Source organism: Streptomyces sp. NPDC053432 (assembly GCF_055585365.1).
Window position 1 is genome coordinate 418,684 of the sequence record NZ_JBVJKF010000002.1, and the last position, 170,711, is coordinate 589,394.

The 170,711-nt window shown below is 73.8% G+C and carries 152 protein-coding genes and 3 pseudogenes; 69 read left to right on the plus strand and 86 right to left on the minus strand.

Annotated features, from left to right (window positions below; genetic code table 11):
• Positions 1-120: 120 nt before the first annotated feature.
• The gene (locus ACZ6Y1_RS05015) at positions 121-996 is read right to left on the minus strand and encodes a universal stress protein (RefSeq protein ID WP_469622994.1); all 876 of its coding nucleotides are present in this window, start codon (positions 994-996) and stop codon (positions 121-123) included.
• Between the two features lie 236 nt (positions 997-1,232).
• Here ACZ6Y1_RS05015 and ACZ6Y1_RS05020 point away from each other — a divergent pair, with 236 nt between their 5' ends.
• Positions 1,233-3,593 (plus strand): phosphoketolase family protein, encoded by a 2,361-nt coding sequence (locus tag ACZ6Y1_RS05020; RefSeq protein WP_469622997.1) that lies wholly within the window; start codon positions 1,233-1,235, stop codon positions 3,591-3,593.
• 63 nt (positions 3,594-3,656) lie between these two features.
• Here ACZ6Y1_RS05020 and ACZ6Y1_RS05025 read toward each other — a convergent pair whose 3' ends face one another.
• From ACZ6Y1_RS05025 to ACZ6Y1_RS05035, 3 genes are all read right to left on the minus strand, one after another.
• Positions 3,657-4,772 carry a calcium:cation antiporter gene (locus ACZ6Y1_RS05025; protein WP_469623000.1) on the minus strand — a complete coding sequence of 372 codons (1,116 nt, stop codon included), beginning with the start codon at positions 4,770-4,772 and terminating at the stop codon, positions 3,657-3,659.
• Between the two features lie 200 nt (positions 4,773-4,972).
• Positions 4,973-6,526 carry an acyl-CoA synthetase gene (locus tag ACZ6Y1_RS05030; protein WP_469623004.1) on the minus strand — a complete coding sequence of 518 codons (1,554 nt, stop codon included), beginning with the start codon at positions 6,524-6,526 and terminating at the stop codon, positions 4,973-4,975.
• 5 nt (positions 6,527-6,531) lie between these two features.
• Entirely contained in the window at positions 6,532-7,647 is a 1,116-nt protein-coding gene (locus tag ACZ6Y1_RS05035; RefSeq protein WP_469623007.1) for an NAD(P)H-dependent flavin oxidoreductase, read from the minus strand.
• Between the two features lie 446 nt (positions 7,648-8,093).
• Here ACZ6Y1_RS05035 and ACZ6Y1_RS05040 point away from each other — a divergent pair, with 446 nt between their 5' ends.
• Complete coding sequence (locus ACZ6Y1_RS05040; RefSeq protein ID WP_469623010.1) at positions 8,094-10,025, plus strand: serine hydrolase domain-containing protein; 1,932 nt, start codon at positions 8,094-8,096, stop codon at positions 10,023-10,025.
• Positions 10,026-10,375: 350 nt separating this feature from the next.
• Complete coding sequence (locus ACZ6Y1_RS05045) at positions 10,376-11,539, plus strand: tyrosine/phenylalanine carboxypeptidase domain-containing protein (RefSeq protein WP_469623013.1); 1,164 nt, start codon at positions 10,376-10,378, stop codon at positions 11,537-11,539.
• A gap of 45 nt (positions 11,540-11,584) precedes the next feature.
• On the opposite strand, the gene ACZ6Y1_RS05050 is transcribed toward ACZ6Y1_RS05045, so the two are convergent.
• Together ACZ6Y1_RS05050 and ACZ6Y1_RS05055 are read right to left on the minus strand one after the other, a co-directional pair.
• A complete protein-coding gene (locus ACZ6Y1_RS05050; protein ID WP_469623016.1) occupies positions 11,585-12,238 on the minus strand; it encodes a hypothetical protein in 654 nt (217 codons plus the stop codon).
• 133 nt (positions 12,239-12,371) lie between these two features.
• A complete protein-coding gene (locus ACZ6Y1_RS05055; RefSeq protein WP_469623019.1) occupies positions 12,372-13,028 on the minus strand; it encodes a TetR/AcrR family transcriptional regulator in 657 nt (218 codons plus the stop codon).
• A gap of 79 nt (positions 13,029-13,107) precedes the next feature.
• On the opposite strand from ACZ6Y1_RS05055, the gene ACZ6Y1_RS05060 reads away from it, so the two are divergent.
• Both ACZ6Y1_RS05060 and ACZ6Y1_RS05065 read left to right on the plus strand, forming a co-directional pair.
• Positions 13,108-14,271, plus strand: coding sequence for an FAD-dependent monooxygenase (locus ACZ6Y1_RS05060; RefSeq protein WP_469623022.1), 1,164 nt, complete (start codon positions 13,108-13,110; stop codon positions 14,269-14,271).
• A 127-nt stretch (positions 14,272-14,398) separates the two neighbouring features.
• Entirely contained in the window at positions 14,399-14,848 is a 450-nt protein-coding gene (locus tag ACZ6Y1_RS05065) for a nitroreductase family deazaflavin-dependent oxidoreductase (RefSeq protein WP_469623025.1), read from the plus strand.
• Positions 14,849-14,893: 45 nt separating this feature from the next.
• Here the strand turns inward: ACZ6Y1_RS05065 and ACZ6Y1_RS05070 are convergent, their stop codons facing one another.
• The 4 genes from ACZ6Y1_RS05070 to ACZ6Y1_RS05085 all read right to left on the minus strand — a co-directional run bounded on the left by ACZ6Y1_RS05070 (position 14,894) and on the right by ACZ6Y1_RS05085 (position 20,400).
• Complete coding sequence (locus ACZ6Y1_RS05070) at positions 14,894-16,462, minus strand: phytoene desaturase family protein (RefSeq protein ID WP_469623028.1); 1,569 nt, start codon at positions 16,460-16,462, stop codon at positions 14,894-14,896.
• Complete coding sequence (locus ACZ6Y1_RS05075) at positions 16,459-18,546, minus strand: serine/threonine-protein kinase (protein WP_469623031.1); 2,088 nt, start codon at positions 18,544-18,546, stop codon at positions 16,459-16,461. Before ACZ6Y1_RS05075 ends, ACZ6Y1_RS05070 begins: the two co-directional genes overlap by 4 nt.
• Positions 18,528-19,433: an oxygenase MpaB family protein gene (locus ACZ6Y1_RS05080; RefSeq protein WP_469623693.1), complete on the minus strand. Its 906-nt coding sequence runs from the start codon at positions 19,431-19,433 to the stop codon at positions 18,528-18,530. The genes ACZ6Y1_RS05075 and ACZ6Y1_RS05080 overlap by 19 nt, the downstream gene beginning before the upstream one ends.
• Positions 19,434-19,719: 286 nt before the next feature.
• Positions 19,720-20,400 (minus strand): class I SAM-dependent methyltransferase, encoded by a 681-nt coding sequence (locus tag ACZ6Y1_RS05085; RefSeq protein WP_469623034.1) that lies wholly within the window; start codon positions 20,398-20,400, stop codon positions 19,720-19,722.
• Between the two features lie 151 nt (positions 20,401-20,551).
• Between ACZ6Y1_RS05085 and ACZ6Y1_RS05090 the strand changes: the two genes are divergently transcribed.
• On the plus strand, positions 20,552-21,289 hold the full coding sequence (locus ACZ6Y1_RS05090; protein ID WP_469623037.1) for a VOC family protein: 738 nt from the start codon (positions 20,552-20,554) through the stop codon (positions 21,287-21,289).
• Positions 21,290-21,347: 58 nt separating this feature from the next.
• Here ACZ6Y1_RS05090 and ACZ6Y1_RS05095 read toward each other — a convergent pair whose 3' ends face one another.
• From ACZ6Y1_RS05095 to ACZ6Y1_RS05120, 6 genes are read right to left on the minus strand one after another with little or no spacing between them, the layout of a single operon-like run.
• Positions 21,348-22,607 carry a cytochrome P450 family protein gene (locus ACZ6Y1_RS05095; protein ID WP_469623040.1) on the minus strand — a complete coding sequence of 420 codons (1,260 nt, stop codon included), beginning with the start codon at positions 22,605-22,607 and terminating at the stop codon, positions 21,348-21,350.
• Positions 22,604-23,833, minus strand: coding sequence for a cytochrome P450 (locus tag ACZ6Y1_RS05100; RefSeq protein WP_469623044.1), 1,230 nt, complete (start codon positions 23,831-23,833; stop codon positions 22,604-22,606). Before ACZ6Y1_RS05100 ends, ACZ6Y1_RS05095 begins: the two co-directional genes overlap by 4 nt.
• Positions 23,830-24,468 carry a GTP-binding protein gene (locus tag ACZ6Y1_RS05105; RefSeq protein WP_469623045.1) on the minus strand — a complete coding sequence of 213 codons (639 nt, stop codon included), beginning with the start codon at positions 24,466-24,468 and terminating at the stop codon, positions 23,830-23,832. The genes ACZ6Y1_RS05100 and ACZ6Y1_RS05105 overlap by 4 nt, the downstream gene beginning before the upstream one ends.
• Positions 24,449-24,805, minus strand: a complete 357-nt coding sequence (locus ACZ6Y1_RS05110) for a DUF742 domain-containing protein (RefSeq protein ID WP_469623047.1) — start codon at positions 24,803-24,805, stop codon at positions 24,449-24,451. Before ACZ6Y1_RS05110 ends, ACZ6Y1_RS05105 begins: the two co-directional genes overlap by 20 nt.
• Positions 24,802-25,203 (minus strand): roadblock/LC7 domain-containing protein, encoded by a 402-nt coding sequence (locus ACZ6Y1_RS05115; RefSeq protein WP_403888862.1) that lies wholly within the window; start codon positions 25,201-25,203, stop codon positions 24,802-24,804. Before ACZ6Y1_RS05115 ends, ACZ6Y1_RS05110 begins: the two co-directional genes overlap by 4 nt.
• On the minus strand, positions 25,200-26,888 hold the full coding sequence (locus tag ACZ6Y1_RS05120) for a sensor histidine kinase (protein ID WP_469623051.1): 1,689 nt from the start codon (positions 26,886-26,888) through the stop codon (positions 25,200-25,202). The genes ACZ6Y1_RS05115 and ACZ6Y1_RS05120 overlap by 4 nt, the downstream gene beginning before the upstream one ends.
• Before the next feature lie 184 nt (positions 26,889-27,072).
• Between ACZ6Y1_RS05120 and ACZ6Y1_RS05125 the strand changes: the two genes are divergently transcribed.
• Positions 27,073-27,906: an SMI1/KNR4 family protein gene (locus ACZ6Y1_RS05125; protein WP_469623054.1), complete on the plus strand. Its 834-nt coding sequence runs from the start codon at positions 27,073-27,075 to the stop codon at positions 27,904-27,906.
• On the opposite strand, the gene ACZ6Y1_RS05130 is transcribed toward ACZ6Y1_RS05125, so the two are convergent.
• The 3 genes from ACZ6Y1_RS05130 to ACZ6Y1_RS05140 form a co-directional block, all read right to left on the minus strand.
• Positions 27,881-28,441 (minus strand): DUF3291 domain-containing protein, encoded by a 561-nt coding sequence (locus ACZ6Y1_RS05130; protein WP_469623056.1) that lies wholly within the window; start codon positions 28,439-28,441, stop codon positions 27,881-27,883. The genes ACZ6Y1_RS05125 and ACZ6Y1_RS05130 overlap by 26 nt on opposite strands.
• 161 nt (positions 28,442-28,602) lie before the next feature.
• Entirely contained in the window at positions 28,603-29,073 is a 471-nt protein-coding gene (locus ACZ6Y1_RS05135; RefSeq protein ID WP_469623059.1) for a pyridoxamine 5'-phosphate oxidase family protein, read from the minus strand.
• Positions 29,074-29,127: 54 nt separating this feature from the next.
• Positions 29,128-29,409: an SHOCT domain-containing protein gene (locus tag ACZ6Y1_RS05140; protein ID WP_469623062.1), complete on the minus strand. Its 282-nt coding sequence runs from the start codon at positions 29,407-29,409 to the stop codon at positions 29,128-29,130.
• A 220-nt stretch (positions 29,410-29,629) separates the two neighbouring features.
• Here ACZ6Y1_RS05140 and ACZ6Y1_RS05145 point away from each other — a divergent pair, with 220 nt between their 5' ends.
• Positions 29,630-30,094 carry a Crp/Fnr family transcriptional regulator gene (locus ACZ6Y1_RS05145; RefSeq protein WP_469623065.1) on the plus strand — a complete coding sequence of 155 codons (465 nt, stop codon included), beginning with the start codon at positions 29,630-29,632 and terminating at the stop codon, positions 30,092-30,094.
• Between the two features lie 27 nt (positions 30,095-30,121).
• A pseudogene (locus ACZ6Y1_RS05150) lies at positions 30,122-30,736 on the plus strand (CBS domain-containing protein); the annotation flags it as partial.
• Positions 30,737-30,831: 95 nt separating this feature from the next.
• On the opposite strand, the gene ACZ6Y1_RS05155 reads toward ACZ6Y1_RS05150, so the two are convergent.
• From ACZ6Y1_RS05155 to ACZ6Y1_RS05180, 6 genes are all read right to left on the minus strand, one after another.
• Positions 30,832-31,701 (minus strand): universal stress protein, encoded by an 870-nt coding sequence (locus ACZ6Y1_RS05155; protein WP_469623068.1) that lies wholly within the window; start codon positions 31,699-31,701, stop codon positions 30,832-30,834.
• Positions 31,698-32,012 carry a hypothetical protein gene (locus ACZ6Y1_RS05160; protein ID WP_469623071.1) on the minus strand — a complete coding sequence of 105 codons (315 nt, stop codon included), beginning with the start codon at positions 32,010-32,012 and terminating at the stop codon, positions 31,698-31,700. Before ACZ6Y1_RS05160 ends, ACZ6Y1_RS05155 begins: the two co-directional genes overlap by 4 nt.
• A 142-nt stretch (positions 32,013-32,154) precedes the next feature.
• Positions 32,155-32,946, minus strand: coding sequence for an HAD family hydrolase (locus tag ACZ6Y1_RS05165; RefSeq protein WP_469623074.1), 792 nt, complete (start codon positions 32,944-32,946; stop codon positions 32,155-32,157).
• The gene (locus tag ACZ6Y1_RS05170; protein ID WP_469623078.1) at positions 32,943-33,629 is read right to left on the minus strand and encodes a helix-turn-helix domain-containing protein; all 687 of its coding nucleotides are present in this window, start codon (positions 33,627-33,629) and stop codon (positions 32,943-32,945) included. Before ACZ6Y1_RS05170 ends, ACZ6Y1_RS05165 begins: the two co-directional genes overlap by 4 nt.
• A 5-nt stretch (positions 33,630-33,634) precedes the next feature.
• On the minus strand, positions 33,635-34,711 hold the full coding sequence (locus ACZ6Y1_RS05175; RefSeq protein ID WP_469623081.1) for an alcohol dehydrogenase catalytic domain-containing protein: 1,077 nt from the start codon (positions 34,709-34,711) through the stop codon (positions 33,635-33,637).
• Between the two features lie 253 nt (positions 34,712-34,964).
• Positions 34,965-36,155: an acyl-CoA dehydrogenase family protein gene (locus ACZ6Y1_RS05180; RefSeq protein WP_469623696.1), complete on the minus strand. Its 1,191-nt coding sequence runs from the start codon at positions 36,153-36,155 to the stop codon at positions 34,965-34,967.
• Positions 36,156-36,300: 145 nt separating this feature from the next.
• On the opposite strand from ACZ6Y1_RS05180, the gene ACZ6Y1_RS05185 reads away from it, so the two are divergent.
• Together ACZ6Y1_RS05185 and ACZ6Y1_RS05190 are read left to right on the plus strand one after the other, a co-directional pair.
• Positions 36,301-36,996: a hypothetical protein gene (locus ACZ6Y1_RS05185; protein WP_469623084.1), complete on the plus strand. Its 696-nt coding sequence runs from the start codon at positions 36,301-36,303 to the stop codon at positions 36,994-36,996.
• Between the two features lie 254 nt (positions 36,997-37,250).
• Entirely contained in the window at positions 37,251-37,520 is a 270-nt protein-coding gene (locus ACZ6Y1_RS05190; RefSeq protein ID WP_469623087.1) for a hypothetical protein, read from the plus strand.
• A gap of 70 nt (positions 37,521-37,590) precedes the next feature.
• Here the strand turns inward: ACZ6Y1_RS05190 and ACZ6Y1_RS05195 are convergent, their stop codons facing one another.
• The 3 genes from ACZ6Y1_RS05195 to ACZ6Y1_RS05205 are packed head-to-tail and all read right to left on the minus strand — an operon-like array spanning position 37,591 to position 39,870.
• Positions 37,591-38,115, minus strand: a complete 525-nt coding sequence (locus ACZ6Y1_RS05195) for a hypothetical protein (protein WP_469623090.1) — start codon at positions 38,113-38,115, stop codon at positions 37,591-37,593.
• A gap of 19 nt (positions 38,116-38,134) precedes the next feature.
• Positions 38,135-38,971, minus strand: a complete 837-nt coding sequence (locus tag ACZ6Y1_RS05200; protein WP_469623093.1) for a class II fructose-bisphosphate aldolase — start codon at positions 38,969-38,971, stop codon at positions 38,135-38,137.
• Complete coding sequence (locus ACZ6Y1_RS05205; protein WP_469623096.1) at positions 38,968-39,870, minus strand: SIS domain-containing protein; 903 nt, start codon at positions 39,868-39,870, stop codon at positions 38,968-38,970. The genes ACZ6Y1_RS05200 and ACZ6Y1_RS05205 overlap by 4 nt, the downstream gene beginning before the upstream one ends.
• Before the next feature lie 180 nt (positions 39,871-40,050).
• On the opposite strand from ACZ6Y1_RS05205, the gene ACZ6Y1_RS05210 reads away from it, so the two are divergent.
• The 3 genes from ACZ6Y1_RS05210 (at position 40,051) to ACZ6Y1_RS05220 (ending at position 42,204) form a co-directional block, all read left to right on the plus strand.
• Positions 40,051-40,830 (plus strand): DeoR/GlpR family DNA-binding transcription regulator, encoded by a 780-nt coding sequence (locus tag ACZ6Y1_RS05210; RefSeq protein WP_469623099.1) that lies wholly within the window; start codon positions 40,051-40,053, stop codon positions 40,828-40,830.
• A gap of 264 nt (positions 40,831-41,094) precedes the next feature.
• A complete protein-coding gene (locus ACZ6Y1_RS05215; RefSeq protein ID WP_469623102.1) occupies positions 41,095-41,826 on the plus strand; it encodes an IclR family transcriptional regulator in 732 nt (243 codons plus the stop codon).
• Between the two features lie 48 nt (positions 41,827-41,874).
• Complete coding sequence (locus tag ACZ6Y1_RS05220; protein WP_469623105.1) at positions 41,875-42,204, plus strand: putative quinol monooxygenase; 330 nt, start codon at positions 41,875-41,877, stop codon at positions 42,202-42,204.
• A 109-nt stretch (positions 42,205-42,313) separates the two neighbouring features.
• Here ACZ6Y1_RS05220 and ACZ6Y1_RS05225 read toward each other — a convergent pair whose 3' ends face one another.
• The 3 genes from ACZ6Y1_RS05225 to tdh form a co-directional block, all read right to left on the minus strand.
• On the minus strand, positions 42,314-43,249 hold the full coding sequence (locus tag ACZ6Y1_RS05225; RefSeq protein WP_469623109.1) for a LysR family transcriptional regulator: 936 nt from the start codon (positions 43,247-43,249) through the stop codon (positions 42,314-42,316).
• A 57-nt stretch (positions 43,250-43,306) separates the two neighbouring features.
• Positions 43,307-44,515 carry a glycine C-acetyltransferase gene (locus tag ACZ6Y1_RS05230; protein WP_376656493.1) on the minus strand — a complete coding sequence of 403 codons (1,209 nt, stop codon included), beginning with the start codon at positions 44,513-44,515 and terminating at the stop codon, positions 43,307-43,309.
• 162 nt (positions 44,516-44,677) lie between these two features.
• Entirely contained in the window at positions 44,678-45,706 is a 1,029-nt protein-coding gene (tdh, locus tag ACZ6Y1_RS05235) for an L-threonine 3-dehydrogenase (protein ID WP_469623700.1), read from the minus strand.
• Positions 45,707-45,919: 213 nt separating this feature from the next.
• On the opposite strand from tdh, the gene ACZ6Y1_RS05240 reads away from it, so the two are divergent.
• A complete protein-coding gene (locus ACZ6Y1_RS05240) occupies positions 45,920-46,828 on the plus strand; it encodes an alpha/beta hydrolase fold domain-containing protein (RefSeq protein WP_469623117.1) in 909 nt (302 codons plus the stop codon).
• A 41-nt stretch (positions 46,829-46,869) separates the two neighbouring features.
• Here the strand turns inward: ACZ6Y1_RS05240 and ACZ6Y1_RS05245 are convergent, their stop codons facing one another.
• Positions 46,870-47,622 carry a class I SAM-dependent methyltransferase gene (locus ACZ6Y1_RS05245; RefSeq protein ID WP_469623120.1) on the minus strand — a complete coding sequence of 251 codons (753 nt, stop codon included), beginning with the start codon at positions 47,620-47,622 and terminating at the stop codon, positions 46,870-46,872.
• Positions 47,623-47,836: 214 nt separating this feature from the next.
• On the opposite strand from ACZ6Y1_RS05245, the gene ACZ6Y1_RS05250 reads away from it, so the two are divergent.
• Both ACZ6Y1_RS05250 and ACZ6Y1_RS05255 read left to right on the plus strand, forming a co-directional pair.
• A complete protein-coding gene (locus tag ACZ6Y1_RS05250) occupies positions 47,837-49,966 on the plus strand; it encodes a GAF domain-containing SpoIIE family protein phosphatase (RefSeq protein ID WP_469623123.1) in 2,130 nt (709 codons plus the stop codon).
• Positions 49,967-50,485: 519 nt separating this feature from the next.
• Positions 50,486-51,892, plus strand: a complete 1,407-nt coding sequence (locus ACZ6Y1_RS05255) for an APC family permease (protein WP_469623126.1) — start codon at positions 50,486-50,488, stop codon at positions 51,890-51,892.
• Between the two features lie 16 nt (positions 51,893-51,908).
• Here the strand turns inward: ACZ6Y1_RS05255 and ACZ6Y1_RS05260 are convergent, their stop codons facing one another.
• Positions 51,909-52,937, minus strand: coding sequence for a zinc-dependent alcohol dehydrogenase family protein (locus tag ACZ6Y1_RS05260; protein WP_469623130.1), 1,029 nt, complete (start codon positions 52,935-52,937; stop codon positions 51,909-51,911).
• Positions 52,938-53,062: 125 nt separating this feature from the next.
• Here ACZ6Y1_RS05260 and ACZ6Y1_RS05265 point away from each other — a divergent pair, with 125 nt between their 5' ends.
• Positions 53,063-53,908 carry a helix-turn-helix domain-containing protein gene (locus ACZ6Y1_RS05265; RefSeq protein ID WP_469623133.1) on the plus strand — a complete coding sequence of 282 codons (846 nt, stop codon included), beginning with the start codon at positions 53,063-53,065 and terminating at the stop codon, positions 53,906-53,908.
• On the opposite strand, the gene ACZ6Y1_RS05270 is transcribed toward ACZ6Y1_RS05265, so the two are convergent.
• Positions 53,886-55,691 (minus strand): glycoside hydrolase family 15 protein, encoded by a 1,806-nt coding sequence (locus ACZ6Y1_RS05270; RefSeq protein WP_469623703.1) that lies wholly within the window; start codon positions 55,689-55,691, stop codon positions 53,886-53,888. The genes ACZ6Y1_RS05265 and ACZ6Y1_RS05270 overlap by 23 nt on opposite strands.
• Before the next feature lie 50 nt (positions 55,692-55,741).
• Positions 55,742-56,305, minus strand: coding sequence for a DoxX family protein (locus ACZ6Y1_RS05275; protein ID WP_469623136.1), 564 nt, complete (start codon positions 56,303-56,305; stop codon positions 55,742-55,744).
• 157 nt (positions 56,306-56,462) lie between these two features.
• Here ACZ6Y1_RS05275 and ACZ6Y1_RS05280 point away from each other — a divergent pair, with 157 nt between their 5' ends.
• Complete coding sequence (locus tag ACZ6Y1_RS05280; RefSeq protein ID WP_469623706.1) at positions 56,463-56,927, plus strand: MarR family winged helix-turn-helix transcriptional regulator; 465 nt, start codon at positions 56,463-56,465, stop codon at positions 56,925-56,927.
• Positions 56,928-56,990: 63 nt separating this feature from the next.
• The gene (locus ACZ6Y1_RS05285; protein WP_469623139.1) at positions 56,991-57,284 is read left to right on the plus strand and encodes a YkvA family protein; all 294 of its coding nucleotides are present in this window, start codon (positions 56,991-56,993) and stop codon (positions 57,282-57,284) included.
• A 14-nt stretch (positions 57,285-57,298) separates the two neighbouring features.
• On the opposite strand, the gene ACZ6Y1_RS05290 is transcribed toward ACZ6Y1_RS05285, so the two are convergent.
• Positions 57,299-57,934, minus strand: coding sequence for an alpha-ketoglutarate-dependent dioxygenase AlkB (locus ACZ6Y1_RS05290; protein ID WP_469623142.1), 636 nt, complete (start codon positions 57,932-57,934; stop codon positions 57,299-57,301).
• 207 nt (positions 57,935-58,141) lie between these two features.
• On the opposite strand from ACZ6Y1_RS05290, the gene ACZ6Y1_RS05295 reads away from it, so the two are divergent.
• The 4 genes from ACZ6Y1_RS05295 to ACZ6Y1_RS05310 all read left to right on the plus strand — a co-directional run bounded on the left by ACZ6Y1_RS05295 (position 58,142) and on the right by ACZ6Y1_RS05310 (position 61,483).
• Positions 58,142-59,833, plus strand: a complete 1,692-nt coding sequence (locus ACZ6Y1_RS05295; RefSeq protein WP_469623145.1) for a carbohydrate binding domain-containing protein — start codon at positions 58,142-58,144, stop codon at positions 59,831-59,833.
• A 137-nt stretch (positions 59,834-59,970) separates the two neighbouring features.
• Positions 59,971-60,258 carry a hypothetical protein gene (locus ACZ6Y1_RS05300; protein WP_469623148.1) on the plus strand — a complete coding sequence of 96 codons (288 nt, stop codon included), beginning with the start codon at positions 59,971-59,973 and terminating at the stop codon, positions 60,256-60,258.
• 215 nt (positions 60,259-60,473) lie between these two features.
• The gene (gene dhaL / locus ACZ6Y1_RS05305; protein WP_469623151.1) at positions 60,474-61,079 is read left to right on the plus strand and encodes a dihydroxyacetone kinase subunit DhaL; all 606 of its coding nucleotides are present in this window, start codon (positions 60,474-60,476) and stop codon (positions 61,077-61,079) included.
• On the plus strand, positions 61,076-61,483 hold the full coding sequence (locus ACZ6Y1_RS05310) for a PTS-dependent dihydroxyacetone kinase phosphotransferase subunit DhaM (RefSeq protein ID WP_469623155.1): 408 nt from the start codon (positions 61,076-61,078) through the stop codon (positions 61,481-61,483). The genes dhaL and ACZ6Y1_RS05310 overlap by 4 nt, the downstream gene beginning before the upstream one ends.
• A 360-nt stretch (positions 61,484-61,843) precedes the next feature.
• Here ACZ6Y1_RS05310 and ACZ6Y1_RS05315 read toward each other — a convergent pair whose 3' ends face one another.
• Positions 61,844-62,260: an RNA-binding S4 domain-containing protein gene (locus tag ACZ6Y1_RS05315; protein WP_469623158.1), complete on the minus strand. Its 417-nt coding sequence runs from the start codon at positions 62,258-62,260 to the stop codon at positions 61,844-61,846.
• 205 nt (positions 62,261-62,465) lie between these two features.
• Between ACZ6Y1_RS05315 and modA the strand changes: the two genes are divergently transcribed.
• The 3 genes from modA to ACZ6Y1_RS05330 all read left to right on the plus strand — a co-directional run bounded on the left by modA (position 62,466) and on the right by ACZ6Y1_RS05330 (position 66,503).
• Positions 62,466-63,287 carry a molybdate ABC transporter substrate-binding protein gene (modA, locus tag ACZ6Y1_RS05320; protein ID WP_469623163.1) on the plus strand — a complete coding sequence of 274 codons (822 nt, stop codon included), beginning with the start codon at positions 62,466-62,468 and terminating at the stop codon, positions 63,285-63,287.
• 166 nt (positions 63,288-63,453) lie between these two features.
• Entirely contained in the window at positions 63,454-65,448 is a 1,995-nt protein-coding gene (locus ACZ6Y1_RS05325) for an ABC transporter permease (protein ID WP_469623166.1), read from the plus strand.
• Between the two features lie 200 nt (positions 65,449-65,648).
• The gene (locus ACZ6Y1_RS05330) at positions 65,649-66,503 is read left to right on the plus strand and encodes a DUF4328 domain-containing protein (RefSeq protein WP_469623168.1); all 855 of its coding nucleotides are present in this window, start codon (positions 65,649-65,651) and stop codon (positions 66,501-66,503) included.
• Between the two features lie 43 nt (positions 66,504-66,546).
• On the opposite strand, the gene ACZ6Y1_RS05335 is transcribed toward ACZ6Y1_RS05330, so the two are convergent.
• Together ACZ6Y1_RS05335 and ACZ6Y1_RS05340 are read right to left on the minus strand one after the other, a co-directional pair.
• Positions 66,547-68,616 carry a SpoIIE family protein phosphatase gene (locus tag ACZ6Y1_RS05335; protein ID WP_469623171.1) on the minus strand — a complete coding sequence of 690 codons (2,070 nt, stop codon included), beginning with the start codon at positions 68,614-68,616 and terminating at the stop codon, positions 66,547-66,549.
• Positions 68,617-69,136: 520 nt separating this feature from the next.
• Positions 69,137-70,375 (minus strand): annotated as a pseudogene (locus ACZ6Y1_RS05340) (DUF6777 domain-containing protein); the annotation flags it as partial.
• A 184-nt stretch (positions 70,376-70,559) separates the two neighbouring features.
• Here ACZ6Y1_RS05340 and ACZ6Y1_RS05345 point away from each other — a divergent pair.
• A complete protein-coding gene (locus ACZ6Y1_RS05345; protein ID WP_469623173.1) occupies positions 70,560-71,819 on the plus strand; it encodes a streptophobe family protein in 1,260 nt (419 codons plus the stop codon).
• Here ACZ6Y1_RS05345 and ACZ6Y1_RS05350 read toward each other — a convergent pair.
• Genes ACZ6Y1_RS05350 through ACZ6Y1_RS05360 form a run of 3 tightly spaced genes read right to left on the minus strand, consistent with a single transcriptional unit; the run spans position 71,793 to position 75,789 of the window.
• A complete protein-coding gene (locus ACZ6Y1_RS05350) occupies positions 71,793-72,779 on the minus strand; it encodes a serine/threonine-protein kinase (RefSeq protein WP_469623178.1) in 987 nt (328 codons plus the stop codon). The two genes, ACZ6Y1_RS05345 and ACZ6Y1_RS05350, sit on opposite strands and share 27 nt — an antisense overlap.
• Positions 72,779-73,417 carry a hypothetical protein gene (locus ACZ6Y1_RS05355; RefSeq protein WP_469623182.1) on the minus strand — a complete coding sequence of 213 codons (639 nt, stop codon included), beginning with the start codon at positions 73,415-73,417 and terminating at the stop codon, positions 72,779-72,781. Before ACZ6Y1_RS05355 ends, ACZ6Y1_RS05350 begins: the two co-directional genes overlap by 1 nt.
• Positions 73,414-75,789: an FHA domain-containing protein gene (locus ACZ6Y1_RS05360; RefSeq protein WP_469623184.1), complete on the minus strand. Its 2,376-nt coding sequence runs from the start codon at positions 75,787-75,789 to the stop codon at positions 73,414-73,416. Before ACZ6Y1_RS05360 ends, ACZ6Y1_RS05355 begins: the two co-directional genes overlap by 4 nt.
• Before the next feature lie 180 nt (positions 75,790-75,969).
• On the opposite strand from ACZ6Y1_RS05360, the gene ACZ6Y1_RS05365 reads away from it, so the two are divergent.
• The 5 genes from ACZ6Y1_RS05365 to ACZ6Y1_RS05385 all read left to right on the plus strand — a co-directional run bounded on the left by ACZ6Y1_RS05365 (position 75,970) and on the right by ACZ6Y1_RS05385 (position 81,242).
• Positions 75,970-77,052, plus strand: a complete 1,083-nt coding sequence (locus ACZ6Y1_RS05365; protein WP_469623187.1) for a cation diffusion facilitator family transporter — start codon at positions 75,970-75,972, stop codon at positions 77,050-77,052.
• Positions 77,053-77,082: 30 nt separating this feature from the next.
• The gene (locus tag ACZ6Y1_RS05370; protein WP_469623190.1) at positions 77,083-77,583 is read left to right on the plus strand and encodes an NUDIX hydrolase; all 501 of its coding nucleotides are present in this window, start codon (positions 77,083-77,085) and stop codon (positions 77,581-77,583) included.
• Between the two features lie 59 nt (positions 77,584-77,642).
• Positions 77,643-78,899, plus strand: coding sequence for a Tm-1-like ATP-binding domain-containing protein (locus ACZ6Y1_RS05375; protein WP_469623193.1), 1,257 nt, complete (start codon positions 77,643-77,645; stop codon positions 78,897-78,899).
• Between the two features lie 106 nt (positions 78,900-79,005).
• Entirely contained in the window at positions 79,006-80,622 is a 1,617-nt protein-coding gene (locus tag ACZ6Y1_RS05380) for a serine/threonine-protein kinase (protein ID WP_469623198.1), read from the plus strand.
• Positions 80,619-81,242 (plus strand): hypothetical protein, encoded by a 624-nt coding sequence (locus tag ACZ6Y1_RS05385; protein WP_469623201.1) that lies wholly within the window; start codon positions 80,619-80,621, stop codon positions 81,240-81,242. Before ACZ6Y1_RS05380 ends, ACZ6Y1_RS05385 begins: the two co-directional genes overlap by 4 nt.
• 295 nt (positions 81,243-81,537) lie before the next feature.
• On the opposite strand, the gene ACZ6Y1_RS05390 is transcribed toward ACZ6Y1_RS05385, so the two are convergent.
• Positions 81,538-82,827, minus strand: a complete 1,290-nt coding sequence (locus tag ACZ6Y1_RS05390; RefSeq protein ID WP_469623204.1) for an ATP-binding protein — start codon at positions 82,825-82,827, stop codon at positions 81,538-81,540.
• Positions 82,828-82,987: 160 nt separating this feature from the next.
• On the opposite strand from ACZ6Y1_RS05390, the gene ACZ6Y1_RS05395 reads away from it, so the two are divergent.
• The 3 genes from ACZ6Y1_RS05395 (at position 82,988) to ACZ6Y1_RS05405 (ending at position 86,646) form a co-directional block, all read left to right on the plus strand.
• Entirely contained in the window at positions 82,988-84,442 is a 1,455-nt protein-coding gene (locus ACZ6Y1_RS05395) for a glycosyltransferase family 39 protein (protein WP_469623207.1), read from the plus strand.
• A gap of 114 nt (positions 84,443-84,556) precedes the next feature.
• The gene (locus ACZ6Y1_RS05400; protein WP_469623210.1) at positions 84,557-85,333 is read left to right on the plus strand and encodes a trypsin-like serine peptidase; all 777 of its coding nucleotides are present in this window, start codon (positions 84,557-84,559) and stop codon (positions 85,331-85,333) included.
• A gap of 44 nt (positions 85,334-85,377) precedes the next feature.
• On the plus strand, positions 85,378-86,646 hold the full coding sequence (locus ACZ6Y1_RS05405) for a MalY/PatB family protein (protein WP_469623213.1): 1,269 nt from the start codon (positions 85,378-85,380) through the stop codon (positions 86,644-86,646).
• On the opposite strand, the gene ACZ6Y1_RS05410 is transcribed toward ACZ6Y1_RS05405, so the two are convergent.
• From ACZ6Y1_RS05410 to ACZ6Y1_RS05425, 4 genes are all read right to left on the minus strand, one after another.
• A complete protein-coding gene (locus ACZ6Y1_RS05410) occupies positions 86,643-87,821 on the minus strand; it encodes an acyltransferase family protein (RefSeq protein WP_469623216.1) in 1,179 nt (392 codons plus the stop codon). The two genes, ACZ6Y1_RS05405 and ACZ6Y1_RS05410, sit on opposite strands and share 4 nt — an antisense overlap.
• 107 nt (positions 87,822-87,928) lie before the next feature.
• Positions 87,929-88,483 (minus strand): NUDIX hydrolase, encoded by a 555-nt coding sequence (locus ACZ6Y1_RS05415; RefSeq protein ID WP_469623219.1) that lies wholly within the window; start codon positions 88,481-88,483, stop codon positions 87,929-87,931.
• 37 nt (positions 88,484-88,520) lie between these two features.
• Complete coding sequence (lnt, locus tag ACZ6Y1_RS05420; protein ID WP_469623709.1) at positions 88,521-90,047, minus strand: apolipoprotein N-acyltransferase; 1,527 nt, start codon at positions 90,045-90,047, stop codon at positions 88,521-88,523.
• 160 nt (positions 90,048-90,207) lie between these two features.
• Positions 90,208-90,723 (minus strand): hypothetical protein, encoded by a 516-nt coding sequence (locus tag ACZ6Y1_RS05425; RefSeq protein ID WP_469623222.1) that lies wholly within the window; start codon positions 90,721-90,723, stop codon positions 90,208-90,210.
• 115 nt (positions 90,724-90,838) lie between these two features.
• On the opposite strand from ACZ6Y1_RS05425, the gene ACZ6Y1_RS05430 reads away from it, so the two are divergent.
• A complete protein-coding gene (locus ACZ6Y1_RS05430; RefSeq protein ID WP_469623225.1) occupies positions 90,839-91,309 on the plus strand; it encodes a VOC family protein in 471 nt (156 codons plus the stop codon).
• A 283-nt stretch (positions 91,310-91,592) separates the two neighbouring features.
• Here the strand turns inward: ACZ6Y1_RS05430 and ACZ6Y1_RS05435 are convergent, their stop codons facing one another.
• The 3 genes from ACZ6Y1_RS05435 to ACZ6Y1_RS05445 all read right to left on the minus strand — a co-directional run bounded on the left by ACZ6Y1_RS05435 (position 91,593) and on the right by ACZ6Y1_RS05445 (position 95,349).
• A complete protein-coding gene (locus tag ACZ6Y1_RS05435) occupies positions 91,593-93,263 on the minus strand; it encodes an ABC-F family ATP-binding cassette domain-containing protein (RefSeq protein ID WP_469623228.1) in 1,671 nt (556 codons plus the stop codon).
• A gap of 63 nt (positions 93,264-93,326) precedes the next feature.
• Positions 93,327-94,118, minus strand: coding sequence for a glutamate racemase (locus tag ACZ6Y1_RS05440; protein WP_469623232.1), 792 nt, complete (start codon positions 94,116-94,118; stop codon positions 93,327-93,329).
• A gap of 487 nt (positions 94,119-94,605) precedes the next feature.
• On the minus strand, positions 94,606-95,349 hold the full coding sequence (locus ACZ6Y1_RS05445) for a nucleotidyltransferase domain-containing protein (RefSeq protein ID WP_469623235.1): 744 nt from the start codon (positions 95,347-95,349) through the stop codon (positions 94,606-94,608).
• A gap of 199 nt (positions 95,350-95,548) precedes the next feature.
• On the opposite strand from ACZ6Y1_RS05445, the gene ACZ6Y1_RS05450 reads away from it, so the two are divergent.
• The 5 genes from ACZ6Y1_RS05450 (at position 95,549) to ACZ6Y1_RS05470 (ending at position 101,788) form a co-directional block, all read left to right on the plus strand.
• The gene (locus tag ACZ6Y1_RS05450) at positions 95,549-96,730 is read left to right on the plus strand and encodes a glycosyltransferase (RefSeq protein WP_469623239.1); all 1,182 of its coding nucleotides are present in this window, start codon (positions 95,549-95,551) and stop codon (positions 96,728-96,730) included.
• 256 nt (positions 96,731-96,986) lie between these two features.
• Entirely contained in the window at positions 96,987-97,517 is a 531-nt protein-coding gene (locus ACZ6Y1_RS05455; RefSeq protein ID WP_469623242.1) for a DUF6643 family protein, read from the plus strand.
• 52 nt (positions 97,518-97,569) lie between these two features.
• Positions 97,570-98,394 carry an MOSC domain-containing protein gene (locus ACZ6Y1_RS05460; RefSeq protein WP_469623246.1) on the plus strand — a complete coding sequence of 275 codons (825 nt, stop codon included), beginning with the start codon at positions 97,570-97,572 and terminating at the stop codon, positions 98,392-98,394.
• A 228-nt stretch (positions 98,395-98,622) separates the two neighbouring features.
• Positions 98,623-99,234 carry an Rv1733c family protein gene (locus ACZ6Y1_RS05465; protein ID WP_469623249.1) on the plus strand — a complete coding sequence of 204 codons (612 nt, stop codon included), beginning with the start codon at positions 98,623-98,625 and terminating at the stop codon, positions 99,232-99,234.
• Positions 99,235-99,334: 100 nt separating this feature from the next.
• Positions 99,335-101,788 (plus strand): right-handed parallel beta-helix repeat-containing protein, encoded by a 2,454-nt coding sequence (locus ACZ6Y1_RS05470; protein WP_469623253.1) that lies wholly within the window; start codon positions 99,335-99,337, stop codon positions 101,786-101,788.
• Here ACZ6Y1_RS05470 and ACZ6Y1_RS05475 read toward each other — a convergent pair.
• Positions 101,730-104,111: a hypothetical protein gene (locus ACZ6Y1_RS05475; RefSeq protein ID WP_469623256.1), complete on the minus strand. Its 2,382-nt coding sequence runs from the start codon at positions 104,109-104,111 to the stop codon at positions 101,730-101,732. The two genes, ACZ6Y1_RS05470 and ACZ6Y1_RS05475, sit on opposite strands and share 59 nt — an antisense overlap.
• Positions 104,112-104,282: 171 nt before the next feature.
• Here ACZ6Y1_RS05475 and ACZ6Y1_RS05480 point away from each other — a divergent pair, with 171 nt between their 5' ends.
• Positions 104,283-104,771 (plus strand): SRPBCC family protein, encoded by a 489-nt coding sequence (locus ACZ6Y1_RS05480; protein WP_469623259.1) that lies wholly within the window; start codon positions 104,283-104,285, stop codon positions 104,769-104,771.
• Between the two features lie 46 nt (positions 104,772-104,817).
• On the opposite strand, the gene cds1 is transcribed toward ACZ6Y1_RS05480, so the two are convergent.
• Positions 104,818-106,008, minus strand: coding sequence for an L-cysteine desulfhydrase Cds1 (gene cds1, locus ACZ6Y1_RS05485; protein ID WP_469623262.1), 1,191 nt, complete (start codon positions 106,006-106,008; stop codon positions 104,818-104,820).
• A 201-nt stretch (positions 106,009-106,209) separates the two neighbouring features.
• On the opposite strand from cds1, the gene ACZ6Y1_RS05490 reads away from it, so the two are divergent.
• The gene (locus ACZ6Y1_RS05490; protein ID WP_469623265.1) at positions 106,210-106,776 is read left to right on the plus strand and encodes an ATP-binding protein; all 567 of its coding nucleotides are present in this window, start codon (positions 106,210-106,212) and stop codon (positions 106,774-106,776) included.
• A 78-nt stretch (positions 106,777-106,854) separates the two neighbouring features.
• Here the strand turns inward: ACZ6Y1_RS05490 and ACZ6Y1_RS05495 are convergent, their stop codons facing one another.
• The gene (locus ACZ6Y1_RS05495; protein WP_469623268.1) at positions 106,855-108,111 is read right to left on the minus strand and encodes an ROK family protein; all 1,257 of its coding nucleotides are present in this window, start codon (positions 108,109-108,111) and stop codon (positions 106,855-106,857) included.
• Positions 108,112-108,153: 42 nt separating this feature from the next.
• Positions 108,154-108,819: an alpha-ketoglutarate-dependent dioxygenase AlkB family protein gene (locus tag ACZ6Y1_RS05500; protein WP_469623271.1), complete on the minus strand. Its 666-nt coding sequence runs from the start codon at positions 108,817-108,819 to the stop codon at positions 108,154-108,156.
• 36 nt (positions 108,820-108,855) lie between these two features.
• Here ACZ6Y1_RS05500 and ACZ6Y1_RS05505 point away from each other — a divergent pair, with 36 nt between their 5' ends.
• The 3 genes from ACZ6Y1_RS05505 to ACZ6Y1_RS05515 all read left to right on the plus strand — a co-directional run bounded on the left by ACZ6Y1_RS05505 (position 108,856) and on the right by ACZ6Y1_RS05515 (position 110,475).
• Entirely contained in the window at positions 108,856-109,599 is a 744-nt protein-coding gene (locus ACZ6Y1_RS05505) for a maleylpyruvate isomerase family mycothiol-dependent enzyme (protein WP_469623275.1), read from the plus strand.
• Between the two features lie 73 nt (positions 109,600-109,672).
• Positions 109,673-109,933 (plus strand): DUF6332 family protein, encoded by a 261-nt coding sequence (locus ACZ6Y1_RS05510; RefSeq protein WP_469623278.1) that lies wholly within the window; start codon positions 109,673-109,675, stop codon positions 109,931-109,933.
• 44 nt (positions 109,934-109,977) lie between these two features.
• Complete coding sequence (locus ACZ6Y1_RS05515) at positions 109,978-110,475, plus strand: hypothetical protein (RefSeq protein WP_469623282.1); 498 nt, start codon at positions 109,978-109,980, stop codon at positions 110,473-110,475.
• A gap of 6 nt (positions 110,476-110,481) precedes the next feature.
• Here ACZ6Y1_RS05515 and ACZ6Y1_RS05520 read toward each other — a convergent pair whose 3' ends face one another.
• Both ACZ6Y1_RS05520 and ACZ6Y1_RS05525 read right to left on the minus strand, forming a co-directional pair.
• Positions 110,482-111,432, minus strand: coding sequence for a spherulation-specific family 4 protein (locus tag ACZ6Y1_RS05520; protein ID WP_469623285.1), 951 nt, complete (start codon positions 111,430-111,432; stop codon positions 110,482-110,484).
• A 125-nt stretch (positions 111,433-111,557) separates the two neighbouring features.
• Entirely contained in the window at positions 111,558-112,256 is a 699-nt protein-coding gene (locus tag ACZ6Y1_RS05525) for a TetR/AcrR family transcriptional regulator (protein ID WP_469623288.1), read from the minus strand.
• A gap of 177 nt (positions 112,257-112,433) precedes the next feature.
• On the opposite strand from ACZ6Y1_RS05525, the gene ACZ6Y1_RS05530 reads away from it, so the two are divergent.
• The gene (locus ACZ6Y1_RS05530) at positions 112,434-112,895 is read left to right on the plus strand and encodes a nitroreductase family deazaflavin-dependent oxidoreductase (protein ID WP_469623291.1); all 462 of its coding nucleotides are present in this window, start codon (positions 112,434-112,436) and stop codon (positions 112,893-112,895) included.
• Here ACZ6Y1_RS05530 and ACZ6Y1_RS05535 read toward each other — a convergent pair.
• Positions 112,879-113,802, minus strand: coding sequence for an aldo/keto reductase (locus ACZ6Y1_RS05535; protein WP_469623295.1), 924 nt, complete (start codon positions 113,800-113,802; stop codon positions 112,879-112,881). The two genes, ACZ6Y1_RS05530 and ACZ6Y1_RS05535, sit on opposite strands and share 17 nt — an antisense overlap.
• An 82-nt stretch (positions 113,803-113,884) precedes the next feature.
• Here ACZ6Y1_RS05535 and ACZ6Y1_RS05540 point away from each other — a divergent pair, with 82 nt between their 5' ends.
• Positions 113,885-114,865, plus strand: a complete 981-nt coding sequence (locus ACZ6Y1_RS05540) for an ArsR/SmtB family transcription factor (protein WP_469623298.1) — start codon at positions 113,885-113,887, stop codon at positions 114,863-114,865.
• A gap of 1,154 nt (positions 114,866-116,019) precedes the next feature.
• Here the strand turns inward: ACZ6Y1_RS05540 and ACZ6Y1_RS05545 are convergent.
• On the minus strand, positions 116,020-117,219 hold the full coding sequence (locus ACZ6Y1_RS05545; protein WP_469623712.1) for a geranylgeranyl reductase family protein: 1,200 nt from the start codon (positions 117,217-117,219) through the stop codon (positions 116,020-116,022).
• 393 nt (positions 117,220-117,612) lie between these two features.
• On the opposite strand from ACZ6Y1_RS05545, the gene ACZ6Y1_RS05550 reads away from it, so the two are divergent.
• Positions 117,613-118,977: a M20/M25/M40 family metallo-hydrolase gene (locus ACZ6Y1_RS05550; RefSeq protein ID WP_469623301.1), complete on the plus strand. Its 1,365-nt coding sequence runs from the start codon at positions 117,613-117,615 to the stop codon at positions 118,975-118,977.
• Between the two features lie 238 nt (positions 118,978-119,215).
• The gene (locus ACZ6Y1_RS05555; protein WP_469623304.1) at positions 119,216-119,911 is read left to right on the plus strand and encodes an MBL fold metallo-hydrolase; all 696 of its coding nucleotides are present in this window, start codon (positions 119,216-119,218) and stop codon (positions 119,909-119,911) included.
• Between the two features lie 9 nt (positions 119,912-119,920).
• Here the strand turns inward: ACZ6Y1_RS05555 and ACZ6Y1_RS05560 are convergent, their stop codons facing one another.
• Positions 119,921-120,958, minus strand: a complete 1,038-nt coding sequence (locus ACZ6Y1_RS05560) for an NUDIX hydrolase (protein ID WP_469623308.1) — start codon at positions 120,956-120,958, stop codon at positions 119,921-119,923.
• Positions 120,959-121,147: 189 nt separating this feature from the next.
• Here ACZ6Y1_RS05560 and ACZ6Y1_RS05565 point away from each other — a divergent pair, with 189 nt between their 5' ends.
• On the plus strand, positions 121,148-122,140 hold the full coding sequence (locus ACZ6Y1_RS05565; RefSeq protein WP_469623716.1) for a LacI family DNA-binding transcriptional regulator: 993 nt from the start codon (positions 121,148-121,150) through the stop codon (positions 122,138-122,140).
• A gap of 51 nt (positions 122,141-122,191) precedes the next feature.
• On the opposite strand, the gene ACZ6Y1_RS05570 is transcribed toward ACZ6Y1_RS05565, so the two are convergent.
• The 5 genes from ACZ6Y1_RS05570 to ACZ6Y1_RS05590 all read right to left on the minus strand — a co-directional run bounded on the left by ACZ6Y1_RS05570 (position 122,192) and on the right by ACZ6Y1_RS05590 (position 126,841).
• Positions 122,192-123,490: a DUF6986 family protein gene (locus tag ACZ6Y1_RS05570; protein WP_469623311.1), complete on the minus strand. Its 1,299-nt coding sequence runs from the start codon at positions 123,488-123,490 to the stop codon at positions 122,192-122,194.
• A gap of 175 nt (positions 123,491-123,665) precedes the next feature.
• A complete protein-coding gene (locus ACZ6Y1_RS05575) occupies positions 123,666-124,628 on the minus strand; it encodes an electron transfer flavoprotein subunit alpha/FixB family protein (RefSeq protein ID WP_469623317.1) in 963 nt (320 codons plus the stop codon).
• A 59-nt stretch (positions 124,629-124,687) separates the two neighbouring features.
• Entirely contained in the window at positions 124,688-125,473 is a 786-nt protein-coding gene (locus tag ACZ6Y1_RS05580) for an electron transfer flavoprotein subunit beta/FixA family protein (RefSeq protein WP_469623321.1), read from the minus strand.
• A 201-nt stretch (positions 125,474-125,674) separates the two neighbouring features.
• On the minus strand, positions 125,675-126,208 hold the full coding sequence (locus ACZ6Y1_RS05585) for a flavin reductase family protein (RefSeq protein ID WP_469623324.1): 534 nt from the start codon (positions 126,206-126,208) through the stop codon (positions 125,675-125,677).
• Positions 126,209-126,472: 264 nt separating this feature from the next.
• Entirely contained in the window at positions 126,473-126,841 is a 369-nt protein-coding gene (locus tag ACZ6Y1_RS05590; RefSeq protein ID WP_469623720.1) for a TlpA family protein disulfide reductase, read from the minus strand.
• A 201-nt stretch (positions 126,842-127,042) separates the two neighbouring features.
• Here ACZ6Y1_RS05590 and ACZ6Y1_RS05595 point away from each other — a divergent pair, with 201 nt between their 5' ends.
• Positions 127,043-127,765, plus strand: coding sequence for a lysophospholipid acyltransferase family protein (locus ACZ6Y1_RS05595; protein ID WP_469623326.1), 723 nt, complete (start codon positions 127,043-127,045; stop codon positions 127,763-127,765).
• 141 nt (positions 127,766-127,906) lie between these two features.
• Here the strand turns inward: ACZ6Y1_RS05595 and ACZ6Y1_RS05600 are convergent, their stop codons facing one another.
• Complete coding sequence (locus ACZ6Y1_RS05600; RefSeq protein ID WP_469623329.1) at positions 127,907-128,470, minus strand: CGNR zinc finger domain-containing protein; 564 nt, start codon at positions 128,468-128,470, stop codon at positions 127,907-127,909.
• An 82-nt stretch (positions 128,471-128,552) separates the two neighbouring features.
• Between ACZ6Y1_RS05600 and ACZ6Y1_RS05605 the strand changes: the two genes are divergently transcribed.
• Complete coding sequence (locus tag ACZ6Y1_RS05605; protein ID WP_469623332.1) at positions 128,553-129,794, plus strand: MFS transporter; 1,242 nt, start codon at positions 128,553-128,555, stop codon at positions 129,792-129,794.
• Here the strand turns inward: ACZ6Y1_RS05605 and ACZ6Y1_RS05610 are convergent.
• The 5 genes and pseudogenes from ACZ6Y1_RS05610 to ACZ6Y1_RS05630 all read right to left on the minus strand — a co-directional run bounded on the left by ACZ6Y1_RS05610 (position 129,730) and on the right by ACZ6Y1_RS05630 (position 135,100).
• A pseudogene (locus tag ACZ6Y1_RS05610) lies at positions 129,730-130,394 on the minus strand (transglutaminase-like domain-containing protein). The gene ACZ6Y1_RS05605 and the pseudogene ACZ6Y1_RS05610 sit on opposite strands and share 65 nt — an antisense overlap.
• 86 nt (positions 130,395-130,480) lie before the next feature.
• Positions 130,481-131,575 carry a threonine aldolase family protein gene (locus ACZ6Y1_RS05615; RefSeq protein WP_469623334.1) on the minus strand — a complete coding sequence of 365 codons (1,095 nt, stop codon included), beginning with the start codon at positions 131,573-131,575 and terminating at the stop codon, positions 130,481-130,483.
• Positions 131,554-132,318 carry an SDR family NAD(P)-dependent oxidoreductase gene (locus ACZ6Y1_RS05620; protein ID WP_469623337.1) on the minus strand — a complete coding sequence of 255 codons (765 nt, stop codon included), beginning with the start codon at positions 132,316-132,318 and terminating at the stop codon, positions 131,554-131,556. Before ACZ6Y1_RS05620 ends, ACZ6Y1_RS05615 begins: the two co-directional genes overlap by 22 nt.
• Positions 132,319-132,344: 26 nt before the next feature.
• The gene (locus tag ACZ6Y1_RS05625; protein WP_469623340.1) at positions 132,345-133,751 is read right to left on the minus strand and encodes a DUF6421 family protein; all 1,407 of its coding nucleotides are present in this window, start codon (positions 133,749-133,751) and stop codon (positions 132,345-132,347) included.
• 227 nt (positions 133,752-133,978) lie between these two features.
• The gene (locus tag ACZ6Y1_RS05630; protein WP_469623343.1) at positions 133,979-135,100 is read right to left on the minus strand and encodes an LLM class flavin-dependent oxidoreductase; all 1,122 of its coding nucleotides are present in this window, start codon (positions 135,098-135,100) and stop codon (positions 133,979-133,981) included.
• Between the two features lie 49 nt (positions 135,101-135,149).
• On the opposite strand from ACZ6Y1_RS05630, the gene ACZ6Y1_RS05635 reads away from it, so the two are divergent.
• Both ACZ6Y1_RS05635 and ACZ6Y1_RS05640 read left to right on the plus strand, forming a co-directional pair.
• On the plus strand, positions 135,150-135,773 hold the full coding sequence (locus ACZ6Y1_RS05635; protein ID WP_469623346.1) for a PadR family transcriptional regulator: 624 nt from the start codon (positions 135,150-135,152) through the stop codon (positions 135,771-135,773).
• A gap of 191 nt (positions 135,774-135,964) precedes the next feature.
• Positions 135,965-136,648: a glycerophosphodiester phosphodiesterase gene (locus tag ACZ6Y1_RS05640; protein ID WP_469623349.1), complete on the plus strand. Its 684-nt coding sequence runs from the start codon at positions 135,965-135,967 to the stop codon at positions 136,646-136,648.
• A gap of 55 nt (positions 136,649-136,703) precedes the next feature.
• On the opposite strand, the gene ACZ6Y1_RS05645 is transcribed toward ACZ6Y1_RS05640, so the two are convergent.
• Positions 136,704-137,243, minus strand: a complete 540-nt coding sequence (locus ACZ6Y1_RS05645) for a GNAT family N-acetyltransferase (protein WP_469623352.1) — start codon at positions 137,241-137,243, stop codon at positions 136,704-136,706.
• Positions 137,244-137,447: 204 nt separating this feature from the next.
• Here ACZ6Y1_RS05645 and ACZ6Y1_RS05650 point away from each other — a divergent pair, with 204 nt between their 5' ends.
• The 4 genes from ACZ6Y1_RS05650 (at position 137,448) to ACZ6Y1_RS05665 (ending at position 140,486) form a co-directional block, all read left to right on the plus strand.
• Positions 137,448-138,005, plus strand: a complete 558-nt coding sequence (locus tag ACZ6Y1_RS05650) for a DUF5134 domain-containing protein (protein ID WP_469623355.1) — start codon at positions 137,448-137,450, stop codon at positions 138,003-138,005.
• An 80-nt stretch (positions 138,006-138,085) separates the two neighbouring features.
• Positions 138,086-139,024, plus strand: a complete 939-nt coding sequence (locus tag ACZ6Y1_RS05655; RefSeq protein WP_469623359.1) for a M56 family metallopeptidase — start codon at positions 138,086-138,088, stop codon at positions 139,022-139,024.
• Between the two features lie 44 nt (positions 139,025-139,068).
• Positions 139,069-139,731, plus strand: a complete 663-nt coding sequence (locus tag ACZ6Y1_RS05660) for a phosphatase PAP2 family protein (RefSeq protein WP_469623362.1) — start codon at positions 139,069-139,071, stop codon at positions 139,729-139,731.
• A gap of 134 nt (positions 139,732-139,865) precedes the next feature.
• A complete protein-coding gene (locus ACZ6Y1_RS05665) occupies positions 139,866-140,486 on the plus strand; it encodes a TetR/AcrR family transcriptional regulator (RefSeq protein WP_469623365.1) in 621 nt (206 codons plus the stop codon).
• 10 nt (positions 140,487-140,496) lie between these two features.
• On the opposite strand, the gene ACZ6Y1_RS05670 is transcribed toward ACZ6Y1_RS05665, so the two are convergent.
• Entirely contained in the window at positions 140,497-141,984 is a 1,488-nt protein-coding gene (locus tag ACZ6Y1_RS05670) for an LVIVD repeat-containing protein (RefSeq protein WP_469623368.1), read from the minus strand.
• Between the two features lie 78 nt (positions 141,985-142,062).
• On the opposite strand from ACZ6Y1_RS05670, the gene ACZ6Y1_RS05675 reads away from it, so the two are divergent.
• Genes ACZ6Y1_RS05675 through ACZ6Y1_RS05685 form a run of 3 tightly spaced genes read left to right on the plus strand, consistent with a single transcriptional unit; the run spans position 142,063 to position 144,629 of the window.
• On the plus strand, positions 142,063-142,749 hold the full coding sequence (locus ACZ6Y1_RS05675; protein WP_469623371.1) for a DUF305 domain-containing protein: 687 nt from the start codon (positions 142,063-142,065) through the stop codon (positions 142,747-142,749).
• Between the two features lie 52 nt (positions 142,750-142,801).
• Complete coding sequence (locus ACZ6Y1_RS05680) at positions 142,802-144,187, plus strand: FAD-dependent oxidoreductase (protein ID WP_469623374.1); 1,386 nt, start codon at positions 142,802-142,804, stop codon at positions 144,185-144,187.
• A 40-nt stretch (positions 144,188-144,227) separates the two neighbouring features.
• Positions 144,228-144,629 (plus strand): hypothetical protein, encoded by a 402-nt coding sequence (locus tag ACZ6Y1_RS05685; RefSeq protein ID WP_469623379.1) that lies wholly within the window; start codon positions 144,228-144,230, stop codon positions 144,627-144,629.
• Between the two features lie 157 nt (positions 144,630-144,786).
• Here the strand turns inward: ACZ6Y1_RS05685 and ACZ6Y1_RS05690 are convergent, their stop codons facing one another.
• The 3 genes from ACZ6Y1_RS05690 to ACZ6Y1_RS05700 all read right to left on the minus strand — a co-directional run bounded on the left by ACZ6Y1_RS05690 (position 144,787) and on the right by ACZ6Y1_RS05700 (position 147,726).
• On the minus strand, positions 144,787-145,131 hold the full coding sequence (locus ACZ6Y1_RS05690) for an ArsR/SmtB family transcription factor (protein WP_469623382.1): 345 nt from the start codon (positions 145,129-145,131) through the stop codon (positions 144,787-144,789).
• Positions 145,132-145,198: 67 nt separating this feature from the next.
• On the minus strand, positions 145,199-146,308 hold the full coding sequence (locus ACZ6Y1_RS05695; protein ID WP_469623385.1) for an NADH:flavin oxidoreductase/NADH oxidase: 1,110 nt from the start codon (positions 146,306-146,308) through the stop codon (positions 145,199-145,201).
• A gap of 80 nt (positions 146,309-146,388) precedes the next feature.
• Positions 146,389-147,726 carry a wax ester/triacylglycerol synthase family O-acyltransferase gene (locus ACZ6Y1_RS05700; protein WP_469623388.1) on the minus strand — a complete coding sequence of 446 codons (1,338 nt, stop codon included), beginning with the start codon at positions 147,724-147,726 and terminating at the stop codon, positions 146,389-146,391.
• A gap of 218 nt (positions 147,727-147,944) precedes the next feature.
• On the opposite strand from ACZ6Y1_RS05700, the gene ACZ6Y1_RS05705 reads away from it, so the two are divergent.
• The gene (locus ACZ6Y1_RS05705) at positions 147,945-149,036 is read left to right on the plus strand and encodes a WD40/YVTN/BNR-like repeat-containing protein (protein WP_469623391.1); all 1,092 of its coding nucleotides are present in this window, start codon (positions 147,945-147,947) and stop codon (positions 149,034-149,036) included.
• Positions 149,037-149,113: 77 nt separating this feature from the next.
• Here the strand turns inward: ACZ6Y1_RS05705 and ACZ6Y1_RS05710 are convergent, their stop codons facing one another.
• Positions 149,114-150,673, minus strand: coding sequence for a vWA domain-containing protein (locus ACZ6Y1_RS05710; RefSeq protein ID WP_469623394.1), 1,560 nt, complete (start codon positions 150,671-150,673; stop codon positions 149,114-149,116).
• 215 nt (positions 150,674-150,888) lie between these two features.
• Entirely contained in the window at positions 150,889-151,566 is a 678-nt protein-coding gene (locus ACZ6Y1_RS05715) for a uracil-DNA glycosylase (RefSeq protein ID WP_469623398.1), read from the minus strand.
• Between the two features lie 185 nt (positions 151,567-151,751).
• Here ACZ6Y1_RS05715 and ACZ6Y1_RS05720 point away from each other — a divergent pair, with 185 nt between their 5' ends.
• Complete coding sequence (locus tag ACZ6Y1_RS05720; protein WP_469623401.1) at positions 151,752-152,666, plus strand: sirohydrochlorin chelatase; 915 nt, start codon at positions 151,752-151,754, stop codon at positions 152,664-152,666.
• 80 nt (positions 152,667-152,746) lie between these two features.
• On the opposite strand, the gene ACZ6Y1_RS05725 is transcribed toward ACZ6Y1_RS05720, so the two are convergent.
• The 3 genes from ACZ6Y1_RS05725 to ACZ6Y1_RS05735 form a co-directional block, all read right to left on the minus strand.
• On the minus strand, positions 152,747-153,826 hold the full coding sequence (locus ACZ6Y1_RS05725) for a lactonase family protein (protein ID WP_469623404.1): 1,080 nt from the start codon (positions 153,824-153,826) through the stop codon (positions 152,747-152,749).
• A 47-nt stretch (positions 153,827-153,873) separates the two neighbouring features.
• The gene (locus tag ACZ6Y1_RS05730; RefSeq protein WP_469623406.1) at positions 153,874-155,010 is read right to left on the minus strand and encodes a nitric oxide synthase oxygenase; all 1,137 of its coding nucleotides are present in this window, start codon (positions 155,008-155,010) and stop codon (positions 153,874-153,876) included.
• Between the two features lie 182 nt (positions 155,011-155,192).
• Positions 155,193-155,774: a GNAT family N-acetyltransferase gene (locus tag ACZ6Y1_RS05735; protein WP_469623409.1), complete on the minus strand. Its 582-nt coding sequence runs from the start codon at positions 155,772-155,774 to the stop codon at positions 155,193-155,195.
• A gap of 141 nt (positions 155,775-155,915) precedes the next feature.
• Here ACZ6Y1_RS05735 and ACZ6Y1_RS05740 point away from each other — a divergent pair, with 141 nt between their 5' ends.
• Entirely contained in the window at positions 155,916-158,216 is a 2,301-nt protein-coding gene (locus ACZ6Y1_RS05740; RefSeq protein WP_469623412.1) for a HelD family protein, read from the plus strand.
• Between the two features lie 25 nt (positions 158,217-158,241).
• Here the strand turns inward: ACZ6Y1_RS05740 and ACZ6Y1_RS05745 are convergent, their stop codons facing one another.
• Positions 158,242-159,744, minus strand: a complete 1,503-nt coding sequence (locus tag ACZ6Y1_RS05745) for an FUSC family protein (RefSeq protein ID WP_469623415.1) — start codon at positions 159,742-159,744, stop codon at positions 158,242-158,244.
• A 378-nt stretch (positions 159,745-160,122) separates the two neighbouring features.
• Here ACZ6Y1_RS05745 and ACZ6Y1_RS05750 point away from each other — a divergent pair, with 378 nt between their 5' ends.
• The 3 genes from ACZ6Y1_RS05750 to ACZ6Y1_RS05760 all read left to right on the plus strand — a co-directional run bounded on the left by ACZ6Y1_RS05750 (position 160,123) and on the right by ACZ6Y1_RS05760 (position 162,607).
• Complete coding sequence (locus ACZ6Y1_RS05750; RefSeq protein ID WP_469623418.1) at positions 160,123-161,952, plus strand: hypothetical protein; 1,830 nt, start codon at positions 160,123-160,125, stop codon at positions 161,950-161,952.
• A 152-nt stretch (positions 161,953-162,104) separates the two neighbouring features.
• Positions 162,105-162,308 carry a hypothetical protein gene (locus ACZ6Y1_RS05755; protein WP_469623421.1) on the plus strand — a complete coding sequence of 68 codons (204 nt, stop codon included), beginning with the start codon at positions 162,105-162,107 and terminating at the stop codon, positions 162,306-162,308.
• Positions 162,305-162,607, plus strand: a complete 303-nt coding sequence (locus tag ACZ6Y1_RS05760; protein ID WP_469623424.1) for a hypothetical protein — start codon at positions 162,305-162,307, stop codon at positions 162,605-162,607. Before ACZ6Y1_RS05755 ends, ACZ6Y1_RS05760 begins: the two co-directional genes overlap by 4 nt.
• A 140-nt stretch (positions 162,608-162,747) precedes the next feature.
• Here the strand turns inward: ACZ6Y1_RS05760 and ACZ6Y1_RS05765 are convergent, their stop codons facing one another.
• The 5 genes from ACZ6Y1_RS05765 to ACZ6Y1_RS05785 form a co-directional block, all read right to left on the minus strand.
• Entirely contained in the window at positions 162,748-163,629 is an 882-nt protein-coding gene (locus ACZ6Y1_RS05765; protein ID WP_469623427.1) for a LuxR C-terminal-related transcriptional regulator, read from the minus strand.
• A 233-nt stretch (positions 163,630-163,862) separates the two neighbouring features.
• A complete protein-coding gene (locus ACZ6Y1_RS05770) occupies positions 163,863-164,804 on the minus strand; it encodes an NAD(P)-dependent oxidoreductase (protein ID WP_469623430.1) in 942 nt (313 codons plus the stop codon).
• Positions 164,804-165,100: a phosphopantetheine-binding protein gene (locus ACZ6Y1_RS05775; RefSeq protein WP_469623433.1), complete on the minus strand. Its 297-nt coding sequence runs from the start codon at positions 165,098-165,100 to the stop codon at positions 164,804-164,806. Before ACZ6Y1_RS05775 ends, ACZ6Y1_RS05770 begins: the two co-directional genes overlap by 1 nt.
• Before the next feature lie 73 nt (positions 165,101-165,173).
• Positions 165,174-166,466 (minus strand): MFS transporter, encoded by a 1,293-nt coding sequence (locus ACZ6Y1_RS05780; RefSeq protein ID WP_469623436.1) that lies wholly within the window; start codon positions 166,464-166,466, stop codon positions 165,174-165,176.
• Entirely contained in the window at positions 166,463-170,434 is a 3,972-nt protein-coding gene (locus tag ACZ6Y1_RS05785; RefSeq protein ID WP_469623439.1) for a non-ribosomal peptide synthetase, read from the minus strand. The genes ACZ6Y1_RS05780 and ACZ6Y1_RS05785 overlap by 4 nt, the downstream gene beginning before the upstream one ends.
• Between the last annotated feature and the right edge of the window lie 277 nt (positions 170,435-170,711).

Here is a 170,711-nt window from a genome sequence, read left to right on the forward strand (position 1 = left end):
ACCCCCCCTTCCCTCCTCCCCCCCCCCCCTCTCCCCCCTCCCCTCCCCCCCCCCCCCCCCCCCCCCCCCCCCCCCCCCCCCCCCCCCCCCCCCCCCGCCCCCCCTCCCTTCACCGTCGACTCAGTGGTGCGGCACCACGGCGACGGGGCAGACGGAGTGGTGCAGGACGGCATGGGCCACGGATCCGACGCGTGCCCCCACGGAGGATTCGCGGACCCTGCGACCGACGACGACGAGTTGCGCGTCCGAGGACGCCGTCAGCAGCACGTGGCCCGCGCTGCCCTGTTCCACGTGCTCCCTCACGTCCACGTCGGGGTACCTCTGCCGCCAGGGCTCCAGGGCCTGTTCCAGCGCGGCCTTCTCGTAGGGCTCCAGACCGCCGAACTGGTCGGCGATCCACAGCGATCCGGGGCTGTAGCCGTAGACCGGGGGCAGGCTCCAGGCGCGTACGGCGCGGAGCGGTGCCTTGCGTGCGGCGGCCGCCTCGAAGGCGATGCGCAGCACCTCGGCGGATTCCTCCACACCGCCCTGCTGGCCGACGACGACCTCGCCCAGCTCGGGCAGGGCCACCGGCCTGTCGTATGCCGAGCGCACCGAGACCACGGGGCACTCTGCCGCGGCGATCACCTGCTGGCCGTAGGAGCCCAGCAGGAAGCCCACCAGGGCACTGTGCCCACGGCTGCCGACAACCAGCATCTCGGCGCCCTTGGCCGCGTGCAGCAATGCCGGCACCGGCGCGTCGGAGAGCAACTCGACGGTGAGGTCGAGTCCCGGGTAGCGGTCGGTGAGTTCTGCTTCCGCTTCCCTCAGGACGTCGCCCGCGCGCCGGGCTTCGACGTCTCGGTCCTGGACGACCGGCTGTGCCAGCGGCTGCCAGAGCCAGGCGTGGACCATGTGCAGGGGCAGGTCGCGCCGTACGGCTTCGCGAGCGGCCCAGTCGGCCGCGGCCCGGCTCTGCGGGGATCCGTCCACTCCGACGACGAGGGTGCGCTTCACGGGTCTGTCCTCCGTACTGATGCCGGGGCATCGGATTCGGGCGGCGGGGGAAGCGGCACCGGCCGGGGGTGCCGGCGCCGCTGAACCCACTTTCGCCGCGGCGGGACTCGTCCCGCAGGGGCCGACAGTCCCTCCCCCGGGGACCGTCTTCCCCTCGCGCCGGGTACGGGGCGACGGGAAGATACCGGCATCGGCTCGGCCGACGAACGTTCCGGACGCTGCACGGAGGAGCGGACATGCCCGCCTACCCCATCTCGGAGCTGGACGCCCACTGGCGCGCCGCCAACTACCTGGCAGTCGGCCAGATCTATCTCATGGCCAACCCGCTCCTGACCGAGCCCCTGCGCCCGGAGCACATCAAGCCCCGGCTCCTCGGCCACTGGGGCACCTCCCCCGGCCTCAATCTCGTGCACACCCACCTGAACCGCGTCATCAAGGACCGATCCCTCGATGCCCTGTGCATCTGGGGTCCGGGCCACGGCGGACCCGCCGTCCTCGCCAACTCCTGGCTGGAGGGCACGTACACCGAGACCTACCCGGGCATCACGCGGGACGCCGCGGGCATGGCCACGCTGTTCCGGCAGTTCTCCTTCCCCGGCGGCGTACCGAGCCACGTGGCGCCCGAGACGCCGGGCTCCATCCACGAGGGCGGCGAGCTCGGCTACGCCCTGTCGCACGGGTACGGTGCGGCCTTCGACCACCCCGGCCTGCTGGTCGCCTGCGTGATCGGCGACGGCGAGGCGGAGACTGGCCCGCTGGCGGCGTCCTGGCACGCGAACAAATTCCTCGACCCGGTCCACGACGGCGCCGTCCTGCCGATCCTCCACCTGAACGGCTACAAGATCGCCAACCCGACGGTGCTGTCCCGGATCCCCGAGGCGGAGCTCGACGCCCTGCTGCGCGGCTACGGCCACGACCCCCTCTACGTCACGGGCAGCGACCCCGGTTCCGTCCACCACGCCATGGCGCGCGCGATGGACCACGCCCTGGACCGCATCGCCGCCATCCAGGGGGCGGCCCGGTCCGGTGCCACCGGTCCTGACCGGGCCCGCGCGCGCTGGCCGATGATCGTCCTGCGTACCCCCAAGGGGTGGACCGGACCGGCGACCGTCGACGGTGACCCGGTCGAGGGCACCTGGCGGGCCCATCAGGTCCCCCTGGCCGGGGTGCGAGAGAACCCGGCACACCTGAGGCAGTTGGAGGAGTGGCTTCGCTCGTACCGGCCGGAGGAGCTCTTCGACGCCGACGGATGCCCCACCCCGCGGGTCCTCGCATGCGTCCCCGAGGGCGAGCGCCGCCTGGGCGCCGCCCCGTACGCGAACGGTGGCCGACTGCTGCGGCCGCTTCCGATGCCGCCGCTCGACGCCTACGCCGTCCCGGTCGACAAGCGGGGAGCAACGCTCCACGAACCGACCCGTGTCCTGGGGCGCTTCCTTACCCGGATCATGCACGACACCTCCGCACGGCGGGACTTCAGGGTCGTCGGACCTGACGAGACCGCCTCCAACCGGCTGGACGACCTGTACGACGCCACGGGCAAGGCCTGGCAGGCCGTCACGGACGCCACGGACCGGAACCTGTCGCGGGACGGCCGGGTCATGGAAATCCTGTCCGAACACGTCTGCCAGGGCTGGCTGGAGGGCTACCTCCTCACCGGTCGCCACGGTCTCTTCTCCACCTACGAAGCCTTCGCGCACATCGTCGACTCCATGGTCGGCCAGCACATCAAGTGGCTGAAGACCTCGCGCGAACTGTCCTGGCGGGCCCCGATCGCCTCCCTCAACTACCTGCTCACGTCGCACGTCTGGCGCCAGGACAACAACGGCTTCTCCCACCAGGACCCCGGCTTCGTCGACCACGTCCTCAACAAGAGCCCCGAGGTCGTACGGGTCTACCTGCCGCCGGACGCCAACACCCTCCTCGCCGTGGCCGATCACGCGCTGCGCAGCCGCGACCAGGTCAACGTGATCGTCGCCGGCAAGCAGCCCTGCTTCGACTGGCTGCCCGTCGACGAGGCACGCACGCACGTGACGCGCGGCGCCGACGTGTGGGAGTGGGCGGGGACCGACGACGGCACCGGCGAACCGGACGTGGTACTCGCCTGCGCCGGAGACGTGCCCACCATGGAGGTGCTGGCCGCCTCGGCCCTGCTCCGCGAGCACCTGCCCTCGTTGGCCGTCCGGGTCGTCAACGTCGTCGACATCGCCCGGCTGATGCCGCACGAGGAACACCCGCACGGCATGACCGACACCGAGTACGACGCCCTCTTCACCACCGACCGGCCGGTGATCTTCGCGTACCACGGCTATCCGTGGCTGATCCACCGGCTCGCCTACCGCCGCACCGGCCACCGGAACCTGCATGTGCGCGGGTACAAGGAGTCCGGAACGACGACGACCCCCTTCGACATGGTCGTGCGCAACGACATGGACCGGTACCGGCTCGTCATGGACGTCATCGACCGCGTCCCGGGGCTCGCCGGCCGGGCCGAGGCGCTACGCCGGACCATGGCCGACCGGCGCATCCGACACCACGACTGGATCCGCGAGCACGGCACCGACCTCCCGGAGATCGCCAACTGGTCCTGGCCGTACTGATCAGCGCCCATGGGCCGCGCGGGCGGCGCTGACGCCCGCCGCCCCTCTTCCCGGACGTGGCGGCTACGGGCTCACGGCCAGGAAGAGGTACGCGGCCAGCACCACGAGGTGGACCCCGCCCTGGAGCAGGGTGGCGCGTCCGGGGGCGAGGGTGAGGGCGCTGACCACGACGGTGAGGGCGAGCAGCACCATGTGCGTCGGGCCGAGACCCAGCAGCAGCGGGCCCGAGAGCCAGACGGAAGCCAGCGCGATGGCGGGGATGGTCAGTCCGATGCTGGCGATGGATGATCCGTAGGCCAGGTTGAGGCTGGTCTGGACGCGGTCGCGGCGCGCCGCCCGGACCGCGGCCAGGGTTTCGGGCAGCAGCACGAGCAGGGCGATGATCACACCGACGACGGCGTTCGGCAGGCCGGCTTCGGCGACGCCCTTCTCGATGGTCGGGGAGACGGACTTGGCGTCGCCGACCACCGCGACGAGCGCGACGAGCAGCAGGCCGACGCTGACGAGGGCGGCGCGGGGGGTGGGCCGCTCGGCGTGGTCGTCGCCCCCGTCGCCCACCGCTCCGGGCCGGCGTTCGGCTTCCACGGGCAGGAAGTAGTCCCGGTGGCGGACCGTCTGGACGGCGATGAACAGTCCGTACAGGGCGAGCGAGGCGACGGCCGCGAAGGTCAGCTGGGCCGTGGAGAACTCCGGTCCGGGCTTGCTGGTCGTGAAGGTCGGCAGCACCAGGCTGAGGGTGGCGAGGGTCGCGACGGTGGCGAGGGCGGCGCCGGAGCCCTCGGCGTTGAAGACGGCGACCCGGTTGCGCAGGGCGCCCACGAACAGCGACAGGCCGACGATGCCGTTGCAGGTGATCATGACGGCGGCGAAGACCGTGTCCCTGGCGAGCGAGGCGGTCTTGTCACCGCCGTCGAGCATCAGGGTGACGATCAGCGCCACTTCGATGACCGTGACGGCGACGGCGAGCACGAGGGAGCCGAAGGGTTCGCCGACCCGGTGGGCCACGACCTCGGCATGGTGGACGGCCGCCAGTACCGCGCCCGCGAGGCAGAGCGCGACCAACACCACCCCCAGCGAGGGCAGCTCGCGTCCCCAGCTGAAGACGAGGGCGACGAGCGCCACCACGGGGACCAGGACGGTCCAGTCGGTCAGGGGTGATTTGCGGGTTGCCGTACTCATATAGGCCAACTTGCCAGAACTGTTCCTCACGTGCGGCGCAAGGGCCGCCGCACGGGCTGTGACGTGGCCTTTCTCACGCGGCCCGGGCGTGGCGAGCTGGATCCCTGGTGCGCTGCGAGCCGGGCCGTACCCGCACCGGGACGCAGGACCCGTACGGCGCCCCGGTGCACGACATCACCCGCGGATGACGCGGGACCGTGTCACATGGCCCGGTCGTGGCCCTCCCAGTACGGGTCGCGCAGCCGCCGCTTGTACAGCTTGCCGTTGGGGTCGCGGGGCATCGTCCCGATGAAGTCGACGGTCTTGGGGCGCTTGTAGCCGGCGAGCTGCCGCTCGCAGTGCTGCAGGATCTCCGTGGCCAGCGAGTCGCCCGGCTCGAAGCCCTCGGCCGGTTCGATGACGGCCTTGACCTCCTCGCCCCAGTCGGCGTGCGGGATGCCGAATGCGGCGGCGTCCGCGACCGCGGGGTGGCCGAGCAGGGCGGACTCGATCTCGGCCGGGTAGATGTTGACCCCACCCGAGATGATCATGTCGATCTTGCGGTCGCGGAGGAAGAGGTAGCCCTCCTCGTCCATCAGCCCGAGGTCGCCGACGGTGAAGAAGTCGCCGATGCGGTTCTTCCTCGTCTTGTCCTCGTCCTTGTGGTAGCTGAAGCCGCCGGTCTTCATCCGCATGTAGACGGTGCCCAGTTCACCGGGGGGCAGCCGGTTGCCGTCGTCGTCGAAGATGGCGAGCTCGCTGATCGGCCAGGCCTTGCCGACGGTGCCGGGCTTCTTCAGCCAGTCCTCGGCGGTGGCGAATGCGCCGCCGCCCTCGCTCGCGGCGTAGTACTCCTCCACGCAGGTGCCCCACCAGTCGATCATGGCCCGCTTGACGTGGTCGGGACAGGGTGCGGCGCCGTGGATCGCGTGCCGCATCGAGGAGACGTCGTACGCGTCCTTCGTGGCCTGCGGCAGGGCGAGGAGCCGGTGGAACTGGGTCGGCACCATGTGGGTGTGCGTGCAGGCCCGCCGGTCGATCAGGCGCAGCATCTCCTCGGGGGTCCACTTGTCCATCAGGACCAGCGGGTGCCCGATGTGCAGGGCCGCGCCCGCGAACTGGAGCACCGCGGTGTGGTAGAGCGGCGAGCAGACCAGGTGGACGTTGCCGTCGAACGGGCGGATCCCGAAGATGCCGAGGAAGCCTCCGAGGTAGGTCTCCTCGGGGAGCTTGCCGGGCAGCGGGCGGCGGATCCCGCGGGGGCGGCCGGTGGTCCCGGAGGTGTAGTTCATGACCCAGCCCAGGGTGCGGTCCGCGGGGGGCGTGCCGGGCTGCCCGTCCAGGAGCTCCGCGTACGGGCGGAAGCCCGGGACGGCTCCGACGGCGTAGCGGTGGCTCGCGGGCAGGCCCGCCTCGTCGGCCGCGGCGGTGGCGGCGTCGGCGAAGCGCTCGTGGGCGACGAGGACCTTGGCGCCGGAGTCGGAGACGATCCAGGCGATCTCGGGGCCGACGAGGTGGTGGTTGACGGGGACGAGGTAGAAGCCGGCCTGGGCGGCGGCGAGGTAGGCGGTGAGGAACTCGACGCCGTTGGGCAGGACGACCGCGAAGACGTCACCCTGTTCCAGGCCCGCGGCGCGCAGGCCGTGGACGAGCCGGTTGACGTCGGCGTGCAGCCGGGCCGCGGTCCACTCCTCGCCCTCGGGGGTGATCAGTACGGTCCGCCGGGGGTCCGCGGCGGCCTGGGCCCAGAAGCCGTTGGGGGGCTGGTCGGTCACACTGATCACGCCTCTCGGACTCGGCCTGCGATGCGGTTGATGCGGTCGATGGCTCGTTCGAAGCCACTGGTGAGGTCGTCGAACACGGCCTGGACGCTGCGCTCTTCGTTCATCCGGCCGACGATCTGACCGACGGGGGTGCCGAGCAGCGGCTGCACCTCGTACTTCTGGATCCGGGAGACGGCTTCGGCGACGAGCAGCCCCTGGAGCGGCATGGGGAGGGCACCCGGGCCCTGCGGGTCGTCCCAGGCGTCGGTCCACTCGGTGCGCAGCTGGCGGGCGGGTTTGCCGGTGAGCGCGCGGGAGCGGACGGTGTCGCCGGAGCCGGCGGCGAGCAGTTTCCCGGTGAGGGCCCGGGAGTGCAGGTCGGCCTCGGTGGTGGTGAGCCAGAGGGAACCGAGCCAGACTCCCTGGGCGCCGAGGGCGAGGCCGGCGGCGATCTGCTCGCCGCTGCCGATGCCGCCGGCGGCGAGGACCGGGAGCGGGGCGACGGCCTCGGCGATCTCGGGGACCAGGACCATGGTGGCGATGTCACCGGTGTGGCCGCCGGCCTCGTAGCCCTGGGCGACGACGATGTCGATGCCGGCTTCGGCGTGGCGGCGGGCGTGCTTGGCGCTTCCGGCCAGGGCGGCGACGAGGACCCCGTGGTCGTGGGCGCGTGCGATGACGTCGGCGGGAGGGGAACCGAGGGCGTTCGCCAGGAGTTTGATGGGGTAGTCGAAGGCGACGTCGAGCTGGTTGCGGGCGACCTGCTCCATCCATCCGGTGATCCGCCAGCCGGAGGCCTCGCCCTCGGGGAGCTCGGGCACGTGGTGCTTGGCGAGGGTGTCGCGGACGAAGGCCCGGTGCGCGGCCGGGATCATCGCCTCGATGTCGGCTTCGCTGACGCCGTCGACGGCCTTCTTGGCGGGCATGACGACGTCGAGGCCGTAGGGCTTGCCGTCGGTGTGCTTCTGCATCCAGTCGAGGTCGCGCTTGAGGTCGTCGGGAGCGGTGTAGCGGACCGCTCCGAGCACGCCGAACCCGCCCGCCCGGGTGATGGCGGCGGCGACCGCCGGGAAGGGCGTGAAGCCGAAGATGGCGTGCTCGACTCCCAGTTTCTTGCTCAGCTCCGTCTCCATGGGCGGCAGGATGCCGCAGCCCGGTCATCGAGGGAAGAGATTTTCTGATGCGGTGTCAGATTCTTTACGGGCCCGTCGATGCGGCGGTCGCACGCGGGGCGGGCACATACCCACTAGCGTGCGGTGCGGTGCGGTGCGCCGGCCGCGCCGGCGTCCCGGGCCGGGGGCGGCACTCGCCCCGCCGCCTCCGGGGCCGACGGGGCGGCATACGACCGCGCCGCCTTCAGCCTGGCCGGCACCGGAGACGGCGAGGACGACTCCAACCCCGCCGTCACGGCGTCGGCGGGACCACCTTCCCCCTCGCCGGCACGGAGACGGCAGGGCGACTTGACGGCGGGGGCGACTTCAGCCTCGCCGGCGTTTGAGGCGCGGGTCCGGGGCGGAGCCCCGGGAGACGGCGCCGCAGGCCTACTCGGACAGAAGAGCAGGAGACAGGAGGGCCGGACATGGCAGGGACAACGGGGGCCAACGAGGCGGCGGCCGAAGGGGCCGCCACGTGGGCCGACGGGAAGGCCGGCGGCGGCGCAGCCCAGGCGACAGCCGACAGGGGCGCAGCCCACGGGAAAGCCGGCGGGGGCGCAGACGACGGGCACGGGCTCAGCCGCCGCAGGCTGGGCGCCCGCCTCCTCGCACTCGGCGGCGTACTAGTCCTCCACGCCGCCCTGCCGGGCGGCCCCGCCGCGGCCGCATCCGGCAACCCGGCCGAACGCCGCGCCCTCCAGGGACTCCGCCTGCGCTACGGCTCGGCACGCCAGGCCGGCCTGGTGGAGCGTCACCTCGACGAGGTGACCGAGGAGGCACGCCGGTTCCTGGGCCCCTCCCCCGAGCACCCCTATTACGCAGGGGCCGTGGTCCTGGCGGGGCGCGGCCGCACGATCGCGCTGCACCGCGCGATGGGCGACGCCGTGCGGTACGCCGACTACGACGGGCGCACGGACCGCGTCCGGGAGTTCCCGGCGGCCGAGCGGATCGCGATGGCCGAGGACACGGTCTTCGACCTGGCCTCGCTGACGAAGCTCTTCACCTCGATCCTGGCCGTGCAGCAGATGGAGCGGGGCCGCCTGGCGCTGGAGGCCCCGGTGCGGCGGTACCTGCCGGAGTTCACGGGCGGCGGCAAGGAGCTGATCACGGTCCGCCAGCTGCTCACCCACACCTCGGGGTTGCGTTCCTGGGCTCCCTTCTACCGGGAGTCCAGCCGGGAGGGGCAGCTGCAACTCCTCTGGTCGGTCCGGCCGCAGGAGACTCCCGGCACCGTCTACCGCTACTCCGACCTGAACCTGGTCTCCCTCCAGCTGCTCCTGGAACGGATCACCGGTCGCACCCTGGACGTCCTGCTCCACGACGAGATCACCGCTCCGCTCGGGATGCACCGCACTCGCTACAACCCTCCGCTCTCCTGGCGCCGGATCACCGCCGCCACCGAGGTACAGCGGCCGCCCTGGTCCGGCCTGGACCGCGGGCTGGTCTGGGGCGAGGTCCACGACGAGAACGCGTACGCGCTCGGCGGAGTCGCGGGCCACGCGGGGATCTTCGGCACCGCCTGGGACCTGGCCGTCCTCGCCCGGACCCTGCTCGACGGCGGCGCCTACGCGGGCAGGCGCATCCTCTCCCCGGCCTCCGTCGAGCTGCTCTTCACCGACTACAACACCGCCTTCCCCGGCGACGACCACGGGCTCGGCTTCGAGCTCTACCAGCACTGGTACATGGGCGCGATGGCCACTCCGCACTCCGCCGGGCACACCGGCTTCACCGGGACCTCGCTCGTCCTGGACCCCTCCACCGACTCCTTCCTGATCCTGCTCGGCAACTCGGTCCACCCCGTCCGCACCTGGCGGGCCGGCAGCGCTCCGCGGGTCGCCGTGGGAAACCGCTTCGCGCGTGCCGTCCCGGTCCGTACGAAGCACGGCGGCGCGGCCTGGTTCTCGGGCATCCGGCCGGGCTCCTCGGGCACCCTCAACCTGCCCCCGCTGACCCCGGCCACGGCGTCCGCCCGGCTGCGCTGCGCCGTGTGGTGGGACACCGTGCCGGGCGAGGGCGCCCTCCATCTGGAGGCCTCCGCCGACGGCGAGCACTGGGAGCCGCTCCCCTTCACCACCCTGCGCACCACCGGCGGAACCCCCGAGGAGTGGCCGCTCGGCTCCGTGAGCGGCTGGTCGGGCCGTATCTGGCACCGCCTCGAAGCCCCCCTCACCGCCGGCTGGGCGGGCCGCGAGGTCCGGTTGCGCCTGCGCCACTCCACGACCGGCCGCTACGTCGGACGCGGCATCTACGTGGACGTCATCCGCGTCGCGGAACCCTCCCGGCTCCTCTTCGCGGAGGACCGCCCGTCCGACGCCGACCGCCTCGTCGCCATCGGCTGGACCCGGTCCGCCGACTAGGCCGTCCGGACCGCCGGTCAACAGCCGTATCGGGTACGCCGTCCGCCCGTACGACGAGGGGGCGGTACGGGATGTGGAGCGCAGGCGGACCGGTCGCGCGCACCCAGACGCCCGAGGAAGCCGTCGCCCTGGTGGCGGCCTCCCTCCCGAAAGGTCTCGGCCCGGGGAGCTGAGGCGCCGCGGCAGGATCCGCAAGGGCCGGTGGTTCCGGGCCCGGCCGGCCGGTGCGGGCCCGAACCGGCGCCCGGGGAACGGATCTCCCGGCTCTTTCCGCTTACCGCACCGACGGGTGGGAACAGAGATCTGAGTGAACGGTTCTGCGACGACCACGACCTACGGAGCGTCCCGGCGTGACCCCTGAGATGGACCGCATGCGGCGCGCCGACACCGCAGCCGACCGCTACAAGGCCGCCACCGCCGGCCTCTCGCTGCTGGGCCTGGTCCTGCCCGAGGACCTCGACGGCCACCGCGAGCGGTTCCTGCGCGCCGCGCAGCGAGGGCTGTGGGCCGACCCCCGCTTCACGTACCGCCCGGTCGACGACGGTGCGACACGGGAGTTGCGCCGGGTCCACGCGGAGACCGCCGCCCACGACGACCCCTGGCACCAGCTGATCGCGGACGAGGCCGCGCGGTACCTGGACCGGTACCTCGCCTGCGCGAGCCGCGACGCCGCCAGGATCACGGAAGCCACGTCGCTGGAGAACGGCGTCCCGGACGGAGGCCTGCTCGCCGACGCGCTCGGACTCCTGCGGGGGGAGCCGGACGGGCACCGGGACGCACCGTACGGAGCGGAGGACGCCGCCGCCGCGATCTCGGACGTACTCGCCGAGGAGCGGCTGACGGACTGGACGGTCCGGATCAAGCCGGGCGCGGCCGCCCGCATGAGCGTGTCCACGGCCGACCGGTCGGTGCGGATCCGGGCCGGGATCCGGCTGTCGGAGGGCGAACTGCTGCGGCTGATCGTCCACGAGATAGGCACGCACGTCTTCCGCTGGGTGAACGCCCGGCGAGGAGCGCGGATCCTGGGCCTCCAGCTGTCCGGGCACACGGCCACGGAAGAGGGCTTCGCCGTGTGGAACGAACAGCGGGCGGCCGACGGCGGCGCCCTCGACCGCAGGTTCGCGCTGCGCGTGGTCGCCGTGGACGCGGCCCTGCACGGGAGCTTCGTCGACGTCGTCCGGGCGCTCACCCCGTACACCTCGCTCGGCACGGCGTTCGATGTCGCGGTACGCGTGAAACGGGGACTGGTGGACACCTCGGTACCGGGCGGGTTCGTCAAGGACCACGTCTATCTGGCGGGGTTCCGCATGCTCGAACGGCACTTGGGCGACCACCCGGGCGATCACGACCTCCTCATGGGTTCGAAGTGGCCGCTGCACCGCCTGGACCTCCTCCGTGAGGCCGGCCTCCTCGCCCATCTCGGCGACGAACTCAAGCGCCCGGACGAGGAGTTCACGGAACGCTCCCGGACGATCGTACGCAGGCGGCGCGGTGGCCCGGCCGCGGGCAGCTGAGCGCGCGCACGCGCGCCGCGCCGCTCACGGCCGGGTCCCCGGCGCTCAGCCGCCGGGTTTCCGGGCCGCGTCCGGAGCCGTGTCGACCTCCTGGCGCACCCCGGGGACCGTCCCGAAATGGTCCGTCATCTTCGTCCAGTACGCGTGCGGTTCCAGGGCGATGATTTTCTGGCTCCCCTTCTTCTCGAACCTCCCGTAGACAATCTTCTCGAGGGCGGGGTCGTACTTCATTTCGAATTGGCGGCCGATTCCGGACATCGCGTCCCGGGCGTACACCCGGAAACGGAGATGGCTGGGATAGGCGCCGCCTTTCGTCCGCTTCGCGATCAGTCCGATGATGTCCTCGCTGTACGTGATGACGTACACGCCCGGAACATCGTCGGTCTTCGGCTTCCTCCAGCCGCGCGCCCGGATGGACATCGGTTCGGGCCTGTTGCGCGTGATCAGCACGGTGTTGTTGGTGGTTTCGGCGTTGGCGTACACGAGGACCAGCTCGAACTGGAGGTCCACGAGCCCGCGGCGGCCCCTGTTGACCAGCTTCAGTTTGTACCGCAGCCCCTGGCCCGGTTCGGACCAGCGGACCGCGATCTGCGGGGAGAGTCGGATACGGGGTCTGAAGAGCCGCATTCCCAGCAGTGAGAACGTCGACGCCGCGACGGCGACGACGACCTTTTCGGCAATTCCGATCAGTAAGTCCACTTGAGCATCACGGACCATTCCGGTGACTCGGTTGGGCGGGAGCAGCTTCCCAAAACGAGCCCTCCGGACAGGGCGCCTTTTCGCCACTTGGCCGGATACGCACCGCTGATGGCCGAAAGTGGACAGCGGGGCCTCAGAGGCCCGCCCGGGGCGCCAGTACCGCGTCGATCATGCGGCGGGCCACGGTGGTCAGTTCGGCCAGGTCGGGGGCCGGACGGGAGCGGGCGAGGGCGCCCGCGAGGCGGTCGTAGAGCAGCCCGTCCGTCCAGGCGGCCAGGAGTTCGGCGGCCTCCTCGGGACGGTCGGCCCCGAGTGCGGCGAGGATCGCGGCCGCGCGGGAGCGGGCGCCCTGGCCCGCACGGTGGAGGTCGGCCTCCAGTTCGGGGTTGCGGGCGGCCTCCAGACTCAGTTCGAACCGGGCCAGCTGCCGCTCGCGACCCACCGTCAGCCAGCGCAGCAGCAGACCGGCGAGCGCCGCCGCGGCCGTGTCCCGCCCGGGCGGCGCGGAGACGGATCCCGGCGCGGAGGCGGATCCCGGCGCGGAGGCGGATCCCGGCGCGGGCACGGAGGCGGACGGGCCGCCCTCGGCGAGGTCGGCCAGGTCAAGCTCCGCCAGCCGCTGGTAGCAGGCGCCGATCAGGGCCGTCCTCGTGCGGAAGTAGTACGAGGTGCTGCCCGCCGGGAGCCGCGCCGCACCGTCGACGGCCCGGTGGGTGAGCCCCCGGAGACCGGCGGCGGCCACGAGTTCGATCGCGGTGTCGGCGATCAGGGTTCTGCGCTCCGTTGACATGCTCGCACTCTACAGCTGTAGAGTGCGGGCCTGAGCCTCTACGGATGTAGAGGACCGAGGAAGACGGGGAGGGCTCGTCATGTCGGAACTCCGGCCTCATGCGGTCGTGTCGGGTGCGGGGATCGGGGGGCTCACCGCGGCACTGGCCCTGCACCGGCGCGGCTGGAGGGTCACCGTGTGCGAGCGGGCTCCCGGGCCGACCGCCGTCGGCGCCGGGATCGTGCTCGCCCCCAACGCGCTGCGCGCCTTCGACACCATCGGATTCGACGCCACCCGCGCCGGGGGCCGCACGGTCCCCGCCGCGATGGGCCTGCGGCGCTCCGCCGGGAGCTGGCTGACGCGCGCCGACACCGCCGCGCTCACCGCGCGCTACGGCCGCCCCCCGCTCGCCCTGCACCGGTCGGCCCTGGCCGACGCCCTGGCCGCCGCGCTCCCCGACGGGACGATCCGGTACTCCACCACCGTCACCGCCGTCGACGACGCGGCCGGCCGGCCGGTGGCCCGTACGTCCGGGGGCGGCCTCGGAGCCGACCTCGTCCTCGCCGCGGACGGCATCCACAGCCCGCTGCGCCGCCAGTTCTTCCCGGACCACCCCGGCCTGCACTACAGCGGGGAGACCGCCTGGCGCACCGTCCTGCCCGCCGCCGCGGCCGGCGGCGGCGTCGACACGGCCGAGACCTGGGGCCGCGGCGAGCGCTTCGGCACCGTTCCGCTCGCCGACGGCCGTGTCTACGTCTACGCCACCGCCGTCGTCCCCCAGGGGTACCGCCCGGCCGACGTCCGCACCGAACTCCTGCGCCGCTTCGGCTCCTGGCACGACCCGATCCCCGCGCTGCTGGACCGGATCGACCCGGCCGCCGTGCTCCAGCACGACCTCCACGACCTGGCGGCTCCGCTCCCCCGCTTCCACCACGGCCGCGTCGCCTGGCTCGGGGACGCCGCCCACGCCATGACCCCCAACCTCGGCCAGGGCGGCTGCCAGGCCGTCGAGGACGCCGCCGTGCTCGCCCACCTGCTGGGCTCCGGGGACGCCGTGGACGTGCCGGCCGCGCTCGCGGCGTACAGCACCGCCCGCTGCGCCCGCACCGACGCCATCCGCGTCCGGGCCCGCCGCATGGGCCGGGTCGCCGCCCTCACCCACCCGCTCGCGGTCGCCGTGCGCGACCTCGCCGTCCGTGCCACCCCGGCCTTCGCCGCGAACCGGGCGCTGGACGGGATCGTCGCCGGCTTCGAACTCCCCTGACGCCCCCGCCGGCGCGCCACGCGCACCCGCGTAGGCGCCCGCCCGGCATAAACCGCGTGTCCCGCGGGGTTGGTACTCGTTGTCGAGGTTCGTTGACCGTTCAACGCGCGAAGGCAGGCTGAATACCGTGACGACCGACATCGACTGGGACCACCCGACCGACCCCAGGCCGGGCAGCTGGCAGCTCGACCACGTCAAGCAGTACGTGGACTCGAAGGGGACCGAGGGCCAGTACTGGAACGGCACGCAGACCCTGTTGCTCACCACCGTGGGCAGGGTTTCCGGCAATCCGGTGCGCACGCCCCTCATCTACGGCGAGGCGGACGGCCGTTACCTGGTCGTCGCCTCCAAGGGCGGCGACCCGGCGCACCCGCTCTGGTACCGCAATCTGACCGAACACCCCGAGGTCCGCATCCAGGTGGGCCCCAAGGTCCTCCAGGGCTCGGCACGCACCGCCACGGCCGAGGAGCGCGCCGCGTACTGGCCCCTGATGCTGCGTCACTGGCCCGCGTACGACGAGTACCAGGCCAAGACGGACCGCGAGATCCCGGTCGTCGTGATCGAGCCCGCCGGGTAGCCCTTGCGGCAGCCAGCAGTTGGCAGCCGGCGGTCGGCAGCCGAATCAGTGCCCCAGCACGGCCATCGCCGCGTTGTGGCCCGGGACCCCGCTGACGCCGCCGCCGCGGACCGCCCCCGCACCGCACAGCAGCACGTTGCGGTGGGCGGTCTCCACTCCCCACCGGCCGCCGCCGGCGTCGGTGTCGGCGTACGGCCAGGACAGGTCCCGGTGGAAGATGTGGCCGCCGGGCAGGCGCAGTTCGCGCTCCAGGTCGAGCGGGGTCTTCGCCTCGATGCACGGGCGGCCGTCGCCGTCGAAGGCGAGGCAGTCGGTGAGCGGTTCGGCCAGGTGGGTGTCGAGCTGCGCGAGGGTGGCGGCGAGCAGGACCTCGCGCGTCTGCCGGTTGTCCTTCTCGAACAGGCGGGCCGGGGTGTGCAGTCCGAAGAGGGTGAGCGTCTGGTAGCCCTGTTCCACGAGCTCCGGGCCCAGGATCGTGGGGTCGGTCAGCGAGTGGCAGTAGATCTCCGAGGGAGGTACGGACGGCAGTTCGCCGGACGCCGCCTCCGCGTAGGCCCGGGCCAGCTCGCGGTAGCCCTCGGCGATGTGGAAGGTGCCGCCGAAGGCCTCGCGCGGGTCCACGGTGGTGTCCCGCAGCCGGGGCAGCCTGCGCAGCAGCATGTTGACCTTGAGCTGGGCGCCCTCGGGAGCCGGCTCCGGCGGTGTCTCGCCGAGCAGTTCGGCCAGTGCCCGGGGCGAGGCGTTCACCAGCACCGTGCGGGCGACGACCCGCCCCTCGCCCGTGGCCGTGCGGAACACCACCTCGGCGTGCGAGGTGCCGTCCGTGTCGATCCGCAGCACCTCGTGCCCCGTGGCGATCTCCGCCCCGGCGGCCCGCGCGGCGGCGGCGAGGGAGTCCGTCAGGGCGCCCATGCCCCCGACGGGCACGTCCCAGTCCCCGGTCCCGCCGCCGATGACGTGGTAGAGGAAGCAGCGGTTCTGCGCGAGCGAGGGGTCGTGCGCGTCGGCGAAGGTGCCGATCAGTCCGTCGGTCAGGACGATCCCGCGCACCAGGTCGTCGGAGAAGTGCGTCTCGACGGCCCGGCCCAGCGGCTCCTCGAAGAGCATCCGCCAGGCGGCCTCGTCGTCGATCCGGGAGCGCAGCTCCGCGCGGGCGGGCAGGGGTTCGGTGAGGGTCGGGAACACCGCTCGGGCCACGTGCCGGGTGGTCCCGTAGAAGGCGCGCCAGCTCTCGTACTCCCGGTCCGAGCCGGTCAGCCGTGCGAAGGACTCCCGGGTGCGCTGCTCGTCACCGCCCACGAGGAGCCCGCCGGGCCGACCGCCGCGCTCGGCGGGGGTGTACGAGGACACGGTGCGGCGGCGGACGGCGAAGTCCAGGCCCAGGTCGCGCACGATCTTCGGGGGGAGCAGGGAGACGAGGTAGGAGTAGCGCGAGAGGCGGGCGTCGACATCGGCGAAGGGGCGGCTGGAGATGGCCGCCCCGCCGGTGTTCCCGAGCCGTTCCAGGACGAGGACCGCGCGGCCCGCCCTGGCCAGGTACGCGGCGGCCACCAGGCCGTTGTGCCCGCCGCCCACGATCACGTCGTCGTATACGTCCCGCCCGAAGGTCGTCATGGCTCTTGGTAGCACACCTGGCCGAGCCGCTCCAGACAGTACGCCTCGTCGGCGTGGGCCAGCACCGTCTCCGGGTGCTCGTCGCCCAGGGACCTCTCGCGGATCCCCGAGAGTTCGCGGTAGACGGGCAGCGCTTCCTCCCAGCGGCCCAGCCGCCCGAGGCCGACGGCGAGTTCGCGGCGGCTGACCAGGGTGTCGGGGTGCTCGGCGCCGAGCACCCTCGCCCGTACGGCGCCCACCTCCCGGGCCTCGGCCACCGCTTCCTCCCACCGTTCCAGCCGGCCCAGGTTGACGCCGAGGACGTGCCGGGCGCGCAGCGTCTCGGGGTCGGTGGCGCCGTAGGCGCGGGTGCGGTCGCGGACCAGGGCGCGGAACAGGTCGAGGGCCTGGGAGCTGTTCCCGGTACGGCCGAGGGCGATGCCGACCTCGTAGCGGGCGGCGAGGGTGTCGGGGTGGTCGCGGCCCAGCACCTGTTCCCGTACGGCGGCGACCTCGCGGAAGCCCGCCAGGGCTTCCTGCCAGCGCTCCAGGCGGCCGAGGGCGTACGCCACCTCGTAGCGGGTCAGCAGGGTGTCGGGGTGCTCTGCGCCCAGGACGGCCGCCCGGTCGGCGGCGACCCCGGCGGCGGTGGCGTGGGCGTCCGCGTACCGGCCGAGGGCACCCAGCGCGCAGGCCAGGTTGTGGCGGCAGCGCAGGGTGTCGGGGTGGCGCGGTCCCACGGTCCGTTCGCGGGCGACGAGCACGGCGCGGTAGATGTCGTGCGCTTCCTGGTGGCGCCCGAGCCGGCCCAGTTCGTACGCCGCCTCCTGGCGCGCGGCGAGGGTGTCGGGGTGGTCCGCGCCGAGCGCGCGGGTGCGGCCCTCGGCCACGGCCGTGTAGGCGGCGAGGGCCTCCTCGGGGTGGCCGGAGCGGCTGAGCGCGAAGGCGCGGGTGTGGCCGGCGGTGAGCGCGTCGGGGTCGGTCTCGCGCGGGCCGGGGATCCGCGCGATGCCGTACGCGACGGTCAGGCGCGGGTCCTCGGCGGGCTCGGGGCGGCGGACGGCGGTGTGGAGGGCGTGGTGGAGGGCGTGCTGTTCGCCGCTGGGGCGGGCCGCCGTCCAGGAGCCGGTGAGCACGGCCCATTCGCCGCTCGCGGGGCGGGCGTCGATCCCGGCCTTGCGCCCGGCGGTCATGCCGCGGGCCCACGCGGGGAGCGGGGCCAGGGCGCCGGGCAGCCCGCCGGGGCCGAGGCGTGCTTCGACGAGCCTGCGGTGCAGGTGGCGGGCGTCGCCCGGCCGGTCCTCGGGGCGCTTGGCGAGGAGTTCGAGGACGAGCTCCTCGAAGTAGCCGGGAAGCTCGGGACGGTGCTGCCGGAGCGGGACGGGCGCGTTGTCGCGGTGGCCGACCAGCACGGACCAGGAGTCGCCGAGGTCGAAGGGCGGGGCTCCGGTGGCGATCTCGTACAGGACGCAGCCCAGGGAGTAGAGGTCGCTGCGGTGGTCGACCTCGCCGCCCGCGATCTGCTCCGGCGACATGTAGTGGGGGGTGCCCATGGCCATGCCGCCGCCGGTGAGCTTGGCGGTGAAGCCGATGTCGTGGGCGAGGCGGGCGATGCCGAAGTCGCAGATCTTCACCGTGCCGTCGGTGAGCCGCATGATGTTGGCGGGCTTCAGGTCGCGGTGGACGACGCCCTGGTCGTGGGTGTAGCCCAGGGCCGCGGCCATCTGCTCCGCGATGTCGACGACCACGTCCACGGGGAGCGGACGGGTCTCGTTCTCCTCCAGGAGCTGGCTGAGGTTGCGGCCTTCCAGGAGCTCCATCACCAGGTAGAGGCAGCCGCCCGCGGCGCTGTCGTCGCCGAAGTCGTGGACGACGGTGACCCCCCGGTGCTGGAGGGAGGCGGCCACGCGCGCCTCGCGCCGGAACCGTTCGCGCAGTACCTGGGTGAAGTGGGCGTCCTGGTCCGCCCCGATCGGCTTGAGGCACTTGACGGCGACCTGCCGGCCCAGGGATTCGTCCCGGGCGCGCCATACCTCGCCCATGCCACCGCGCCCGATCAGGTCGAGCGACCGGTACCGGCCCTGGATCAGTCTGGACTCCGCCATGTCTTGAAGCCGCCCCCGTCGTCGTGCGATGCCCTCCCCGGCCCGTCCAGTATGGAGGCTGCCGCGCGCAGCCCGTGCGTCGAGGGGCGGCTCCCGGGGCCCATGCGACGCATCGCTCTCAAGATGTGACCTGGCGGCAGCTTCCAGCGTAGACCTGCGGGAATGCTGCGCAGCACGTGCCCCGTGAGGCGCAGGCGCCGGGTCACCGTACGCGGGGGTGGAGCGGGCCGCCCGTACAGCCGGTGCGCCCAGGCGGGGAGGGAACCGTACGCGAGGGCGGCGACCGGGCGCCACAGCAGGTTTCGGCCAGGTACGAGGAGGGGAGGGACCGGCGGGCCCTGCAGGAAGTCGTACACGTCCTGGGCGTCGGGGCCGGCGGAGAGCCCGGGCCGGACCCGCTCGAAGTACGCGGCGAGGCCGGCGGTGTCGGCGGGGACGCCGACCGGATCGAGGCCGACGAGGCGGGCGTTCACCCGGTTCTCGTCGACGTACCGGTCGGCCTGTGCGGGGGTGAGGAGGACGCCGGAGCGGCGGAGCACGTGGAGGAAGCTGTCGATCTGCGCGCAGTGGATCCAGAGCAGCAGTTCGGGGTCGTCGACGGGGAACCGCTCGCCGGTGGCCGGGTCGGTGGCGGACAGCTTGCGGTGGATCGCGCGGACGCGGGCGCCGGCGCGCTCGGCGGCGTCGGCGGTGCCGTAGGTGAGGGTGCCGACGAAGTCGGCGGTGCGCAGCAGCCGGCCCCAGGCGTCGCTCCGGAAGTCGGAGTTCTCCATCACCCCGCGGACGGCCCGCGGGTGGAGCGCCTGGAGGTAGAGGGCGCGGACGCCGGCGATCCACATGACGGGGTCGCCGTGGCACTGCCAGGTGACGGACGAGGGCCCGTACAGGCCGGGGTCGGGGCTGGTGGAGCCCGCGGGGCTGGTGGGGCCGGTGGGACTGCTAGAGCTCGCGGGGCCGGTGGGACCGGCGGAGCTCGTGGGTTCTGTGGGTCCTGTGGGGCCGGCGCGTCCGGTCGTGGTGTCGCCCATCCCCGTACCTCCCTGCCCCAGGCGCCCGGCGGATCCAGCCTAGGGCCTGTCGTCAAACTCCCGTCGTCGGACGGCGGGCGGGGCAGACGGGAGTTTGACGACAGGCCCTGGCGGCGAGGGGCACCTCCAGCCATCGGCCGATGGTTCACGCCCGGATCCGACTCCCCCCGGGCACGGTCTGCGTGACGCGCCACAGGCGCCGGGGCAGCTCCCCCTCCTCGAAGGCGGCCACCTCCTCGAGATGCCAGCCTCCGGCGAGGGAGTCGACCAGCTGCCGGGAGAAGAAGTGGACGGCGAAGCCGCCGTGCTCGTGGATGTCGTCTCCGTGCGCGATGCCGGTGCCGTAGTGCGCGTCGCCCGTGTGCCGCACGGTGTAGACGAAGGCCCCGCCGGGCCGCAGCACCCGGCGGACCTCGTCCACCAGGGCCCGGATCTCCTCCGTGGACAGGGCCATGCACAGCAGCATGTGGGCGAATACGGCGTCCACCGAGCGGGAGGGAAGGGCGAGGGGCTCCCGTACGTCCTGGACGGCGGTCGTCACGCGCCCCTCCAGCCCCTGCTCCCTGGCCGCCCGCCGGAGCTGCTCCAGCCCGGTGGCGCTGACGTCGGTGGCCCGGACGGCGAGGCCCTGCCGCGCGAAGAACAGGGAGTCGCGGCCGTGCCCGGCGCCCAGTTCCAGGACCTCGCGGGCACCGGCCGCCCGGAACACCGCCATCGCGTGGACGGCGGGCGCGGAGGGCTCCGGTCCGTACATGCGGGGGTGGGCGGCGTACGTGGCGTCCCAGTGGGCACGCTGCGCCGCCGCCAGACCGTCCTCGTCCGTCACTGCCGCCCGCCTCACGCCTCGAACCCGTGGGACCAGCGTAGGCCGCGCCGGGTCGGCCGGACGTCGTCGTCAGGAGCCCGGCCCACCGAAGGGCGGCCGGTGAGCCGCGGGCCCGGTTCGGCTTCCCGGGCCGCCTTCTATGATCTTGGGCATGGCGACACGACTCGTGCAGATCAACATGAAGGCCCACGACGACTCCGCGCTCGGCCGGTTCTGGGCGGCGGCGCTGGGTTGGGGGGTCGACAGCGAGGGGCCCGGCGTGACCAACCTCGAGCCCGTGGGCTTCGCCTATCCCGACCCGGTGGCCGTCTGCATCGACATCATCGCCCGTCCGGAGCCCAAGACCGTGAAGAACCGGGTGCACCTGGATCTGGCGACCGGCTCGACGGCCCAGCAGGAGGAGTTGGTGGCACGGCTGAAGGGTCTGGGCGCGACGCTCGCCGACGTGGGTCAGGGCGACGTCCCGTGGACGGTCATGGCCGACCCGGAGGGCAACGAGTTCTGCGTCCTGGAGCCCCGTCCGGTCTACCGGGACACCGGGCCGGTCGCCGCGGTGGTGGTCGACTGCACCGACCCGCGGGAGATGGCCCGGTTCTGGGGCGAGGCGATGGACTGGAAGCTGCACCAGGTGACCGACGACCAGGCGACCATGCGCTCCGCCCGGGGCGTGGGTCCGTATCTGGAGTTCGTACGCACTCCTGACACCAAGACCGGGTGGAACCGCGTCCACCTCGACGTCTGCCCCTACCCCGGTGACGACCCGGCGGCGGAGGAGGCCCGGCTGCGCGCCCTGGGCGCCACCGACCCGGGGCATGACCGGTCCGCGATCTCCTGGACGGTTCTGGCCGACCCGGAGGGCAACGAGTTCTGCCTGCTCTCGCCTCGCTGACCGCGACCCCCGGCCGTCACGACGACGGCCGGGGCGGACGGGTGCCGCGCCGGTGCCGTCAGGCCAGGAACACCGGCAGGTCGAACAGGTCGTTCTGGGTGACCACGGGCTTGTTGCGGAGCTCCTCGCGGGGGACCGCGAGGCGCAGTCCCGGGAAGCGCGCGTACAGCGCCGGCAGGGCCACGCCCGCCTCCAGCCGCGACAGGGCGGCGCCCGGGCAGACGTGCGGGCCGTGCCCGAAGGAGATGTGCCGGTTCGGGGTCCTGGTGACGTCGAACGCGTCGGCGTTCTCACCGAACTGCTCCCCGTCCCGGCCGATCGCGCCGAAGGACACGATCAGGCCCTCGCCCTTGGGCAGCACCCGGTCCCCGATTTCGATGTCCTCGGTGGCGAACCGGATCAGCACGTGCGAGGTGGGGGTCGACCAGCGCAGCGTCTCCTCGATCACGTTCTCCCACGGCACCTCGCCCTTGAGTACCAGCTCCCGCTGCTCGGGGTGGGTCTCCAGGGCGACCACCGCGTTGACGATCAGGCTGATGGTGGTCTCGTGACCGGCCGCGACCATCAGCTGGAGGGTGTTCTGGATCTCCTCGGCGGTGAGCCGGTCGCCGTTCTCGGCGGCCGCCAGCAGCGCGCTGGTCAGGTCGTCGCCGGGCTCGGCGCGCCGCTGCTCGATGATGCGGCCGAACAGGACGCCGAGGTCGCCCAGTACCTGCAGCACCTCCTGGGGCGGGGTCTGCGTGGAGAAGAACTTGTCGAAGAGGGCCTTCATCTGCGGCAGGTCGGCCGCGTCGACGCCCATCAGCCCGGCGATCACGTTCATCGGCAGCGGGTACGCGAACTCCGCCTTCAGGTCGACCTTTTCGCCCGCCGGGAGCCCGGCCAGCCGGTCCAGCATCCCCTCCGTCAGCGCCTCGATGTCGGAGCGCAGTCGTTCCACCCGGCGGGCCGTCAGCGCCTGCGCGACCAGGGTGCGCAGGCGGCGGTGGTCCTCGCCGTCGACGGTCAGCATGGAACGGCCCGGGTTGGCCAGGCCGATCAGCGGCCAGTCGAGGGGTATCTCGCCGCGCTGCCAGGCGCCCCAGACGTCGATGTCCTTGACCAGCCGGGGGTCGGTCAGCAGCTTGCGGGCCTCGGCCTGCCGGGTGACGGCGTAGCAGGCGACGCCACCGGGCAGCACCACGCGCGCGAGCGGGCCGGCGGCGCGCAGGCGGGCGCTCTCGCCTTCGAGGTCGGTGACGAACGGGTCGAGCACGATCGGGGCGGCAGCGGCCTCGGCCCCGCCGTCGGCGGCGGTGTGGTCGAAGGGGCACGTCATCGGGTGGCTCCAAGGGCGGGTGTCGGGGTGTAGGTCACGGGGAGGGCGGTGAGTCCGCGCAGCCAGGGCGACGGGCGGCGGGCGAGGTCCTGCTCGGGCACCGCCAGGTCCATGTCGGGCAGCCGGTCGAGGAGCACCTCGATGCCGGTGCGGGCGATGGTCTCGGCGATCTCCTGGGCCGGGAAGGGGCAGCGGTGCTCGCCGTGACCGAAGGAGAAGAAGGCGTTGTTGCCGCCGGTGAGGGCGCCGCCGTCGGTCCGCACGAGCGGGTCGGCGTTGGCGGCGGCCAGGCCCAGCAGCACCAGGTCCCCGGCGGCGATGGAGCGCCCGCCGAGCCGGGTGTCGCGGGAGGCCCAGCGGCCGGCCACGTTCTGGGTGGGGGTGTCCTCCCACAGCACTTCGTTCATGGCCTCGGCGACGCTGTGCCGGCCGCCCGCCAGGGAGGCCGCGAACCGGTCGTCGGTGAGCATCAGGCGCAGCGAGTTGCCGATCCAGTCGGCGGTGGGCTGGTGGCCCGCGGCCAGCATCACCATCAGGTCCTGGGCGACCTCGACGGGGGTGAAGCCCGACCGGTTGGCGAGCATCCGGGACACCACGTCGTCACCGGGGGACGCCGACTTGGCGGCGAGCAGTGCCCCCATGGCGGCGCTGATGTGGGCCTGCCCCTCCAGGGCCCGCTCCTGACCGTTGATCATGTCGTTCATGGCGGTGACCAGGCCGGGGCCCTGCTCGTCGGGGAAGCCGAAGATGCTGGCGAGCACCCGCAGCGGCAGGAGCATCGCGTACTCGGCGACGATGTCGCAGGAACCCTTGCCGCACAGCCCGTCGATGAGCTCGTCGGCGAAGCGCTCGGTACGGGCCTTGAGGCCGAAGGGGTCCATGGCCTCCAGGGCGCCGGAGACCACCGCGGCGCGCTGCCCGTGGCGTTCGCCGACGGTGTAGAGGATCGACGGCTGGTCACGGCCGATCATGGGCAGCAGGGGCCAGTCGGCGGGGATGTGGTCCCACTGGTTCCACAGTCCGGAGTCGCGGGAGAACAGCGCCGGGTCGCTGGTGACCTGGTGCAGTTCCCGGTAGCCGAGGACCAGCCAGGCCGGTATGCCGCCGTCCAGGACGACGGGGGCGACCGGGCCGTGGTCGCGGCGCATCTGCCGGTACAGGTCCTGGGGGTCGGTCTGGAACCGGGGGCCGCTCAGCGGAACGGGCTGCGGCTCGGGGGTGGTCACGGGGCGGGCTCCGGGGTCTTCTGCTGGATCGGCTGCGGGGGTCGGGCGGCGGCGGTCCTCAGGTGTTCGACGAGGGAGATCAGTACCTGCTTGCTGGACTCCCTGGAGCGGGCGTCGCAGAACACCAGCGGTACGTCCTCCGCGAGGTCGAGGGCGTCGCGGACCTCCTGGGGCGTGTGCGCCGGGCCGCCGAAGTCGTTGCAGGCGACCAGGAAGGGCGTTCCGTGGTGCTCCAGGCGGTCGATGGCGTACCAGGAGTCGGCGAGCCGACGGGTGTCGACCAGTACCACGGCGCCGAGGGTGCCGGAGAACAGCCGGTCCCACAGGAACCAGAACCGCTCCTGGCCGGGCGCTCCGAAGAGGTAGAGGACGTTGTGGGCGTCGAGGGAGATCCGGCCGAAGTCGAAGGCGACGGTGGTGGTGGACTTCCCGGCGACGCCCTCGGTGCGGTCGACGGCCTGGCCGGCCTGGGTCATCGTCTCCTCGGTGTTCAGCGGACGGATCTCGCTGACCGAGCGGACCATGGTGGTCTTGCCGACTCCGAACCCGCCCACGATGACGATCTTCAGACCGTTGTCGGCGGTGCTGTGCAGGGTCAGGCGCTGTGCGGGCTGTTCAGAGGTTGCGGAGTCCAACGAGCACCTGCTCCAGGAGGTCGGGGTCGAGAAGGCTGTGGGCGGTCGCACGCGGGTGCCGGGCGCTGATCCGGCCGGTGTCGTGCAGGTCGGCGAGCAGGATCCGGACGATGGACACGGGCAGCCCGAGCTCCGCGGCGACCTCCACGACGGCCGTCGGGTAACGGCACAGGCGCAGGATCGCGGCGTGCTCGGACTGCATGCCGGGCACCGGATCGCACTCGGCGAGCACCAGCGTCACCAGGTCGAACGCGTCCGAACCGGAGCTGCTGCGGCCGCCGGTGAGGGTGTAGAGCCGGTCCGGGGAGTCGTCCCGTCCCGGCCTGCCGCGGCTCATCCCCGGGGCCTCGCGACGAGGTGCTCGCCCAACTGCTCCACCAGCTCGGCCATGTTGTGGCCGACCAGTCCGGCGTCGGCCTCCTCGTCGGCGACGAGCGCGACATGGGCGCCCTCACCGGCCTCCACGATGAACAGGATGCCGCCGTAGAACTCGGCCATCGCGGAGCGGACTCCGCCGGTGCCGTCGCCGAACTCGACCGAGGCGCCGTGCGAGAGGCTCTGGATGCCCGCGGCGATCGCGGCGAGCTGGTCGGCCTGATCGACCGACAGCCCCGAGGTCCGGCACAGCTTGAGCCCGTCCCGGGAGAGGACGAGGGCGTGCCGGGCGCCGGGGGTGCGCTCCAGGAGGTTCTCCAGGAGCCAGCTGAGCGTCTCGTCGGTGGTGGTGCCGGTCATCGGGGATCGCCTTCCGGATGGGGGGAGTTCGGGGACGCTGACTCGCGCGGGGGTACGGCCGTCTCGGATCCGGGCACTCCGGCACCGGGGGCTCCGGCACCGGGGGCTCGGGCACCGGGCGCATCGGGTCCTGCGGGTCCGGGCGCGTCGGGTCCGGTCCGGCCGGGGCCCCGGACCGCCTGGCGGAAGCTGCCGAAGCGGGCCACGGATCCGGCGGCCGCGCCGGACGCGGGGGTCTCCGTACGGGCCCGGGCGGTGGCTTCGGGACCGTCCGGGTGGGCCGCGGCCATGGTGCGGCCCCGCTTGCGCCGGGGCAGGGCGCCGTCGGCGGGCAGCGTTCCGTCGGCGGGCAGGCCGTCGTCCTCGCCGGGACCGGCGTGGACGGCCTCCGGCTCGCCGCCGGACCCCGGGGCGGTCCGGGCGGCCGGGACCCGTGAGACGGCGTGGTCGCCCGTACGCGAGGGCAGCTGTCCGGGGGCCTCACCCGGCGCCGGGACCGCGCGGGCGGGCGCCGGCGGCAGGGCCACCGTGGGAGCGGCCGGCGTCACGGCCGGGGTACGGCTGATCAGGTCCTGCGGGATGAGCATCAGCGCGCCGGTGCCGCCGCGGGCGGACGGCCGGAAGGACACCGTCAGGCCGTACTTGCGCGCCAGGCGGCCCACCACGGCCAGGCCGAGCCTGGTCCCGGAGAGCCCGGCCAGGTCCTGCGGGTCCGAGCCGACGGCGGCCTCGGCACGGCGCAGCTGCACGTCGCTCATCACCAGACCGCTGTCCTCCACGGTGATGATGACCCCGGCCGGGACCTCCTCCACGTACACGTGGACCTCGGCGGTCGGCGGGGAGAAGTTGGCGGCGTTGTCCATGAGTTCGGCCAGCGCGTGCATCACGCCCTCGGCGGCGTGCCCGGCGACGGCGGCCTCGCTGACGGAGTGCAGGCGCACCCGCTGGTAGCCCCCGATCCGGCCCATCGCCCCGCGCAGCACCGACTCCATGACGATGGGCCGGGCCCACCGGCGGCCGGACCGCGCGCCCGACAGCACGGCCACGGAGTCGGCGAGCCGGCCGGCCTGGGCGGTGCGGTGGTCCAGGTGCAGCAGGTCCGCGAGGACGTCCTCGTCAGCGTGCCGGTGCTCCATCTCGCGCAGGTCGGCGAGCATGCTCGTGGCCAGTGCCTGCATGCGACCGGCGGCGTTCGCCGCCGCGGCCAGGGCGGCGGCCCGGCCCGACTCGGCGCGGCGCAGGTCGGCCTCCAGCCGGGCCGTCGCGGCCTCGCCGGCGCGGACCAGCTCGGCGGTCCGCTCCTCGTGCTCCCTGGTGAGCCGCTCGACGGCCTCGGTACGGGCGGCCTCCAGCGCGGCGGTCTCGGCCGCGTGCTGCTGTTGCCGGGCGGTGGCGTCACGGCCCGCCTCGTGGGTGACGTGGGCGAGGTACGCGTCGCGGGAAGCGAGCTCCCGGGCCAGCGCCTCGGCCCGCGACCGGTGCTTGCGGGCGGTCCGGCTGTACCAGGAGACAGCGAACGCGGCGGCGGCCAGCAGCAGCACGCCGAAGCCGGCGAACCAGCCGAGGGGCGCCTGGACGCCGGGGGGCGCCGCGGCCACCGCCGCCGTGGCGAGCGTGCCGCCGCCGACTGCCGTCAGCAGCAGGGCGATCACGGAAGGGCGGAAGGGGGTGGGCGACGCCGACATCAACCAGACTCTCAGTACGGGCGCAAAAGGAAGGTTACGTTCCAGCCGTTAACGAGAGGTCACTATAAGTGAGTTGTCGATCAATTAGGAACACTGTTGATCGAATGGATACCCGTGGAGGGAAGACCGGAGCGGGCACTGCCCCTGGACTCCGCTGTCGGAGCCGTGCGCTTGACTGTCCGCCATGGAGCTCACACAAGCGACCGTCAACGACCTCCTGGCCCAGCTCGGCCAGGAGGACGGCTACCTCTACCTGCCCGACGACCTGGACGCGCAGGAGCTGGCCGACCTGCTCGGCGGCAGGTACGGCGCCGCGCGCACCCTCGTCCTGGACGGCTTCACCGATCCGACGGTCGACGAGTCCAGGGGCGCGGCCCTCCTGCTCCCCTTCGGGGACCGGGCCGTGAAGATGCGGGCCTGGGCGTACGGGAACCAGTGGATCGGCACGGGTACGGCGCGGGACACCGAGGGGGAGGAGCGCCCGGTGCTGGTGGTCGCTCGCCGGGAGGTACCGGAAGCCGCGGCCGTGGCCCGGGACCAGGACCGGGACGGGGACCAGGACGGGGACAGGGCCGGGGAGGTCGACTGGATGGAGCGCCTCATACGGATCACCGGCTGGACGGAGCCCGCCCAGCGGCCGGACGTGGACTGGTCGGCGGTGGAGTCCCGCCTGGGCACCGCGCTGCCGAGCGACTACAAGCGCATGGTCGAGACGTTCGGCGACGGCGCCTTCGACGGATTCCTCGGCCTCAACCAGGAGCCGTGGACGGCTCTCAGGGCGGACGGCCTGCTCATCTGGGCGGGTACGGAGCACGAGGACCTGTACTGCTGGAGGGCCGAGGGGGACGACCCCGACCGCTGGCCCGTCGTCGTCCGGTCCTGCGACGGTGAGGACGTCGCCTTCGGCTGCCGGGCCGCGGAGTTCGTCTGCCGCATCCTCGTCGACCCGCACCACCGGTTCACGATGGCCCGCTTCTTCGACACCCACTGGTTCATGAACTACGGGGGGCGCGACTGACCGGCCTCTTCCCGGGCCCGGTCGGAGTTCCGTCCGGGGCGAAGGAGTGGCGGAACGTGAAGGCGTGCGGGGCGGGGCCGTGCTCGTGGAGGTGTTCCAGCCGGGAAACCCCCTCCTTCCAGGTGGGTACCACGCCGTCGGAGACCCACCAGCCCGCGTGACTCGGGTGTTCTCTCCTCTCGAACCAGTCGTGACGCCTGTTCAGCGCCACACGGTGCGGACCGGTGTAGACGGCCTCGAAGGCGGGGCGCAGGCCGGTCCAGAGCGAGAGGCTCGTGGCCAGGGCGGTGGTTTCCGCCGTACGGCCCTTGCCGTACCAGGCCGGTACGGTGAACTCCCCCCATGCGCCCCAGTCGGCGCCGAAGAGCACGCCCCGGTCGCCGTCCGCCGCTTCGGCGCGGGCGAGGTACCCGGGGTGCTGACCGATCTCCCGGTAGACGTCCTCGCCCCTGTCGTAGAACTCGCGCGTGAGCGGGCCGGGATCGGCGAGAGGTGACGTCAGGACGCCGAACGTGTACAGCGCGAAATGGGGCATGCGTCTCTTCCTGAGGAAACCGCGCCGTCCCGTGGGGGCGGCTCAGCCCGGAGCAACTCCGTTGCGACCGTGGGCGACCGCCCGGGACGAGGTGAAGGTAGCCGCCTCTTCGGGCCCTGTCGAAGTTGCGTTTTCCCGGCCCGGGTGGCCTCGTGGGCGGCCTAAGGGCCGCCCGGCCGCAGCCGGAAGCCGGTGACGAGGTCGGGCCTGATCCGGATGGCGCCGGAGGACGCGCCGTCCACCCAAGGCCGCAGGAGGTCGGTGTAGCGGTCGATCTCGTGCGGGTCGGTCACGGCGGTGGCGAAGCCGGTGGCGACCACGCTCCATCCCACGTGGTCGGCCGGGTCGATGGCGTCGGCTTCGTAGGCGACGACCACGCCCGTGCCGGTATGGGCCGTGAGGAGGGCGGCCAGCGTCGAGTCGTCCTGGACGCGGATGACGATGTCCCCCGCGTCGAGGACGTGGTTCACCGGGCGCACCGCAGGCAGCGCGTTGAGCGTGAAGACGATCCGGCCCACAGCGACGGTGGCGAGCAGTTCCAGCGCCTCGGCCGCCCCGAGGTCCTCCGCCCTCCGTACGGGCGGGGCAGTGGGCGGCGGACCGGCGGTCTCTCCGGCTGGACGGCTGTTCATCGCGGACACCTCGGCTCGGGCGGGGCCGGGCGCGGCCCGGTTCCTTCCGGCATCTCAGCGGCCCGTCGTGCCCCGGGCGTGGCTGCGCAGGACGGTGAGCCGCCGCGTGTACTCCTCATCGTCGATCTCACCCCTGGCGTATCGCTCCGCGAGGAGCGGCTCGGCGTCTCCGGCGGGACCGGCACCCGGTCCCGGTGCCGCTCGTCCGACCGCGCCGTCGTGCTTCAGGGCGCGGACCACCAGGACGACGGCGGCGACGATCAGGACCCAGACGATCAACGTCGTCAGGGACATCGCGAACCAGCCCCACGCACCCATGTGATCGTTCCAGTACATCGCATACCTGCCAGATCTCGGGACGGGGCGACCGTGGGTCTGCGGCCGTCTGCTGCCAGGATCCCCGGACGGGGCGGAGCCGGGCATGGGCCGTTCGGGCCCCCGAGGGGACCACAGGGCCCATGCCGGTAACGGACGGGGCGGCGAAGACTGAAGACGGGCCCGGACCCGGACCTGGGTCCTTCGTGGACCGACCCCGACCCGGACTTGGAGGCCGTCCATGAGCACCCCCTCCCCCACCCGTATCGCCGTGGCGCTGCCCGCCGATTGCCGCTCCCTGCTGATGGAGCAGGCCCGCGAGGTCGACTTCGCCGAAGGCACCCGCATCTTCCGCGAGGGCGGGCACGCCGACCGGTTCTGGATCGTCCGCACCGGCACCGTCACGTTGGACGTGCACGTGCCCGGCCGGCGTGCGGCCGTCATCGAGGACCTCGGGGCCGGGCAGCTGGTCGGCTGCTCGTGGCTCTTCAAGCCGTACGCGTGGAGGCTCGGCGCCGAGGCCGTGACCCCGGTCCGGGCCTACGAGTTCGACGCGGAACGCGTCCGGTCGCTGATGGAGGCCGACGACCGCTTCGGCTCGGCCGTCGGGCACTGGGTCGGGCAGGTCCTCGCCCACCGGCTGCAGGCCGCCCGTGTCCGGCTGCTCGACCTCTACGCGCCGTACGGCAGCGGCAGCCGGCTCTGATCCCCCGCACGGCGAAGGAGCCCGGTCATGCCCGCATCCCGCTACACCGTCAGTGACGTCATGACGCACACCGCGGTCGCGATCGGCCGTGAGGCGTCCTACAAGGAGATCGTCGAGCTGATGCACCAGTGGAAGGTCAGCGCGGTGCCCGTGCTGGAGGGCGAGGGCCGCGTCGTCGGCGTCGTCTCCGAGGCGGACCTCCTGCCGAAGGAGGAGTTCCGGAGCACCGAGCCCGTGCTTCCCGACCAGCTGGAGGAGGCGTCCAAGGCCGGCGGGGTGCTGGCCGAGGAGCTCATGTCGGCCCCCGCCGTCACCGTCCGTCCGGACGCTCCTCTCGCCGAGGCGGCCCGGATCATGGCGCGCAGGCACGTCAAGCGCCTTCCCGTCGTGAACGCGGTCGGCATGCTCGAGGGTGTGGTCAGCCGCAGTGACCTCCTGAAGGTGTTCCTGCGGCCCGACGAGGAGCTGGAAGAGGAGATCCGCCGGGCCGTGCTCGCCGAACTGGCTCCCGGCGCGACCGCGGACTTCACCGTCGAGGACGGTGTTGTCACCCTGCGCGGTCCGCTACGGGACCGGGCGCTCGCGTCCCTGCTCGCGCGGGCGATCCGCACGGTCGAGGGCGTCGTGGACGTCCGCACGGACCAGGCCGGCACGCTCGGCGCCGCCGCTTGGCCGAGACGATCCGCGCCGCCGCTTGGCCGAGACGATCCGGGGGGCCGCGGTCGTGGTGCCCCCGCTCATGTCCCTCCGGTGGGCACGGTGATCACGGGGCAGTGGGCGCGGTGCAGCAGGCCGTGGGCCACGGAACCGAGCCGCATGCCGGTGTAGCCGCCGCGGCCGCGGCGCCCCACGACGACGGCGAGCGCGTGCTCGGCCGCCCGGGCCAGTTCCTCGACCGGGTGGCCGGAGAGGACCTCGTGGGTGACCCGCACGTCCGGGGACTCGCCGGCCAGGCCGGCGGTGGCCTCCACCAGCAGGATGCGCTGCTCCGCGATCGCGGCTCTCTCGTCGTCCGGCATGAGCATCGACCTCTGCCGGACGCAGACGACCCTGAGCTCGGCGCCCCGCCGGTCGGCCTCGTCGAACGCGAAGGCCAGGGCGTCCGCCGCGGCGGCGCTGCCGTCGATGCCGACGACGAGGTACGGCGGTGTCTGGGTGACGTGTTCGGCGTCGCCCACCACGGCGACCGGGCAGGGGGCCTGGGCCGTCACCGGAACCAGCGTCGAGCCGGCGCTGAAGAACTCGGCGATGCGTCCCAGGTGCCGGGAGCCGAGGACCACGAGGCGGGCGTGCCGTGCCTGCGTCACCAGGGCGTGGGCGGGGGTCCCGGCGACGAGTTCGGTGGTGACGTCCACCTCCGGCCGCCGCTCCTGGACCCAGCCCCTGGCCTCGTCCAGCCTGTCGGCGCCCGCTCTGCGCAGGGCGGTCTGCCGGGAGGTCTCCCCGGGGTGCCGGGTGTCGTGCTCCGGCGGCACCGCCAGCACGAGCCGCAGCGGCAGCGCGCGGCGGTAGGCCTCGTCGGCGGCCCAGGCCAGGGGGAGGTGCCAGTCCCGGGCCGGGTCGATGCCCAGGACGATGTCGCGGGCGCCCTCCCACTCGGCGGTCATGACCGGCCGCCGGACCGGGGGACGAGCAGGACCGGGCCGTGCGCGTGGTGGAGGACTCCGTGGGTGGCCGGGCCCGGGTTGCGGCCGAGTCCGAGCCGGGTGGGGGCCCGGCAGCCGCCCATGACCAGCAGGTCCGCCCGCTGGGGCGCCGCGACCGGGGCCCCTGCGACCGAGGGGCTCTTCGCCGCGTCGCCGTGGGCTTCGAGTCCGGGGAATTCGTCACGCATCTGGATCGTGAGGACCCTCGGGGTCCCTCCGTGTCCCCCGGCGATCTCGTCCACGCCGTCGAGCATGGTCACCACGTTACCCACGGACCGGAGCATGTTCCACACGTGGAGCAGGCATCCCTCCGGGGACCAAAGGCCCCCCGGGCGTACGCGGATCCGGGTCGATGCGCAGGCCGTCGGCACGTCCGGGGAGCGTAGTGCGGACACTCCCGGCGCCGGCACGGGTTCACGGCCGGCGGCCGCCGAGTGCGGCGGGGAGACCGAGGAGATCGGGCAGGACGAGGTCGGCGCCGTGCGCGCGCAGTGCGTCCGCCGCGCGCGGGTCGCGGCCGCGGTCGAGTCCGACGACCGGGTGGAAGCGGCCGCCTCGGCCCGCTTCGACACCGACGAGGGCGTCCTCCACCACGGCGGTGTGCTCGGGGACGGCTCCGAGCCGGCCGGCCGCCTCCAGGAAGAGCGCGGGGTCGGGCTTGCCCGGGAGGGCGAGCGCCTGCGCGTCCCGGCCGTCGACCAGGGCGCCGAAGAAGCCGGTGAGTCCGGCGGACCGGAGCAGGGTGCGGGCGTGCCGTGAGGCGGAGACCGCCGCGCATCCGACGTCCATCTCCCGCAACCGCAGGAGCACGGGCCCGACGTCGTCGAAGGCCTCGGCCCCTTCGGTCCGCAGCATCTCGGAGAAGACCGCCTCCTTGCGGGCCGCGACCGCGTGCACGGTGCCGCATCCAGGCGGGTCTCCGGGGGTGCCGGGCGGGAGGTCGATGCGGCGCGCGGCGAGGAAGGCGCGTACGCCGTCGAGCCGGGACCTGCCGTCGACGAGGTCCCGGTAGTCGTGGACGGCGTCGAAGGGGCGCGGGCCTTCTCCCGGCCGTACTTCCGGAAGAAGGCCCGGCTCCTCTCCGGTGCGCTTCCCCCACTGGGCCAGGCAGCCGTCGAAGGTCTCCTTCCAGGCGGCCGCGTGACGGCCGGCCGTGGCCAGGAGCACTCCGTCGGTGTCGAAGACGACGGCGCGCACCCGGCTCATGTTCTGTGGGACACGCGGCGGCCGGTGAGCCGGACGGGGGTGATCTTCATCCAGTGGGTGCGCGGGCCGCCGGCCCAGGGCTGGGACCGGGCCGCGGCCGTCAGGTGCCGGATCTCGTCGGGGGACGTGACGGCTTCCAGCCTGCCGACGGCCAGGACGCTCCAGCCGCCGGCCGTGACGTCGTCGATGTTGTCGATCTCGAAGGCGGCCTCGGTCCCCGCCGCCCTGGCCGCGACGGCTTCCGCGGCGGTCCGGAAGGCGATGTCGTCGCCCGCGACCATGTAGTTGACGGGGAGGACGGCCGGGCCCTCGGCGGTGAAGACGGCGATGCGGCCCACTCCGTGCGTGCCCAGCAGCGACCGGCACGCGTCCTCGTCCAGTTCGGTCATCACGGCGTCGCGGCGGGCGGTGGACCGGCCGCGGACCCGGCTCGCGCTCGCGCCGGTCAGGTCGTCGACGGTGACGCCGAGCACGTCGGCGAGCCGCACGAGGGTGCCGATGGACGGGGAGGCCGCGTGCTCCTCCAGGTACGCGATGTACGTGCCGTCCGCTCCGCACCGCCGGCCCAGTTCCTCGCGGGTGAGGTGGAGCGCCTCGCGGCGGGCCGCCAGACGGCGGCCCAGGTCGGTCCGGCCGGCGGCCCCGGCGGACGGCGGGTGCGCGGTTCCGGGGTTGCTCTTCACGGTGATCACTGCTCCTGGGTCGGTACGGCGACCGTGTCGTGCTGCGGTCCGCCGAGGACGACCTTGAGGGCGCCGGTGTCCGCGGCGCCGGAGAAGACGTCGTACGCCTCTTCCATCTCGTCCAGCTCGAAGCGGTGGGTGACCAGTGCGGCCCCGGGCAGGCGGCCGGCGGCCATCATGCGCATCAGCATGGGGGTGGAGGAGGTGTCGACGAGGCCGGTGGTGAGGGTGACGTCCTTGATCCACAGGTCTTCGAGGTGGAGGGTCGCGGGCTTGCCGTGGACGCCGATGTTGGCGACCCGGCCGCCGGGGCGGACCATCCGGGTGCACAGCTCGAAGGCCTCGGGCACCCCGACGGCTTCGATGACCACGTCCGCGCCGAGTCCGTCGGTCAGGTCCTCCACCAGTCGCTCGGGCTCCTCCCGGGCGCTGACGGTGGCGTCGGCGCCGAGGTCGCGGGCGGCGGCGAGCCGGGAGGCGGCCAGGTCGACGACGATGGTCCGGTACGGGCTGTAGAGCGAGGCGGTGGCGATGGCGGCCAGGCCGATGGGGCCGGCACCGACCACGACGACGGTGTCGCCGGGGCGGACGTTCCCGTTGAGGACGCCCACCTCGTACGAGGTGGGGAAGATGTCCGCGAGCAGGACCGCCTCGTGGCCGGGCAGTGCACTGGGGAGCGGGTGGACGGAGAGGTCGGCGAACGGGACGCGCACGAATTCGGCCTGGGTACCGTCGATGGTGTGGCCGAGGACCCAGCCGCCGCCTCCGCGGCACTGTCCGTAGCGGGCCTCGCGGCAGAACCGGCAGCGGCCGCAGGCGGAGATGCAGGAGACGAGGACGCGGTCGCCGGGGCGGACGGTGCGTACGTCGCCGCCGGTCTCCACGACGGTGCCGACGGCCTCGTGGCCGAGCACGCGGCCCGGCGTGACCTCCGGTACGTCGCCCTTGACGATGTGCAGGTCGGTGCCGCAGATGGTGACGGCGTCGACCCGGACGATCGCGTCCGCGGCGTCCTTGATCGCGGGGTCCGGGACGTCCTGCCAGGAGGTCCGTCCGGGCCCGTGGAAGACGAGGGCCTTCATGGCGCGGCCTTCTCTCTGTGTGCGGTGCGGAAGGGTCCACCGCCAGGCTGTGCCCGTGTCGCGTCGGCCCGCTTGGGCCGGTCGGCCCTTTGCCGGGTACCGGTCGGGCCCCTCCCGGGGGTCCGGCCGCTGGGGCCGTGGAGTGGGCCGCTCCCGTCCCGCACGAAGGCCGGCGGACTCTTCCAGGGTGTCGCGGACCCGCGGCGGCGCAACCCGGAACGTCTCCCACGGGCCGCCGCCGAGGTCGTCGCCGTCACCTGCGTACGCGGGGCATGCCCAGGCCGATCCAGGAGATGATCTCGCGCTGGATCTCGTTGTTGCCGCCGCCGAAGGTGAAGATGACGGCGCTGCGGTAGCCGCGTTCCAGTTCGCCGTGCAGGACCGCGCCGGCCGAGCCGTCCTTGAGGGAGCCGGCCGCGCCGACGACCTCCATCAGCCAGGCGTACGCGTCCCTGCGCGCCTCCGAGCCGTACACCTTGACGGCGGAGGCGTCCTGGGGGGTGAGCGTGCCCTGCTCGACCGCGTTGACCATCTGCCAGTTGAGGAGCTTCATCGCGTCGAGGCGGGCGTGGGTGCGGGCGAGGCGGCCGCGGACCCAGTTCAGGTCGATGACGCGGCGGCCGTCGGCGAGTTCGGTCGCGGCGGCCCAGCGCTGGACGTCGTGGAGGGCGCGGATGGCCATGGTGCCGTGGGCGGCGAGGGTGACCCTTTCGTGGTTGAGCTGGTTGGTGATCAGCCGCCAGCCCTTGTTCTCCTGCCCGACGCGGCGGCTCGCGGGGACGCGGATGTTCTCGTAGTAGCTGGCCGTGGTGTCGTGCGAGGCGAGGGTGTTGATGAGGGTGCAGGAGTACCCCGGGTCCGAGGTGGGCACGAGGAGCATGGTGATGCCCTTGTGAGCGGGAGCGTCCGGGTCGGTCCGGACGGCGAGCCAGACCCAGTCGGCGGTGTCGCCGTTGGTGGTCCAGATCTTCTGGCCGTCGACCACGTAGGTGCCGGTCTCCTCGTCGCCCTCGCGCACGGCCTTGCACTTGAGCGCGGCGAGGTCGGTGCCCGCGTCGGGTTCGCTGTAGCCGATGGCGAAGTCGATCTCGCCCGCGAGGATCTTCGGCAGGAAGTACGCCTTCTGCTCGTCGGTGCCGAACTGCATGATGGTGGGGCCGACGGTGTTGAGCGCCATCAGGGGCAGCGGCACGACGGCCTGCGCGGCCTCGTCGAAGAAGATGAACTGGTCCATCGGGGTCATGCCGCGTCCGCCGTACTCCTTGGGCCAGCCGACCCCGAGCCAGCCGTCCGCCCCGAGCCGGCGGATGGTCTCCCGGTAGAACCGTTTCTGGGCGGCGGGGTCCTCGTAGCGGGAGTAGACGTCCTCGGGGACCAGCTCGGCGAAGTAGGCGCGCAGCTCGGTGCGCAACTGCTGCTGCTCAGGCGTGTATTCGAGGTGCACGGCCCCTCCGGGAGTCTCGCGGTCCAGCCGGTTCGCTGCGGCGGTGGTGATGGCGGCGGTCACAGTAGAACCTGTTGCAAGAATTCGGAAGGGTGCGGGAATCCGGAAGGCCGGCCCCGGATCCACTCGGGTGAGGAGTACGTACGTGGACCACGACGCACGGCGCCGCGAAGCGGCCGGGTACGGCCGGGCGGTGACGCAGATCCACGAGCCGGGGGACCTCCCCGTCGACCCCGCGGTGCCGGCGCGCCACCAGTACTGGGAGGGCCTGCCGGCGGACGTCACGGCCCGGCTGCTGGAGAAGGCCGGCCGGACCCTGACCTGGTGGGCCGGGCCGGACGCCGACGGGCGGCCCTCCGCCCTGGTGGCCGGGGACCGCGGGCTCTGCCGGCTCCGGCAGGAACTGCGGGACGGCGTAGCGGAGTTCCGGGGGCAGCGGGTCCGGTTGGAGCCGGGCTCGCTGCGCAGCCGGAGCTTCGACGGGAAGTCGTCGCCGGGCGGGCGGGCCGCGGCGCCCGGCGCGCCGGGGGCTCCGGTCCTGCGGCTCGGCCTGGACGCGCGGGCGCAGGGGGTGCTCGGTCATTTCCCCCTGCACGTGCAGGACTTCCTGCAGCGGCCCTTCGTGTCGGGCGGGCCGGCGGGCGGCGGCGTCACCGCGGACTGGTACTACGACGAGACCGTCGGGACCGGGCGGACCGTGTGGTTCGTGGCCGTCTGCCTCTCCACCGAGCGCACCCTCACGATCGCGGAGGGCACGCGGTCCCTGGCCCGGGGCGCCCGCCCGGAGCGGGCCGAGTGGCAGGGGCTCCGGTGCCACGAGGCCCGGCTCGCACCGCGCTGATCCCGTCCCCCTGGAGTCCCGGCCCGATCAGGACCTTGATGTGCTCCTCCGGGCGGCGAAGCGAGGCGAAGGCCGCGTCCAGGCCGCCGAAGCCGGCCTCGCCGGTGACCAGGGCGGCCGCGTCGACGCGCCCGTCGGCGAGCCGGTCGAGGGTGGCGCCGAAGTCCCGCGGCGGGTAGCGGCCGTGCCCCCGCCCCGGCCAGCTCGGCGCAGTAGGACACCGGGTCCCCACCGGCGGCCGGGTCCGGCACGGCGTGCGCGCCCAGCCGGGCCGCCGCCGCGCGGCGCAGCGCCGACGGGTCGGAGGCGACGACCGGCCCGGCGCCGCGTTCGAGCAGGGCGGCGAACTCCCCCAGCTCCACGGGGCCGCAGCCGGTCACCACGGCCGGGGTGCCCTCGCCGGCCGTGGTGCGGGCGACGTTGCCGAAGCCGACGGCGAGCGGCTCGGTGAGGGAGCGTCGACCGCCCAGGGCAGGCCGACCACCCCGGTGCCGGGTTCGGGGCCGCTCGCGCCGGGCCCGTAGGCGCGTACGCGGCCGGAGAACTCGTGGCCCATGACGAGCGGCCGGTCAGGGGCGTCAGGCGTCAGGGGCTTCAGGAGAAGAGGTAGAGCACGTCGAAGCGGACGAGGTCGCGTTCCACGTCGAAGTGGTACGCGCCCGACGCGCTCGTCGCGTCCGAGCTCGTGCCGTTCATGTACGCGTCGAACTCCGGGCTGTGCTGCCAGGTCGCCCCGTCGGGCACGTACGTTCTGAGCCGTTCGGGCAGCGCGGACGGCTCGGCGGGCGCGAAGGTGCGGCCGGGGGCGCGGACGACCGCAGCCGCGCCTCCCTTCGGCAGGTGGGCGACGCCGACCAGCCGGATCCGGGAGTCCGGGCCGGGGATGCTGCGGCTGTCCCGGCCCGCCTCGTCGATGTCGTAGCCCAGCCAGTGCGCCTCGGTCAGCTCCCCGAGGTGGGGTTCGAACCGCTCGTTCAGCGGCGCGAGGTCGGTACGGACCGGGTTGCGGTGCGGCTCGGGCCACAGGAGGTACGTCATGCCCCCGCCCACGGCCAGCAGCGGGAGGCCCGCGATCAGCAGGAACCTCCGCCGGTTCGTGCGCCCCCGCTGCGTGTCCACGACCGCCCCCCGCCACCGCTCAGTTCAGGGCGTTGATCATAGCCGCGGCCGTCTCCGTCATCGCCGCGCGGGCGGCCGTCAGGTAGGGCCGGGGGTCCGCCGGGGTCAGGTGGGCGCGGATGGCCCCGGTCATGGCCACGTTCAGCGCGGTGCCGATGTTGACCTTGCGGATGCCTCCCGCGACGGCGGCGGCGAGTTCGGTGTCCGGCAGCCCCGAGGAGCCGTGCAGGACGAGCGGCACCTCCACGCTCTTCGCCAGCCGGGCGAGCAGTACGTGGTCCAGGACGGCGGTCCGGGTGGTCATGGCGTGGCTGCTGCCGATGGCGACGGCCAGCGCGTCGACCCCTGAGTCGGCGACGAACCGCCGCGCCTCGTCGGGGTCCGTACGGGCGCCGGGTGCGTGGGGGTCCAGCGGGGCGGCGCCGTTCTTGCCGCCGACCTCGCCCAGCTCCGCCTCGATCCACAGTCCGTTGGCGTGCGCCCAGTCGGCGGCCGAGCGGGTCGCCTCCAGGTTCTCGGAGTACGGGAGCTGTGCGGCGTCGTACATCACCGAGCTGTAGCCCGCGTCGCAGGCCTGGCGGAGCAGTTCGGAGCTCTTGACGTGGTCGAGGTGCAGGCCGACGGGGACGGTGGCGGCCTCCGCGCAGGCGGCGGCCGCCCGGGAGATGGGCAGCAGACGGCCGCCGCGGAACTTCACCGCGTTCTCGCTGAGCTGGAGGATGACGGGCAGGCCGGCCACCTCCGCCCCGGCGACGACGGCCTCGGCGTGCTCCAGGGTGATGATGTTGAAGGCGGCGACGGCGCGGCCCGCGCGGGCCGCCTCCTCGACGAGGGGACCTGCGGGGACGAGGCTCATCGGACCGCCTCCTCGCCGGCGGCGAGGATCACCGAGCGGGTGAGGTGGCGCGGCGCGTCCGGGTCGAGCCCCTGCTGGGCGGCGACGGCGAGGGCGAGGCGGTGCACCCTCACCAGTTCGGCGAGCGGGTCGAGCCGCCCGGCCACCCACTGGGAGCCGGTGGCGCGCACCTGCTGGGCGAGACCGTCGGGGGCCTCGTCGAGCGACCAGGTGACGGTGCCGGGCCCGGAGACGCTGATCGGCCCGTGCCGGTACTCCATCGCCGGATAGGACTCGGCCCACGACAGCGAGGCCTCGCGCATCTTCAGGGCGGCTTCGTTGGCGAGCCCGACGCTCCAGCCCCGGCCGAGGAAGGTGAACTGGCCGTGGCCGTCCAGCCCGGCGGGCAGCGGCTCGGCGAGGGCGGAGCGGGCGTCGGCGACCACGGAGGCGGTGTGCAGGCCGAGGTGGGCGCGCAGGAGGGTGAGGGCGGTGGTGGCGAAGCGGGTCTGGACGACGGACCGCTCGTCGGCGAAGTCGAGGACCACGGCCTCGTCGGCGAGGGTCGTCACGGGGGTGGCCGGATCGCCGATGACCGCGGTCGTGGGGACCCCCGCCTCGCGCAGGCCCGCGAGCAGGTCGAGCACCTCGGTGGTGGTGCCGGAGCGGGTGAGGGCGACGACCCGGTCGTAGCGGCGGTGGCGCGGGAACTCCGAGGCGGGGAACGCGTCGGTCTCGCCCTGCCCGGCCTCCTCGCGCAGCACGGCGGCCGCCTGCGCCATGTAGTACGAGGTCCCGCACCCCACGATCGCGATCCGGTCGGCGGGCCGCGGCAGCACCGCCCGGTGTGCCGGGGCCAGTTCGGCGGCCCGTTCCCAGCATTCGGGCTGCGTGCTCAACTCGTACGCGACGTGACTCATGGGGCTCCCTAGCGGTGGGGTGCGAGTGTGCCATCCTTGCGTGTTTCTGCAAGGTAGCGGTGAGTTTCACGCAACTTCAAGCATCATGAGCGGTGATCGGCTGAGTTAGTGTCGGCGTGTACGCCAACGGAGAACAGAGAACATGCCGGAAGGCGGCGCGACACCCGAGGGGGCTTGCTGATGACCCGCAAAGAGCGCTGGCAGAGGCTGCTGGATCTGCTCGTGGAGCAGGGCGAGCTGGAGGTGGAGCCGGCCGCGGACGCCCTCGGCGTGTCCGCCGCGACCATCCGCCGCGACCTCGACCAGCTCGCCGAGCAGCAGTTGCTGGTCCGCACGCGCGGCGGGGCCGCCCCGCACGGAGTCTCGTACGAACTCCCCCTGCGCTACCGCACGTCGCGGCGGGCCGCCGAGAAGCAGCGGATCAGCGGAGCGGTGGCGGCGCTGATCGGCCCGGGCGAGGTGATCGGCCTGACGGGCGGCACCACGACCACCGAGGTCGCCCGCGCCCTGGCCGGACGCCCGGACCTGGCCGCGGGATCGCCGGGGCTGACGGTGGTCACCAACGCCCTCAACATCGCGAGCGAGCTCGTGATCCGTCCCCAGTTCAAGATCGTACTGACGGGGGGTGTGGCCCGGCCCCAGTCGTACGAGCTCACGGGCCCCCTCGCCGAACAGGTGCTGGGGAGGCTGTCGGTGGACACGGCGGTGCTCGGCGTGGACGGCTTCGATCCGGCGGACGGCGCGGCGACCCGGCACGAGGACGAGGCGTCGATCAACCGCCTGCTGTGCGAGCGGGCGGGCCGCGTGGTGATCGCGGCCGACTCCAGCAAGCTCGGCGTACGGGCCTTCGCCCGCATCTGCGAAACCTCGGCGGTGGACGTGCTGGTCACGGACACGGGCCTGTCGGCGGCGGTCGCGGAACGGTTCACGGAGGCGGGGGTGGAAGTGGTACGGGTCTGAGCCGGGCCCGGGGCGGCGGACCCGGCGCGGCGCAGCCCGGCCCACCCCTGCACGGCGCAGCCCGGCACGGCGCCGCCCAGCCCGGCCCGCGCCCGGCACGGCCCCGCCCGGCGCAGCGCGGCCGGGCGCAGCGCCGGGCGGCTCGGCGCGGCGTCGGGGGTCGGCCGCGGGTCGCCCGGGGGGCGGGGGCGACGGCGTGATCACCGGTGCGGGTGGCGGTGGGTAGCCTCGGGGGTCCGACCACCGCCCGAAAGGACCGACGACATGTCCGTGCCGCAGTCCGTGGACCGCGCGCTGGCCCTGCTGGACCTGGTGGCCGATGCGCCGGGGCCCGTGACCGCGAAAGCTCTCGCGCGGCGCGTGGGGTGTTCCCTGTCCACCGCGTACCACCTGCTGGGTCCGCTGACGGCGCGCGGGTATCTGGTGCGGGGACCCGAGGGGTACGCTCCGGGCCCGCGGGTGCCCGCCCTGCACCGGTCGTTCCAGCGGCACCTGGGCACCGGGACCGCGGTCGCCGCGCTGCTGCCGCACGTACGGCGGGCCACCGGCGCCGAGGCGTACTTCACCGCCTACAGCGGCGGACGCATCACCGTCATCGACAGCACCACGCCGCTGACCGACTCCGAGGACCCGTTCGCGCCCGGCCCGGAAACCCGCGCGCACGCCACGGCGCACGGCAAGGTGCTGCTCGCCCCGCTCTCCCGGGCCGAACGGCGGCGCTACCTCTCCGACCACGGGATGGCACGCCTGACGGAGCACACGATCACCGACGAGCGGCGTTTCGAGGCGGAGCTCGCGGGCGTCCGCAGCCGGGGCGTCGCGGTCTCCGTCGGCGAGGCGGACCCGGCCTACACCTGTCTGGCCGTGCCGCTGCCCTCCCGTCCGGACCACGCCCTGTCCGTCTCCCTCCCCCTCGCGGACTTCCGGCGCCGGCGGGCGGAGATCAGCTCCCTCCTCGTGCTGGCCGCGGCCGCGTTTCCGGCAGGGCCGGAATGAGCCCGTCCCCGGCTGGCCGCCGGCCCCGGCGCGCCGCATCGTAGAGCCATGATCTTCATCGCCGTGCGCTTCACCGTCCGTCCCGAGCACTCCGACGCGTGGCTGTCCCTCGTGGGCCCCTTCACCGAGGCGACCCGTGCCGAACCGGGCAACCTCTTCTTCGACTGGTCCCGCAGCGTCGAGGACCCCCACAGGTTCACGCTGCTGGAGGCGTTCGCGGACGACGACGCCGCCGTCGCCCACGTCGAGTCCGACCACTTCACCGCCGGGCTCGCCGCCATGGCCACCGCCATCGCCGAGACCCCCGAAATCATCAACGTGACCATTCCCGGCCGGACCGGCTGGGATCCCATGGCGGAGCTGGCCCCGCGGGCCTGACCCGGCCCCCTGGACCCGGCCCCCTGGCCCGGCCCCCGGGGAACGCACGAAGGGGCGGACCCGCTCCGGCCGGACCGGGCGATCACGACAAGCGACGCCGGACCCCCGCTCAGTGCTCCGGCAGCCGCTCCGACTCCCGTACCAGGGCCGCGAGGACCGGGGCGATCAGCGGGTGGGATTCGGCACCGCGGCGGGTCGCCGCGAAGACCCGGCGGGTGGCGGCCGGACCCTCGGCGGGGCCACCGGCCGGGGCGACGGGGCGGACCTGGACCTCCTTGAGGTCCATGCCGCGCAGGGCGGACCGCGGGACCAGGGCGACCCCCGCCCCGGCGCCCACCAGTGCCGTGACCGCGCGGAAGTCGTCGGAGGAGTGCACGAACCGGGGCTGGAAGCCCGCCAGTTCGCACGCCAGCAGCGTCACGTCGTGGCACGGGTTGCCCGGGTACTGGCCCACCCAGTCCGAGTCGGACAGGTCCGCCAGCGACACCGCCGGGAGGTCGGCCAGGGGGTGCCCGGAGGGGAGCACCGCATCGAAGGGTTCCGCGTACAGCGGCAGCACCGACAGCCGCCCGTCGTCCGCTCCCGGCGCGCCCCGGTACTCGACGGCGAGGGCCACGTCGGCCTCGCCGTCCAGCAGCAGCGGCAGGCTCTGGTCCCCCTCCGCGTCCCGGACCCGCAGCCGGATGCCGGGGTGTTCACGGGCCAGCCGGGCGATGGCCGGGGCCAGTACCTCGGCGATGCCCGTGGCGAAGGCGGCCACGGTGACCTCGCCCGCGGAGCCGCCCGCGTAGGCGGCGAGTTCGGCTTCGGCCCGCTCCAGCTGCGCCAGCACCTCGTGCGCGTGCCCGAGCAGGATCTCGCCGGCCGCCGTGAGCCGGACGCCCCGGCCGCTGCGGGTGAGCAGCGCGTGCCCCGTCTCCTGCTCCAGTGCCGCGAGCTGCTGGGAGACCGCGGAGGGAGTGAGGTACAGGGCTGCGGCCGCGGCGGTCACCGTACGGTGGTCCGCCACGGCCCGCAGGATGCGCAGCCGGCGGGGATCGATCACCCCACCATTGTCTCAGGCAGCGCAGGTCACCGGGCCCGCGCGGCCCCCACGGGCTGCTCAGGCCTCCTGGCCCTCCAGCGCCGCACGGGCGTCCGTGAACGCCGCCACCGCGCGCTCCACGTCCGCCGTGGAGTGGGCCGCCGAGAGCTGGACGCGGATACGGGCCGCGCCCATCGGAACCACCGGGTACGAGAAGCCGATCACGTACACGCCGCGCTCCAGCAGGAGCTCCGCCATCCGGGCCGCCTTCGCCGCGTCGCCGATCATCACGGGGGCGATGGCGTGGTCGCCGGGCAGGATCTCGAAGCCGGCCTCGGTCATCTTCGTACGGAAGAGCGCGGTGTTGGCGGCGAGGTGCTCGCGCAGGTCACCGGCGGACTCCAGCAGGTCGAGGACCTTCAGCGAGGCCGCCGCGATGACCGGGGCGAGGGAGTTGGAGAAGAGGTACGGGCGCGAGCGCTGGCGCAGCAGCTCGACGATCTCGGCGCGGGCCGCGACGTAGCCGCCGGACGCGCCGCCGAGGGCCTTGCCGAGGGTGCCGGTGATGATGTCGACGCGGTCCATGACGCCGTGCAGCTCGGGGGTGCCGCGGCCGCCGGGGCCGACGAAGCCGACGGCGTGCGAGTCGTCGACCATCACCATGGCGTCGTAGCGCTCGGCCAGGTCGCAGATCTCCCCGAGCGGGGCGACGTAGCCGTCCATGGAGAAGACGCCGTCGGTGACGATCAGCTTGCGGCGGGCGCCGCCCTCGGTGGCCTCCTTCAGGCGCGCCTCCAGCTCGGCCATGTCGCGGTTGGCGTAGCGGAAGCGGCGGGCCTTCGACAGCCGGATGCCGTCGATGATCGAGGCGTGGTTGAGGGCGTCGGAGATGACTGCGTCCTCGGCGCCGAGCAGGGTCTCGAAGACGCCGCCGTTGGCGTCGAAGCAGGAGGAGTAGAGGATCGTGTCCTCCTGGCCGAGGAAGGAGGACAGGCGCGCCTCCAGCTCCTTGTGCACCTCCTGGGTGCCGCAGATGAAGCGGACGGAGGCCATGCCGTAGCCCCAGCGGTCCAGGGCGTCCTTCGCCGCGGCGACGACCTCGGGGTGGTCGGCCAGGCCGAGGTAGTTGTTGGCGCAGAAGTTCAGGACCTCACCCGGGGCACCGCCGGCGGTCACCGCGACGGCGGCGCTCTGCGGGGTGCCGATGACGCGCTCGGGCTTGTGCAGGCCGGCGGCACGGATTTCGTCGAGGGTGGCGCGGAGGTCTTCGCGGACGGTCTCGAACATACTGCGTTCTCCTTGTGCGGTGTGCCGTTCCGGCGGGGCGGAGGCGGACGTGAGGGGGCCGGACCCCGCGGAGGGGGGAGGGTGTGCGGGGTCCGGCCGGAGGGAGATGGTCTGTGGAACGCGGAAACGGGGCGGGCCGGCGAGGGCCGCCGCGACGCCGGGTTACGCCGTCCAGTCCAGGATGATCTTGCCGCTGCGGGCGGTGGCGGCCTCGTCGAAGGCCGCCTCGAAGTCGCGGTGCGAGTAGCGGCCGGTGATGACCGGGGTGAGGTCGAGGCCGCCCTCCAGCAGCACCGTCATCGCGTACCAGGTCTCGAACATCTCGCGGCCGTAGATGCCCTTGATGGTGATCATCGAGGTGACGACCTTCGCCCAGTCCACCGGGAACTCCTGCGCCGGCAGGCCCAGCATGGCGATCCGGCCGCCGTGCGTCATGTTGTCGATCATGTCGCGCATGGCCTCGGCGCGGCCGGACATCTCCAGGCCGATGTCGAAGCCCTCGCGCAGGCCCAGCTGCGCCTGCGCGTCCGCGATGGAGCGCTCGGCCACGTTCACCGCGAGCGTGGCGCCCGCCTTGCGGGCGATCTCCAGCCGCTCGGGGCTGACGTCCGTGATGACCACGTTGCGCGCGCCGGCGTGCCGGGCCACGGCCGCCGCCATGATCCCGATCGGGCCCGCACCGGTGATCAGCACGTCCTCGCCGACCAGCGGGAAGGACAGCGCGGTGTGCACGGCGTTGCCGAAGGGGTCGAAGATGGCGGCCACGTCCAGGTCGACCTCGGTGCGGTGCACCCAGACGTTCTGCGCGGGCAGGACCACGTACTCGGCGAAGGCGCCGTCACGGCCGACCCCGAGGCCGATGGTGCTGCGGCACAGGTGGCGGCGGCCGGCCAGACAGTTGCGGCACTTGCCGCACACCAGGTGGCCCTCGCCGCTGACGAGCGCGCCCACCTCGATGTCACGGACGTCCGCGCCCAGCGCCGCGACCTCGCCGACGAACTCGTGGCCCAGGACCAGCGGGGTCCTGACGGCGCCCTGCGCCCAGCCGTCCCAGGAACGGATGTGCAGATCGGTCCCGCAGATGCCGGTGCGCAGCACCTTGATCAGCACGTCGCCCGGACCGTAGTCGGGCTCGGGTACGTCCATGAGCCACAGCCCGGGCTCGGCCTTGTGCTTGACGAGTGCCTTCATGGCGGTGGCTCCAGGCATGCGGAAGGGGTCGCCGCGGGCGTGCGGGCCCGTACGGCGTCGGTGACGGCACCAATCTGCCGATCGGCGCGGTGATCAGTCCATCGAGACTTTCTTAAGCGGGTCGACAGCGCAGCTTCACGCCTATGCTCCTCCAGTGACGGGGCAGGGTCCCGGGCCGGAACGACGGTCCGGGGAAAAGGGGAGGTGAGGGGCGTGCCGAGTCTGCGCAGCAGGGCGCTGTCGGCGGCGCTGATCGCGGCGGGCAGGCGAAGACGGTTCGCGAGCGCCGAGGCGGTACGGACCCGGGTCGCGGAGTCCGCGCGGCGGCCCGCGTCGCATCTTCCGCCCCGCTCACTGGGCCGGGTCGCCGAGATCGCGCGGACGTTCGTCGGCGCCTGGCCGGTGTACGACGTCTCGCCCCGTGGGACCGAGCCGGAGACCCGGGTGCTGTACGTGCACGGCGGCGGGTACATCAACGAGCTGGTCCGCCCGCACTGGGCGTTCATCCGGCATCTGGTCGTCCAGGCACGGGCCCGGGTGGTCGTGCCCGCGTACATCCTGGCTCCGCGCGGCACCGCGGACCGCACGGTCCCCGTCGCCGCGGACCTGCTCAGCGGCCTGATCGAGAGCGGCGGCGCCGGCGGCACCGTGCTCATCGGGGACTCCGCGGGCGCCGGGCTGGCGCTGGCCGCCGCGCAGCGGCTGCGCGACCGGACGGGGGCGCAGCCGTCCCGGATCGTACTGATCTCGCCCTGGCTGGACGTGACCCTGAGCCATCCGGACCAGGCACTGATCGAGGCCGCCGATCCGATGCTGGCCCGCCCCGGGCTGCGGGAGGCCGGGCGGCTGTACGCCGGGACCCTCGCCGCCGAAGATCCGCGGGTGAGCCCGCTGCACGGGTCCTTCTCGGGGCTGGCGCCGCTGACGGTGTTCACCGGCACCCGGGACGTGCTGACCACGGACAGCAGGGAGCTGCTGACCCGGGCCCTCGCGGCCGAGGTGGACGTGGAGTTCCACGAGGAGCCGGGACTGCCGCACGGGTACCCGCTGCTGCCGGTGCCGGAGGGGCGGGCGGCGCGGGAGCGGATCGTGGAACTGATCCGGGCCACGGCGGACGCCTGACCTCCGCTCTCGCGCGCTGCCACGTCTCCGGCGTCCCCGGCCTACGCCGTGCAGGTCATCAGGGAGCTGACCGGCCAGGCCCGGTACCCCGTCCAGTACTCCTCGTCGCGCACCGGGTCCGCGGGCGGGGTCCGGGTCGGCTGCCAGCCGACGGTGGTGAACCCCGCCTCGACGGCCGCTTCGGCGAGGTCGGCGTGGGCCCATTCGCGGAACTCGAAGGGCACCGGCGGCTCGGTGAGGAAGTGCGCCTTGAGCAGGGGCGCGTCGCCCTCCGGGAGCCGGTCGATGATCCGCAGCCCGTACGGGGACCAGTCCACGCGGGGGAACGCCCCGGCGTTGGGCACGATGGCGAGGAGCTTGCCGCCGTCGCGCAGATTGGCGCGGACGGACCGGAACATCGCGTGCAGGGAACCGCGGTCGGGTGCGTGGTTGAACAGGTAGACGGCGGTGGCGAGGTCGAACGGGCCGAGGTCCGGGAGGCCCGCGGCGTCGGCGACGTGGTACTCGATCTCCGACCGGTCGCCGTCCGCCGCGCGCCCGGTCGTCTCGTGCGCGCGGGCCAGCCTGATCATCTCCGCGGAGATGTCCACGCCGACCGTCCGGCGGGCCCCGCCGCGGGCCAGCAGCCGGGTGTTGTGGCCGTGTCCGCAGGCCAGGTCGAGGGTGTCGAGCCCGCGGACCCCGCCGAGTTCGTCGAGCGCGCCGAGGAGGGTGTGGGTGTCGGCCGCCGAGAAGGCGGCCGTGCTCTTCGATTCCGCGTAACGCTCGCCGATGGCGTCGTACTGGTAGCGCATGCTCTGCCTTCCGGTGGCCTGCCGGGGTGGGGGACGCGTGCGTATGGTGCCCCGACACGCGGCCGCCTGCGGCGCCTGCGGCCGCATGTCCCCCGGACGAGGTAAGCGGTCGGCCCAGTACCTCGGGGACGGCTCGGCGCCACCCGGATGCCGAGCGGATCCGCGCGGGACCGCCGGCGTGCGTTGCCCGCCGCCGAGGGCGCATCCTGGCGGTGTGACCGCGAGAGGGGACAGCCCAGGACCGGCCCCCGACGCCACGGCCGAGGCGCTCGCGCGTGGCACGGCGCGTGCCGTGGAGGCCGTCGGCGGGTACGCGGGCGGGGTCTACCTGCGCTCGCGCACCGACGAACTGCTGCTGGCCGTGCTCATGGGCCTGCCGGGCGAGCTGTTCCGCTCCTGGTGGCGGATGCAGGTGAACCGCCCCTATCCGGTGGCGGAGGCGTACCGTACCGGGCAGTCCGTGCACCTGCCCGACCCCGAGTCGGCCATGCGGCGCTTCCCCCAGCTGATGGCGGGGCTGCCGTTCCCCTTCGGTTCGCTGTTCGAGCCGGTGACCGCCGGGGCGGAGCGGTTCGGGGTGCTGATGGTGCTGCGCCCGGCGACCCCCGGCAGGGCCGTGGCGGCCGCCGACCGGGAACGGATCCGCGAGGCCGCGGCCGACCTGGCCCGTGAGCTCGCGGCGCTCACCGCGGCCGGGGAGCCGGTGGTCTGGGAGGGTGACCCGGAGTACCTGCCGCCGCGTCCCGGCGGGGGCGCCCACGCCGCGGTGGACCGGCTCGCGCAGGCCCTGCTGTCCGTGGACCGGGAGGGCAGGATCCGCTTCGCGAACGCGGCCGCCGGGGCGATGTTCGGCATCGGTGAGGACCGGCTGCTGGGGCAGGTGCTGTGGAAGGCGGCGCCCTGGCTCGGGAGGCGCGCCTACGAGGACCACTTCCGGGCGGTGTTCCTGTCGGGCGAGGCGGTGCACTTCCCGGTCCTGCGCGGCCGGCACCGGCCCCGGGAATGGCTGTCGGTGGACCTGTACCCCGGCTCCGACGGGGTGACCGTGCTGATCGGCGCCGCCGAGCAGCCCGACTACCCTCCCGAGTCCGCGGACCGGCCGACCGCGAACATCGGCTCGGTGGCCGACCGGGCCTCGGCCCTGTACCGCCCGGTGGCCCTGGCGATCGCGCTGACGGAGGCGGTCACGGCCCGCCAGGTGTCGGCGGTCGTCACCGACGAGCTGCTCCCGGCCTTCGGCGGCCGTCAGCTGGCGATCTACCTGCTCGACGAGCGGCATCTGTACCTGGCCTGGGAGACCGGGTTCCCGAAGGGTTTCCTCGACCGGTTCGACGGCGTCTCGCTCGAGGCGGAGCTGCCCGGCGTGGAGACGCTGACCTCGGGGCGGGCGATGTTCTTCGAGTCGATGGAGAGGCTGGCCGGCGCCTACCCGGGGATCCCGCTGGACGCGCACGTCGGTGCCCGCGCCTTCCTCCCGCTGATCGCCTCCGGCCGGCCGGTGGGCTCCTGCATCCTCGGCTTCGACGCACCGCGCGACTTCAGCCCGGAGGAGCGCACGGTGCTGACGGCGCTGGCCGGGCTGATCGCACAGGCCCTGGAACGGGCCAAGCGGTACGACAACGAGGCGGCCCGCGCCCGGGGCCTCCAGTCGGCGCTGCTGCCGCACCGGCTGCCGGTGCGCGAGCACGTGGACACGGTGGCCCGCTACCTGCCGGGGTCGGTCGGCATGGACGTCGGCGGCGACTGGTACGACGTGATCGAGACGGACGACGGCCTGCTGGCGCTGGTCATCGGGGACGTCCAGGGCCACGGCGTGGCGGCCGCGGCAACCATGGGGCAACTCCGCAGCGCGGTACGGGCCTTCGCGCTGATCGGCAGTTCCCCGCAGGAGGTGGCGAGCGGGACCAACCGGCTGCTCATCGACCTGGATCCGGGCCAGTTCGCCAGCTTCTGCTACGTGTTGCTCGACCCCGTGTCGGGAGCGGCGCGGGCGGTGCGGGCCGGGCACCCCCAGCCGCTGATGCGGCACCCCGACGGCCGGGCCGAGGTGCTCGACCTGGCGGGCGGGGTGGTGCTCGGCATCGACCCGAAGGCCTCGTATCCGGTGACGGAACTGCGGCTGGCGACGGGCTCGGTGCTCGCCCTGTACACCGACGGGCTGGTCGAGAAGCCGGGTACCGACATCGACGTCGGTGTGGAGCGGCTGCGGGCGGCGCTCGCCGCGGCGGGGCCGGCGCCGCTGACCGAGATGGCCGACCGGCTGATCGGGGAGGCGGGCAGCTCCCCCGACCGGCCGGACGACATCGCCCTCCTGCTGGCCTCCCGCACGGGCGGCGCCCCGTAGATCCCCTGGGCGGCCGGTGTGCGGGCACGGCGCGGTGGGCAGGCCCACGGGCCGCGCCGGAGGCGGGTAGGGGAAGGTCACCGCGGCTGTGGCCGAGCGGTCCGGGCGCCCGGACGTGTCGCCGGCGGCACGGTATCGGCGGCGGGCGGGCCGCCCGGCTCCCGACGGGCAGCGACTTCAGGACCGGCGGACGGCACCGCCACGCCCGGGCCCGCCGACCGCCGGGCGGCGTCCGCATGCCGGACGGCGTCCGGCAAAGCGGAGGGAAATTCTTCGGCGCGGGAGCTGCGGTTATCGCACCCGTCATCCATGCCGTTTTAACACGCTCTTTACGCCGCCACCGGTGCCCGCACCCGCCACCTACAACGGAATCCGCAGGTGAACAGCTATTGACCTGCGGTTCTCGCGGAGATTGCATGTCGGCCCGGGAGCCACGGAACCACTGCTCACCACCGCCCCGGAGGCGATACAGCTCCCGCGCTCATTTCCCCCCGCTCTGCCGATCGGAACACCGCACCGATGACTGACACGATCAGCGCACCTCAGGCCCTCTCCCCCGCCACGGGGCCCGCGCCCCAGAAGCTCAAGCGTTCCATCGGCGTCGTCGGCGGCACTCTGCTGACGCTCTCGTGCGTGACGCCCGCCTCGACCCTCTTCGTCCTCGTGCCCGACCTGTTCGCGGACCTCGGCACGTGGACCGCGCTGACCATCGCGATCGGCTCACTGCTCTGTATCGGCGTCGCGTTCTGCTACTCGGAGCTCGGGACGCTCATCCCCAGCGCCGGCGGCGAGTACGCGATGGTGTCCACCATGGCCGGCCGGCTCGCCGGATGGCTGGTGTTCGTGATGTCCCTCCTGGTCGTCATGATCGTGCCACCCGTGATCGCCATGGGTACGGCCGACTATCTGGCCCCGGTGGTCGAGATACCGGCGCCCGTCGCCGGCGCCGCCGTGATGCTGCTCGCCACCCTCGCCGGTCTCCTCGACCTGCGGGCCAACGCCTGGATCACCGGTGTGTTCCTGGTGCTCGAAGTGATCGCCGCGGCGCTCGTCGCCGTACTGGGCTTCGCCCACACCGAGCGCGGCGCCGACGCGCTCGTGCACGGCACGGTCGCGGCCGAGGGCGGTGGCATCTCCACCGTCACCGCGATGATGGTCGTCTCCGGGCTCGCCATCGCCCTCTTCATCACCCAGGGCTTCTCCACCGCCGTCTACCTCTCGGAGGAGCTCGAGCACCCCAAGCGCAACGTGCCCCGCACCGTGCTCGCCACCCTCGCCATCTCCAGCGCGGTCATCCTGGTCCCGGTCATCGCCATCACCATGGGCGCCCCCGACCTTGAGGCGCTGGCCGCCGGTGACATCGGCGGGATGGTGACCGCCTGGTCGAACTCCGCGGTCGGCACCTTCGTCAGCCTCTGCGTGGCCCTGGCCATCATCAACGCGGGCATCGTCATGGTCATCCAGAACTCCCGCGTGCTGTTCGCCTCCGCCCGCGACCGTGCCTGGCCGATGCCGGTGAACCACGCCCTGGCCAAGCTGGGCCGCTTCGGCTCCCCGTGGGTGGCGACGCTGATCGTCGGTCTCCCCGGTGCGGCGCTGTGCTTCGTCAACCTCGACACCCTCGCGGGGGTCACGGGCGTCTCCGTGACCGGCATGTACCTGCTCGTCGCGGTCGCCGCACTGTTCAGCCGCCGCAAGGCGCACGGCCAGGCCGTCGCCTGGCGGATGCCGCTGTGGCCGGCCGTGCCGATCGTCCTGATCCTCGTCTTCGTGTACATCCTGACCCAGCAGGAGACCGCCTACCTGCTCTGGACCGGCGGGATCACCGCCGTGGCCACGCTGTACTGGGCGCTGTACCTGCGTCCGCGCCAGGACACCCGCTGGCTGGTCACCATCTCTGAGGACGACCTGGGCACGGAGGCGTAGCCCGCCCGGCCCCGGGTCAACTCCCGAGGCTGATCACGACCTTGCCGAACGGCGGGTCAACCTCGTAGGTCCGGTAGGCCGTGTGCACTTCCTCGAAGGAGTGCACACGGCCTATCTGCGGTCGCAGTCCGTGTGCCGTGACGGCGCGGTTCATCGCCTCGAACCGCTCCCGGCTGCCGACGAACTCGCGGCGGATCGTGGCGAGGCTCGACGCGTACGCCCCGTTCGAGACCTCGATCCCCGGCTTGCGCGCGCTGCCGGTGATGAGCAGGGCGATCTGGCCGTAGAGGGAACTGGCGCGCAGCGACTGCTCGATCGTGTCCGGGCCGCCCGTCTCGACGACCAGGTCGGCGCCGAGCCCGTCGGTGGCCTCCCTGACCTGCGTGCTCCATTCCGGGTGGCGCCGGTAGTTCACGACCGCGTCGGCGCCCAGTGCCTTGAGGCGGCCTGCCTTCTCCTCGTCCGATGTGGTCGACACGACCCGGAGGCCCATCAGCTTCGCGAACTGCACGGCGAAGAGGGCGACCGGGCCGGTGCCGAGGGTGAGCACGGTCTGCCCGGGGAGCAGGGCTTCGCCGCCGGTCAGCGCGGACCACGCGGTCAGCGCCGCGCACGGCAGCGTGGCCGCCTCCTCCCAGGTCAGGTGGGCCGGGACGGCCACCGCCCACTGCTCGTCCAGCACGGCGTACTCCGCGAGCATCCCGTCGATGGTGCAGCCCGGCTGGTCGATGGCGTCCGGGGTGATCCGGCCCGTGCGCCAGCGCGGGAAGTAGGAGGAGGAGACGCGGTCGCCGACCGCGAACCGGGTCACGGCCTCCCCCACGGCGACGACCTCGCCCGCGCCGTCGCTGAGCGCGATCACCCCGGGGGCGGCGGGCAGCGGGTACCGGCCGTGGAGGATCATCAGGTCGCGCCTGTTGAGGGAGGCGGCGCGGACGGCGACCACGATGTCGGTGGGGCCGGCCGGTTCCGGGACGGCCGGTCCGTGTTCGCGCAGCACGATCCCGTCGATGTCGCCCGGTGTTTCCAGGTGGTACGCACGCATCTTCGCCTCCGGCGGTCGTCACGGGTCGTCTCTTCGACCCCGCCGATGTTCCGGTCCGCGGGACACGTGCGGCAATTCCCTCCGGGGAATCGCGGGATCCGCCGGGCAGCGGCTAGAAAGGGGCCATGGCCCCCACCGCTGTCGCGTCCACGTCACCCTCTCCGTTCGGGCACGAGCTGCGCCGCAGGCGGACGCTGCGCCGCGTCAGCCAGCTCGAACTGGCCGTGCTCGCCGGGACCACCCAGCGCCATCTCAGCTTCGTGGAGAGCGGCCGGTCGCTGCCGGGCCGGGCGATGGTCGTACGGCTCGCCGAGGCGCTGGGGCTGACCCTGCGCGAGCGCAACGCGCTGCTGCTGAAGGCCGGTTACGCACCCGCTTACGCGGAGACGCCGCGGGACGGGGCCGCGATCGAGCCGGCCATGACAGCCCTGGGGTCCATCCTGACCGGGCATCTGCCGTACCCGGCGGTGGTGGCGGGGGCGCGCGGCGAACTCGTCCTGGCCAACGAGGCGTTCGGGGTGCTGTCGGAGGGGGCGGCCGCGCATCTGCTGGAGCCGCCGGTGAACGTGCTGCGCCTGGCCCTGCACCCGGAGGGCATGGCGCCGCGCGTGGTGAACCTGGCGGCGTGGGGGCGGCACATCACGGAGAGCGTACGGGCGCGTGCCGCCGCCCACCCGGATCCGCAACTCGACGCGCTCCTGGCGGAGTTGACCGGCTACCTGCCGCCGGGGGCGGCACCGGGGCCGGACCACCTCGGCTTCGCCGTGCCGCTGCGGCTGCGCACCGGGGAGGGCGAGTTGAGGCTGCTGACCACCCTGACCTCCTTCGCGACGGCCGTGGACGTCACCCTGGCCGAGCTGCACCTGGAGGCGTTCCTGCCGGCCGACGCGGAGTCCGGCGACCTGCTCCGCCGCCGCGAGGAGGCCCGTACGGGCGGCGGGACGGGGGTCAGCCGGAGCCGCCGAGGGTGAGCGCGCTGTTGATCAGGCCGATGTGGCTGAACGCCTGCGGGTAGTTGCCGAGCTGGCGTCCGGCGGCGGGATCGTACTCCTCGGCGAGCAGGCCCACGTCGTTGCGTACCGCCAGCAGCCGTTCGAAGAGGTTCCGGGCCTCCTTCTCCCGGCCCGTCATGTGGAGGGCGTCGACCAGCCAGAACGAGCAGGCCAGGAAGGCTCCTTCGTCGCCGGGCAGTCCGTCGACGGACGCGCCCTCGGTGCTGTAGCGGCGGACCAGTCCGCTGCTGCCGAGTTCGGCCCGCACCGCGTCGACCGTGCCGATGACGCGCGGGTCGTCGGGGGGCAGGAAGCCGACCCTGGGGATGAGCAGGGTCGCCGCGTCGAGTTCGCGCGAGCCGTAGTACTGGGTGAAGGTGCCGCGCTCGGTGTCGTACCCGTTCTCGCAGACGTCCCGGTGCACCGCTTCGCGCATGGCCCGGAAGCGCTTCACGTCGCCGTCGAGTGAGGGGTCGGCCTCCAGGGTCCGCACGGCCCGGTCGGCGGCGACCCAGGCCATCACCTTGGAGTGCACGAAGTGGCGGCGCGGGCCGCGCACCTCCCACAGCCCTTCGTCGGGGCGGTGCCAGTTGCGCTCCAGGAAGTCGAGGAGTGCGATCTGGATCCGCCAGGCGTGGTGCTCGGCGGGCAGCCCCGCGGACCGGGCCAGGAAGAGGGAGTCGATGACCTCCCCGTACACGTCGAGCTGGAGCTGGTCGGCGGCCGCGTTGCCGACCCGCGCGGGGGCGGAGGCGGCGTAACCGCGCAGCCACGGCAGTTCGCTCTCGGGGATCCTGCGCTCGCCCCCGAGCCCGTACATGATCTGGAGGTCGGCGGGGTCACCGGCGACCGCGCGGAGCAGCCATCTGCGCCAGGCGCGGGCCTCCTCCAGGAAGCCGGTGGCGAGGAGCGAGTCCAGGGTGAGGGTGGAGTCGCGCAGCCAGCAGTAGCGGTAGTCCCAGTTGCGGACTCCGCCGATCTCCTCGGGCAGGGAGGTGGTGGCCGCGGCGGCGATGCCGCCGGTCGGGGCGTACGTGAGTGCCTTGAGGGTGATCAGGGAGCGGGTGACGGCTTCCCGGTAGGGGCCCTCGTAGCGGCACTGGGCGGTCCACTCGCGCCAGTCGGCGAGGCTCTGCTCCAGGGCGTCGTACGGGTCGACGGGCTCGGGGCGCGGCTCGTGCGAGGGGTGCCAGGTGAGTACGAAGGCGACGCGCTGGCCTTCGGCGACGGGGAACTGGGAGCGGGTGCTGTTGGCCTCCCCCCAGGTGCGGACCGGGGGTTCGCTGCGGAACCAGACGGAGTCGGGTCCGGCGATGGCGACGCGGTCGCCGTTGCTGCGGCGTACCCAGGGGACGACGTGGCCGTAGTCGAAGCGCAGGCGCAGGGTGCTGCCCATCCTGACCCGGCCGGAGATCCCCTCGACGATGCGGATCACCTCGGGGGCCACGTCGCGCTGCGGCATGAGGTCGATGACCTTGACGGCGCCGGTCTCCGTCTCCCAGTAGGACTCCAGGACCAGCGTGTCGTCCATGTACGCCCAGCGGGTGCACGGCTCGTCGTCTGCGGCGCCGAGGGGGGCGATCCGCCAGTGGCCGTTCTCCTCGTCGCCGAGGATCTTGGCGAAGCAGGCACCGGAGTCGAAGCGCGGCAGGCACAGCCAGTCGAGGGACCCGTCACGGCCGACCAGTCCGCTGGTCATCAGGTCGCCGATGAGTGCGTAGTCTTCGATGGGTTGTGTCATTTGTGCGTTCTTCCACCAAATGCCCGGGGTCAATCAGGACGGACCCCGGACCCCGGACATCCGGCGGGGAGTCAGCCGCGCACGAGGAGGAGGACGCCCGCGAGGACGACGCCGAGCGCGACGGCGAGGGCTCCGTGGGCCAGGCGGTGGGCCCGCAGGACGGGCAGGAAGCGGTCGGCGGCGTACCGCCCCGGGCCGGTCAGGGCGAGGGCCGCGGCGCCCGCCGTCAGGAGCAGTTCGTACTCGATGCCCTTCGGGGCGAAGAAGGAACCGGCGCCGTGGACGGCGATGGCGTTGATGAGGGTGCCGACGACGGCGGCCCCGGCGAGCGGGGTGAGCAGTCCGACGGCCAGGCCGAGGCCGCCGAGGGTCTCGGTCAGGCCGGCGAGGACGGCCATGGCGTCCCCGGCGGGGTAGCCGCTGGCGGTGAAGAACTGGCCGGTGCCGCTGATGCCGCCGCCCCCGAACCAGCCGAACAGCTTCTGGGAGCCGTGCGCGGCCATGGTCAGCCCGAGGACGAGGCGCAGGATCAGCAGGCCGACGTCATGGCCGGGGGTGGAGAGGGCCGCGGGGAGGGCGGTGGCGGCCGTGGGGGCGGCCGGCGACTTCGCCGCGGCGGCGGAGGTGCTGGTCATGGGGGGTTCGGTTCCTTCCGGAGGGGGCGGGCCGTGCAGGTTGTCCGCTTCGGGCGGTTCGCTCGGGTAGTTCAAATTCGAACCGCGCACCGACCCTAGCCAGTGATTCAAATTCAAACAACCCGTGTAGGGTGGAGCCATGGCTGATGCGGCTGACATGGCTGGTACGAGATGGCTGGACGAGCGCGAGATGCGGGCCTGGAGCGGGTTCCTGGCCGCGTCGGCCCTGGTCAACCGACGCCTCGACCAGCAGCTCAAGGACGACGCCGGGCTCTCGCACCCCCAGTACGAGATCCTCGTGCGGCTCGCCGCGGCGCCCGGCCGCGAGCTGCGGATGACCGAGCTCGCCAATGGCCTGATCAATTCCAAGAGCGGGCTCACGTATCAGGTCACACAGATGGAGAAGGCCGGGCTCGTCCGGCGCCGCAGCTGCCCCTCCGACGTCCGCGGGGTGTACGCCGTCCTCACCGACGCGGGCGCCGCCAAGCTGAGCGAGGCCGCGCCCGGGCACGTGGCGACGGTCCGGGAGGTGCTCGTCGACGTCCTGACCCCGGCGCAGCTGGACGCGCTCGCCGACGGGCTCGGCGAGGTCGGACGCAGGCTGCGCGCACAGGGCGCGTAGCGGTACGGTCGGCGGCAGCGCCGCCTCGGATAGCACCTGTACGAATCGGGGTATACCGGCGTCATGGACACCACGGCCTGGCTCACTCTGGCGACGGTCATCACGGCCGGCCTCGCGGTCGCGGCGGCCGTGCTGCTCGTACGCGTCTTCAAGGCGCGGCGGCTGCTGCTCGACGCGGGGATCCCGCTGCAGGACAAGGCGCTCTTCTGGATCGCCGTGGCCTACACGATCTCCCCCGTGGACCTGATCCCGGACCCGGTGTACCTGGACGACATCGGCGTCCTGCTGGTGGCCCTGCGCGCCCTGCACGCGGCGGCCGCCGCGGCCCGCGCGGACAAGGAGCCGGGCGCCGCGTAGCGGGGGGCCCGCGGTCAGCCCACGCCGCGGGTGCGGAACTGGACGCTGATCCGCGGCCCCACCGCCCGCGCCGACTTGGGGACGGCGTGCTCCATGGTGCGCTGGCAGGAGCCGCCCATGACGACGAGGTCGCCGTGGCCCAGCGGCAGCCGCAGCAGGGTGGGACCGCCGTCGCGGGGGCGCAGCGCGAGGTCGCGCGGGTCGCCGACGGACAGGATGGCGACCATGGTGTCCTCGGTGGAGGAGCGGCCGGTGCGGTCCCCGTGCCAGGCGACGCTGTCGCGGCCGTCGCGGTAGAGGCACAGCCCGGCGGTGACGAAGGGTTCCCCGAGCTCGGCCGCGTAGTGCCGGGTGAGCGCCTCCCGGGCCTCGGTGAGCGAGGGATGCGGGAGCGCCTCGCCTTCCGCGTAGAACGCGAGCAGCCGGGGCACCTCCACCTCCCGTTCGTACATCTGACGCCGCTCGGCATGCCAGGGCACGTCGGCCGCGAGCCGCTCGAAGAGCGCGTCGGCGCCGGTCAGCCAGCCGGGGAGGTGGTCGACCCACGCCCCGGCCCCGAGGTCCGTCCGGCGCACGGCGTTCAGCGGGCCGAGCCGGATCTCGTCGCCCTGGTCGAAGAGGGAACCCTGAAGGCCTTGGACTTCGTACATGGTCCCAGCCTAACCCCAGTAACCGAACACGTGCGCGAATAGCGTCCTCGGGCGGCCTCACGCCCACCCCTTCCGCCAATTGGTCCAGACCTATTGACGGGGGAGCATCCGGAGGAATAGGTTCCCGGCGGCGGTGCGCGGAGTCCCCAACTACCGCCGCCCACAACGGTGTTGCCGTCATCCCCCCACGTCGCCGGAGGCATTTCCTTGCGCACTCCCACACGCAACCGCACCCGCACACGCACCCGTCTCGCCTGCGGCCTCGGCGCCGCCGTGCTCGGCGCGGCAGCGGTGCTGACCGCCCCCGGCTCCGCGTTCGGCGCCGATCTGCTCGTGAACGGCGGCTTCGAGGCGGCGGGCACCCCGGCCGGCTGGTCCTGCACGGGCGGCCTGGGCTCGGTGGTGACCTCCCCCGTGCACAGCGGCGCGAAGGCGCTCGCCGGTGCGGCCACGGCCTCCGACAACGCCAAGTGCACCCAGTCCGTCTCCGTCCGCCCGAACACCACCTACACGCTCTCCGCCTGGGTCCGCGGCAGCTACGTCTACCTCGGAGTCACCGGCGGGGCCTCGACCTGGACGACCTCCCCCGGCGCCTACTCCCAGCTGACCGTCACCTTCACCACGGGCGCCTCCCAGACCAGCGCGGAGGTCTACCTCAACGGCTGGTACGGACAGGGCACCTACTACGCCGACGACGTCACGCTCGACGGCCCCGGCGGCGGCACCGACACCCAGGCGCCCACCGTCCCCACCGGGCTCACCGCCACCGGCAAGACCTCCACGAGCGCCTCGCTCGCCTGGACCGCCTCCACCGACAACGTCGGCGTCACCGGCTACGACGTCTACCAGGGGGCCACCAAGGTCGCCACGGCCACCGGCACCGGTGCGACCGTCACCGGGCTGACCCCCGCCACGAGTTACACGTTCACCGTCCGCGCCCGCGACCTGGCGGGGAACACCTCGGCGGCCTCCGCAGGCGTGTCCGTCACCACCGACAGCGGGACCACCCCGGCCGGCTTCAAGCAGGCCGCGCCCTACCTCTACCAGGGCTGGGGCAACCCGCCCAGTGCGACCACCGTGATGAACGCGACCGGCGCGAAGTGGTTCACCATGGCGTTCATCCTCGCCTCAGGCGGCTGCAACCCGGCCTGGGACGGCCAGCGGCCGCTCGCCGGCGGGGTGGACCAGAGCACCATCGCCTCGATCCGGGCCGCGGGAGGGGACGTCGTCCCGTCCATCGGCGGCTGGCAGGGCAACAAGCTCGGCCCCAACTGCGCCACTCCCGAAGCCCTGGCCGGCGCCTACCAGAAGGTCATCGACGCCTACGGCCTGAAGGCGATCGACGTGGACATCGAGAACACCGACGAGTTCGAGAACGCCGTGGTCCAGGACCGCATCCTCGGCGCACTCAAGATCGTCAAGCAGAACAACCCGGGGCTGCGGACCATCCTGACCTTCGGCACCGCCACCACCGGCCCGACCTCGTGGGGCAACCGCCTGATCGACCAGGCCAAGGCGCTGGACGCCGGCGTCGACGTCTTCACGATCATGCCGTTCGACTTCGGCAACGCCTCGACCGACATGTACGCGAGCACGGTCAGCGCCACCGAAGGCCTCAAGGCCAAGCTCAGGTCCGCCTTCGGCTGGGACGACGCCACCGCCTACGCGCACATCGGCATCTCCGGCATGAACGGCATCAGCGACACCCAGGAGACCACCACCGTCCGGAACTGGACCGACATCCGCGACTGGGCCAACACCCACCACATCGCCCGCCTCGCCTTCTGGTCCGTGAACCGCGACCGCGGCTGCCCCGGCGGCGGCCTCCAGGAGAGCTGCTCGGGCATCGCGCAGAGCGACTGGCAGTTCACCTCCATCACGGCGGGCTTCACCGGCTGACGCACCGGTGATCATCGCGTACGGGTCCGGGCTGGTCAGGCCCCCGCGACGTCAGGGCCGCCCGCGTGCGGGAGCGGCGTGCGGGCCCACAATGGAAGGGTGAGTCCTGGAGCGTCGTGACTCCGTGGAGGTGTCCCATGTCCCGCAGTCACCACTTCCACGTAGATCACGGCGCCCACTCGATCACCGTCAACGTCGGTCCCGGCCGGACGGGTGAGATCGAGCTCCTCGTCAACGGCAAGGTCATCGCCCACCGCGAGGAGCACGAACCGGGGACCACCGTGCTGGAGGGCGTCCTGCCCGAGGAGCCGGCCCGCCCCTTCCGGATCATGGTGCGCCAGCCGCACCTGGTCCCGACGGGGCCGCGGTGCACCTGGGAACTGGACGGGGTCGAACACGTCATGCCCGAGCGGTACTCCCCCTGACCTGGGTGGCGCTACGCGCGCGCCGGCAGCCGCCTCGGGCTGGTGTCGGAGGAGCTCGAAAGAACTGCCGGGGCCCCGGGACGCGCCCGTCCGGACGGCGGCGCTGCGCCGGGGCCTGTGACTCGTATGGTGTCGGTGGACCGAGCGGTACGGGTCGGGGCGGTGGGTGAGGTTCGGGTCAGGTCAGGTCAGGTCGGTCGAGACGAGGAGAACCGGTGCGTGACGCAGACTTCTTCCGGCGCTGGATGACGGCCGCGGCGGCCGCGGTGGAGCGCGAGGCGGACCGGCTGACAGAGCTCGACTCCCCCATCGGGGACGCCGACCACGGAATCAACATGCTGCGCGGCTTCACGGCGGTGCTGACGGCCCTGGAGGCGGAGGCGCCGGCGACGCCCGGCGCGGTGCTGGGGCTCGCCGGGCGGACGCTGATCTCGACGGTGGGCGGCGCATCGGGGCCGCTGTACGGGACGCTGCTGCGCCGCACCGGCAAGGAGCTCGGAGATGCCGCGGAGGTGTCCGACACCCAGCTGCGGGAGGCCCTGGACGCGGGGGTGGGTGCGGTGGCGCAGCTCGGCGGGGCGGCGCCGGGCGACGCGACGATGCTGGACGCCCTGGTACCGGGGGTGGCGGAGCTGAGCACCTCGTACCGGGCGGCCGGCGACGCGGCGGAGCGCGGCGCGCTGGCGACGGTGCCGATGCAGGCCCGCAAGGGCCGGGCCAGCTATCTGGGCGAGCGGAGCATCGGCCACCAGGACCCGGGCGCGACCTCGTCGGCGCTGCTGCTCGGGGCGCTGGCCGACGTGGCGGACGGCGTCCTGTGACGGGCGGCGGGCCGGTCGGCATCGTGCTGGTGTCGCACAGCGCGTCGGTGGCGGAGTCGGTGGCGGAGCTGGCCCGGGGCCTCGCGGCGGGCGGCCCGGTGGCCCCGCTGGCCGCCGCGGGCGGGACGCCCGACGGGGGGTTCGGCACGAGCGCGGAGCTGATCGTGGCGGCCGCGGCCGAAGTGGACCGCGGCGCCGGGGTCGTGCTGCTGGCCGACCTGGGCAGCTCGGTCCTGACGGTGAAGGCCCTGCTGGCGGAGGCCGGACTCCCCGAGGGTTCGCTGCTGGCGGACGCCCCGTTCGTGGAGGGCGCGGTGGCGGCCCTGATCACCGCCTCCACCGGCGCCCCCGCCCCCGCCGTGGCCGCCGCCGCGGCGGAGGCGTACGCCTACCGCAAGTCCTGACCCGCCCCGCCCGGCCGGCCGGCGGGGTCCGGGGACCGTGCCGCGAGCCAAGGACCGGCCGCGGGCCAAGGGCCGGGCCACGGGCGGAGGTCCGGGCCTGGCCGCGCCAAGGACCAGGCAGGCCAAGGGCCGGGCCGCAGGCCACGGGCAGAGGTCCGGGCCTGGCCACAGGCCACGGGCGGAGGCCCAGGCCGGGCCGCAAGCCAAGGACGCGGGCCACGGGCGGAGGCCCAGGCCCGGCCGCAAGCCAAGGGCCCGGCCACGGGCCACGGGCCGGGCCGGGTCTGCGGTCCGGGGCGGGGGCCGGAGGGTCCGGTCCCCGCGCGGGGCAGGGGCGGTGGGTCCCCTGAGCGCCGGAGGCTACGGGCGGCCCCGGAGGGATTCGATCTCGCGGCGTTCGCGCTTCGTAGGGCGGCCCGCGCCACGGTCGCGGATGCCGACCGCCGCGGCCTCGACCGGGGTCGGCGGCGGCGGGCTGTTGTCGACGTAGCACTCCGCGGCGACCGGCGGGCCCACCCGCTTGGAGACGGGCCGCCGGACCACCACGATCCGCTCCCGCCCCGCGTGGAAGAGCCGTACCTCGTCACCGGCCCGTACCGACTGGGCGGGCTTGGCCCGTTCCCCGTTCACCTTCACGTGCCCCGCCCGACAGGCGGTCGCCGCGATCGAGCGGGTCTTCGTCAGGCGCACGGACCAGATCCACGCGTCGACCCGCACCGTGCCCGTGTCCGTGCCCGTGTCCGTTCCCGGGTGCGTTCTCGATACCGATTCAGCCATGCCCCGACTCTAGCGAGGCGAAGAGGTCGCAACGGAACGACTTTTGGCGGTTACGACAAGAGGTGACGCAGTTGCCAGGTACTTCATCCTGATGAGATTGCAAATGCGCCACACATGCCCCTACCTTGTCGCACATGCAGTCCTACACCGTCGGACCGGCGGCGCGGCCGCTGGACGTCAGCCCGGAACCGAGGAGCAGCCGCTCATGTCCCTGATGTCCACCCCAGCCCGCCGCCGCGCGACCACCGCCGCCCTGGCCGCCGCCCTGCTCGTGCCGCTGGCCGCCTGCGGCAAGAGCGGCGACGGCGAGAAGAAGGACGCCCCCGCCGCCGGCTCCTCCGCTTCGGCCTCGGCCGCGCCCGCCGCGAACCTCACCGTCCTGGCCGCCTCGTCCCTCACCGACGTCTTCAAGGCGGCCGGCGCCGCCTACGAGAAGACCCACCCGGGCACGAAGATCACCTTCTCCTTCGCCGGTTCGCAGGAGCTCGCCGCCCAGGTCAGGCAGGGCGCCCCGGCCGACGCGGTGGCTACCGCCGACACCAGGACCATGGACGGCCTGAAGGCCGAGACCGGCGAGGCGACGGTCATCGCCAAGAACCGCCTGGTCATCGCGACCGGCAAGGACAACCCGCACAAGATCGGCGCGCTCAGGGACCTGGCCGACACCAAGATCAAGGTCGTGCTCGCCGCGCCCGAGGTGCCGGTCGGCAAGTACAGCAAGCAGATCCTCGACGCCCAGAAGATCGAGGTGAAGCCGGTCTCGCAGGAGCCCAACGTCCGCGCCGTGCTGAGCAAGGTCGAGCTGGGCGAGGCCGACGCGGGTCTGGTCTACAGGACCGACACCGTCAAGTCCGGTGACAAGGTAGTCTCCGTGGACATCCCGGACGAGCAGAACGTGGTCGCTTCCTACCCGGTGGCCACGCTGAAGCAGTCCGGGCACGCCGGGGCCGCCGCCGCGTTCGTGGCGTGGCTCAGCAGCCCCGAGGCACAGCAGATCCTCCAGGACGCGGGCTTCCAGAAGCCGTGACACCTCCGCGCGACGCGGACGCACGGGGGGCTGCCCGGTTCGGGGGGACCGGGCAGTCCCTTCCGGCGTCCCCGGGTCCTCCTGTCGTGCGCGGTCCGTTCGCGCGGCCGGCCCGTACGCTTCCCACGGCGGCCGCCGGCCGCCGCCCGCCCCGGCCAGGAACCCGATGAGCACATTCAGCACCCGCACCCGCACCCGCACCCGACCTCCCGTGGCCCTGGCGCTGCCCGCGCTGGCCGCCATCGGATTCCTGCTGCTGCCGCTGATCGGCATCCTCACCCGCACCCAGTGGGGCGAGCTCGGCGCTCATCTCACCAGCCCCGGGGTGACCGAGGCCCTGCGCCTGTCGCTGGTGGTGTCGCTGTGGGCCCTCGGGCTCTCGCTGGTGCTGGGTGTGCCGCTGGCCTGGCTGCTGGCCCGGGTCGATTTCAGGGGCAAGGCGCTGGTCCGCTCGCTGGTCCTGCTCCCGATGGTGCTGCCGCCGACCGTCGGCGGTGTGGCCCTGCTGCTCGGCTTCGGGCGCCGCGGGCTGCTCGGCCCGTGGCTGGAGAACACCTTCGGGATCACCCTGCCCTTCCACACCTCGGGCGCGGTGCTCGCGGCCACCTTCGTCGCGATGCCGTTCCTCGTGATCAGCCTGGAGGGCGCCCTCGGCGGTCTGAAGCAGAGTTACGAGGAGACCGCCGCCTCCCTCGGCGCGCCGCCGGTCCGCGTGTTCTTCACCGTCACGCTGCCGATGGTCGCTCCGGGACTGATCGCGGGCGCCGCGCTCACCTGGGCCCGGGCGCTCGGCGAGTTCGGCGCGACCATCACCTTCGCGGGGAACCTGCCCGGCACCACCCAGACGCTGCCGCTCCAGGTGTACCTGCTGCTGCAGGACCGGCCCGAAGCCGCCACCTCCGTCTCGCTGCTGCTCCTCGCGATCGCCATGGCGGTGCTCGTCGCCCTGCGCGGCCGCTGGACGAGCGCCCCGGCCGTCGCCTCCGACCGCCCGGCCGCCGGACCGGCGGGGCCCGCGGCGACGGGCGACGCGCCGACGGCCCCGGCCCCGGCCACTGCCCCCGCCACGACTCCCACCGGGGAGCCCGTAGGGGAACCTGCGGGGGAGCCCGTGCCACCCGGCGGCCACTGGCGTCTGCACGCCGCCGTCACCGGCTTCAACGAACTCACCCTCGAAGCCGAACCCGGCACCACCATCGCCGTGGTCGGCGAGAACGGCGCCGGCAAGACGACCCTGCTGCGCGCCCTCCTCGGCCTCACCCCCCGCGCCCGTGCCGAGCTGAGGCTCGGCGACACCGACGTCACGGCGCTGCCCCCGCACAAGCGGCAGGTGGCCTGGGTCCCGCAGGACGGAGCGCTGTTCCCGCACCTGAGCGCCCTGGCCAACACCGCGTACGGGCTGCGGGCCCGCGGGGTGCCGCGGGCCGGGGCGCGGCGCGAGGCCCAGGCCTGGCTGGACCGGCTCGGCGTCGGCCACCTCGCGCGGCGCAAGCCCGCCCAGCTGTCGGGGGGCCAGGCCCAGCGGGTGGCCCTGGCCCGCGCGCTGGCCGCCCGGCCACGGCTGCTGCTGCTCGACGAGCCCCTGGCCGCCCTCGACCAGACGACTCGGGCGCACGTACGGCACACCCTGCGCACGCACCTGGCCGGCTTCGGCGGAGTCTGCCTCATCGTCACGCACGATCCCGTGGAGGCGGTGTCGCTGGCCGACCGCGTCCTCGTGCTCGCCGACGGCCGCACGCTGCAGGACGCGCCGCCCGCCGAGGTGTCCCGGCACCCGCGCTCCCCTTGGGTCGCCCGGATGCTGGGCCGCAACGCCTGGCCGGGCACGGCGTCGGCCGAGGGGCTCGCCCTCGATGCCGGCGGCCGGCTCGTCGTCGCCGAGCGGCTCCCGGAAGGGGCCCAGGCGCTCGCGATCATCGCCCCCGAGGCGGTGTCGGTGCACCGGAAGCAGCCGACCGGCAGTCCCCGAAACGTCTGGCAGGGCACCGTACGGGAGATCACCGCGGTCGGCAGCCGGCTGCGGGTGCTGGTCTCGTCGTACGGGGCTCCCGATCTGGTCGCGGAGATCACTCCGGAGGCGGCCGCGGAACTGGGCCTCACCGACGGCTCCGAGGTGTGGACCAGCGTGAAGGCCACGGAGGTCACACTCGTCCGCCTGTGACGGCCGGGCCGGGCCGGGCCAGGCCGTGCCCGGTCAGGCCGGGTCGGGCCGGGCCGGGTCGGGGTCAGGGTCGGCCGAGATCATCTCGGCGGTGGGCGGGGCGTGACCTGCCTTAGGGTCGAGCGGTGCCCGTGCCGCGCTCCTTCCTGCGCACGGGCACGCCGTCGCACGTCCATCGTTCCCGTGGGGGGTACACCGTCATGTCCTTCAGCGCGCCCGGCTCACCGCCGCCGCAGCAGCAGCCCGGCCCGGCGCCGTACGGCGCGGCCCCGCTCCCGGCCCCGCCCTACTCGGGCGGGCCCCACCCCGGCCGGCCGTACCCGGCTCCCGGCCCCTACCCCGGCCAGGTCCCGCACCCGGGGCAGTACCCGTACCCGCCGCCGCAGCCCCTGGACGTCCTGCGTTCGCCCCAGGGGCTCGCCACGGCGCTGACGATCGTGCTGTCGGTCACCGCCGCCGTCAACCTCTGCTCGGCCGGCGCCAACGTGTACGCCCGGTCGCTGATGACGGACCTCATCGCGGACCCGGACACGGTCCCGGAGGACTCCCTCGACCTGTCGGACCTCATGACCGGCACCGCCGGGATCCTCCAGCTGCTCACCATGCTCGGCACGGCGGCCCTCTTCATCACCTGGTTCTACCGGGTGCGCGTCAACGGCGAGATCTTCCGCCCCGACGCCTTCACCCAGACCCGGGGCTGGGCCATCGGCGGCTGGTTCATCCCCGTCGGCAACCTGTTCATCCCGTTCCGGACGGCACGGCAGATCTGGGCGGCGAGCGCCCAGCTCGCGCCGGACGGCTCCTACCGGCACGTCTCCACCGCGCCGGTCACGGCCTGGTGGGTGTTCTGGGTTCTCGCCGCGATCGGCGACCGCGCGTTCAGCCGGCTGTACGCGCGCGCCGAGACCCCCGAGGCCCTGCGGACCGCGTCGACGGTGGGCGTCGTCTCCGACCTGCTCGTGGTGGCCGCCGCCGTGCTCGCCGTCGTCTTCGTCCGCCGGCTCACGACCCTGCAGAACACGAAGGCGGCCCAGGGCCCGTACGCCGCGTTCTGAGCCCCGCCCGGCCCCGCCCGGCCCCGCCCGGCGGGGCCGGGCCTCACCCGGCGGGCGCCGGGGCGGCCGCGGCGAACTCACACCAGACGCACTTCCCGGCGCCCCGGGGCTCCACGCCCCACCGGTCCGACAGCTGGTCGACGAGCATCAGGCCGCGCCCGGAGACCGCCCAGTCCCCCGCCTCGCGGCGCCTGGGCAGGGCGCTGCTGGAGTCCTCGACCTCGATCCGGATCCGGCCGTCGGCGGTGAGCCGCATGCTGACCTCGCCGCCGCCCTCCGTGTGGACCAGGGCGTTGGTCATCAGCTCGTCCGCCGCCAGTTCGATCTCGTCGGCCCGGTCCCGGGCACCCCAGGCGGCCGCCGCCGCCCGGATCAGGTGGCGGGCCGTCGCCGGTGCCCGAGAGTCGCCCGGCTCCAGCTTCTGGGACAGCGGGCCGCCGCCGCGTGCCGGGGGCGTGCCGCGGCGGCGCAGCAGGAGCAGGGCCATGTCGTCCCCGCCGCCGGAGTCCCCGACCAGGTCGCACAGGAGGTCGGCGAGCTCCTCGACGTCCGTGGGGCCGGTGTGCACCGCCGCCATCAGCTCGCGCATCCCGGCGTCGGAGTCCGCGCCGGGCCGTTCGATGAGGCCGTCCGTGCACAGCAGCAGGGTGTCGCCCGGGTGCAGTTCGAGGCTGGTGACGGGATATCCGGAGCCGGTCTCCCCGTGCTCGCGCGGGGGCAGTCCGAGCGGCAGTCCGCCCGCCACCTGGATGCGGTGGCAGCTGCCGTCGCCGCGCCGGACGATCGGGTCCAGGTGTCCGGCCCGGACCGTGCGGAACATGCCCGTGGTGAGGTCGACCTCGGCGTACGTGCAGGTGGCGAAGCGTTCCGTGGCCAGGTCGCGCAGGAAGGCGGAGGCGCGGGCCATCGCGGTGCCCGGGGTGTGCCCCTCGACGACGTACGCGCGCAGCACGATGCGCAGCTGGCCCATGACGGCGGCGGCGTCCGTGTCGTGCCCCTCCACGTCGCCGATCATCACTCCGACCCGGCCCTCGCCGAGCGGGATCACGTCGTACCAGTCGCCGCCGATGTCCCGCCCCATCCGCGCCGACCGGTACCGGACGGCGATCTGCGCGCCCGCGACCTCGGGGATCCGGCGGGGCAGCATGGCGCGCTGGAGGCCCTCGGCGAGGTCGTGCTCCTGCTCGAAGAGGATGGCCCGCTGCAGGCTCTGCGCGATGCCGCTGCCGAGGGCCATGAGGACGTTCCTCTCCTCCGCGGTGAAATCGCCCTCGCGTGCGTAGAGGAGTCCGAGCGCGCCGATGACCCGGCCCTGGGCGATCAGCGGCAGGTAGACCCCGCTGCGCACGGGCAGCGGCTCGATGTAGGGCCACAGCAGCGGGTAGCGGCGCGGGAACTCCTCGCGCACGGCGAGGTAGACCGGCTGCATCGTGCGTACGGCCTCGCTCATCGGGAACTGCGCGTCGATCCGCGTGTACTCGATCTCGGGCACGTACGTACCGAGCTGTCCCTCCGCGACCAGGTGGATGCGGCCGCCGTCCACGACTCCCAGCATCACGCTGACCGCGCCGAGGTGTCCGAGGGCCTCGGGGTCCTTGAGGACGTCGGTGACGTCGTTGACGGTGCGGGCGTGGGCGAGGATCGCCGTGGTCCGCTCGACGACCCCGGTCATCCGTCGGCGCCCCTCGGCCTGGTCCCCGCCGGCACCGGGCTCTCCGGGGTCGTGGGCGGCGTCGCGGAGGATCCCGATGATGCGGTAGGGGCGGCCGTCGGGTTCGCGCAGGATGTGCCCCTGGATGTGTGTCCAGGCCGGCGACCCGTCCCGGCGGCGGCTGCGGACGTACGCGCCGTAGTGGCTGCGGCCGTCCTTCAGCGCCTGCGCGACGCGGGCGTCGAGCCGGGCCTCCTCGGCCGGGGCGATGCGCGAGCGCAGTCCGGCGGGGGTCCCGGTGAACTCGTCCGGGCGCAGGTCGAGGACCTCCAGCGCGGTGGGATCGAGGTGCATCCGACCGCTGCCGAGGTCCCAGTCGAACGTGCCCATGCGGTTGAGCGCGAGGCTCCTGTCGGGCCGCGCGGGCCAATCGACCTCGGGGTTCCTTCCCCTCTGGGCCATGCAGCCAGGGTCTCACCGTCCGGCCGTATCGGCAGAAAAAGGGACCGGAGTGCGCCGAGGGCGGCCGGAGGGTCCGCCGGCCGGCCGCGTCACGCCGACGGCCCCGGCCGCGGCGGGCGAGGGGATCACCTGCCGCGACCGGGGCACGTCCGGTCATCTACTGCTGGTTTCCGTTCTCGTTGCCGGTGCCACCGTTCTGGTTACCGCCGTTGTCGTTGCCACCGTTGTCGTTGCCGCCTCCTCCGTCGTTGTTCTGCGGTGACGGCTTCGGGGGCAGCGGTGACGGCTGAGGCGGTGGGCTCGGCAGCTGGGGCTGCGTCGCGACCGAGGGTTCGGGCTGCGGCACCGCCGTGGTCCGCGGGGCCGGCGGTACCGGTTCCACCTCGCTCCGCTGGACCGACGGCGAGGCTGATCGCGCCCTGGTCGCCGACGGGGACGCCGACCGGGATTCCGACCGCGATGCCGAAGGCGAGGCCGACGGGGACACGGTGGCGGACGGTGTCGGGGACGGGGAAGGGGACGGGGACTCCGAAGGCGACGTGGACGGCGACTTCGAGGGCGACTCGGATCCCGACGGCGAGACCGACGGGGTCGGCGACGTCGGTGTCCCGGACGGGGTCGGCGACGTCGGAGTCGAGGTCGGAGTCGACGTGGGTGTCGACGTCGGGGTCTTCGTGGACGTCGGGGTCGAGGTCGGCGTCTTCGTGGACGTCGGGGTGGAGGTCGGCGTCTTCGTCGATGTCGGGGTCGGCGTCGACGTGGGGGTCCGGGTCGGGAAGCGCGTCGGCGGAGTCACGGTCGGCGTCACGATCACCGGCGGCGGGACCGGCTTGTCGTGCCTGCCGTGGTGGTCGCCGCGGTTGCGCTCGTACCAGCGCCGGTCCTGGTGGTCGTAGATCACGAACTTGTGCACGATCGTCGGCGCCGGCGCGATGACCACGACCTGGGACGGCTGGTACGAGTTCCACACCTGTCCGTAGCGCTTCGGGTTGGCCTGCAGAGCCACCGGCGGACCGAGCGGGTTCCCGCAGGCGCAGCGCACCCGCGGCACGCCCCGGTCGTCCACCAGGACGGCCGTCCCGGCCTGGAGCACCGCCTGGTAGCTGGTCAGCTTGCCGTTCTGGTAGCCGTGGTTCGTCACCCGGGTGTCCAGCCGCAGCTGCACCGAGGTGAGCGAGCGGAGGTACGCGGGGACGGCCGCGGGCTGGATGCCCAGAGCCGAGGCGAATGCGGCGTTCTTGGCCGGGTCGGCCGAGAGGTCCTTGATCAGCTTCTCCACGTCACAGCTGGCCGCGTTCTTCGGACCGCCGTACACGCCGGGCGACGACCCGCTGACGCTCCGCGTTCCCGCGGGCGTCGCCGCGGCCGTGGCCGTGCCCTGCGCGGAGGGCGGGGTGCTCTCCGGTGGCGGCGGGGCGGCGTCCTTCGTGACCGTCGACTCCGTGAAGGGGTCGGGGCCGGAGGCCGCGACCGGCTGGAGGAACACCTCGCGGTCGGCCTGGGGGGTGCCGCTGGGCCGGGTCAGCACCACGGCCAGGGCCACCGCGGCGGCCACCGCGACGAGCACGGTGGCGAGCCGGGGTACGGATCGCCACCAGGGGCCCTTCGCGTGGTCGCCGGGACCGCCCGGGCCCCCGGGACCGCCGGGTATGCCCGGGCCGCCGGGCGGCGCGGACGGCGGAGGAGGAGGCGGACCCTGTTGCTGCCCGCCCGAGAGCGGGCCTGAGGGAGGCCCCGTGGGGCGGCCGGAGGGCGGCACCGAGGGGCGGTCTGGTGACGGCGGCTGGCTGCCGGAAGGTTGCGTGGTCACGGGCTCTTCTTCCCAGGAGGAGGAGTTCCCTGCCGGACCATTGTGTGCGCCGTTCAGGTGGTGCCCGCAAGCCGAGCCTGCCTACGGTGGCTGGGTGAGCCATACGACGCGATCATCATCGCCGGGGAGCTCCGTGGGGGCACTGCGCGACGCCCTGGTGGCCGTCCTCGCCGCCTTCGCGGTGATGGCGGCCGTCGCCGCGGCCGGGCTGGCCTGTGCCGGCGCCGGCGATCTGCCGGGCGGCGCGTTCCCCCGGGTCGTCGCCGCCGTGGTGGTGATGGCGGCCGGGGGCTCCGTGGAGGTGACGGGCGGCGCGGGGGTCCTCGGCGGCGCGGAGGCGAGCCTGTCCCTGCTGCCGCTCTCGGTGAGCCTCGTCGGCGCCCTCACGGCCGGCTGGCTCTTCCTGCGCCCGCTGCACAACCGGGCGGTGGCGCGACCGCGTGAACTCCTCGGCCGCGCTGCTCCGTTGGTGGTGATCTGGCTCCTCGTACTCCTGGGCGTGACGCTGTTCGCCCGGCAGACCTTCTCCCTCACCGCCGGGGACGACCCGCTCGGGCAGATCGGTGAACTCCTCGACTCCGCGCCGAAGGTGGGTTTCGAGGGCGACCCGGGCCCCACGCTCGGATTCGGACTGCTGTGGATCCTGGGGCTGTTGCTGGTCGCCCTGCTCGTCTCACGGCGCGCTCCGCTGCCCGCCCGGCTGGTGCGCTTCCACACGGCGCTGCGCCCCGCCGCCTTCGCGACCGTCGTACTGCTCCTCGCGTACGTGGTCCTCGGCATCGTCGTCGGGCTGGTGGTCGCCGCCACCCAGGGCCATGCGGCGCGGACCCTCGCCGTGCTGCTGCTCGGGCTGCCCAACCTGGTCTGGCCCGCGCTGACCCTGGGCTTCGGCGGCGCCTGGGAGGGCAGGGTCGAGGGGCCCTTCGGGCTGCCGATGCCCCAGCTGCTGGACCAGGCCCTGCGCGGCCCGGACCTCTCCACGATCGACGTCGCCTCGCTCGCCGAACGGGACGCGCGGGCGTGGTGGCTGGTGGTCGTCGCCGCCGTCCTGCTGCTCGGCACGGGCGTGCTGACGGCCGTGCGCTCCCCCGCGCACGTGCGGCCGTGGCAGCACGCCGTCCACCTGGGCGTGGCCCTGGCCCTCGGCACCCTCACCGTCTGCCTGCTGGCCGGGGTGCAGGCCCGGTTCGGGCTGTCCCTGCTGGGCATCGGCGACGTGGACGGCCTGGGCGGCACGGTCGAGTTCGGCGCGGTCCTGGGGCGGACGGCCGGCCTGGCGCTCCTGTGGGGCGCGGTGGCCGGGTTCCTGGGCGCCCTGTTGGCCCGGCCCCTCCACCGCGGCGGCAGGGTGGACGAACCGGCCGGGTCAGAGCATCCCGCGGAACACCGGTAGGGCCCAGCGCGGCGGCGTCGGCACGGGCGGCGGGGCCTTCGGTCCGCCGCCCGGTCCGTCCTTCCCCCGCTCCCCGGCGCCGGTGTCCGCGCGGCGCAGGGCGCCGGTGAACTCCAGGCAGGTGTCCCAGCGGTCCTCGGGCGATTTCGCCAGGGCCTTGGCCAGCACCTCGTCGACCGCGGCGGGCAGGCCCGGCCGGCGGGAGCCCAGCGGGGGCGGCGGATCGTACTGGTGGGCCCAGAGCAGGGACATGTCGTCGTCGCGCTGGAAGGGCGGCGCTCCGGCGAGGGTCTCGTAGACGACGCAGCCGAGGCTGTAGACGTCGCAGCGGCCGTCCACGGGCTTGCCCCAGATCTGTTCCGGCGCGACGTAGTCCAGGGTCCCCACGAACTGCCCGGCCGTCGTGAACCCGGTCAGCGACAGCGACTTCTTCGTCAGGCCGAAGTCCGTGAGGTACACGTGCTCGGGGTGCTCGCTGTCGGTGCCCGCCGCGACGAGGATGTTGGCGGGCTTCACGTCCCGGTGGACCAGGCCGTGGTCGTGTGCCGCGTCCAGCGCCGAGGCCACCTGCCCGGCGATCCGGGCGGCCGTCGCCACCGGCAGCGGGCCGGTCCGGTCGAGCATGGCCCGCAGGTCCTGACCGGCCACGAAGCGCATCGCGATGTACAGCAGCCCTTCGGTCTCCCCGGCTTCGAACACGGGCACGATGTGCGGATGGTCGATGGCGGCGGCCACCTGCGACTCGTGGACGAACCGCCGGCGGAAGGTGTCGTTGCCCGCCAGCTGCGGGGCCAGCAGCTTGAGCGCCACCGTCCGGTCGAGCCGCAGGTCCCGGGCCCGGTAGACGACCGCCATGCCTCCGCGCCCGATCTCGCTCTCCACCAGGTATCCGGCGATCTGCCTGCCCCGCAGGTCCGAGGGGCGGCCGGTGGCCGGTCCCGTTCCGGGCGACTCGCCCATCACCTGGTCCCGGGGTCTTTCACGATCTGCGTCGGGGCGTGCCCCACAGGCCCGGCGGGCGGTGTGTCGGCGCCGTCGTCCAGCACGTCGACGTCGAGCTGGACGCCGAGCGGGTCGGTCTCCGCGTCGGGTGAGGCGCCCGGTCCCCCGGCCACGGCGTAGGTGCTCAGGTGGGTGCCGTCCCCGTACAGCCACCGTCCGGTCGTCTCGTCGTAGAGCCAGACCGACTCGCCGTCGAGCACGATCCCGGCGCGCAGGCCCCGGACCGAGCGGCGGAAGGCCTCGGCGCCGATGCGCCCCGACGCGAGTTCCTCCACGGCCCGCCGGTAGCGCTCCACGGTCTGGGTGCTGCGGGCGAGCTGTGGCCGGGGGTCCTCACCGCGGGCCGGCGGGTTCCCGCCGGCCGTGGGCGGGGGCTGCGGTACGGCGACCAGCAGCCGGCCGTCCACCCAGGCGGACCAGCCGTTGGCGCACAGGACCTCGCCCCAGTCCCCGCTGCGGGACAGCAGCTGCACGGGCAGGAAGGGGTCGAGGGGGACGGTGGGCCGGGTCGCGTCGGGGGACTCCCAGGCCGGCATCCCCTCCTGGGGGACGACGTGCGTCGGGTGGAAGTCGGCGACCGCGTCGGGGAAGGTCATCGCTTGGGCTGCTTCCGCATGACGGCCGGTTCGTGCCTGCGCAGCAGCCGGGACACCAGCAGACCGAAGAGCACGGCCAGCACCGGCAGCATGGCGATGCTCACCAGCCACACGCCGGTCCGGTGGTCGAAGATCGGGTCCTGTGTGAGCCGGCCGGGGACGATGGCGCCCACGTCGATGGTGCCGCCCATGGCGCCCATCGCCCACCGCGCCGGAGCGAACCAGGCGACCTGTTCGAGGACGGCGACGTCGTAGAGCTTCAGCAGGGTGCCGCAGAAGACGACCTGGACAATGGCGAGGAGGACCAGCAGCGGCATGGTGACCTCCTCCTTGCGGACCAGGGCGGAGATGAGCAGTCCGAGCATCATCGCGGTGAAGGACAGCAGGGCCACGGCGAGGGTGATCTCGATGAGCGGTGGCATGACGACGCCCCGGCCGCGCGGTGCGTTGAGCTCCACTCCGCCGAGGGCCACGAGGGTCAGGACGACGGCCTGGGCGACGGTGATCGTGCCGAGCACCACCACCTTGGACATCAGGTAGGCGGAACGGGACAGGCCGACGGCGCGTTCGCGCTGATAGATCACGCGTTCCTTGACGAGTTCGCGGACGGCGTTGGCGGCGCCGGTGAGCACGCCGCCGATGGTCAGGATGAGCAGGGCGTTGAGCGCCGTCTCCGCGGTGAGGGTGCTCCCGGCGAGTGCGCGGGCCATGGCTCCCATCATGAACGGCAGCGCGACCATGATGACGAGGAAGGTGCGGTCGGCGCTGAGCACGGCCGCGTACCTGCGGATCAGGGTGGACAGCTGGGCGCCCCAGCTCTGCGCCTTCGGCGGCGGCAGCGGCGCGGCGCGCTGGGGCTCCGCGGCGCCGGCGGCCGGCCGGGCCCCGCGGGCGGTGGCGTCGACGTAGCGGCGATGTTCGGGGGAGACTCGGTAGGCGCCCGCCCAGTCGCGGTCCTGCTGGCTCTCGAACGCCTCGAAGAGCTCCGGCCACTCGTCGAAGCCGAAGAAGGAGAGGGCCTCCTGGGGCGGTCCGAAGTACGCGACGCGGCCGCCCGGGGCGAGGAACAGCAGCCGGTCGCAGACGTCGAGGCTGAGCACGCTGTGGGTGACGACGATGACGGTGCGGCCGTCGTCGGCGAGGCCGCGCAGCATGTGCATCACCGAGCGGTCCATGCCGGGGTCGAGGCCGGAGGTGGGTTCGTCGAGGAAGAGCAGGGAGGGCTTCGTCAGGAGTTCCAGGGCGACGGAGACGCGTTTGCGCTGGCCGCCGGAGAGGCTGTGGATCGGCTGGTCGGCCCGCTGGACGAGGCCGAGTTCGCGGATCACCTCGTCGACCCGGGCCTCGCGTTCGGCCTTGGCGGTGTCCTGCGGGAAGCGCAGTTCGGCGGCGTACACGAGGGCGCGGCGGACGGTGAGCTGGGCGTGCAGGATGTCGTCCTGGGGCACGAGGCCGATGCGGCTGCGCAGTTCCGCGTAGTCGCGGTAGAGGTCGCGGCCGTCGTACAGGACGGTGCCGCTGTCGGCAGGGCGCAGGCCCGTCAGCGCGCCGAGCAGGGTGGACTTGCCGGCGCCGCTGGGGCCGACGACGGCGAGCAGGCACTTGGCGCCCACGGGGAAGGAGACGCCTTCCATGAGGGTCTTGCGGCCCTGGTCGACGGTGACGGTGAGGTCTTCGACGTCGAGGGAGACCTCGCCCGTGTCGACGTACTCCTGGAGCTGGTCGCCGACGAGGCAGAAGGCGGAGTGGCCGATGCCGACGATGTCGCCCTCGACGAGGCGGGCGGCCCCGTCGATGCGTGCTCCGTTGAGGTAGGTGCCGTTGTGACTGCCGAGGTCGGCGATCTCGTACGTGCCGTCCGCCAGGGAGCGCAGCTCGGCGTGCCGGCGGGAGACGATGAGGTCGTCGAGGACGAGGTCGCTGTCGGGGGCGCGGCCGATGCGCACGGCCGTTCGGGGCGGTAGCGGGCGCACGGTGGTCGGCTGCCGGAAGGTACCGGTCATGCCGGGGTTGGAGACGCCGGACGGCCGGGCGGAGCCCGCGGCCGTGGGGGTCCGGCCGACGACGACGGCGCGGGGGCCGTCCTCGACGCTGCCGAAGCGGAGTTCGGTGCCGACGCCGACGCTCCATTCCTGGACGCGGTGGCCGTCGACCCAGGTCCCGTTGGTGCTGTCCTCGTCCTCGATCGTCCAGTGGTCGCCGTCGGGGCGCAGGATCGCGTGGTGCCAGGAGACGCGGGCGTCGTCGAGGCAGATCTCGCAGAGGGGGTCCCGGCCTACGTGGTAGCTCCGGCCGGGGCTCATCCGAGTGGAGCCCAGGTCGGTTTCCAGGACGAGCTCGGGCGCGGTCGGCACACCGGGGCGCTGGACCATGAGCAGATTTTCCCACGATCCGGCGGTCACGGCAGCGGCACGACATCACCGCAGGTCAGGGGCCTCTTATGGCTAATGACAACGGTCCCCGTTGCAGCCTTTGCCCATCTCGTCCGAGTGCGGTTCACTTCACGCGACGGACCCGGACACACGGGTGTGCGAAGGGAGACGGGGGACGCCATGACAGGGCTGGACCAGGCTCACGACCACCGGCACGGGAGCGGTGACGCTCACGACGCGGCCGGGCACGCGCACGAGGGGACGGCGCGTCACGACGGCGACGGGCACGCTCACGGCCACGGCGGCCACAGCCACGGGGTGTCCGCGGACGCCGACCGCCGCTGGCTGGCGATCGCGCTCGGCCTGATCACCGCGTTCATGGCCGCCGAGGTGGTCATCGGCATCCTGGCCCATTCGCTGGCCCTGATCTCCGACGCGGCGCACATGCTGACGGACGCCGTCTCGATCGTCCTCGCGCTCATCGCGATGCGGCTGGCGGCCCGGCCGGCCCGCGGCGGGTTCACGTACGGGCTCAAGCGCGCGGAGATACTCTCCGCGCAGGCCAACGGGCTGACCCTGCTCCTGCTGGGTGCCTGGCTGGCGTACGAGGCCGTGCGGAGGCTGATGAACCCGCCGCCGGTGGAGGGCGGCCTGGTCCTGGTGACCGCCCTCGCGGGCATCGTCGTCAACGTGGCGGCGGCCTGGTGCATCTCCCGTGCGAACCGCTCCTCCCTCGCGGTCGAGGGCGCCTTCCAGCACATCCTCAACGACCTGTTCGCCTTCATCGGGACCGCCGTCGCCGGTCTGATCGTGCTGACCACCGGATTCCGCCAGGCCGACGCCATCGCCACCCTCGTGGTGGTGGCCCTGATGGTCAAGGCGGGGTACGGGCTGATCCGCGAGTCCGGACGGATCCTGCTGGAGGCCGCGCCGGCCCACGTGGACCCGGACGCGGTCGGCGACCGGCTCGTGGGCCGGCCGCCGGTCACCGAGGTGCACGACCTGCACATCTGGACCATCACCTCCGGCCAGGCCGCGCTCTCGGCGCACGTGCTCGTGGAGCCGGGTGGCGACTGCCACGCGGTCCGCCGCGACCTGGAGGGGCTGCTGGCCGAGGAGTACGGGATCACGCACACCACGCTCCAGGTCGACCACGTCCAGGACTCGCTGCTCACGGTCGGGCGGCCGGGCGAGGATCCCGGGGACTCCCATTGCGCGGACGCGCACGGGCCGGTCCACCGGCAGGGCCCGCACGACCACTGAGTCCGCCTCCGGCGGGGCATACATGTGCCCATGAGCCACGGGAAACGCAGTGCCGGTCTGCTCCTCTTCCGGCGTACGGGCGGGGCGGCGGGGTCCCCGGCGGAGGCCGGTCACGGCATCGAGGTCCTGCTCGGCCACATGGGCGGCCCCCTGTGGTCCGGGCGGGACGCCGGGGGCTGGGCCATCCCGAAGGGCGAGTACGAGCCGGACGAGACCCCGCGCGACGCGGCCCGGCGGGAGTTCACCGAGGAGCTCGGGATGCCCCCTCCGGAGGGCGAGTACCTGCCGCTCGGCGACGTACGCCTCAGCAGCGGGAAACTGGTGACCATCTGGGCGGTGGAGGCGGATCTCGACCCCGCCCTGATGGTGCCGGGCACCTTCTCCCTGGAGTGGCCGCCGCATTCCGGAACCGTCCAGCAGTTCCCCGAGCTGGACCGGGTGGCCTGGTTCGATCCCGCCGCGGCCCGGCTGAAATTGATCCCCGCTCAGATTCCGTTCGTGGAGCGCCTGTTGGCCCTTCTGGAGGATTGAGGGGACATTGACCCGACCTTTACTTGCCATCAAACCCCACCTGCGTGGACATTGCACATATGACGAACGTCGTGCTGGTGGGGACCCTGGACACCAAGGGTGTGGAGTACGGCTGGCTGCGCGAGAGGCTGCTGCGCGCCGGCGTCGAGGTGGTACTGGTCGATACGGGAATCATGGGCGAACCGCGCGTGCCCGCGGACGTGCCCAGAGAAGCGGTGGCCCGGGCGGCCGGCGCCGAACTGTCCGAACTGCGCACGGCCGCCGACCGGGGTGCGGCCGTCACCACGATGGCCCGGGGCGCGGAAGCGACCCTGCTGCGCCTGCACGCCGAGGGCCGGCTGCACGCGGTGCTCGCGATCGGCGGCAGCGGCGGCACGTCCATCGCCACCCGGGCGATGCGCGCGCTGCCGCTCGGCGTACCGAAACTGATGGTCTCGTCCATGGCGTCCGGGGACGTGTCCCCGTACGTCGGATCCTCGGACATCACGATGATGTACAGCGTGGTGGACATCGCGGGGATCAACAGCATCTCCGCCCCGGTCCTCGCCAACGCGGCCGAGGCCGCCGCCGGGATGGCCAAGGGCTTCGCCCGCGCCTCGCTGGAGCTGCACCGCCCGGCCCGGCTGGGGTCGGGGTCACGGCCGCTGGTCGCGGCGAGCATGGCGGGTGTGACCACGCCCGGCGTGGACGCGGCCCGGGAGCGGCTGACGGAGCTCGGCTACGAGGTGCTGGTCTTCCACGTCAGCGGCACCGGCGGCCGCACCCTGGAGACCCTGGCCGGGCAGGGCGTCTTCGCGGGCGTCCTCGACCTGACGCTCAGCGAGCTCGCGGACGACCTGTGCGGGGGCATCCTCACCGCGGGTCCCGACCGGCTGAGCGCGGCCGGACGGGCCGGGATCCCGCAGGTGGTGAGCCTGGGTGCGCTGGACATGGTCAAGTTCGGGCCGGTGGAGACCCTGCCCGAACGGGTCCGGTACCGCAGGGTCCGGGTGCACAACCCGTCCATCACCGTGATCCGCACGACCGAGGCGGAATGTGCGGAACTCGGCCGCCGGGTCGCCGCGAAACTCCGTACGGCCACCGGCCCCACGGCGGTGTGCGTCCCGCTCCGGGGGCTGTCCACGCTCGGCGCACCCGGCGGTCCCTACCACGACCCGGCCGCGGACCGGGCCCTGTTCTCGGCGCTGCGCGACGGCTTGCGGGGCAGCGCCGCCCGGCTCCACGACTACGACACGCACATCAACGACCCGGCCTTCGGACGCGCGGCGGCGGACCGTCTGCACGCCATGATCGGCGCGGTGTCGGCCGCCGCGTGAGACGCCCGGCCCGGTTGGGAACCGGCCGTGGCGGAAAAGTGTCCTGGGGGGTGGCCGGTCGTCCGACCGCCCACCTCGACGACCCGGGATGCGGGGGGCTCAGGCGATGACGGACACGTGGACGGTCCCCGGTTACTCGGAGGTCCGGGAGCTGGGTTCGGGCGGAAGCGGCCGTGTGGTGCTCGCCGTCCACGACGGCACGGGCACGCCCGTCGCGGTGAAGTACCTCAGCGACCGGCTGCGCGAGGACCCCGCCTTCGTCGGGGAGTTCCGGGCCGAGGCGCGCCTGCTCGGGGCCCTGCGCTCCCCGCACGTGGTTCGGATGTACGAGTACGTCGAGTACGCGACGGCGCCCGGCGGCGCCGCCATCGTGATGGAACTGGTCGACGGGATCTCGCTGCGCGCCCTGCTGAAGCAGTCGGGGCAGACCGACGCGGAGGCCGCGCTGGTCGTCCTGAAGGGCTCTCTGCTCGGGCTGGCGGCGGCGCACCGGGCGGGTGTCGTCCACCGGGACTACAAGCCGGAGAACGTGCTGGTCGCGGCGGACGGCTCCTCGAAGCTGGTCGACTTCGGCATCGCGGCCGACCGGGGCGCGACGCCCGGGGTGGCCGGCACCCCCGCCTACATGGCCCCCGAGCAGTGGCAGGGCCGGCCCGCCTCCCCCGCCGCCGACGTGTACGCGGCGACGGCGACCTTCTTCGAGTGCCTGACCGGCCGCAAGCCCTACGACGGGAACAACTTCGCGGAGCTCGCCGTCCAGCACATCGAGGCGCCGGTCCCCGAGACCGAGGCCCCCGAGCCGGTACGGCCGCTGATCCGGCGCGGTCTGGCCAAGCGGCCCGAGCAGCGGCCGGAGAACGCCGAGGCCTTCGTCGCGGAGCTGGAGGACGTGGCGCTCGCCGCGTACGGACCCGAGTGGGAGGAGCGCGGGCAGCGCAAGCTGGCGGCACTGGCCGCGCTCCTCCCGCTGCTGTTCCCCTCGGCGGGTGCGTCCGCGGCGGGTACGACGGCGGTGGCGACGACCACGCTGCCCAGCGCCTCCCGCTGGGCCCCGGGCCGGCGCGGGCTGCTGGCGGCCGGGGTGGCGCTGGTGCTGGGAGCGGCGCTGGTCCTGACGACGGAGGCGCTCGGGGCGTCCCCGGGCGGGGCCTCGGCGCTGAGCGCGTTCGCCACGACGAGCGCGGCCCCGTCCGGACCGGGCTCGCCGACGCCGGCCCCTTCCCCTTCCACGTCCGCATCCGCGTCCGCTTCCCCCACGCCGTCGGCGTCGGCGAGTCCGTCCGCCTCGCCGAGCGCGTCGCCGTCCGCGTCACCCTCGGCTTCGTACAGCCCGGACCCCGGGCCGAGCCCCACGCCGAAACCGACGGCGCCCAAGCCCACGACGGCGCCACCGACCCCGGCCGTCGACGTGTACGCGGCACGGGTGACGCTCGCGCAGACGGCGTTGAACCAGGGCCAGGCCTCGGTCCTCCTGAAGGCCTCGGGCACCGGCAACGTGAAGGTCACCTTCGAGTGGTTCACCGGGGACGCCGCCAACCCGTTCGCCACGCCCGACGGCACCAGCGCGTACCAGTACGCCGTCGGATCGGCGCAGCCGTCGATGACGCACACCTTCACCGGCGCCGGCTGCTACTGGGGCGTCCGGGTCACCACCACGCCGGCGGCCGGATCCGGTCCGGCCACGCACAGCATCCAGGCCAAGCGGAGGTGCGTTCCCGCATGAACGACGTCACCCGGAAGCTCACCAGTGACGGTTCGGGCAGCGGCGACGAGGAATACAGCGCCACCGTCCTCGGCAGCCACTGGTTCACCGGCCCGGAAGGGCCCGGCGCGGTCGCGCCCGACCGGGTCGAGGGGTCCGTGCTCCGCTTCGGGCCCGGGATCACCGCGGCCATGCCCGCGCCGTTCCCGGTGACCGTGCCCACCGGGCCGCCGCCGCGCCGCCGGGGCGCGGGCCTGCGGCGGTACGCCCTCGCGGGGGTGGTGCTGCTCGCCGTCCTCGCGTACCTGGGGTGGCAGCGGTTCGGGCCGGCCCTGCAGGTGCGGGGCCTGACCGTGGGCACCGACCCCAAGGGCCCGGCCTGCGACGCGGCGGCCGACGTGGTCGCCGTCGTCGGCACGGACGGCCGCCCGGGCACCCTCACCTACCGCTGGGTGCGCAGCGACGGCACGCAGTCCGAGGAGCTGAAGGAGCGGGTGCCGAGCGGGCAGCGGGAGGCCCGGCTGCACCTGCTGTGGACCTTCCAGGGCCGCGGCAGCTACCCGGCGCGCGCCGAGCTCCAGCTGCTGACACCCGAACGGCGCACGGCGTCCGTGGAGTTCACGTACAGCTGCCGGCCCTAGGGCGGCGCAGGACCGCGGCGCCCGTCGGCCTTTCGGCCGAGGCGGCCTGGGCCGGCCGTGGCCGTCCGGCCGAAGCCCGCGGGCCGGCCCGCTGGAAGACTCGAAGGTGTTGACGGGGGGCGTGCAGGACGCCCTCCGGCATCGATGCGCGTCACGTTCCAGCCGGCGAACACCCCAACCGGACCGTGACCGTCCCGCGCGGACGCCACGTCCGCGCGGGAGGCCCGCGGCCGCTTTGGGGAGCGACCGCGGGCCACTTGCGCATCCGTCCCCCGCCGCAACCGGGGGACGGAGTTCAGAAGCGGGCGTGCGCCGTGATGTCGGCCTGGAACTCGCCCGTCATGGCCGGCGTCACCGTCGGCCGGCACTGCGCCACCGCCGCCAGGTAGTCCGCCGTGGTCGCGCCCGGCTGCGAGGCCGCCGCGCCGCGCGCCCCCACCGCCTCCAGGTCCCGCTCGAAGGACACCTGGGCGGCGATGCGCGCCGCGTGCTCGATGTCGGCCGGCGTGAACAGCTCCGTCGCCGCGACCAGTGCCGTGACGTCGACGTCCGGGCGCCCGGCCGTGTACCGCGACCAGATGGCGGCGCGGGCCCCGGCGTCCGGGGTGCCGATCGGGATCAGGTAGTCGAAGCGGCCCGGCCGCAGGAAGGCCGGGTCGAGGGAGCGGATGGAGTTGGTGGCGCACACCAGCAGCCGCTCGTCGCCCTCCCGGAAGCCGGGTATCAGCTTGAGCAGTTCGTTGGTGACGCCGTGCGTCCCGCCGGGCTGGGCGGGCTCGCTGCGCACGGGGGCGATCTCCTCGACCTCGTCGATGAAGACGAGGACCCGCTCCAGTTCGGAGATCCGGGCGAAGGCGTCGCGCAGTGCGGTTGCCAGGTTGCCGCCGTCGGCGAGCCGGGAGGGCAGCAGTTCCACGAAGGGCCAGCCGAGCCGGGAGGCGATGGCGCGGGCGAAGGTGGTCTTGCCGGTGCCGGGCGGGCCGAAGAGGGTGATGGCGCGCGGCGGCCGGACGCCGTGGGCGGCGGCCCGCTCGGGCTCGGCCAGCGGCAGCACCACGCGCCGCTCGATGAGGTCCTTCTCCGTCTCCATCCCGGCGACCTTGGCCCACAGGTCGTTGGGGAGGAAGCGGCCGCCGAGGTCGTCGAGGAGGCCCGCCGCCGGTCCGTGCAGCGGCTCGGTCTTCTCGAAGTAGGCGACCGCGGGCTGCCGGGTGTATCCGGCGTTCAGCAGGCCCTCGCCGAGGAGGTCCTCCTCCGGCAGCACGTAGGCGATGCGGCCCACGCGGGCGGCGATCAGGCGCCGTTCCAGCTCCACGAGCAGGGCGCTGGCCAGGCCCCGGCCGCGCCACCCGGAGGCGATCGCGATGCGCATGACCCAGGCCCGCTCACCGGTGACGCAGGCGAGGGCCGCGCCGATCGGGACGCCCTGGTGGACGGCGACCACGCAGGGCTGCCGGTCGGTGAGGGCGCTGATGCACTCGGCGAGCGAGAAGACGGATTCCTGGCCGAGTTCCGCCGTGGTGTCGATCAGGTGGACCACCGCTGCGAGATCGCTCTCGCGGTAGTCGTGGATGAGCCAGTTCACCGGGTACCGCCCCTCGTTCGTGCTCCTGCGGCGAGGCTAGGGGCCGCGGGGCCGCGCGATCACGCACCTCCGTGCACAACAGGCGGTCCGGAAACCGTCCGTGTCGTCCATAGACTGGTGCTTTCCGCCCGAACGCCAGACCGAGGATTCCAGCGCCTTCATGCTTTGCCACATACCCGCGGCCCGACGCGGGCGCCTCATATGGCTCATCCCGTTCCTCTGGACCCTGGCGTTCGGTCTGTGGGGGCTCTCCCGGCAGGACAGCGTGTGGCGGGACGAGGCGGCGACCTGGCAGGTCGCCGGGCGCCCGGCGGGCCGGATCGCGGACATGCTCGGCACCGTGGACGCCGTGCACGGGCTGTACTACTTCCTCATGCACGCCCTGTTCGAGGTCTTCGGCGCGAGCACGGCCACGCTGCGGCTGCCCTCGGTGCTGGCCGTCGCGGCCGCCGCGTCCTGCGTGGCGCTGATCGGGCGGCGGCTGGCCGGCTTCTGGGCGGGCCTGGGCGGCGGACTCGCCCTCGGGCTGCTGCCCGCGGTCCAGTTCTACCTCCAGGAGGGCAGGCCGTACGCGCTGGTCGCGGCGGGGGCCGCGGTCTCGACGCTGCTGCTGGTGTCGCTCCTGGGGAGCGGCCCCGGGCGGCGGGTGTGGCCGCGCTGGGCGGCGTACGGGACCGCCGTGCTGGTGTGCGCGCTGCTGAACTGGCTGTCCCTGCTGGTGCTGCCCGCCCACGCGGCGACGCTGTGGTGGGTGCGGGCCGGGCGCGGTACGTGGCTGCGCTGGACGGCGTACGGCGCGGGGGCGGTGGCGGGGGCGCTGCCGCTGATCCTTTTCAGCCGGAGCCAGTCCGACCAGGTGTCCTGGATACCGCCGCTGACCTGGCACATGATGATCGGCCCGGGGATCCTGCTGGCGATCGGCGCCCTCGGGGCGTGGTCGGACCGCCCGGACCGGTCCCGGCTGTCGGCGGCCGCGGTCGGGCTGCCGCTGCTGGCGGTGCCGCAGCTCGGCCTGGCCGGGCTGTCGCTGGTCCAGCCGCTGTTCCTGGACCGGTACGTGCTCTTCAGCATGCTGGGCCTGGCCCTGCTGATCGGCGCCGCCCTGGGCGCTGCGGTACGGGCCTGCGCGCCCCGCTTCCCGAGGGCGTCGGCCCTGCTGGTACCGGGGGTGGTCGGCGTCTCGGTGCTGGCCCTGCTGCCGGTGGAGCTGGGCAAGCGGGCCCCGGCCAGCCGGGTGGACGACGTGCTGGCGGTGGCCGGTGAGGTGGCCCGGCTGAAGCGGGACGGGGATGCGGTGCTCTTCGTCCCGGCGGCGCGGCGCGACACGGCGCTGGTCTCCCCCGCCGCCTTCACGGGCCTGGACGACATCGCCCTCGCGAGGACCCCGGTGGCCTCGGCCACCCTGAAGGGCGAGGAGGCCGACCCGGCGCGGATCCGGGCGGCGGTGCTCGCCCGGCGGCGGGTCCTCCTGGTGACGGACTCGGCGCAGGTGGCGAAGGCTCCGTCGGCGGAGCGGGACAGGGCGAAGGCCGCCGTCCTGCGGGAGTCCTTCACCGTGGTGGAGGACCGCCAGCTGCGGGGCCGCCGGGTGACGGTGTACGAGCGCCGCGCCTGAACCGCTGCCTGGTGTTTCCTACGGTCCGGATTTCACCGCGGCTCCACGGGATTCACAGCGTATTCATACGGAATACCGGGCTCCGGACAAGGGTTCGGCAGGCAGGGTGGGGGCATGATCCACCGAACGCTCCACCGACCGGCCCGGCGCACCCGTGCGCGGCGGGCGTCCCGGATCCTGCCGGCCCTGGCCGCCATGGCCGCGCTCGTCGGCGTGGACGTCCCCGACGCGGTGGCCGGCGCACCGCTCGGCGTCACCGCCGAGGCCCTGCCCGACGCGACGGCGGACCGGGTGGGCGCCCTGTTCACGGGCGGACTCGACGGCGGGCACTTCTGCACCGCGGCCGTGGTGCGCAGCGACGGCCACGACGTGATCGCCACCGCCGCGCACTGCGTGGGGGAACCGGACTCCACCTTCTTCGCCCCGGGCTACCGGGACGGCAGGGCCCCGTACGGGTTGTGGCGGATCACCGGCGTGTACGTCGCCGACGGCTGGAAGGAGGGCCAGGACCCGGACGCGGACATCGCGTTCGCGACGGTCGTCCCCGTCGACGGGGGGCGGGGCGGGTCCGTCGAGGACCTGGTGGGCGGCTTCCCGGTCGCCGCGGAGCAGCCCGACGACGCCACGGTGACGGTGATCGGCTACCCCCGCACCCTGGAGGCCCCGCTACGGTGCGCGAACACCACCGCGCTGCTGTCCGGGACCCAGCGCCGGATCGGCTGCCCGGACCTCACCGGCGGCACCAGCGGCAGCCCGTGGCTGGTGGACGGCGCGCTGGCCGGGGTGCTCGGCGGGTACGAGGGCGGCGGAAGCGTGCCGGAGATCTCCTACAGCGCGGTGATGGGCGACCAGGCCGTCGAGCTGTACCGGGAGGCGGCCGACACGGACTGACGGCGCACGGTTGCGCGGGCCGCGGCAGCGGGCAGTCTGTGGTCATGAGCGCGCCGAGGAACCCGAGGCCTTCCCCGTCCGCGGACGACGGCCGGACCGATCCGCTGGTCCGGCTCTCCCTGGAGCAGCTGCGCCGGCGCACCAGCATGAAGTGGCGCACCCATCCCGCGGACGTCCTCCCGCTGTGGGTGGCCGAGATGGACGTACCCCTCGCGCCGCCCGTGGCCGAGGCCGTGCACCGGGCGATCGACCTGGGCGACACCGGATATCCGCAGGGCACCGCGTACGCCGAGGCCCTGGCGGCCTTCGCCGCGGAGCGCTGGCGCTGGGACGGCATCCGGATCGAGGACACCGCGATCACCCCCGACGTCATGCTGGGCATCGTCGAGGTGCTGCGGCTGATCACCGGGCGGGGGGACGCGGTCGTGGTCTGCTCCCCCGTGTACCCGCCCTTCTACGCCTTCGTCTCGCACGACGGACGCGAGGTGGTCGAGGCGCCCCTGGGCCCGGATCTGCGGATCGATCCCGGCGCCCTGGAGGACGCGTTCGTCCGCGCCCGCAGCGGGGGACGCCGGGCGGCGTTCCTGCTGAGCAACCCGCACAACCCGACCGGTGTGGTCCACACGCGCCAGGAGCTGGAAACGGTCGCCGCGCTGGCCCGCCGCCACGGCGTGCGGGTGGTCGCGGACGAGATCCACGCCCCGCTGGTGCTGTCCGGAGCCCGGTTCACGCCGTTCCTCGACGTCCCCGGCGCCGAGGACGGCTTCTCCCTGATGTCCGCGTCCAAGGCCTGGAACCTGGCCGGCCTCAAGGCCGCCGTGGCCATCGCGGGCCCGGAGTCGGCGGGCGACCTCCGCCGGATGCCGGAGGAGGTCGGTCACGGCCCGAGCCATGTGGGGGTCCTGGCGCACACGGCGGCGTTCCGGGACGGCGGGGAGTGGCTTGACGACCTGCTGACGGGGCTGGACGCGAACCGCGGCCTGCTGGGCGCGCTGGTCGAGGAGCACCTGCCGGGCATCGGCCACGTCCCGCCCGAGGGCACGTACCTGGCCTGGCTGGACTGCACGGGGCTGGGCCTGCACGACGACGAGCCGTGCGACGGCCCCGGTGTGGTCGCCGACATCGCGGGGCCGGCCAGGCTGTTCCTGGACCGGGCCCGCGTGGCCCTGAGCTCCGGGCACGTCTTCGGCACGGGCGGGGCGGGATGCGTACGCCTCAACTTCGCCACCTCCCCGGCCATCCTGCGCGAGGCGCTGGCCCGGATGGGACGCGCACTGGCGGAGCCGCGGGGCCCCTTTCGCAACACCCCCTAGCGCGCGGCGGGGATGCGTTCGGCCTCGGGGGCGGAGGGCTGCGCGGGAAGACGGTCGACCGAGGACCGGGGCGGCGCCGGGGTGCCGGAGCGGATGTCCTGCATTCCGCGGCGCAGGCTGTTGCGCAGCGCGCGTCCCAGCGGACGTTCCACGAACCGGTGGATGACCCAGGCGATCGCCAGCATGACGGCGGTCACGCCGAGGGCGAGGGGTACCGGGGACACCCGGTCACGGAAGTGATGGATGAGCGTCAGCCCCGCCATCATGTGGATCAGGTACAGCGGGTAGGTGAGCGCCCCCGCGTGCGGGAGCCAGCGCCAGCGGACGCGGTCGAAGGCGCCGAGCGCGATGCCCGCCATCACGAGGAAGCCGAGCAGGATGATCAGGTGCGCGGGCCAGTCCCTGATGTGGTCGGTGGCGTCCCGGCCGAGGCTGGAGATCATGCGGGCGCGCACGTGGTGCTGGGCCACGAGGAACTGGGCGAGGACGACGGCCCACAGCACGGCGTTCGGCCGGAAGCGCCGCATCAGGTAGAAGGCGATCCCGGCGATGAAGTAGGGGGAGGCGGTCGGGACGGCGAAGAAGGACAGGAGACCGCTGTCGGCCGTGGGGGCCACGACGCCGGCCAGGGTCCAGACGCCGCAGAACAGCACGCAGTTGCGGTAGGTCAGACCGCTCATGACGACGACCGCGAAGAGCACGTAGAACTTGAGCTCGACGAAGAGGGTCCAGTACGCGTCGTCGATGTGCGGGACCCCGAGGCCGCCCTGCACCATCGACAGGTTCACCAGGATGTCCGTGAACCGCTCGATCCTCCTCACCTCGGGCCAGGCGAGGAGCACGAGCGCGGTGAAGGCCACCGCCGCCCAGTAGGCGGGGAAGAGCCGGGACACCCGGGAGACCGCGAACTCGCCCAGGGTGCGGCCCCAGGCACTCATGCAGATGACGAAACCGCTGACCAGGAAGAAGATCTCGACGCCGAGCCAGCCGTACACGGCGAAGGGGCGGGCGACCGGGAAGACGCCTTCGGTCGGCCGGCCCCAGGCGCTCGCGAGGACCACGTAGTGGTAGAAGAGCACGGACAGTGCGGCGAGCACCCGGACGCCGTCCAGGGCCGCCAGACGTCCGCCGCCCGGTATCGGCTCCGGCTTCGCGGCCGAACTGCGCACACTCATCCCTGGAACGCCCCCTGACACGTATGGTTGTCCGAATCTCGTTCGGATCTGCGGAACTCTAGCGCGCTCACAGGGGGCTCACGGGACCGGGCGGGGTGACGGATCCCTCACTCCGCGTGCGACTGAAGGATCCCCTCCGCTTCCCCGGCGGGCACCTCGGTGGGCATCTCGGCGGGCATCTCGGCGGGCATCTCGAAGGGCTCGAACCACGTGGGCTCGTCGCGCAGGGCCTGCTCGATCCGGAACAGCGAGAACTTCTCCATGGGCGGCAGCTCGTCCACCGCGAACCAGGCCACGTCCAGGGACTCGTGGTCGTTGGCCCGCGCCTCGCCGCCGGTCGCACGGCAGCGGAAGGTGATGTCCTGGAACTGGCAGACGTCGCCGTTGGGGTAGGTGATCGGAGCCTGCATCTGGACGAGGACCACGCGCTCGGGAACGCAGTGCACCGCCGTCTCCTCCTGGACCTCGCGCACGGCGGTCTCGGCCGGCTGCTCACCGGGCTCGCAGATGCCGCCGACCACGGACCACCGCCCGTTGTCGGAGCGCCGGCCCAGCAGGACCCGGCCCCGGTCGTCGAAGACGATCGCCGTGACGGCGGGCAGCAGCAACAACTGGTGGCCGGCTGTGGCGCGGATCTCGCGGATGAAGTCGGGTGTGGTCATCCCCCGACCCTACGAGGCCGGGGGCGTGGCTCCCGCGTCAGGCGGCGCGTCGTGCGCGGACGCGCCGGGTCAGGACCAGGCCGAGACCGCCCGCGGCGATCAGCAGGAGGGCGTACTCGGCGAGTGGCCCCAGGCGGGTGGCGGGGGTCTCGGTGGAGCGCAGGGGGATCTCGGCCACGAGCGCGTCGGCGGTGAACATCCTGGTCTGCTCCACGATCTTCCCGTCGGGGCGGATGACAGCGCTGACCCCGCTGGTGACCGGGACCAGGACGGTACGGCTGTGCTCGACCGCGCGGATCCGGTCCATGGCGAGCTGCTGGTAGGTCATCTGGGTGCGGCCGAAGGTGGCGTTGTTGCTGGGGACGGCGATCACCTGGGCGCCGTCGCGGACGGTGGAGCGGACCGCGTCGTCGAAGGCGGCCTCGAAGCAGGTGACCATGCCGACGCCGCTGCCGGCCATGTCGAAGACGCCGGGGTCCTTGCCGGGGCCGAAGTCGCGGCGCACCCGGTCCACGTCCGAGCTGAAGAGCCGGACGAAGGAGCGCATCGGGATGCGCTCGCCGAAGGGCTGGATCTTGCGCTTGTCGTAGGTGTCCGTGGGGCCCTTGACCGGGTCCCAGAGGATCATCGTGTTGCGCAGCGGCCCGGTCTCCGGGGCCACGACGGCGCCGATGGCGACGGGCACGCCGATGGCCTTGACCGCCCGTTCGATGGCGGCGTAGGCGTCGGGCTGGGAGTAGGGGTCGAGGTCGGAGGAGTTCTCCGGCCAGACGACGAAGTCGGGCTTGGGCACCCGCCCGGCCGCCACGTCCTCGGCGAGCTGGACGGTGCGGTTGACGTGGTTGTCGAGGACCTGGCGGCGCTGGGCGTTGAAGTCGAGGCCCAGACGCGGGACGTTGCCCTGGATGACGGCGGCGACGGCCTTGCCGTCCTCGGCCGCGTCGGAGACCAGCGGGCGGGCGGCGAGCCCGGCGCCGATGGGGGCGGCGACGCTGAGCGCCGCGACGGCGGCGGTGGCGCGGCCGGGGTGCTCGCGGGCCGCGCGCAGGGCCGCGTACAGGCCGAATCCGCAGAGGGCGACGGCGAAGGAGAGCAGCGGGGTGCCGCCGAGGGCGGCCAGCGGGGTGAAGACCCCGTCGGCCTGGCCGAAGGCGAGCTTGCCCCAGGGGAAACCGCCGAAGGGGACCCGGGCGCGCAGGGCCTCCCCGGCCACCCAGACGGCCGCGGCGAAGACCGGCCAGGCGGGGAGCCGGCCGACGAGGGCGATGCCGAGGCCGGTGAGGCCGATGAAGAGGGCTTCGACGGCGGCGAGCGCCAGCCAGGGCACCGGACCGACCTCCGAGCCGGTCCACACGAGGAGCGGCAGCATGAAGCCGAGCCCGGCGAGGAACCCGAGGCCGAAGCCGGCCCGGGCGCGCCGGCCGTGCAGGCAGCCGGCGAGCAGCGCGAGGGCGAAGGGGGCCAGCCACCACAGGGGGCGGGGCGGGAAGCTGAGGTAGAGCAGCACTCCGGCGAGCACCGCGAGCGGGGCCCGCACCAGCCACAGGGCCGCGCGCGGCCCCATCCGGGAGAGGACTCCGTCCCGGGCCACGGGGGTGGTGGCCCCGGTGGTGGCGGTCCCGGCCGGGTCGGCGGGCTTCACGGGCTCGTTCCCGGCCGTGCGGGTGACACTGCTGCTCATCTGGCGGAGTGTACGTCCCCTCGGACAAAGCGCAGGTAAGGACCTATCGGGCGAGGGCCCGCAGGTGGGTGCGGATGACCCGGACGGCGTTCTCGGCGTCGTCGACGGTGACCGTGAACAGCTTCCCGTCGCCGAGCCTCAGTTCCAGGCCCTCACCGCGCCGGACGATGACCGCGGTGCCCTTCTCTGGGCGCCAGCGGTAGCCCCAGCCGCCCCACTGCTGCGGGGTGATCCGGGGGACGAACTCCGCCGAGGCCACGTCGCTGAGCGGGATCCTTCGGCGCGGCAGCCCCATGTGGCCGCAGCGCACCTCGAAGACCTCGGCGTCGACGCTGACGGCGACGTGCACGAAGGCGAGCGTCCCGAAGAGGATCAGCAGCCCCGCGGCGAGGCAGCCGATCACGGACATGAGGAGGGGCACGTAGCCGGAGGCCCAGGTGTTGTCGACGGCCAGTTCCGCGCCGAGCGCCAGACAGGCCGCACCGGCTGCCGCCAGCAGCCACTGCACGCGGTTGGAGGCCCGGCCCGTCCATCGCGGACCCGGGGTGTGGACCGTCATGTTGTGCAGCGTACTCACGTTCCGCACCGGCGCCACCGCCTCTCGCCCACACGGGCCGCACCGCGCGCCTTCCCGTGCTTGACCTCAATCAAACTTGAGGTCCTACGGTCCTCGCATGACCACTCACCAGGCAGTTCAGAACACCGTTCCCGCGCGCTACCGCACGGCGGTGGTGCCGCACATCATGGTGGCCGACGCCGCCGCGGCGATCGACTTCTACGTCCGGGCCTTCGGCGCCGTCGAGGAGTTCCGGCTCGGCGGCCCCGAGGGCGGGGTGCTGCACGCCGAGATCCGGATCGGCGGGGCGGTGCTGATGCTCGGCGACACCTCCGAGGGGCCGTTCTCCGCGCCTTCGGAGCTGGGCGGGACCTCGGTCGCGCTCCACGTGTTCGTACCGGACGTGGACGCGCTCGCCCGGACCGCCGTGGCGGCGGGCGCGGAGCTGGTGCAGGAGCCGGCCGACCAGTTCCACGGCGACCGGACCGCGATCCTGCGGGACCCGTCCGGGCACCTGTGGGTGTTCCTGACCCACGTGGAGGAGGTGTCCCAGGAGGAGCTGGAGCGACGGCTCGGACAGTCCCGATAGGGGGTCAGCCGGTCAGCCCGGCAGCGGGCCCGTGAGCGCGTCGCGCAGCGCCCCCCGACAGCCCGGCCCGGCCGTGGGTGAGGGCCCCCGCGTCGGCCAGGACGGGGCAGGCGCCCTGACCGCGGTCGGGCGTCACGGCGTGGGCGGCGCCCCTGACGAGGACGGCCCGGCCGGCGGCCGAGGCACCGGCAGGGGCCGTCCAGGGACCGGGGTACGGGGACCGGAACGGCGCACCCCGTGGACCCGCGGGCAGGCGGGCAGGCGGGCAGGCGGGCAGGCGGGCTCACCGGCTCGGGGGGGCCGGTTCGCGCAGCAGTTCCAGGCGCCGGCCCGCGAAGGCCGCACGCAGCCGCCGGTCGTGCGTCACCACGACCAGCGTCCCGGCGAAATGGGCCAGCGCCGCCTCCAGTTCCTCCACCACCGCCGGGGCGAGGTGGTTCGTCGGCTCGTCGAGCAGCAGCAGATCCAGCGGGCGCGCCACCAGCCCGGCCAGCTCGGCCTTGCGGCGCTGCCCGGACGAGAGCGCGCGCAGCGGCCTGCCGAGGTCCTCGGGCGCGAGCAGCCCGTACGCGGCGACCTGATCGGCGCGGTCCTGCCCGAACAGCTGCACCACCGAGCGGAGTTCACCCGCCCACGGGTCGTCCTGCCGGAGCAGGCCCACCCGCGGGGGAGTCCGTACGAGGCCCTGTGCGGGCTCCAGTTCACCTGCCAGCAGGTGCAACAGGGTCGACTTGCCGGCCCCGTTGGGCCCGGTGACCAGGAGCCGCTCCCCCGGGACCAGCTTCAGCGACACCGGCCCGAGCCTCCCCCGCACCGCCGCCCCGGCCAGCTCCACCGCCCCGGCAGCTCCCCCGGTGAACCGGCCGGTGAACGCGAGCGGCCGCGGAGGCGGCGGGACCGGGTTCTCGGTGAGCCGGGCCAGTCGCTCGCGGGCGGCCCGGATCCGGCTCGCGGCGCCGTGGCCCCGCGACCGCGCGCGGAACGCCCCGGCCCCGCTGAAGCCGCGGGGCAGCTTGCGCGGGATGGCGGCGAAGCGCCCGATGTTGGTGTCGGCGAGCTTCTCGGCGCTCCGGACCTCCTCGCGCCACTCCTCGTGCTCCCGCTGCCGCCGGGCACTCTCGGCGGCGCGGGCGGTCAGGAACCCCTCGTACCCGTCGCCGTAGCGGCGGACCGTACGGCTGCCGGGGTCCACCTCCAGGAGGGTCGTCGTGACGCGGTCGAGGAAGAGCCGGTCGTGCGTCACCGCGATGACGGTTCCGCGGTGGCCGCGCAGGTGCTCCTCCAGCCAGCCGACCGCCTCGTCGTCGAGGTCGTTGGTCGGCTCGTCGAGCAGCAGGAGCTCCGGCTCGGAGGCGAGGGCGGCGGCGAGCGCGAGGCGGGACCGCTGACCGCCCGACAGGGTGCCGAGCCGGCGGTCCGGGTCGAGGCCGGTGCGTTCGCCGAGGCGGCGCAGGGTGGTCGCGACGCGCCGCTCGGCGTCTCGGCCGCCGCGCGCCTCATGGGCATCGAGGAGCGCCGCGTACGAGGCGAGTTCCTCGGGGCCGGCCGCGTGCAGGGCCGCCTCCGCGGCCCGGATCCGCCGCTCCAGCGCACGCAGGTCGGCGAGCGCGAGGTCGACGGCGTCGCCGACGCGGGCGGAGGGCGGCAGGTCGAGGGTCTGCGCGAGGTGGCCGAGGCCGCCGGGCGCGGTGACGGTGACCTCCCCGTGGTCGGGCCGCTCCCGTCCGGCGAGGAGCCGGAGCAGGGTGGACTTGCCGGAGCCGTTGTCGCCGACGACCCCGACCCGCTCGCCGGGCCGGACCGTGACGCCGACGCGGTCCAGGACGACGTGGGCGCCGTAGCTCTTGGTGACCTCGGACAGGACGATCTGGGTGGAGGCGAGTGGAGCGCGCAAGGGCGATTCCTTCCGTTGACGGCGACTATCCCGGCGAGACGAACCGTTCCGTCTCGTCATGCCGGCAAAGGTAAACCACTTATCGGTGCAACGCAAGACGCTCCGTCTCGCGGACGGAGTGGATCAGGCGACGGGCGCGCCGTGGCCGACGAGCAACTGCCCTTCCGCGTAGGCGAGCGCGGCAGCGGGAAGGTTCCCCTCGCGCCCGCTGCGCAGGACGGTCAGTCCGCCGGTACGGGGCAGCCCGGGCTCCGGCCCGACGCCGAGACGGCGCAGCGCCTGCACGGCGACGGGCTCGGCGGAGCCGTGGAAGACGTACCCGGCTCCCCGCGTCCGCCCGTCGAGGGCGGTCCGGATCGGGGCCTCGACCAGCTCGTAGTGCGTGCAGCCGAGCACCACGTCGGTGACGTCGGACGGGGTCAGCGAGGCGGCCACGGCGACGGCGGCCGCCACGGCGTCGTCGTCCGCCGCCTCGACGGCGTCGGCGAGACCGGGGCACGGCACCTCGGTGACCCGGGCGCCGGCGGCGAAGTCGCGGATCAGCCCGCGCTGGTAGGGGCTGCCGGTGGTGGCGGGAGTGGCCCAGATCGCCACGCGGCCGCCGGCCGCCGCGGCGGGCTTGATCGCGGGAACGGTGCCGATCACCGGGATGCCGGGCTCGAGCTCGGCCCGCACGGCGTCGAGGGCGTGCACGGTGGCGGTGTTGCAGGCCACGATCAGCGCGTCCGGGCGGTGCGCGGCGGCGGCCCGGGCGACAGCGAGCGCCCGCCCGGTGAGGTCGGCCGGGGTACGCGGCCCCCAGGGCATCCCGTCGGGGTCGGAGGACAGCACGAGATCCGCGTCCGGCCGCAGCCGCCGCACCGCCGCGGCCGCCGCGAGAAGGCCGATTCCGGAGTCCATGAGGGCGATCTTCACCCCGCCACCTTAATCCCTGCGGGGCCGGGCCCCCCGCGGGGCTCGGCGGTACCGGACCCCGAGGCAGTGCCGCACCACACCGGACAACGCCCCTGCCGAACCTCAGCCGCCCCAGACCCGACGCCCCGGGCCGCGGCACCGGAACACCTCTCCCCGGCCCCGCCGGGCTCGACGGCACGAGGCCCCGAGGCACGCCCGCGCCACACGGACCAACGCCCCCGCCAGACGTCAGCAGCCCCAGACCCGACGACCGGGCCGCAGGCACCGCAGCACCTCCCCGCCGGGACCCGCCGGGCTCGGCGGCGCAGGGCCCCCGCCGGCACGGCCGCGCCACACGGACCAACACCCCCGCCGGGCCTCAGCAGCTCCGAGACCGGCCCGTCCCGCGTACCCCCCGGTCGGTGGCCGCCCGTCAGGGAACCGCCGGGAGACGGGGCGGCGTCCCGCCCGCGTACCCGCAGGCAGACGGTCCCGCAGGGGACCGGGGTCAGGGCCGGTCGGGCTCAGCGGCAGCGAACCGGCTCTGCCAGGTGCGGCGGTAGCCCTCGCGCAAGGGGCCGCCCACCAGGTCGAGGATCTCCCCCGCCGCCGCGAGCAACGCCGCCGGGTCGCCGGACCCGCACAGGTGGAGGTGCGCCTCCACCAGCGCACCCCCGCGCCGCGCGTCCGCCGCCCGCAGCCGTCTCGGCAGCCACTTGCCGCCCCCTGCCCAGGCCTGGTGGTGGTCCAGGAGCAGTTCGGCGGCGGCGTCGAGTACGACCGCCGCCACAGCGAGCCGCTCCACCGGGTCACCCGCGTCCGCGAGGTCGTCCAACGCGTCCGTCAGCGCGTACCTCTTGCTCTCGACCGTCTCCGGATCCAGCGCCGGCGGCCCCTCCCGGAGGTCGGCCGCGGCCAGCGCACGGGCCCGCCCCGCCTCGCCGTCCACGTCGACGAGGACGCGCCCGGCCGCGTACATGTTCTGCATCACCGCGCGCCGCGTGGCGATGTCCGCCGCGAAGAGCTCGGCGAGTCCGGCACGGGTGTGGACGAAGAGCTCCACCAGCCGCCCCTCGTACCGGATCGTCTCCCGGTACGTCTCGCAGCCGTCCGGCACCAGCACGGCGATGTCCAGGTCGCTGCCGGCGGTGGCGCGTCCGGCCGCCGTCGATCCGGCGAGGATCACGGCGAGCGCGTCCGGGAAGAGCTCACCGGCGAGCCGTCGCGCCTGCTCCACAGGGTCCGTTTCCATCCGGCCAGGGTGACAGATCCGCAGACCCGGCAGACCCGGCAGACCCGGCAGACCCCGCAGACCCGGCAGACCCGGCAGACCCCGCAGACCAGCAACAGACCGGCAGACCAAGTGCTCGCGCACGACCCGGTTTCCGGCGCCACGACGCCGCCGCGTCCGGGTCCACGACACTCCCCGCCCGGCCCGGCACACTGCCGACATGGGCCTCCTCACCGCCGCCTGCGCGGCCTTCGCCTCCCTCGCCGCCTGGCTCTGGCTCACGCTCGCCCAGGGCATGTTCTGGCGCACCGACGTCCGGCTCCCGGAACCCCGCACCGCCCCCGCCCGCTGGCCGTCCGTGGCGATCATCGTGCCCGCGCGGGACGAGGCCGAGGTACTCCCCCGCAGCCTGCCGTCGCTGATCGCCCAGGACTATCCCGGCGAGGCCGAGGTGGTGCTCGTGGACGACGGCAGTACCGACGGCACGGCCGCCCTCGCGCTCGGGCTGGCGCGCGAGCAGCCCGGGCTGCCGCTCACCGTCGTCTCCCCCGGCGATCCCGCCCCCGGCTGGACGGGCAAGCTCTGGGCACTGCGCCACGGCATCGCGCACGCCCGCACCGCGCGTCCTGCGGAGCCCGAGTACCTCCTCCTCACCGACGCCGACATCGCGCACGAGCCCGACAGCCTCCGCGAGCTGGTCGCCGCCGCGACCTCCGCCGACCTCGACCTCGTCTCCCAGATGGCCCGGCTGCGCGTGGCCGGCTTCTGGGAGCGGCTCGTCGTACCGGCCTTCGTCTACTTCTTCGCCCAGCTCTACCCGTTCCGCCGGATCAACCGCCCGGCCGCCCGCACCGCGGCGGCCGCGGGCGGCTGCGTCCTGCTGCGCACCGCTGCCGCCGTGCGGGCCGGGGTGCCCGATTCCATCCGGCAGGCCGTCATCGACGACGTGTCCCTCGCGCGCGCCGTGCAGCGCTCCGGCGGACGGATCTGGCTCGGGCTCGCGGAGCGGGTGGACAGCGTGCGCCCGTACCCCGCGCTCGGCGACCTCTGGCGGATGGTCTCGCGCAGCGCGTACGCGCAGCTGCGCCACCAGCCGCTGCTGCTGGCCGGCACGGTCGCGGGGCTGGTGCTCGTCTACCTCGTGCCGCCGGCCGCGCTCCTCGCGGGGCTCGCGACCGGGCACCCGGCCGTGGCCTGGGCCGGAGGCCTGGCGTGGCTGCTGATGGCGGGCACCTACCTGCCGATGCTCCGGTACTACCGCCGGTCGGCCGCGCTCGCTCCGCTGCTTCCGTTCACCGCCTTCCTGTACCTGCTGATGACCGTCGACTCGGCCGTCCAGCACTACCGGGGACGCGGAGCGGCATGGAAGGGCCGTACCTATGCCCGCCCCAGTGACGCCTGAAACAGGGAATCGCGCACGAACTATGGCCAAAACCAACGTCATCCGAGGTCACCGAGGTGTGACGCTCCGTCAGCAGCAAATCGGTGCACCACACAACCGGTGAGGACGAGTGGGACAAGGCGGTGCGGACGTGGCGAATCGTGCACGTGAACGCCAAGTGAAAGGTGGGGCTCTGACCTGCGAATATGCAGGTCAGAGGGGGGTTGGTGACACCTCGCTATGGACCCCGTGAAGTCGTGGGCTTAACTTATGACCCATGACCTCCCCCCGCTCCACTTATGGCGGCGGTTACTACTCCGCGCCCTCCTTCCCGGACACCCCCATCTACGACTCCCTCGTCGCCGAACGCGGCACTCCGCAGATCGCTCCGATCCGCGTCCCGGCCGCCTACGACTCCCCGAGTTCCGGGTATTCGAGCGGCGGATACCTCCCGGCCCTCGCTTCGGCGCTGCCCGCCCTGCCGGCCGCCCTTCCCCCAGCGACGCCCCAGCAGCAGGCACCCGGGTACGGGTACCCGTACCCGCAGCAGACCGCTCCGCAGCAGACGCCGCTGCAGAACGCGCCCGCTCCGTACATCCCGCAGCAGCAGCCCGTCGGCGCCCGCGCCGGGTTCGTGCCGCAGCCCCAGCTGCAGCCTCCCCGCCCGGTCGCCGCGGCCGCCGGTTACGAGGCCATGCGCCCGGCCGCACCGCGCCCGATGCAGGTTCCGGTTCAGGTGCCCGCGCCGGTCCAGGGGGCCTCCTACGAGGACCCGTACGGCCGTCCGTACCAGGGGCGCGGCTACTGACCGATCCCAAGTCAGTTGCATGGACATCCGACGGGGCTGGCAATATGCCTCCATGTCGAACTTGCATGTCCATGCGCTCCACGTCCATCCCGTCAAATCGCTGGCCGGGACCGCTCCCGACGCGGTTGCCGTGGAGCCATGGGGTCTGTCCGGAGACCGGCGGTGGGCGCTGGTCGACACCGAGGGCATGGTCATCACCCAACGCCAGCAGCCGCGGCTGGCGTTGGCTTCGGCCCGTCCGGTGGACGGCGGAGGGATCGCGGTGTCCGCGCCGGGCATGGCGGAGCTGGTGGTGGAGGCGCCCGGACCGGGGCCGCTGGAGCCGGTCGTACTGTTCGGGCAGAAGGTCGAGACGGTGATCGCGGCCGACGCCGCGGCCGCCTGGTTCGGCGAGTACCTCGGGGTTCCGGTGCGGCTCGCCCACCTGGACGAGCCGGCCGTGCGCCGGCCCGTGGACCCGGACTACGCGCTGCCGGGCGAGACGGTGAGCCTGGCCGACGCGTACCCGCTGCTGCTCACCACGCTCGCCTCGCTGGAGGCCCTCAACGCACTGATCGCGCAGGGGGACCACCCCGAGGAGGGTCCGCTGCCGATGAATCGTTTCCGCCCCAATGTGGTGGTCGCCGGAGCGGAGGCCTGGGCGGAGGACGGCTGGCGGCGCATCGCCATCGGCGACGCCGAGTTCCGCGGGGTCCGCGAGTGCGGCCGGTGCATCGTGACCACCACCGACCAGGCGACCGCGCAGCGGGGCAGGGAACCGCTGAAGACCCTCGCCGAGCACCGGCGGATCGGCAAGTCGCTGGCCTTCGGGCGGCAGCTGGTGCCGGTCCGGCTCGGGACCGTGCGCGTCGGCGACGAGGTCCGCATCCTCGAATGACCCGCTCAGACCCCCGGAATGACACCTTCGGGGGGAGCCTCGCCCCGACTGGAACCAACCGGCCCGACCACGCCGTTGGATCAGTCGAGACAGGTGGGCGGCCGGTACGGGGACGACACCGGATCGGGTGACACCTGTCTCGCGCGTCCCGGAATGCGCGTTTCCGGGAGGTGCGGGAGGCTTGTACGCGCAGACAGGCGAAGCTCGCGGGGCAGGGGGAGCCAAACCGTGTGGACGGCAATGGGTGTGTGGCGCTGGCGGCGCAATCCGCTGCGGCGTCCGACGGATCTCTTCGAGGCATGGGTGGCGTTCGCCGCACTGGTGTGCCTCCTGGTGGTGGCTCCGGCCCTCGGCTGGGTCGCGGGCCTCAAGGTCGACGGGACCTTGCAGCGGGCCGCGCACGAGCAGCGGCAGGAGCGGCACCTCGTGGCGGCGGTGGTGGTCCGGCCCGCCCCCGAGCCTGCCGCGGGCTCTTCCGCGGACCCGTCGGCGCAGCGCACGGCCCCGCACCGGACGCAGATCGTGGCGTCGTGGACCGCGCCCGACGGCAGCAGTCACCAGGGCACGGTGCCGGCCGCGGAGGAACCGCCGCGGCCCGGTGACCGCTTCCGGATATGGACGGACGCGCGCGGCCGCCTGGTGGGGCAGCCGCTCGATCCGTCCTCGGCCGCCCTGCACGCGGGGGTGGCGGGGCTGGCGATCGCGCTCGGTGCGGCCGCACTGGTGGAAACGGTGCGGCGGCTGGTCGTACGCAGGCTCATGCATCGGCGGTACATACGTCTGGACCGCGCCTGGGCGGCCGCCGGTCCGGACTGGGGCCGGGCGGGCGCGGGCAGTTGACCTGGCCGCCCGGCGGCGCCGCGCGCGCTACGGTGGGGCGGCCGGACCAGATCGGTCTCATCGGCATCGGCGAGTACGAGGGCGGGGGCACGACAGCACCATGGCTCAGGGCACGGTCCAGGTGACGCACGGCGGGACTTCGCGGTGGCGGCGCCGCTCCGGCGAGTATCCGACGCTGGCCGCCGCGCTCGCCGTCGCGGGCGACGGGGACGTGCTGTCCATCGCGCCCGGCACCTACCGGGAGAACCTGGTGCTGGAGCACGCGGTGACCCTGCGCGGGCCCGAGGGCGGGCTGGGGTCGGTGCGGATCGCCCCGCTCGACGGGGTCGCCCTGACCGTGCGCGCCTCGGCCGTGGTGCAGGACCTGCACCTGGAGGGGCAGGACCGGGCGACGCCCGCGCTGCTGGTCGAGGACGGCTCGCCCGAGCTCACCGATCTGCGGGTCAGCACCCGCTCGGCGGCCGGCATCGAGGTGCGCGGCTCCGGGGCCCGGCCCCTGGTGCGGCGGTGCACGGTGGAGAATCCGGCCGGCGTCGGGATCGCCGTACTGGACGGCGGCGGCGGGGTGTTCGAGGAGTGCGAGGTCGTCGCCGCCGGGCAGACCGGCGTCTCGGTGCGCGGCGGCGGGCGGCCCCGGCTGGAGCGCTGCCGGATCCACCACGCCACGGGCGCGGGCATCGGCATCACCGGCGAGGGTTCGGGCCTGGAGGCGCTGGGCTGCGAGGTGTACGAGATCAAGGGCGCGGGGGTGCAGATCGCCGCGCGGGCCGCGGCCCGGCTCACCGACTGCGCGGTGCACCGCACCTCCGCCGACGGGGTCACCCTCGACACCGACGCCGTGCTCACCCTGGCGGGCTGCGACATCCACGACATCCCGGAGAACGCCGTCGACCTGCGGTCCCGTTCGGTGCTCACCCTCAGCCGCACCGCGGTCCGCCGGTTCGGCCGCAACGGCCTGTCGGTGTGGGATCCGGGGACCAGGGTCGATGCCGAGTCCTGCGAGATCCACGACAGCACCGGCGACTACCCGGCGGTGTGGATCAGCGACGGGGCCACCGCCTCCCTCGCCTCCTGCCGGGTGCACGACGTGCCGGACGCCCTGTTCGTGCTGGACCGGGGTTCGCGCGTGGACGTGGTCGACAGTGACCTCTCGCAGGTGCGCAACACCGCCGTCTCGGTGAGCGACGGGGCCGCCGCCCAGCTCGACGACTGCCGCGTCCGCGAGGCCGGGACGGGCGCGTGGTTCCGTGACCACGGCAGCGGCGGCACCCTCGCGAACTGCACCTTCGACTCGGTGCAGACCGGCGTGATCGTCACCAAGGGGGCCGACCCCGCGCTGGAGCGGTGCACGGTCACCTCACCCGCCGAGGCCGGGTTCTACGTGTCGGCCGGAGGTCGCGGCACGTTCACGGCCTGCCGGGTGGAGGGCAGTTCCGGCTTCGGGTTCCACGTCATCGACGGCTGCCGCACCACGCTGACCCGCTGCCACACCGAGCGCTGTGCGCGCGGGGGTTACGAGTTCGCGGAGGACGGCCCGGCCACCGAGGACTGCACCAGTGACGAGTCGGGGACCAGGCGGGCGGCCCAGGCGGGCGCCCGCGGCGGGTCCGCGGGGGAGCGGGCGGGAATCCGTACGCTCGTGGCGGCGCGCGGCGGGGTACCGGCGGCGGAGGTGGCCGTACCGCGCCCGGCGCGGGAGCCGGACGGCGGGACCGCGGCGGCCGCGCGGGGTTCGGACGAGGCGCTGGCCCAGCTCGACGCGCTGGTCGGCCTGGACAGCGTCAAGCGCGAGGTGCGGGCGCTCACCGACATGATCGAGGTGGGCCGGCGGCGGCAGCAGGCGGGGCTGAAGGCGGCGTCCGTGCGCAGGCACCTGGTCTTCACCGGCTCCCCCGGTACCGGCAAGACCACGGTCGCCCGGCTCTACGGGGAGATCCTCGCCTCGCTCGGGGTGCTGGAGCGCGGCCACCTCGTCGAGGTGTCCCGGGTGGACCTGGTCGGCGAGCACATCGGCTCCACCGCTATCCGTACGCAGGAGGCCTTCGACCGGGCGCGCGGCGGGGTGCTGTTCATCGACGAGGCGTACGCGCTGGCTCCGGAGGACTCGGGCCGGGACTTCGGGCGTGAGGCGATCGACACGCTGGTCAAGCTGATGGAGGACCACCGGGACGCGGTGGTGGTGATCGTCGCCGGGTACACGGCGGAGATGGACCGCTTCCTGGCGGTCAACCCGGGGGTCGCCTCGCGGTTCTCGCGGACCATCACCTTCGGCGACTACGGGCCCGACGAGTTGCTGCGGATCGTGGAGCAGCAGGCGGAGGAGCACGAGTACCGGCTCGGCGAGGGCACGTCCGAGGCGCTGCTGGCGTACTTCACGGCGCTGCCCAAGGGCCCGGCGTTCGGCAACGGCCGCACCGCGCGGCAGACCTTCGAGTCGATGGTCGAGCGGCACGCGGGCCGGGTGGCGCAGCTGTCGGAGCCGAGTACGGACGAGCTCACCCTGCTGTTCCCTGCGGATCTGCCGGCCCTGCCGGCTTTGCCCGCTCCTTGCTGAGACCCGGCCTCTGGGCCGGTAGGCCGGCGGGTGGTGCGGCCTCGTCCAGGCGGGCGAGCAGCGCGGCGCGTTCGGCGGCGAAGGCCGGGTCGGCCTGGTAGTCGGAGTGGCCGAGGATGGGCGCGGGCAGCGGGTACCGGGCACTGCGGCCGTAGGCGACGGGGTCGGCGAGCGGGCCGCGGTCCACGTCCTGGCCCGCGCCGGGGAGCGCGGGGCCTCCGATGGGATCGGTGGCCCGCCACAGGTTGCGCCAGCAGTCGAGCTCGCCGTGCAGGGAGGCGAGCGGCCCGGGGCCGAAGTAGGCGGGGAACCAGCGGCCGTAGAGGCGGGCGAGCGGGGATCCGTAGGTGAGCAGGGCCACCCGGCGGCGGACGTGCGGCGGCAGCTGCCAGACGGCCGCGGCGGCGAGGACGCTGCCCTGCGAGTGGCCGGAGATGACGAGCCGTCCGCCGGTGCGGCCCGTCCAGCCGGTCATCCGCCAGGTCAGGTCGGGGACGGCGCGCTCGGCGTAGCAGGGCGGCGCGAAGGGGTGGGCCGCGCGCGGCCAGAAGGTGCCGACGTCCCACAGGATGCCGATGGTGCGGCGGGCGGACGGGTCCCGGTAGGCGCGCCGGCCCCAGGTCACGAAGAGGACGAAGCCGAAACCGACGAGCCAGGATCCGGCGTCCTGGGCGGTACGGGCGGCCGTCTCCAGCAGCGGGCCGCTGCCGCGTGCCGCCTCGTAGGGGACGCGGCCGCCGATCCAGGCCCCGGCGAGGGCTCCGGCGCCGAGCAGCAGAGTGATCCCGGAGACGGCTCCGACGAACCAGGGCGCGGAGTCGGTGAGCGCGGCGGCGGCCCGCGCGCCCGCGATGCGGCGGCTGCGGGGCCCGTCCGGGGTCTCGCCGGGGTATTCGGCGGCGATGCCGGCGGCCGTCCTGCGCCGTTCGCGCGCCCCGCGCCCGGTGAACCAGGCGGCGAGCAGGGCCAGTACGAGGAGCAGCGGCGGCAGCACGGCGGCCTGCCAGGACAGCAGCACGGGCGGCCCGGGGAGCGGGGACCCGGGCGTCCCGGGGACGGCGTCGCCGTCCAGCCAGTCGGCGACGCGCTGGGCGACGCCGCCCGACATCACCCCGCCGAGGGCGCAGCCCAGCATGCCGACGGCGGGTCCGCCGAGGCCGCCCAGCGCGGTGGCCGGATCGGGGGCCCGGCGGTGCAGGTACCGGGCGACGACGGCGAGCAGCAGCACGCAGGCGCCCTGACCCAGCATCAGCACCCCGAAGGCGAGGTCCCCGGGGAGCCGCCCGACGGAGGTCCAGCCGGGGCGGGCCCAGCAGGCGTGCACGAGGACGGCGGCCAGCAGCGCGAGGGCGGCCCCGGGCAGCATGGTGACGGCGGCCCGGTCCAGCCGGTGGTCGGCCCGGTCCTCGGTCCGGCCGCGCCGGCAGACGATCCAGGCCACGGCTCCGGCCACGGCGGCGAGCAGTCCCTGGGTGGCCCAGCCGAGCGCTTCCAGGACGGGTGCGCCGGCCGGCCCGCGGTCGTGGCGTGCCGTGGGCACGGAGACGGCCACCGCCACGGTGAGCAGCCCCGCGGCGGTGTGCGCGGCGCGCAGACGGGCCACGAGGCGGCGCCCGTACCAGAATCCGGGCCGGCCGAGGGCGGGGACCGCGTCCGAGGCGGTGTCCGGGTCGGCCGCTCCGGCGGGCGGCGGCTGGGACTCGTAGGCGCTCCAGGTGCGGTTGGACAGGTACCAGAGCAGCCCGGTCAAGGCGGCCGGGACCAGCGCGCCGAGCGCGAGGCGGCGGCCGGGTTCGGCCCACCAGCCGGCTTCGGGGGCGAGGAAACCCAGCCAGGGGAAACGGGAGCCCGCGCACGAGCCCGTACCCCCGCACTGCCAGGCGAACAGGTCGAGCGCGACCTCGCAGGCGGCCGCGATCAGCAGCACGGTCAGGCTGAGCGCGAGGACCCGGACGAGGACCCCGTACGTCCGCACGGCACGCGGCGCGGTGCCGGCGGTGCCGGTGGTGTCGGCGGGGCGGGCCCAGTGGGCGAGGTTGGCCACCATGAAGGGCAGGAGCAGCAGCCACAGCGCGCGGGCGCCGTTGCCGGAGGTGAGCCGGGACCAGCAGTAGGCCTCGGGAACGGGCCGCCCGGCGTAGCGCTCGGGGTGCGCCTCGGCATCGGCGTCCTCGGTACGGCGGAAGACGGCGGCGGTGGAGTCCCCGGTGACCCGCACGGTGCGCGGGTCACCGAGCAACTCTCCGGGTGCCGCACCGGCCACGCCGTGCACGAGGAGCTCCAGCGCGAGCACGGGCGGCTGGGGAAGGGGCGTCTCCGGCACGGCGGCGGCCTCCGCTCTCGGGGAAGTACAGCATCCCGCCCGCCGGGGCGCCTTGCCAGCACCACGCCCGCACCGGCTCCCGGTCGGTGGGAACTTCGTACGGACTTCTGTGCGAGGGGCGGCTATGGTGTCGCCGCGCACGACAGCGAACTCACCCGAGGGGGTACCGCCATGGCTCGCCGACTCCGCCCGGTGGGGCTGGACTTCATCCAGGACGCGCCGGTGCGGCTGGTCTTCGCCGCTGAGGTCTCCGCGGCGCCCGAGGACGTGTACCGGGCCCTCGCCGAGGAAGTGGAGGACTGGCCGCGCTGGTTCCGGGCGGTGACCCTGGCCCGTCCCACGCACGGGGGCGCGGGCCGGGAGGTCAAGCTGATGGGCGGCGTCCGCTTCGAGGAGACGATCATGGCGGCGGACCCCGGTCAGCGCTACGCGTACCGGGTCGACACCACCAACGCCCCTGGGCTCCAGGCCCTGTTGGAGGAGTGGCGGCTGACTCCCCGCGGGGCCGGCACCCACGTCCGCTGGACCTTCGCCGCCGACGGACCCGCCGCCTTCCGCTTCGCCCTCACCCTGGCCCGCCCGGGCCTCGGCCACTCCTTCCGGCAGGCGGTCCGCGCACTGGAAACCCGCCTGACGACCCGCCGGGCGACGGGTCGGTAGCCGGCCGCCCGCTCCCCGCGCCGACCGGCCGGTTCAGGCGGCCGGTTCAGGCGGCCGGTTCGCGCCAGGTGCCCGTCGTCAGGAGGGTGTCGACGGTCTTCGCGTACGGGGCCAGGTCGAGGCCCTGCTGCGCCAGCCACTCGTCGGAGTAGTACTTGTCCAGGTAGCGGTCGCCCGAGTCGCAGAGCAGGGTGACCACGCTGCCCGTACGGCCCTCGGCCACCATCTCGGAGACGATCTTCAGGGCGCTCCACAGGCCGGTGCCGGTGGAGCCGCCGGCCTTGCGGCCGATCGCCTGCTCCAGCGCACGGCAGGCGGCGACGCTCGCCGCGTCCGGGACCTTCATCATGCGGTCGATGGCCCCCGGTACGAAGCTCGGCTCCATGCGGGGCCGCCCGATGCCCTCGATGCGGGAGCCGCAGTCGCTGCTCGCGTCCGGGTCGTTGTTCGTCCAGCCGTCGAAGAAACACGAGTTCTCCGGGTCCGGGACGCAGATCCGGGTGTCGTGCTGCATGTAGTGCACGTAGCGCGCGATCGTCGCGGAGGTGCCGCCGGTGCCGGCGGTCGCGACGATCCAGGCCGGTTCGGGGAAACGCTCCAGGCGCAGCTGCTGGTAAATCGATTCTGCGATGTTGTTGTTGCCGCGCCAGTCGGTGGCCCGCTCCGCGTACGTGAACTGGTCCATGTAATGGCCGCCCGTCCGGGCCGCGAGCTCGGCGGACTCCTCGTACATCTTCATCGGGTCGTCCACGAAGTGGCATTCCCCGCCGTGGAATTCGATGAGCCGGCACTTCTCGGGGCTGGTGGTCCGCGGCATGACCGCGATGAACGGGACGCCGATCAGCTTCGCGAAGTACGCCTCGGAGACGGCGGTCGAGCCCGAGGAGGCCTCGATGACCGGACGGCCGGGCCGGACCCAGCCGTTGCAGAGGGCGTACAGGAACAGCGAGCGCGCGAGGCGGTGCTTGAGCGAGCCCGTGGGGTGCGTGGACTCGTCCTTGAGGTAGAGGTCGATGCCCCACGCCTCGGGGAGCGGGAAGCGCAGCAGATGCGTGTCGGCCGAACGGTTCGCGTCCGCCTGGACCTTGCGAACGGCCTCCTTCAGCCACGCGCGGTACTCGGCGTCGCTGTGGTCCACGTCGACGGTGGTGCCGGCCGTGGCGGTGGTGACGGTGGTGACGGTGGCGCCGCTCGTGGCGGCTCTGGCGGCTGCGCCGGTTGTGCCGGTGGTGCTCATGCGCCGTGCTCCTTCGTGCCCGTTTCTCATGCCCTGTGCTTTCGCAATGTACCTCCCTCACCTGCGCAAACAGTCGCTTTGGGTTTCCATGCGGATCGCTTTCGGACGCGTTCGGTTGCACTGTGGCGCACCGTGGGTGACCCTGGTGGAGCATTACCGAGGGTGCAGCACCCGTAACACTCATGTCGGGGAGTCGCAGCCGTGATCAGTCATTCCCGCAGGCACTGCGTCGTCGAACTGCAGGCCTTGCCGTCGCGGATCGGCCAAATCCGCAGGATCGTCTCCGCGCAACTGCGCCACTGGCAACTCGATCCGCTCATAGACCGGGCTGCGCTCGGCGTGACGGAACTCCTCAGCAACGTCCACCGCCACGCGCAGCCGGACAAGACCTGCACGGTGGAGATCGAACTGCGCCTCGGGCGCCTCACGGTCTCGGTCATCGACAGCGATCCGCGGCTCCCGGTGCTGCGTGACGCACACCTGCTGGCACCGCAGCCCCTGGAGTCGCTGGAGACCTGCGGGCGCGGGCTCGCGCTCGTGGCGGCGGTCAGCGAGGCCTGGGGGGTGCGGGAGCGGCCCGACGGCCCGGGCAAGGTGGTGTGGTTCTCCCTGCGGGCGGCGCCCGTACCGCAGACCCCGTCGCAGCCGAGGCGGATCAAGACCACGCCCGTACGGGAGCCCGCGCGAGCGGTGTCCCTCGCCACGGACCCCCGAGCCGTCCCGGCAGCGCTGCCGGTGGCCGCCACGGTCGGCACCGGGCCCGGGTGACGTCCCGCCGCGGCGCCACCGGGAGCGGTGCCGTGCGGCGGGCCCGGGAGGTGCCGTGCGGGACCTTCGCAACACCCGCTAGGCCAGCGCTCCCAGCGGGTCGTCGAGCACCGGCTGCCACGCCAGTTCCGCCGCGCCGACCAGGCTGTTGTGGTCGAGGGTGCACGGCAGGATCGGTACTCCCCCGCTGCGCCCCCACAGGCTGCGGTCGGCGACCACCGCGCGCAGCCGGTCCGGGTCGGCGTGGAGCAGTTCGCGGTGCAGGCCGCCGAGGATGATGCGGTCCGGGTTCAGGATGTTGACCAGGCCCGCGAGACCGAGGCCGAGCCGGTCGATCAGCTCCTCGGTGGCCGCCCGCACCCCCGCCTCGCCGGGCTCGTCGCGCAGCAGGTCACGGGCCTGCTGGAGCAGCGACACCTCCGGGCCGGGCGTGCGCCCGGCGGCGGTGAGGAAGGCCAGCGGGTCGGCCTCCACGTCCAGGCAGCCGCGGCTGCCGCAGTGGCAGGCCCGCCCCTCCGGGTTCACGGTGAGGTGGCCGACCTCCAGGGCCAGACCCGAACTCCCGCTGTGCAGGCGCCCGTCCAGCACCAGCGCCCCGCCCACCCCGCGGTGCCCGGTGGCCACGCACAGCAGGTGCTGCGCGCTGCGGCCCGCCCCGTGCCGGTGCTCGGCCAGCGCGGCGAGATTGACGTCGTTGCCGGTCAGCGCGGGGCCGTCGATGCCGGCGGCCTTCACGCACCGCGCGAAGACGGAACGTACGGGCGAACCGGGCGGCCAGGCCAGGTGCAGCGGGTTCAGCGCGGTGCCCTCCGGCTCGGCGACGGCCGAGGGCACCGCGAGTCCGGCGCCGATGCAGCGGCGGCCGCTCTCCTCCAGCAGCCGCGCGCCCGCGTCGACCACCGCGCCGAGCACCTGTGCCGGGTCGGCGGAGACGGTGATCTTGCCGGGGGCGGTGGCGACGATCCGGCCGCCGAGGCCCACCAGGGCCGCGCGGAAGCCGTCGGGGTGCACCTGGGCGGCGAGGGCGACGGGCCCGTCCTCGGCGACCGCCAGCCGGTGCGAGGGGCGGCCCTGGGTGCCGCCGCCGCCCGCACCGCCGGGCCGGGAGTCGACGCGGATCAGCCCGAGCGCCTCCAGTTCCGCGGCGACGGCGCCCGCGGTGGCCCGGGTGACGCCGAGCTCGGCGGTCAGGACGGCGCGCGTCGGGGCGCGGCCGGTGTGGACCAGTTCCAGCGCGGGACCCAGCGCCCCGCGGCCGCGCTCCAGCTTGGTCCGTGCGGACGTGGACCCCGTGGTCACATCCCCCACCCGCGGCGGGGCCCCGTTGCCGTTCATGGCAACGATCCTCGCATGATCGGAGGCCGCCCGACGCCGCCCCTAGACCGCTCCCGGGCCGAGGCCGCCGACGCGGAGGGTGATGTTCAGCCGCCCGGTGAGGCCGAGCCCGGGCGGGCCCGTGCCCGGCAGGACCTTCGGCACGCCGTGGAAGGCCAGACGGCTCTCGTCCCCGAAGACGAAGAGGTCCCCGCTGCGCAGCTCGACGTCCCGGTACGGGCGGCCGCGCGAGTCGGTGTTGCCGAAGCGGAAGACGCAGCTGTCGCCGAGGCTGAGCGACACCACCGGGGCCCCGGACCTCTCCTCGGCGTCGCGGTGCATGCCCATGCGGGAGTCGCCCTCGTAGAAGTTGACCAGGGCGATGTCGTAGACCTCGGCGCGGTCCGGCGGCCGCCCGTAGGCGGCGGTCAGCGCTTCGCGCCCCAGCTCGGCCAGCCAGTGCGGCATGGGCTTGACGGGCGCCCCGTCCCCGTCGACGGCGGTGCGCGCGTATCCGTACGGGTACCAGTGCAGCCCGAGACACACCTGGCGGGCGGTCATCACCCCGCCGCCGGGGGTCCGTACGGTGCGCAGACCGGCGGGAGGCCGGGCCCACTCGCGGCAGGCGTCGAGCAGCCCGCGCTGGCGCGCCGGCCCCAGCCAGTCCGGCACGTGCACGGCGCCGGGGGCGATCACGGCCCGCTCGCGCGGGAAGAGTTCCCCGTCCATTGCTCCATTGTGGGCTCCGGCTGCGAGACTCCCGGCATGGAGATCATCGATTACGTGAAGACGGTCGCGCGGGAGGGCGAGCTGCTCGCCGACGTGGCCGGACAGGTGGGCACCGGAGCCCCGGTGCCCACCTGTCCGGGGTGGCACGTGGCCGATCTGCTGCGGCACACGGGGGCTGTGCACCGCTGGGCGGCCGGTTACGTCGCGGAGGGGCGGCTGGAGCCGGCGGCGTTCCCCGACGCACCCGAGCTGGTGGGCGGCGATCTGCTGAGGTGGTTCCGGGAGGGGCACGCGGCGCTGGTGCGCACCCTGACCGAGGCTCCGGCCGACGTCCAGTGCTGGACCTTCCTGCCCACGGCCGCGCCGTCTCCGCTGGCGTTCTGGGCGCGGCGGCAGGCCCACGAGACCACGGTGCACCGGCTGGACGCGGAGTCGGCGCTCGGCGTGGCGTACGCGCCGGTGGACGCCTGGTTCGCGGAGGACGGGGTGGACGAGCTGCTGACCGGCTTCCACGCCCGCCCGCGCAGCCGGGTCCGTACGCCGGAGCCCAAGGTGCTGCGGATCCGGGCGGCCGACACGGGCGCGTCCTGGACCGTCCACCTGTCCGCGGAGCCGGCCCGCACGGTGCGCGGCACCACGGAGGAGCCGGCCGACTGCGAGGTGACGGGCGAGGCGTCCTGGCTGTACGAGGCGCTCTGGAACCGCCTCCCGCTGGCAGGGCCGGAGGTCACCGGCGACCTCTCTCTCGCCCGGCTGTGGACGGAGCAGGCCGGCATCTGATCCGGCCCCGCGGGGGGCGGGCGGCGGCGCGGGCGCCCTTGTGACGCGCGGTGCGCGCTGTGACACTGCCCGTATGGAGCGGCGGGCGCGGCGTACGCAGGAGGACCGGGACGCGGTCACGATCGAGATCGGCTACGCCTTCGTCAGCGCGTGCTGCGCCGCGGCCCTCGCCTTCGGCGCGGTGTACGGGCCCGCGCCGGCGTTCTCCCTGTCGCGGGCGGCGCACCACGTGCTGGCCCTGGCGGGCGGGGGCCTGGCCGCGGTGGTGTTCGTCCTCCGGGTCACGCACGTCCTGCTGGGCTTCGCCCGCCGTCCGGAGAACGACGGGGCCTGAGAAGGTAGGGTCGATCCCTCGGAAGATCACGGGGGGGGGAGTCGGTGTTCGGTTCCACGGTGCGGCGCACGGCGGTACTGGCGGTGGTCCTGGCCGGGTTCACGGTCTCCTGCGGCGGAGATCCGGTCGCGCCGTCCGCGGCGGCGCGGCAGTCCTCGACGGCCTCGGCCCCGACGGCCTCGGCCTCGACGGCCTCGGCCTCGGACCGCGCGTCGGCCGCTCCCCCGGGCGTCCCGGCCGAGAAGGTCCGGGACGCCTTCGCCGGGCTCCAGGCGACGCTCAAGGACTCCTGCACCCCCGGCAACTGCGCGTACTTCCTCAAGCGCGTCCACGACGAACTCCACCGGCTGGACGCCGCGATGAAGGCGGACCCGAAGGGGCCCGGCCACTTCCCCGAGCCGATCGCCCTGACCGCGAAGCTCGACGAGGAGCTCGGCGCCGACCGCGACTTCGAGAACCTCAAGCAGCACCAGGAGCTGCTGATCGGCACCCGCGACAGGATCAACACCTGGATGCAGGGCCACCCCGACGACTACCGCTGATCCGGGTCACTCGCCGAGGGTGGCGGCGTACGCGGTCTGCGCGCGGTACGGCCAGGCGGGCGCCGCGTCCCAGGGGTTGGGCATGGTCCGGCCGGTCGCGTACGCGTGGCCGGCGCCACGGGTGAAGGCCGTCCGGAGGGCGGTGCGCATCGCGGCCGCGTCCGGCACCTCGTGGACGAGGTGCCAGAACGCCGTGCCGGGCGGGTCGAGTTCGGCTCCGGTGCGGTACCCGCCCACGGGGTCGAAGACGTTCCCTCCGAGCCAGCCGCCGCCGGTGTAGGCGGCGTAGGTGTCCTCGTAGGTGACGAAGACGTCGGCGGTCCGGTGGCCGGGTTCCAGGTAGCAGTCGGCGATCGCGGTGCCGGGGTTGTCGACGACGAGTTCGGGGACGGACGGGTCGACGGCGTCCATGACGGCCTGCACGTAGCGGCGCAGTTCCGCGTAGTGGTCGCGGGTCGCGTTGCCGGGGCCGCAGTCGCGGCTGACGACGTCGAAGAAGATGCCGTCGACGTGGAGGCGGCCGTCGCCGCCGGCGGGTCTGAGGTAGTTGTCGACGGAGGCCCTGACGGCGGCGATGTCGCGGTTGCCGTGGTCGGTGTGGACGTAGCCGAGGACCTTGGTCTTCTCCCCGGTCGCCGTGGTGGCGCGGCGCAGGGCGTCGGCGCGGGACCGCCAGGCCGCGTCGAACGGGGCGTCGCCGTTGCCCGGGTTGAGGACGACCACCGAGGGGGCCGGGCGGGTGGCGGCGAGGTCCGCGAGCACGGGGTCGTCCGCCCAGACGTAGGCGGGGACCGCGATCTCCAGGCCCCGCACGCCGGCCGCCCGGGGCGCGGAGGTCAGGGTCTGGGCGGTGCCGGGCGGGGGTGTGTCGCGCGCCGACGCGGTGACGACCGGCGCCGGCGCGGCGAGTAACGCGGTGACGACGATGGCCAAGAGGGCCTTCACGGCGCGGGGCATGAACGTTCCTCCGGCGGCGGCACGAGGTGGGCGGCCCGAGGAACACTAGCCGGGCGGCCACGGCCTCCGGCCGGAACCGCACGCATTCATACGACGAACAGAAGAGCGAACGGTCGGGCGCCGCGTCACACGGCGGGCAGCCCCACCCCGTGCGCCAGCTGGCCCACGGCATGCGTGAAGAACGCGTCCCGGTCCTCCACGACCCGGTTGAACTGCCCGAACAGCTCGAAGGAGACGAGACCGGCCAACTGCGCCCAGGCGGCGACTAGGGCGGCCGTGACCTCCGGCGGCAGTCCGGTGGCGAACTCGGCGGTCATCCGCTCGGCCTCGGCACGCAGGGTCGCGGGCAGCGGCGGCAGCGCGAGACCACGGCCCTCATGGGCGGCGCGGGCGATGCCGATGAGGGTGTTCCCGACGCGGGAGGCGGGCCCGATGGTGTCCACGGGGGCGCTGTATCCGGGCACCGGGGAACCGTAGATGAGGGCGTACTCGTGCGGATGCCCCAGCCCCCACGCCCGGACGGCTTCGCAGACCGCGATCCAGCGGGTGCGGGGCGGGGCGCCGGTGGCGAGGGCGCCGGCGTCGGCCTGCTCGGCGGCGGCGCCGAGGCTGTCGTAGGCGTCGACGATGAGCGCGGTGAGCAGGTCGTCGCGGCTGGGGAAGTAGCGGTAGAGGGCGGAGGAGACCATGCCCAGCTCGCGGGCGACCGCGCGCAGGGAGAGTTTGGCGGCGCCCTCTTCCGCGAGGCGGCGGCGCGCCTCGTCCTTGATGGCGGCGGTGACCTCGATACGGGCCCGTTCCCTGGCCCCTCGCACGGTGTTCATGCGGGCCAGTCTGCCACGAAACCGGAGCACTGCCCAAAAACAAGATCTCCGATCCATTTCGAGAGCAGTGCTCTTGCTTCGGAGCATCGATCCGTGCACACTGGTCTCAAGCGAGAGCACTGCTCTCGACAACGCGGAGAACCCGCAGCTCCGCCAGCCGAAGACCCGGAGGTCCCCATGAGCGGCACGCCCACCCCGTACTACGTCCAGGCCAGCCCGTTCGCCGTCCGCTTCAACGCCCTCTTCGGCAAGCTGGCCCGCCTCGGCATCAGCCTGGCCGGTACGGCGGAACTGTCGGTCCGCGGCCGGAAGTCCGGCGAGATGCAGCGGATCCCGGTCAACCCGCACACGTACGAAGGAGCGCAGTACCTGGTCTCGGCCCGCGGTCACTCCCAGTGGGTCCGCAACATGCGGGCGGCCGGCGGCGGCGAACTCCGCGTGGGCCGCAAGGTGCGGACCTTCACCGCCACCGAGATCACCGACCCGGCGGAGAAGGCCGCCGTCCTGCGGGCCTACCTGGAGAAGTGGGGCTGGGAGGTCAACCGCTTCTTCCAGGGCGTGACGGCGAAGTCCTCCGACGCGGAACTCCGGGCCGCCGCCGGCGACCACCCGGTCTTCCGCATCACGGTCGCGAACTGACCCCCGCCCGGTGGGCGCCCTCCAGTACGGCCAGCTCCTCCTCCGACAGGCGCACGGCGCCCGCCGCCACATTGGCGGCCAAGTGCTCGGGATCACCGGTGCCGGGGATGGCCAGCACGTGCGGTCCGCGGTGCAGCGTCCACGCCAGACGGACCTGCGCCGGGCTGACCCCGTGCTCCCGCGCGACGGCGAGGACCTCCGCGCGCTCGGTCGTCCCGCTCGCCCCGGCCGTGCGTCCCGTTCCGGCGATCGCGTAGAACGGCACGTACGCGATGCCCTGTTCTCCGCACCTCCGTACGAACCCGTCGTCTTCGGGCCGTACGCCGATGCCGTACGGGTTCTGCACGCAGACCACCGGTGCGATGGACCGGGCCTCGGCGAGCTGGTGCGGGTGGATGTTGGAGAGTCCCAGGTGACGGATGAGTCCGGCTTCGCGCAGCAGCGCCAGGGCGCCGAAGCGCTCCGCGATCGAGTCGGTGCCGACGATGCGCAGGTTCACCACGTCGAGGTGGTCACGGCCGAGCTGGCGAAGGTTCTCCTCCACCTGACCCCGCAGCTGTCCAGGGGTCGCGTGCGGCAGCCACCCGCCGGACGGACCGCGCCCGGGGCCGACCTTGGTGGTGATGACGAGGTCGTCGGGGTAGGGGGCCAGGGCCCGGTTGATCAGTTCGTTGGCGGAGCGCAGCGGCGAGAAGTAGAACGCGGCGGTGTCGATGTGGTTCACGCCGAGCTCGACTGCCCGGCGCAGCACGCCGATCGCCTGATCCCGGCCGCGTGGCAGCGCGTCGGCGATGAGCGCCTCGCCGGTCTGCGGCAGGCGCATCGTGCCGAAGCCGATCCGGTTGATCTTCAGGTCTCCGAGCATCCAAGTGCCCGACGCGGCCGCGGTGATCGTCTCTGAGGTCATGCCCGGGATGGTCTCCACCGCCTAGGCTGGCCGCAATTGATTCGGGAATGCGTGAATCCTCGGGGTGGATGTGTCGGCGGAGTTGGCGTTTTCGACGAATGACCTGGCACAGACGCGGTTCGCCGTCTCGCCGATGTGGGAGGTCGGCCCCAGCTTCCGGCTGATCGTTTCCGGCTCCGCGCACCCCGTTCACCGGCCCTGGATCGAGCAGGTGGGACCGCGCGTCGCGGCCGCCGGCCTGGACCGGGGCTGGCTCGCCGAGCTGATACCGCCTTCGGGTTACGTACCCGACTTCCTCAACCCGGCGCCCCGCGGCCCCGCCCCCGCCCTGGCGGAGGAGCTGGCCGGGATCATGGCCGTCCCCGACGCCCGGGTGCGGCGGGACCTCGACCGCCTGCGGGAGGAACAGGGCTTCCTGGGTCCCCGTCTGCGGGGTCTGTACGCCGAGCCGCAGGCCCGTCGGAAGCGGATCGCCGAAGAGATCGAAACCTACTGGGAACTGGCCCTCGCCCCCTACTGGGCGCGGATCCGGGCCGTACTCGACGCCGACGTCTTCCACCGTGCCCGCCAGGCGGCCGAACAGGGTCCGGGCCGCCTGCTGGACGGCCTGCACCCCTCACTGAGCTGGGACGACAGCGCGCTCCGGCTCGCCCACCGGCAGCGGACGCTGTCCCGGCGGACCGCGGGCGCGGGGCTGGTGCTGATCCCCTCGGTCTTCACCACACGCGGACCGTTCACCCGCGTGACCCCACCGGAACCGCCGCAGCTGGCCTACCCGGCGCGTGGCATCGGCGCACTGTGGCAACCCCGCGCCGCCGGGGCCGGGACCGAGGCGCTGGCAGGGGTCCTCGGCCGCTCGCGCGCCCGGCTGCTGGCCGAACTGGACAACCCTGCCTCCACCACCGCGCTGGCCCGCCGGACGGGGCTCTCGCCGTCCGGGGTGTCCCAGTACCTGACGGCGCTGCGCGCCGCGGGCCTGGTCAGCGCCCACCGGGCGGGACGTTCCGTGCTGTACGCCCGAACCTCCGTCGCGGATTCCCTCCTCACCGCCGCCGCCCTGTAGCCCGGCAGACGCCACGACCACCGCACGGCCCCGGCCAGCCCGGAACCCGCAGGCCGACCGGGGCCCGCCCCCGAGCACCACGACCCGAGGCGGCCCCAAAACCGTGCCGGGACCGGGGCCAGGGGCCGTCGTGGCTGAGGCCACGTGCCCGGAGCCCAAGGCGAACCCGGGAGCCGGGCCCAAGGCCGGGCCGGTCCAGGGACCGGCCCACGGCCGTAACCGTGCCAGGGCTCGGCCCACGGGGCCGGATTCAGGGCCGGGCCCGGGGGCCGGGGAAGCCGGGGCCGAGGATCGAGGCTGGGGCCGGATGCCCGAAGCGAAAGGCAAACCCGGGAGCCAGCCCCAGGCCCGGCCCAGGGGGCGGGCCCAGGGCCGGGTCCAGGGCCGCAAGGACTGGGCCCGAGGCCGGATCCAGGGCCGGGACCGAGACCGTGCCACGGCCTGGGCCCGAGGCCCGATCCAGGACCGAGACCGAGACCGTGCCAGGGGCTGGGCCCGAGGCCCGATCCAGGACCGGGGGCGTGCCAGGGACTGGGCCGGGTGCAGGGCCGGGGCCTGGACCGTGCCAGCGACCGGGCCGGAGGCCGGATCCGAGGCCGTATCCAGGAGGGGGGCCCGAGGCCGTGACCGGAGGCCCGGGCCGGGGGCACGGCACGAGGCAGGGCGCGAGGCCCGGCCCGCCGGTCCGGAACGGTACTCGCCCAGGGTCGGGCGCATGCACTGCGGGCAGGCGGGTGGGCGCCCGCTCCCCACGGGGACAGGTCCCCAGCGCCGACGCGGGGACGGGTGCTCAGGCCCCGCATGGGGACAGATCCCCAGCGCCCCACGGGGAAAGGTTCCCAGCGCCCCGCGCAGGGACAGCCGCCCACCCCCGCACGGGGACAGATCCCGAGCGCACCACGGGGACAGATGCCCCGCGCCCCGCGCAGGGACAGACCCCCAGCACCCCACGGGGACAGATCCCCAGCACCCCGCGCAGAGACAGACCCCCAGCACCCCACGGGGACAGATCCCCAGCACCCCGCGCAGAGACAGACCCCCAGCCCCGCACGGGGACCGGTGCCGCGCCCCGCACGGGGACCGGTGCCGCGCCCGCTGGGGGCGGCGGGGGCGCGGGCCGGGGACAGGGGCCGCGCCCCGTACGGGCGGCGGGGCTACGGGCGGCCGGGGGCCCGGGACGCCGACTGGCGGGCGTCCACGGCGTGCAGGGCCCGCCGCGCCAGCGCGTGCGTCCGTACCAGGTCCGCCAGCGTCGTCGAGCCGCGCGTGATCCGCGCGAACGCCCGCCACGCCGGGCGGAAGCCCGTGATCGCCGCGTGCAGCAGACCCGGCCTGGCTTCGAACAAGGTCAGCATCCGCCGCCCGACGCCCATCTCCGCACCCAGCCCGGCCTTCACCGCGAAGGCGTAGTTCAGGGCATGGCGGCGCGCGTCCACCGCGTCCTGCGCCTCGGAGATCTTCGCCGCCCACTCCCCCGCCAGCCGCCCGGAGCGCAGCGCGAAGGAGATGCCCTCCCGCGTCCACGGCTCCAGCAGCCCGGCCGCGTCGCCCGCGACCAGCACGCGGCCCCGCGAGAGCGGCGAATCGGGCTTGCGGCAACGGGTCAGGTGCCCCGAGGAGACGGCCGGTTCGAAGCCCGCGAGCCCGAGCCGGGCGATGAAGTCGTCCAAGTAGCGCTTGGTCGCGGCGCCTTCGCCCTTCGCCGAGATGACCCCGACCGTGAGGGTGTCCCCCTTGGGGAAGACCCACCCGTAACTGCCGGGCAGCGGACCCCAGTCGATCAGCACCCGGCCCTTCCAGTCCTCGGCGACCGTCTCCGGGACGGGGATCTCCGCCTCCAGGCCGAGGTCCACCTGCTCCATCTCCACGCCGACGTGCGCGCCGATCCGGCTCGCGCTGCCGTCCGCGCCGACCACCGCGCGGGCCAGGACGGTCTCTCCGTCGGCCAGCACCACGGCCACGGTGCGCCGGTCGGGCACCGCGGAACCGTGCTGTTCCACACGGGCCACGGCGGTACCCGTACGCACCGACGCCCCGGCCTTCTCGGCCTCCGCGACCAGCGCCGCGTCGAACTCCGGCCGGTTGATGAGCCCGAACAGCATCCGCTTCGAGCGCCGGGTCCGGGTCAGCCTCCCGTCCAGCGAGAAGGTCACCGCGTGGATGCGGTCCTTGAAGGGCAGGACGAAGCCCGGCGGCAGGGCGTCGCGCGAGGGACCGATGATGCCGCCGCCGCACGTCTTGTAGCGGGGCAGTTCGGCCTTCTCCAGCAGCAGGACGCTGCGCCCCGCCCTGGCCGCCTCGTACGCCGCGGACGATCCGGCCGGGCCGGCCCCGACCACGACCACGTCCCACACCTCACCGGACGCACCGGACTCGCCCGGCTCCTGCGTCCCCTCCGCCTTCCGGGTCCCGCCCGCGTCCCCGGAGGCACCCGCGTCCCCGGAGGCCCCCGCGCCCCCGGTTCCCCCACTCGCCCCGGCCACCTCGTCGCCCACCCTCCCCGCGGACCGCTCCGCGCCTTCGCCTGCGCCCGTACCTGCGTCGCGTACGTCGTCGTCGCTGCTCACGATGTGCTGCTGCTCCTGATCACCCGTTGCTCCGATGCCGGGCAAATCCTAGCGAGACGCCCCGTCGCTCCGTTGTGCGAGGATCAGGACTGTCTTTCGCCGTCCCCGGCATACGCGCACCCCCGCGGATGCGGGGAGCCGTACACAAAGCACAACGTCGCACCCAAAAGGAGCGTGCCCATGTCCCAGAATCCGATCGCCGAGACGGTCGCCTCGCTGATGCCCCGCGCCAAGCAGGAGCTCACCGAGCTGGTGGCCTTCCAGTCGGTGGCGGACTGGGCGCAGTTCCCCCGCAGCGAGAGCGAGGCCGCCGCGAACTGGGTGGCCGACGCGCTGCGCGTCGAGGGCTTCGAGGACGTGGCCCTGCTCGACACCCCCGACGGCACCCAGTCCGTCTACGGCTTCCTGCCCGGCCCCGAGGGGGCGCCGACCGTACTGCTCTACGCGCACTACGACGTGCAGCCGCCGCTGGACGACGCCGCCTGGATCTCCCCGGCCTTCGAGCTGACGGAGCGCGACGGCCGCTGGTACGGGCGCGGTGCGGCCGACTGCAAGGGCGGGTTCATCATGCACCTGCTGGCGCTGCGCGCGCTGAAGGCCAACGGTGGTGTGCCGGTGAGCGTGAAGGTGATCGTCGAGGGCTCGGAGGAGCAGGGCACCGGCGGTCTCCAGCGGTACGCCGAGGCGCACCCGGAGCTGCTGACCGCCGACACCATCGTGATCGGCGACGCGGGCAACTTCCGCCTCGGTCTGCCGACGGTGACGGCCACCCTGCGCGGCATGTGCCTGCTGAAGGTGAAGATCGACACGCTGGGCGGCAACCTGCACTCCGGCATGTTCGGCGGTGTCGCCCCGGACGCGCTGGCCGCGCTGATCCGCGTCCTCGACTCGCTGCGCTCGGCGGACGGTTCGACGACCGTGGACGGTCTGGCCTCGGACGCGGTGTGGGAGGGCCTGCAGTACCCGGAGGCGGACTTCCGCTCCGACGCGAAGGTGCTGGACGGCGTCGAGCTCATCGGCGCGGGCACGATCGCGGACCGCCTGTGGGCCCGCCCGGCCGTGACGGTGCTGGGCATCGACTGCCCGCCGGTGGTCGGCGCCACTCCGTCGGTGCACGCGAGCGCGGCCGCGCTGATCAGCCTGCGGGTGCCGCCGGGCGTGGACACCGCCGAGGCCGTGAAGCTCCTGGAGGCCCACATGGTGGCGCACACCCCGTGGAAGGCGCGGCTGGAGCTGGAGGTCGTGGGCCAGGGCCAGCCGTTCCAGGCGGACACGGACAGCCCGGCGTACGCCTCCATGGCCGCGGCGCTGCGCGAGGCGTACCCGGGTCAGGAGATGCAGGTCGCGGGCATGGGCGGCTCGATCCCGCTGTGCAACACGCTGACGCAGCTGTACCCGGACGCGGAGATGCTGCTGATCGGGCTGAGTGAACCGGAGGCGCAGATCCACGCCCTGAACGAGAGCGTGGCGCCGGAGGAGCTGGAGCGGCTGTCGGTCGCGGAGGCCCTGTTCCTCCTCAACTACGCCGAGTCCAAGCGCGGCTGACGCCCGGTGGGCGCCCGGGGCTGAGGTGCGGCGCCGCCGCGCACGCGGCCCCGAGGTCCGCCCAGGCCTCGCGGCCCCGGACACCGGCGGGGCCGGATGCAGCCGGTGCCGGGACGTGGGGGACGGCTCGGCCACCGGCCACCGGCCACCGGCCACCGGCGGAGGGTCCGCTCTCAGCGGACTCCGCTCCCGGTGAAGCCGCGTGTCCGCGGCGGTCCCGGGTGCGTAGCGTCAGCGTATGGATCTTGTCGAGGTAATACCCAACCGGCTCCACATGCTCCGTTTCCCCATCGGCCAGGCCTATCTCTGGCAGGACGACGGAGCCCTCACCCTGATCGACGCGGGCGACGCGCGGTCCGCCGACGCGATCGAGGGGGCGATGCGTTCCCTCGGGCTGGAGCCCGGGCGGCTGGAACGCATCGTCCTCACGCACTGCCACCGGGACCACGTCGGCGCGGCCGGTGAGCTCGCCGCCCGCTGGGGCGCCCGGGTCCTGGCGCACCGGCTGGACGCACCCGTGATCCGGGGCGAGCGGCCGGTGCCCGAACCGGTGCTGCTGGACTGGGAGATCCCGCTGTACGCGCACGGCCTGACGGTCCCCGAGGCCCCGCAGACCCCCGTCGACGTGGAGTTGGAGGACGGGGACGCACTGGGCTTCGGGGACGGGGCCTACGTGGTCCACGCGCCGGGCCACACGGACGGCAGCATCGGCGTGCACCTGCCCCGCCACGGCGTGCTGTTCACGGGGGACTGCGTGGCCGCGGTCGGCCCGCTGATGCTGGGGGTCTTCAACGTGGACCGCGCCCGGGCGGTCGACTCCTTCCACCGGCTGGCCGCGCTCTCCCCCGCGGTCGCCTGCTTCGGCCACGGCGATCCCCTGACCGCGGACACGGCGGCTGCCCTCGCCAAGGCCGCCGCCGGCACCGCGGCCTGACGGGGCCCGTCAGCCGACCGGGACGCCCGCCTCCAGGTACAGCGGGTGGCCCCGCTCGCGGGCGCGCAGGGCCCAGCGGAGGCGTTCGTACCGGTGCTGCGGGAGCAGTCCGGCCGCCTCGGCCTCGGTGACGAAGCGCCAGGCGCGGAGCTCCGGGCCCGGCAGCCGGAGCCGCTGCGCCGCCTCCTCGGTCAGCCGGCCGCCGTCGAAGAGCAGGCGCAGCCCTCCGAACCCGGGGGGCTGCGGAGCCTCCCAGTCGACGACGAGGAGGCCCGGCAACTCGTCGAGTACGAGGCCCAGTTCCTCGGCGACCTCCCGTACGCCCGCCCGCGCGGGGGCCTCGCCGGCTTCGACGACACCGCCGGGGAACTCCCAGCCCGCCTTGTACGTCGGGTCCACCAGCAGCACCCGGTCGTGCTCGTCGAAGAGCAGCACCCCGGCGGCCACGGTCTCGCGCACGGGTTCCGGGGTCTGCACGATGTCGCAGACGGGGGCGGCCTCGGTGCGGACGGCCTCGGCGATCCGCTCGGCGGTCTCCCGCGGGCTCAGGGCCCCGTTGTCGACGACGTGCGCGTCGGCGGTGAGCCAGCCGAGGGCCTGCTGGTAGACCGGGATGTGGTCGTAGGCCCACTGGCGGACGTGGAGGTCCACCTCCTGCTGGTCCCCCGGCTCCTCCCGGTGCGCGATCCGCTCCCGCAGGATCGTTTCGGCGGGGGCCAGCAGGACATGGCGCACGGGAATCCGGCGCGCCGCGAGGCCACCGAAGATCTCGTCCCGGTACTCCTGACGCAGCAGCGTCATCGGTACGACGAGCACGCCGCCCAGTTCCGCGAGCATCGCCGCGGCGGTGTCCACCACCAACCGCCGCCAGCTCGGCAGGTCCTGGTAGTCGGTCACCTCCGCGAGCCGTTTGCGCGGCAGCAGCACGCGCAGCGCGTCCCCGATGAACTCCGGGTCGAACAGGGTGCTGTCCGGCAGGATTCCGGCCAGTTCGCGGGCCGTGCTGGTCTTTCCGGCGCTGAATGTGCCGTTGATCCAGACAATCACGTCTACCCCTCTCCGCATGGCTCGTCCGGAGCCCCCAGTGGCTTGCCCGCCCCACCCTGCCACGGAAACCCGTTAATCAGCCGAGTGCATATCCTCGAGGTCAGAGCGCTGCCCACCACCTCCGGAGGTTTCCCCGCCGTGGCCATCAACCGCCGCCCGTCCGACCCCCGCTACGGCAACCGGCCCACGATGAAGGACGTGGCGGCCCGGGCCGGTGTGGGCCTGAAGACGGTGTCGCGGGTGGTCAACGGCGAACCGGGAGTGACCCCCGAGACGGAGAGACGCGTCCAGGAGGCCATCGAGGCGCTCGGTTTCCGCCGCAACGACAGCGCGCGCGTGCTGCGCAAGGGCCGTACCGCCACCGTCGGCCTGGTCCTGGAGGACCTCGCCGACCCCTTCTACGGCCCGCTGAACCGTGCCGTGGAGGAGGTGGCGCGGGCGCACGGGGCGCTGCTCGTCAACGGTTCCAGCGCCGAGGACCCGGAACGTGAGCGGGAGTTGGCGCTCGCGCTGTGCGCGCGCAGGGTGGACGGGCTGATCGTGATCCCGGCGGGTGACGACCACCGCTACCTGGAACCGGAGATGAGGGCGGGCGTGGCCACGGTGTTCGTGGACCGCCCGGCCGGCCGGATCGACGCGGACGTGGTCCTCTCGGACAACTTCGGCGGTGCCCGGGAGGGCGTGGCCCACCTGATCACGGGCGGCCACCGCCGGATCGGATACATCGGGGACCACTCGCGCATCCACACGGCGACGGAACGCCTGCGCGGCTACCGGGCGGCGATGGCACAGGCGGGCCTGCCGGTGGCCGGTTCCGGGGTCTCCCTCGGCTCCACGCACCCGGAACGGGTGGCGGCCGCGGCCCGCGCGATGCTCGGGGGCCCGGAGCCGGTGACGGCCTTCTTCGCGGGCAACAACCGGGTGACGGTCACGCTGGTCCGCGTCCTCGCCGCCCTGGAGCACCCGGTGGCCCTGGTCGGCTTCGACGACTTCGAGCTGGCCGACCTGCTGAGCCCGGGCATCACGGTGGTGGCCCAGGACGCGGCGGCCCTGGGCCGCGTCGCCACGGACCGCCTCTTCCAACGCCTGTCGGGCGCCGCCCTCCCCCCGGCCCGCATCGAACTCCCGACCCGCCTGATCCCCCGCGGCTCGGGCGAACTGCCGCCCGCCGGCTCCGTGTGAAACGCCGCGGGGCCCGGCCGGGGGGTTCCGGCCGGGCACCGCGGGGGTGGATCAGGCGGTCGCCGTCAGGGTCGCCGAGCGACGCGGGATGGCGAAGGCGTCCAGCTCGGCGCGGGTCAGGCCGGTGAGGGCGGTGACCTCGTCGGCGCCGACCGCGCCGCAGTCGAGGCCGCGGACCAGGTAGCCCGCCAGGGCCTTGGCGGTGGCGGGCTCGTCCATCACGTCGCCCTCGATCTTGGCCACGTACGCCTTCAGGCGCGCGGCGGCGGTCTCCAGGCCCTCGCGGTAGAAGGTGAAGACGGCCGCGTAGCGGGTCGGGAGGTGACCCGGGTGCATGTCCCAGCCCTGGTAGTAGGCGCGGGCCAGGGCGCGGCGGGTCAGGCCGTAGTGCAGCTTCCAGGCCTCGTGGACCTTCTCCGTGGTGCCGATGGGCAGCACGTTGGTGGAGCCGTCGGAGACGCGCACGCCGGTGCCGGCGGCCGCGACCTGCATGATCGCCTTGGCGTGGTCGGCGGCGGGGTGGTCGCTGGCCTGGTAGGCGGCGGAGACGCCGACGCAGGCGCTGTAGTCGAAGGTGCCGTAGTGCAGACCGGTGGCACGGCCCTTGGAGGCCTCGATCATGCGGGCCACGGTGGCGGTGCCGTCGGAGGCCAGGATGGACTGGCTGGTCTCGATCTGGATCTCGAAGCCGATACGGCCCGGGCGCAGGCCGCGGGCGGCCTCGAAGGCCTCCAGCAGCTGGACGAAGGCGGTGACCTGCTCGGCGTACGTCACCTTCGGCAGGGTCAGGACCAGGTTGTCCGGGAGGCCGCCGTGGGCGAGCAGGCCGGACAGGAAGACGTCCGTGGTGCGGATGCCGCGGTCGCGGACGTTGGACTCCATGCACTTCATGCGGATGCCCATGTACGGCGCGTTGGTGCCGTTGGAGTACGCCTCGGAGATCAGGCGGGCGGCACGCGCGGCGGCCTGGTCCTCCTCCTCGTCGGAACGGACGCCGAAGCCGTCCTCGAAGTCGACGCGGAGGTCCTCGATGGGCTCGGAGGCGAGCTTGGCGCGGACGCGGTCGTAGACCGGCACGGCCAGCTCGTCCGGGATGCCGAGTACCTTGGCGAAGGTGGCCGCGTCCGGGGCGTGCTCGTCCATCGCGGCGAGGGCCTGGTCGCCCCAGGAACGGACGGTGTCCGCGTCGAAGACGTCACCCGGCACGTAGACCGTGTGGATCGGCTGACGGGTGCCGGGGTCGCCCGGGTAGTGGCGCGCGAGTTCCGCGTCCACCGGCGCGAGGGAAGCGCTGATGCCCTCGCTGACCGCGCCTGCGAGGCTCGTCGCCACCTTCTCCTGCTGACCCATCGTGCACTCTCCTCTTTTCCGCTTCACGGAAGCTTAGATCCGCATAGCAGAATTTAGTCACGGGGTTCCGCTCCGTCAATGGTCCCTCGGCCGTCCTGGAGAAACGACTCGGGGCCGTGCGGTGACAATCACCACACGGCCCCGTCAGAAGTGGAGCTCCGAAGAGAAGCGCAGGTCAGCCCTTGCGCGCCTTGATCTCCTCGGTCAGCTGCGGGACGACCGAGAAGAGGTCGCCGACCACGCCGTAGTCGACGAGGTCGAAGATCGGGGCCTCGGAGTCCTTGTTGATGGCCACGATGGTCTTCGAGGTCTGCATGCCGGCCCGGTGCTGGATCGCGCCGGAGATGCCGGAGGCGATGTACAGCTGCGGGGAGACCGACTTGCCGGTCTGGCCGACCTGGTTCGAGTGCGGGTACCAGCCGGCGTCGACGGCGGCGCGCGAGGCACCGACGGCCGCACCGAGGGAGTCCGCGAGGTCCTCGATGATGTGGAAGTTCTCGGCACCGTTGACGCCGCGGCCGCCGGAGACCACGATCGCGGCCTCGGTCAGCTCGGGGCGGCCGGTCGACTCGCGCGGGGTGCGGGAGGTGACCTTGGTGCCGGTGGCCAGGGCGCCGAAGGTGACGGCGAGCGCCTCGACGGCGCCGGCGGCCGGGGCGGCCTCGACCGGGGCCGAGTTCGGCTTCACGGTGATGACCGGGGTGCCCTTGGAGACACGGGACTTGGTGGTGAAGGACGCGGCGAAAGCGGACTGCGTCGCGACCGGACCCTCGTCACCCGCCTCCAGGTCGGTGGCGTCGGTGATGATGCCGGAGCCGATGCGCACGGCCAGGCGGGCGGCGATCTCCTTGCCCTCGGCGGAGGACGGGACGAGCACGGCGGCCGGGGTGACGGCCTCGTACGCGGCCTGGAGCGCGTCCACCTTCGGTACCACGAGGTACTCGGCGAACTCGGGGGCGTCGGCGGTCAGGACCTTGACGGCACCGTGCTCGGCGAGCACGGCGGCGGTGTCGGCGGCGCCGGCACCCAGGGCCACGGCGACGGGCTCGCCGATGCGGCGGGCCAGCGTCAGCAGCTCGAGGGTGGGCTTGCGGACGGCGCCGTCCACGTGGTCGACGTAGACGAGAACTTCAGCCATGGGACTGCTCTCCTGCTGTTACGAAGTGTCTGGGGGCTTGAGAGGGGTGACCGAAGCTCTTAGATGAACTTCTGGCCGGCCAGGAACTCGGCCAGCTGCTTGCCGCCCTCGCCCTCGTCCTTGACGATCGTGCCGGCGGTGCGCGCCGGACGCTGCGCCGCGGCGTCGACAACGGTCCAGGAGCCCTCGAGACCGACCTCGTCGGCCTCGATCTCCAGCTCCTCCAGGTCCCAGGACTCCACCGGCTTCTTCTTGGCGGCCATGATGCCCTTGAAGGACGGGTAGCGGGCCTCGCCCGACTGGTCCGTCACCGAGACGAGCGCGGGGAGGGAGGCCTCCAGCTGCTCGCTCGCGGTGTCGCCGTCACGGCGGCCGGTCACGGTGCCGTCCTCGACCTTGACCTCGGAGAGCAGGGTGACCTGCGGGACGCCCAGGCGCTCGGCCAGGATCGCCGGCAGCACGCCCATCGTGCCGTCGGTCGACGCCATGCCGGTGATGACCAGGTCGAAGCCGGCCTTCTCGACGGCCTTGGCGAGCACCAGCGAGGTGGCCATGACGTCCGAGCCGTGCAGGTCGTCGTCCTCGACGTGGATGGCCTTGTCGGCACCCATCGAAAGCGCCTTGCGCAGCGCGTCCTTGGCGTCCTCGGGACCCACCGTCAGGACGGTGATCTCGGCGTCGTCGGCCTCGTCGGCGATCTGCAGCGCCTGCTCGACGGCGTACTCGTCGAGCTCCGACAGCAGGCCGTCGACGTCGTCGCGGTCGACGGTCAGGTCATCGCCGAAGTGCCGGTCGCCGGTGGCGTCGGGCACGTACTTCACACAGACAACGATCCTCAGGCTCACGCCGGCTCTCCTACCGCATCGTCTTTTTCTGATACCGCCTTGTGCAGGCAGCATAGGCGCCTTGTCGGGCGGATCCCGGTCGGGGCGGCCCGCGCTCCGAAGGGAATGTTACTCGTCAGTACACCTTGGGTTCCACCAACCCGCAAGGCCGGTGAACTGTGATCTGTCCAACGCCGTGCAACTGCCCCCAACAGGGACGATTCAGTCGCGCAACGCGTTGAAGCGTCCCTGGTGGTATAGCAGGGGCCGGCCCGCGCCGGTCCGGTCCCCCTCGGGGTCCCCGGCGACCGCCTCCGCGATGATCACCCGGTGCTCCCCGGCGGGCACGCGCGCCACCACCCGGCAGACCAGCCACGCCAGGACGCCGTCCAGTACGGGAACCCCGTGCGGGCCGACGCTCCAGTCCGTGGCCGCACCGAAGCGGTCCGCTCCGCTGCGGGCGAACAGGCCCGCCAGCTCCTTCTGGTGCTCGCCGAGTATGTGGACACCGAGGTACTCGCTGTCGCGCACCGCGGGCCAGCTGGAGGAGCCGGTGCCGGTCGTGAAGGACAGCAGGGGCGGCTCGGCGGAGACGGAGTTCAGCGAGGTCGCGGTGAAGCCGACCGGGCGGGTGCCGTCCGCGGCGGTGATCACGGCGACGCCGGCGGCGTGCCGGCGGAAGACGGAGCGCAGGAGGTCCGGCGAGCCGGGGAGGGCGGCCGCGAGGCCGGGGGACGGTGCCGTCGGGGCGGTCATGTCTCTTCCTTCTGCCGCGGCGGACGCGGGCACGGGTCGGGGATCAGGGGTCGGGGCGTTCACTGATCCCAACAGCGCGCGCTCGCGTGGCGGACGAGGTCTATGTGCACCCGGCCGAAGAGCAGGAGTTCGTACCGCATGCCGCCAGCCTGTCGATCTCCCGTGTACACAGTCAAGCGGGTCGGGACAGATGTCAGGCGCGTCACGCTGCGTGCGGGCGCGCGCACCGGCGCGTCCGGGGCCCGCCGTCGCCCCGGCGCCGCGTCATACGGCGGCCCCCAGGGCGGCGATCACGTCCACCTTGCGGGGCATCCCGGCGGCGCGCCGCACCTCGCGGCCGGCCGCGTCGAGCACCAGCACGGTCGGGGTCTTCTCGATCCCGAGGGCCCGTACGAGGTCCAGCCGTTCCTCGGCGTCGATCTCGATGTGCGCGACCCCCTCGACCATCGCCGCGACCTCGGCGAGGATCCGCCGGGTGGCCCGGCAGGGCTGGCAGAAGGCGCTGGAGAACTGCACCAGGCTGGCCCGCCCTCCCAGGGCCTGGCCCAGCTCCGCCGCACCCAGCCTCGCGGGCCCGTCCGCTCGCCCCACCACGCGTACTCCCGTCCCACGCCCGTCTTCGTCCGCGCACATCATCGCCGTACGCTCGTACGAGGATCGGAGCGCTGCCCGGACCTGCGCCATTCCCGGCGTGACGAGAATCTCCCCGGGCACGGGCGTCTGGACTGGCCAGCAGCCCTCGTATGGGGCACGATCCCCCATGGCCGCGTACCTACGCTGCCGTAACTTCCGGCCGGGAGCACCTCCCCAGGCAGAAAGCGGGGTCTCCGCACCATGGCTGAGCTCGTCTACCCCCCCGTGATCGGCGCCGCACACACGCTGTTCCGTGCGCTCGACATCCGGATCGACATGAAGGGCACCGAGAACATCCCGCGCAAGGGCGGGGCGGTCCTGGTGTCGAACCACATCGGATACCTCGACTTCATCTTCGCGGGCCTGACCGCGCGGCCGCAGAAGCGGCTCGTGCGCTTCATGGCGAAGGAATCGGTCTTCCGGCACCGGGTGTCGGGTCCGCTGATGCGCGCGATGAAGCACATCCCGGTGGACCGCGCGCAGGGTGAGACCGCTTACCAGCACGCCCTGGACTCGCTGCGCTCCGGCGAGATCATCGGGGTCTTCCCCGAGGCGACGATCTCCCAGTCGTTCACCCTGAAGAGCTTCAAGTCGGGTGCGGCGCGGATGGCGCAGGAGGCCGGGGTCCCGCTGATCCCGGTGGCCCTGTGGGGCACCCAGCGCCTGTGGACCAAGGGACGTCCGAAGAACCTCAAGCGCAGCCACATCCCGGTGACGATGCGCGTGGGCGAGCCGATCGAGGCGCCCGCCGACCAGTACGCCGGCGCGATCACCCGCAGGCTGCGCGAGCGGGTGCAGGAGCTGCTCGAGTCGGCGCAGCGCGCCTATCCGGCCAAGCCGAAGGACGCCGCCGACTCCTGGTGGCTCCCGGCGCACCTGGGCGGCACCGCCCCGACCGCCGCCGAGGTCAAGGACCGGGGCTGACCCCGCCGGCACCGTGAGCGACGGCCTCCAGGACGACCGCCCGGCCGGTCCCGGAGGCCGTCGGCGTGCGCTCGCACCAGGCCGGTGAGCTTCCGCTCCGCGCGGGCCGGCGATGCGTCAGGGCGGCGGCCGGGGCCGCGGTCAGTTCTCGCCCTCGCCCTCGCGCTTGCGCCGGCGGTGCGCCGCGACCCTCTCGCGCGTCGCGCACGCGGTGGAGCAGTACCGGCGGGCACTGCCCGGCCCGGTGGCCAGGAAGAACCGCCCGCAGCCCGTGGCGGCGCAGGCCCCCCAGGCGATCCGCCCGTACTCGGTGAGCAGCTGGGCCAGGGCGAGGGCGCCGGAGGCCAGGAACCAGTCGCCCCAGCCGGCCTCCGCGCCCCGGTCCACGTGCAGGTGCCAGGGGTGGCCGTCGTGCCGGGTCAGCCGGGGCCGGGTGGCACACTCCGCGAGCAGCGCGTTGAGCGCCCCAGCGGCCCGGTCCTCGTCGCTCTCGGCGAGCACCTTCCCCATCCGCCGTGCCGCGGCCCGCAGTTCCGCCGCGCCCGCCTCGGGAAAGGCCTCCTCGGTGAGGTCGGCCGGACGTTCCCCGTGCCCGGCGAGCAACTCCGCGAGGGCGGCGCGCGGCAGGTCGGGAGCGGTGCGGACCGCCTCGGCGAGGTCGATCGTCCGCCGGGACGCCGAGAAACCCCCTCCGGATTCCACCATGCCTGGATCCTTTCCCCGTACACTCGCATGACGTAACGTCTTGTCCACCTATCACGTTACACAACGCACGTGGGGGGCCGGAATGGGCGGGTTCGGGCGCTACCTGGCGGCGGCGCTGGCCGCGCGGTTCGCCAACGAGGGCATGGGCATGGCCGTGGTTCTGCTCGCCCTGGAGCGCACGGGGAGTGCGGCGCACGGGGCGTTCGTCCTCACGGCCTGGCTGGTCCCGAACGTGCTGGCGGCCCCGCTCGCGGGCGCCGCCGCGGCTCGGACCCGTCGGCCCCGGCTGTTCCACGTGGGCGCGCTGGCCGGGTTCACGGCCGCCGTGGCGGCGCTGTCGGTGCTGCTGGGTCGGGCCCCGCAGGCGCTGGTGTTCGCGGTGGCGGTGCTCGGCGGGACCTGCGGGCCGATGGTGACGGGCGGCCTGTCGAGCCTGGTCACCGGGCTGGTCCCGGCGGGGCCCCGGCGGGACCGGGCGTACGGCTGGGACGCCTCCACCTACAACGCCGCCGCGGTCACCGCCCCGGCGGCGGTGAGCCTCGTCGCGGCGGCGGTCTCGGCCGGGCCGGCGATGGCGGTGCTGGCGGCGGCCGCGGCGGCCGCGGCCGCGCTGGCCGCGACCCTCCCGTACGAGGAGCGGCGGGCGGGGGGCGCCGCGCCGCTCGGTCCGCCGGCCGGAGCGGCCGCGGGGCTCGCGGCGCTGTGGCGGGTGCGGGAGCTGCGCGCGGTCACCGCGGCCACGACCCTGGCGTTCGTCGGCATGGGTTCGCTCACCACCACCTCGGTGCTGCTGGCGACCGGGCTCGGCGCCCCGGGAGCCGGGGGCGCGCTGATGACGGCTTTCGCGGTGGGCGCGCTGACGGGCTCGCTCACACTGGGCCGAATGACGTCGGTGGCGCCCGGCCGGCTGGCGCGCCGCTCGATGGCCGCTACGGGTGTGGCCCTGACGGCGGCCGCGTTCACCCCTTCCGTCCCGCTCACGGCGGCCCTGTTCGCGCTGGCCGGGGTGTGCGACGGGCCGCTGCTCACGGCGACGCTGCGGATCCGCGCGGAGTACGCCCCGGACGGGATGCGGACGCAGGTGTTCACGCTGGGCGCGGGGCTGAAGATGACGGCCGCGTCGGCCGGGGCGGCCCTGGTGGGGCTCGCGGCCGACGCGCCCGCGGGGCTGCTGCTCACCGGGATCGCCGGACTGCAGTTCGCGGGTGCGCTGGTGCACGTACTGACCCAGGGGCGGGGGCCCTCGCCCGCCGGGGTGGTCACAGAGCCGTCGGCAGGTTTCGCCACAACTCCGGCCGGTCGGCGGAGCGCTGGAGCGCCTTGAGGGTGGCCGGGTGCGGGGCGGCGTACAGCTCGGGGTAGTCGATCTCGCCGAGCTCCGGGCGTACGGGGAAGGCCAGTCGCTCGGTGTCCAGGTCGAACTGCGCGTCCACACCGGGCTTGTTGCCCCGCGGGTCGACCCGGGACCAGCTCTCACCCCCGGGCAGCCGGAGGGCGACCAGGCCGTGGATCACGGCGTTCGTGCCCCGGGGCAAGCCCCGGCTCCCCCGGGGCAAGCCCCGGCTCCCCCGGAGCAGCCGTCGCCGCACGAATGATCGTCGGCGAGGAGCTGGTAGCAGAGGCCCGCCGGGATGCCCTGGGCGCGCAGCAGGGCGACGAGGGCGTGGGATTTGGCGTAGCAGATGCCGTTGCGGGTGGCGATGACGTCGGAGGCGCGCCAGGAGACCCGCGGGTCCCCGGAATCGGCCGAGTGCGGGATGGTGTCGCGGACGAACTCGAAGGCCGTTTTGGCGTATGAATATGCATCGCCGGTGGCGGACCAGAGGGCGTCGGCGGTTTCCTGCACCAGGGGGTGCCAGTGGTCGATCGCCTCATTCGATGCGAGATAAGCGTGGATATCTGGATTCTGTTGGATCAGCTGCATGCGCCGGAGCATAGACAGACCCCCGGCCGAAGATCAATAGATTTTCAGCCGGGGGTATATCTATGCAACGTTGGCTACAGCCTGGCTCAGCGGGCCATCTCTTCCTTCAGAGCCTGGAGGAAGGCGTCGACGTCCTCTTCCTGGGTGTCGTAGCTGCACATCCAGCGGACGTCACCGGCGCTCTCGTCCCAGAAGTAGAAGCGGAAACGCTTCTGCAGTCGCCGGGACACCTCGTGCGGCAGCCGTGCGAACACTCCGTTCGCCTGCACCGGGTAGAGGATCTCCACGCCGTCGGTCTCGCGGACGCCCGCCGCCAGCCGCTGGGCCATGGCGTTGGCGTGCCGGGCGTTGCGCAGCCACAGGTCCTTCGCGAGCAGGGCCTCCAGCTGTACCGAGACGAACCGCATCTTGGACGCGAGCTGCATCGACATCTTGCGGATGTGCTTCATCTGCCGGACCGCGTCCGGGTTCAGCACCACCACGGCCTCGCCGAACATCATGCCGTTCTTCGTGCCGCCGTACGAGAGCACGTCGACGCCGGCCGCGTTGGTGAAGGCGCGCATCGGCACGTCGAGCGAGGCCGCCGCGTTGGCTATCCGGGCACCGTCGAGGTGCACCTTCATGCCCTTGGCGTGCGCGTGCTCGCAGATCGCCCGGATCTCGTCGACCGTGTAAACCGTGCCCAGCTCGGTGTTCTGGGTGATCGACACGACCTGCGGCATGGCGCGGTGCTCGTCCTCCCAGCCCCAGGCCTGCCGGTCGATGAGCTCGGGGGTGAGCTTGCCGTCCGGGGTCGGGACGGTGAGCAGCTTGATGCCCGCCATCCGCTCGGGCGCGCCGCCCTCGTCGACGTTGATGTGTGCCGTCTCGGCGCAGATCACGGCGCCCCAGCGGTCCGTCATCGCCTGGAGGGCGGTGACGTTCGCGCCGGTGCCGTTGAAGACCGGGAAGGCTTCCGCGTAGGGGCCGAAGTGGCTGCGGAAGACCTTCTGCAGGTGCTCGGTGTACTCGTCGTCGCCGTAGGAGACCTGGTGGCCGCCGTTGGCGAGCGCGACGGCGGCCAGGACCTCCGGATGCACCCCCGCGTAGTTGTCGCTGGCGAATCCGCGTACCGCGGGGTCGTGGTGGCGGCGGGCGTCGGTCTTCCCTGTATCGGTTCTCACGGTTGCGGAGTGAGCCACAGACGCTGTCCGTTCACATCGATGGCGGACCGCTCCCAGACGCCGGCGATGGCCTCGGCCAGCTCCTTCACGTCGGTGAAGCCCGCGAACTTCGCATTGGGACGCTCGGCGCGCATCGCGTCGTGCACCAGTGCCTTGATCACCAGGATCGCAGCTGCGGCGCCCGGGCCCTCGTCCCCGCCGATCTTGCGGAAGGAGTCGGCCATGGCGAGCGTCCACGCCTCGGCCGCCGCCTTGCCCGCGTTGTAGGCGGCGTTGTTGGCGACCGGCTTGTGCGCGCCGGACTGGCTGACCAGGACGAAGCGGCCGCGGTCGCTGCGCAGCAGCCCGTCGTGGAAGGCGAGCGAGGTGTGCTGGACGGTGCGGATGAGGAGCTTCTCCAGGAAGTCCCAGTCCGCCAGGTCGACGTCGGTGAACGTCTTGCTGCCGCGCCAGCCGCCGACGAGGTGGACCAGGCCGTCGATCCGGCCGAACTCCTTCTCCGTCTGCTCGGCCCAGGCCTTGGTGGCCTCCAGGTCGAGCAGGTCCACGGTGTCACCGGTGATGGTGGCGCCACCGTGGGCGTAGCGCGCCGCGTCCACGGCCTCCGCCAGCCGTGCCGGATCGGCGTCGGAGGCGACGACGACCGCCCCCGCCTCGGCGAGGCGCAGCAGGGTGGCGCGGCCGGCGGGGCCGCCGGCCCCGGCCACCGCTACCACCGCACCGTGCAGCTTTCCGTTGTTGCCGTTCCCGGAGCCGTTCATCTGTGCAGCCTCCTGTGGGCGAGCGTTCACGCGGCGACTCGCTCGGCCTGATCGGCGTTGAGGGCGGTGATGCCCTTGGTGGAGGCGATCGTTCCCTTGAGCTTCTTGGCGAGCGCCTCAAAGAACATGCTCAGGGGAAACTCGTCCGGAAGCACGTCGTCCACGAGCTTGCGCGGCGGCTGCGTCAGGTCGAGGGCGTCGGGGCCCTTGGCCCACTTGGAGCCCGGGTGGGGGGCGAGGTAGGTCGAGACCAGCTCGTAGGCCTTGAACCAGTGCACGAGCTTCGGACGGTCGATGCCCGCCCGGTAGAGCTCCTCGATCTCGGCGCACAGCTGGTTGGTGACCTGCGGGGCGCGCATCCAGTCGATCTTCAGCTTGTTGTCCGTCCAGCGCACGACGTCGTGCTTGTGGAGGTACGCGAAGAGCAGCTGGCCGCCGAGACCGTCGTAGTTGCGGTTGCGGTCACCGGAGACGGGGAAGCGGAACATCCGGTCGAAGAGGACGGCGTACTGCACGTCACGGCCGTGCTCGTTGCCCTCGGACTCCAGCTTCACGGCCTCCTTGAAGGCGGTGAGGTCGCAGCGCAGCTCCTCCAGGCCGTACATCCAGAACGGCTGGCGCTGCTTGATCATGAAGGGGTCGAACGGCAGGTCGCCGTGGCTGTGGGTGCGGTCGTGGACCATGTCCCACAGGACGAACGCCTTCTCGCAGCGCTCCTGGTCGGTGACCATCGCGGCGATGTCGGCGGGCAGCTCGACGCCGAGGATGTCGACGGCGGCCGTGGTGACCTTGCGGAAGCGTGCGGCCTCACGGTCGCAGAAGATGCCGCCCCAGGTGAAGCGCTCGGGGGCCTCGCGCACGGCGATGGTCTCCGGGAAGAGCACGGCCGAGTGGGTGTCGTAGCCCGCGGTGAAGTCCTCGAAGGTGATGCCGAGGAAGAGCGGGTTGTCGTACCGGGTGCGCTCCAGCTCGGAGAGCCACTCGGGCCACACCATCTTGAGCGCGACGGCCTCCAGGTTGCGGTCCGGGTTGCCGTTCTGCGTGTACATGGGGAAGACCACGAGGTGCTGGAGCCCGTCGGCGCGCTCGGCGGCCGGGTGGAAGGCCAGCAGCGAGTCGAGGAAGTCGGGCACCTGGAAGCCGCCCGCGGCCCACTTGCGCAGGTCGCCGACGAGGGCCTCGTGGTACGCCGTGGCGTGCGGGAGCAGCGGGGAGAGCTCCTCGACGGCGCGGATGACCCGGCCGACGGCGGCTTCGGCCGTGTGCTGGGCGGGTGCGCCCTCGGCCTCGAAGTCGATCGACCCGTCCTTGGACTGCCAGGGGCGGATCTCCTCCACGGCGGCCTTGAGCTCGGGCCACGCAGGGTGGTCGACCACCCGCGCCCCGGCGGTTATTGCGGCCCCGCCGATGCCCGGCACAAGAGTTTCCGTCATGTCACTTCCTCCACGGGAGAACCTCACGTCAAGGCAGCGTATGCATATGAGGCTCTCCCGTTCAAGAGGTGAAGCGGGAAATTATCCTGCGTCACCCCCCGATTCACCGGAAGTCTTCCCGTTCGAAAGGGTGGAACGGATGGCTCCGCCCTCGGCGGCGGCGGCGGCGGTGGCGGTGGCGGTGGCGGTGGCGGTGGCCGAGCGGGCAGCGGCGGCGGGCTCGCGCGTCACGCTTCCCGGAAGTGCGGAATGACCTTCTCGCCCCACTGCCGCAGAGTCTCCAGGCAGGCCTCCTGGCCGACCGTGCCCATCTGGATCAGGCACATGATCTCGTCCGCCCCCGCCGCCCTGAGCCGCTCCACGTACGCGATGGCGTCGTCCGCGGTCCCGTAGGCGTGGTCCGCGTTGAAGGTGGCCGTGGAGGTGGGCCGCACCGGGATGTCCAGCTCGTGCAGCCGGGCCACCACCTGCTCGGCGGCCCGGCGCATCTCCGCCGCCTCGTCGGTGCCCGCCACCACCGCCTCGTCCGGGATGCCGGCCCCGCCGTACCAGTGGCCGATGGACTGCGCGAAGAACCGCTGCCCCCGGATGCCGATCCGCCGCGCCTCCTCCCGGTCGTCGAGCACGAGGGTGGGGCAGAGCACCGAGAAGTGGTCGTTGACGACCGTCGAGACGAACCGGCTGCCGTCCCGCCCGGCGATCGCCGCGTCGTAGACGCTCCGCATCCCCGCGATCGACTCGGGACCGGCGAAGCCCATCACCAGGGCCCCGATCCCCAGCTCGGCGGCCTGCACGAGGGTCTCGCCCCGGCTGCACGCGAGGAACAGCGGCGGGTGCGGCGTCTGCTTCGGCCTCGGCAGGATCGGGTGCGGGCCGATGTCGATCAGCTCCCCGTGGTACTCCAGCTCCTCCTCCTGCCAGGCCTTGCCGATGATCCTCAGGGCTTCCTCGACCTCCGCCGCGGTCCGGTCCCGGTCCACCCCGCACAGCGAGGTCTCCTGCTCGGTGCCCCCGCGCCCCGCGCCGAGGTCGAGCCGCCCGCCCGAGAGGAGGTCGAGCATGGCGGCCCGCTCGGCGACCCGCGCCGGGTGGTTGAAGTTGAAGGGCATGCACACGACGCCGTGCCCGATGCGTATGGTGTTCGTCCTGGCCGCGACCCAGGTCAGGAAGATCTCGGGAGCACTCATGTGCGCGTACCACTTGAGCGAGTGGTGCTCCACGGCCCAGATCCGGTCGAACCCCATGCGCTCGGCGAGCACGGCCTGCTCGACGCAGTCGTGGATGACCTGGTGCTCCCGTTCCACGGTCGGGTCGGCCAGCTGAGCCTCGAAGATGACGGAGAATTTCACGGTGCCTCCAGGGTTGCGTCCGGTGCCCGGCCTCACTTCAATTCGAAATATGACTAGTCGTCAGGAGCCGAAGAGGCAAGAGCTGCCGCCGACCGCGTGCGCCATGCTCGGCCTCCTCTCCTTCCCCGGGGAGCGGACCGGCTACGAGCTGAAGAAGTGGGCGGATTCCTCCCTGCGCTTCTTCTACTGGTCGCCGGCGATCAGCCAGATCTACGCGGAGCTGCGCCGCCTGGAGGAGCTGGGGTACGCGTCCTCCGCGCGCTCGGGGCCCGAGGAGGCACGGGCGAAGCGGCGTTACGCCATCACCGACGCGGGCCGCGAGGCGCTCGCCGGCTGGGCCGCCGACACGGCCGAGGCCGGCCCGCCGGTGCTCAAGCACGGGCTGCTGCTGCGGATCTGGCTCGGCCACCTCGCCGAGCCGGAGCGGCTGCGCGCCATGGTCCTCGAACACGTGGAGCGCACCCGGGGCGAACTGGCCGCCGTACGGGAGGCCATGGAGCACGCGGCCGACGTGGCGGAATGGGCGTTCCCCGCCCTCGCGCTGCGCTGGAGCGAGCGCCAGCACCTCGCGGAACTGGACCTGGCCGAGGCCCTGCTCGACGATCTGGCGGAGCTCGACGCGGCCGGCCCGGCGGGCCGTCAAGCCGACGGGGACGCGCCCACGCCCGGGTGACGCGATCACGCCGCCGCCGGCCGCGCAGGACCGTACGACCCGTGGGGGAAGCGGGCGGAGCGCCTCATTCAGGGCGCTGCACGGGCGGTCCCTTCGCACCGCGGGCGCACTAGCATGCGTCCTCATCGCGCGGGGCCGGTCGGGACACCGCGACCGCGCGCGGAGCCGCCGTCGACGGAAGCGAGAGAACCTTGACTTTCCTCACCATCGGTCACCGCGGGGTCATGGGTGTCGAACCGGAGAACACCCTGCGGTCCTACCTGCGCGCGGAACGTTCGGGCATGGACGTCATCGCCCTCGACCTGCGACTGAGCAAGGACGGCGCCCTCGTCGCCCTGCACGACCCCGAGGTGGACCGGACCACCGACGGTTCGGGCGCCGTCGCCGATCTGACCCTGGCCGAACTGCGCGGGCTCGACGCCGGGCAGGGCGAGCGCGTGCCGCTCTTCGAGGAGGTCCTGGACGCGGTCCGGGCGCCGCTCCAGGCGTCCGTGCGGGACCACGGGGCGGTCGGGGCGCTCGCGGAGCTGGTGCTGCGCCGCGATCTGGCCGCGCGGGTGGACGTGGCCTCGCCCGACGCCGCGGTGCTCGCCGAAGCGGGCCGGCTGGTGCCGGGGGTCCGGACCACCCTGCTGGCGCACTCCCCCGCCCCCGACCTCGTCGCCCGGGCACTGGAGGCCCGTGCCGGCACGGTCTCGCTGGACATCCGCCTCCTGAGCCTGGAGACCGTCGAGGCGGCGCACGCGGCCGGCCTGCGCGTCGTCGGCGGGCAGGTCAACACCCTGGACCTGCTGCGGCTCGCCCGGGCGCTCGGGCTGGACGGCGCGGTCACCGACTACCCGGAGATCCGCAGCACGGGCCGCTTCACCGCCTGACGGGCGTCGAGGCGCCCTGACGAGGCGTCCTGGCGAGGCGTCCTGGCGAGGCGTCCTACAGCGGCTTGACCAGCAGCTCGAAGGTCAGGTCGTCGCGGAGCGGGACGCCGAAGCGCTCGTCACCGTAGGGGAAGGGGCTCAGTTCGCCGGTGCGCCGGTAGCCGCGGCGCACGTAGTAGGCGATGAGCTCCTCCCGGAGGCTCACCACCGTCATCCGCATCTCGCGGACGCCCCAGGTCTCGCGGACCCGGCGTTCGGCCTCGGCCAGGATCTCCTTGCCGAGGCCGCCGCCCTGGAGGCCGGGGCGGACGGCGAACATGCCGAAGTAGGCGTGGTCGCCCCGGTGTTCGAGGTGGCAGCAGGCCACCAGCTCGTCCGCGCGCTCGACCACGAGCAGGGTGCCCTCGGGGGCGTTGACGATCTGGCGGACCCCGTCCTCGTCCGTGCGCTGGCCCTCCAGGTAGTCGGCCTCGGTGGTCCACCCGCCGCGGCTGGTCTCGCCCCGGTACGCCGATTCGACGAGCGCGACCAGCTCGGCCACGTCCCCCTCCCCTGCGTCACGGAAGCTGAGGGGGGCGGGCTGGGCGGTCGACATCGGGCGCTCCGTTCTGTACTACGTCCTGTACGACGTCCTGTGCGGTGGCACGCGCCGGCATATGACGTGCCGGCCGGTGCACCGAGAGCCTATCCCGGGACCGCGTGAGGACGCCGTCAGGCGGGAATCCCTTCCCCTGACCGTCTCTTCGGTGACGCCGGAGAGCGCCGACGTACCGGGGGTTGTGCCGTGCACGGTTCCGCCATGTCCCTCCCCGCCTCCGTCTCCGCCTGGCTGCTGGTGCTGCTGTGCGCGGTGAGCGGCGCGTACTGCCTGGGGCGGGTGCGGAGAGCGGGAGGCGCCGCGGCCGGGGAGGCGGTGATGGGCTTCGGCATGGCGCTGATGGCGGTTCCGCTCTGGCGGCACGGCGACGGATGGCAGGCCCCGGCCCTGTGGCTGGTCTCCTGCGCGACGGCCCTGCACGCCGTGTGGCTGCTGCGCCAGGGGGCGCACCACGCCCACCACCTGGTGGGTTCGCTGACGATGGTCTACATGACCGCGGCCGCCGGGTACGGATCCGCATCGGGCCACGGCGGCGGGCTCCCGCTGCTGACCGGGGTGCTGCTCCTCTACTACGCGGGCTACGTGGTCCTCGGCGGGGCGCGGCTGATCACGGCGGGGGCCGCGGCGGCCGTCCCCGTCCGGCGCCCGGCCGGTCCGGGAACCCCCGGGGCGGCGGGCCCGGCGGCCTCCGCAGAGCTGACCCGTGCCTGCCGACTGGCCATGGGGATCGGGATGTTGGCCATGCTGCTGGCCGGGTGAGGGAGCGGGACCACGTGTCCTGCGTCACCAATCTCCCGAGCCCGTACCCGCAGGTAGCCGCGGCTCATAGGGTGAAGACCATGATGGTCCCCGCCGCACTGCTGCTGCTCGGCGCCCTGACCGCGGTGTTCGCTCCCCGCCTGCTGGCCCGGGCCCGATGGCCCGAACGAGAACCGGTCGTCGCCCTGTGGGTGTGGCAGTGCGTGGTCGGCGCGGTGCTCCTGTGCTTCGGGCTGTCGATGCTGCTGAGCGCGGCGGCCGCCTGGCAGGCGGTCCGCGCGTGGCTCTTCTCCTCCGCCCCGCACGGGGTGGCCGACGCCTACGCCCTCGGCTCCTCCGGCGGTCCCTGGGCGGCCGGTACGGCGCTCGCGTTGGCGGGCGGCGCCCTGTGGACGGGGGCGATGCTGACCCGGGAGGTGCTGCGGGCGCGGGCCCGGCGGCGCGCGCAGGGGAGCGAGCTGCGGGTACGGGCCCCGCTGCTGCCCGGTGAGGACCCGGTGGGCGCGCGGCTCGTCGTACTGGAGGGGCCGCGGCCGGACGCGTGGTGGCTGCCGGGGACGGCGCCGCGGCTGGTGGTGACGACGGCGGCGCTCGGACGGTTGAAGGGCAGCCAGCTGGACGCCGTACTGGCGCACGAGCAGAGCCACACGGCGGCCCGGCACGACTGGCTGCTGCACTGCTCGCGGGCGTTGGCCGGGGGGTTCCCGCAGGTGCCGGTCTTCGCGGCGTTCGAGGCGGAGATGCACCTGCTCGTCGAGCTGGCCGCCGACGACGCGGCCTCGCGGCGGTACGGGCGGCTCACGGTGGCGCTGGCGCTGGTCGGACTGAACGAGGACCGGGGGGCGTTCGGACCGGGCGCCACGCCCGACGCGCACGTCCAGCAGCGGGTGCGGCGGCTGCTGGCGGCCGAACCCCGCCTGCCGGCGAGCCGCAGGCTCCGGCTGACGGCGCTGGCGACGCTGCTGCCGGCGGTGCCGGTGCTCGTCGCCTTCGTACCGGGGCTGAGCGCCCTGGCCTGAGGCGCTGAGGGTTCCGGGCACGCACGGGTGCGAGGATCGCCCGCATGCGGAACGATCACTTGCGGTGGGTGGGCATCGGCTGCGCGCTGTTCGCGGCCGTACTGACGGTGCTGGTGGTGACCGAGTGGCCGCCGCTGCTGGCCCTCGACGGACGGGTGGCCCTGGATCTGCACGTGCATGCCGTCACCCACCCCGGTGTCACCCGGCTGATGCGCGTGCTGACCGACTGGGTGTGGGATCCCTGGACCATGCGCGCGCTGGCCGCCCTCGCGTGCGCGTGGCTGTGGCTGCGCGGCGACCGGGAGCGTGCGTGGCGGGTGGGCCTGGCGACCCTGGCGGCCGGGGTGGTGAACCAGGGACTGAAGGCGCTGGTGGGCCGGGAGCGGCCGGGGTGGACGGACCCGGTGCACTCGTCGCACTACGCCTCCTACCCGTCCGGCCACGCCATGACGGCCGCGGTGGTGTGCGGGCTGCTGCTGTGGCTGCTGCCCAGGAGCGCGGACCGGCCGAGGCGGGCGGCGGCCTGGGCCGCGGCCGCGTGGGCGCTGGCCGTGGTCTCGGTGGCCGGGGTCGGGTTCACCCGGCTCTACCTGGGGGTGCACTGGCTGTCCGACGTGATCGGAGGCTGGCTTCTGGGTGTGCTCCTGGTGGCCCTCGCGGCCTGCCTGCCCGCCCCCCGGCGGAGGTCCGGCCCGGCCCGGCGGTGAAGGTCCCGGCGGTGAAGGTCCCGGCGGTGAGGGTGGGAGGTGTGCCTGCCCTGGGCGATCCCCCGTGTCACCCAGAGCAGGCCGACCCGTGCGCTGAGTATATTGGCTCCCAGCCAGTCAACGCAGGAGTAAGCATGTCCCCGCGCAGCCCATCGGTCAATGAAGAATTGCGCAGACGTTCCCGGCAGCGGCTGCTGCAGGCGACGGTCGAGCTCGTGGCCGAACGCGGGTACGAGGCCACGACGCTCGGCGACATCGCCGACCGGGCGGGGGCCGCGCGCGGCCTGGTCTCGTACTACTTCCCGGGCAAGCGGCAGCTGCTGCAGTCCGCCGTGCACCGGCTGATGCACCTGACCCTGCAGGCCGCGCTGGAGCGGGAGCCGCGCAGCGAGGACGGGCGTGAGCGGCTCGCGCGGGCGATCGACGCGGTCCTCGGGCTGGCCCGGGACCAGCCGCTGCTGATGCGCACCCATATGGCGGGCATCCTCACGGCCGAGGGGTTCGTGCAGTGCCCGGAGCAGCAGAGGCTGGCGGAGCTGCTGCGGGACACGGTCGTACGGTACGGCTCGCGGGACGCGGACACGGACTACCCGCTGCTGCGGGCCCTGCTCATGGGCGCGGTGGTGGCGGTGCTGCTGCCGGGGGCGCCCATGCCGCTGACGAGGCTGCGGGCGGAGCTGTTCCAGCGGTACGGGCTGGACTGGAACCTCGGTGTCCCGCCGGACGGCGGGCCGCCCGGCGGAACGGTGCGCTAGGTGGTGCCGGTCAGCGGTAGTCGGGCTGGCTCTGCACGTTGAGCCGGTCCAGCCGGACCCACTTGGCGCTCTCGGTGCGCCAGTCGTCGAGCCTCAGCACGTCCAGGCCCTTGGCTATGTCGTTCGAGTAGATGTGCCCGTTGTAGTAGTACGCGGACCACGAGCCGCCGGCGCCGATCCTGTCGGTCGTCAGGGGGCCGCGCTCGAAGTACGCGATCTCCTTGGGCTGTGCGGAGTCGGTGAACTCCCACACCGAGACGCCGCCCTGGTACCAGGCCTGGACCATGATGTCGCGGCCGCCGCCGACGGGGACCAGCGAGCCGTTGTGGGCCACGCAGTTCTCGGTGTCGGCCTGGTGGCGCGGGATCTTGTAGTAGCTGCGGAAGACGAGTCGGCGCTGGTCCCCCGTGCCGGTGATGTCGTAGACACCGTCGGCGCCCCGGTTCGGGCCGGTGGCCTCGTTGCAGGTCGCGGCGCCACCGCCGCCGAGCTCGTCGGTGAACACCACCTTGTCCGCCCGCTCGTTGAAGGTCGCCGAGTGCCAGAACGAGAAGTTGACGTTGTCCTGCACCCGGTCGATGACCCGCGGCTGCTCGGGCTTGCTGATGTCGAAGAGGATGCCGTCGCCCATGCAGGCTCCGGCGGCCAGGTTCTTCGACGGCAGCACGGTGATGTCGTGGCAGCCGGTGGTCTTGGAGACGCCCGGGTTGGTGGGCGCGCCCGGATTGCCGCCGTCCGGGAAGAGGACCGGGAAGGCGACGACCGCGGCCTGCGTCGGCGCCTTCTTCGGCACCTTCACGACCGAGATCCCGTCGTGCGGCGGCCGGCAGTCGGGGAAGGCCTCGTTCGGGGAGTACGAGGAGACGTAGAGGTAGATGTCGCGGCCGCCCGGCACCAGGGTGTGGGTGTGGGAACCGCAGGCCGTCTCCACGGACTTGATGTACTTGGGGTTCTTCTTGTCCTTGATGTCGAAGATCTTGATGCCCTCCCACGAGGACTTCTCCGTGGCCGGCTGCGAGACGCTGTTGCAGGAGTCGTCGCTGCGCGAGGAGTCGGTGGAGAGGAAGAGCAGGTCGCCGCTGACGGAGATGTCGTTCTGACCGCCGGGGCAGAGGACCTGGGTGACGGTCCTGGGTGCCTTCGGGTCGGCGATGTCGTAGATCGTGAAACCGTTGTAGTTGCCCGCGTAGGCGTACCTGCCCTGGAAGGCGATGTCCGAGTTGATCACCGCGGGGTCGGCCGAGGGGATGTTGGCCAGGGGTTTGACGTTGGCGCTGTGCACGATCTCGTCCTGCCCCGGGATCTCGCCCGGGGCGAGCTCCCGGCCGGCCGCGAGGCCCGCGCCGCTCAGCCGGCTGCCCTGGCCGGGCGACAAGTCACCCGGATCGGGGGTGGCGGCCGCCGGTCCGGCCGCGAGGAGCGCGGTGAACAGCCCGGCCGCCGCGACGGCCGCTCCCACCCTTCCCTTTCGCACTCTCCTGTGGTGTAGCGAGGTCACTGTGCCCTCCCTTGGAGGTCCGGTCGATTCCGTTCGGGGTGGGAACGGAACCAGGACCCCGGCAGTATGGTCCTCTTCATGGACATGGCAAAAGCCCCTCGTGGCCTCATGGCCTTATCGGTACGGCTCCGCCGCTGCGCCGGCGCGGCCGCGGTCGCCGGACTCCTGATCGCCCTCACCGGCTGCGAGTCCGGAGGCGGTACGGATCACGCGCGGGACGGGCGGCCGGTGGTGATCGCCCCCGGCAGACCGGGCGAGGCGGCCCGCACGCTCACACCGGAGCAGGCCGCGAAGGAAAAGCCCGACGACAGTCCGAACGCCGCCGACCACTCCTACGTGCGGAACATGATCGAGCACCACAGGCAGGCCCTGACGATGAGCGCGCTGGCCCCGCAGCGGGCCTCGGCGGACGGGGTCAGGCGGCTGGCGGAGCGGATCACGGCCGCACAGCGGCCCGAGATCGCGGCGATGGAGAAGTGGACGGCCCTGCACCCGGCGCCGCCCGCGGCCTCCGGCGGGCACGTCCACGACCACTCCGCGATGCCGGGCATGGCCACCGAGCGGCAGCTGGAGGAACTGGCCGCGGCCTCGGGCGCCGACTTCGACCGGCTCTTCCTGAAACTGATGACCGCCCACCACGAGGGCGCGCTGAAGATGGCGGGCGAGGCGCTGGCCGACGGCAACAACGTGGCGGTCGAGGAGATGGCCACCGAGGTGGTGGCCGTCCAGACGGCCGAGATCAGCCGGATGCGCGCGATGGGCTGACGGCCGCAGGGGGCGGTGTCATGCTGGGACCACCTGCGGGAGGAGCTCCGCCGTGCTTCGAGTCGCCGTCGTCGGATCGGGTCCCAGTGGGGTCTACGCGGCCCAGACACTGGTCCAGCAGCGCGAGGTGCCCGGGGTGCTCGTCGACGTCCTGGACCGGCTGCCGGCGCCGTACGGGCTCGTCCGGTACGGGGTCGCGCCCGACCACGAGAAGATCAAGTCCCTGCAGGGCAGCCTGCGGACCGTGCTGGAGGACGAGCGGATCCGCTTCCTCGGCAACGTCGAGGTGGGCGGTCCCGCGCTGCCCACCGAGCGGCTGCTGGAGCTGTACCACGCGGTGGTCTACTGCGTGGGCGCCGCCCGGGACCGGCTGCTCGGGATCCCGGGCGAGGAGCTGGCCGGGGTGCACTCCGCGACCTCGTTCGTCTCCTGGTACAGCGGGCACCCGGACGCGGTCGGCGAGAGCTTCGGCCTGTCCGGGGTGGACTCGGCGGTGGTGGTCGGCGCGGGCAACGTCGCGGTGGACGTGACCCGGATCCTGGCCCGCGGCCCCGCGGAACTGGAGCCGACGGACATGCCGCAGCCGGCCCTGGGCGCGCTCACGCGCAGCGGGGTGCGCCGGGTGGCGATGGTGGCCCGGCGGGGGCCCTCTCAGGGGAAGTTCACCACCAAGGAGCTGCGGGAGCTGGGCACACTGCCCGGGGTGGACACGGTGGTCGACCCGGCCGAACTGGCCATCGACCCGGTGTACGAGGACCCGGCTGCCGCAGCCGCCCTGCCGGCGGTGGCCCGGCGGAACCTGGAGACGCTGCGCGGCTGGGCCGGGGCAGGCCCGGGCGGGACGGGCGGGTTGGATGCGACGGACGGGACGGGGCGGCGGATCGCCCTGCGGTTCTACCTGCGCCCGGCGGAGATCCTGGGCGGGCCCGACGGCCGGGTCACCGCGATGCGCTTCGAGCGGACCGCCCCGGACGGGCGAGGCGGGGTGACCGGGACGGGCGTCTTCGAGGACATCGAGGCGCAGCTGGTGCTGCGCTCGGTGGGGTACCAGGGCGTGCCGCTGGACGGGCTGCCCTTCGATCCGGCGAAGGGAACGGTCCCGCACGCGGCGGGGCGGGTGCTGCGGGCGGGCCGGGCCTCGGTCGGCGAGTACGTGGCGGGCTGGATCAAGCGGGGCCCGACGGGCGTGATCGGCACCAATCGCCCCTGCGCGAAGGAGACCGCGTCCTCGCTGCTCCAGGACGCGGGCGCGCTGGCCCGGCGGGAGCTCGCGGGGGACCCTCTGGACGCGCTCCGGGCGGCGGGGCTGCACCCGGTGGAATGGCCCGGCTGGCTGGCCATCGAGGCGGCCGAGAGGGAGCTGGGCCGCTCCTTCGGCCGGGGGCCGGTGAAGATCCCGGACTGGGCGGGCCTGTTGGGGGCGGCGGGCCTGGCATAGCGTGGTCCGGACGGCACGCCGGATCAAGGGAGTTGTGCGGGTGGGACGCGGGATCGCTCTGACACTGACGGCGCTGGCGTGCGCCGCCGCGCTGACGGCGTGCACGGACGCGCCGTCGCCCACCGGATTCCCGGCCGGCCCCACGGCGACGGGTACGGCGGCTCCGCCGGAGGCCGCGGCGCTGGCCGGGCGATACCGGCGGGCCGGCGGGGACGCCGACGTGTACGGCATCGAGCCGCGCTTCAAGCGGGAGGGCTATCCGCCGTACATCGTCGTGCACACCGCCAACGCGGACTCGGACGACGCCCTCTTCAAGAGGCAGGCGGCCTCGATCGCCTCGTTCCTGACCGGCGAGGAGGGCCTCTCCCTCGGCGGCGGCTACACGATGGACGTGTACGGCCCCGACGGCAGTCTGCTCCACCGCTGGGACACGACCATTTAGTGCTGTGGCCGGACAGGTCTGCCGGGTCGCGGTGTCCGGTGCGGTGCACCGCAAGGCGGAGGACCGCGGCTCGTACTGGACGTACTCGCGCGGACCGACAACGCCGCGAGGTGCCGTGCCGGGCGCCGTCACCCGTTGAACCTTGCCGGTCACCGCACTAGCCGAGCCGCCCCGCTTCGGCAGTCGCCGCCGTCAGGACGGCGTCGAGCAGGCCGGGGAAGAGGGTCTCCAGCTCGCCGCGGCGCAGCGTGTTGAGCTTCGTGGTCCCGCGGTAGGTCTGGCGGACGACACCGCTCTCGCGCAGCACGCGGAAGTGGTGCGTGGTCGTCGACTTGGTGACCGGCAGGTCGAAGTACGAGCAGGCCAGCTCCGCCGCCGAGGCGTCGAGATCACGGACGATGGACAGCCGGACCGGGTCGGAGAGCGCGTGCAGCACGCCCTCCAGGCGGATCTCCGCCGCCTCGGGGTGGTCGAGGGTGCGGGCCGCGTCCCGTTCCGTCATGTCCTTGGCTCCGCTCACTCGGTTCGCTCTGCACCCCACGGTACGAGAACCATCGTACGACCGGCGTTCACCAGGAGCGGTGGTACTGGTCGGGGGTGCGCGCCTCCCCGCCCAGCTCGGCGGCCGCGCGGCGGGCCCAGTACGGGTCGCGGAGCAGCTCCCGGCCCAGCAGGATCGCGTCGGCCTCGCCGTTGGCGAGGATCTTCTCCGCGTGCTCCGGTTCGGTGATCAGGCCGACGGCGGCCACCGGAAGGGAGGTCTCCGCCTTCACCCGGGCCGCGAAGGGCACCTGGTAGCCCGGACCGAGGGGGATCGTCACGCCGGGGGCGAGGCCGCCGGTGGAGACGTCGAGGAGGTCCACCCCGTGTTCCTGGAGCAGGACGGCCAGCCGGACCGTCTCGTCGGACGTCCAGCCGTTCTCCTCCAGCCAGTCGGTGGCGGAGATCCGGAAGAACAGCGGGAGTTCCTCGGGCCACACGGCCCGCACGGCGTCGACGACCTCGAGGGCGAGGCGGGTGCGGTTCTCGAAGGAGCCGCCGTAGGCGTCGGTGCGACGGTTGCTGTGCGGGGAGAGGAACTCGCCGATGAGGTAGCCGTGTGCCCCGTGGATCTCCAGGACCTCGTAACCCGCGTCCAGCGCGCGCCCGGCGGCGGCCGCGAACCGGCCGGTGACCTCGGCGATCTCATCGAGCGTCAGCTCGTGCGGCACCGGGTGGCCCTCGGCGAACGGCACCGCGCTCGGGGCGACCGGCTGCCAGCCGTGCGCCTCCGGTCCGACGGGGGCGCCGCCCTTCCAGGTGCGGTCGGTGGACGCCTTGCGGCCCGCGTGCGCGATCTGGATGCCGGGGACGGCGCCCTGGGCCTTGACGAAGGCGGTGATCCGGCGCAGCGCCTCGACCTGGGTGTCGTTCCAGATGCCGAGGTCGTAGGGGGTGATCCGGCCCTCCGGGGAGACTGCGGTGGCCTCCTGGATGATCAGGCCGGTGCCGCCGACGGCGCGGGCCGCGTAGTGGGCGAAGTGCCAGTCGTTGGCCACGCCCGCGTTCGGGCCGAAGGCCTCGGCGCTGTACTGGCACATGGGAGCCATCCACACGCGGTTGGGGATGGTGACCGAGCGGAGGGTGTGCGGTGCGAACAGGGCGGCGAAAGCGGCAGGGGCGGCGGAGGCAGCACTCATCAGGGATCTCCAGATGTCACCGGGCGCGCCGGGGATCGGCGGCTAAGTACGAGAGACACCGTACTACGAAATCCCTCGTACTACGAGACCTGTCGTACAAGCTCGTCCAGTTCCGCGCGCAGCGCCCCGGCAAGGGCCTCCAGGTCCGGGACGGCGGCCGCGTCGCCGACCAGGCCGTAGTGGACCGTGCCCTGGTAGGTGGAGACCGCGACGGCCAGGGACTGGCCGCGGGCCAGCGGGGCGAGCGGGTAGACCTCGCGGACCCGGCTCCCGCCGAGGGCGAACGTGAGCCCGGGCAGCGGGACGCTGGTGACCAGGATGTCGAAGAGCAGCCGGGCCGCCTGGGCGACGAGCGGGCCCCCGAGCCGGTGGCCCAGCGGGTGGACGTGGTCGGCCAGCAGGGCGACGGCCCCGGCGCCGCGCGCGGGCCCCGCGTCCTTGTTGCGGTCCATGCCGGCGCGTACGGAGTACAGCCGGCGCAGCGGGTCGGCCTCGGCGAGCGGGAGCCGCAGGAGGTAGCCGGAGAGCCGGTTCCCGCCGCCGCCGGGGCGGCCGCGCCGGGACACGGGGATCAGGGCGCGCGGGCCCGGCCCGGGCGGCAGCGGCTCGCCGCGCCCGGCCAGCCAGCGCCGGAGCGCGCCGGCGACCAGGGCGATCAGCACGTCGTTGACGGTGCCGCCGGCGCCCTTGCGGACCAGGTTGACCTCGTCCAGGTCGAGCGCGAGTCCCGCGACGGTACGGGTGCCCGCGCTCCCCGGACCGGCGACGAGAGCCGCGGGAACCCCGAGCGGCAGGCCGGAGCGGGCCACGGCGGCGCCGATCTCCAGGGCCTGGCCGACGTCCTGGACCCGGGCCGCCAGGGCGCCGGGGAGCCGGCGCAGGGCGGAGCCGGCCCGCTGCTCGGGCACCGGACGCGCGGGGGGCCGTACGGCCGGCTCCTGGTCGAACCCGTCGAAGAGGGAGGCCGCGAGGGCGAGGGCGCCCATCCCGTCGGCGAGTGCGTGGTGGAACTTGAAGAGCACCGCGAAGCGCTCCGGGCCGGGCCCGGCCAGTACGTGCGCCTCCCACGGCGGCAGGTCCCGGTCCAGCGGGCGCGCCATCAGCGGACCGGCCGCGGCGTGCGGGTGCGCGGCGTCCGTCCGTACGAGGAAGACGTGGCGGGCGGGGTCGAAACCGGGGTCCGGCGACCAGGCGGCCGCGCCGACCGGCAGCAGCACGTCGCGGATCCGGCGGCGCAGACCCGGCACGGCGGCGCACCGGGCGGCGAGCAGTTCGGCGGCCCGCTCGGCGGCCCGTCCCGTGGCGGCCCCCTCGCGGGACGCCTCGAACACGGCCAGGGCGCCGAGGTGCATGGGGTGGGCGGCGGATTCGATCCGCCAGAAGGCGAGGTCGAGCGGGGACAGGTGCTCGGTGGCCACGTAGGTCCTCTCGCGTGTGCCGGTGATGACGTGAAGTCAACCCATTCCAAACAGCTACATGCAAGCGGCAATGATTTCCTGTCGGTAAACGATCAGTATCGATCAGCTAATCCGGACCCCCGTGAGCGCACCGGGCCGCTGTCAGTGGGCGGGTGCAGACTGGCCGGAAAGAACCGGGAAGACCGGGAAGAAGAGCTCCGAGTCCGGAGGTGCCGGCCATGGCCGAGGTACTGCTGCTCGTGGGAACCCGCAAGGGACTGTTCATCGGCCGTCGGCGGGGTGACGGTCCGTGGGAGTTCGGCGGACCCCATTTCAACGCCGAGGCCGTCTACGCCGTGGCGGTGGACCGGCGGGGCCCGGCACCCCGGCTGCTCGTCGGCGCGGACAGCTCCCACTGGGGGCCGTCGGTCTTCACCTCCGACGACCTCGGCGCGACCTGGCGGGAACCCGCGTCGCCCGCCGTGAAGTTCCCCAAGGACACCGGCGCCTCGCTGGAGCGGGTCTGGCAGCTGCAGCCGGCCGGCCCCGAGGCCCCGGACGTGGTGTACGCGGGGACGGAGCCCGCCGCCCTGTTCCGCTCCACCGACCGGGGTGAATCCTTCGAGCTGGTCCGTCCCCTGTGGGAACACCCGAGCCGCGCGAAATGGGTGCCGGGCGGGGGCGGCGAGGGCCTGCACACGGTGATCACCGACCCGCGCGACGCGGACTCGGTGACCGTGGCCGTGTCCACCGCCGGGGTGTTCCGCACCGAGGACGGCGGGGCCAGCTGGTCCCCGTCCAACGCGGGGGTCTCGGCGGTGTTCCTGCCGGACCAGCACCCCGAGTTCGGCCAGTGCGTGCACAAGATCGCCCGGGACGCCGGGGACACGGACCGCCTGTACCTGCAGAACCACTGGGGCGTCTACCGGAGCGACGACGCGGGAGCCCGGTGGACGGACATCGGCGGCGGGCTGCCCTCGGACTTCGGCTTCGCGGTGGCCGCCCACCCGCACCGGGCGGACACCGCGTACGTCTTCCCGCTGAACGCGGACTCCGACCGCGTCCCCGCCGAGCACCGCTGCCGGGTCTTCCGGACCCGGGACGCGGGGGCCACGTGGGAACCGCTCTCCAAGGGGCTGCCGACCGGGGACCACTACGGGACGGTGCTGCGCGACGCCCTGTGCACGGACGACGCGGACCCGGCGGGGGTCTACTTCGGTAACCGCAACGGCGAGCTGTACGCCAGTCATGACGACGGCGAGAGCTGGCAGTTGCTGACCGAGCACCTGCCGGACGTCCTGTGCGTACGGGCGGCCGTGGTGGGGGGATAGGCCGTGCCGGGGGGCGGTCCGGAGCCCGGACCGCCCGTCAGCACCTCAGCACCTCAGCCGGTCAGCGCCTCAGCAGGTCAGCCGGTCAGCCGTCCCGCCTGCCGTACCGCCTGCGACAGCTGCCGTACGGCGGGGTCCTCGGTGCGGCCGGCCAGCCGGTCCGCGTGCTCCGCGAGGCCGGCCAGCGGGACGGCGCCCGGCACCCGCTCCCAGCCTCCGGCCCGTTCGCGCAGCGCCGAGGCGAAGTACGCGGCCACCGCGCTGACCTGCAGGCGCGGCGGCGCCTCGGTCCACAGGTCCCCCGCCAGCGCGGCCGCCTCCACCCGTCCCGACTCCTCGTGCGGAGCCCGGGTGTTCGGGTCCAGCCAGCGCACCGTCGCCGTCGCCACGTGCCCGCCGGCGCCGGAGCGCAGCCGCACCGCGTACAGGGCGGTGACGGTGTGGCCGGAGCCCACCTCTCCCCCGTCCACGGTGTCGTCGCGGAACGCGTCGTCCGCGACCCTGCGGTTGTCGTAGCCGATCAGGCGGAACCGCTCGACGGTCGCCGGGTCGAAGGAGACCTGCGCCTTGGCGTCGCGGGCCCGCAGCTGCACTTGTGCGGGCAGGTCCTCGCAGAACACCTTGCCCGCGCCCTCGGGGTCGGAGACGTAGGTGGTGTGGCCGTCCCCCTTGTCGGCGAGCCGTTCCATGAAGGCGTCGTTGTACTCGCTGCCCACCCCCACCCCGAAGAGGGTGATCCCGTGCTCCGTCCGTGCCGAGGCGACCCGCCTCAGGATGGTGTCGGCGGAAGTGGATCCGGAGTTGGCGAGGGCGTCGGAGAGCAGGACGACTCGGTTGGTGGCGCCGGGCCGCAGCCCCTTCACCGCCTCGTCGTACCCGCGCGCGACGCCCGCCTCGACGTTGGTGGAATCGGCGGTGCGCAGTCCGTCGACCACCTCGTGGATCCGGTCGCGGTGGCCTTCGACGCGGGTCATGGGCAGCAGGGTCCGGGCGGTGCCGCTGAAGGTGACGACGGCGACCGAGTCGTCCTCGCGCAGCTGGTCGGTCATGAGGTTCATGGAGGTGCGGGCGAGGTCGAGGCGCCCGGGTTCGGCCATCGACCCGGACACGTCCACGACGAAGGTGAGGGCGGCGGGCGGCCGCCGTTCCGCGTCCGTGCCGCCTCCCGCGGCCCGGGTGGCGAGTCCCACCCGGACCAGGGACCAGCTCGGGTCGGTGGTCCGGGCCCCGTCGACGGTGACCGTGAAGCCGTCGCCGTCGGGCTGCCGGTAGTCCTGGCGGAAGCTGTTGACGAACTCCTCCGGGCGCACGCTCGCGGCGTCTGGCAGCCGGCCTTCGGCGAGGGTGCGGCGGGCGTAGCCGTAGCTGGCGGTGTCCACGTCGAGCGCGAAGGTCGAGAGGTAGTCCGCGGGCGGCTTCGTGGCGCTCCGCCCGTCGCTCTCACCCTCGGGGGCACCCCCGCCGGGGAAGGAGGCGGCGGGCCTGGGCCGGGAGTCGGCTCCGTGCGCGGCCCGGTCGCCGGTCCCGCCGCCGTACCCGCAACCGCCCAGCAGGACGCCGCCGGCGGCGAGCGCGGCGATCAGCCGGCCCCGGGGTCTTCTCCGGGCCGTGGAGGACGTTCGGGCCGTTCGGGACATGCGGGACGTTCGGGACGTGCGGTCATCCTGATGGGGCGTCATGCCATCTCCCTCGGAGCGTCGTCGGTGTTGAATCTGACGCTGCGGGCGGGGAGTTGGAGCATTCGGAGGGATTGCGAACGGGTATCGAAGCGACAACGGCATGCGGAATGTCAAGGTCGGATGTCGATCCCGACGCCGTCCGGTATCGACCGCCCTGCCCGGCCGGACAGGGCCTACGGCAGGCGCCAGTCGACCGGCTCGGCCCCCTGGCGGGCCAGGAGGTCGTTGGTCCGGCTGAACGGCCGCGATCCGAAGAAGCCGCGGTCCGCCGACATCGGCGACGGGTGGGCGGACTCGATCGCCGGGAATTCCTGGAGGAACGGCCGCAGGTTGCGGGCGTCGCGCCCCCACAGCACCGACACCAGCGGCTTGCCCCGGGCGGCGAGCGCGCGGATGGCCTGCTCGGTCACTTCCTCCCAGCCCTTGCCCCGGTGGGCCCCGGGGTTGCGGGGCGCGGTGGTCAGCGCCCTGTTGAGCAGCAGCACGCCCTGCCGGGTCCACGGCGTCAGGTCGCCGTTGGAGGGCCGGGGCAGACCGAGGTCGGTGTTCAGCTCCCGGAAGATGTTCTCCAGGCTCCCCGGCAGCCGGCGCACGTCGGGCGCGACGGCGAAGCTGTGGCCGATGGCCATACCGGGGGTCGGGTAGGGGTCCTGTCCCACGATCAGGACGCGCACCTCGTCGAAGGGCTGCTGGAAGGCGCGCAGGACGTTCGCCCCGGACGGGAGGTACGTGCGGCCCGCGGCGATCTCGGCGCGCAGGAAGTCGCCCATGGCTGCGATGCGGCCGGCCACGGGGCTCAGCGCCTCGGCCCAGCCGGGCTCGACGAGTTGGTTCAACGGGAGAGCTGCCACAAAGGATCACTCTACTGGCGCAAGGACCCCCTCTCCCAATCGGCCGACGGGTAAAGTACGATCGCTCGGTTTCGGGTCCCGACGGGCTGACCGTATGCGATATTCATCGGATAAATACGGACAGATGCCGCCCGAGAAGGCCCTCCCGAACACCTGGTTCCGATAAGCCAGTAGCATGCGGCGCCATGAGCTCCCCCACTGGGCCCGCGAATGGCCTGCCCGTACGAATGCCGCGACCCCGCCAGACCGGACGGCACCGCCGGCCCGAGCCCGCGGCGGCGCCAGAGGGCGCGCCCGCGCTGGTGCTCGCCGTGCCGGGTACGCCGTCGGCCGCCTCGCGGGGGCTGGCGGAAGAGATCATCAGCATCGGCCGCTCCGAGCTGCCGGGCCTGGAGGCCCGGATCGGTTTCCTGGACGGTGACGACGAGTCCGAGTTCCCCTCGCTGTCCGGCGTGCTGACGGCCGTCGCGACCGAGCGCGCCGAGCGTGCCGAGTTCGCCCGTGCCGCCGGCCACGAGGTGCCCGCGCCGACCGGCCCGGACGCCGTGGTCGTGCCCCTGCTGGCCGGTCCGGACGGCGGCCTGCTGCGCCGGATCCGCCAGGCGCTGATGGACTCCTCGGCCGCCGCCGAGCTGGCCGACGTACTCGGCCCGCACCCGCTGCTCGCCGAGGGCCTGCACGTGCGGCTCTCCGAGGCGGGGCTGGCCCGCGCCGACCGCGCGCGGCTCTTCACCGTGACCACCGCCGCCGACGGCATCGTGCTCGCCACCACCGGCGGCGAGGAGGCCGTCCAGGCCGCGGGCATCACCGGCATGCTGCTCGCCGCCCGCCTCGCGGTGCCCGTGAAGGCCGCCGCGCTCGACGAGGAGGGCTCGGTGGCCGCGGTCGCCGAGCAGCTGCGCCGCGAGGGTTCCACCCAGCTCGCGCTCGCCCCCTACCTGATCGGGCCGGAGGCCGCCGACGGGCTGCTGGACACCGCCTGCAAGGAGGCCGACTGCGCCGCGGCCGAGGTGCTCGGTGCCTACGGGGCGCTCGGCAAGCTGGCCGTCGCCCAGTACACCGCCGCCCTCGGGATCACCCTGGGCGCCCCCGCGAACTGACGACCCGCACCACGCGTGCGTGAGGCCCCGCTCCCCGGGCCGGCTGACGCCGGGGGGCGGGGCCTCACGCATGAGCGGGCCTAGCGGGCCTGGCGGGCCTGGCGGAACAGCACGCAGCTGGCGGCCGGGACCGGCAGCGCACCGGCGCGGGCGGGCCGCCCCGTCGCCGGGTCCACGTCGAACCAGGTGACGTCCCCCGAGTGCTCGTTGGCCGCGTAGAGCCGCTTCCCCGCCGGGTCGAGGGCCAGGTCGCGGGGCCAGCGTCCGCCGCAGTCCACCGCGCCCGTGCGGCGCGGCTGCGCGGGGCCGTCGGCCAGCGAGAACGTGACGAGGGTGTCCGCGCCGCGCACGGCGACCCAGACGAAGCGGCCGTCGGGCGCGGCCACGATCGCGGAGGGATAGGCCCTGACACCCGCTGGATCGGCTTCTGCGGCGATCGGAACCTCCGCGACCGGTTCGAGGCCGCCCGCCTCCGCGTCCCATCGGCAGACGGTCAGCAGCGGCCTCAGCTCGTTCACCACGTACGCCACCTCCCCGTCCGGGTGGAAGGCGAGGTGGCGCGGGCCGTTGCCGGCAGGCAGCGCGGTCTCGGAGTGCGGCCGCAGCGTGCCGGTGGGTCCGTCCAGTGCGCAGACGCGTACGCGGTCGGCTCCCAGGTCGACGCTCAGCACCCAGCGGCCGCTCGGGTCGGCCAGGACGTGATGGGCGTGCGGTCCCTCCTGGCGCTCCGGGTCCGGGCCCGATCCGTGGTGGCGCAGCACCCGGGCGGGGCCCGCCAGGGATCCGTCCCCCGTGATGGCGAGCGCGCCGACTCCGCCCGAGGTGTAGTGGGCGGTGAGCAGCCACGGCCCGGCGACGCCGAGGTGGGTGGGGCCGGCGCCGCCCACCGGCACCGGCTCCCCGAGCGCCCGCAGCCCCCCGCCCTCCGCGACGAAGGCACGGGCCGCCCCCTCGGCGCTCTCGCTCACCGCGTAGAGCACCCCCTCGTGCACGCCCGCTACGAGGTACGAGGGGTCGGCCAGCGCGTCGGTCGTGGAGAGCTGCGTGAGCGCTCCGGTCTGCGGGTCGAGGGCCGCGGTGGTGATGCCGCGCCCGCCCGACGAGGTGAACGAGCCGATGTGGACCCGGTGTTCCGCCTCGCCGGCCGTCCTGTCGCCCATGCCCTGCCCCTCCGTCGATCGGTCCGGAGCCGACCGTAACAGAAGGTCTAGACCAAGTCGCGCCCCTGTGCCCTTTCCTGCGCGCCCGGGTGGTGGACGTAGGCGGTGCTGCTCGGGCGGTCCTCGTAGGTACGGTGGAAGACCGGGGTGGCGGCGCCGGAGATCGGGGGCACGATCCAGGACCAGTCCGCGCCGACCTCACGCCCCTTGCTCTCCTCCCGTTCCATGTGGGACAGGAAGCGCCGTGACTCGGTGTGGTGGTCGGCGATCGTGACCCCGGCGCGGTCGAAGGAGTGCAGCACCGCCCGGTTGAGCTCGACGAGCGCCCGGTCCTTCCAGAGCGAGCGGTCGCTGGCGGTGTCCAGGCCGAGGCGGCGGGCCACGGCGGGCAGGAGGTTGTAGCGGTCGGTGTCGGCCAGGTTGCGGGCGCCGATCTCGGTGCCCATGTACCAGCCGTTGAACGGGGCCGCCGGGTAGTGGATGCCACCGATCTCCAGGCACATGTTGGAGATGGCGGGTACGGCGTGCCAGCGCAGCCCCCAGTCGGCCCAGCCGTCGCCCTCGGGGTGCTCGATCGGCACCTCCAGCACGGCGTCGGCGGGGAGGTCGAACCAGCGCGGCTTGTCGTCGACCCCCTGGACCACGAGCGGGAGCGGGTCGAACGGGGTGCCGGCGCCGCCCGTCCAGCCGAGCCGCAGCAGGGCCTCGGTGAGCGGGGCGTTGCGGGCGTCGCCGACGGTTATCGACGGGTGGTCTCCGTAGCCGGCGTAGCGGACGAGCTGCTCGCTCCAGATCAGCGGTCCGGGGCTCTGCGGGGTGTCCGGGGCGAAGACGGTGATGGTGGGCCGGACCTTGCCCCCGTTGGTCGCCTCGCGCAGGTGCTCGAAGCACTCGGCGGCGATGCCGTCGGCGTCGGTGAGCCCGCGCCGGTCACGGACCCGCAGCGAGTTCCAGTAGAGCCGGCCTATGCAGCGGTTGCTGTTGCGCCAGGCGACCCGGGCCCCGTGGACCAGTTCGGCATGGGTGTGCCGGTAGGTGCCGGTGTCCGCGAGTTCGGCCCGCACCTCGGCGAGCCGGGTGCGCGGATCGCCCGCGCCGTGGCTCTCCCTGTGGAAGAGTCGGATGAACTCCTCGGCCGCTTCCCACACCTGCGCGGTGGTGGAGCGCTGTTGAAGGATTTCCATTCCGGGCCGTTACCCCCTGTCCGACCAGATCCACCCTGTACATGCCGGATGAATGTGCAATAAACAATGACCGTTTGTACATGCCGCAGGTCAGCGGCGTGCGGCAGGCGTGCGCGGAACACTCCTCCGTGTGGTCTTCCACGATCCGGCTGCGAAAGGGAACTGACGGGGCGTATGATCTCTCAACCGCAGGGCCTGGCCATGAACAGCGCCCTTTCGCCGGCCGACGGCGTGCCCCCGTACAGGGTGGTGTCGAGGCCGCAGAGGACGAATCCCATGCGCCGATAGGCGTGCACCGCAGGAGCGTTGACGGAACTCACCTCCAACCAGAGGTGTTCGGCGCCCCGTTCGCGGGCGTATTCCGCCGCGCACTCCATCAGGGCCCGCCCGACGCCCCGTCCCCGACGGTCCGGCGCGACCTCGATGTCCTCGATGGTCAGGCGGCGGTTCCAGGCCGCGTAGCCGGTGGCGACGAAGCCGCACACCCGCCCGCCGTCGACGGCCACGTAGGTGCGCGCGTCCCCGTCGGCACCCGAACCGCGGCCGAGCCCCTGCTCGTCGTGCTCCTCGGGCGGGAACTCCTTGTAGAGCGGCGGGTCCACGGGGACCTCGTGGAGCACGAAGCCGAGACCCGATCCGGCGGGGGCGACCTCGAAGACCGTGGCGGTGATGAAGGAGCCGTCCAGCGCCTCGATGGCACCCGCGTCCTGCGGTCGGGCGGGCCGGTAGACGATGCCGTCGGTCGAGCCGTGTGCGATGGTCATGAGGTCCACGGTACGCAAAAAATCCCCCGGCCGAATTCGCTGCCGAGGGTTGGGAGAGCGTATATTGATTGATTCACGCCTTTCCTGAAACCAAAAGCGTGAACAACCTCACGAGGACACCTTAGCGCGGCGGGAGTGGAATTGTCAACCGAGGAATTCCGGAAAGAGCAGCAATTCGTCACGGACCTCTATCGGCGCCTCGACGACCTGCGCGACCAGGCCGAACACACCATGGCGGGAGCATTGCGCGAGGTCGGGAACGGCGCACAGGCCCGGCTGGAAAGGGATGTCCTGGTCGCCGAACAGTCCGGGCTCCTGGCCGCTCTGAATGCCGGGGAGAACGGTCTCTGTTTCGGCCGTCTGGAGTTCTCCGACGGCCGTGACCACCACATCGGAAGGATCGGCATCCGCGCCGACGACACGGAGCGCACTCCGCTCGTCCTGGACTGGCGCGCCGACGTGGCCCGCCCCTTCTACCTCGCCACCGGCCACACACCCATGGGGCTGCGCCGCCGCCGGCACATCAGCAGCCGGGGGCGGGTGGTCACCTCCCTGCACGACGAGATCCTCGACCTGACCGACACCGAGCGGACCGGCCACGAGGGCGCCGACGCGGACGCGGTGCTGCTCGCAGCGCTCGACGCCGCGCGCACGGGCCGGATGCACGACATCGTGCGCACGATCCAGGCCGAGCAGGACCGGATCATCCGCTCCACGCACCGCGGGGTGCTGGTGGTCGAGGGCGGCCCGGGCACCGGGAAGACGGCGGTCGCGCTGCACCGCGCCGCGTACCTGCTCTACGCCCACCGGGAGCTGCTGGCCAGGCGCGGCGTGCTCATCGTCGGCCCGGGCCCCGCCTTCCTCGGGTACATCGGCGGGGTGCTGCCCGCGCTCGGCGAGACGGGTGTGCTGCTGGCCACTCCCGGCGAGCTGTTCCCGGGAGTGCACGCGACGGGCACCGACCGCCCGGGCGCCGCCGCGGTCAAGGGCCGGGCGGAGATGGCCGGGGTCCTGGCCCGGGTGGTCGCCGACCGGCAGTGCCTGCCGGAGACGGTGCCCGCCGACAGCGGCGAGGAGTACGACGCGGTCCCCGAGCCCGCCCTGGAGATCGACCACGACGACTACGGGACGCTGCTGCTGGACCGCACCATGGCCCATGAGGCCCGCGACCGGGCGCGCGCCACCGGGCTGCCGCACAACCAGGCGCGTGCCGCCTTCGCCTTCCCGGTCATCGACGCGCTCACGGCGCAGCTCGCCGACCGGCTGGGCGCCGATCCGTACGGAGGCCCGAACCTGCTGGGCCCCGACGACGTCGCCCAGCTCGGCAAGGAGATCGCGATGAGCCCCGCCGTGCACGCGGCGATCGACTCGCTGTGGCCCTCCCTCACCCCTCAGCAGCTGGTCGCCGACTTCCTGGCGGACCCCACGCACCTGCCCCCGCACGAGGCGGAGCTGATCCGGCGGGCGCCCTCCGCGCGGCCGGACTGGACCCCGGCCGACGTCCCGCTGCTGGACGAGGCCGCCGAGCTGCTCGGCGAGGACGACTCCGCGCGGCGGGCCGAGGAGGAGCGGGCCCGGGCCCGGCGCATCGCGTACGCCCAGGGGGTGCTGGACCTGTCGCAGGGCTCGGAGTCCTACGAGTTCGAGGACCAGGAGAACGAGTACCTCGCCGCCCACGACATCATCGACGCCGAGCGGATGGCCGAACGGTACGAGGAGGCCGACCACCGCAGCACGGCCGAGCGGGCGGCGGCGGACCGCACGTGGGCCTTCGGGCACGTCATCGTGGACGAGGCGCAGGAGCTGTCGGAGATGGCCTGGCGGATGCTGATGCGGCGCTGCCCGACCCGGTCGATGACCCTGGTCGGCGATCCGGCGCAGACCGCGGAGGAGGCCGGCGGCGGTTCGTGGGAGCGGATCCTGTCCCCGTACGTCGGCGAGCGCTGGGAGCTGGTCCGGCTGGGGGTCAACTACCGTACGCCCGCCGAGATCATGGAGGTCGCGGCGGGCGTGCTCCGCGAGCGCGATCCCGGATTCCGGCCGCCGAGTTCCGTACGGTCCACCGGGGTGCGGCCCTGGGCGCGCGCCGCGGCGGAACTGCCCGGGGCGCTCGCGGGGGCCGTGGCGGCGGAGCGGCCCGCGGAGGGCCGGCTCGCGGTGATCGCCCCGCGGTCGCTGCACGCGGAGCTGGCGGCCGTGCTGCCGGGGGTACGGGCGGGCGAGGAGCCCGACCTCGCCCGGGACGCGGTGCTGCTGGACCCGCGCCAGGCCAAGGGGCTGGAGTTCGACACGGTGATCGTGGTGGAGCCGGCCGACCTCCAGCCGAGCGACCTGTACGTGGCCCTGACCCGGGCCACCCAGTCCCTGGGCGTGCTGCACACCCCCGGCCGGCTGCCGGCGGGGCTGCACGGGCTCGGGCCGGACGAACGCTCGGCGGGCTGATCCCCCGGCCCCTCCGCCGGAGGGGTCAGGCGTCGACCAGCGGGGAGGGCCGGGAGCTGCGCAGCGGGCCGGCGAGCTCGGCCAGGGCCTGTTCGAGGCCGTACAGGTGGGCGAGTGCGGGTTCGGTGGCGGCGGCCCGGGGGACGGTCCCGGGCGCCGCGGTGTGCCCGGCGCGGTCCTCCTCGCCCGCCGCGGTCAGCGCCTCCACGGCCGCTTCGACGCGCCAGCAGGCCGCCGCGAGGCGGGCGTCGTGGCTCGCGTCCGGGTCGGCCGCGACCGCCGCCAGGCCCCGGACTTCGCGGGCGCAGTCGTCCAGCAGCGCGATGACCTGTGCCGCGCGCTCCTTGCGGCCCCGGAACGGGCTGAGCGGGTGCACCAGCGGGGCGAGCGCCATCCGCACGCGGGCCAGCAGGACCTCCAGCTCGGCCGCGTGCGGGGCGGGGTCCGCGGTGGGCGAACCGGCGAGGCGGGCGGTGGCCTCGGCGGTCGCGGCGTGTACGGAGCGCAGGGCCCGCTGGATCCAGACGGAGTTCGTGGCGTGGGTGGTCACGGGCAGGATCAGCACCACGGCGAGGGCGGCGCCGAGCGCGCCGATCGCGGTCTCCTGGAACCGCAGGAGCAGCAGACCGGGGTGCAGGACGCCGAGGAGGCCGTAGAGCAGTCCGGCCATGACGGTCACGAAGAACATCATCCAGGAGTACGAGGGGGCCGCGGTGTAGAAGATCCCGAAGACGCAGACGCCGACGAGCACGGCGGTCGGCAGGGGCGCTCCGTGCAGGGGTACGGCGATCAGCAGGCCGGCGGCGATGCCGGTGACCGTGCCGAGGACCCGGCGGAAGCCGCGTACCAGGGTCTCGCCCCGCGAGGTGGTGTTGACGAAGATCCACCAGGCGGTGCCGACGGCCCAGTACCAGCGGTCCTCGGAGAGGGACTGGCCGATGACGAGCGCGAAGGCACAGGCGGCGGTGGCCTGGAAGGCCTGCCGGGTCGTGGGCCTGGCCAGCCCGGTGCCGGGCAGCCCCGGCGGGGCCGGGGGCGGCGGGGTACGGCGCTCGATGGGCCACAGGACGAAGCGCACGGCGCCGGAGGCCAGGAGTGCCAGGCCGACGGAGGCGAACAGTTCGGGCAGCTGCGCCGGCACGGCGTGCAGGAACTGGGTGACGAAGAACATCATGAAGCCGAAGACGCCGAGGGCGTGCCCGCGCGGCCCCCAGCGGCGGGCGTACACCCCGGCCAGGACGACGGCGAGGAACGCGGCGTCCCGGGCGACGGGCGTCGAGTGCAGGCCGGTGGCCAGGGCCAGCACCGGGAATCCGGCGACGGGCAGCAGGGCGGTGGTGAGGCGCTGGGCCGGGACCTTCGGGTCCAGGACGGTGAAGAGGGCCAGCAGGGCCGCCAGTCCCCCGGTGATGGATGCGGTGAGGGAGAGACCGCACAGTTCGGCGAGGGCCACGGCGGCGGCGACGCCGATCACCGCGCGGGCCGAGTTCCGCAGTCTCGTGAGCCCCGGGTCCGGTGCGACGAACATCCTCTTCACGGCGGTGTGCCGCCCCCCTTGCGATGCTGCACGCCGCGTCCGTCGCCCGCCCGGGGTGGTGGGAGGCGTACGGACACGACGAAGGCACCGCGCTCCGGTCCGGCCTCGTCGCCGGTCCGGCGCTGCGCGGCGCCGTAGATACATGGATAGGACACAGATAAGCATGTAGAGGGCAATGGCTCAACTCGGCAGGGGGAGAGTGGGCCAATGGCACAGTCCGGGGGCGCGATCTTCGGCCATGGGAAGACCAACGGACGGCAAACGTCGTGGCAGGTGTCTGCGCACCCCTGTGAAGGGCGGTTTCGCGCCGCTACATTGCCCACGGCCCCGCGGGCACGCAGGCGGGCGGAGGGGTGAGGAGCGGGGGACATGGGCTCTGGGATCTTCGCGAGAGCGGGCGGGACGATCAGCGGGAAGACCGCGGCCGCGGTGGCCGCGGGGGCCCTGGTGGTCAGCGGCGCCGCGGGGGCCGGCGTGTGGTGGGCCGCACAGGGGAAGCCGCACGTGGTGGTCGTGCAGCGCAGTGCCTCGGCGCAGGTGCCCGCAGGGGGCGAGCAGTCGGTCGTCGCGGCGTGCCAGAAGCACGAGACAGCGCTCGGCGGCGGGTACGCGGTCGACGGCGGCGGCTTCGCGACGACGAGCGAGTTCGTCGGCGCGGCCTGGCTGGCGGCGGCGTACAACCCGGGGGACGCGCCCGTCACCCTCACCTCGTACGCGCTGTGCGTGAACGCCGGACCGGAGTTCGAACCGCACCAGGAGTTCACCGGCCGGGCGGCGCACGCCTTCAAGGACCACTCGGTGAAGATCACCAGCACCGACGAGGGTCCGATCCACGACCTGTCGACCGAGGGCCCGTACGCGAAGGCCTTCCGCGAGGCGCTGGCCCGGCCGGCGTGCACGGGCGGCTTCACGATGGTCGGAGTCGAATTCCGGGCGACGCGCTACCTCCGGGAACGCGGCGTGGCACCCGTACCGATGGACATGCTCACCACGGACGAGGCGCTCGACGGGAAACCCGCGCCCGGGCACTGGACGGTGTCGGTCAATCCGGGCACGGAACTGAGCCCGGTCTCGTTCCGGATGTGGAACTCCGAGGGGGCGGAGCGCAAGACCCACGTCCTGGACCCGCAGCCCCCGCAGTCCAACTACGCGGTCGACCTGCGGCCGGTCTGCGTCAGGCTGAAGGACGTCTCGATCGCCACGGCCACGGTCGCGGTCGGGGCGGGGGGCACCGCGGACGCCACCGTGAGATGCCCGAAGGGCCGGCTGGTGCTGGGAGGCGGCTTCCAGTTCCCGGCGGACAACGAGCGGGGCGGAGGCCCCCAGCGCTACCTCGGCGACGGCTGGCTGTACGCGTCGACGGACGCGCCCACGCCGGGGGCGTCGGGCCGGCCGGTGAAGGACTGGCACGTCACGGGCCACAACCAGCAGCGGGCGGGCGCCGACTACCACGACACGGTCTGGATCGAGCATTCCGACGGCGAGACCCTGACGGGCAACGTCTACCTCGACGACCACGCGCACGGCGCCGGCGACAACCGGCTGCGCGTCTTCCCCGTCCCCGACAGCCAGCGGATGGTCGCGAGCGCCGTGTGCGGCACCATCGACGCCGAGCCCACCTCGCCGGACAAGGGCGCCGCGCCTCCGACCGTGAACCGGCCGGTGCTGCCGCCCGCCCTGGACCCGGCGCCCTCGAAGTCCGGACCCGCGGCCTCGGCGAGCCCGCTGCCCGGCGGCTCCCCTACGCCCCCTCCCTCGTCCTCGCCGAGCCCCGGCGGGTCCCCGGGCGCCTCGCCGACGCCGCGTACGCCGAACGGTCCCGGCCCGTCGACCGGCGGCCCCGACCAGCCGCCCGCCACCCGGCCCGGGCAGTCGCCCTCCGCGCAGCCGCAGGCCCCGGCGGTGTCCATCCAGCAGCCCGGCGGAGGAGGCAGGCTCCGGCGCGGCTGCGAGGAGCCGTTCGCGGGCACGGCCCGCACGCGCCCCGGCGACCGGGTGATCACCGATCCCCAGGCCACCACCTGGCAGATCATCGGCCCGAGCGGGCCGGTGACGATCGGCGCCGGGGCCTCCGGCCGGTTCCTGGTGCCGCTGCTGGCGGACGGGACCTATCCGCTCGTCTTCTCCGCCACCGACCCGGCCTCCGGACTCACCGGGAGCGCGAGGATCTCGGTGCAGATCGTGGGGTGCCTGCGCTGACCTGCAGGTGCACGGCGGCTGCACCGCCGGGCACCTGGCAGCAAACTGCAGCCCCGGCTGCAGTTTGCTGGCGTCGCGGGCCATTGGAGGGGGCTTTCGCGGATGACAGATTTCTACCTGTCACCAGCACGGAAACCCACTCGGAGGAAGTCATGAACGTCCGGATCACCACTCGCGCCAAGGCCGCCGCTGTCCTGATCGGCCTCTGTACGGCCGTCGCGCTGGGCGTCGTCACCACCGCGGACGGGCCGGCCGCGCGGGCCGAGAACGGCTGGCAGTCGACGCCCGCCACGGCCGTCCTCGCGAACGGCTGGCAGGTCGCCCCGCTGGACAAGACCGAGAACGGCTGGCAGTGACCGCCCGTCCGGACCACCGCGCGCCGGTCGGCAGCCGGCAGATCGAACTGGTGGCGCGCGCGGGCTCGGCGGCCGTCGCCGAAGTCGCGCCGCTGAGCGTGGTGCGCTGGCTGGCACTGCTGCCGGCCGCCTGGCAGGCGGAGTTCCACGGCCTGGGGGACGACGGGCTCTCGATCGTCCTGCGGTTCTCGCGGGACCGGGAGGTTCCGGTGTCGCGTGCCTGCGCCGAGGCGCGGCGCGCGCTGAGCGATCCCGCCATGGAGGGCTGGGAGTTCCTGGCGTGCCGTGAGGTCGGGTGAACGCCGCGGTGCGGGTGCGTGCGCGGGTGTACGCGTGTACGGGTGTACGGAGCAGGGCCTGATCCACTGGGTGCAGTGGTCAGGCCCTTTTTGTCGTGCGCTCTCCTGATCGCACGGGGCGGCCGCCGCCTACGGGGCGGCTACATCCAGCCGCGGTCCTTGGCGAGCATCGCCGCCTGGAAGCGGTTCGACGCACCCAGCCGCAGGAGCAGATCGGCCACGTGGCGTCGGAAGGTGCGGATGGAGATCCCCATCTCGCGGGCCGCGATCTCGTCCTTGTCGAACCGGGCGAGCAGGGTCAGCACCTCGCGGTCGGTGTCGGTGATGCCGTCGGATTCCTCGCCCGCGTCCTTGCCGGGCAGGGCTTCCGCGGAGGCCCAGACCTTCTCGAAGAGGGCCACCATGTTGGACACGAGTCCGTTCTGGCGGACCAGGAGCGCCCCGCGGGCGCTGTCGGTCGGGTCGAGCGGCACGACGGCCGTGGCCCGGTCGTAGATGACCATCCGGTCCATGACCTTGTCGACCGTTCTGAATTCGGCCCCCAGGTCGGCCATCTCGTAGAGGTAGCCGCGGGTGGCGGAGTCCTCCAGCGCTGTGCGCAGGACCACCGTTCTCATGGTGATCCCGCGCCTGATACATCGGAGGTCGAGGGGGCGGGCGGCCTCGATGAAGGCCGGGGTGAGGGGGCCGTCGGGCTGCAGCGCGCACATCTCCTCGCGGGCGAAGAAGGCGAGGTCGTCCAGCCGGGCCCGGATCTCGGGCAGCCCGTCGATCCGCTCGATCCCGCCGGCCGGGCTCTCCGGGCGGTCCGCCGATCGCGCCGCCTCCACCAGTTCGGGGATGAGCCGGCGGACCGAGGAGACCAGCCGCAGTTCCTCGTTGAGCTCCCCCATGCGCTGTTCGATCAGACGCTCGATCCCGAGGGCGGGGTCGATGGCGACCCACCGTCCCCCGCCGGCGTCCCGGACCAGTTCGTAGCGGCACAGGCTCCGCAGCGCCGAGTCCGCTTCGTCCCGGCTCATCCCGAGTTTTTCACCCGCCGTTTCGGGGCCGAAATCCGATGTGCGAAGAAAGTGCCGGTACACACTCTCCTCGCGGCGGCTCAGCCCCAGACTCGTCAGACTCACGATGCATCCCCCTTGCAGGCCTGAGAATTCCACGGCGAACGCTACCGCAGGAGGATTGAATTTGGAAACATTATTCCACATCGTGGAAGCTTATGCGAGGCGGCTCTGCGGTCTGCGGACCGCAGGGATCAAGCCGTGAGCCTGAGCCGCCCGAGCGGGGCCAGCGCCTCGTCCAGGAGCTCCACCACCCGCTCCCCGATCCGGCGTTGGGCCTCCCTGGTCAGCGCCCCGATGTGCGGGGTCAGCACCACGTTGTCCAGCGCCGCCAGTTCGGTGGGCGCACCCTCGCGGACCAGTACGTCGGTCGCCGCGCCCGCGAGCGCCCCGGACCGCAGCGCCTCCAGCAGGGCCTGCTCGTCGACCGTCCCTCCCCGGGCCACGTTCACCAGGTACGAGTCCCGCTTCATCAGGGCCAGTTCGGCGCGGCCGACCAGCCCCCGGGTCTGCGCCGTCAGCGGCACGGACAGGCACACCACGTCCGCCGCGGGCAGCAGTTCACCCAGTGCCACCAGGCGGATCCCGCGTTCGGCCAGCTGCCGCGCCCGGTCGCGCCCGGGCCGGGCGACCGCCACGGCCACCTCCATGCCGAACCCCTGGGCCAGCGTCGCGATCCGCGACCCGATGCCGCCGAAACCGATCAGCCCGAGGGTCTTGCCGCGCAGCTCGCTGCCCATCAGCCCCTGCTTGTGCCAGACGGTGGACCGGGTGTGGCGGTCCCCCACCACGATCCGCCGACACACCGCGAGCATCAGGCCGAGCGCCAGCTCGGCCACCGCGTCACTGGAGCCGCCGGGCACGTTGCGCACCTCCACCCCGGCCCGGGCGGCGGCCTCCAGGTCGATGTTGTCCAGTCCCACACCGGCCCGGATCACCGTCCGCAGCCGGGGCGCGGCGGCGATCACCTCCCGCGTCACGCGCACGCCGGCCCGCAGGACCAGGGCGTCCGCGGTCCGGGCGAGCTCGACGAGCTGCCCCGGGGAGGGCTTGGGGTGCAGGGCCACCTGGTAGCGGCGGCGCAGGTCGTCCAGCGCGTCGGGGTGGATCGGGTCCACCATCAGCACCCGGGCCATCAGGCGGCCGTCACCAGGACGCGGCCCGGGGCCGGGGCGCCGACGTGCAGGGCGAAGTCGGCCAGCGTGTCGGCGTCGAACAGCTCGTGGACGGAGGGCCGGGTGCCGGTGACCCGCTCCACCCCGGCGCAGATCCGGGTGGCGAGCATCGAGGTGCCGCCCAGCTCGAAGAAGTTGTCCTCCCGCCCGACCGGGCGGACCTGGAGCGCCTCCTCCCAGAGCCGGACCAGCGCGGCCTCGGTCTCGTCGGCGGCGGGCACGGCGGGGGCGTCGGTGAAGAGTCGGCGGTCGTCCATGGGGTTCCTCCTGGGAAGTCGTGTGCGCGAGTGCGTGAACGGAAACGAACAGGGGGCCCGCGGCCCCGGGCGGTCAGGCCTGTGCGGCCGGCCAGGCCAGACTCCGTACGGCCGGGACCAGTGCCGTCGCCGCGCTGACCACCAGCGCGACCGCCGCGGCGGAGACCAGCACGGTGGCGGGGGCCCCGTACGTCAGCAGGTGCGGCACGGCCACCAGGGCGAGGGGGGAGACTCCGAGCGAGATCAGCCAGTCGACGCTGGAGACCCGGCCGATCAGCTCACCGGGCACCCTGCTCTGCAGGGTGGCCGCCCAGGCCACGGTGGCGGCCGACAGGACGGCTCCCACCACGGTGGCCACCGCGACGGAGACGATGACCGACGGCGACAGGCCGAGCACGGCGAAACCTCCGCAGACGACGGCCATCCCGCCGAAGACCAGCAGGCCCGGCGGGATCCGCCGCAGCCGGCTCACCAGCAGCCCGCCCAGCAGCGCGCCGGCGGCCTGACTGCCGACGAGCAGGCTGTAGGTGCTCGCGCCGCCCCCGAGCACGTCGGCGGAGGCGAGCGGCAGCAGGGCCTTGGCCGGAGCGACGACGAGCGCCACGCTGACACCGAAGCTGCCGATGGACACCCACAGCCAGGTGTGGGAGAAGACGTACCGGATCCCGCCGGTGGCTTCCCTGAACAGGCCGTCCCCCGAGGCGGGCCGGTCGGCCACCGGCCACCGTCCCGCGAGCAGCACCAGGGCCAGGGCCAGGGCGAACCCGGCCGTGCCCAGCCCCAACGAGACGGTGGCGCCGGCCGCTGCCAGCAGGACCCCGCCGAGGGCCGCCCCCGCGATGCCCGCGGTGCGCAGGGCGATCGCCTGGAGCGAGTTGGCGGCCAGCAGCTCGGCCTTGGGCAGCAACTCGGTGAAGGCCAGGGTGAAGGCGGGCTCGAACGCTCCGTCGCCCAGGCCCAGCAGCAGCCCGCAGGCGGCGATCGCCCACACGTTCCGGCCGCCCGCCGCGACCTGGGCGGCCACCCCGGCGGTGGCCAGGACGCGGGCCAGATCGGCCCAGAGCATCACCTTGCGGGCGCCGAACCGGTCCGCGAGGGCCCCGCCGGCCAGCAGCATGAGCACGGTGCCGGTGGCCTGCCCGAACAGGGTGTAGGCCAGCAGCGCGGGGCTGCCCGTGGTGACCGCGTACCCGGCGAGCGACACCTGGAAGACGAAGTCGCCCGTGCGGGAGAGGCACTGGCCCGTGTACAGCAGCCGGAAGCGGCGTCGGCGAAGGGGGGCCCGCAGGCCGGTCCGCGCGGTGCCGACGGCGGCGTCCCGTTCCCGGGTCTCCACGGGGGTGCCTCGCTCGGCGGGGGCGCTCATCGGTGGGCCGCCAGTTCGACGTCGATGAGGCCGCACAGCGTCTCCAGTGGGCCGTCGGGGTCCATCATCGTGAAGTGCGTGCCCGGCGTGTCCCGGACCGTGAGCCGGCCGCCGCACCGCGCGTTCCAGCCCAGGTCGTACGGCTCCTCGGTGACGTCCGCGCTGCGGTCCTCGGCGCGGAACAGGACCACGTCCGCGTCGAGCGGCTCGATGACGTGGCGCTCCAGGGCGCTGCCGTTGTGGCGGTAGGCCTCCAGCATCCGCCGCAGCCGGTCCTCGTCGTAGTCCGCCGGCAGCGAGCCCGCGGCGATGCCCTGGTCCAGCAGCCGCTGGATCCGCTCCTCCTCGGGCAGTTCGCCGAGTGCGGTCAGGTCGAGGTCGAGCTTGAGCGCCATGGTGACGAGGATCCGGGTGGCGTAGTCCTCGGTGGGGTCCAGGTCCATCCGGGGGTTGGTGTCCAGCAGGGCGACCAGCCCGATCTCCTCGCCGGCGGCCTTCAGCTGACGGGCCGCCTCGAAGGCGATCACACCGCCCATCGAGTAGCCGCCCACGTGCCAGGGGCCGCCCGGGTGGGCCTTGCGCATGTGCTCGATGTACACGCGGGCCATGTCCGCGATGGTGGAGCAGGCCTCTTCACCGGGCTGCAGGCCCGGCGACTGCAGGCCGTAGACGGTCGGTCCGGCACCGAGGGCGCGTGCCACCGGCGCGTAGCGGACCACCGTGCCCGCGAGCGGCGGGAAGAGGTACAGCGGCGCCGTCCCCTCGGCACCCGCCCGCAGCCGCACCAGCGGACCGGCGGGTTCGGCGTCGGCGCCGTCGCGGACCCGGCGTGCGAGGGCGGCCACGGTGGGGGCGCGGAACAGCTCGTTGAGTTCCAGCCCGGTTCCGAAGTGGGCGCGGACCGATCCCATCAGCCGGACCGCCGTGAGCGAGTCGCCGCCCAGGTCGAAGAAGTCCTCGTCGATGCCGACGGAGGCCCGGCCCAGGGCCTTGGCCCACAGGTCGCACATCTCGAACTCGACGGCGTCGCGGGCCGCGGCCGCGCCGCCCCCGGGGGCCGTGCCGGGCAGCGGCCGGGCGGCGAGCGCCTTGCGGTCGACCTTGCCGCTGGGGGTCAGCGGGAAGCTGTCGACCGTCACGTAGGCGGACGGCAGCATGTACTCCGGCAGGACTCCGCGCAGGGCGCGCCGCAGTCGCTGCGGGGCCAGTTCCGCGCCGGGGGCCGGCAGGCAGTGCGCGATGAGCCGCTTGCCCCGGGTGGGTGAGTCGTCCACGACGACCACCGCGTCGGCCACCCCGTCCTGGCGGCGGACCTGGGCCTCGATCTCCCCCAGCTCCATCCGGTAGCCGCGGACCTTGACCTGGCCGTCACGGCGGCCCAGGCACTGGATCCGCCCGTCGGGCAGGGTCCGGCCGAAGTCACCGGTGCGGTACAGGCGGCGGCCTTCGCGGACCACGAACCGCTCCGCCGTCATCCCGGGCTTGCCGCGGTAGCCGTCCGCGAGTGCCGCTCCGGAGACGCAGATCTCGCCGGGCACACCGGCCGGCAGCGGTTGCTGGCGGTCGTCGAGGATCTCCACCCGGGTGGCCTGCACGGCCAGTCCGATGGCGGGCAGGTCCGGCCAGGTGCCGGGCGGGCCCGTCAGTCGCTCGGCCGTGACGACGTGCGTCTCCGAGGGGCCGTACTGGTTCTCCAGGAAGGCGGGCACGCGGGTGAAGAAGGTGCGCAGCGCGTCGGTCACCTGGAGCTGCTCGCCGGCGGTGACGACCTCGCGGAGCGTCTGCGGGTAGGTCCCGGTCTCGGCGGCGGCGTCGGCCAGCTGCTGGAGCGCGACGAAGGGGGCGAAGACCCGGTGCACCCGCTGGGTCTCCAGGTAGCCGAGGAGCCGGGCCGGGTCGCGGCGCACCTCCTCGTCGACCAGGATCAGCGTGCCGCCGCTCGCCCAGGTCGAGAAGTGCTCCTGGAAGGCCACGTCGAAGCTGAACGCCGCGAACTGCAGGGTGTTCCAGCCCTCTTCGGACGCGGAGCGGCCGAGCTGCCAGTCGATGAGGTTGGCGAGCGGCCCGTGCGGCATCTCGACGCCCTTGGGCAGTCCGGTGGAGCCGGAGGTGTAGATGACGTAGCCGAGGCCGTCCGCTGCCGGGGCGGCTGCCTCCTGCCGTGCGGGCGCCGTGCCCGGCTCCTCCGCTTCGTCGAGTCCTTCGAGTACGTCGTCCAGCGGGAGCACCCGTACGCCCTCGGGCACCGTGATGGTGCCGGCCACGTCGGAGTGCACGAGCAGGAGTTCGGCCTTGCTGTCCGCCAGCATGTAGTCCAGGCGCTCGCGCGGGTAGGCCGGGTCGAGCGGCACGTAGCCGGCGCCGCTCTTGAGTACCGCCAGCAGCGCGACGGCGAGCTCCGGGGAACGGTGCGCGCACAGGGCCACGGCCCGGTTGGTCCCGAGGCGGCGGGCCAGCCGGTCGGCGGCGAGCCGCAGCCGGGCGTAGTCGAGTTCACCGCCGTCCCAGCGCAGGGCCGGGGCGCCCGGGATGCGGTCGGCGGTCCGGTCGAACAGCTCGTGGGCGGCGGCCGGTCGCGCGGTGTCGTGCTCGTCGGCAGGGCCGCCTTCCGTACGGGCGTCCGCCGCCCGCGCCGTCAGCGGGAGGGTGCCCACCGGGGAGAGCGGGTCCGCCGCGGCTCCGCCCAGCAGGCTCAGCAGGGCACGGGTGAACTCCTGGGCGGCCTCGGGGGTGTAGACGTCCGTGGCGTACTCCAGGGTGCCGCGGTAGCCGTCCGCCGCATCGGGGACCAGGGTGAGGGTGAGGTCGAACTTCGCGGTCCCCGAGTGCAGCGGGACGGCGCGTCCGGTGGCCGTGCCCAGGCGCAGCTCGGCCTCGGGCGCGTCCTCCACGACCAGCATCACCTGGAAGAAGGGCGAACGGTCCGGGCTCCGCCCCGGGGCCAGCGCCTTGACGAGAGCCGGGAAGGGCAGGGCCGCCCGTCCGAGGTCGGCGCGCAGTTCCTTGCCGGTCCGGGCGACCAGGCCGGCGAAGGACTCCTCCGGTGAGATGCGGCGGCGCAGCACGACGGTGTTGGCCAGGTAGCCGATCAGCTGCTCGGCCGAGGCGTGCTCGCGCCGGGCCACCGGCGTGCCGATCGCGACGTCGATGGTGCCGTCGTCGGCGGCGGGTTCCTGCGAAACCCTGGCCAGCAGCAGCTGGACGGCGGCCGTGAACAGGGCGAAGGGGGTGGTGCGCTGCCTGCGGGCCAGGGCGCGCAGTCCGGCGGCCAGTTCCCCGGGGATGTCGAAGCCCTCGGTCGCGCCCCGCTGGGTCGCCGCCCCGGGCCGCGACAGGTCGTGCGGCCAGGTGCTCTCGGCGGGGGCGCCGGCCAGCCGCCCGGTCCAGTAGGCCAGGTCCTCCCCGTGGTCCGCGGCGGCCTCGGCCAGCGCGATCCGGCGCTGCTCGGCGTAGGCCGGCAGTTCCCCGGCGGGCAGCGGGGTGCCGGCCAGCGCCGCCTCGTAGCCCGCGGCGAGCTCTGCGCGCAGTACCTCGACGGACCAGCTGTCGAAGCAGCCGTGGTGGACGACCAGGACGAGCAGCGCCTCCTGGTCGCCGGTACGGAGCAGCAGTGCCCGCAGCAGCGGCAGCGCGGACAGGGAGAGCGGTACCGCGGCGAACTCCCGTGCGGTGCTCTGGACTTCGGCGGCCGGTAGGCCCCGCAGGTCCCTGGTCTCCAGCGGGACCCCGCCCGGGGCGGCGGTGACCAGCGAGGGCTGCCCGTCGGTCACGTGGACGCTGCTGCGCAGCGCCGGGTGGCGCGCCAGGAGCGAGGTCAGGGCCTGGGCCAGGGCATCGGTGTCGAGGGCGCCGCGGATCTCGTAGGCGACGGGGACGTTGTAGACGGCGGACTCGCCGCGCAGCGATTCGTCGAGCCACAGCGACTGCTGGCCTGAGGAGAGCGGGGCGGCGGCGGTTACGGGGTTCATCGGATCGTTCCTCGAAACGGGGTGGGGGCGCGGCCGGACCGCGCGGGAGAGGCTGGTGGGGATGCGGGCGTACGTTTTCCTCACGGACCGGCGACGGCGGTCCGCGGCGGCTCCCGGGCGTCACGGGGCGGGGGGAACGGCGGGCGGGAACGGGGGACGGCAACGGCGGCCCGGGACGGGCGGACGGCAACGGCGGCCCGGGACGGGCGGACGGCAACGGCGGCCCGGGACGGGCGGACGGCAACGGCGGCCCGGGACGGGCGGACGGCAACGGCGG

Bases quoted from the DNA above. Each gene is read 5' to 3' on its own strand.
- ACZ6Y1_RS05020 (WP_469622997.1), top strand. From the start codon at position 1,233: ATGCCCGCCTACCCCATCTCGGAGCTGGACGCCCACTGGCGCGCCGCC.
- ACZ6Y1_RS05025 (WP_469623000.1), bottom strand. From the start codon at position 4,772: ATGAGTACGGCAACCCGCAAATCACCCCTGACCGACTGGACCGTCCTG.
- ACZ6Y1_RS05035 (WP_469623007.1), bottom strand. From the start codon at position 7,647: ATGGAGACGGAGCTGAGCAAGAAACTGGGAGTCGAGCACGCCATCTTC.
- ACZ6Y1_RS05040 (WP_469623010.1), top strand. From the start codon at position 8,094: ATGGCAGGGACAACGGGGGCCAACGAGGCGGCGGCCGAAGGGGCCGCC.
- ACZ6Y1_RS05055 (WP_469623019.1), bottom strand. From the start codon at position 13,028: ATGTCAACGGAGCGCAGAACCCTGATCGCCGACACCGCGATCGAACTC.
- ACZ6Y1_RS05060 (WP_469623022.1), top strand. From the start codon at position 13,108: ATGTCGGAACTCCGGCCTCATGCGGTCGTGTCGGGTGCGGGGATCGGG.
- ACZ6Y1_RS05070 (WP_469623028.1), bottom strand. From the start codon at position 16,462: ATGACGACCTTCGGGCGGGACGTATACGACGACGTGATCGTGGGCGGC.
- ACZ6Y1_RS05075 (WP_469623031.1), bottom strand. From the start codon at position 18,546: ATGGCGGAGTCCAGACTGATCCAGGGCCGGTACCGGTCGCTCGACCTG.
- ACZ6Y1_RS05090 (WP_469623037.1), top strand. From the start codon at position 20,552: ATGGCGACACGACTCGTGCAGATCAACATGAAGGCCCACGACGACTCC.
- ACZ6Y1_RS05095 (WP_469623040.1), bottom strand. From the start codon at position 22,607: ATGACGTGCCCCTTCGACCACACCGCCGCCGACGGCGGGGCCGAGGCC.
- ACZ6Y1_RS05110 (WP_469623047.1), bottom strand. From the start codon at position 24,805: ATGAGCCGCGGCAGGCCGGGACGGGACGACTCCCCGGACCGGCTCTAC.
- ACZ6Y1_RS05115 (WP_403888862.1), bottom strand. From the start codon at position 25,203: ATGACCGGCACCACCACCGACGAGACGCTCAGCTGGCTCCTGGAGAAC.
- ACZ6Y1_RS05120 (WP_469623051.1), bottom strand. From the start codon at position 26,888: ATGTCGGCGTCGCCCACCCCCTTCCGCCCTTCCGTGATCGCCCTGCTG.
- ACZ6Y1_RS05125 (WP_469623054.1), top strand. From the start codon at position 27,073: ATGGAGCTCACACAAGCGACCGTCAACGACCTCCTGGCCCAGCTCGGC.
- ACZ6Y1_RS05130 (WP_469623056.1), bottom strand. From the start codon at position 28,441: ATGCCCCATTTCGCGCTGTACACGTTCGGCGTCCTGACGTCACCTCTC.
- ACZ6Y1_RS05135 (WP_469623059.1), bottom strand. From the start codon at position 29,073: ATGAACAGCCGTCCAGCCGGAGAGACCGCCGGTCCGCCGCCCACTGCC.
- ACZ6Y1_RS05140 (WP_469623062.1), bottom strand. From the start codon at position 29,409: ATGTACTGGAACGATCACATGGGTGCGTGGGGCTGGTTCGCGATGTCC.
- ACZ6Y1_RS05145 (WP_469623065.1), top strand. From the start codon at position 29,630: ATGAGCACCCCCTCCCCCACCCGTATCGCCGTGGCGCTGCCCGCCGAT.
- ACZ6Y1_RS05155 (WP_469623068.1), bottom strand. From the start codon at position 31,701: ATGACCGCCGAGTGGGAGGGCGCCCGCGACATCGTCCTGGGCATCGAC.
- ACZ6Y1_RS05165 (WP_469623074.1), bottom strand. From the start codon at position 32,946: ATGAGCCGGGTGCGCGCCGTCGTCTTCGACACCGACGGAGTGCTCCTG.
- ACZ6Y1_RS05175 (WP_469623081.1), bottom strand. From the start codon at position 34,711: ATGAAGGCCCTCGTCTTCCACGGGCCCGGACGGACCTCCTGGCAGGAC.
- ACZ6Y1_RS05200 (WP_469623093.1), bottom strand. From the start codon at position 38,971: ATGAGCCTCGTCCCCGCAGGTCCCCTCGTCGAGGAGGCGGCCCGCGCG.
- ACZ6Y1_RS05205 (WP_469623096.1), bottom strand. From the start codon at position 39,870: ATGAGTCACGTCGCGTACGAGTTGAGCACGCAGCCCGAATGCTGGGAA.
- ACZ6Y1_RS05210 (WP_469623099.1), top strand. From the start codon at position 40,051: ATGACCCGCAAAGAGCGCTGGCAGAGGCTGCTGGATCTGCTCGTGGAG.
- ACZ6Y1_RS05215 (WP_469623102.1), top strand. From the start codon at position 41,095: ATGTCCGTGCCGCAGTCCGTGGACCGCGCGCTGGCCCTGCTGGACCTG.
- ACZ6Y1_RS05220 (WP_469623105.1), top strand. From the start codon at position 41,875: ATGATCTTCATCGCCGTGCGCTTCACCGTCCGTCCCGAGCACTCCGAC.
- ACZ6Y1_RS05230 (WP_376656493.1), bottom strand. From the start codon at position 44,515: ATGTTCGAGACCGTCCGCGAAGACCTCCGCGCCACCCTCGACGAAATC.
- tdh (WP_469623700.1), bottom strand. From the start codon at position 45,706: ATGAAGGCACTCGTCAAGCACAAGGCCGAGCCCGGGCTGTGGCTCATG.
- ACZ6Y1_RS05245 (WP_469623120.1), bottom strand. From the start codon at position 47,622: ATGCGCTACCAGTACGACGCCATCGGCGAGCGTTACGCGGAATCGAAG.
- ACZ6Y1_RS05255 (WP_469623126.1), top strand. From the start codon at position 50,486: ATGACTGACACGATCAGCGCACCTCAGGCCCTCTCCCCCGCCACGGGG.
- ACZ6Y1_RS05260 (WP_469623130.1), bottom strand. From the start codon at position 52,937: ATGCGTGCGTACCACCTGGAAACACCGGGCGACATCGACGGGATCGTG.
- ACZ6Y1_RS05265 (WP_469623133.1), top strand. From the start codon at position 53,063: ATGGCCCCCACCGCTGTCGCGTCCACGTCACCCTCTCCGTTCGGGCAC.
- ACZ6Y1_RS05275 (WP_469623136.1), bottom strand. From the start codon at position 56,305: ATGACCAGCACCTCCGCCGCCGCGGCGAAGTCGCCGGCCGCCCCCACG.
- ACZ6Y1_RS05280 (WP_469623706.1), top strand. From the start codon at position 56,463: ATGGCTGGTACGAGATGGCTGGACGAGCGCGAGATGCGGGCCTGGAGC.
- ACZ6Y1_RS05285 (WP_469623139.1), top strand. From the start codon at position 56,991: ATGGACACCACGGCCTGGCTCACTCTGGCGACGGTCATCACGGCCGGC.
- ACZ6Y1_RS05290 (WP_469623142.1), bottom strand. From the start codon at position 57,934: ATGTACGAAGTCCAAGGCCTTCAGGGTTCCCTCTTCGACCAGGGCGAC.
- ACZ6Y1_RS05300 (WP_469623148.1), top strand. From the start codon at position 59,971: ATGTCCCGCAGTCACCACTTCCACGTAGATCACGGCGCCCACTCGATC.
- ACZ6Y1_RS05315 (WP_469623158.1), bottom strand. From the start codon at position 62,260: ATGGCTGAATCGGTATCGAGAACGCACCCGGGAACGGACACGGGCACG.
- modA (WP_469623163.1), top strand. From the start codon at position 62,466: ATGTCCCTGATGTCCACCCCAGCCCGCCGCCGCGCGACCACCGCCGCC.
- ACZ6Y1_RS05325 (WP_469623166.1), top strand. From the start codon at position 63,454: ATGAGCACATTCAGCACCCGCACCCGCACCCGCACCCGACCTCCCGTG.
- ACZ6Y1_RS05330 (WP_469623168.1), top strand. From the start codon at position 65,649: ATGTCCTTCAGCGCGCCCGGCTCACCGCCGCCGCAGCAGCAGCCCGGC.
- ACZ6Y1_RS05335 (WP_469623171.1), bottom strand. From the start codon at position 68,616: ATGGCCCAGAGGGGAAGGAACCCCGAGGTCGATTGGCCCGCGCGGCCC.
- ACZ6Y1_RS05350 (WP_469623178.1), bottom strand. From the start codon at position 72,779: ATGGGCGAGTCGCCCGGAACGGGACCGGCCACCGGCCGCCCCTCGGAC.
- ACZ6Y1_RS05355 (WP_469623182.1), bottom strand. From the start codon at position 73,417: ATGACCTTCCCCGACGCGGTCGCCGACTTCCACCCGACGCACGTCGTC.
- ACZ6Y1_RS05360 (WP_469623184.1), bottom strand. From the start codon at position 75,789: ATGGTCCAGCGCCCCGGTGTGCCGACCGCGCCCGAGCTCGTCCTGGAA.
- ACZ6Y1_RS05365 (WP_469623187.1), top strand. From the start codon at position 75,970: ATGACAGGGCTGGACCAGGCTCACGACCACCGGCACGGGAGCGGTGAC.
- ACZ6Y1_RS05370 (WP_469623190.1), top strand. From the start codon at position 77,083: ATGAGCCACGGGAAACGCAGTGCCGGTCTGCTCCTCTTCCGGCGTACG.
- ACZ6Y1_RS05375 (WP_469623193.1), top strand. From the start codon at position 77,643: ATGACGAACGTCGTGCTGGTGGGGACCCTGGACACCAAGGGTGTGGAG.
- ACZ6Y1_RS05380 (WP_469623198.1), top strand. From the start codon at position 79,006: ATGACGGACACGTGGACGGTCCCCGGTTACTCGGAGGTCCGGGAGCTG.
- ACZ6Y1_RS05385 (WP_469623201.1), top strand. From the start codon at position 80,619: ATGAACGACGTCACCCGGAAGCTCACCAGTGACGGTTCGGGCAGCGGC.
- ACZ6Y1_RS05395 (WP_469623207.1), top strand. From the start codon at position 82,988: ATGCTTTGCCACATACCCGCGGCCCGACGCGGGCGCCTCATATGGCTC.
- ACZ6Y1_RS05400 (WP_469623210.1), top strand. From the start codon at position 84,557: ATGATCCACCGAACGCTCCACCGACCGGCCCGGCGCACCCGTGCGCGG.
- ACZ6Y1_RS05405 (WP_469623213.1), top strand. From the start codon at position 85,378: ATGAGCGCGCCGAGGAACCCGAGGCCTTCCCCGTCCGCGGACGACGGC.
- ACZ6Y1_RS05410 (WP_469623216.1), bottom strand. From the start codon at position 87,821: ATGAGTGTGCGCAGTTCGGCCGCGAAGCCGGAGCCGATACCGGGCGGC.
- ACZ6Y1_RS05415 (WP_469623219.1), bottom strand. From the start codon at position 88,483: ATGACCACACCCGACTTCATCCGCGAGATCCGCGCCACAGCCGGCCAC.
- lnt (WP_469623709.1), bottom strand. From the start codon at position 90,047: ATGGGGCCGCGCGCGGCCCTGTGGCTGGTGCGGGCCCCGCTCGCGGTG.
- ACZ6Y1_RS05425 (WP_469623222.1), bottom strand. From the start codon at position 90,723: ATGACGGTCCACACCCCGGGTCCGCGATGGACGGGCCGGGCCTCCAAC.
- ACZ6Y1_RS05430 (WP_469623225.1), top strand. From the start codon at position 90,839: ATGACCACTCACCAGGCAGTTCAGAACACCGTTCCCGCGCGCTACCGC.
- ACZ6Y1_RS05435 (WP_469623228.1), bottom strand. From the start codon at position 93,263: ATGACGAGACGGAACGGTTCGTCTCGCCGGGATAGTCGCCGTCAACGG.
- ACZ6Y1_RS05445 (WP_469623235.1), bottom strand. From the start codon at position 95,349: ATGGAAACGGACCCTGTGGAGCAGGCGCGACGGCTCGCCGGTGAGCTC.
- ACZ6Y1_RS05450 (WP_469623239.1), top strand. From the start codon at position 95,549: ATGGGCCTCCTCACCGCCGCCTGCGCGGCCTTCGCCTCCCTCGCCGCC.
- ACZ6Y1_RS05455 (WP_469623242.1), top strand. From the start codon at position 96,987: ATGACCTCCCCCCGCTCCACTTATGGCGGCGGTTACTACTCCGCGCCC.
- ACZ6Y1_RS05460 (WP_469623246.1), top strand. From the start codon at position 97,570: ATGTCGAACTTGCATGTCCATGCGCTCCACGTCCATCCCGTCAAATCG.
- ACZ6Y1_RS05470 (WP_469623253.1), top strand. From the start codon at position 99,335: ATGGCTCAGGGCACGGTCCAGGTGACGCACGGCGGGACTTCGCGGTGG.
- ACZ6Y1_RS05480 (WP_469623259.1), top strand. From the start codon at position 104,283: ATGGCTCGCCGACTCCGCCCGGTGGGGCTGGACTTCATCCAGGACGCG.
- cds1 (WP_469623262.1), bottom strand. From the start codon at position 106,008: ATGAGCACCACCGGCACAACCGGCGCAGCCGCCAGAGCCGCCACGAGC.
- ACZ6Y1_RS05495 (WP_469623268.1), bottom strand. From the start codon at position 108,111: ATGAACGGCAACGGGGCCCCGCCGCGGGTGGGGGATGTGACCACGGGG.
- ACZ6Y1_RS05500 (WP_469623271.1), bottom strand. From the start codon at position 108,819: ATGGACGGGGAACTCTTCCCGCGCGAGCGGGCCGTGATCGCCCCCGGC.
- ACZ6Y1_RS05505 (WP_469623275.1), top strand. From the start codon at position 108,856: ATGGAGATCATCGATTACGTGAAGACGGTCGCGCGGGAGGGCGAGCTG.
- ACZ6Y1_RS05510 (WP_469623278.1), top strand. From the start codon at position 109,673: ATGGAGCGGCGGGCGCGGCGTACGCAGGAGGACCGGGACGCGGTCACG.
- ACZ6Y1_RS05520 (WP_469623285.1), bottom strand. From the start codon at position 111,432: ATGCCCCGCGCCGTGAAGGCCCTCTTGGCCATCGTCGTCACCGCGTTA.
- ACZ6Y1_RS05525 (WP_469623288.1), bottom strand. From the start codon at position 112,256: ATGAACACCGTGCGAGGGGCCAGGGAACGGGCCCGTATCGAGGTCACC.
- ACZ6Y1_RS05530 (WP_469623291.1), top strand. From the start codon at position 112,434: ATGAGCGGCACGCCCACCCCGTACTACGTCCAGGCCAGCCCGTTCGCC.
- ACZ6Y1_RS05535 (WP_469623295.1), bottom strand. From the start codon at position 113,802: ATGACCTCAGAGACGATCACCGCGGCCGCGTCGGGCACTTGGATGCTC.
- ACZ6Y1_RS05550 (WP_469623301.1), top strand. From the start codon at position 117,613: ATGTCCCAGAATCCGATCGCCGAGACGGTCGCCTCGCTGATGCCCCGC.
- ACZ6Y1_RS05555 (WP_469623304.1), top strand. From the start codon at position 119,216: ATGGATCTTGTCGAGGTAATACCCAACCGGCTCCACATGCTCCGTTTC.
- ACZ6Y1_RS05565 (WP_469623716.1), top strand. From the start codon at position 121,148: ATGAAGGACGTGGCGGCCCGGGCCGGTGTGGGCCTGAAGACGGTGTCG.
- ACZ6Y1_RS05570 (WP_469623311.1), bottom strand. From the start codon at position 123,490: ATGGGTCAGCAGGAGAAGGTGGCGACGAGCCTCGCAGGCGCGGTCAGC.
- ACZ6Y1_RS05575 (WP_469623317.1), bottom strand. From the start codon at position 124,628: ATGGCTGAAGTTCTCGTCTACGTCGACCACGTGGACGGCGCCGTCCGC.
- ACZ6Y1_RS05585 (WP_469623324.1), bottom strand. From the start codon at position 126,208: ATGACCGCCCCGACGGCACCGTCCCCCGGCCTCGCGGCCGCCCTCCCC.
- ACZ6Y1_RS05590 (WP_469623720.1), bottom strand. From the start codon at position 126,841: ATGTGCGCGGACGAAGACGGGCGTGGGACGGGAGTACGCGTGGTGGGG.
- ACZ6Y1_RS05595 (WP_469623326.1), top strand. From the start codon at position 127,043: ATGGCTGAGCTCGTCTACCCCCCCGTGATCGGCGCCGCACACACGCTG.
- ACZ6Y1_RS05600 (WP_469623329.1), bottom strand. From the start codon at position 128,470: ATGGTGGAATCCGGAGGGGGTTTCTCGGCGTCCCGGCGGACGATCGAC.
- ACZ6Y1_RS05605 (WP_469623332.1), top strand. From the start codon at position 128,553: ATGGGCGGGTTCGGGCGCTACCTGGCGGCGGCGCTGGCCGCGCGGTTC.
- ACZ6Y1_RS05620 (WP_469623337.1), bottom strand. From the start codon at position 132,318: ATGAACGGCTCCGGGAACGGCAACAACGGAAAGCTGCACGGTGCGGTG.
- ACZ6Y1_RS05625 (WP_469623340.1), bottom strand. From the start codon at position 133,751: ATGACGGAAACTCTTGTGCCGGGCATCGGCGGGGCCGCAATAACCGCC.
- ACZ6Y1_RS05635 (WP_469623346.1), top strand. From the start codon at position 135,150: ATGACTAGTCGTCAGGAGCCGAAGAGGCAAGAGCTGCCGCCGACCGCG.
- ACZ6Y1_RS05645 (WP_469623352.1), bottom strand. From the start codon at position 137,243: ATGTCGACCGCCCAGCCCGCCCCCCTCAGCTTCCGTGACGCAGGGGAG.
- ACZ6Y1_RS05650 (WP_469623355.1), top strand. From the start codon at position 137,448: ATGTCCCTCCCCGCCTCCGTCTCCGCCTGGCTGCTGGTGCTGCTGTGC.
- ACZ6Y1_RS05655 (WP_469623359.1), top strand. From the start codon at position 138,086: ATGATGGTCCCCGCCGCACTGCTGCTGCTCGGCGCCCTGACCGCGGTG.
- ACZ6Y1_RS05660 (WP_469623362.1), top strand. From the start codon at position 139,069: ATGCGGAACGATCACTTGCGGTGGGTGGGCATCGGCTGCGCGCTGTTC.
- ACZ6Y1_RS05665 (WP_469623365.1), top strand. From the start codon at position 139,866: ATGTCCCCGCGCAGCCCATCGGTCAATGAAGAATTGCGCAGACGTTCC.
- ACZ6Y1_RS05675 (WP_469623371.1), top strand. From the start codon at position 142,063: ATGGACATGGCAAAAGCCCCTCGTGGCCTCATGGCCTTATCGGTACGG.
- ACZ6Y1_RS05690 (WP_469623382.1), bottom strand. From the start codon at position 145,131: ATGACGGAACGGGACGCGGCCCGCACCCTCGACCACCCCGAGGCGGCG.
- ACZ6Y1_RS05695 (WP_469623385.1), bottom strand. From the start codon at position 146,308: ATGAGTGCTGCCTCCGCCGCCCCTGCCGCTTTCGCCGCCCTGTTCGCA.
- ACZ6Y1_RS05705 (WP_469623391.1), top strand. From the start codon at position 147,945: ATGGCCGAGGTACTGCTGCTCGTGGGAACCCGCAAGGGACTGTTCATC.
- ACZ6Y1_RS05710 (WP_469623394.1), bottom strand. From the start codon at position 150,673: ATGTCCCGAACGGCCCGAACGTCCTCCACGGCCCGGAGAAGACCCCGG.
- ACZ6Y1_RS05720 (WP_469623401.1), top strand. From the start codon at position 151,752: ATGAGCTCCCCCACTGGGCCCGCGAATGGCCTGCCCGTACGAATGCCG.
- ACZ6Y1_RS05725 (WP_469623404.1), bottom strand. From the start codon at position 153,826: ATGGGCGACAGGACGGCCGGCGAGGCGGAACACCGGGTCCACATCGGC.
- ACZ6Y1_RS05730 (WP_469623406.1), bottom strand. From the start codon at position 155,010: ATGGAAATCCTTCAACAGCGCTCCACCACCGCGCAGGTGTGGGAAGCG.
- ACZ6Y1_RS05735 (WP_469623409.1), bottom strand. From the start codon at position 155,774: ATGACCATCGCACACGGCTCGACCGACGGCATCGTCTACCGGCCCGCC.
- ACZ6Y1_RS05745 (WP_469623415.1), bottom strand. From the start codon at position 159,744: ATGTTCGTCGCACCGGACCCGGGGCTCACGAGACTGCGGAACTCGGCC.
- ACZ6Y1_RS05750 (WP_469623418.1), top strand. From the start codon at position 160,123: ATGGGCTCTGGGATCTTCGCGAGAGCGGGCGGGACGATCAGCGGGAAG.
- ACZ6Y1_RS05755 (WP_469623421.1), top strand. From the start codon at position 162,105: ATGAACGTCCGGATCACCACTCGCGCCAAGGCCGCCGCTGTCCTGATC.
- ACZ6Y1_RS05765 (WP_469623427.1), bottom strand. From the start codon at position 163,629: ATGAGCCGGGACGAAGCGGACTCGGCGCTGCGGAGCCTGTGCCGCTAC.
- ACZ6Y1_RS05770 (WP_469623430.1), bottom strand. From the start codon at position 164,804: ATGGCCCGGGTGCTGATGGTGGACCCGATCCACCCCGACGCGCTGGAC.
- ACZ6Y1_RS05775 (WP_469623433.1), bottom strand. From the start codon at position 165,100: ATGGACGACCGCCGACTCTTCACCGACGCCCCCGCCGTGCCCGCCGCC.
- ACZ6Y1_RS05780 (WP_469623436.1), bottom strand. From the start codon at position 166,466: ATGAGCGCCCCCGCCGAGCGAGGCACCCCCGTGGAGACCCGGGAACGG.
- ACZ6Y1_RS05785 (WP_469623439.1), bottom strand. From the start codon at position 170,434: ATGAACCCCGTAACCGCCGCCGCCCCGCTCTCCTCAGGCCAGCAGTCG.